This is a genomic window from Massilia terrae, from assembly GCF_024753145.1.
Classification (GTDB): Bacteria; Pseudomonadota; Gammaproteobacteria; order Burkholderiales; family Burkholderiaceae_D; genus Telluria; species Telluria terrae.
Map to the genome: position 1 here is coordinate 57,672 of NZ_JANUGU010000009.1, position 198,658 is coordinate 256,329.

Below are 198,658 nucleotides of genomic sequence, written 5' to 3' on the forward strand. Positions count from 1 at the left end.
CCAGCTGGAAAAGCTCGGCGCCATGCAAGTCGTGTTTACCCAGGTGACGCTGTCGGACCACCGGCGCGAGGACTTCGTGAAATTCGAGACCGCCATCCGCAAGATCGACGAGGTGGTCGAATGCCACCTGGTCAGCGGCGGCTTCGACTACCTGCTCAAATTCGTCACGCGCAGCGTCGGGCATTACCAGACCATCATGGAAGAAGTGCTTGAGCGCAGCGTCAGCATCGAAAAATACTTCAGCTACATCGTCATCAAGTCGCCCTTCGTCAAGACCCACTATCCGATCGAGAAGCTGTTCTCGTCCCACGAGTAAACCGCTCGCCACGCCGTAAGCGCCGCTTTCCTGGCGCTCCTCCCTCGCTGTTCCCCCTCCCTCCCGTGCGCGCCGCATAACATGCCGAAGCCGCGCCAAAAAAAACATCGTTTGTGCCGGTTGCGCCCCACTCTACGCATACTTCGATCTCGGGAGCGGCGCTAAGATCAAGCCATCATTCACCGCCGGGCAGGCACCGCCCAGCCCATTCTTCGATTTCCAGGAACGGAACTCCATGGCCAAGCTCTCATTCAATATTGCTGTCATCGCCGGAGACGGCATCGGCAAGGAAGTCATGCCGGAAGGCTTGCGCGTACTCGATGCCGCCGCCCAGCGCTTCGGCATCGCGCTCCACTACAAACACATCGAATGGTCCAGCTGCGACTACTATGCGGCCCACGGCAAGATGATGCCGGACGACTGGAAAGCGCAGCTGGCCGGCGTGGATGCGATCTATTTCGGCGCCGTCGGCTGGCCGGACGCAGTGCCCGACCATATCTCCTTGTGGGGCTCGATCCTGAAATTCCGCCGTGAATTCGACCAGTACATCAACTTGCGTCCGGCGCGCCTGTTCGAAGGCGTGTCCTGCCCGCTCGCGAACCGCAAGCCGGGCGACATCGACTTCATGATCGTGCGCGAAAATACGGAGGGCGAATACAGCGCGGTCGGCGGGATCATGTACGAAGGGACCGAGCGTGAAGTCGTCATGCAGCAATCGGTGTTCTCCCGCCATGGCACCGACCGTTTATTGAAATTCGCGTTCGAGCTCGCTCGCAAGCGCGAGCGCAAGCACTTGACGGTGGCCACCAAGAGCAACGGCATCGCCGTCAGCATGCCGTGGTGGGACGGGCGCGCGGCGGAGATCGCGGCGGGCTATCCGGACGTGCGCTGGGACAAGCAGCACATCGACATCCTCTCGGCACGCTTCGTACTGCAGCCGCAACGCTTCGACGTGGTTGCCGCTTCCAATCTGTTCGGCGACATCTTGTCCGACCTCGGCCCCGCCTGCACCGGCACGCTGGGCCTTGCGCCATCGGCCAACCTGAACCCCGAACGCAGCTTCCCGTCGCTGTTCGAGCCGGTCCATGGCTCGGCGCCCGACATCTACGGCAGGAACATCGCCAATCCGATCGGCATGATCTGGTCCGGCGCCCTGATGCTCGACTTCATCGACCAGGGCGGCACCGTGGGCCGCCAGGCGCATGACGCGATCCTGGCCGCCATCGAGCAGGTATTGGCGGAAGGCCCGCGCACGCCCGACCTGGGCGGCTCCGCCTCGACCACCGAGATGGGCAAAGCCATCGCCGCCGCGGTGGAACGGGGCGCTTCCGCCACCCGCGACCTCACTTAACCAGGAATTCCGATCATGTCCCTGACACTGACCCGTACCGACCTGCTCAAGCAGCAAAACTTCATCGGTGGCGAATGGTGCGACAGCATCGACGCGCGCCGTTACGACGTCGCCGATCCGGCCACTGGCGCTGCCTTTGCCAGCGTCCCGGACAGCAGCGCCGAGGACGCCCGCCGGGCCACGGCCACCGCGCACAATGCCTTGGAAAGCTGGCGCAACACGCCCGCGCGCGACCGCGCCCGCATCCTCAAGCGCTGGCACGCGCTGATCGTCGCTCATACGGAAGACCTGGCCAGGATCATTTCTCGCGAACAGGGCAAGCCGCTGGCCGAAGGCCGCGGTGAAGTCGCGTACGGCGCATCGTATGTCGAATGGTTTGCCGAGGAAGCCGTGCGCACGTACGGCGACATGATTCCGGAGCAGGTGCGTGGCCGCAAGCTGATGGTGGTGAAGGAAGCCGTGGGCGTGGTCGCGGCGATTACGCCGTGGAACTTCCCGCTGGCGATGATCGCCCGCAAAATCGCGCCTGCCCTGGCCGCCGGCTGCACCGTCGTTGCCAAGCCGGCGGAGGACACGCCGCTGACTGCGCTGGCGCTGGTCAGGCTGGCGCAGGAAGCCGGCGTACCGCCCGGCGTATTGAATATCGTGACGTCGTCGCGCGAGTCGGTGCAGGAAGTGGTTGGCGCCTGGCTGGTCGATTCGCGCGTGCGCAAGCTCACGTTCACGGGTTCGACCGCGGTCGGCAAGTACCTGGCACGCGAATCGGCCACCACGCTCAAGCGGCTCTCGCTGGAACTTGGCGGCAATGCGCCTTTCATCGTGTTCGATGACGCCGACCTCGATGCCGCCGTCAATGGCCTGATGGCGGCGAAGTTCCGCAACGGCGGCCAGACCTGCGTCTCGCCCAACCGTATCTACGTGCAGGATGCGGTCTACGATCAATTCGCGGAAAAGCTGGTCGCGCGCGTGGCGGCGCTGCGGGTCGGTCCCGCCGCGCGTGAGGATTCGCAGATCGGCCCGATGATCAATGCACGCGCCGTGGACAAGATCGACAGCCACGTCAGGGATGCGATCGCGCACGGCGCCCGTGCGCTGGTCGGCGGCAAGCGCATGCGCAACGAGATCGCTGACGGCCCGAATTATTACGCGCCCACGGTGCTGGGCGATGCCACTCCCGAGATGGAGCTGGCACACGAGGAAACGTTCGGACCGGTGGCCCCACTGTTCCGCTTCAGCGACGAGGACGAGGTGGTACGCCTGGCCAACGACACACCGTTCGGCCTGGCCACGTATTTCTATACCCGCGACATCGCGCGCGCATGGCGCGTGGGCGAGCGGCTGCAGTCCGGCCTGGTCGGCGTCAACGAAGGCGTGCTGGCCTCGGAAGCGGCGCCGTTCGGCGGCGTCAAGGAATCCGGCTATGGGCGCGAGGGCTCGCGCCATGGCCTGGACGACTACATGCAGACCAAGTACCTGTGCCAGGGCGGCGCGGCGTGATGGCAAAGGAGACGCATATGACCGACCACCTCCCGGAAACCTACCCGATCGAGATCGCCTTCCCGGACATCCGTCCTTATGCCGAGGGCAATACCGGGATCCCCTATGTCTTCACCTTCGATAGCGGAGTGCCCGGCCCGCATGTCATGATCAACGCGCTCACCCATGGCAATGAAGTGTGCGGCGCGGTCGCGGTGAAGGAGTTGCTTGACCTCGGCGTCAGGCCCCGGCGCGGCAGGCTGACCCTGGCCTTTGCCAATGTGGCCGCCTATCTCACCTTCGATCCTGCCAGACCGGACGCGTCGCGCTTCGTGGACCAGGACTTCAACCGCGTCTGGTCGCCCGCCATTCTGGACGACTCGTCGCGCGATTCCTCCGAACTGCGCCGCGCAAGGGAACTGCGCCCGCTGATCGATACGGTCGACTTCCTGCTCGATCTGCACTCGATGCACGAACGCAGCGCGCCCCTGACTGTGTGCGGGCCGCTTGACAAGGGCATCGAGTTGGCGCGGCGCCTCGGCATGCCCGCCACCATCGTTAGCGACGCCGGCCACGCCGAAGGACGGCGCCTGCGCGACTACGGCGATTTCGGCCAGGTCGAGAGCGAACGCAACGCGCTGCTGATCGAATGCGGCCAGCACTGGGAGGCAGGCGCGGTCGACGTGGCGCGCAATTGCTGCGCGCGCTGGCTGCTCTTGTGCGACACCATCGATTGGGGCGACCTGCCCGACCGCTGGCTCAAGCCCCAGGATGCGCCGCCGCGCGTGGTGCGCGTGACGGACGCGGTAGTCGCCGCCGGCATGGGCTTCCGTTTCGCCGCGCCCTACACCGGCCTTGAAACGTTCGCCGAAGCCGGCACGGTGATCGCGTGGAACGAAGGGCGCGAAGTGCGCACCCCTTATCCGAACTGCGTGCTCGTCATGCCGTCCCTGCGCCAACTGAGGCCGGGAACGACGGTGGTGCGGCTGGGCCAACTGCTGGATTAGCGGCCCGACGAGGAAACACGGCAGCCGACTGTGATGTAATGTAATTATCCATTCTATGCAGACGGTCGAACGCATGAACCACGCAACGCCCCGGCGCGCTGCCGGCACTCCTTCCCTGGTCGTCACCTTGCACCGATGGATCGGCCTGGGCGCAGGGCTGCTGCTGATCGTCGTTGCGCTGAGCGGCGCCGCCATGGTGTTCCGACCCGAGCTCGAGCCGATCGTCAGCGCCCGACTGTGGCGCGCGCCCGTGTGCACCGGTGTCCGGCCGCTGTCGGCGCTGGTCGCCGCGGCCCGCGCCGCCAACCCCGGCGCCGGAACACTGACGGCGATCCGCATGTTGAGCGAGCGCGGGACCAGCGTGCGCATCAAATTCAGCGATGGGCGCTGGGTGTACGTCGATGCGTGCAACGGCCGCGTGCTCGGGATCCAGCATGCCTACGGCGGACCGTTCGGCACGCTCGAATGGATTCACACCTTCGGCACCGGGTCGATCGGCGCCGTCGTCGCCGGCAGCGTCGCCGGCGCTGCGCTGGTGCTGGCGCTGGCCGGCTTGCTGGCTTGGCGCCCTTCTCCACGGCGCCGCGCCGGCCTGGCCGCGGGAGCCCGGCGTCTCGAACTGCATCGCCGGATCGGCCCCTGGAGCGCGCCGGTGCTCGTGCTGGCGGCGCTGACCGGCCTGCCGCAGGCGCTGCCCGCACCTGCCGTGGGGCCCGCAGTGACGGTCAGCGGCCCCGCCCTGGACCAGGCCTGGTCGCAGCTGGCCGGCACACCCTGGCAGCAGCTGCAATGGCGGATGCCGCACCGTGCCGGCGCCCCGATCGAGATCGACGTCGCCGCGAACGATGCGCCCCATCCCTATGCCACGGGCTTGCTGCGGCTGGATGCCGCCAGCGGCGAGCGCATCGGCTACACACCCTACGCCGCCACCGGCATCGGCCACCGCGCCTACGGCTGGGCCCTGGCTCTGCACTACGGCCTCGCCGGCGGGATCCTGCAGCAGGCGGTGCTGTTCCTGGCCATGCTGACGGTGCCGGTCCTGGCCTGGCTGGGCCTGGCCAGCTTCCTGGCGCGGCGGCGCGGCGCCTTGACGCTGCGGCTGCGCCGCACGTATCCGGTGGCCGATGGGATCCTGGCGTTCGAATTCACCCATCCGTTGGGACTGCGTCTGCCCGCATGGACCGCCGGGGCGCACGTGGACGTATTCATCGCGCCCGGCCTGGTGCGCCAGTATTCCCTGTGCGGCGATCCACGTGACCGGCGCCGCTACACCATCGCCGTTCTGCGCTGCCAGCCTTCGCGTGGCGGATCGCAGGCGATGCATGAAACGCTGCGAAAAGGAAGCCTGGTCAGGATCGGCATGCCGCGCAACCAGTTTGCGCTGGCGCCGCAGGCACGCCACAACATCCTGGTGGCGGGCGGCATCGGCATCACCCCGATCCTGGCGATGGCCGACGCTCTGGACGTTCGCGGCGAGCGCTTCGAGCTGCACTACGCCTGCCGCAGCCGGGCGCACGCGGCCTTTCGCGAGCGCATGGCGCGCCTGGGCGAGGTCCATTTGTACTGCAATAACGAGGGGCGCCCCCTGGACCTCGGCGTCTTGCTGGCCGCGCGCAAGGAAGGCACCCATCTGTACGTGTGCGGACCGGCGGGGCTGACCCACGCGGTGCTGTCCGAAGCCGCGCGGCTTGGCTGGCCGGCCGAGTGCGTGCATACAGAGCGTTTCAGTCCGGCGGACGATGTGGCGCGGGGTCGTCCCTTCACGCTGCGCATAGCCAGCAGTGGCCGCCTGGTCGAGGTCCCGGCCGATCGCAGCGCCCTGGCCGCCCTGGCCGATGCCGGCATCATCATCCCGTCCTCTTGCGGCCAAGGCTTGTGCGGCAGCTGTGTCACCGGTGTGCTCGAAGGGGATCCCGACCACCGCGACCACTGCCTCACACCGGAAGCACGCGCCGCCAACGATTGCTTCACGCCCTGCTGCTCGCGCGCGCGGGGCGCGGGTCTGGTCCTCGATCTCTAGCGATCGCCTCGATTGGGCAGCCGCCGCGCATGCGAGGCGGCCTACGCACCCAAGCAGCAGTCCGCGCTGACCTGTGGCGAAGAGCCCCCCCGAGCTCACGAATGAAAGCGCAGCGTATCGCGAAATTGAAGGAACAAATCGACTCACTGGACGCTGCAAGCATAGCTGGCGGCGTTCGCCGGATCGCCACCAATATATTTCGCATAGGCCGGATAAGCGCACAGGGGCCGGCTTACACTTGCGCCCGGAACGTCAAGCGGACTTCCTGGCAGCGTGCGAGCGACCAGCGCACCAGGCGCAACGCCCCGTTCCACCCATGCCGCGAGGGGCGCCAACTGATCGAACTGGTCCACGGTGGCGCCACCACGGCAATGGTCCATCCCCGGGATGACGTACAAGCGCGCCATGTCGGATGCATCCTTGTACTGCGCCTCGATCCGGTCCATCAAGCCCATCACGCCGGTGACCTGCACGCCATGGTCGGCGCTGCCCGTGTACATCAGCAGCTTGCCGCCGCGCTTGTGAAAGGCGTCGAAGTTCGGCCCAGGACGCGAAGGATCGGTGTTCGAGCCGTGGAAATCCAGCCTGCCCTGCCCCAGCGCCGCCGAATCCCGGTTGACGTCGAAACCACTGACGTAAGCGACCGCATTGGCCGGATAGGAGGCCAATGTGTCGGCCGGCCCGCTAACGCCCGGATAGCCCTGGAAGCCATAGCCCATGAAGTAGAAGTTCTCCATCAAGGAATAAAAAGCGCCCAGAGGCACGGCAGCGGACGTGCCCATATAGGGACCGCGAAGCTTTGTCTCGATGCCGCCCGGGAGGAAGCCTGGGAAGATGGCCTTGCCGTTGGCATCGACCAGCCCCGTATAGATTTCGCGCAGCGCCTGCGTCTGCACCGCGCTCAGGCAGCGCTGGTCATCGCTCCCGCCGCCGTCGGCCTTGCACTGTAGCGCCGCATAATCGGCCGGCGTCGCTTTGCAGGCAAGGTAGTTGGAGATCAGGCCATCCTTGATGCCGTCAAGACGGTCGCACTTGTCCATGAAGTAGTTGGCCGCAAAGGCCAGCTGCGGATCGCTGAAGGCATGCGAGGTATCGGTGGGAACCGCGCCTGGCCGTACACCGGCGGCGCGCGCGATCGTCTTGAGCACCGACATATTCTGTTGCCATTGGTCGTAAATGGCAAAGCCCGGAGCGCCCGCAACTACGCCATCGAAGTCGGTGTAGCGCTGCGCGGTGACCAGCGCCTCGCGGCCGCCGTTGGAGCAACCGACAAAGTAGGCGTACTTGGGCTGCTCTCCCGCCACTGCCTTCAACAGAGCCTTGCTAGCGCGCGCCACGTCGTGCACGCCCTCGTGGGCGAAGTCCAGGTAGGCCTGCTTGTCGAGCGCGAACTGCGCGGCACGTCCCGTGTGGCCCGAGTCCTGCGCCGCCACGGCATAGCCTTGCGCCAGCGCGCTATCGCCGTTCTTCAGCATTCCGAGCGCGCTGCCGACCACGCCATTGTTGCCGCCACCGCCCTCAAAGACAAAGCGCCCCTGCCAATCGCGCGGGATCCGCAACACGAAGTGATTGCCGTATTGCGTGTCGTTGGGCGGTCCGCGATGCGCTCCAATGGTCCCCTTCACTTCGCAGTGTGCAGGCACCTTCACGGTGTACGGGCCCGATCGCTGGTTGGTAGCAGCGATCCAGTTGGCGCTGTCCAGCGTCGCGGTCTTCCCATGGTCCAGCGCCGCGAAAGCCGGCGCGAGCTTGGCGGCGGTGCAGTTGACGGGTTCGACTGGTGCGGCATGTGCAAGCGTAGCCACTCCACAGAGAAGGCCGGCCACGCCGGCAAGGCATTTCTTCAGCATGGTCTGTAGTCCTTTATTCGTTCGTTGGCGAGAACAGGCGGGGGTGGGATACCTGGTCGAGGCCCAATGGCCGAAGCGCCGCGCGCAAATCCTCGCTCCGCGGCAGCAGCCTGAGTGCCACGAGATTGTCGTGGAGGTCCTCCATGCGCGTCACGCCGACAAGCACGGTCGCCAGCGCCGGATGACCGAGGCAAAAGCCGATGGCTGCCTGCGCCGGGGTCACGTTGAAATCGCTTGCGATCGCTTGCAAGGCCGGATAATTGGAGCGGATCTGCTCCCGGATATTCCCCGCATCGCGGGCGATGTTGCGCTCGTGCGGCACCTTCCCCTGCGCCGCTTCCGATGGCTGCACGCGGTCACGCTCAAGGTGCCCGCCGAGGATTCCGCCTTCCAGTGTATGGGCCGCACACAGCTTGATACCGGTCTTCGCGAACACGTCGGCGTAAGCCGCGTTCTCGGCGATGGCGCGGCGCGCGAGGTTGTACTGCAGCTGCACCATGCATGGCGCCGGCTTGCCGCGCGCGCGCAGCAGCGTGTGCGCCTGCAGCAGCTCGTCCGGCTCCCAGTTGGTGCACCCCCATGCGCGCGCAAGGCCGGAATCGACCAGCGCCACCACCTCGTCGCAAAACCCCTCGAAATCCATGCCTGGCAACGGACGCGACACCATCACGAGATCGACATGGTCCGTTCCCAGTCGCAGCAGCGAGGCCTTGAGCTGCTCGTCGAACGACTGCTGGGGGTATTCCCACAGCCAGAGCTTCTCGGCCAGCAGGTAGCTGTCGCGCGGACGATTGAGCACTTGCAGCATGCGCCCGAAGATCACCTCGGTGTGCGGTTTATCCCAGTAATAGCCGATGTCGAACAGGTTGACGCCTTCGTCGAGCGCGCGCCCGACCATGGCGATGCCATCTTCGAACGCCATGCGCGAGAAGGTATTCCACGAGCCCAGCGACAGCAGCGAAACGTCTCCAAGGCCGGCGACAGTACGATATTCCATGCTTTACCTCTTGTTGATGTGTGGAGTGCCGCCGTTTGCGCGTGCAAGATTGGCCCGTACCGAGCGGCCGGCCAGCAGGAAATGCAGCATCGCCCACAGGTTGACAATCACGATGCAGGACAGCGCCATGCGCAGCGAGTCGGCGCCGAAGGCGGGTGTGAACAGGTCGCTCATCTTGCCGACAAAAATTGGACCGAGACCATAGCCGACCATGTTCGCGATCAGGAAGAGGACGCCGGACATGGTCGCCCGCATCCGCACCTCGACCAGGCCCAGGCACAGGCCGATCGCCGGCGCGAACCAGAACGTGCTGGCGGCGGCGAAGCAGCCCACCAGCAGCAGGGTCGCCGTCCAACCTTCGCTCCAGATCCAGCCAAAGCCGAGCAGCACCGACACCAGCGCACCGGCGGCAATAATCCAGACGCGCCACCGTTCGTCGCGCTGGCTCAGGTAATCGGCCAGGATGCCACTCAGGTAGTTGCCCGCGATGCCGGCGATGAAGATCGCCACGCCGAGCTGCACGCCTACCTCGTTCAGCTTCACATGATGGCTGCGCACCAGGAAGGAAAAAGTCCACGAACTGGCGCCCGCCAGCGTGATGTAACTGAGCGCGGCTGCGCCCAGCAGGTGCAGCAGCGCCGGCTGGCTGCGGATGAACGCCAGCGTCTCGCGCAGCGGCGCCGCGTCCAGCGTGGATTGTCCGCCAGCGTCGGCCGCGCCACGCTGCGGTTCACGCATGGTCAGCAGCATCAGCAGCGCCAGCACGATGCCGGGCACGCTCGCCGCCATCAGTGTCGTGCGCCAGCCGTAGGAATGGCTGAGATGCGTGCCCACCGTCAGGTTGATCAGCGCCGCCAATGGGCTGCCCAGCGCGAAGATGGCGACGGCGGTAGCCCGCTTCTTGTGCTCGAACAGGTCGGCGATGATCGACAGCGCGGCCGGCCCGCCGCCGGCCTCGCCGATGCCCACACCCATCCGCAACAGCAGCAGCTGGACGAAGTTCTGCGCGAGGCCGCACATGGCCGTCAGGACCGACCACAGGGCCAGGCAAGCCGAAGCCAGGTTGCGCCGGTTGGTGCGGTCCGCCACCAGCCCGAACGGCAGGCCGGCGGCGCCCATCAGCAGCGCATACACAAGGCCGGACAGCACGCCCAGTTGCAGGTCGCTGAGATTGAACTCATGCTTGATCGGCTCGAGCAGGATCACGAACACGATCTTGTCGAGCAGGAGCAGCGTGTTCAGCATCAGCAGCAGGCCAAGCGCATAGTTGCGCGCCCCCTTGCCGACCGCAGGCACTACCCGGGTAGCCGCTACATGCTGGTCGATGATCATGCCGCCCTCGTGCTCGAAACCGAACGGAACTCGGTGCGCTGCATGATCTCGTCCTGCACGGGGCGCGGCAGCTGCGTGAAGAAGGCGCTGCAACCGCCGATGCGCACGATCAGCTCCTTGTAATCCATTGGATGCGCCTGCGCGGCACGCAAGGTGTCATTTGAAACCACATTGAACTGGATATGCTTGCCGCCGGCCGCAAAGTACGCATGGATCATTGCCGCGACCTCGTCGACGCCTTGCGCGTCCGCCAGCGCGTCCGGATGGAAGCGCAGGTCGAGCGCGGTCGCCTGCCACGGCGTCTGGTCTATCTTGGCGGCGCTCCTGAGCACGTCGAGCACGCCGCCGCGGTCGCGTCCGCGCATCGGCGTCATCGATTCGTCCGCCAGCGGTTCGCCGGCGCGGCGGCCATCCGCCGTGGCGCCGGTCTGCAGGCCGCCCGGCCAGTTGGCGGTGCCGATCGTGATTGCGCCGGGCTTGTGGTAACCACCGTAGGTCGTGCTCAGGGTCACCGCCTTGTCGGCCCAGAAGCGGTACAGGTCCGCCGCCATCAAGTCGGCCTCGTCCTCGTCGTTGCCATACTTCGGCGCAGCCAGCATCATCTGGCGCACCTGTTCGCCGCGCTCGCCTTCCCAGTCGGTGTCCAGGCAGCGCTTCAGTTCAGCGGCGGACACGAGGCGCTGTTCGAACACCACCTTGCGGATCGCGGTCAGCGAATCGGCGGCGTTGATCATGCCGATCGGGTTCAGCACCGAGCCATTCTCGAACGGCATGGTGCGGCCAAGGATGTTCTTGCTGGCGCCGATGCCGCCAACCGTCAGCGACGACTCCACCGGCTGCGGGAAGCGCTCGCCATACGAACGGATGGTGACGTTGTTGAACTCCGCCTGTAGTTCGATGAAGTGGCCGAGCTGCTGCTTGAACGCCTCGTAGAACTGGTCGAAGGTGTCGAAGCTGTCGAATGCCCCGCCGGCAGGCCCCACCTGCTTCCCGGTGCGCGGATCGACGCCGTTGTTGATGGCGAAGTTAAGCACCATCGGTACCACGAACATCGGCCATGCGACTGAGCGCGACTGGCCAGGGATGTTGACCCCGAGGCAGCCTGCCACCGCATAATTGCGCGCCGTGGCGAGATCGACACCATGCGATTGCAGGTAGGCGATGCAGGATTGGTCACTCAGGAAAGCCGGCACGCCGATCCCGGTGCGCACCAGCTCAAGCGCGCGCCGCATCAGTTCGGGCGGCGTGCCTTCGTGCACGCGCATCGTCAGCGTCGGATGTGGCGTCGGGCAGGTGCGTGCGGCGTCCAATACGAGGTATGACAGCTCATTGGTCGCATCGCTGCCATCCTCATTCTGGCCACCGACCACGCAGTTGTGCCACTTCGCCAGGCCTCCGTATTTGATGCGATGGGTGTGGCCAGCGGTGATGACGATCTGCGAGTCCTTCACGCGCAGCCACTGCAGCAGTTCGAGCACGGTGTCGTCACTCTTCCCCGCTTGCTGGTCAGCCTTGTAATACGGGTACATGATCTGGTCGAAGCGGCCGAAGGACAGCACGCCTGACGGCAGGAGCACCAGTACCATGAACCACAGGGACTGCATCGCCTCGTAGAAGTTGGATGCCGGATGCGCTGGAACCCGGCGGCACGCAGCGGCCATCCGTTCAAGTTCGGCGCGGCGCTGCGGATCAGCCTCCGCCGCGGCCATGTCGGCGGCCAGCGCGGCGAAGCGCGCCGCGAACGACAGGATGGCCTTGTGCGCGATGACAATCGCCTTCAGCAGGTCGATCTTCTCGACCGACTCCGCGCTGTCCACTCGTGTTCCGGCCAGCTCCTCCTCGGCCTCGCGAATGATGTCCAGCAGGCCGCGCTCCAGCACTTTCTCGAAGTCGAACACGCCGATGATCTGGCTGATCTCGTGGTGGATGCCGTAGCCGCAGCCAATCATGCCGCCCGGCCCCCAGCCCTCCTCCTTGCTGCGGAACGCCGGCAGCACCACGCCGAGCTGGGCGTAGGGCCACAGGCGCTGGTCATCGTATAGCGACGTCATGCGGCTGGTCAGCGACCGGGACTGCCAATACGCGTTCATGTCGAGGATGCGTGCCCGGTCCGCCGGATCGAGGATGAAACCGCTGCCTTCGAGCGCATCGATCTCGGCGGCCGGCCAGGCGGCCCACAGGCAGCTCAGCTCCACGCCTCCCGGCTTGGCTGCGAGATTGCCGGCCACGAGGTCGTCGGGCTCGATGAAGATCGGCACACCCGCCAGCACTTTTTCCAGCGCCAGCGCATTGCGGACTACCATCGGCAAGCCGTCGGTTTCCCGGAACGACGCGGTTGCCAACACTGCTTTCTCCACGCTGACGGGAAAAGCCCCCGCGCGGACCGTGTCCAGGGATCGCATCATCCTGGCGATTCTCGGTGTCATACTCTGTCTCCTCTGCCGTTTTCAGTTTTTATCGATGTGTTTTTTCTCGATGTCCCAGACTGGATTCGTGCACAGCCTGCAGTCCTTGCCGACAAAGGTCGCTGCCGCACCGCGCTCGCCGCGCAGTTGCCAGTCGAGCCAGTCGACCACGAGTTTTCCGTAGTCGCCGCCCTGCGGTTCACGCAGGCTCAGGCCGTGGCCCGCCTCCCGGTGCGCCTTCACGATCGGCACCTGGTCGATCTCGAAGAAGTCTGCTTCGGCGTCTACCTGCACGATGTCGCCGGAGCCGCCGTACAGGTACAGCACGGGTCCATGCAGGCGCTGCAGGGTTGCGCGGTTCAGTGCGATGCCGGGCAGGTCGCCACCGAGACGCCAGTAGCCGCTGGCCAGCACCACCGTCGTCTTCACGCGTGGATCGACCGAGGCTTCGAGCGCCTGCATGCCGCCGCAGGAGTGGCCCATCATCGCAAGTGCTTCGTTGTCGATCTTGCCGGCATAGGGGCTGTTCCCACGCTGCCCCTGCGCCAGCACCCAGTCGACGCCGGCGACCAGTTGCGCGGTCGTGGTCTCGGGCGGCTTGATGCGATGGATGCGCTCGGTCAGGGTCAGCTTGCGTGCTGGCGCCGGCGCCGCGGTCTTCGGTGCCGCCGTGATGACGTTCCCGGGAGCGACGACGATGTAACCGTGCGAAGCCAGGTCCTCCAGGAAGCTGGCGTAGGTGCTGCCGCGAACGCAGCCGCCGTTGACCCAACCGATCACCGGCAGGCGATGGTTCGCCCCGAACGGCGACAAGTCGACCGGCCGGTAGATCACATGGTCCGGCAGGCCCGCTTCGGTTTCGTGCATGGCGGGAAACGGTCCGGTGGCACGCGCGCTGCAAAGCACCAGCGAGCATGCCGCCATCGTGATCAGTCTTGCCGCGCGCGATATCATGCAATCTCTCCTTTTTCGTAGGCCGCCGCCACCAGCTTGGTCATCGCCTTGCGCTCATCGACCGCCCCGGGTCGCTGGACCAGCATCACGCCCACGATGTGGCGCTGTGGATCAGCCCAGCCGAAGGAACCGAAGGCGCCGCTGTGATGGATGGTCCCGGCGGCGAGTCCGTTGCCGGCGGCGGTCTGGATGCGCCAGCCCAGCGCCTGTGCCGAACCGCTCATGCCGCGCTCAGGCGGAATCGCGATGCGCGGCATGAGCAGGGTCGCGACGGCCTGCGGCGACAGCAAGCGTTCGCCCTTGGTGCGGCCGCCGTCGAGGAACATCTGGTGAAAGCGCGCCATGTCTTCAGCGGTGGAGAAAATGCCGGCCTCCGGCAGCGGATAGCGGGTGCCCTGGCGCAGCTTGAGCGCGCCATAACCAGGACTGCCGTTCTCCATCTCGCGCAGCCGGCCCTCTCGCAGCTCGTAGTCGGCGGCGATCTTCGGCCACACCTCGGCTGCCGGCCGGTAGCAGCTCGCCTTCATGCCGAGCGGTGCGAAGATGCGCTGTTCGACGAAATTCTCGTAAGGCCGGCCCGCCACCACTTCGACGATGCGCGCCGCCACCGCAATGCCTTGGTTGCTGTAACGCCAGCGCGCGCCGGGCTCCGCTTCGAGCGGCTGCTGCGACAGCACGGCCACCACTTCCGCCAGCGAATAGCGCATCTTGACCGCGAAGGGATGCGTCACGGGCGCGGCATCGGGCAAGCCGGATGAATGCGACAGCACGTCGCCGATGGTGATCTTGCGCGACGGTCGGGCCAGCACACGCTCATTGGGGTCACCGCGCACGAGGAGCCACTGGTCGCCGAATTCCGGCAAGAACGCATCGACAGGATCGTCGATCTTCAGCTTCCCTTCGTCCAGAAGCAGCCCGACTGATGTGGCGATGAAGGGTTTGGACTGGGACATCACCTGGAACACGGTATCGGTGCTCATCGGCGCGCGCTGCTCAATGTCGCGCCAGCCGGTCGCGGCGAGATGAACCAGCTTACCCTCGTGCTGCACGAGCGTGACGGCTCCGGCGATCGTTCCGGCGTCGACAAAAGCCTGCATCGTCGGCGCGATCGCGGCCAGTCCCTTGCGCGCCGGCGCCGCGCTGGCACGTGCGCCCCCACTTGCCAGTGCTGCCATGGCGAGCACAAATTCACGGCGTTGGATCATTGCGCGTCTCCCGGCATGCTGCAACCGAAACTCGCGGCGTCGTCCACTGGCCCCTTGCCGTCGTAGCGGGCGAAGCGCGGGTAGGCGCACAATGGACGCGTGCTGCCCGGCGCGGCGCGGTTCCTGGCAATGATGCGTTCGGGCGCCTCGCCGCGTTCGACCCAGCCCTCGATGGCCTCCAGCGGGTCGAAATCGTCGAGTCCCGGACCGCCGCCGCAATGTCCCATGGCCGGAGACAAAAACAGCCGCATCCAGGGCCGCCCTTCCGCCGTCACCGTGTCGTGCTGGGCACGCTGGTACCATGCGATCAGATCGGTGCTGGAAAATACCGGGTCGCTCATGCCCTGGTAAACCAGCAGCTTGCCGCCGCGCGCCGCGAAATCATCGAGGCGCGTGGCGGTCGCATTCACCTGCCTGGCGCGCGGCTCGGCACGGCCGGCGGCGGCCAGAACCTGCTCGGGAGTTTCGATCCGTTCTGGAATGGGCTGGCGCAGCAAAACCTCATACCAGGCCTGCGCGCCACGCACGGCATTGCCGGCGTTCGGAGGGCCGGCGCGCGCGGTTCCCAGCTTCTGCTTGCGCCAGGCAGCCGCGGTGATACCGGTATCGTAAGGCCAGCCGCCGTAGGGTTGCGAGCCTGCGAACAGCGCGCGCAGCAGTTCGAGCTTGGGCGCGGCCAGGCAGGAGGCATTGCCGCGTCCGGGCGCGCATGCGAGCACCTGTGGATCGAACTTGCAGCTATGGTCGAATACCAGGCCGTCGGCCAAGCCGTCTGCCTTGTCGCATTCGCGCGCGACGGCGTCCGCCACGAGGACCAGGTCGGCATCGCTCAGCGCTTCCGCAATCACCGGATGCCCTGTCGCGTCGCGCGGGGCCGAACGCGCCAGCAAAGCCGTCTCCCACGTCTCTTCGAGCGCGGATCCGGCGAGATTGAAGCCCGGATTGCCGGCGACAATGCCATCGAATGCACCAGGATCGCGCTCCGCCGCGATCATGGCCTCGCGACCGTCATTGGAGCAGCCCATGAAATAGCTGTGGCGAGGGGCCTGGCCGTAGAAGCGCGTCGCCATTTCCCTGGCCGCGCGCGTGACCTTCGGCGCCGACGCGTAGGCGAAATCCAGCCATGCCTGCTCGTCGGCGGCGAAGGCCGCGCCATCGCCTTCGTGGCCGCCGTCCATCGAGACCACGGCGTAACCGCGCGCCAGCGCACCGGGCCTGTCCTTCGCTCCCGCCAGCGGAATCGATCCCAGCGCCGGCCTGACCGATCCATCGAGGCCGCCGCCGCCCTGGAACAGCAGGCGTCCGTTCCAGTTCAACGGCAAACGCAGCTCGAAGCCGATGCCGCTGGCTGTGCCGGAAACCACCGCACCCTTGACGACACAATGCGGCGCGGGATCGCCGGAGGGCGCGAATCCCGCGCTGTCGATGCGCCAGCCCGGACCCGCGAGCTGGCCGGCGCGCGCACAGGAATCGTCGGTGGCGGCGTGCCCCGCCGCCGCCATCGCGATCGCGCAGGCCGCCAGCAGCGCACGCGCACGCGACGCACTGCACTCAGAGAGCTTCCGCATGGCGGGCCGCTCAGAATGCCTTGGAGACCTGCACCGAAATGATCCGTCCGAGCACGTTGGCGCTTTGCGGATCGAACGCGAATGCCGCGTTGTTGTTGGTGGAAAGGACTACCGGCGGGTTCCGGTTGAACAGGTTCTGGATGTTTAGCGAAGCGCGCATGCCGGACATCCAGCCGGCCCGCTTCGCAACGCGATAGCTCAGCGCAAGGTCGTAGGTCTTCCATGCCGGAATCTGCGCCTTCGGCTGCGTCACGCCGCCGATGGTGATCGGAAGGTCGTTCAGGTAGGAGCCGACGTAGTTCATCGCCAGGGTCGCGTTCCACGGGCCGTCGCTCCAGCCGATGTCCGCACGGCCGCGGCGCGAGATCGGCGTGTTGATGCGGTCAAGGTCCTTGGTCTCCGGCGCGCTGGCGGTCACGTGCACCTTGTTATGCAGGATCTTGGTCGCATTCAGGTCGGCGTTGAGGTGGCCGATGCGGGTGTCGGTCTCGTACCCGAAGTCGAGGTCGAATCCGTTCTGGGTCGTGTGGGCGGCGTTGGTGTTACGGGCCGTGAACAGCGCGGTCAGGCGGCAGGCGTTCGATTCGTCCGGGGTCGACAGCGACGGCGAAGCGAAGGCTGCGGCGTAGATCGGGTTGTAGGTGCTGCGGTTGCCCGGGATGCAGCCCGCCGGCTGCGCCGCAGGCGTGATGTACGGTGCGTAGGTGGCGCGGTTCGCGGCCGAGGCAAGGAAGCTCGAGCTGACCGTCTGCAGGCCGATGATCTGGTTCTCGTACTCGATCTGGTACAGGCTGGCGCCAAGGCGCAGCCCATCGACGAACCATGGTTTGTAGTCGCCGCCGAAGGAGAAGTTCTTCGCCTTCTCCGGGGTCAGCGCCGGGTTCGATCCGCCAAGGCGCAGCACATAGCTTTGCTTGGTCGACGTGTTCGACAGCGGGATGTTCGGATCGTTGGCATTGTTCGCGACCAGCTGGGTGCTCACCGACGAGAAGAAGGTCACGTTGGCATCGGTCAGGTCCGGCGCGCGGAACGAGGTGCCTGCGGCGCCGCGCAGCGACAGATCGTTGGTGACGCCCCAGACGAAACCGACCTTCGGATTCGAGGTGGTGCCGACGTCCGAATAGCGCTGCGTTCGCGCTGCCAGGTTCAGGTTGAAGCGGCGCACCAGCGGGAGCGCATTGGCTTCGCCGACCACCGGCACCGACAGTTCTCCGTACAGCGCGTTGATGCGACGCGAGCCGAAGGCGCCGATGGTGTCCGACGTGGCCTTGATGCCGATCGAAGCGCGCGCCTGCTCGATGTACAGGCTCTCGGCACCGACCGCGGCCCGCACCATCCCGCCCGGCAGCGAAAACAGAGGGCCGTCGAAGCGCAGCGAAGCCTGCTGCATTGCGACGCGATTCTGGTCGCTGCCGGCCACCAGGAAGCGCGACAGCACGTCCTTCGACGCGGGCGTGCTGCTGAAGGGATTGAAGCTGCCGTCGTTCAGCGCTCCCTGCAGCTTGACCGTGTCGATATTGCCGTTCAAGGCGGGAACGCAGTTGGCGCAGGTATGCGAATTGGTCCAGGTATAGATCGCCTCGGCGCGCCATTTGTTGGCGAAGTCATGCTGCACGCCCAGCGTATGGCCCGCATTCGACGCTATCACATGGCCGCCGAGCGGAATGATGCCGCGGCCGACGTCCTTCTGGAACGAGACCGAGATGGTTTCCGGCGCACCCGCGGCGACACCCGGCACACCCGGGATGTAGTAAGGGCTGGACGCCGGCAGGGTCAGCGTGGCGGTCGGCTGGACCAGGCCCAGCGTCGTGCTCTCGCGGCGGTTGTAGTAGCCTTGGTAGTAGGCCTTGGTGTCGCGGTCGATCTGCAGGTTCAGATTGAGCGAGGCCTGGTTGCGGCGGGTGTCTGGCAGGTAGTCGGTGTAATAGCCGGCATCGAGCAGGTTCGGCTGGTTCTTCAGCAGGCTGGCGCCGGTCAGGCCGGTGCCGCTGTAACCCGGCGGCACGCCGTACCAGGTGAACGTGCCGGCGCCTGGCAGGGTCGGGTTCTGGGTCGTGCCGGCGACCACGATGTTCCCCGGCGCGGCGCTGCTGGCCAGGTTGGTGCGGATGCGGTTATCCAGGCCGCCGAACGGGGTCAGGTTCTGCATCAGGAAGGGGCTGGATGAACTCAGCATCGCACCACGCTCGTCGTGGTCGATCGAGAACACGGCGCTCAGCTTGCCCAGGCCGCCCAGTTGGAAGCTGTGGCCGGCGACCACCGAGGCGCCCTTCTCGTCGAAACCGTGGGTGTGGGTGTAGCGCGGCGTGACTTCGATGCCTTCGTAGGATTTTCGTGTGATGTAGTTGACGACGCCGGCGATGGCGTCGGAACCGTAGATCGCCGAGGCGCCGTCCGCGACCACGTCGATCCGCTCGATCATCGACACCGGCAACTGGTTCGCCTCGGTGAAGGTGGTCACGTTGCCGGTCGGCGCGATGCGGCGGCCGTCGATCAGGAGCAGGGTCGCGCTGCTGCTCAGGCCACGCAGGCTGATGGTCGAGCCGCGCTGCACATTGGCCTGGCCGTTCTGGGCGGTGTGCAGGCTGTCGTCGTAACCCAGGCCCTGCACGATCGGAACGGTCTTGAGCACGTCGATCGGGTTGTTATAGCCCGTCTGCAGCAGCGCATCGTGGTCCAGCACCACGGTTTTGGAGCCGGCAGCGCTCACGCCGCGGATCTGGCTGCCGGTAATGACGACTTCCGGCACCACGTCGCTGGTGGGCGCCGCAGGCGGCGCCACGCTGGTGCTGTCGGCTGGCGCCGGAGCGCTCTGCGCCATCGCGGCGCCCGGCAGCCCGAGCGCGCACATGATGGCGAACGCAATGGTCGAGTGCTTGAAGGGGAGTTGGGTGCCGGCTGCGGCCTGTGCCGCTCGCGCCGCTTTGCTGGTTTTGGTGCTGGACGATTTCATCGCTGTCTCCTTGGTTTTTTATGGGATGTGCTGTCCGGCCGGAGGCGGCGACGCCCTCGACAGGTAATGTCCGGTGCTGCTGAAGTACTTACGTTTCCGTGGCCTTCGCAAAGTTGTTATTAGTGATAGTGATTATAGAATATAACCAAATATGAAAACACGCAATCGCCGTGTTGGCGTGAATTGGCGCTTATGCGACAACCGCGTCGCAGGCTGGGGCCACGGCGTGGGCACATCGACGTTTTGGGGAAGGAAAAACGCACGAGGGCGCCCGCGGCGCCCTCGGCGAGGCAGCAGGTCCGGCTCAGGCGCGCTGGGCCGCGCCCTGCGGTGCGCGGGGCGCCCGCAGGGCCAGCAACAGGAAAGCGCCGCCCAGCATCAGCGCGGCCATTCCATAGATCGGCATTGAGAACGAACCGGTGGACTGGCGCAGCAGGCCGATCGCATATGGCCCGAACAGGCCGCCGAGATTGCCGAAGAAGTTGATCGCGGTGATGCCATTGCGCGCATCGTCGCGCGGCAGGAAGCTGGTCGGAATGGTCCAGAATACGCCTTGCGCCCCACCCAGGCCGAGGCCGGCCGCGAACAGGAGCAGCAAGGCCGGCGCGCCGCTGGACGGCAGCGTGGCGGCGATCAGGCAAACCCCGCACAAGAGCAGCGGCAGCATCACATGCCAGAAGCGCTCGCCGCTGCGGTCCGAGTGACGCGCGTTGAAATACATGCCGATGCCGATGCCGATCCAGGGTACGGCGCTCACCAGGCCGATTTCGAACGGCGAACGGGTCGACAGCTGGCGCGCCACCTGCGGCAGCCAGAACAGGATGCCGTAGGCGCCCCCGATCAGCACGAACCAGACCATTGCCGCCGCCCACAGGCGCGGATTGCGCAGGAAGCCAAGTCCGCCTCCCCTGCCCTGGCCGGCCTCCAACGCCGCCGCCGCGTCGTCATGCGCGATCTGCTGGCGCAACCAGTCCTTTGCGGCCGGCGTCATCCACGGTGCATGCTCCGGACCGTCGACGAACAGGCGCCAGGCCGCCAGCGCGAATCCGATGGTCAGCACCGCTTCGGCCAGGAACATCCAGCGCCAGCCGGCCAGGCCGAAGGGGTTCGGGATCGACATCAGCCAGCCGGAGAGCGGGCCGCCCAGCGTCACCGAGAGCGGCACCGCCAGCATCGTCAGCGCGATCGCCGTGCCGCGGTATTGGCGCGGCATCCAGCGGCTGCACAGGTAGACCACGCCGGGCGCGAATCCCGCTTCGGCCACGCCCAACAGGCAGCGCAGGATGTTGAGTGCCGACGCGTCGCGCACCAGCACCATGCCAAGCGCGATCAGGCCCCACAACAGCACCGAACCGAAGATCCAGCGCCGCGCACCGCAGCGGTACAGCAGGTACATGCTGGGAAACTGGAACACGAGATAGCCCACGAAAAAGGCGCTGACCGCCGTTCCGTAGGTCTTGGGGGTCAGTCCCAGCTCGGCATTCATCTGCAGCGCGGCGAAGCTGAGGTTGGCGCGGTCGAGTGAGCTGATCACCAGCAGAAGTACGAACGGGAGAATGACGCGCAGGCGGATGGCGCCGACGATCGGCCGCGGGTCAACCATGCCGGCCTCCGAAACGCACCGGCACATACCACGGCCCCAGCTCGGGGAACGGGCTCATTTCGATGCCGCCGTCGAGATCGAAGTCGCTGGTGTGGAGCAGCAGTTCTTCGAGCGCGATCTGCAGCTCGATGCGGGCCAGCGCGGCGCCGGCGCAGTAATGCGGGCCGCGCCCGAAAGCGAGGTGCTCGCGGATGTTGGGGCGGTTCAGCTCAAACTGGTCCGGGTTCGGGAACACGTCCTCGTCACGGTTGGCAGATGCCATGATCAGCGCGATCGGCTCGTCCTTGCGGATGCAGCGCCCGCCGATCTCGACGTCCTCGCGGGCGGTGCGGGCGAAGCCGCGATACGGCGTGTACAGGCGCAGGAATTCCTCGACCGCCGCCGGCACCCGCTCGGGATTGGCGCGCAGCTCGCGTTGCAGTTCCTTGTCGCGCGAGAGATGGATGACCATGCTGCCGATCAGGATCATCGGCGCCACGATGCCGACCACCAGCACCTGGCGAATCGCGCCCACCACCAGGTCGGCCGGCAGCGGTTCGCCATTATTGGTGGCGGCGAGGAAGGAGCTGACCGGATCCGACCCCGGGTCCATCGGCGCGGCCTGGCGCATGGCGACCAGGCGCCGCGCCATGTCGTACAGGACCAGGCTGGTCTCCTTCATGCGCTCCGGCTGCGCCGACTCGACTGCCTTGACGAAGGCTGGTCCGGCCTCCGCCAGTTGGGCTTCCAAGTCGGCCGGCAGGTTCATCCAGATGCTGAAGACCTTGACCTGGAAGATGCTGGCGAAATCGCCGCAGACGTCGCCCTGTCCGCGCGCCAGCAGCGGCAGCAGCACGGCGCAGATGCACTCGCGGATGGTCGGCGCCAGTTGCCGGATCTTGTCCTCGGAGAGCAGCGGATTCAGCGCCGCGCGGTACGGAGTATGCTCGGGCGGGTCGAAATGCAACGGCGGCCGGCGGCCCGAGAACGCCACTTTCGGCACCACATTCTGCACCGAAGTGATGAACATGCCGGGGTCGGAGAAGACCTGTTGCACGTCGCGGTATTTGGTGAGCGCCCAGAAGCCGCCATAGGCATTGCTGTGCGCGACCGGGCAACTGCCGCGCAGCCGCGCGTACTCGCGGTGGGCGGTGTCGAAACCTTCCTCGACCAGCGGATCGTAATCTTCCTGTTGCGGTTCAGCTGATGCCATCGCGCCTCCAATTTAGTTATATTTCATAACTTTAACTCAGTATAACCGTGTGGCCGTAAAGGTCAACCCCGGCCGCCGCGGCGTGGACGCATCGCCACCGTCCACGCCAGCGCTATGCAGTATTGTCATGGCGGCCTTCGCTCAGCGATTGGGACAGGCGGCGCCGAACAGCGCCGCCACCAGCGGATCGCGCCCCGCCGGCCGCTGGTGTAGATCGAGCGGAAAGCGCATGTCGTCGGCCAGCACGTGCAGGAAGCGTTCGCCGGGATTGGTGCAATGGCGGGCGGCGCTGCGCCGCAGGGATACCTGCTGCGTGCGCACCCCCAGCGAGGCAAGATAGGCATCCACCACCGCGGGGTCGCGATGCAGCTGCAGGTGGCTGCGCCGTGAAGGGTCCAGCTGCCCGACGCCGGCCAGCGCGAGCGCTTCGAGATAATTGCGGGCCGCGCGGTCGGACACCTTCAGCAGGCGGACGACGTCCGCCGGCGCCATGGCGTCTTCCGCGAGCGCCATCACTAGGCGGCGGATATTGTCGATCCTGCGCAGGCTGGCCGGGCTCATGCTCTATCTTTCAAGTGACTTCACCAGCGCCAGGCGCTTACCGCGCCGCGGCAAAACCCTTGTGCTGCACATGCCAGTCGGCGCGCTTGCACAGGCCGCAGTCACTGCCCATGAACAGCGTCGACGCCTTGCTGTCGCCCTTCAGCTGCCAGTCGAGCCAGGCCACCACCACCTCAGCGAATGCGCCGCCGTTCTTTTCGCGGTAGGTGCCGGCGTGCGGGGTTTTCTCGCGCCAGGCGCGATATGCAGGGATATGGTTGATCTGCGCATAGTCGTCCTCGGCCTGCGGAAACGCCACGTCCTTCGGATCGCCCGTGAGGTACAGCACGCTGCCGTGCAGGGTCTTGAGATCGGCCATGTCGGCATGGGCTGCGGCCATGTCCCAGCTGCGCCCCGTGATCGGGAAGATGCCGCTGTTCAGGACCGCCAGGGTGCGCACGCGCGGATCATGGGCGGCGTCCAGTGCCTGCAGGCCGCCGCACGACTGGCCCATCACGGCGATGCGCGATGGATCCAGCTTGCCGTAGTAGGGGCTGCCGGGACGCGCATTCTCCGCCAGCGCCCAGTCGATCGCCTGGGTCAGCTGGGCCGCATAGGTGAGCGACGCCTTGATGCCGCCTTCCTGCACCGCCTTCGCATGGGCGCGTTCCGGGTGCTGCGCGGCCGGCGAACCGGCAGCGGCCTCGCCGGAGAACGAAGGTGCACCCGGCTCTTCCTGGTCGCCCGGGCCGATCGGGCCGATCGCGATGGTCAGGTAGCCATGCGAGGCGATTTCGGTCAGGAAGTGGCGGAAACGGTTGCCGAGGTTGCGGCAGCCGCCATTGGCGAAGGCGACGATCGGCAGCTTCGCATCCGGCATCTGCGCCGGGCGATATACGGTATGCGTCGGCAGGCCGGCGTCCATCTCCATCACCGCCGGCCACTGGCCGCTGCCCGCAGGAGTGGACGGCGCCACGTAAGCGGCCGGTTGCGCCAGCGCGGCATTGACACCGAAGGCCAGCATGAGGGTAAGGGCGCGAATCGGAAAGTGCATGAGGTATCTACTGGTTGTTTATGTTATGTAGTAGTTATAGAATATAATTAATTTCAAACGCGTGCAATCCCCGATGCACGAACAGGAGACGAGACGGATGAAACTCTTGCATGCAACCCTTGGCGCACTGGCCCTTGCCGGTGGTGTGGCGCTGGCTGCCGAAGCGGTCCAGTACGCGGGTGAGGGATGGTGGGATGCCAATGACGGCAAGCCCTTCCCGCAGGCCGTCACCGCAGCAAACGAAAATGGCAAGCTGACAACGCTGAATGCGTCCGGCCCGACCGATACCAAGGGCCATCCCTTCTTTACCTCGCTCGGAAACAATGGCCGTGCCTGCGTCACCTGCCACCAACCCTCGGACGGCATGTCGATCGGCGTGGCGAGCATTCGCAAGCGCTGGGACGAAGCCGGAGCGAAGGATCCGCTGTTCGCGACCATCGACGGCGCCGATTGCCCCGACAAGCCGCGCGAAGACAAGGCTTCGCACACCCTGCTGCTGGACCGTGGCCTGTTCCGCATCGCCCTGCCGTGGCCAAGGCGCGACGCCGCCGGCAAGCCGCTGCAGTCCGACTTCACGATCGAAGTCGTGCGCGACCCGACCGGCTGCAACCTCAGTTCGCGCTACGGCCTGGCATCGGCCGATCCGCACATCTCGGTGTACCGCCGCCCGCGGCCGGCCACCAACATGAAGTACATCCTGGCTGTCGGCTTTCCCTTCGATCCCAAGAGCGGCCTGCCGCTGCTGTCGGACCCGCAAGGCAAGATGGTCAGCGAGGCCTTGATGGCCGACAGCCGCTGGCTGACGCTGGACGCGCAGGCGCGCGACGCCTTGCGCGGGCACCTGCAGATGCACGGCGACCCGAGCCCGGCGCAGATCAGGCAGATCATCGATTTCGAAAGCGGCCTGACGACCGCACAAAGCGCGGACAAATGGGGAACGCCGCTGCCCGGGCCGGAACAGCTGGACAAGGCCCCCGGGGGGATGCTGCAATCAAGCCACAGCCCGATCTTCAAGGAATTCGCGGCGCCCAAGCTCCCCGCCTCGGCCACGCCCGAACAGCAGGAGTTCCGCGCATCGGTGGCGCGCGGCGCCAAGCTGTTCAGCCAGCGCCAGTTCCTGGTGAAGGACACGGCCGGCATCAACTCGATGGGCTTCGGGAACCCGGTGCGCAATTCCTGCGCGATGTGCCACAACATGCATGGCTCCGGCATCGACGTTGCGCCGGGCCGCATCGACATCGGCAACGCCAACGAACCGTTCGCCCAACCTTCGCCCGACCTGCCGCTGTTCAAGCTGGTGTGCAAAGCGGGCGCCAAGCCGCATCCTTATCTGGGCCGGGTGATCTACACCCAGGATCCGGGATACGCGATGACCACCGGCCGCTGCGAAGACATCGGCAAGATCATGACCCAGCAGATGCGCGGCCTGTCGGGGCGCGCTCCCTACTTCTCGAACGGATCGGCCACCGACTTGCGCGAACTGGTCGAAATCTACAACCGTCGCTACAACATCGGCTTCACCGAACAGGAGAAGACCGACCTCGTCAACCTGATGAAAGCCCTGTAATGCGCCGCCTGCTCCCTTCCCTGCTGCTGCTCGCCAGCCTTCCCGCCGTCGCTGGCGAAACGGTCCGCTTCCTGTCCTGCCCGGTGTACCGGGATACCGACGCAGGCCGCAAGTCCGGATGCTGGCTCGGCACCGACGGCGCCACCGGCCGCCGTTTCGACGTCAGCGACGCCCCGTTCAAGCCATCGGTCGGCCGCATGATGCTGGTGGAAGGCGAAGTCGCGGGGACGCCGGATATCTGCGGCGGCACGCCGCTGGCGCCGGTGCGCGTGGCGGTGCTGGACGAGCCCTGCGTCGAGGCGGTGATTCCCGCCGAGGGATACCCGAGCAAGCCGTCCGTGGTGCTGCCGACCGCGATGGCGCCGCTCTCCGTGCCGCGCGTCCTGCCTGCGCCGCCCTACCTGCGCAAGGACTTCCAGGTCGAGTTCACCTTTGGCGACGACCGCCTGATGTACCAGCACGTCGAGGTGACCATCGAGAACGCATCGCTGTATGCGAAGGCCAGCCGTGGCCGGGTCGAGGTGACGGGCAATGCCGATACCGGAGGCTTCAGCGCGTCCGGCCGCACGATGCGCGAACCGCCTGCGCTGGCGGCCGCGCGGGCCGGCATGGTGCGCGAAGCGCTGGTCCGGCTGGGCGTGCCGGCGAGGCGCATCGTGGTGCGCACCGACCGCCATCCGGAATCATTGAAGGGCTGGCCCGCGGCGCTGGCGCTGTCGTCCAAGCGCCGCGTGACCATCACCGTGACGCCCGATCAATCGGGCCAGTGACGAAGGAAAGGCGCCGGACGCCAGTCAAGCTGGCCCGGCACCGCCACCTTCCACTGGCCGCTCTCGCGGCGCCGCACCAGCGAGCGGATAGCGGCCAGCGTCTCGTTCGGCTCGAAACCGCAGTGGCCATTCTTGCCCAGGTAGACCTCGCGCACCATCGCATCGCCGCTGGCGGCGCGCACGCGCTGGGCGTAGTCGCCTGTCATCTCCACCAGCGTGACCGGATCGCCGGCGGACTGCATCAACAGCACCGGCGAGCGCACTTTCCCTGATGGCGCATAGAAGCGGCGCATGTAGTCGACGGCCGGCGGGTCGGCCTTGATGCGGGGCGCGCCCGCAAGCCGCGCCAGGTCGGCATCGAGATCGAGCCCGGCTTCGCGGTACAGATTGCGCACGAAGCCTTCCTGTCCCGAGCGCGCCAGCATGGCGCCGTAGTCGACACCGGCGTTCCAGGATGAATTGCCGCCGGCGACACGATCCTGTTCGTCCCGCGGCAGCATGGTGGCGGGAATGAAGCGCTGGTACAGCAGGTGCTGGCGTGCTGCGTCGTCCACCGCATCGGCGCTCCACGCGGGAACCTGCGCCAGCGTCGCCGCCAGCGCGATACGTGCGCGCCCTGCCGGCGTGGCCTGCTGGGCGTCCAGCAAACCCTGCCAGGCCGCGAGGTCGGCCCGCATCTGCGTGCCGGAACTGGTCAGCAGCACCGGCAAGGCGGCATCGGGCGCGGCGAGCGTGCGCAGTACCCAGGGGCCGTCCAGCGCGGCGTTCATCATGCCGACCGTGCCGCCCGCCGAGGCGCACATCACCAGCGCGCCGTCGAAGCGCTCCGGCGCCCGCTCCACCAGCGCCACCGTCACCAGGCCGCCCATCGAACTGCCCCAGGCATAGGTCCGTTTCGGCTTGCCCACCGCGCCGGCAAAGGCATCGAGCGTGGCCAGCTGGTCGGGCACCGCATCCTCGATCGCCCAGCCGGTGCGGGCGTACGAGGATCCGGCCAGCGCGTAACCTTCCGCCAGCAGCGCATCCTTCTCGTTGCGGGCGACGTTGCGCGCCGGGTTGTCCGGGCCGCGCGCGTAGCCGTGGCTGAACAGCAGCAGGCTGCCGTTCCAGTTCGCCGGCACGTCGAACACGTAGGTGGCGCCGCTTGCCAGGCGGCCCTCGATATGGCGCGGCGCATCGGCGACCGCTGCGGCCAGCGGCAGCGCCGCCAGCATCAGGGTCAACGCGCGCATCAGAACTTGTAGTCCAGGGTGAGCGAAGCCATGCGGCCGATCGCGCTGAAGTTCTGCGGGTCGAATGCAAGTGTCGAGTTCTGCAGGTACGGCGGCTTGCGGTCGAACAGATTCTGCACGCTCAGCGATGCACGAAGCTGCTTGTAGCGCTCGCCGAACAGCTTGCCGATATCGTACTGCGCGCTCAAGTCCCAGGTGGTCGACGACGCCACTTTCGGCATCGCGGTCAGCGAAGTATTGGTGTAGGCATTGGTGAAGTTCGCGAACAGGGTGGCGCGTGCGTTCTCCCCTGCCCAGCCGATGTCGGCGCGGGCACGCAGGCGCAGCGGATTGTCCAGCGTGTTCAGCAGGCCGTCCACCAGCGGCGTGGTGGGCGTGAACTGCTGCTTGTAGGTCAGGATGTAGTTGGCCGTCAGGCCGCCGGACAGGCGCCCGACATCGGTCGGCCGCTCGTAACGCACGGTCACGTCCACGCCGCTGGTCTTGACCACGCCGGCGTTATAACGGCGGCCGTCCTGGATGAACTTGATGCCGGACGCAGCTTCGCTCGCGCTGCCGGTGAAGGTCGGGTCGGCCATCAGCGCCTGCACCTGGGCCAGCGTCGGCGCGGTATTGATGTAGGGCGCCAGGTCCGGCTTGGCGAAGATCGCCTTGTCGTTGCCCGGCGTGAGAATGCGGTTTTTGTAATCGACGTTGAAGTAGTCGACCGTCAGCTTCATTCCGCGCACCGGCGTGAGCGCCGTGCCGAGGGTCGAGATGTTCGCGGTCTCCGGTTTCAGGCCCTCGCGCCCACCGAGCAGCACGAGGCCGTGGATCTGGGTCTTGCCGTCCGGGCCGACCCGGTCCACCACGTTGATCAGGCCGGCGTTGACCGGATCGAGGTCGCCCAGCGTCGGCGCGCGGAAGGCCTTGCCGTAGCTGGCGAACACCTTGCCGATCGGGCCGACGGTCCAATCGAGCCCGATGCGCGGATTGGTGCTGCGGCCAAAATCGCTGTAGTCGTCGCTACGCGCAGCCAGCGACAGGTCGAGCCGGTTCATGTACGGCAGCGCCGTGCTGTTGCCGACCAGCGGAACCTGCGCCTCGGCGTACACCGAGCGCACCGTGCGCACCGGCTTGCGCGAGCTGTTATCGATGTGGAAGACGGTCGAGTTGTCCGGGGTCGAATTATTGCGGTTCTCGTAGTAGGCCATTTCGTCGTGGTGCACTTCGCCGCCGACCGCCAGGCGCACCTTGCCGGCCGGGAGCTCGAACAGAGGACCGTCGAACTTGATGCCGCCGTCCGTCATCTCGTAATCCGCGTTGCGGTCGTTATAGGCGCGGATCTTGGCCAGTGTCGCCAGGTTGTTGCAGGTGTAGCGGCTGCCGTCGCAGAACAGGTTCAACGAGGTGGCCGGATTGGTGTCGGCCAGCGCCGCGTTGATGGCGTTGCCATTCAGGTTCATGCTGAGCGAATGCGAGATCGTGCCGCTCTTGCCGACGAAGGCATTGCCGCCCCAGTTCTCGGTCACGTCGAATTCCAGCCCGGCCGAATAGCGGTAGGTGCGCTCGAAGCCCTGGCTGGTGGACACGCCCAGGTCATTGATGAAGGAGTAGTTGACGGTCTCCGAGGTGGCGCCGGCGGTCGGCGCGACGAAGAAGGGATTGCTGCTGCGGACGGTGGCGTTGGTGGACTGCGCGGCCGTGTGGCGCACATAGTCGCGCTCGGAGTGGATGGCCTCGAAGTTGAAGCGCATCGAATCGCCGATGTTCTGGCCAAAGGACAGGATGCCGCCCTTGCGCTCCTGCTGCGGCAGCGCGTCCACGCCCTGATAGATGCTCTGCAGGTTGGCGGTGCCGGCCGCCAGCGCCGACCGCGCCAGTCCCACGCCGTTCTGCCCCGCCGGGATCGCGTAGCGCGTGCTGCCGATCTGGATGTTCGCCGGATTGGCGGCAGTGCCGCGCAGGTCGGGGCCGCCCCACGGCCGCATGTCGTCGGTATAGAACGAGCGGTCGCCGGCGGCAAGGTTGCTGCGACGCAGAACCTCGCCGGCCACCATGATCTGCCCCCCGCGCCAGCTGGTGCCTGCAATGGCCGCCGCCTGGTTCTGGGTCACGCCATCCGCCGCGCCGTGGCGTGCCGACAGGCCGACGCCATTGAACTTGCGGCGGGTCTGGATGTTGACGACGCCGCCCACTGCATCCGATCCGTAGGTTGCCGAACCGCCGTCGGTAATCACTTCGATGCGCTCGATCGCAATCGCAGGAATCGACGACGGATCGGTGTACTGGGCGCCGAGACCGCCCGGCGCGATACGCTGGCCGTCGACCAGGGTCAAGGTCGATTCCGGTCCCAGCCCGCGCAGGTTCATGCCCGAACCCATGGTGATGTTCTGGTTGGCGTTCTGGGCGGCGTTGTTGTGGCCTTCGTCGGCGCCAAGGTTTTGCACCTGCGGCAGGAGGCGCAACAGCTCGCCGGTACTGGCCACGCCTGCCTTCTCGATCGCGTCGCGGTCGAGCTTCGTCACCGGCGCGCCCACCGGGGCCGCGCCGCGGATCAGGGTGCCGGTCACCTGCACCGTGGCCACGGCGTCGGCAGTTTGCTGGGCATGGGCACAGCCGATCGCGCCGGTGGCGCACAGCGCGCCGATGATCTGGCTGATCAGCACTCGTTGGGGTTGGCGCGCACCGGCGCCGGCAAGCGTTTGCAGGTCCATCTGGTCTCCTTGGTTGTATTGCTGTTCTAAGATAGTTTTATCTTATAATTATTATGAGAACATAAGCAACAACTTATTGACGAGCTCTGTTGGGTGGGCGCAAAAAAGCGCGGCCAGCCGATGGGCTGCCGCGCCAAGGAGACGAACGGGAATGCGGAGCGCCTTATTCCACCTGCTCGTACGGCAGGCCGACGTAGTTTTCGGCGATGGTCTTCAGGCCGGCTTCGGACGAGGTGAAGTAGTCCAGGTCGGCCAGCTGCATGCGCTGGGTGAAGGCGTCGTCGCCGAACTTGTGCAGGAGGCTGGTCATCCACCACGAAAAGCGCTCGGCCTTCCAGATGCGGCGCAGGGCCTTTTGCGAATACTGGGCCAGCACGCCCTCGTCGCCCGTCTCGTAGCGGCGCACCAGCACCTTGTACAGCATGTCGACGTCGCTCGCGGCCAGGTTCAGGCCCTTGGCGCCAGTGGGCGGCACGATGTGGGCGGCGTCGCCGACGAGGAACATGCGGCCGAACTGCATCGGCTCGCATACGAAGCTGCGCAAGGGGGCGATGCTCTTCTCGATCGACGGCCCGGTCACCAGGCGCGCGGCGACGTCTTCCGGCAAACGCGCCTTCAGCTCGTTCCAGAAGCGTTCGTCCGACCAGTCCTCGACCTTGTCGTCGAGCGGACACTGGACGTAGTAGCGGCTCAGCATGTCGTTGCGCATGCTGCACAGGGCAAAGCCGCGCTCGTGGTTCGCATAGATCAGTTCATGGTCGACCGGCCGGGTGCGCGACAGCACGCCGAGCCAGCCGAACGGGTAGACGCGCTCGAAGCACTTGAGCTGGTCGACCGGCGCCGATTTGCGCGACACGCCGTGGAAACCGTCGCAGCCGGCGATGTACTCGCAGTCCAGGCGCATTTCCTCGCCGTTCTTGGTAAAGGTGAGGTATGGCCGGCCGCCATCGAAGTCGTGCGGCTGCACGTTGGCGGCTTCGTAGACGGTGACGGCGCCTGCGGCTTCGCGCGCTTCCATCAGGTCGCGCGTCACCTCGGTCTGCCCGTACACCATGACGGTCTTGCCGCCGCTAAGCTTCTTGAGGTCGATGCGCTCCTTGCGCCCATTGAAGGACAGCGCGAAGCCTTCGTGCACATGGCCTTCGCGGTCCATGCGCTCGCCGGCGCCGCAGGCGCGCAGCAGGTCGACCATGCCCTGCTCCAGCACGCCGGCGCGGATGCGGCCCAGCACATAGTCAGGCGAACGGGCCTCGAGAATGATATTGTCGATACCGTGCTTGTGCAGCAGTTGGCCGAGCAGCAGCCCGGATGGGCCGGCGCCGATGATGGCGACTTTCGTTTTCATGCATGTCTCCTGTTTTTCTGGATCGGATACCTGCATGGTGCGTTGGCGGCGCCGGGTTTTGAATGGACTTTTTCCCCGTTTATTTGTACTTTTCGCAGAAATGCGTTCAGGAGTGAGCAGCATGCCGCCGCGTAGCGCCATCGAGGCAGCCCAACGGGTGCCGACCTTTAAGCTGTTTGGCGAAGAAGCGCCATGGCCGACGCCGGACATGCTCCATTGCGAATCGATCGCGGCGCGCAGCCAGTTGCACAATTGGCAGATCACGCCGCATCGGCACAGTGGCCTGTTCCAGGTGCTGCACCTGCGCGAAGGGGAAGCCCAGGTGCAGGTCGACGACAGCACCTACCCGATGCACGGCGGGTCGATCATGCTGGTGCCTCAGATGTGCATCCATGGCTTTCGCTTCGAGGAGTTCGCGCAGGGCCATGTGGTCACCATCGCCTACCCGCTGATCCAGCGGCTGGCGCAGCAGGCCGGCGATACGCTGTCGGGGCTGGCCAGCCCGCGCATGCTCGAACTGGAAACGGAGGGCCAGCGCGACTTCTTCAGCCATGCCTTCCGGGCGCTGGATGCCGAATACCGCGGCAGCGCGCCCTACCGCGGCCTGCAGCTGGAAGCGCTGCTGGCGTCGATCCTGATCCTCATCGGCCGCCGCTGCGTGCAGGACGAGAGCGCGGCCGGACCACGCCGGGGGACCGAGCATTTTCCCACCTTCTGCGAGCTGATCGAGGCCCATTTCACCGAACACAAGCCGGTGTCCTTCTACGCGCGCCGCATCGGCATCACGGCGGCCCACCTGAACGCCCTGTGCCGCCACACGGTCGGCAAGTCCGCGCTGGAACTCATCCACGAGCGGCTGCTGCTCGAAGCGAAGCGCAACCTGGTCTACACCTCGATGACGGTCAGCCTGGTGTCGGAAACGGTCGGCTTCAACGACCCGGCGTACTTCACGCGCTTCTTCACGCGGGCGACCGGGATGTCGCCGCGCGCGTTCCGGCAGAGCGCCGGAACCTTAGAGACCTGAGGGATAGGTCTCGGTATCGATCTCGGCCTGCGTCGCCGGAGCGTAGCGGCCGCCGGACACGGTATCCGCATTGACCAGTGCCTCGACACGCCCGACAAGGTCAGCCGGCAGCGTGACCTCGGCTGCGGCGAGATTTTCTTCCAGGTGCGCGACCTTGGTCGTTCCCGGAATCGGGACGATGTGCGGCGCCTTCTGCAGCAGCCACGCCAGCGCCAGCTGCGCCGGCGTGCAGCCCGCCTCCTTCGCCAGTGCTTCGTACGCCGCCAGCCAGCGCAGGTTGGCCGCAAGGTGCTCGCCCTGGAAGCGCGGCATTGCCCGGCGCAGGTCGCCCGGCGCCAGCGCGGCCGCGGCCCGCGCATCGGGAATCGCCCCGGCCAGGAAGCCGCGCCCGACAGGGCTGAACGCGACCAGCGCCGCGCCAAGCTCGCGGCACGCCTCCAGCACGCCGAGCTCGGGATGGCGCGACCACAGCGAATATTCGGACTGTACCGCCGCAATCGGATGGACCGAGTGCGCGCGCCGCAGTGTGGCGGCGGACACTTCGGACAGGCCGATGGCGCGGATCTTCCCTGCCCGCTTCAGCTCAGCCATGGCGCCGACGCTGTCCTCGATCGGCACCGCCTTGTCCCAGCGGTGCAGGTAGTACAGGTCGATGACGTCGGTGCGCAGGCGGCGCAGCGCATCCTCGCAGGTCTGGCGAATCGTCTCCGGGCGGCCGTCGATCACGCGGCGCTTGGCGCCATCGGGGCCCGGCACGCCCTGCATGCCGCACTTGCTCACCAGCGTGAAGCGGCTGCGATGGGCGCCGAGCACCTCGCCTACCAGTTCCTCGTTGGCGCCGAAGCCGTACAGCGCCGCGGTGTCGAAGTGGTTCACGCCCAGGTCGAGCGCATGCAGCAGCAGGCGCGCCGCGTCCGCGCGGGCCGGCGGCTGGCCGTAGGCGTGCGACAGGTTCATGCAGCCGACGCCGATGGCGCCGACCCTGAACTGGCCGAGGGCGCGCTGCTCCATCATGCTTCGTTCAGCTGCTGCTCGAGCTGGTTCAGCACGGCGTAGCAAGGCAGCACCTGGGCCACGCTGGCGTTCGGCTCGCGCCCTTCACGGATGGCGGCGAAGAACTCGCGGTCCTGCAGCTCGATGCCGTTCATCGACACGTCCACATTCGTCACGTCGATCTTCTCTTCCTTGCCGTCGACCAGGTCGTCGTAGCGGGCGATGTAGGTGCCGGTGTCGCCGATGTAGCGGAAGAAGGTGCCAAGCGGCCCGTCGTTGTTGAAGGACAGGGACAGCGTGCAGATCGCACCGTTGGCGGCCTTCAGCTGGATCGACATGTCCATCGCGATGCCCAGCTCCGGATGGATCGGGCCCTGGATCGCGTTGGCCTTCACCACCGGGCTGCCGCACTGATAGGCGAACAGATCGACCGTGTGGGCGGCGTGGTGCCACAGCAGGTGGTCGGTCCAGCTGCGCGCCTGGCCAAGTGCATTCATGTTCGTGCGGCGGAAGAAGTAGGTCTGCACGTCCATCTGCTGGATGTTGAATTCGCCCGCTTCGATGCGCTTGTGGACCCACTGGTGGCTGGGGTTGAAGCGGCGGGTGTGGCCGCACATCGCCACCAGGCCGGTTTCCTTCTGCACCCGTACCACTTCCTCGCCGTCCTCGTAGACGTCGCACAGCGGGATCTCGACCTGCACATGCTTGCCTGCCTTCATGCAGGCGATGGCCTGGGCGGCGTGCATCTGCGTCGGCGTGCACAGGATGACGGCGTCGACCTGCGGCAGCGCCAGCGCCTCGTCGAGGCTGGTGCTGACGTGCGGGATGCCGTATTTGTCGGCGACTCCCTGGGTCTTGGCGAGATCGCGGCTGACCAGCGATACCACTTCCACGCCGTCGATCCTGGCAATCGCGTCCAGGTGCTTGATGCCGAAAGCGCCGGCGCCAGCCAGCGCGACCTTGATGGTCTTCATTTATGGGTTCTCCAGAATCAGGTGGCCGACCGCCGTGTTCGACGCCGGCACATGGTAAAAGCGGTGCTTGACGACCGGCGCCGGGCCGCCGGCCACGTCGGCCATGGCGCCCCGGGCGATCAGCCACATCACCAGTTCGATGCCTTCCGAGCCGGCTTCGCGCACGTAGTCGATGTGCGGGATGGCGGCGGCCGCGGCCGGGTCGACGATCAGCTTGTCGAGGAATGCGTTGTCCCACTCGCGGTTGATCAGGCCCGCACGCGCACCCTGCAGCTGGTGGCTCATGCCGCCCGTGCCCCAGATCTGCACCTTCAAGTCCTGGTCGAAGGATTCGACGGCGCGGCGGATCGCCTGCCCCAGCTGGAAGCAGCGGCGCCCCGACGGCACCGGATACTGCACCACGTTGACGGCGAACGGGATCACCGGGCATGGCCAGGCCTGCGGCTGGCCGCACATCAGCGACAGCGGCACGGTCAGGCCGTGGTCGACATCCATGCGGTTGACGATGGTGAGGTCGAAGTCGTCCTGGATCACGCTATGCGCGATGTGCGAAGCCAACTCCGGATGGCCGATCACCTGCGGCACCGGACGCGGCCCCCAGCCCTCGTCGGCCGGATTGAAGCTGGGCGCGGTCCCGATCGCGAAAGTGGGGATGAAGTCGAGGCTGAAGGCGGTGGCGTGGTCGTTATAGACCAGGAAGACCACGTCGGGACGGTTCTCTTCCATCCACTGCTTCGAATACTCGTATCCCGCGAACAGCGGCCGCCAGTAGGCTTCACCGGTCTTGTTCAGGTCAATGGCGGCGCCGACGGCCGGTACATGGGAGGTGTAGACGGATGCGGTAATGCGGGCCATGTCAGCGTTTTCCTTGTGGTTGGCGATGCTCCTGCGCGTCGCCGTCTTCGCCCACGACACGGTTGCCCTCGACCGAGCGTCCGCCCTGGACCATCATGTTGCGGTATTCTTCTTCGCTCATGCCGGTCATCGAGCCGGCCATCTGCTGGAAGCTCTTGCCGTCGGTGGCGCCGATCTTGGCCAGGAAATAGATGTTGCCGCCGGTGCGCATGCACCAGTTCAGATCGCGCGCCAGCACGGCTTGCTTCTGCTCCTCGCTCATCGGCCAGGTGTCCAGGTAGGCACGTTCGTCCGCCTTGAACTTCTCGCGGTTCTCGGCCTTCATCAGCGACATGCAGAACTGGTTGAGCCAATAGCCCTTGCGCGACTGCTCGGCGTCGAAAATGATGGTGCCCGGGATGTCCTGATAGGGCTTGTCAAGCGCCATTGCCTACTTCCTCCGGCCAGTAGAGACGCATTGGATTCTCCACCAGCAGTTTGTGCTGCAGTTCCGCCGTCGGTGCGATGTGGGGAATGATCTCCACCAGCAGGCCGTCGTCGGGCATATGGTCCTTCAGGTTCGGATGCGGCCAGTCGGTGCCCCACAGTACGCGGTCCGGGAAGCTCTCGACCACGCGCCGGGCGAACGGAATCACGTCGCGGTAAGGCACGCGCTCGCCGTCGAGGGCGCGCGGCCCGGTGACGCTGAGCCGTTCCGGGCAGCTCACCTTGCTCCACACGTTGGGATGATCGCGCATGAACTTGAGGAACAGCGCGAATTCCGGCCCATCCACATCCTTGCTCACGTCAGGACGTCCCATGTGGTCCACCACCACGGTGGTCGGCAGCGCGGTGAAGAAGTCCCACAGTTCCGGCAGGTCCTGTGCTTCAAAATATACCACCACATGCCAGCCGAGTTTTTTGATGCGCGATGCGATTTCGAGCAGCTCGTCCTTGGGCGTGAAATCGACCAGGCGCTTGACGAAGTTGAAGCGCACGCCGCGCACGCCGGCCGCGTGCAGCGCCTGCAGCTCTTCATCGGTAATCGAGCGGCGCACGGTGGCCACGCCGCGCGCCCGGCCGCCGGAGGACAGGCAGGCATCGACCATGGCGCGGTTGTCGGCGCCGTGGCAAGTGGCCTGCACCACCACGTTGCGCGCAAAGCCGAGATGGTCGCGCAGGGCGAACAGCTGCTCCTTGCTGGCGTCGCAGGGCGTGTATTTGCGCTCAGGCGCATACGGGAATTCACGGCCCGGGCCGAACACGTGGCAGTGGGCGTCGACCGCACCCGCGGGCAGCTTGAATCCGGGTTTCGCGGGACCGGTGTACCAGTCCAGCCAACCGGGGGTCTTTTCGAAAGTCTGGCTCATATCAGTCGATGTATTTCAGGCCCGCCGCTTCGAGCGGACCGCGCATGTTGTACATATCCAGGCCGAGCACGCCCGATGCCAGCTTGGCGCGCTTATCGGCTTCCAGGGATTCGCGCTTCCGGGCCACTTCGGCCACGCGCGCCGCATCGGCCGCCGGCACCGCCACCACGCCGTCATCGTCGGCCACGATCACGTCGCCAGGGTTGACCAGCGCGCCGGCGCACAGCACCGGGATATTCACCGAGCCGAGCGTCGCCTTGATCGTGCCCTTGGCGCTGATCGCTTTGCTCCATACCGGGAAATCCATCTGCTTGAGCGTCGCGACATCGCGCACGCCGGCGTCGATCACCAGGCCCTTGGCGCCGCGCGACTGGAAGCTGGTTGCCAGCAGATCGCCGAAATAGCCGTCGGTGCACTCGGCGGTGATGGCGGCGACCACGATGTCGCCCGGCTGGATCTGCTCGGCCACGACGTGCATCATCCAGTTGTCGCCCGGGTGCAACAGCACGGTGACGGCGGTGGCGCCGACCTGGGCGCCGCTGAAGATCGGGCGCATATAAGGCTTCATCAGGCCCATGCGGCCCATGGCCTCGTGCACGGTGGCGCTGCCGAGGCGGCCCAGCTGCTCGGCGACTTCACGCGGGGCGCGCTCGATATTGCGCTTGACGATGCCAAGCTGGTTGTAGGCGGGAGTGGTCATGGGTCAGCGTCCTTTCTGTTTCAGGGCGGCGTCCAGGCGCGGATACACGCGGCGCGCATTGCCCTCGTAGATCTTGAAGCGGTCCTCGGCGCTGATGGCGGCGGCGTCGATGTAGCGCTTGGTGTCGTCGTAGTAGTGCCCGGTCTCCGGGTCGATGCCGCGCACCGCGCCGATCATCTCGGAGGCAAACAGCACGTTGTCGACCGGGATGACCTTGGTCAGCAGGTCGATGCCCGGCTGATGGTAGACGCAGGTGTCGAAGAAGATGTTGTTCAGCAGGTGGTCCTTGAGCAGCGGCTTCTTCAGCTCCTGCGCCAGCCCACGGTAACGGCCCCAGTGGTAAGGCGCGGCGCCGCCGCCGTGCGGGATGATGAACTTCAGCGTCGGGAAACGGCTGAACAGGTCCCCGCTCAGGCACTGCATGAACGCCGTGGTGTCGGCGTTGATGTAGTGGGCGCCGGTGGTGTGGAAGCAGGCGTTGCAGCTGGTGCTCACGTGGATCATGGCCGGGATGTCGTATTCGACCATCTTTTCGTAGATGGGGAACCAGTGCGGGTCGGTCAGCGGCGGCGAATTCCAGTGGCCGCCGCTCGGGTCCGGGTTCAGGTTGATCGCGACCGCGCCGTACTCCTTGACGCATTTTTCCAGCTCCGGGATGCAGGTGGCGGGATCGACGCCCGGCGACTGCGGCAGCATCGCGGCCGGGATGAAGTGGTCCGGGAACAGCCGGCTGACGCGATAGCACAGCTCGTTGCAGATCGCGGCCCAGGTCGAGGACACGTTGAAGTTGCCGATGTGGTGGGCCATGAAGCTGGCGCGCGGGCTGAAGATGGTCAGGTCGCTGCGGCGTTCCTTCATCAGGCGCAGCTGGTTCGCCTCGATGGTTTCGCGCAGCTCGTCATCGCTGATTTTCAGGTCGGCCACGCGCGGCATGGCGGATGGATCCTTGATGCCGGCGATCTGCTGGTTGCGCCAGTTCTCGAGCGCCTTGGGAGCGGTCGTGTAGTGGCCGTGGATGTCGATGATGATCGGATTGCTCATGATGTGTTTTACTTGCGTTGGGCGGACTGTTTCAGCATCAGGAAGGCGGCGGCCAGCAGGCCCGGCACCGCCAGGAAGGTGAGAATTGCGGAAAAGCTCAGCTGCACGGCGATCAGCTGGGCCACGATGAAGGAGCCGGCGATGCCGCCGAGGCGCCCGATGCCCAGCATCCAGGCAATGCCCGTGGCGCGGCCCGCGGTCGGGTAGAAATCGGCGGCCAGCGCCGGCAGCGAGGACTGCGCGGTGTTCATCAGCGTGCCGGCCACCAGCACCGCCACCACCAGCATGCCGATGCTGCCGGCGACGTGGCCGATGGCGAACACCGCCACCGCCGTCAGCGCGAAGCCGGTCGCCACGATGCGGTCGCCGTTGTAGCGGTCCATCAGCCAACCGAATACCACGGCGCCGACGCCGCCCAGCGAGAACAGGGCCGACACCACCGAGGCTTCGCGCGGGCCGAGGCCGGCCTCCTTGAACAGGACCGGCATCCAGTTGACCATCGAGTAGAAGATCACCAGGCCCATGAAATAAGTTAGCCACAGCATCGCGCTGCCAAACCGGAATTCGCGCGAGAGCACCACGCTGGCGCCGGCCACGCGGCTGGATGCCGGGCGCTGCTCGGCCAGGATGAAGGATTCGGCCGTGACCTCGCCGATGCGTTCGAGCACGGCGCGCACGCGCTCGCCGGGCCAGGCCCGCGCCACCATGAAGCGCACCGATTCCGGTAGCCACAGCAGCAGCGCGCCGGACAGCGCGAGCGGCACCACGCCGCCGGCCAGCAGCACGCTGCGCCAGCCCCACTGGGGAATCATCCACGCGGCCAGGAAGCCGCCCAGCGCGGCGCCCAGCGGGAAGCCGCAGAACATCGCATTGGTCAGGGTGGCGCGGCGGCTGGCCGGGCAGTATTCGCTCATCAGGGTAACGGCGTTGGGCATCGCCGCGCCCAGGCCGATGCCGGTGACGAAGCGCCACGCGGTCAGCTCCGACAGGCTGGCGGCATGCCATGCGCCCAGGCTGGCCAGCGCGAACACCAGCACCGCCAGCGTCAGCGGGCGCTTGCGGCCGAAACGGTCGGCCAGCGGACCGGAGGTGAGCGAGCCGCAGGTCAACCCGATCAGCGCGGCGCTCAGCACCGGCGCCAGTTGCGGCTTGCTGATGCCCCATTCGGCCACCAGCGACGGCGCGAGGTAGCCGATGGCCGCGGTGTCGAAACCGTCCAGCAGCACGATCGTGAAGCACAGCGCGAACACCAGCCACTGGTAGGACGAGAAGCGGCGCTCGTCGAGGAAGGCCTGTATGTCGAGGGTAGCTTGGGCAAGCATTGGGGTCTCCATTTATTTTTTTGGTGCTTGCTTATTTACCCGGCCAGACCGCCGATGGCACCATCACCTCGCCGCGCATGATCAGGCGGGCGGTGCGCAGCAGCGCCGCGCGCGTGACCTTCTGCGGATTGGCCGGGTCCAGCTCCAGTTCGACGCTGAATTCGCCGGTCGGGTGCTCGACCGAGATCGCCTTGACGCGGCCTTCCGGCACGGCGGCAACGCCCTCGGTCACGGAACCCGGCAACACGCAGGCGGTACCGACGGTGACTGCGGCCAGCACGCCGATCGCGTCGTGGCAGACGTGGGGAATGAAGCTGCGCGTGGTGAGGCTGCCGCCCTCGCGGGCCGGCGCGACCAGCGTCATCTTGGGGTAGCTCTTGCTGGTGACGTCGCCCAGTCCCATCGCGTGGCCGCAGGCGATGCGCAGGCGTTCGATGCGCGCCTTGAGTTCCGTATCCGCGTTCAGCTCTGCCACGTCCTCGTAACCCGTGCGGCCCACGGCTTCGGCGCGGAACAGCACCAGCGGCATGCCGTTGTCGATGCAGGTGACCTCGACGCCGTCGATGGTGTCGCGCACATTCCCGGTCGGGAGCAGGCCGGAACACACCGATCCCTCGGTGTCGAGGAAGTTGATGGTGATCGGCGCCGAGGTGCCGGGCACGCCGTCGATGCGCGCGTCGCCATCGTAGGCCACGCGCCCGCCCGGCGTCTGCACCGTGATATCGCACTGCATGTCGGTGTTCAGCGTCAGCACGCGCAGCGTGGTGGTGTCGCCCTGCGCGTGGACGATGCCGCGCTCGAGCGCGAACGGAACCACGGCTGCCAGCATATTGCCGCAGTTGGGCGTGGTGTCGACCGTGTCCTTGTTCGGCTGCAGCTGGGCGAACAGGAAATCGAGGTCGACGCCAGGCACGGTACTGCGGCGCACGATGCCGACCTTGCTGGTGAGCGGATGCGCGCCGCCAAGGCCGTCGATCTGGCGCGGATCGGGCGAGCCCATGGCCGCCAGCAGCACACGGTCGCGCGTGGCGATGTCGGCCGGAAGATCGGATTCGAGGAAGAAGGGACCGCGCGAGGTGCCTCCGCGCATGAACAGGGTCGGTATCGGTGTCTGCATGATGGGATCCATTGTGATCGGGCCGCCCATCCGTTCACAGGGGAGGCGGCCACTACCAGCTATGCCGTTTTGCGATATCATGAATCGAATTACTTAATTTTTGGATGACTTGCCATGGACCTCAAACAGCTCGCCTACTTTGTGCGGGTGGCCGAACTTGGCAGCTTTTCGCGCGCCTCGATGGTGCTCGACATCGCGCAGCCGGCGCTGAGCCGCCAGGTGCGCCTGCTGGAAGTCGAACTGCGCCAGCACCTCCTGCTGCGTAATGGCCGCGGCGTCACCCTCACCGAAGCGGGCAAGGTCCTGCTCGAACACAGCCGCGGCGTGCTGCACCAGGTCGAGCGCCTGCGCGAGGAGCTGTCGCGGGTGCGCGGCTCGCTGGCCGGCAGCGTGGCGCTCGGGCTGCCGCCCACCATCTCCAAGGTGCTGACGGTGCCGGTCTCGCGCGAGTTCCGGCGCGCCATGCCGGAAGCGACGCTGTCGATCACCGAGGGCCTGTCGGCGCCGATGGCGCAGGCGCTGCTGGCCGGCCGCCTCGACATCGCGCTGCTGCACAACGCCCCGCCCACACCCGACCTCAGCCTGACGCCGCTGCTGGAAGAAGAGCTGATGCTGGTCCAGCGCCGCGGCGACGCCAGCGAACGCAGGCCGGCAAAACTGGCCGAGCTGGCGGAGCTCGACCTGATCATCCCCAGCCGTCCCAACGCCATGCGCATGCAGGTGGAAACGGAACTGCTCAATCTCGGCATCACGCCCCGTATCGCGCTCGAGATCGACGGCGTGGCGGCGATCCTGGACCTGGTGGCCGACGGCGCCGGCTGCGCCGTCCTCGCCCGCAACGCGGTGCTGACCAGCAGCCACCCGGAGCGCTACACGATGCGCCGCATTATCGAGCCGCGGCTCGCATCGAAGCTCTACATCGCGACCCACGCGCACCGTCCCGTCACCGAGACCCAGAAGGCCATGATCGACCTGCTGTCGGCGCTGGCGACGAAGACGCTATCGGCCGCTCAGGGCGAGACGCACGCCGGCAAGGCCTGACCGGGCAAGGCGAACGGCGCCACCCCGGCATCCTTCAGCGTGTGCAGCAGCGTGCACGTGGTGTAGGGACGCTGGAACACGGCCGGCGTGAACGGCACAAAGCGCGATTGTCCAAGCTTGCTGGCGTCGGCCAGCGCCGACATGCCGGCCGCCGAGGTATCCGGCCACTGGCCGCTGCGCACGCGCGTCACCAGCGCGTGCACGCTGGCCACGGTTTCGGCCGGCGTGAAGCCGCAATGGCCGGCGCTGTGGGTATAGGCCTGGCGCAGCATGGCGCCCTTCCCTGCCTTGTCGACGGCCTGCTGGAAGGCCTGCTGCGACGCCGTCGGCGAGATCTCGTCGCCCAGGCCGTTCAGCGTCAGCACCGGCACTTTCAGGTCGCCGTCGAACACGCCGGTGGCGACGTAGGCCAGCGCCTTCGGATCGGCCGACAGGCGCGGCGTCTTCTCCAGCACCGCCAGGTCGGCAGCGAGCGGCACGCCGGCCGAGCGGTACAGGCCGCGCACCAGCTCGTCCTCGTCGACCGCTGCCAGCAAGGCGCCGTAATCGACGCCGGTGTTGGCGCTGATGTTGCCGCCGCTGAGATGCTCGATCTGGTGGCGGCTGCTCATCGCCTGGCGCACCAGGCTGCGCAGGCTGTCGGCCAGGCCGCGCGCACGCGCATCGACGTCGTCGGCGGCGGGTTCCGGCTTGGCCGGAACCGACCACTCGGGCAGTTGGGCCACGCGCGCCGCGAAGGCGATGCGGGCGCGCCCGGCCGGGGTCTCCAGGGCTTTGTCCAGCACGGCGTTCCAGGCCGGGATGGCCGTCTTCTGCCAGTCGTCCGGGATATTCGTCACCGGCAGCGCCGAGCCAGGCGCCAGCAGGGCCTTGGCCACGAACAGCCCGTCGAGCTTGGCCTGCCACTGGGCGACGGAGCCCGACAGGCCGCCGCATTTGACCACGGCGCCGCGCCAGCGCTCGGGATAGGCCTGCACCGAGACGGACGCGGTGTGGCCGCCCTGCGACTGGCCCAGCTGGATCGGCAGCTGCGCCTTGCCGTACTTCGCTTCCACCAGGTCCAGGGTTTCGATGGCGTTGGCAGCGGCGCGCTGGATGGCCCAGCCGCTCAACTCGCGCGTGGTGCCGGCCATGGCGTAGCCTTCACCCAGCAGCGCCTGCACGTCCGGCGTGCGCGGCTTGGAGGCGTAATCGAGGCCGATCAGCACCACGCCGTTCCAGTGCGCCGGCATGTCGATGCGATAAGGGGTGCCGTCCTTCAGTTTTCCTTCGGTGGTGCTGAAGGTGTCGGCGGCGTGCGACGCGCAGGCAATGGCCGCGCAGGCAATGGCGATGATGCGTTTCATGCGGCGGCTCCCACGGTGCGCGCCGCCTCGAGGCGGGCGTTGTTACGGTCGGCGTAATGCTTCAGGAAGAGGAACAGGCACATCGAGAACGCGGCCACGCCCGACAGCGCCCACCAGCCGGCCACGAAGCCGTTCGACCAGTCGCGCAGCCAGCCCAGCGCCTGCGGGCCGAGGTAGCCGAAGATGCCGCCGCCGAGGGCGGTGATGCCCATCAGCGGTCCGACGTCCTTGCCGCGCACCAGTTCCGACACGGCCGGATAGACCTGGTTGGTCGAGGACAGGCCGAGCGAAATCAGGGCCGCCGCGGCGACCTGGAACACGACCAGGTCATGCGACATCATGGCCAGCGTGGCCGGGATCATCAGCGCCATCATCCCCGCCAGCACCAGCCAGCGGTTGAAGCGGTCGGACAGGTAGCCGCACAGCGGGTTGACCACGATCGCGCTGACGTAGGCGATGCTGATCACTTGCGCCGAGGCCGACGCGTCCAGGCTGAACTGCGCCTTGAGCGCGGCCGGCAGGAAGAAGGTGGCCGCGAAGCCGCCGGCGTTGGCCAGGCCCAGCAAAGGAATGGTCCAGACGATCGGAATGCGGAAAGCCGAGAACGCGCCGCGCTGGTCGCCGCCGCCCTTGCGCGCCTGCTGGACGACTTCAGGGCGCTGCCGATAGAACAGGTAGAAGATGAAGAGGCCGATGATGGCGGCGCCGCCGAAAGCCATGATGGCGTGGCGCCAGCCCATGCTGGTGGCGATGCCGGCGCAGAACGGCGCGCCGAACACGGTGGCCAGCGACGACATCGCGCCCAGCACGCCCATCGCCCTGCCCTTCAGGTGCGGCGGCGCGGTCAGCGCAATCGCCGTCATCACGCACACGAAGGCCAGGCGGTAGCCGAAGATCCAGACCACGCGCGCCGTGATGGCCTGGCCGAAGTTCTCGGCCACCGACAGCCCGAACAGGCCGAGCGCCAGGACCGCCAGGCCAACACCCAGCACGCGCTTCTCGCCGAACTGCTTGGCCAGCACGCCGGCCGGGACGCTGACCACCAGCGCGACCAGCCCGTACACGCCGGTGAAGGTGCCGACCTGGCTGAAACTCATTGCGAAATCCCTCTGGATCGCCGGCAGCAGCGGCGAGAAGCCGAGGCTGGACATCTGCATCGCCATCATCGCGGCGACGACGGCGAGGTAGTAGATCACCCACTGTTCCTGCGTTGCGAACCGGGGTGTTGATTCATCGGCCATCATGGGGCTTGTCTCCTGTTGTATTCGTTTAGTGTCTCAGATCACGCCATCGCGCGCGAGCGCTTCCAGGCGGCCGGCATCGAGGCCGAGCATCTGTCCATACACCTGTGCGTTGCTGGCGCCCAGCGTCACGGCCGGCTTGTCGAAGCCGGTGAAGGCGCCGGACATCTTGATCGGCAAGCCGCCGACCACGATGTCCTCGACCGCGCCATATACGGGGTGGAGCAGCTTGGTGGTCTCGCCCCGGGCCAGGAGGTCCGGGTTGCGCAGGGCTTCGGCCGGTTCGCGCACCGGGCCGTTGGGCACGTCGAAATCGGTCAGGCGTTCGGCCGCCTCGTCGGTGCTCATGGTGCGGGTGAAGGCGCTGACCAGGTCGTGCAGCTCGATGTGGTTGCTGACGCGGGCGTCGCGCGAGTTGAAGCGCGGGTCCTGCAGCAGCTCTTCCCGGCCCATCGCACGGAACAGGCCGGACACGAATTCGTCCTTGGGCGCGCAGATCGAGATATAGCCATCGCTGGTGGGGAAGACGCCGAACGGGGCCAGGCGCGGCATCAGGTTGCCGGCGCGGGTTTCGCGGCCCAGCTTGGACATGATCTCGAACGGCTCGGCCGCCACCAGCGCGCTCAGGGCGCCCAGCAGCGACACGTCCACATGCTGGCCGTGCCCGGTCTGGCGCGCTTGCAGCAGCGCCGCCAGGGTGCCGATGGCGGCGAACAGCGGCGCGGTCAGGTCGCCGAAAGGAATGCCGACGCGGACCGGCGGCTCGCCCGGGTTCCCGGACGCCATCATCATGCCGCTCATCGCCTGCACGATATTGTCCATTGCCTTGTTCTGGCGCGGCTGCACGTCGGCGCCGAAACCGCTGATCGCGGTGTAGACGATGCGCGGGTTGACCTCGGCGCAGGCGCTGTAACCGATGCCCAGGCGGTCGGCCACGCCGGCGCTGTAGTTCTCGACCACGGCATCGGCGTGCTTGACCAGGTCGAAGAACATGGCGCGCCCTTCCGGATGCTTCATGTTCAGCGTGACCGCTTCCTTGTTGCGGCCGCGCTCGAGCATCGCCAGCGAATAGTCGTCCTCGTGCTCGCGCGCGACGCTGATGCCGTCGCGGCCGAGATAGGGCGAATTGGTGCGCGCCGAATCGGGATTGCGCGGATTCTCCACCTTGATCACGCGGGCCCCGAGGCCGGCCAGGATCAGGGTCGCGTACGGCCCCGCCAGCGCCGTGGTCAGGTCGAGGATGGTAATGCCGGCGAGCGGGCGTGGGAGCGTGTTGTCGCTCATTGTGTTCTCCCTTGTGTTGCGATCAGCGCGGCAAGCGCTGTTCGATGAATTGTTCGACCGTGCGGATCATCGCCGCGTCGTCCCACAGGCGCGCGTCGACCATGTTCGCGTGCAGCTCGACCACCGGGATGCCGGCGCGCTCCAGCGCGATCTTCGTCAGGCGCGAGCCCATCGACCCCATGCGGTCATGGGTCGGCACCAGCATCACCGCGCCGTCGGCGCCGTAGGCGCGGGCCTGCTCGACGATCCAGTCGGCCATCCACGGCGGCACATGCAGCTGCTCGTTCATGCTGATGTGGCGCGAGGCCAGCGCGCGCAGCGCATCGGCGGGTTCCTCGCGGAAGTAGCGACGGTAGCCGTCCGACAGGAAGTTCGAGTACATCGACCACACGAATACGGCGCCGTATTTTTCCTCGAAGGCGCGGTAGAAGCCGGTGTTGAACCACAGGCCATTGCCGACCCACAGCAGGCGCAGGCGCTCGTTGGGGCAGGCCGCGGCGCCGCTCGCGATCACGCCCTTGAGCTCGTCGCGGAACGCCTCCAGGTGCGACACCGACCATGCGCTGCCGCGGTCCCAGGTCGGCGCCATCACGTTGGCCAGCTGCTCGGTGAGCGGGACCGGCAGCGGCCGCGCCCTGGCCAGCAGGTCGCGGATCTCGGCCACCAGTTCGCCGGCGCGATTGATGCGGTGCATCTGGCGCATGAACTCGGCCTGGTCGAAGCTGCGGCCGCTCAGGGTTTCGGCGGTGCGGATCAGGCCCTCGAGCTGGCGCACCTGGAAATCCAGGCGGTGGGTTTCGTACATCGATTCCCAGCCGCTGAGGCCGCGGTCCCACCAGCGCTCGCCCAGCACCGTGCTGGAGCTGGCGTCGAGGCCGAACACCGGCACGCCGCCGTAAGCGCGCGACCACAGCTCGCTGATGCGCTGGCAGTAGTCGTCGCGAAAGCGCGACAGGATCATCATCGGCTTAGGGAGGCCGCCGTAGGGGGCGCGCTCCGGATCGCCGTCCAGGGTGCTCATCAGCGGCAGGCTGGTGTAGCGCGGCAGGCGGTCGTGGAAGCCGAGTGCGTCCATCTGCTCGAAGTAGTAGGGCGAAAGCTGCTTGGCCGCGATGATGGCGGAATACCAGACCACGGGCGTGACGTGGATGTCCATCGCATGCATGATCTCGGCCGGCGCCACCGCGTCCGAGATGACGTAGGGCTCGCCGTTTTCCAGCACGCGGCGGCGGAAGGCCTGGAACTCTTCCTTCTGGTGGGCGTTGGCCGCCAGCGTCGAGGCCAGCCGGTTCTGGGCCGGGCGGTTCATGCTTCGATCCTTCCAATGAGGTCGGCCAGCGCGGCGCGCTGGGCCGCGCGGTCGGGCGCGCGGTAAGACTGGCGCGACAGCAGCGTCTGCGGTACTGCCAGTTGCGCCTTCTGTCCCGGGTAGTCCCAGCCGAAGGTGTCGTCGAATTCTTCGTGATAGAACACGACGCCTTGCGTGGCGCTGGCCCCGAGCAGCGCCAGCCAGGCCGCATCTTCGCTCGACTGCGGATACGAACGGATGGTCGGCACATGACGCTGGTAGTGGTCGGCCAGCGCCGCCAGCGGCTCGGCGTCTTCGTCGACCAGCACCGCGACCGTACGCTCGCCGCCGATGCAGTCGTCGGCCACCACGTTCGCGCCCAGTTCCTCGGCCATCAGGTACAGCGCCGGCGTATCCTGGCCGTAGCCCTTCAACATCAGTCGCTTCGGCGGCGCGGTCTCGTGCGCCTGCGCGGCGGCGGCCGCGAGCCAGTCGCCCGGCGCCATCACGCGCGAGGCGCGCAGCGCCGTCCACCAGCTGCTGCCGCGCAAGGCGCCTTCGCGGCGGCGCTGGTTCAGCAGTTGAAGGGCCTGGCGCACCTGGTTGCTGATCGCGACCGCGTCGCGCAGCGACTGGATGGAACCGCCAAGTGTGGCATGCAGCGCGCGGCAGCGGTCCAGCACATACTGGCCGGTCTCCCAGTTCGGCGTATTGAGCACGTCGAACAGGATCGGCTCGGGAAACGCCAGCTGGGGCTCGAGCCGGCGCAGCTCGAGCAGGCTGTAGTACAGGTAAAGCAGGCCGTTCGAGGCACGCGGAATGATGACGGTGTCGGCGACATTGCAGGCGCCGCTGCCGATCTGGTCGAACAGCGAGCGGATCTCGCCGTCGAATTCGTCGTCGAGGTAGGTATCCGACAGCGGTGTCGGGTGCGCGGGGTCGCCGCCCAGTTGCAGCGCGAAGGCGCCGCTCGCGCGGATCAGCTCCACCGGCACCGAGGTCCCGGCGTAGGCGATCACCCGCTGGCCGGATGCCCTCGCGGCACGCGCCGCGGCGAAAGGATCGGCGCAGGCGGCGCGCATGATGTCCAGTCCTGTCATCGGGCGCTCCCCATCGGGTCGTTGCCGCCCGGTGTCACGACAACGCGCTCGCCGTCCCAGGCAAACTGCGCGTCCATGCCGGCGGCGCGGCCGATGGCGGCGATGTAATCCACCACGGCCTGTCCCTGCGGGCCCTGCCCCGGCACCTGCGGCGCGCCTTGCTGGTCGATCCAGCATGGGCGGAAGCCCGCGCTGACACTGCCGTCGACGCCGATGCGGCAGTCCGCGATCATGGTGTTGCGCGACTCCGGATGGAAGGGATAGCAAGGCATCGACGGATCCGGTACGAAGCCGAACAGCTTGCGGCGGCGCTCGGCCCAGGCCAGGCGCGCCGGATGGTCATTACCCTCGACATTGAGGGCGCGCGTGACGGTGACGAAGTTGCCCAGGCCATGGAAAATCGGCTTGCCCTTGTAGAACTCGATACCGCGCGCGATATGCGGATGGTGGCCGACCACGATGTCGGCGCCCGCTTCGATCGCGGCGCGCGCCACCGGGCGCTCGTACATCGCCAGCGTGGCCGGCGTATGCACCAGGCCCTTGTGCAGGGCTACCACCAGCACGTCCACTTGCGCGCGCAGGGCTACGATATCGGCCTGCATCGCATCCACCGTGGCCTGGACCGGGAAGGTGTAGGCCAGCGGCGGGCCGCCCGGGTTGGCGCCCTGCGGCTCGTAATGCGAGATCACTTCAACGTAGGCGCAGCCGCCCTTGTCCCTGCCGGCCCACGACAGGCGCGGGCCGACGCAGTTATAGCTGAGGAATCCGAAGCGCAGGCCGCCACGCTCGATGATGGTCGGCGCGCGCGCCGCATCGAGCGTGAGTCCGGCGCCGAACGCCGCGATGTCCTGCGCGCGCAGCCCGGCGATGGTGTCAAGCACGCCCTCGTCGCCCTGGTCGTAGACATGGTTGCCGGCCAGGCTGGCCGCATGGAAGCCGGCGCGTGCCAGGCTGGCCAGCTTGGCCGGATCGGCCGCCTCGGCCGGCACGTCGCCCGACTGTTCCTGGCCGCGCAGGGTGTACGGCGTCTCGACGTGGCCGACCACCAGGTCGCCGCCCAGCAGCGTGGCGCGGGCGGCGTCGAAGAAGCGGTCCGGCGCCGGCTCGTCCAGCACCAGGTCGCCCACCATCAATAGCGAGATCTCGCTCATTCCGGCTTCCCGACCACCGGCAGCACGATCTGCGATGGATGCGCGCGGTCGAACCAGACCGTCCATTGCGGCGCCGGCTCGTAGGTCTTGCGCAGCTTCTCGCGCGGGTCGGCGCCGGTGATGGTGATGCGGTACTGGTGGCCGCTGCGGAACACGTAGGACACCGGCAGCAGGTCGAACTCGAAGGAAGCGGCCTTGCCCGGCGCCAGCGGCTCGACATCGGCCTTCTCGAAGCTATGCCAGGGGATGTTGCCCGGCACCTTGAAGCTCGGCTTGGACAGCTTGCGATGGCGCGCCTGCAGGCGGCCTTCGCTGACCATGGTGATGGCGCCGTCCGGCGCGATGTCCTCGAGGTAGGCGAACACCGGGCCGTCGTCCACAGACGAGGAAAGCCACAGTTTGGCGATCGGGTGGCCGGTCAGTTCCAGGTCCTTGGCCAGCACGGCGCTGGTGAAGGTCAGGCCCTTGTCGTCCTGCGGACAGGTCGGACCGAGGCCGGTGCCGGCCGCGCACACCGGGTGGTAGTCGACGGTGAACGAGCGCTTGCCAGCCGCCGGAGCTTGCAGCGACAGGCTGCCGTCGCCGAGGAAAGCGCTGGCCGGATGGCTGGCCGCTACCGGCCACTGGTTGGCGCTGTGCCAGCCTGCGTTGACAGTCTCGTAGTGGATGCGCGGCTCCTTCATGATGCCGTTGTCGATCCCCTTGAGCCAGTAGTCGTACCAGCGCAGCGCCTCGGCCACCATCGAAAAGTCGAGGCTCATGCAGTGGCCCCAGTTGCCGATGATGAGCTTGGACGGCTGGGTGAGATTGGCCAGCGTGATGAAGCCCTGCGTATTGAAATCGTCGCGCCAGCCGCCCTGGATGTAGACCGGCACCTTGGACTTGCGCACGGCGTCGCCGTAGGTGGAGATGCTGCCCTCCTCCCAGAACGGCGTGCCGGTGAGCGGCGAGACATCGTCCCGGTTCGGCATGCCGGACCACAGTTCCAACAGCGGCGTATTGTTGGCGTGGGCCTGTACCGCCTCGCGCAGCACGGCACGCGACTCGTCACCGTCGACCGGCGTCGATTTCATGTCCGCCTCGACGCTCGATTGCGGGCCGGTGCCCCAGTTGGCCAGCACGCCGCCGCGGCGGCCGCCGCTGTACTTGTCCCAGTTGAAGCAGCCCGCGAACACCGCCTTCAGCGAAGGATGGACCTTGGTCGTCAGGAAGTGCATGGCGGCGTCGCCGGTGTTGGAGCAGCCGTACACGCCGACCACGCCGTTCGACCACGGCTGGCTCGCGGCCCATGCCGTCAGGTCGTAGGAGTCGTGGGCCTCGGTGCGGTCATGGTAGCCGCGCCGGATGCCGTAGGAAGCGCCCAGCCCGCGGCGCTCGACCACCACGAACACATAGCCGTGCGCGGCCAGGTTGATCATCTGGACCGAGAACTTGCCGGCGCCGGATTTGTCTGCCCCGTCGCCCATGCGGGTGCGGGCGGCCGCCGCGTGCAGGATCACCGGATAGCGGCCCGGCTCCTTTGGACGGTAGACGTCCGCGGCCAGCCTGGTGCCGTCCGACATGGGGATGTAGAACGAGGTGCGCTCGACCTGGTTGACGGGAGGCGGCAGCGGCCCGCCAAAGTCGGACGCATTTGCCGCGCCGGCGGCCAGCAGCGCCGCGCACAGCAGGGTGTTGATGGTTTTGCGGATCATGATGCTCAGTCGACGTTCTTGGTGCGGACGTGCCATTCGGGCTGCTTGCACAGGGTGCAGTCCGGGCCGGTGAACATGCGCGCCGCTTTCTGCTCGCCTTTCAGATGCCAGTCCAGGAAGGCCACCGCGACCGGCCCGAAGGCGCCGCCGTTCGGCTCGCGGTAGGTGCCGGCGTGGGGCGTGTTCTCGCGCCAGGCGCGCACCGACGGGCCGCTGACCACGGCGAAGTCGGATTCCGCGTTCTTGTAAGCCTGGTCGTGCGCCGGGTCGCCGGTGATGTAGATCGAAGCCACGTGCAGTGAAGGCAGCGCCGCCTTGGACACATCGGCGTCGGCGATGTCCTTGATGTGCTGGGCGTTGTCGAACAGGCCGCTGTTCCAGATGCCGAGCACCGACACGCGCGGGTCGCGCGCCGCCGCCGAAGCCTGCAAGCCGCCGCAGGACTGGCCCATCACGGCGATCTTCGCGGTATCGAGCTTGCCGAAGTAGGGGCTGCCCGGACGCTTGTTCTCGGCGATGGCCCAGTCGATGGCGTCGGTCAGCTGGCTGGCCGCGGTGTCGGACGGGATGTAATCGAGCTTGGGCGAACTGGCGGTGCGCTTGCCGGCCGACGATACCGCCGACGGTTTGCCGCGCACCATGCTGCTCGATGCCACCGTCTCGGCCTGTGGCGGGCCGATCGGCCCGACCGCGATGGCGATGTAGCCGTGCGAGGCGATCTCGCTCAGGAAGGGACGGAAGCGGTTGCCCACGTTGACACAGGCGCCGTTGCCCCAGGCGATGATGGGCAGCTTGCCCATGCCCGGCGCGTCCAGTTTGGCGGGACGGTAGACCGTATGGGTCGGCAGGCCTGGCTCCTGCAGCATGACGGCCGGGTACGGGCCGCTGCCCTGCGGCGTATCGGCCGGGACGTAAGGCGTGTCGGCGATGGCGGAGCCGGCCAGCAGCAGCGCGGCGGTGGCGAATGCGAGTTTCATGTCCGGGTTCCTCTTAGAAGCTCTTGTTCAGCGCCAGCGATACGATCCGGCCGATCGGGTTGGTCAAGGTCGGGTCGAAGCCGCCGCCGCCGTTGGTGCTCTGGCCGATGTTCACGAACGGCGGCTTGCGGTTGAACGCGTTGACAACGCCCAGCGACACGGTGGTTCCGCCCACGCCATAGACCTTGTCGTCGATCTGGTAGGACAGGCGCAGGTCGATGGTGGTGTTGGACGCGACCTTCTGCGCCGGCGAGGCCAGGTTGTTGGTGTAGCCGTTGGTGTAGTTGACGTAGCCATTGGCGTACCACGGGCCGCTGTTCCAGGTACCGGCCAGGCGCGTCTTCAGGCGCATCGGGTTGAAGATCACGTTCAGGTAGTCGACCATCGGCGCGCCCGGCGAGTTGGCCACCTTGTAGCGGGTGAAGTAGGTGCCCGAAAGGCCGACGCCGAAATCGCCGAAGTCGTCGGTCGGGAAGCGGGTGCTGGCCTGGAAGTCGATGCCGTCCGTGAGCGAGGAGCCGAGGTTCTTGTTGCGGCCATCGATGACCAGGGTCCAGGTCGATGGCAGCACGCCGCTGGAGAGCACGTTGTTGGCGATCAGCTGCGACACCAGGGCCGGCGACGGATTGCGGGTGATGATGCCGGTGCCGGCCAGCTGCGCTTCGCGGCCGAGCAGGGTCAGGTCGCTCAGGTAGCCGGTGATCTGGTTCTCGTACTTGATGTCGAAGAATGTCAGGCTGACCTTGGTGTTGTGGCCCCAGGCCGGCTCGAAGTCCACGCCCAGCGAGCGGGTGCGCGCGGTTTCCGGTTTCAGGTCCAGGTTCGGGCCGTTGTAGGCCACGCCCACGCGCAGCGCGCCGCCATTGGTCGGGTCGGCGTAGTTCTGGACGTACAGGCCGCCGACGCCGCCGTTGGCATAGCCGCGGATCTGGGTCAGGCCCGGCGCGCGGAACGAGGTGCCGTAGCTGCCGTGGACCGTGACGCCCTTGACCGGCGCCCAGTTCAGGCCCACCTTCGGGTTGTGCGTGTAGCCGACATCGCTGTAGCGGTCGACGCGGCCGGCCACGTCGAGGTCGAGCTTGTACACGCCCGGCAGCTGGTTCTTCTCGCTGACCAGCGGCGCGGCCAGCTCGGCGTACACCGAGTTCACGCGGCGCGACTCCTCGATCATGGCCGAGGTGGGCGCAGCCCAGGTGCCGCCGATCTGGCCGCCCTCGCCCTTGGTGCTCTGGCCTTCGTAGCCGACCGCGGCGCGCAGCGCGCCGCCCGGCAGCTGGGCCAGCGGGCCGTCGGCCTTGAGCTGGACGTCCTGGTAGGTGGTCTGGCCCGGCGAGATCGAAATCTTGTTGGCGATCGAGTCGAGCACGGCCCGCGAATTGGGGCCGCCGAACACGTTCAGGGCGGTCGCGGGATCGGTGCTCGCCAGCGCCGCGGTGAGCGCCGCGCTGTTCAAGCCGTGCACGGTGGCCGCCTGGTCCTTGTCGCGGCCCCAGGTGTACAGCGCGCCCGCCTTCCAGCCGCCGGACAGGTTGATGTCGGCGCCGAAGGTCAGGTTGACGGCGCGCGAGTAGCCGACGTTATTGTTGAACGGCTCCTGGTTCAGGAACGAATAGGCGACGGTCTCGGAGCTGCCCGCCGGCGCACCGGCCGGGCGCACGTAGAACGGGTTGGCGCTGGGGACGGTCACGTTCGAAGCAAGCGCGCCGGACTGGAAGTCGTAGCCGCGGCGGGTGATGAAGCCGTCGGCGTACAGGCTGATGCCATTGCCGACGTCCTGGTTGAAGGTGAACATGCCGCTGTCGCGCTTCTGCTTGGGCAGGATGTCCTGGTACTGCAGGTTGTCGCACTTGTTGACGGTGCCGGCCGCCAGCTGGCCGGCGTTGGCCTTGGTCACGCCGCCAGCCGGGATCGCGTAGTTGGTGCCGCTGATGATGATGTTCCCCGGCGCGCACTGGGTCGAACGGAAGTCGCCGCCGCCCTGGGCGGTCAGGTCGCCGCGGAAGAAGTCGCGGTCCTGGCCGTTCAGCGAAGTATGCTCGTCGTGCTGGATCGCGACGGTGGCCTGGCCGCCCTTCCACTTGTGGCCCCACAGCGCGCCGGCCTGCTTTTCGTTGTAGCCGTCGGCGGTGCCGTAGCGGGCCATCGCTTCCACGCCCTCCACGTTACGGCGCAGGATCAGGTTGACCACGCCGGCCACGGCGTCGGAGCCGTAGATGGCGGAGGCGCCATCGGCAACGATCTCGACGCGCTGCAGGGCCAGGGTCGGGATGATCGAGGGGTCGATGCCCGAACCGGTGGTCCCCTGCGGCACCGCGCGGTGGCCGTTGATCAGGGTGAGGGTCGCGTACGGGCCGATGCCGCGCAGGTTGACCGAGGAGCCGTAGGTGATGTTGCCGCTGCCGCCGGCCTGGCCGCGCGAGCTGTCCGACACGCCCAGGTTGGCAACTTGCGGCACTTCCTGCAGCATTTGCGCGGTGCTGACCGCGCCGGAGGCTTCGATGTCGCCGCGGCCGACCGAGACCACCGGCGAACCGACCGGCGCCATGCCGCGGATGCGGCTGCCGGTGACGACGATCTGTTCGACCGGCTCGGCAGCCTGCTGGACGGCGGCCGGCGCCGGCGCTGCCGCTTGCGCCTGCTCCTGCGCCTGGGCCGCACAGGCCGCGCAGACCAGCGCGACGCCCACGGCGATCTGGGTAAGTTGTCCGAACTTGCGCGAAGCGTTGCGCTCCGCCATCCTAGCTGCTGCCATTGTCGTCTCCTCCACGCTTGTCGGCGTGCGATGTTTTATGAAAGGTGCCCCGGACTGCGATCTGCTTACTTCCTGAAACTAATGCTTATAGATTATAAGCATCTTGACCGGAACGCAAGCGCAACTTGGCTCTCGCGGGACACCTCCCATGGCTGTATTCGCTGTAAAATCGAGGAACAGCAGGGGGAAATGCCGGGCTCCCCTCTTCTTATGCCGAATTTATATATCAGCTTTATTCATAACCTTGAACGATAATACTGCAGAACGCGGCGTGACCGCGACGAATCTGACGATCCGCCAGCTCGAGGTGTTCGCGATGGCCAGCCGCTGCACCAGCTTCTCGGAGGCGGCCAAGCGCCTGGGCATCTCCCAGCCCTCGCTGTCGGCGACTGTGGCGAAATTGGAACAACAGCTCGGGCTGTCCCTGTTCGACCGCAGCAGCCGCTCCCTGCGCCTGACCGCCCAGGGCCAGCGGATGGCCGTGGTGGCCGGCGACCTGGTACGCAATTTCGAGGAAGCGGTGCGCAGCCTGGACGACGTCGCCAGCACCCGGCGCGGCAGCACTTCGCTGGCGGTGGTGCCCTCGGTGGCCGCCGGGCTGGCGGCGCAGGCGCTCACGCTGTTCTACGAGGACTATCCGGACTTCCTGGTGACGCTGCACGACACGCCGGGCGCGCAGGCGGCGGCGATGGTCAACGACCGGGTGGTCGATTTCGGGATCTTCGCGCGGCCGGCGGAGCCGAGCGACCTGCTGATGGAATCGCTGCTGCACGATCCCTTCGTGGTGGTGTGCCGCAGCGACAGCCCGCTGGCCGGGCGCAAGTCGGTGGGATGGGGAGACCTGGCCGAGATACCGCTGATCGTGGGCGGCATCGGGCGCCTGCGGCGCGACATCGAGAACGCCTGGCTGCAGGCGGGCCTGAACCTGCGGCCGCGCTTCGTGGTGGAGCAGATCCGCACCGCCCTGGCGCTGGTGGATGCGGGACTGGGCGTGACCCTGATCCCGCGCCTGCACCAGCTGGAGGCGCGCCAGGCCGGGCTGGCCACGATCCCGGCGCGCATGCCGCTGGAACGCGAGCTGGTGATGGTGCGGCGCGCCGACCGCGTCTTGCCGGCGCCGGTCGAACACCTGATGGCGTGCTTCCGGCGCGCGGTGCTCAGCGCGGAGGAAGGCGCAGCGCCCCGTCGAGGCGGATCACTTCACCGTTGAGCGAAAGGTTGGTGACGATATGGGCGGCCAGGCGCGCGTATTCCTCGGCCTTGCCCAGCCGTTTCGGGAACGGGATCGAGGCGGCCAGCGAGGCTTGCACTTCCTCCGGCAGCTTGAATAGCAGCGGCGTCAGGAACAGGCCCGGCGCGATCGTCATCACGCGCACGCCGAACTGGGCCAGGTCGCGCGCCAGCGGCAGGGTCAGCGAGGTCAGGCCGCCCTTGGACGCCGCGTACGCCTCCTGTCCCACCTGGCCGTCGTAGGCTGCCACCGACGAGGTCAGGATGATCACGCCGCGCTCGCCGTCTTCCAGCGGCTCGGTGGCGACCATCGCGGCCGCCGCCAGGCGCACCATATTGAAGGTGCCGATCAGGTTGACCTGGATGACGCGGCTGAACTCCTCCAGCGGCATCGGGCTGCCGTCGCGCCCCACCAGCCGCTTGGCGCCGCCGATGCCGGCGGCGTTGACCAGGATGCGCGCCGGACCATGGGCCGCGCTGGCGGCATGCAGCGCCGTTTCAACGCTGGCGCTGTCGCAGATGTCGCAGCGCAGCGCAAGGCCGCCCACTTCCGCCGCCAGCGCCTGCGCCAGTTCGTAGTTCACATCGAGGATCGCCACTTTGGCGCCCTGCGCCGCCAGTTCGCGCACGGTCTGCGCGCCCAGCCCCGATGCGCCGCCGGTGACCAGCGCCGCTTGTCCTGCTAATTTCATGTCCAGCTCCTTATTGGGTTGAATCCGGGTTCTCGAGCAGCAGCGCGATGCCCTGGCCGCCGCCGATGCAGGCCGAGGCCACGCCGTAGCGGCGCCCGCTCTCGCGAAGCGCGCGCGCGGCGGTGATGGTCAGGCGCAAGCCGGTGGCGGCCAGCGGATGGCCGATCGCGATCGCGCCGCCGTTGACGTTCAGGCGATCCTGGTCCAGTCCCAGCTCGCGCGCCACCGCCAGCACCTGGGCGCCCTGCGCCTCGTTGATCTCGAAGATGCCGACCTGGTCGAGCGCGATGCCGCTGCGCTCGAGCAGCAGGCGGATCGCCGGCGCCGGGCCGATGCCCATGATCTCGGGCGGCACGCCGGCGACGGCGGCCGCGGCCACCCGCGCCAGCGGGCGCTGCGAACGGGCGCGCGCGACGGCCCCGCTGGCGACGATGGCGGCGCCGGCGCCATCCACCAGCGCCGAGCTGTTGCCGGCGGTCTGCACGCCGTTGGGATAAAGGTTGCGAAGGCCGGCCAGCACCTCCACCGGCGACGGGCGCACATGGGTGTCGACCGACAGCTCCTTCTGCTTGCCGGTGATGCGGATGGAACGTGTGGCGTAAGCTTCCAGCTCGAACTTCTCGTTCACCATGGCGACGATTTCGCCGGCGTGGAAACCGCGCGCCTGCGCCGCCACCGCGCGCTCGAAGGAACGGGCCGCGTAGGCATCCACTTCCTCGCGCCTGATGCCGTACTTGACGGCCAGGTTCTCGGCCGTCTGCGGCATGGTGATGCCGGGCGCCGGGTCGATCAGCGCTTCCCACATATAGTCCTGGAACTCGACTGGCGCGCCCAGCTTGAAGCCGGTGCGATGGCCGAAGGCGGCGATCGGGTTGCGCGTCATCGACTCGGTGCCGACCACCAGCGCGGTGTCGGTATAGCCCAGCTTGATCTGGTCGGCCGCCTGGCGGAACAGCTCGAAACCGGTGCCGCAGATGCGCTGCACGTTCAGCGCCGTCACATGCTGCGGCACACCGGCGTACAGGCCAATATGGCGCGCGATCATGTACTGGAAGCAGTCGCCCGGCGCCATGTTCCCGGACAGGACCGAGCCGATGCTGTCGGCAGCAACGCCGGTGCGTTGCAGGATTTCGCGCGCCACCTTGATGCCAAGGTCGGTCGGCGACACGGCGCCCAGGCCGGTGCAATAGTCGACGAAGGGCGTGCGCACGCCGTCGAGCATCCAGACGTCGTCATATTCGGAATAGAAGGACATGTTCGCTTCCTGCTCAATTGGGTTGGATGAAGAACGGCGCATTGCCGTCGTACAGGGCCTGCACCAGCATGGCGCGGTGGGTCAGCATGGCGCGCTGGTTGATCGAGCCCTTGTCGGTGATTTCGCCGCGGTCGATGTTCGGCACCTCGTGCATCAGGCAGGCGCGCTTGACGCGGGTGGCGCTGCCGGTGCCCTGGTCGTGCATCTGCTGGACCAGGGCGCCAAAGAAGCCGCGCACGGCCGGCGCGTCCAGCACCTCGGCGTTGGTGGCCGCCTCGCCCAGGGCGGCCAGCTCGCGGCACAGCGCCAGGCGCGGGATGATCATGAGGCCGATTTCGCCGCGGTCGTGGCCCGTCACCACCACGTCCTGCAGGTAAGGCGCGCCGGCACGGATCACGCGCTCGCGCAGCGGGCCGACGCTGACCCAGGTGCCGGTGTTGAGCTTGAAGTCCTCGGCCACGCGGCCGTCGAACACGAAGCCCAGTTCCGGCCGGGCCGGATCGCGCCACTTGACCGCGTCGCCGGAGCACAGGAACCCCTCGTCGTCGAACATGCCGGCGCTTTCCTCCGGGGCGCGCCAGTAGCCCGGCGTGACGTTCGGGCCGCGGTAGCGGATTTCGGTCTTGTCGCCGTCCCTCACCAGCTTCACTTCCATGCCGGGGCAAGGCGTGCCCAGCTCGCCGGCGCGCGCTTCGTTACTGAGCACGAACAGGGCGCAGGGCGCGGTCTCGGTCATGCCCAGGCCGGTGGTCATCACGATGCGCTCGCCGCATTCGGCTTCGGCGCTGGCGTGCATCTGGTCCCATACCGGCTGCGACAGCGCGGCCCCGGCGTAGAACTGCAGCTTGAGGCGGCTGTAGTAATGGCGGCGCAGCCCGGGATCGCGGCCCAGCGCCTGCGCCACTTCTTCCCAGCCCTTGGGCACGTTGAAGTAGATGGTCGGCGCCACCTCGCGCAGGTTCTGCAGGGTGATGCCGATGTGCTGGGGCGTCGGCTTGCCGTCGTCGATGTACAGGGTGCCGCCGTTGAACAGCACCAGGTTGACGTCCTTGCTGCCGCCGAAGGTATGGTTCCAGGGCAGCCAGTCGAGCAGCACCGGCGGCTCCTCGGCCAGGAAGGGCCAGCACTGCAGCAGCATCTGCTGGTTCGAGCACAGCATGCGCTGGGTGGTCACCACCGCTTTCGGCAGCTTGGTCGAGCCCGAAGTAAACAGGAACTTGACGATGGTGTCCGGCCCGGTCGCCTGGCGCGCCGCTTCCACCGCCGGCGTCGGCTTCGTCGCCAGCAGGCTGGCAAAACTGGTGGACTTGCGGCCGGCCACCTCGCCGCGCGCCAGCACCAGCTCCACGTCCGCCGGGATCGCGGCCGCGATGCCGGGTCCGAACGCGGCGCCGTCGGCCGCGAACACCAGTCCCGGCTGCAGCACATTGACCACATGGCGCAGCTTGTTGTAGTCGCCCGACTGCAGCGAATAAGCCGGCGACACCGGCGCATACGGCACCCCGGCGTACTGGCAGGCCAGCGCCAGCTGGGCGTGTTCGAGGTCGTTCCCGGACAGGATCAGCACCGGCCGTTCGGCCGACAGGCCGCGCTCGACCAGGGCCTGGCCCAGTGCCTGGGCGCTCTTCAGGGCATCGGCGTAGCTGAGGTGGCGCCACGCGCCCTCCTCCTTGCGCGCCATGTAGCTGCGATCGGGCGCGGTGGCGGCCCAGTGCAGCAGCAGGTCGGTGGTGCGGTCGGCGTAGCGTTGGAGCGGCGCCCTGGCGCTGACGTAGGTGGCGGCCGGCGTTTCGCGGACCTCCACGTCGGCCAGGGCGAAGTTCACCGGACGGTAGCGGGCTTTCTCGGCCATGATGTCTCCTTGTCTTTTTTTGACTGGCCGTGTCAGCCTGCCTGGCGCACTTTATTGGCTTTGGCGTCGAGGAAGGCCGCCAGCCGCTTCTGCGTATCGGGGTCGCTCGCCGCCACCGACGCCATCAATGCCTCGGTCATCAGGCCATCCTGGATTGACTGGTCGGCGATGCGCGGCAGGACGTGCATCACGCCGAAATTGGTCATCGGCGCATTGGAGGCGATCTTTTCGGCCAGCTCCATCGCCTTTTGCAGGCCGCTGCCCGGCTCCACCAGATAGTGGCTGATGCCGGCCGCGTGGCCTTCTTCCGCCGACAGCACCCGTCCGGTCAGCATCATGTCGGTCATGCGCGACACGCCGACCAGGCGCGCGATGCGCACCGAACCGCCGCCGCCCACGAACAGGCCGCGCGAGCCTTCCGGCAGCGCATAGAAAGCCGAGGTCTCGGCCACCCGGACATGGCAGGCACTGGCCAGCTCCAGGCCGCCGCCCACCACGGCGCCGTGCAGCAGTGCCACCACCGGCACCCGGCCGAAGGCGATGCGCTCGAAGGCGGCATGCCACATGCGGGAATGGAATACGGCTTCGGTAGTGTTGTTTTCGCGGACTTCGGACAGGTCCAGGCCCGCGCAGAAGGCCGGGCCGTCGCCGACCAGCACTGCCGCGCGCGCCGATTCCGGCAGGGATTCGAAGCAGACCTGCAGCTCGCGCACCAGGTCGTCGCTGAGCGCGTTGCGCTTGACGGACCGGCACAGGGTGATCTTCGCCACGGCGCCGATCATTTCGATGCTCAACAGCGGGGTATCCGGTTTCTGGCTCATTTTATGGTTCTTCCTTAAAAATACAGGTCGTTCTTAATGGTTATATCTTATAACGATATTGTTGCGGTTCGCAAGCGGTTTGGTTATTATGCATAACTATTACCACATATATAGAGTTGGAGATTTCCATGCAAGTCATCAGCGCGGATGCAGCGGCATCCTTGATCAAGGACGAGTCCACGGTTTTCCTCGGTGGCCTGGCGATGATGGGATTGGCAGAGGAAGTGCTGGTCGCCCTCGAACGCCGCTTCCTGGCGGACGGCCATCCACGCCAGCTGACCACCTGGGCCTGTGGCGCGATTGGCAACAGCGGCACCGGAGGCATGGTCCATTTCGCCCACAAGGGCATGATCAAGCGCACGGTCGCGGGCCACTTCGGCCAGACCGGCAAGGAACTGATGGGGATGATCTACGCGAACGAGGTCGAGGCCTACAACTTCCCGCAAGGCTCGCTGTCGCACCTGACCCGCCACATCGCCGCCCGCACCCCGGGCCTCCTCACCAAGGTCGGCCTGGGCACCTTCGTCGATCCGCGCCAGCAGGGCGGCAAGCTGAATCCCTCGGCGGCCGAGGACCTCGTGCACCTGGCCGAATTCGGCGGCGAGGAATGGCTGCACTACCCCTGCCCCCACATCGACGTCGCGATCATCCGCGGCACGGTGGCCGATGAAAAAGGCAACCTCACCCTGGACAAGGAAGGCGTGCACCTGGAGCAGTTGCAGATCGCCCAGGCCGCGCGCGCCTGTGGCGGCATCGTCATCGCCCAGGTCGAGCAGGTGGTGCAGGAAGGCAGCCTGCATCCGAAGCGGGTGAAAGTGCCGGGCTACCTGGTCGATTATGTCGTCGTCGGCAAGCCGGAAACCCACATGCAGTCGATCACCACCCAGTTCAACCCGGCACTGTGCGGCGACATCCGGGTGCCGGTCAGCTCCCTCAAGCCAATGGCGCTGGACGAGCGCAAGGTGATCGCAAGGCGCGCGGCGATGGAGCTCAGGCGCGGCGCAATCACCAACCTCGGCATCGGCATCCCGGCCGGTATTCCCGCCATCGCGGCGGAGGAAGGCGTGGCCGACCTGCTCACGCTCAGCATCGAAAGCGGCGTCAATGGCGGCATCCCGGCGCAGGGCGGCGACTTCGCGCTCGCCTACAACGCCGAATCGATCATCGACCAGTCGGCGCAGTTCGACTTCTACGACGGCGGCGGCCTCGATGCCAGTTTCCTCGGCCTGGCGCAGACCGACAACCACGGCAACGTCAACGTCAGCATGTTCAACGGACGCCCCGTCGGCTGCGGCGGCTTCATCAACATCACGCGCTCCACCCCGACGCTGGTGTTCTGCGGCACCTTTACCGCGGGCGGACTGGAGGTCGCCGTTGACGACGGCGCCCTGCGTATCGTGCAGGAAGGCCGGGCCCGCAAATTCATCGAACAGGTCGAACAGATCACCTTCAACGGCGCCGACGCCGCCCGCCGCGGCCAGCGCGTGCTGTTCGTCACCGAGCGCGCCGTATTTACGCTGACCGCCGACGGCCTGGAACTGACCGAGATCGCGCCGGGAATCGACATGGAACGCGACGTGCTGGCCCACATGGGTTTCCGCCCCATCATCCGCTCGCCACGCACCATGGACGCCGGCCTGTTCAAGGAACACTGGGGTGGCCTGAAGGCCGCGCTGCTGGCGCAATGATCCAGGCCATGCACACGGCATCGGATGGTTTTCCGGCTAATCTTTTTGGCCTATAATCGTTTCCTTTTGAAACGATAATCCGCCATGGCCACCCGACAAAATGTGAAGCTCGCCAGCGCGGTCCAGGAGGCCGCGGGGCAGCCGCTCGACCAGAGCCTGCTGCTCAACCTGGTCGGCTACAACTGCCGCCGTGCCTACCTGACCATCATCCCGCTGTTCGAAGAGCGGATGAAAAAGTTCAACCTGCGCGCGGTGGATTTCACCGTGCTCACGCTGCTGCACGCAAATCCCAACATCACGCAAAAGCGCCTGTCGAAGGCGGTCAACGTGTCGCCGCCCAACCTGGCGATCCTGCTCGACCGGCTGGAGGAGCGCGGCCTGGTCATGCGCCAGCGCAATCCGCTGGACAAGCGCTCGCAGGCGCTGGTGCTGACCGCCGAGGGCACCAAGCTGTGCCTGAAGGCGGAAAAGACGGTGACCGAGCTCGAACTCGAGGCCACCTCGATGCTGAGCGATGCCGAGCGCGCGCAGCTCGTGTCGCTCCTGCAGAAAATCTTCATCCGCGAGGAAGAAGCGGAAGGCTGAGCACACGGCGGCCTGCTGCTGCTTTTTTAGGCAAAGTAAGGGGAGGCCCACAACCACGGGCTATCCCGCAAAGCGCACCCTGCAATTTCCGGCGCTTATCCACATTTTTTGTGGACAATCCGGCTCCAGCGCATCGGACGCCAGCCGGCGAAACTACAGATCCAGGGTCAGAAATGGCGTCCTGGATCGTGAACAGCACGGCGTGAACTGGTCGTTCGCCGCTCGCTCCTCATCGGTCAGGTACATGTCGCGAGATCCGGCGCCGGCCATCGCCAGGATCGACATGACACCGCCTAGAATCCTAACGAAAACGCGGGAACCTCCAACAACTCGGCCATTGGGCACAAAAAAACCTCTGAAAATCAGAGGCTTTGAAGTTTCCTGGCGGAAGCGGTGAGATTCGAACTCACGAACGGGTTCCCCCGTCGGCAGTTTTCAAGACTGCTGCCTTCAACCACTCGGCCACGCTTCCTTGGAGAACCGGCATTATACATAAACCATTGCTGGGCGGGCGGCTGCACGCTGGCGTCCCGAGCTGAGCTTGCAAAATGGGGTTCCCGCTTGCGCGGGAACGACGATATCGATTTCTAAGCGGTCAACAGCCAGTTCTCGCGCAGGCCAAGCTCGAAATCGCCGGCCGGCAGCGGCTTGGCGTACAGGTAGCCCTGCACCTCATCGCAACCGGACTGACGCAGGAATTCCAGCTGGTCCAGCGTTTCCACACCCTCCGCGATCACGCGGTGGCGCAGCTGGCGGCCGATGCTGATGATGGTGCCGGCGATCGCGCAGTCGCTGGCGTCGTGCGGGATACCGGTGGTGAACGAGCGGTCGATCTTGAGCGTGTTGATGGGGAAGCGCTTCAGGTACGACAGGCTCGAATAGCCCGTGCCGAAATCGTCCAGCGACAGCGCCACGCCCAGGCGGTTGATGCGGTCCATGATGCCGATCACGCGCTCGATATCGTGCATCAGCGTGCTCTCCGTGATCTCCAGCTCCAGCCACGACGGATCGAGCTTGTAGCGCTTGAGCGTGTCCGCCACTCTGCCCGGCAGCGATGGCGTGAATTCGCGCGCGGACACGTTCACCGCGAGCCGCAGCGGCGGCAACCCGGCGCGCTGCCAGATCGCGGCTTGCGCGCAGGCCTGCTCCAGCACCCACTCGCCAAGCTGCACGATCAGGCCCGTGGTCTCGGCCATCGGGATGAATTCGGCCGGCGGAACGATGCCGCGCTCCGGATGCAACCAGCGCACCAGCGCCTCGGCGCCGACGATATGGCCGGTGAGGATGTCGAACTTGGGCTGGTAGTAAAGCGCCAGCTCGCCGTGACCCAGTGCGTGGCGCAGGCCGGATTCGACCCGCATCCGTTCCTGCATCCCCTGGTTCATCTCGGTGCTGTAGAAGGCCACGCTGCGGTCCGGATTGTCGCTGGTCTGCTTGGCGCGCTCCATCGCGATGTCGGCCATGCGCAGCAGGCTCTCGGCGTCATCGCCGTCGGTCGGGTAGACGCTGATGCCGACGCTGGCGCCGACGCGCAGCTCGTGGCCGTCGACCACGAACGGCGCCTCCAGCGCGGCCTGCAGTTTCTGCGCTACCGTGGTGGCTTCAAAGTGCTGGCGGATGTCGAACAGGCCGACCGCGAATTCGTCGCCCGAGAGCCGCGCCAGCACGTCTTCCTCGCGCAGCGCGTCCTTGAAACGCCGCGCCACAAGGCGCAGCAGCTCGTTGCCGATCTGGCGGCCGAGCGTGCCGTTCACCAGCTTGAAGCGGTTCAGGTCGACGAACAGGATGCAGCCGGTGCCGAAATTGCGTTGCGCGACCATCAGCGCCTGGTCGACCAGGCGCGCGAACAGGGTGCGGTTCGGCAGGCCGGTCAGTTCGTCGTAATAGGCCAGGTGGTTGAGGCGTTCCTCGGCCAGCTTGCGTTCAGTAATGTCGGTCAGGTAGGCGATCAGGCCGACCGGCTTTTCCTCCAGGTCGCATAGTGGCGACAGCGACAGGCTGGCCCAGAATTCTTCACCGGACTTGCGCTTGCGCCGCACCTCCATCATGCGGCCGCCGTGTTCGGCGAAGCTGTCCGGGAAGCCGCCCTCTTCGTCCGCGTACAGGAACAGGATGTGGGTGCCGACCGCCTCCAGCGCGGTGTAGCCGAACATGCGCTCGGCGCCCTTGTTCCAGCTGGTGATGTAGCCGAGAAGGTCGGTGGTCAGCACCGATTCATGGATCTGGTCAAGGATCTGCGACTGGTGCGCGAGCTGCCCTTCGACCTGCGCGTAGGCGCGCGTGGCGCGCTGCGCCATCGACTGCACCTGCAGCAGGGTCGCGGTCAGCGCACCGAGGCTCGCCAGTTCGCGCCGCTGCGCGTCGTTGAAGTCGCCCGTCAGTTCGAAGTAGCCGAACTGGATGCCGTCCGCTTCCACCGTTTGCCGCAGCACGCCGCCAAAGGCCTCGGCGGGCGCCTGGCCGTCCAGCGGAATGTAGGCGCCGTGCGGACTGCCGAGCAGCGCGCGGGCGATCCGTCCCAGTTCGTCGACCAGGTTTTCGCCACGTAGGCGCAGCACGGCATCGCACACGGCGGCATTGGCGGCCGCGAAGTCGATGCGCTCGACCCGGTGCTCAGACATTGCGGCCCACCTGTATCGCCCATTGCCAGCCCTGCAGCTGGCTGCGCCACCAGATGTCGGCGGCGATGCCGGCCTGCTCGTGGCGGTCGACATCCGCACGGCTTTCGACCAGCGCCAGTTGCTCGCCCAGCTGTCCTTCCCGTCGCAGCAGCGCGCTGAGTGCGTGCTTCGGCAGGCGCAGGGCGCCGATGATGTCTTCCATCGGAGTGTCGAACAGCCGGTCGAGCAGCGAGAATGCGCCGATCATGAATGCGAGGTCTTGCTGGTCGCGGTCGCCGCCGTGCTCGCGGCACAGGGCTTCCAGCTGCGCGCCGCGCATCGCGGCCAGCGGCAGCAGCAGGTTGGGCGGACCGTCCGCCCGCTGGCGCGCGTACAGCAGCAGCTGCAGCCAGCGCTGCAGCTGGCGCCGGCCCAGCACGTGGATCGCCTGCGAGAAGCTGACGATTTCGATGTCGACGCTGAACGCGGCCGAGTTGACGAGTTTGAGCAGGTGGAAGGACAGCGCCAGGTCCAGCTTGAGCATCTGTTCGAGTTCGCGCGTTTCGGCGTCGCGCGCCAGCAGCGCAAGCAGCGCCAGCAAGCGGCGGCGCGAAGTGCCGTCGTGGCCGGAATCGGGCTGCGGCGTGGTCATCGGGTAGGCGCCGCAGAACCACTCGTAGCCGGCGGCTTCGCATTCGGCGAAACGCGCGGCGTCGCCGACGTTGTAGGCCAGGTGCGGTCCAAACAGCGGCGAGACCGGCGCCGGCGCGGCTTGCGCGCAATCGCGGGCGCCGGTACGCAGGCACGACGGCAGCTTGACGCCTTCCGGCGCGGCGCCGTCGGCCAGCACGCGGTAGCCCTCTCCGGCCAGGCGCTCGGCGGCGCGTGCTTCCGCCTCGCTGGCGAGGACGGCGGCGGGGAAAATGAAGACGACGCGGTTCGGGGGAAGGATGCTGCAGAGTGAAGGCGTCAGCGCCTCCGCGGAATCCAGCGGAAGCATGCAGTCCAGCGGCGCAATGGCCGCCAGCAGGTCCGGTGTGCCGAACAGGGCGCGCAGCGAGTCGGCGACAGCGGCGCGCTGCGGCCGCAATATCAACGCAACCCACTCGTTCTGCGCGCTGGCTACGAACTCATGGTCGACCAACGGGAACCGGGCGGCATCCAATGGAAGCATTGGGCAATTCTCAGTGGATAGTGCGTCAATCTTAGTGGAATGATTATATTAACGCAACAAAAAATGCCGATCAGATGGTGGGGACATATGTATCGTTGCTCGAGTGCATGAACGCACGCTTACAACGGTGAACCGAGATGCTGGACCGCGAAGCGAATCAGCTCCGCCTGGCCTTCGATCCCCAGCTTGCGCTTGATGTTCAGGCGATGGGTCTCGACCGTGCGCACCGACAGCGCCAGGTCGCGCGCGATCTGTTTATTGGACTGGCCGCTGGCGATATGGCGCAGCACTTCCTGCTCGCGCACGGTCAGCTGGTTGTCTTGCTGCGACGGCCGCGCGAGCTGGCGCGCCAGCGCCGGGCTGTAGTAGATCCCGCCCGCCATCACGGTGTCGATCGCCAGCACGATGTCCTTGCCTGGCGCGTCCTTCAGCACGTAGCCGCGCGCACCGGCCTGGATCGCCTGCGTCACGTATTCGAGCTTGTCGTGCATCGACAGCATCAGCACCGCGATGTCCGGATAGCGCCGCACCAGCTGGGCCGTGGCCTCGATGCCGCTGGCGCCGCGCATATTGATGTCCATGAGGACCAGGTTGGCCTCGCCGGCACGTTCCAGCGCTTCGTCCGCGCTGCCGGCTTCCGCCACCACGCTGAAATGCGGCACCGCTTCCAGCCGCGCGCGCAGGCCGTCGCGCACCAGCGGGTGGTCATCGACCAGCAGGATCCGAACCGCCGTCATGCCGCCTCCTTCGCCAGTTCGACGCTGGCCCGCACCACCGTGCCCTGGGTCGACGAATCGATGCGCAAGGTGCCGCCGATCGCGTCCATCCGTTCGATCATATTGCGCAGGCCGATGCCGCGCTGCGGGTGCACGGCCACGCTTTGGGAATCGAAGCCGTTGCCGTCATCGATCACGTGCAGGTCCAGCTTGCGGCCGAGGCGCGTGAGCGAAATGGCGACGCTGTGCGCGGCGGCGTGGCGCTCGATATTGGTCAGCGCCTCCTGGGCGATGCGGAACAGGACCGTGGCCACCACCGGCGGCACGCCTTCGGTTTCGCCCTGCTCGCTGAACTTCACCTCGATGCCACTGTGCTCGGCGAATTCCTGCGCCAGGTGATCGAGCGCGGCGGCCAGGCCAAGGTCGTCCAGCAGCGCCGGACGCAGGTCGTGCGAGATGCGGCGCACTTCGCCCAGCACCTTGTTCAGTTCCTCGGCGGTGCGCTCGAAGCGGGCGCGCGCCTCCTGCTGGTCGGCCGCGCTGCCGGTCAGCTTGATGATGCCGGCCTCGATCTGCAGCTTGATCGACACCAGCCACTGGCTGATCCCGTCATGCAGGTCGCGCGACAGGCGCGCGCGCTCGTGCTCCTGCGATTCGACCACCCGCTGCGCCAGCGCCTTGAGGGTGGCGTCGGCCACGCGGTGTTCGCTGATGTTGAGCAGCAGCCCGCAGCCGCCGACTACCACTGACGACAGGATCGCCAGCCCGGCGATCCACCACATCGTGTCCGCGATATTGGCCGACTCCTGCGCGTCGACCTTGGCCAGCGCGGCGTTGACGTCGTCCAGGTAGATCCCCGTGCCCATCATCCAGTTCCACGTCCGGATCGGCACCACGTAGCCCAGCTTGGCCACCTCCTGCCCGGTCGAGGGCTTGGCCCAGTTGTAGCGCTCGAAGCCGCCGCCCGCCCGGGTGCGCGCCAGCAGGCGCTGGATGGTGGGCGCGCCTTCGGCATCGCGCAGGTTGAACAGGTTGCGCCCGACCAGTTCCGGCTGGCGTGGATGCATCAGGCTGTTGCCCTGCATGTCGTAGACGAAGAAATAGCCGTCGTCACCGTAGCTGAGATTGGACAGGATGCGCATCGCCTCGGCCTGGGTCGCGGCGTCGGACTTGCCGGATTCGACCAGCGGCGCGATCGAGTGCTGGGCCAGCTCGACGTAGTGCTGCAGCTCGGCGCGCTTGGTGGCGAGGTAGGCCTGCTCGATGGTGGCGCGCTGCTGGCGGGCGAGCGTATCCGCCTGCTGGTGCACGAACAGCGCAATGGCGCACAGCGCCACGATGAGCGGCGCGATCGCCAGGAAAATGACCTTTTGCCTGAGCTTCAAGCGTGGATTCCGAATGATTTCTAGCGGTAATTCTACGTCCGAACTGCCGCCAGTGCCTACGTAGTCCTACGCAGATGGCTGCGTAATGATGCGCTTGTCCATGAAAATGGGCTGAAAGATACTTTCCCACAGACTGCCGGGAATGTATGACAGCAACGCTGGTCCAAGGCAGAAAAGATAAAACCATGGAGGAAGACAAATGAAACGACTGACAAGCCAGCTCGGTTGGGCTGCGCTATCGCTCGTGGGCGCGGTCTCGCTCGCCTACGTCGCGCTCAAGCGCGGGGAATCGATCAACGCGGTGTGGGTGGTTGCCGCCGCCGTGTGCGTGTACCTGATCGCCTACCGCTTCTACAGCAAATTCATCGCCACCAAGGTCATGGGCCTGGACCGTACGCGCCAGACCCCTGCCTACAAATTCAACGACGGCCTGGACTTCGTCCCGACCAACCGCTACGTGCTGTTCGGCCACCACTTCGCCGCAATCGCCGGCGCCGGCCCGCTGGTCGGCCCGGTGCTGGCCGCGCAGATGGGCTACCTGCCGGGGGTGATGTGGATCCTGGCCGGTGTGGTGTTCGCCGGCGCGGTGCAGGACTTCATGGTCCTGTTCATGTCGATGCGGCGCGACGGCCGCTCGCTGGGTGACCTGATCAAGTCCGAGATGGGCGAGATCCCCGGCGTGATCGCGCTGGTCGGCACCTTCATGATCATGGTGATCATCCTGGCGGTGCTGGCGCTCATCGTGGTCAAGGCCCTGACCAACTCGCCGTGGGGCGCCTTCACCGTGATGGCGACGATCCCGATCGCGCTGTTCATGGGCATCTACTCGCGCTTCGTGCGCATCGGCCGCATCGGCGAAGTGTCGCTGATCGGCTTCGTGCTGCTGATGGGCGCCATCATCGGCGGCCAGTACGTACACGACTCGGCCACCCTGGCCCCGCTGTTCACCTTCACCGGCACCGAGATCACCTGGATGCTGATCGGCTACGGCTTCGTCGCGTCGGTGATCCCGGTGTGGCTGCTGCTGGCCCCGCGCGACTACCTGTCGACCTTCCTCAAGATCGGCACCATCGTGGCGCTCGCGATCGGCATCGTGCTGGTCGCGCCGATGATGCAGATGCCGGCCCTGACCCGCTTCATCGACGGCACCGGCCCGGCCTGGTCGGGCAACCTGTTCCCCTTCCTGTTCATCACCATCGCCTGCGGCTCGGTGTCGGGCTTCCACGCGCTGATCGCTTCCGGCACCACGCCGAAGATGATCGAGAATGAAGAGCATGCGCGCTTCATCGGCTACGGCGGCATGCTGATGGAATCCTTCGTCGCCATCATGGCGCTGGTGGCCGCATCGACCATCGACCCGGGCGTCTACTTCGCCATGAACAGCCCGGCCGCCGTCATCGGCACCACCGTGCACACCGCTGCGGCGGCAGTCTCCAACTGGGGCTTCGTGATCACGCCGGACGCCCTCACCCAGATCGCCAAGGACGTCGGCGAGAACAGCATCATCTCGCGCGCCGGCGGCGCACCGACGCTGGCGGTGGGCATGGCCAGCATCCTCGCCAACGTGGTCGGCGGCAAGGCGATGATGGCGTTCTGGTACCACTTCGCGATCCTGTTCGAAGCGCTGTTCATCCTGACCGCGGTGGACGCGGGCACGCGCGCCGGCCGCTTCATGCTGCAGGACCTGCTGGGCGCCTTCGTCCCTTCGCTCAAGCGTACCGAGTCGCTTCCCGCCAACCTGCTGGCCACCGGCCTGTGCGTGGCGGCCTGGGGCTACTTCCTGTACCAGGGCGTGGTCGACCCGCTGGGCGGCATCAACACCCTGTGGCCGCTGTTCGGCATCGCCAACCAGATGCTGGCCGGGATCGCGCTGATCCTCGCCACCTCGGTGCTGTTCAAGATGAAACGCGGCGCCTACGGCTGGGTGACGATCGTGCCAACCGTGTGGCTGCTGATCTGCACCCTGACCGCCGGCTGGCAGAAGATTTTCGACGCCAACGTCAAGGTCGGCTTCGTGTCGCACGCCCAGAAGTTCCAGGCCGCGATCGACGCCGGCCAGGTGCTGGCGCCGGCCAAGTCGATCGCGCAGATGCAGCGCATCGTGTTCAACGACTACGTGGATGCGTCGCTGTGCGGCCTGTTCATGTTTGTCGTGGTGGCGGTGCTGTTCTACGGTTTGCGCACCGTGATGGCCGCGCGCGCGGCCGGCAAGCCGACCGCAAAAGAGACGCCGTTCGTCACCGCGCCGCCGGCCGCACAGGTGCAGTGATGATCAGGCAGCTCGCCCAAGCCGGCCGCTACCTCGGGCAAAGCATGCGCCTGATGGTCGGCCTGCCGGAGTACGACACCTACCTCGCCCACATGGAGAAAACCCACCCGGGCGAGCCGGTGATGAGCTACGAGGAGTTCTTCCGCGAGCGCCAGGAGGCGCGCTACGGCTCGGGGAAAAGGCCGAGCTGCTGTTGATGGTTGGGGGATTCGGTCGCCGCCCCCTCGCGGCGCCTACATCCCCTCCACCCGCAAAACCGTCATCCCGGCCTCCGCCGGGATGACGGTTTTTCGTTTTTTGGCCGGCCTTTGACGGGATGACGGTTTCTCTTTTAATGGCCAAAGCCGGCTCGCTCCTTTGTGCCACCGCAAGGCCATTCCCAACGGCAAACCGTATATTTTTCCTGCGGGAATTTGCACTCCCGCAAGGTGGGCCGTGCGCGGCTGGGGCGGCCCGATGAATGCAGGGATTGCGGGTCCGCCATGCCATGCTGAACTTTGAGCGTTCGAGCCTGAACCAGAAACTGACGATCATCTCGCTGCTTTCGACCGGCACCGCGCTCATGTTCGTGTTCGTGGCCTTTGCCGTGACGTCGATGCTGAACCACCGCCACGACGAGGGCATGCAACTGTCCTCGTTCGCCGGCGTGGTCGGCACCAACAGCGTTGACGCCCTCCTCTTCAACGACCGCAACCTGGCCCAGAACACGCTGTCCGCGCTGCGCGCCAAGGACGAGATCTCGGGCGCCGCGCTGTTCGACCGCAGCGGCAAGCCCTTTGCGCGCTACCAGGCGCCCGGCCACGAGCCCGACCCGCGCGCCGGCGAGCCGCTGCGCGGCGTCGACGAGGATGCGCTGCGCGAGGCCAGCGCCGCCGGCAGCCGCTTCTGGTCGCCGCGCATGCGCCTGTACCGGCCGGTGATGAACAAGGACGTGCAGGTCGGCGCGGTGATGATCGAGGCCGACCTGACCACCATGTGGCTCGATATCTTCAAGAGCCTGGGCGTGATCGGCGCGGCGATGGGCGGCTCGCTGGTAGTGTCGCTGGTGCTGGGCGGCCGCTTCAAGCGCAGCATCGCCGATCCGGTGGCCAAGCTGATCGCCGCGGCGCAGAAGGTCTCGGCCAACCAGAACTTCGCGATGCGCATCTCGCACCAGCGCAGCGACGAACTGGGCACCCTGATCGACAGCTTCAACGACATGCTGGTGCAGATCGAATCGCGCGGCGCCGCGCTGGCCCACCACCGAGAGGAGCTGGAACGCCAGGTCAGCGTGCGCACCGAGCAGCTGGAGCGGGCCAAGAACGCCGCCGAAGCCGCGAGCCGCGCCAAGAGCGCCTTCCTGGCCACCATGAGCCACGAGATCCGCACCCCGATGAACGGCGTGCTGGGCATGACCGAGATGCTGCTCTCGACCGAGCTGACCGACAGCCAGCGCAACTACACCAAGCTGGTCAAGCGCTCGGGCGAGCATCTGCTGGTCATCATCAACGACATCCTCGACTTCTCGAAGATCGAAGCGGGCAAGCTCACCATCGAATACATCAACTTCAACCTGTGGGACCTGCTGGAGGACATCCACACGGTGTACACGCCGCAGTCGGAGGCCAAGTCGCTGTCGCTGGATTTCGACATCGCCTACGACATCCCGGTTGCGATCTGCGGCGACCCGAACCGGCTGCGCCAGATCATGGCCAACCTGCTCGGCAACGCGATCAAGTTCACCGAGCATGGCCACATCCTGGCCCGGGTGCGCGTGGCCAGCGAAGACAGCCAGGCCGTCACCCTGCGTTTCGAGGTGCACGACACCGGCATCGGCATCTCGCGCGACGCCCGCAGCCGCATCTTCGAAGCGTTCTCGCAGGCCGACGACTCGACCACCCGGAAATTCGGCGGCACCGGCCTCGGGCTGGCGATCTCCAAGCAACTGGTCGAGCTGATGGGCGGTGCGATCGGCGTCGACAATGGCCGGCCTCAAGGTTCGGTGTTCTGGTTCACGGTACCGTTCGACAAACGCCGCGTCGACCCGGACGCCCCGGGCGACCACCAGCACACCCTCGAAGGACTGCGCGCCTTGATCGTCGACGAACACCAGAGCAGCCGCATCGGGCTGCAGGAGCATCTGGCCGCGTGGCAGGTCAGCTCCGACACCGCCGCCGGCAGCGACGAGGCCCTGGCGCGCCTGCGCGCCGCGGCGCAGTCCGGCGCGCCGTACGATGCCGCCATCATCGACATGGAGCTCACCCACGGCAGCGGCTTGCTGCTGGCCGCCACCGTCAAGGCCGATCCGGCCACGCGCGCCACGCGCCTGCTGCTGCTCAGCCCCGACCGGCTGGCCGCCGACCCGGTGCAGCGGCGCGAGGCCGGCGTCGCCTACCAGCTGATCAAGCCGGCCCGTGCGGCCGATTTGTTCGCCTGCCTGGCCACGCGCCCGCGCGGGGCGACCGCACCGGCGCCGCAGTTCGTGCCGCCGCCGGAACTGCCGCGGCCGATCGCACGGGGCCGGGTGCGGCGCGTGCTGCTGGCCGAGGACAACCCGGTCAACGTCGAAGTCGCGATGGCCATGCTGGAGAGCCTGGGCCTGGCCGCCGAGTGCGCGCGCAACGGCGAACAAGCGCTGCAGCGGGTGCGCCGCGGCGAGTACGACGCGGTGCTGATGGATTGCCAGATGCCGGTAATGGACGGTTTCGCCGCCACCGGCGCGATCCGGCGCGAGGAGCAGGAGGCCGGGCGCGGCCGCACCCTGCCGGTCATCGCCATCACCGCCAACGCGCTGCAGGGCGACCGCGAAGCCTGCCTCGCCGCCGGCATGGACGACTACCTGTCCAAGCCATTCACGCAGCAGCAGCTGGCAGCGGTGATCGGCCGCTGGATCGCGCTGCCGCTGGCGGCCACCCGCCACCACGGCGACGAGGCGCCGACCCTGCCGCCGGAAAGCGTCGAGGTGATCCACCGCGACGTGATCAACCGCGCCGCGCTCGACAACATCCGCGCCCTGTCGCGCGACGGCGGCGACGCCCTGGTGCAAAAGGTGATCGCGGCCTACGTCGGCGACACCCCGCAGCACCTGCAGACCCTGCGCCGCGCGATCGCCGGCGCTGACAGCGGCAGCGTGCGCAAGGTCGCGCACAGCCTCAAGTCGGCCAGCGCCAACGTCGGCGCCCAGCAACTGGCCCAGCTATGCAAGGAGCTGGAGCACCTCGGCCGCGCCGAGACCACCGAGGGCGCCGCGCTCATCCTCACCGACATGGAGCAGGAGTTCCAGGCCGTGCGCCACTCACTCAACGCCCTGCTGACCGAGAAGGAAACCTAGCATGTCAGCCACCTCCAAGAAACGCGGCGTCGTGCTGGTCGCGGACGACGACCCGATGATGCGCCTGCTGATGCTCGAAATGCTCGGGCAGGTGGGGCTGGACGCGATCGAGGCCGAAGATGGCGTCCAGGCGGTCGAGCGCGCCGCCACGGCCAGGCCGGACCTGATCCTGATGGACGTCGACATGCCCTATGTCGACGGCTTCGCCGCCTGCCGCGCGATCCGCGACGACGCCGCCGGCGCCACGGTCCCGATCATCATGGTCACCGGCGGCGACGACATCGAAGCCGTCACCAGCGCCTACGAAGCCGGCGCCACCGACTTTGTCTCCAAGCCGATCAACTGGCCGATCCTCGGCCACCGCGTGCTGTACGTACTGCGCGCCAGCGACGCCATCGCCCGCCTGCGCATCGCCGACGCCCAGAACCGCGCCGTACTGGCGGCGATCCCCGATACCTTTTTCCGACTCAAGCGCGATGGCACTTACCACGCCGGCGCCAGCTTTTCCGACAGCGACTGCGCCGGCCGCCGCGTCTTCGAGGTGCTGCCACGCGAGATCGCGGACCGGCTGATGGAGCAGATGGAAAATGTGCTCGCGACCCACCAGATCCGCGCAGTCGAATATGAGCTGGTGCACGACGACGAGACCCAGCACTTCGAAGCGCGCCTGGTGGCTACCAGCTCCACCGAGGTGCTCGGCCTGGTGCGCGACATCAGCGCGCGCAAACGCAGCGAGGAGCAGATCCGGCGCCTGGCCTACTGCGACAGCCTGACCGGCATCCCGAACCGCCAGGCCTTCCTCGAAACGCTGGAGCGCGAGCTGCACCGCTCGCAGATCGGCAACAAGAAGTTCGCGGTGCTGTTCATGGACCTGGACGCGTTCAAGCGCATCAACGACACGCTTGGCCACAACGTCGGCGACGCCCTGCTCAAGCTGGTCTCGGAGCGGCTGCGCGAAACCACGCGGCCAAGCGACATGGTCTCGCGCGGCGACCAGGCCACCAACCTCGCGCGCCTCGGCGGCGACGAGTTCACGATCCTGATCCCGGACCTCGAAAGGGTCGAGCACGCGCTCAACGTCGCGCACCGGGTCAAGGAAGCAATGCGCCGCCCCTTCCTCATCGAGGGCAACGAGATCTTCGTCACCGCCAGCATCGGCATCTCGCTGTTCCCGGAAGACGGCGACGACTGCAACTCGCTGCTCAAGTTTGCCGATACCGCGATGTACCACGCGAAGAACTGCGGGAAGAACAACGCGAAGCTGTACAGCTCGTCGCTGACGATGCAGATCATGAGCCACGTGAAGCTCGAAGTCGGGCTGCGCAAGGCGCTGCGCAACAACGAGCTGTTTCTGCTGTACCAGCCGCAGATCGACGTGCCGTCGGCCGAAATCGTCGGCGTCGAAGCGCTGGTGCGCTGGCGCCATCCGGAGCGCGGCCTGGTGTCGCCGACCGAGTTCATTCCGCTGGCCGAGGAGACCGGGCTGATCGTGCCGATCGGCGAATGGGTGCTGCGCACTGCCTGCAAGCAGGCCAGGGAGTGGCAGCGCCAGACACACCGCGCGGTGCGCATGGCGGTGAACCTGTCGGCAAAACAGTTCAAGGACGAGAACCTGTCGCAGATCGTGATCTCGGCCCTGCAGGAGACCGGGCTGGAACCGCGGCTGCTGGAGCTTGAGCTGACCGAGGGCACCTTGATGGATGATGCGAAGGCAACGCTGGCAACGCTGGAGCAGCTGCGGCGCATCGGGGTGTACCTGTCGATCGACGACTTCGGGACGGGGTACTCGTCGATGAACTACCTGAAGCGTTTCGATGTGCGCGCGCTGAAGATCGACCGCAGCTTCATCTGCGGACTGCCGCAGGATTCCGAGAACGCGGCCATCACGCGCGCCATCATCGCGATGGCGCATGGGCTCAAGATGGTGGTGGTGGCCGAAGGCGTGGAGACGGACGAGCAGCTGGTGCTGCTACAGCAGTATGGATGCGATCTGGTGCAGGGATATCACCTTGGGCATCCAGTGTCCGCGGAGTCGATCATGCAGCAGTTGGTGGGTGAGGCCGTAGACGTACGCTAACTCAGTTCAAGCAAAATTGGGGTTCGCGCCTGCGCGGGAACGACGAGTTCTTAAGTTAGAGCTAACACAGCTAATTCGTCGTTCCCGGCACTGCCGGAAACGACTTCCCGCGCAAGCGGGAACCCCATTTCTTAAGCAGCACCGCAAACTCAAGGCACCAGCGTCAGCGTGTATTTCGCCGCCCCCGGCAACAACGGCCGCGGCCTCGCCTTCACCCAATCCTCATGCCCCGCCAAAAAGAACGGCGACAAGGGATGCCCGCTCTGCCCACCCGGCATATTGAAGATCCCCTCCTCCTCCCGCCCCGGCGACACCGTCATCCGCTCCGACTGTCCGAACTTCGGCGCCGCCACGCGCGGCATGTTGGCGTCGCCCGGCAGCTGGTCCGGCGGCGCCGCCAGCCACGGTTTGAGGAAAGGCACCGCCATGCTGACCGGATGCGCGATCGCCGCTGTGTTGCGCGTGCCCCACGTCTGATCCGCCAGCCGCGGCCCGCCCTTGGTCAGCGCCGCAATCTCCCAGTCGATCGCCGCAAGTTCGACCTCGCGCCAGTCGCGGTAACCGCGCGGCAGCCACGACGCCGGGCGCTCGTCGATCAGGCGCGCGATCACGGCCGGCCAGCGCGTCGTCGCAAACGGCATACCCGCCTGCGGATCGATCTTCTTCATCTCGGCGTTCGCAGCAGCGAACAGCAGCTCCTGCAGCGCCCACATGTAGTTCCGCGCCAGCAGATAGCCGCCCGAACCGACGCTGGCGTGGCCGTCCCAGCTTGTCTCCAGCATGCGCCGGAACTCAGCCCGCTCCGGATGGCCCGCGAGCGCCTGCGCGTCCAACGCACGCAGCGCACGCTCGCGCCACGGCGCAATGAACAGCGCGCGGTCGTCCAGCGACGCCTGGAACGCAGCCGGCACGGTTACCTTGGCGCCGAGCGCGCGCACGTTCTCACGCAACTGCTGGTTGCGGGCGCCGATATCGAAACCGCCGTCACCGATAAGCTGCTCGTTCACGCCCTTCAGCTGGCGGTTGTTCGCGGTACTCAGCTGGCCATCGGCGGGGTTGACGATGCGCGGATAATCAGCAGGCGGCAGCAAGCCGCTCCAGGTCGCGCCGCCATCGCCCGCGAGCGGAAAGGTCCCCGCGAGCGATGATGCTGCGCGCTTCGGCAGCACACCGGCGATAGTCCAGCCGATGTTGCCATGCTCGTCGCCGGCGACGAAGTTCTGCGCGGGGATGCCGTCCGTGTTCGCGATCGCGAGCGCTTGATCCAGCGTCATCGCGGCTTCAAGCTTGCGGTGGTTGAGGTTCAGCGCGGCCGGATCGTGCGCGATCCAGTGCAGCGCGTACGTCGCGCCCCCAGACTCGCGGATCGGGCCGAAGGAGGTGTCGCGCACCGCCAGCTCGTCCGCAGGTGCGCCCTTCACCAGGATGCGCTCGATGTGACGTGCCGGCGTCTCCCAGCCGAACGGCGTGCGCACCTGGCCGGTGTGTTCGCTGTCCGTTTCGAGCACGACCAGATCGAAGAGATCGGCGTAGCTGCTGGTAAAGCCCCAGGCCACGTGGCCATTGCTGCCGGCGATGACGCTGGGCGGCGCACCCGGCAGCGTCAGGCCGACAATGCGGCGCTGGCCGCCGGCGCCGTCCGGAAAGCCCAGCGCCAAGCGATACCAGACATTCGGAAGCTGCAGGCCAAGGTGCATGTCGTCGGAGACGATGGCAGCACCGCTGTCCGTGCGGCTGCCCGCGAGCGCGAAGTTATTACTGCCGATGCCGGACGGTGCGGCTGCCGCCGCCAGTATCGCTTGCGGCTCCGCCTTGCCCCACCACGACGGCGCGGACCGCGGCAGTGGCGCGGATGACTGCGCGATCTCGCGCGCGTCCAGCGGTGCGTCCCACTGCGTCGACTCCGGCAGCAGGAACGCGAGCTGCGCCGCATCCGTGTGCTCGCGCAGCCAGCCGCGCGCCAGCGCGCGCGGTTCCTGTCCGCTCTCCAGGTCGAAGAACATGGCCCACACCGCCAGCAGCGAATCCTCCGCGCTCCACGGACGCGGCGTGGCGCCCGTGAGCGCGTACTCGAATGGCCGCGCGCGCAGCGCGTGCAAGCCATCGTTGATGCCGGCGACATAGCGGTCGATGAAGGCCCGGTCGTCCGCCGGCATCTGCGCCAGCACGGCGGCGGCGCGCGCGCGGAAGCGGTGCAGCCGGTGCGCACGGTCGAGCGGCAAGGCCTTCGGCCCGAACAGTTCGGCCAGCTCGCCGGCGCCGGACCGGCGCAGCAGGTCCATCTGGAAGAAGCGGTCCTGCGCGTGCACGAAGCCGGTCGCGTAGGCGACGTCGAGGCGGTCCTGCCCCGTGATCATCGGCACCCCGTCGGCATCGCGCGCGATCGTCACGGCGGCGTGCAGACCGGGTACCGCACGCGTTCCGTCGAGCTGGGCGAGACTGCCGCGCAAGAACAGCCAGCCGGCCAGCGCCAGCAACAACACCAACGCCAACAAGACCGCGAAGGTCCGTACCGCCCAGCTCGTCCAGCGCTTGCGCATCATCTTGCTTTCCCAAAATGAATTCGGGCAAGTCTGCCAGAAAAGGCAGCGGGCCGGAAGCATGCACGATTGGTTTGTCAAGGGCGACACTATTGACTATGCTGGAATTGCAAGGAATAAGGAGGCGACTATGCGTACCCTGCCCCTAGTGCTGGCAGCATTGCTGCTGGCCGCCTGCAGCACGCCCCAGGAGCGCGCCGCTTATATGCAGCAACAAGCGGACGAGATGATGAGGTTGTATGGCCCGGCGTGCGAACGGCTCGGCTATTCACCCAACACCGACCAATGGCGCGCGTGCGTGCTGCACCTCAGCAGCCAGGAAGAAATGCGCGACTACTACTTCAACTACCCGTACTACGGCCCGGGTTTTTGGCCGCACCGGCGCTGGTAAGGCTGCCGGCGAGCGCGCGGGCGCACGCGGTCTTGGTGACCGCGCTGCGGTGCGCCAGCAGGCGCTCGATCGTGCGCTGCGCATGCAACAGCAGGCGCGGATGACGCGCGTCCGGTGGATGCAGGGAGAGGCGCATCAGCGGCGCGCGCGCCAGCAGCGGCGCGAGCGCGTCCACCGCCAACGGTGAGAACACCCGTCCGGCACGATTGCGCGCCGTGTAGACCATCGACGGAGCAAACACCGAGCCGCCTTCGCGCAGCAGGTGAAAACGTGTAAAGGTGGTGGTGTAATCGAATGCAAACGAGCGCAGCGCTCGCCACGCACCTTCGCCCAGCAACCAGGCCGGCGGCACGAAGCCCGACACCGGCCAGCCGCGCGCGGCGAACCAGTCGAGGCCGAGGCGGATGCGGCGCCGCGCCTCCTCTTCCGCGAGCGCGGAGAATTCGCCCTCGCGCGTGGTGTAGACGCTGCGCCAGAAGCGCTTGCCGAGACTGCCGCGCACCGGCTCCGGATCGAGATGCGTGTAGCCATGCAGCGCCAGCTCGTGCCCGCGCGCGAGCAGCTCGGTGAGCCGCGCTTCCATCGCCGACGAACGCACGGCGTGATCGTGATAGCGCGGCACCACCAGCCAGGTGAGCGGGATGTCGGCCACGTCGCGGATGGCGCGCGCGAGCCGTTCGCAGCCATCCCAGGTGGCGGGCGCCACGTCGTGGATGGACACGCACAGGAACGGCGGCTCAGTCGGTGACACAGGCGCGCTCCACATGCAGCAGGCCGCTCGTCCCGTGGGCGAGCAGGCTGCCATAGCGTTGCAGCAACTGGGGCATGACGTGGTCCCAGTCGTACACGCCCGCCGCCTTGGCGCGCGCATTGGCGCCCAGCTGGGCCAGGTCGCGCGTGTAAATGGCGTCGATGGCCTCGGCCAGGCTGCCCACGTCGTTAGGCCGGGCCAGCATGCCGGTGTCATCGTCCACCAGTTCGGCCACGCCGCCGGCCGTGGTGCCGACTACCGGCAGGCCGCAGGCCATCGCTTCGAGCACGATGAGACCGAAGGTTTCGCAGTCGCCCGGATGCACCAGCACATCGCAGCTGGCGAGCAGGCGCGCCAGGTGGCGCTGGTCGCGCTTGAAGGGCACGTAGGTGATCTGCGGATAGCGCGGCATGTCGTCGCCGCTGCCGATCAGGACCAGATGGTAGGGCCGCCCGAGCTTGCGCACCGCATCAACCAGCAGGTGCAGCTTTTTTTCCGGCGTGAAGCGGCCGGCGTAGACCAGCAGCCGCGAATTGGACGGCAGGCGCAGGTGCTCGCGCAGGGTATCGACGCGCCGGTCCGGCCGGAACACGGTGCTGTCGATGCCGAGCGGCTGGTGGATGGCGCCGGGAATGTTCATTTCCGCCAGCTGCTGCACCATCAGCCGGCTGGGCGCGAGCACGAGGTCGAACTGCCCGTACAGGCGAGCAACGTATTTACGCACCACGGCGGCCGACACGCGGCCGAGACGGTGTTCGACCAGGCGCGGCAGGTCGGAGTGGTAGAAGGCCACGGCCGGCACGCCGCGCTTTTGCTGCATGCGCAGCGCGGCCCAGGCGCATTGGCCGGCATCGCCCGCTTCGACCAGGTCGGCCTCCACATCCTGCAACTGGCGCGCGCAGCCCGCCACCGACAAGGGCATGCGATAGCCGCCGATACCCGGCACCGAGACCGCCGGAAGGCGCACCAGCGCCGGACCGCGGCCGCGGCTTTGCACATTGGGACTGAGGATGGTGTGGCGCACGCGGCTGTGCCTGGCCAGCCAATGGGCCTTGGCATTGAGATAGGTACTGACGCCGCCCCCTTCGGGCGCATAGAACATGGTGATGTCGACTAGATGCATGCCGGGGTCCGCTCAAAGTTTGCCCACGATAGCAGTCGACCGTGGGCCTAGCTTGCGTACACTCAAACAGGCAACCGCGCCGCACCGGCGGGTGACCAGAGTCGAATTATGCGCTGCGACGGTCCAGCATGGCGCGCGCTATGGTGCCCGCGTCCACGTACTCCAGCTCGCCCCCGACGGGGACTCCGCGCGCCAGCCGGCTGACTTTCAGGCCGCGCGCCTTCAGCATTTCGCTGATGTAATGGGCGGTGGCTTCGCCCTCGTTGGTGAAATTGGTGGCCAGCACCACCTCGGCGACCTCGCCATCGGCCGCGCGGTTGACCAGCTTTTCCAGGTGCAGGTCCTTGGGGCCGATGCCGTCGAGCGGGGACAGCCGTCCCATCAGCACGAAGTACAGGCCCTTGTAGGTCATGGTCTGCTCGATCATCAGCTGGTCGGCAGGGGTTTCGACCACGCACAGCAGCGAGCGGTCGCGCTGTTCGTCGAGGCAGAGGTCGCAGACCTCGGATTCGGTGAAAGTGTTGCACAAGGCGCAGTGGTGCACCTGGTCGACCGCCTGGTACAGCGCGCGCGACAGCATGGCCGCGCCTTCGCGGTCGTACTGCAGCAGATGGAAGGCCATGCGCTGCGCCGACTTGGGACCGACGCCCGGCAGGCGTCGCAGCGCCTCGGTCAGGAACTCGAGCGACTTGGATGCCATGGCTTACTCGGCGCGATAGGCCGCCAGCGCGGCCGCCGTCATGGTCGGCGCGAACTCGATGATGTCGTAGTGCGCGACCCTGGCCTGCCAGAACGGGTCCCGCTGGACCAGGGCCTCGACCTCGCCGCGGTCATCGCCGTGGGCGATGATGATGCCGCCGTCGCGCGGCACCTTGCGGCCGGACATGAGGAATACGCCGGACGCGTACTGCTCCGCGAGGAAGGCGCGGTGCGCGTCCAGGTGCGCGTCGATCTGTTCGAGCGGCGCGGTGTAGGTCAGCGAGATGATGAACATTAAAGCCCGGTGATCAGAACGGCATCTTGAAGCCCGGCGGCAGCGGCATGCCGGCGGTCAGGCCGCTCATTTTCTCGGCCGCGGTGGCCTCGGCCTTGCGCACGGCGTCGTTGAAGGCGGCCGCCACCAGGTCTTCCAGCATGTCCTTGTCGTCGGCCAGCAGCGACGGGTCGATCGAGACGCGCTTGACGTCGTTCTTGCAGGTCATGACGACCTTGACCATGCCGGCGCCGGACTGGCCTTCGACTTCGATCAGGGCCAGCTGTTCCTGGGCTTTCTTCATATTGTCCTGCATGGCCTGCGCCTGCTTCATCAGGCCTGCGAGCTGGTTCTTCATCATGGTCGTGTTCTCCGATAAGTCTGCAATAGACAATAATTGTAGGGATAAATTCCGTGTTGTGGCGAGCGGGTCAGGCCGCTTTCGGGCGCACCGAGCCGGGCACCACGAAGGCGTTGAACTTGCTCACCAGCGCCATCACGTCCGGGTCGGCGTCGACCGTGGCCTCGGCCTCGCGCTGGCGGCGCTCGCGTTCGGCCTTCTGCTCGGCGCTGGCGGTGTACCAGACCGGTGCGATCTCGGTGTCGACGTTCACGCGGATCTGCGGGAAACGCTCCTGCAGCGCGGCGCACAGCTTCTCGCTGTTGCCGCTGGCGCGCAGCGTATCGACCGGCACGCGCAGGCGGAAGGTGGCGGACTTGCCGTCGGCCATGCACTCGACCAGTTCGGTCTGCAGGGCCAGCTGCTGGGCCACGCCGCGCAGCGGCAGGCTGCCGGCCAGCGCCGGCCAGTTGCCGTCCCAGTCGATGGCGGCCACCGGGGTGATCACGTAGGGATACGGCGCCTTGGCGGGCGCGCGCACCGGCGCGGCCGGCGCCGCGACCGGCTGTGCTTCCACCGCGACCGCGCTGTCGTCCGAGAATTCGGTGACCCATGACGGCGGTTCGTCGGTCATGGTGTCGGCGTCTTCATATTGCGCGGCGGCCTGCGGGGCGGCCTGGCGCATCGCGGCGCTGGGCTGGCCCTGGTCCCACGGCGGCGGGCTCGATGGCTGCGCCGCGGCGGCCTGCACCTGCGGCGCTGGCGCATGCATCGCGGACGGTGCGCTCGGTGCAGGCGGCGCTTGCGGCGCGGGTGCGGCCGGGGCGGCGGCGGCCGGCGCGCTGTCCGGCGCCGGGGCCGGGCCGGACGGACGCTTGCCGCCGGCGATATTGCGCGAGGCGGCGCGCGCCGCTTCCAGCGCGGCGTTGATCGCGGCGCGCGCCGAGCTCATGGCAGGCGCGGGTGCGGCGGCAGGCTGCGGCGCCGGTGCGGCGGCAGCGGCAGCAGCGGCGGGCGGTGCTTCCGGCATCGCCGGCGGGCGGGTCGGCACGGTCGCGTGGCTCGCGACCGCGGCGGCCGCGGGACGTGCCGGCGGCGCCGGACGTGCCGGTGCGGCTTGCGCGGCGGCCGGCGCGACACCTTCCGCGCCACCCTGCCCCGGGCGGAAGGCCAGCATGCGCAGCAGCGTCATCGTGAAGCCCGCGTATTCGTCGGGCGCGAGGCCGATCTCGTTGCGGCCGTGGACCGCGATCTGGTAGAACAGCTGCACTTCCTGCGGATCGAACAGCGTGGCAAGGCGCTGGATGTCGACCAGCTCCGGCAGGTCTTCCGGCACGGCGGCCGGCACCGACTGCGCGAGCGCGATGCGGTGGATCAGCGTGGCGAGGTCCTGCAGCGCGCCGTTATACGACAGGCTGCGGCTGGCCATTTCATCGGCCACCGCCAGCAGGTCGGCGCCGTCCTGCTTGGCCAGCGCGTCGAGCAGGCGCACCAGGTAGGACTGGTCGAGCGCGCCGAGCATGCCCTGCACGGCATCCAGCGTGACCTGGCCGGCGGCGTAGGCGATCGCCTGGTCGGTCAGCGACAGCGCATCGCGCATCGAGCCGTGCGCGCCTTGCGCGAGCAGGCGCAACGCCGGCTGGTCGTAGCTCACGCCTTCCTGGCCGAGGATGTTCTCGAGGTGGCCGACGATATGCCCCGGCGGCATCTGCTTCAGGTTGAACTGCAGGCAGCGCGACAGCACGGTGACCGGGATCTTCTGCGGGTCGGTGGTCGCGAGGATGAACTTCACGTGTTCGGGCGGCTCTTCCAGCGTCTTGAGCATCGCGTTGAACGCGTGGTTGGTGAGCATGTGCACCTCGTCGATCATGTAGACCTTGAAGCGCGCATTGGACGGCGCGTACACCGCCTGCTCCAGCAGCTGGGCCATCTCGTCGACGCCGCGGTTGGAGGCCGCGTCCATCTCGATATAGTCGACGAAGCGGCCGGCGTCGATCGCGCGGCAGGCCTCGCACTGTCCGCACGGTTCCGCGGTGATGCCGCCCTGCCCGTCCGGGCCGGTGCAATTGAGCGACTTGGCGAGGATGCGCGACAGCGTCGTCTTGCCGACACCGCGCGTGCCCGTGAACAGGTAGGCATGGTGCAGGCGCCCGGTGCGCAAGGCGTGCGTGAGCGCGCGCACCACGTGCTCCTGGCCGACCAGCGTTTCAAAGTTCCGGGGACGGTATTTGCGGGCGAGGACTTGATAGGACATGCCGGGATTTTACAGCAGTTGCGCGCGGACGCCCATATTGGGAAATGGGGCCGCAGACCTGCTTGGCCAGCATGGGTCCCCGCCTGCGCGGGGACGACGTTTCTAAGCTAACTTCACTTGTAGCCGTCGTCCCCGCGAAGGCGGGGACCCATAGACAGGATGAACTGTCGAATCATCGACCTGAGCAATGGCCGCCGCTGGCCGCCTGTCCACTACCATACGCAATCAAGGGCAACTCGACCGGATTGGTCTGGCTATGCACCGTATCCAGCGCCACCAGCACCCCGAACACCGTCCAGAACACGATGGTCACAACACCAAACGTCCGCTTGCTCATACCGAAGCTCCCATGACCCTCTGGCGAATACGCACTCCCACCAGCGACCCCGCGAACGCCAGCACAAACCACACCCAGCCATGCAAACTGGCCGACGTGATCCCGTCCAGGAACGCGCCGATATTGCAGCCGAACGCCATGCGCGAGCTGTAGCCCATCACCAGCCCGGCCACCATCGCCACGCCGATCCGCTTCGCGCTCGGAATACGGATATCCGGCGGGCCGTACCAGCGCGCCGCGGCCAGCGCCCCGTAGATCAGACCGATATTGGTCACCGAGGTGACGTCGGCCAGGATCGGCGCCGCCAGCCGGCCCGCGTGCGGATCCGCGCCCCAGAAAGCATCGACCACCGGACTCCAGCCCAGCGCCTGGGCCGCCTTTGCGCCCCACAGTCCGAGGCCATAGACCACGCCCCAGGGCTGGCCGGCCACCAGCAGGTGCAAGGTGTACAGCAGCGCCAGCAGCAAGCCGCCGATCCACCAGCGCTTGGCCCAGCGGGTTTCCGTGGACAGCAGCTTGCGCGTGGCGCGGTGGCTGCGCTCGCCGCGCCATGCGCCCCACGCCACCAGCGCGCAGCCGGCGACCGTGATCGCCAGCGCCACCGGCCAGCCAAATGCGAGCAGGTTCACGGCCGGCAGGCCGCCCAGCGCCAGCCATGCCGGCTGGTGCGAGGCGCCGACGAAGCTGCCGATGACAAAGGTCGGCAGCACCGCGAACGAAACCGGCGCGCCGCTGCCGGCCTTGTACAGCGTGCCGGAACCGCAACCGTCCGCTACCTGCATGGCGGCGCCGAACAGGAAGGCGCCGAGGATCAGGCTGATCGAGATCGGCGCCACCGCGCCTACCAGCTCGCCCGGATGGGAAGCCAGCAGCGGCAAGGTCAGGGTCGCAGCCAGCACGATCACCAGCATCTGCGCCCACAGCCCTTGCGGATCGCGCTTCTCTATATAGTTACGCCAGCCGGTGGTGAAGCCGAAGCGGGCGCCCTGCAACACGGCGCCGAAACCGATCCCCAGCAGGATCAGCAGGCCCTGCCGCAGGCCGGCCGCCAGCGTGACCGCTACCGCGAGCGCCAGGCCGCCGCCGATCCAGCCGGCGCGCATCACGTTACGCATGCCGCTCCCTTACTTCTTGACCGAGCGCTTGGCGTCCTGCATCAGCGCAGTCAGGCGCGACGGCTCGTTCTGCATCGGCAGCTTGGTCTTGCTCCACTCCACCACGGATTCCGGGTACAGCTTCACGTTCTTGTTGCCGGCGATCTCGTGCAGGACGAACCAGTCGGTCGCGGCCCAGTGGCCGGTATTGCAGAACGACACGGCGCTCTGGTCTTCCAGCTTGGCCTGGCGCACCGCCTGCAGGATCTCGCTGGCCGGCTTCAAGGTCTTGTCGTCGGCATTGAAGAAGGTGGCGTTGTCCAGCGAACGGGCGCCCGGCAGCGTGCCGTAGCGCGCGGCGGCGTCGACGCGCTGCTCACCCTTGAAGAAAGCCGGCGGGCGGGCATCGACCAGCACCGGGGCCTTGCCGGCCTGGATCTCTTGGGCGAGCTCTTCGGTTTCCGCGATCATCGCCTTGTTGTAGTGATAAGTGAAGCTGGTCGGCGCGACCTTCGGCGCGGCGGTGTCGAGCGTACCACCGGCTGCCTTCCAGCCCAGCGTGCCGCCGTCGAGGATCGACAGGCGGTTCAGGCCGCCGACTTTCAGGGTCCAGTAGACGCGGGCGGCGGCGCCGAAATCGGTGTGGTCGGTGCCGGCGTGGGCCACGATCACGCGGGTGTTCGAGGTGATGCCGGCTTGGCGCAGCAGTTCGGTCAGCTTGGTCTCGGGCGGCAGCGCGCCGGCATTGTCGGCCGGGCCGCGGTAGGCCGCGTAAGGCGTGTTGACGGCCCCGGGGATGTGGCCGGCGGCGTAGTCCTTCGGTGCGCGGATGTCGAGCACGCGAACGTCGCCCTCGCCCAGCAGGGGCTTGAGTTCGGCCGGTTTGACGACGGGATTGGTCGACGCCGGCTCAGCCGCGGCCGCCGGAACGGAAATAGCGAAGCTCGCCGCCAGCACAGCCGGCAGCACAAAGGATTTATTTAGCATCGGAATCGTAGAAATGGTTGGTGTGCCGCGGACCGGGCACGGGGAACTACGGGAAACGAAAACGATGATACTGCAATTTCCGGCGGCTCGCAGGAGCCTGCCAAAAACGGGAGGAAGGGGAAGAGGCGAGCCTGATCTGCGGCACTTGCGGTGAACGGCTTTGGCTGCTTCGTTCCCGACCTGACCAGGTAAACCATGCCACAATGCGCAGGGGCCCGCCGGGGCGAATTATAACCGACGGAGCGGGGTTGTGGGGTTCTGTCTTGCGTCGAGGCAGCTCAAGCAAAATGGGGGCCCGCTTTCGCGAGGAGTCGGGCTCGGCAGTGCCGGGCACGACGGTAACTTTTCTATAAGCGATACCGTCGTTCCCGGCACTGCGGGAAACGACTTCCCGCGCAGGCGGGAACCCCCTTGTGTGCAGGCCGCCAGCTCAGATCCCCAGCGACTGCCATATCTCATCCACCCGTTTCTTGACCTCAGGCGCCATCACAATCGGGGTCCCCCACTCCCGGCTGGTTTCCCCCGGCCACTTGTTGGTCGCATCAATCCCCATCTTGCTGCCCAGCCCGCTTACCGGCGATGCAAAGTCGAGGTAATCGATCGGCGTGTTATCCACCATCACCGTATCGCGCGTCGGATCCACGCGCGTGGTGATTGCCCAGATGACTTCCTTCCAGTCGCGCACATCCACGTCCTCGTCCACGACCACGATGAACTTGGTATACATGAACTGCCGCAGGAAGCTCCACACCCCGAACAGCACCCGCTTCGCATGCCCCGCGTACTGCTTCTTCATCTGCACCACGGCCATGCGGTAGCTGCAGCCTTCCGGTGGCAGATAGAAATCCGTGATCTCGGGGAACTGCTTCTGCAGCAGCGGAATAAAGACTTCGTTCAGCGCCACGCCCAGCACCGCCGGCTCGTCGGGCGGTTTGCCAGTATAGGTCGAGTGATAAATCGGGTCGCGCCGCATCGTGATGCGGTCGATGGTGAACACCGGGAACCAGTCCTGTTCGTTGTAATAGCCAGTATGGTCGCCGTACGGACCTTCGAGCGCGTGCTCGTAGCCCGACGGATGGCTGGCGTCCGGGAAGATATGCCCTTCCAGCACGATCTCGGCCGACGCCGGCACGCGCAGCTCGCTGCCGATGGCCTTGGCCAGCACCGTGCGCTGGCCGCGCAGCAGGCCCGCGAACTGGTATTCGGACAGGGTGTCCGGCACCGGCGTCACCGCGCCGAGGATGGTGGCCGGGTCGGCGCCCAGCGCCACCGCCACCGGATACGGCTGGCCCGGGTTGGTGATGCAGTGCTCGCGGAAATCCAGCGCGCCGCCGCGGTGCGCCAGCCAGCGCATGATCACCTTGTTCCGGCCCAGCACCTGCTGGCGGTAGATGCCCAGGTTCTGGCGCTTCTTGTGCGGCCCCTTGGTGATCACCAGGCCCCAGGTGATCAGCGGCGCGACGTCGCCCGGCCAGCAGTGCTGGATCGGCAGACGCGCCAGGTCGACGTCCTGCCCTTCCCACACGATCTCCTGGCACGCGGGCGACTTCACTTCTTTCGGCGACATGTCCCACACCGCCTTCACCAGCGAACCCATCTCCATCACGTCCTTGAAACCGCGCGGCGGTTCCGGCTCCTTCAGGCGCGCCAGCACGTGGCCGATCTTGCGCAGCTCGCCAACGTCGTCGGCGCCCATGCCCAGCGCCACCCGGCGCGGCGTGCCGAACAGGTTGCCCAGCACCGGCATCGTGTAGCCGGTGGGCTGTTCGAACAGCAGGGCCGGCCCGCCCGCGCGCAGGGTGCGGTCGCAGACCTCGGTCATCTCCAGATGGGGCGAAACCGGCGCCAAAACGCGTTTTAATTCTCCGGCCTGTTGCAGTTGGGAAATAAAATCCCGTAGATCGGCGTATTTCATCAAATTTTCGTTTTTTTTCGATGCGGACGAGGTTGCTCAAATAGCACGTCCAAGTGCTTGATTTCTCAGCAGTTTGTTGCGATGCAGCGAAAAATCTCAGACACAAAAGTAATAAGAGTCTAACGTGCTAGGGTTGACTGGGTATAAGCAAAGCCCATACAATCTGCTCCACTTGATGAGACCGCACAGTTCCCGCACGGATTGTAGCCGGTCTCAGTCATCCACGGGGCTGGGGGCCCCACAGACATTTTAGGAGTGTTTTCCCGAGGCGACTGCCTCACTCCCCCCACTAGAGTTGTTTGGCACACTGGAGCGCCCCTGCCGGGCAGACGCACCAGCTGAAGCAAGCAATGACGGCGTTTACGGCCACAGCAGTGGCGTACAACGATTTTCTGATGCACGGCATTGGTAACCCAACGTAGCGCTTCCAAGCGCCGCGCCGGGAGCTTTTTCGCCGCGACAAAGGGGAATACGATTATGAATCGTTTCATGGATTCGAGCGCAAGGCTCGTCCGCACCGTGGCCGCCCAGCCGATCAGCTGGTCGTCGGTGGCCAAGGCGGTCAAAGGTCTGCTGACCACCGCACAACATACCTTGACCGTTTTTGGTCTTTCCGCAGTGGGGGTTTTGGCCCTGCTGTACGCACGTCCGGATCTGGCGAAGCATGTTTCCAGCCTGCTCGATCCGAAACCGGCCCAAGCCGCAGCGGCGCCGGTCCATCCGCTCAGCGCACTGGTCGACCTACGCCAGGGCGACGCCGTCGAGACCACGGCGGTGGAAGACAAAGTGGCTGCCAACAGCAAGCAGCAGCAATTCGTCACCAGCTGGCTGTCGCGCCGCTACCGGGTGGCGACCGATGCGGCCAACATGCTGGTCGCGACCACCTACGAGACCGCGCAGGAGATCAAGATCGATCCGCTGCTGGTGCTGGCCGTGATGGCGATCGAGTCGGGCCTGAATCCGTTCGCGGAAAGCCCGATGGGCGCCAAGGGCCTGATGCAGGTGATGGCCAAGGTCCACCACGACAAGTTCGAGGAAGTGGGCGGCGCGCAGGCGGCGCTCAACCCGGTGGCCAACATCCGTGTCGGCGCGCAGATCCTGAAGGACTACGTGAACCGCACCGGTTCGGTCGAAGGCGCGCTCAAGACCTACGTCGGCGCCGGCGCGGCCGACAATGACTCGGGCTATGGCAACAAGGTGCTGGCCGAATACCGCCGCCTGAAGCAGGTCGCCAGTGGCAAGAACGTGCCGATCAGCTTCCCTGCCGCCGCTCCGGTGATGGCCGAGAAGTCGGCGCCGGCCAAGCCGGAAGCGGTGACCACGCCCGCGCACGAAGAGAAGCTGGCTGGGCTCTAAACAATTGTTTGGCTGGGCAAACAAAAGCCACCCTCGGGTGGCTTTTTCTTTCCCTCGCCCATTAAACCGTCATTCCCGCGAAGGCGGGAACCCATACTGAACATCCAGACACGCGGCCACCGCTAGAGCCGCAACGCTGCAAACTCAGCATGGATTCCCGCCTCCGCCGGAATGACGGGCTACTTTTAACTAATAAAAAAGCCGCCGCGGCGAACCGGGGCGGCTTTTCCGAAGCGGGCAACAATCAGCGCTGGCCGCCCGCGTTCACTTCATCCACGCGCAGCTTGCCGGCCAGGCGGTCCAGCACGCCGTTGACGTACTTGTGCCCCTCGGCGCCGCCAAACGACTTGGTCAGCTCGACCGCCTCGTTGATCACCACGCGGTACGGAATCTCGATCTTGTTCTGCAGCTCCCACGCGCCCAGCAGCAGCGCGGCGTGCTCGATCGGCGACAGCTCGGTGATCGGACGGTCCAGCAGCGGCGACACGCGCTCGCGCAGGTCCACCGATTGCGCGATCGCGCCGTTCAGCAGCTCCGTGAAATACTCGCCATCGGCCTTGTCGAAGCCGTGTGCATTGCGGATGTGGTTGACGACGGTCGATGCCGGCTCATTGTTCAGCAGCCATTGATACAGGCCCTGCAGCGCGAACTCGCGCGCGCGGTGGCGCGGCGTGCGGTTCTTGTTGGGGTTGGCGTGCGTGCTCTTTTCGTTCATGTTCTACCTCTGCCGCTCAGTCTTCTTCGACCTGCAGCTCTTCCAGTGCGATCAGCAGGTTGGCCATCTCGACCGCCACCTTGGCCGCGTCGCTGCCCTTCTCGGCCATGCGCGCCTCGGCCTGCTCGTCGTTCTCGGTGGTCAGTACCGCGTTGGCGATCGGCATGCCGTAGTCCAGGCCGATGCGGGTGATGCCCGCGCCCGACTCGTTGGACACCAGCTCGAAGTGATAGGTCTCGCCGCGGATGACCGCGCCCAGCGCGATCAGGGCGTCGAACTGCTGGGTCTGGGCCAGCTGCTGCAGCGCCAGCGGGATTTCGAGCGCGCCCGGCACGGTCACGTGCAGGATGTCTTCGTCGGCCACGCCCAGGTGTTTCAGCTCGGCCAGGCAGGAGGAAAGCAGCCCATGGCCGACGTCCGCGTTGAATCGCGCCTGCACGATACCGATGCGCAGGCCTGCGCCGTCCAAATTGCTCTCATAAGTTCCAACGGTCATGGCTGCCCTCTTCTTTTCTATTGAATGTGTATCGTAGTATTGATTGCGTTCAGGCCGCGTTCGGCAGCGGGACATAGCCCGTCACTTCCAGGTCGAAGCCGGTCATCGACGGCATCTTGCGCGGATTGGCCAGCAGCTTCATCTTGCGCACGCCGAGGAAGCGCAGGATCTGGGCGCCGATGCCGTAGGTGCGCAGGTCCATGCTGGCGGCGCGGCCCAGCGGGCGCGCGCCCTTGCTGTCGAGCGAAGCGAACTGGCTGAACAGCTCTTCGGCCGACTCGCCGCAGTTGAGCAGCACCACCACGCCGTTGTCGGCGGACTTGACCGCCTGCAGCGCCGCCGCCAGGTTCCACGAGTGGGTGGTGGCCTGGTTTTCCAGCACGTCCAGGATCGACACCGGCTGGTGCACGCGCACCAGCGATTCCTGGCCGGAGGACACGTCGCCATGCACCAGCGCCAGGTGGGCCGAAGCGCTCGGCGTGTCGCGGAAGGCCACCATGCGGAAGTCGCCGTACGCGGTCGACAGGGTGCGCTCGGCCACGCGCTCGACCAGGCATTCGTGCTGGCTGCGATAGTGGATCAGGTCGGCGATGGTGCCGATCTTCAGGTTGTGTTCCTTGGCGAATTCGATCAGGTCCGGCAGGCGCGCCATGGTGCCGTCTTCCTTGATGATCTCGCAGATCACGGCGGCCGGCGTCAGCCCGGCCATCGAGGCCAGGTCGCAACCGGCTTCGGTATGGCCGGCGCGCATCAGCACGCCGCCCTTCTGGGCCTTGAGCGGGAAGATGTGGCCCGGCTGGACCAGGTCGTCCGGCTTGGCGTTGCGCGCCACCGCGGCCTGCACGGTGCGGGCGCGGTCGGCGGCCGAAATACCGGTGGTGACGCCCTCGGCGGCCTCGATCGAGACGGTGAAGTTGGTGCCGAAGGAGGTGCCGTTGCGCGTGGTCATCATCGGCAGCGCCAGCTGTTCGCAGCGCTCTTCCGACAGGGTCAGGCAGACCAGGCCGCGCGCGTGGCGGATCATGAAATTGATGGCTTCCGGCGTGACGAAATCGGCGGCCAGGACCAGGTCACCCTCATTCTCGCGGTCCTCCTCGTCAACGAGAATGACCATGCGGCCGGCGCGCAGCTCGGCAACGATTTCCTGGGTGTTCGAGATAGACATCGGGCTTCCTGATACGAGTGTGGCGTAATCCGCTATTTTAATGGATTTGCCGCATCCCGGCCGGACTCAACCCGGCCATGGCCACCAGCGCCGGCCCCTGCCGCGCCGGGCGGCTTGTCGCGTTGTCAATGCACAACAGCAGCACCGCATCCGTGCGTCAATTGTTAATTCATTGCGCGTAATATTCAACAATGCCCGCCTGCCAACGCGGGCCGCGCAGTAATATCAAACACCCAAGCCGCACGCTGCCAGCGGCCGACAAGGAGATGGACGATGCGCCGTTTCGCCAATCACGGGTCGGCAGCCTCCCCCACCGGGAGCCGCTGATGGCCACCATCCTGGTGGTCGATGATCGACCCAGCAACCGCGAATACCTGCTGGCCCTGCTCGCCTTCGCCAGCCACGACACCCTGCAAGCCAGCGACGGCGCCGAAGCGCTGGCGCTGGCGCGGCAGGCGCGGCCCTGCCTGGTCATCACCGACATCCTGCTGCCAAAAATGGATGGCTGCGAATTCGTGCGCCAGCTGCGCGCCGACCCCGAGCTGGCGGCGATCCCGGTGATCTTCTACTCGGCGGTCTACAGCCACGAAGAGTCCAGCGCGATCGCGCGCAGCTGCGGGGTCTGCACGGTACTGCCCAAGCCGGCCGGCCCCAAGGCGGTGTTCGACGCCGTCAACGCCGAACTGGGCCTCGTCGACGCCGCCGCCACGCCCAGCCTGGACGCGCCGCCGTTCCCGCCGACCCTGGCGCCCCTGATGCCGCCCGCCGGCGACGGCCCGGCCACCGCCTTCGAACGCCAGTTGCGCGCACTGGAGGCGTTGTGCCTGAAGCTGGCCGCCGCGCGCCACCCTGAGGCGCTGGTCGACATCTTCTGCGATGCCGCCGCCGGCCTGCTGGCGGCCGACCAGCTGGCGGTGTGCCTACTGTCGCCCGACCAGTCGGACGTGCGCCACCTCGGTACGCGCGGCATGGATGCGGACCTCGTGCGCGGCGCCGCGCTCGACCGCGAGCACCTGCCCGGCGCGCTGTCGCACGCCACCAGCGCTACCCGCCTCGACGATGGCGCGGCAGACCGCGCCCTGCCCGCCAGCCACCCGCGCTCCGGCGCCTTCCTCGGCCTGCCGGTATGTGACATGCACCACCGGCTCGGCTGGATGTACGCCTCGCGCCAGCCCGGCGCGGCGCCGTTTTCGCGGGACGAGGAACGGGTCGCGGTGATGATCACGGCCCACCTCGCGGTCGCCTACGAGAACCTGAACCTGAACCAGCTGGTGCAGCGCCACGCGGTGCAGCTGCAGCTTGAGGCCAGCGCGCGCGCACGCGCCGACGCCGCCCTGCGCGAACGCGAGCACCGGCTGGTGCTGGCGCGCCAGGTGTTCGACAGCACCGCCGAAAGCGTGATGATGACCGACGCCGACGTCAACATCATCGCCGCCAATCCCTCCTTCGAGCGCATCACCGGCTACAGCGAGGCCGAAGTGATGGGCCAGAACCCGCGCCTGCTGCGCTCCGGCCGCCACGACACCGGCTACTTCGAGCGCATGTGGAGCGACCTGCGCGCGACCGGCCAGTGGCGCGGCGAAATCTGGAACCGCCGCAAGAACGGCGACGTCTACCCAGAACGCATCAGCATCAGCGCGGTACATGGCGCCGACGGCGAGGTCACGGCTTACGTCTCGGTGTCGACCGACCTGTCGGCACTGAAGGCAGCGCACCACCAGCTCGACTACCTGTCACAGCACGATCCGCTCACCGGCCTGGCCAATCGCGCACAGCTGTTCGAACGGGTCGAGGCGGCGCTGGCCACGGCCGCCCAGCGCGGCGACCAGCTGGCGCTCCTGATGCTCAACGTCGACCGCCTGCAGCGCATCAACGACAGCCTGGGCCACATCGCCGGCGACGAGGTGCTGCGCGAGATCGCGCGCCGCACCGCGACGCTGGCCGGGCGCGGCGACACCGTGGCGCGCCTGGGCAGCGACGAATTCCTGCTGCTGCGCGCCAGCTGCGAAGACACCGAGGAAGTGATCCGCTGCGCGCGCCACCTGATCGACGCGGTGTCGCAGCCGATGCGCATCGCAGGCCACGACGTGGTGCTCACCGCCAGTGTCGGCATCGCCCTGTACCCGCGCGATGGCGCCAGCAGCGGCGAATTGCTCAAGGCCGCCGACGCCGCGCTGTCGCACATGAAGGAATCGGGCCGCGACGGCTTCCGCTTCTTCAAGGGCGAGATGAACGCGCAGGCGCTGCGCATCCTGTCGATGGAAACGGCGCTGCGGCGCGCGCTCGACCAGGGCGAACTGGCCTTGCACTACCAGCCGCAGGTGTCGTGCCACGACGGCGCCATCATCGGCATGGAAGCCCTGCTGCGCTGGAACAGCCCGCGGCTGGGCTCCGTGCCGCCCTGCGACTTCATCCCGATGGCCGAGGACACCGGCCTGATCGTGCCGCTGGGGAGCTGGGTGATCCGCGAAGCCTGCCGCCAGACCCGCATCTGGCAGGATGCCGGCCTGCCCAAGGCGCGGGTGGCGGTCAACGTGTCGGCCCACCAGTTCCGCACCGGGAACCTGGGCGCGGTGGTGCGCGCCGCGCTGGACGAGTTCAGGCTGGACGCCAGCTGCCTCGAACTCGAACTGACCGAAAGCGTCGTCATGGCCGACAGCTTCGCGGCCCAGGAGCAGCTAAGCGAATTGCGCGCCATCGGCGTCACCGTCTCCCTCGACGACTTCGGCACCGGCTATTCCTCGCTCGGCTACCTGTCGCGCTTCTCGCTCGACAAACTGAAGATCGACCAGAGCTTCGTGCGCGACATCACCGTCAGCCAGCGCAGCGCCGCGATCGCGCAGGCCACCGTGGCGTTGGCCCACGGCCTGTCGCTGTCGGTGGTGGCCGAGGGCGTGGAGACGGCCGAACAGCACGAATTCCTGCAGTCGATGGGCTGCACCGCGCTGCAGGGCTACCTGTACAGCCGCCCGGTGCCGGCCGAGGAAATGGCCCGGCTGCTGGCAAAGCGACACCTGTTACACAACAGTGCGTGAAAACGGCTGAGCGCAGAGTAGAATCGGCTTCCACAACCGCTTTCTGAAAACGCGCTGATGAATAACCACTTCGTATCACGGACCGTCCTGGCGGCGATTCTTTGCGCACAGGCGCTCGCTTCCTCGGCCGCACAACGGCCGGACGATCCGATTCCCGTTGGCCCGCAAGTCAAGGTCGGCAAGCTGGCCAACGGGCTCACGTACTACATCATGCACAACGCGCGGCCGGAGCACAAACTCGAACTGCGCCTGATCGTCAAGGCCGGCTCCGCGCTGGAAGACGAGGACCAGCAGGGCCTGGCCCACTTCACCGAGCACATGGCCTTCAACGGCTCGACCCACTTCAAGCGCAACGAGCTGTTCTCCTACCTCGAATCGATCGGCGTCAAGAACGGCGCCGACCTGAATGCCTACACCTCGTTCGACGAGACGGTGTACATGCTGCCCATCCCCACCGACCGCACGGAGAACGTGGCCACCGGCTTCCAGGTGCTGGAGGACTGGGCGCACGGGCTGACGCTCAACCCGGCCGACATCGACAAGGAACGCAATGTGGTGCTGGAGGAGCTGCGCCTGAACAAAGGCGCGGGCGACCGCATCAGCAAGGTGACCATGCCGAAGATCTTCAACGGCTCGCGCTATGCAGAGCGGCTGCCGATCGGGAAGGAAGAGATCCTGCGCAGCTTCAAGCCGGAAGCCATCCAGCGCTTCTACCGCGACTGGTACCGGCCCGACCTGATGGCGGTGGTGGCCGTCGGCGACATCGAACCGGCGGAGGCGGAGCGCCTGATCAAGCAGCACTTCAGCCATATCGCCAATCCGCCGCACGAGCGTCCGCGCCAGTACGCGCAGATCCCGCAGCGCCAGGCCACCGAAGCGTTGGTCGTCACCGACAAGGAAGCCGGTGGCAACAGCCTGCTGATCCGCTATCCGGTGCGGCAAGTGACCATCACCGAGACGTGGCGCAGCTACCGCGAGAAGGTGGTGCGCGGCCTGTTCGAAGGCATGCTCGGCGAGCGCCTGCGCGAGCTCGCGCAGCAGTCCGACCCGCCCTTCCTGGCCGGCGCCAGCGGTGTCGGCAAGCTCACGCCGCGCTACGAGTCGTACACGGTGCGGGCGGCGCTCGGCCCGCGCGGCGCGGTGCCGGCGATTGCCGCGCTGGTGCAGGAAAACGAACGCGCCCGCAAGTTCGGCTTCGCCGCGCCGGAGCTGGAAATCGTGAAGAAAAACCTGCTGCGCAGCTTCGACCGCGCCTACAACGAACGCGACAAGACCGATTCCGACACCTATGTGGCCGAGTACATGCGCAACTTCCTCACCGGCGAATCGCTGCCGGGGCTGGAAGCGGAATATCGCATGATGCACGAGCTGGTCCCGTCGATCACGCTGGACGAAGTGAACGCCTACGCGCGCCACGCGATTCCGGCCGATGCGGCCAAGCTGGTGATCTACACCGGCGTCGACCGCGCAGCGGAACCGGCACCGCAGGGCGCACAGCTGCTGGCAGCGGTGGCCGCCGCCGAGAAGGCCCACGTCGCCGCGCGCAACGAGAAAGCCGTCGCGGCGCACCTGATGGACGCGCCGCCGCAGGCCGGCAACATCGTCGCCGAGAGCGTGGACCAGGCGCTCGGCACCACCCAGCTGACGCTGTCGAACGGCGTGAAGGTGGTGCTCAAGCCGACCGACTTCAACAACGACCAGGTGCTGATGAGCGCGACCCGTTACGGCGGCCAGGGCCTGTTCGACGACAAGGACATCTCCAACGCGCGCTACGCCAATGCGATCGTCGAGAACATGGGCATCAAGGACATGGCGCCGCTGGACGTGAACAAGGTCCTGGCCGGCAAGGCCGCATCGCTGCACACCAGCCTTGGCGCCTACACCGACAACGTCGGCGGCGCGGCTGGCGCATCGGACGTGGAGACCATGCTGCAGATGGCATGGCTGCGCTTTAACGGCGTGCGGCGCGACGAGACGCTGTACAAGTCCTTCATCGGCAAGCAGATGGAGTTCGCGCGCAACCGCGAGGGCCAGCCGGCGGCGCTGTTCGGCGACACCGTGCAGTCCACCCTGTACGGCAACCACCCGCGTGCGCCGCGCGCGCTCAAGCCGGACGAAGTCGCGCAGCTCAGTCTCGACCGCAGCATCGACATCTACCGCGAGCGCTTCTCGAGCGCCAAGGGCATGACCTTCTTCATCGTCGGCAGCTTCGACCTGAAGACCATCAAGCCGCTGGTGGCGACCTACCTCGGCAGCCTGCCGACGCCGGACCTGCCGCTGGCCTATCGCGACACCGGCCTGCGTCCGGTGAGGGGCGTGGTCAAGCGCGAGGTGCACAGCGGCGCGGAGGACAAGAGCACGGTATCGCTGTACTTCACGGGGCCGGCGCAGTTCTCGGTGCTTGACGAGATGCGCCTGTCGGCGCTGATGGAAGTAATGAACCTGCGCGTGTTCGACGTGCTGCGCCAACAGATGGGATTGATCTACGGCGGCGGCATGCAGGGCTCGATGACGCCGATCCCCTACGGCCACTACTCGATCGCGGCGACGCTGCCGACCGGGCCGCAGAACGTGGACAAGGTGCTGGCCGCGACCTTCGTCGAGATCGACAAGATCAAGCGCGACGGGCCGGATCCGGCGGACCTGGACAAGGTGAAGCTGAACTGGACGCAGACCTATCGCAAGTCCCTGCGCGAGAACAGCTTCTGGCTCGGCGGGCTGCAATCGGCGCTGACCGAGGGGACCGATCCGCATGTGCTGGTGGACTTCGAAAAGTACATCGCTGGGATCACGCCTGAGGATGTGAAGGCGGCGGCGCAGCGCTATTTCAACACCGAGAATTATGTGCAGGTGGTGCTGTATCCGGAGAAGAAGGATGCAGGGGTGATCGCGGCTAGCGGCTCGGCGAGCGTCTCCAAGGCTGACTGAGCTCCTCTCCCCTTGATAAGCACAACCGTCGTCCCGGCAGTGCCGGGAACGACGGTTTCGGAAAACAATACTAAGAGAGAACGTCGTTCCCGCTTCCGCGGGAACGACGTTCTCTCAAAAATGTGCGTTAGCTTTCAACGACGGCGCAAAAAACTAACGGCCGCATGTGCGGCCGTTTCACTTCGCAGCCGCTCACGCGGCCACCCGTCTTACTTCAGGTACTTGTCAAACCACGCCAGCTCGCGCTCGCGCATGTCTTTCTGGTGCTCAGGCTTGCGGATCGCGTGGCCTTCGTCTTCGTAGATCACCAGCGTGGTCGGCACGTTCATCGCGCGCAGGCCGTGCCAGAACTCGATCGACTGCGCCGCCGGACACTCCAGGTCGCGCTCGCCGACATAGATCAGGGTCGGCGTCTTCGCGGTCTTGATCGTCTCGATTGGCGAAGCCTTGCGGTACACCTCCGGATCGTCGTACGCCGACGCGCCGAAGAACGGAATCATCCAGGTGTCGATGCCGTTCTGGCCGTAGTAGCTGATCCAGTTGGCGATTCCGGCGCCAGCCACAGCTGCCTTGAAGCGGTGGCTGTGCGTCACGCCCCACATTGTCATGAAGCCGCCGTAGGAGTGGCCCATCAGGCCCAGGCGCTCGCCGTCGATCGGCGCGACCTTGATCGCCGCATCGATGCCGGCGTTGATGTCGCGCCAGTCGCCGCCGCCGAAGTCACGCTTGTTGGCGCCGCTGAATTTGGTGCCCTGGCCGTAGCTGCCGCGCGGGTTCGGCATGAAGATGTAGTAGCCGCGCTCCACCAGGTCGCGCGTCATGTTGTTGCGGCCGCCCTCGGCCACGAAGCGCGGCGTGTAGGCTGCCGCCGGACCGCCATGCACGATGACGATCATCGGATGCTTCTTGCCGTCGGTGTTGCGCGGACCGACCAGCCAGCCCTGCACGTTGAAGCCCTCATTCTTCCAGCTGACGCTCTGCGCTTTCACCTGCGGCGCAAAGTTGTCGTTGTCGTGGGTGATCGCGGCCAGCTGCGGCAGGCGGCCTGCGACGAGGTGCGGCGCGTGCTCGTAATCTTCCTGCACCGCGGCGGCCACCGTGGCGTCGCCGTTGATGACGAAGCGGCCATCGCGCGAACCCATCGAGGTCACCGGGCCGCTCCACAGCGTGCGGCTGCTGCGCTTGGCCGGGTCGATCGCGACCAGGGCCGAGTCGCTACCGGCCAGCACCGACGCGATCACGTGCTTGCCGCGCCAGCTAAGGCCGTTGAACGAGCCCGCATAGTTCGGCGTGACGTCGACCGGCTGGCCGCCTGCCAGCGGCACCGTGTAGATGTCGCCGCCGACCGAGCCGAAGTCGCTCATCAAGCCGCCGATGAAGGCGACCGTACTACCGTCCGGCGACACGTGCGGCGCGTTCATCTGCATCTTCGGCGCGGCGATGATGCGCAGCTGGCCGCTGGCCTCGTCCACATGGCCGAGCGTCGCCACCCACCAGTTGTTGTCGCCGTTGCCCTTGGCGCTGGTGACCACGAAGCCCTTGCTGTCCGGAGTCCAGTCGTATTCGTAGACGTAGGTGTCGGATGGCGACACCAGCTTCACGTCGCCGCCGGTGGTAGGCACCACAGCGATGCGCTGCTCGTCCTGGTCCTGGGCCAGGCCGATCTCGCCGACCTGGCGCACGCCCGCTTCGACCGCGCCGGCCAGCTTCTTGGCGCCGACGATCGCCAGCATGGCGATCTGCTTGCCGTCCGGCGACCAGCGTGCGGTGCTGGCCACGCCTTTCACGGTGGTGAGCGCGCTCACTTTTCCGTCGCGCGCAATGAACACGGTCGCGGTGCCTGCTTTCGGATCGGTGCCGATAAAGGCCAGCGATTGCTGGTCCGGCGACCACGAAGGGAAGTCGATACGGCAGGTCGGGCAGGCGCTGTTCTCGTAGCGCGTCACGATATTGCCGTTGGCAGCGTCACGGATGACGATGGCGGACGGGCTGCGGCCGTCGGCCTGCTCGGCGCCCGACTCCACCACCGCCAGGCGCAAGCCGTCGGCGCTCATCGCCAGCGAACCGTAGCTGTGCATTGGCGCAGCCGCCGCGTACGCCGAACCGGCGCCGGCGATCAAGGCCGCCAGCACCACCAATTTCAACTTCCCACTCGTTTCTCTCATCTCGGGTCCTATTCTCCAGGGCTGTAACGACGGGCTGTTGCCGCCCGCTAAAAAAATGCCACTGGGAAGTCTACGCGAAAAGGAAATGCGTGGGGTATTGACAAGGGGTGATTGATTGCGCGGGAACGGAAGCATGGCGTTCCCACGTGCGCGGAGAGCCGCTTCCGGCGGTGCCGGAAACGACAGGACACGGCAGTCCTGGCGGCCTAAACAACTGAGCCGACCCGCTCACGCGTATAAACGCCGACCGCTTTGCCGTATATCTCAGTTTCCGCTTCATAAGTCAGGCCAAGGCGCTTGGCAACGCGCAGCGATGATTCATTGGCTGAAGCGATGAGAGCCCGAATTTTTGGTTCGCGCCGGATCTCGAGCGCATGGTTCACGGCTGCCGCCGCCGCTTCGTTCGCGAATCCCTGGCCCCAAAAGGCACGGTAGGTATTCCAACCAAGCTCCATCACAGTGGATTCCTCGCGAAAGAACGCGCCAACAGTTCCGACGAGTTGACCAGTCTCCTTTTCCTCGACAGCCCACCATCCGGCGCCATGTATGAGCCATAGCCCTGCTTGTGAACAGAAAATTCGCCATGCAGCCTGGCGGTCAGCCGGGACCAAGTGGGCCGAGCTGACAGGGTCGGCGATATGTGCTGCGAATAGGTCAAAGTCCTCCCGTCGATATTCACGAAGCAGGAGTCGTTCCGTGTGAAGGTATGGAACAGAAGTGATGAACTCGCTATTCATGCGCCGAATTCCCTGTACTGGTGCCAGACAAGCGCTCTTGGTCCTCGCTGCCGACGTCGGTGTCCTCGTCCAGCGCGAAGTCGCCGCGCTTCAGGGCCTCCAGCACGGACACGGATTCCTGCAGATGTTCCTGCGGCACCAGGATGCGGACGCCGCCAACGGCCGGAGCCAGCAGCATGTTCGCTTGCAGCAGCTGCTCGTCCGCCAGTACCGCCGGGATGCCGGCGGCGACAAGGCAGCCCTGCGCAAGACGGGCTTCCATCGGCACCAGGTAGCGGGCGACCTCGACCAGGTCGCGCCCGGGAAGCATGGCGTCGTCGTGCGTGCCTAGCGCCGAACGGCCAGCGTCCGGTGTCCCGTTCCATCCTTGTGCGCTCAAAATCTTGTCCATGGTGCCCCCGTGTCGATGGCTACGTGCTCATCTTACCTCAGCTGACGACGCAGAAACTGCTGTATCCTGCTGCGGCAGCCGGGCATACACATCAACAAAAACGAAAGAGAAAAGCGATGCGCCATTCACGACTTCTGCCTTCCTTGTTGCTGGCTTTGCTGCCTTTGGCGGCAAACGCCGCTCCCGACGAAGAGCTGCTCGGCAAGGCGAAGGGCTACCCGGTCGGCACCGTCCGGAACTGGTTCTACGATGAGTCCGTGCGGGTCGGCTCATTTAGCGCGCAGGGCGAAATTCCGGGTGTCTACCAAGGCAAAGCCAACGTGCTGGCGGCAAGCGACCGGCCGATGCCCTTGACGCACAGCGAGAGCGAGCCGCCATTTCGGTGGGATTTCAACGGCCGCCACATGAAGGTGGACGACTATCTGGCCCGGCAGCGCATCATGGGACTGCTGATCATCAAGGATGGCGTGATCCAGGTCGAGCGCTACCAGTACGACCGCACGCCGGCGCAGCGCTTCCTGTCCCAGTCGATGGCAAAGTCGATCGTCTCGCTGGCGGTCGGCCTCGCCCTGGATGAAGGGAAGATTACCTCGCTCGACGACCGCGTCGATCGTTATGTTCCGCGCATGGCGGGCACACTGTATGGCGAAACGACGGTCCGCAACCTGTTGCGCATGTCTTCCGGCGCGCATTTCGAAGAGCGGTATGACGGCAAGGACGACCTGCAACGTTGGGGGAACGCGGTCGTGCGCGATGGCGTCGAGGAAGCGGCGAAGATCATCACGCAACGCGATGCGCCGCAAGGGACGCTCTTCTCCTACGCGAGTGCGGAAACGGAAGTGCTGGGCGCGGTGCTGAAAGGGGCGACCGGCATGAGCCTGAGCGAGTACCTGACTCCGCGCTTGTGGCAAGCGATCGGTGCCGAAACATCGGCGCTGTGGCGGGCCGACAAGCGTGGGCTGGAGCGGGCCGCCGGGAACTTCAACGCGACGCTCAGGGACTACGGGCGACTGGGCGTCGTGCTGGCGAACGATGGCGCACGGCCAGACGATCCCGAACACCGGCAGGTCATTCCGCGCGACTACCTGCTCGACGCGACCGACTGGCACCGTGCGCCGGAGGCCTTCCGGCCGTTCAAGGCGACGTCGTATTACGGGTATTCCTACCTGTTCTGGACCTTCCCGACAGAGAAGCGCCGCTTTGCGATGCTCGGTGTGTATGGGCAGATGATCTTCATCGATCCGCAGCTCAAGCTGGTGATGGTGCAGACGGCGGCGAACGCGACGGCGAAGGCGGGGCAGACTACGCTGGCGAAGGAGGCTGATGCATTCTGGCGGGGGGTGGTGGGGTATTACGGGCGGTGGTAGCAGGCCAGCGGTGTCGCCAGGCACCAGCATATTGTGCGGTCGAGCAAGCCACCGCCGCCGTAATCAGTCCTGCTTGGCCGACAGCATGCGCTCGACGTAGCGCGCGATCAGGTCGATTTCCAGGTTCACCTTGGAGCCTTCGTGCAGGTGCTTGAGGGTAGTGACCGCGATCGTGTGCGGGATCAGGTTGATCGAGAAGCGGCAGACCTTGGCGTCCTTGTCCGCCAGGTCCTCGACCCGGTTGACAGTCAGCGACACGCCGTTAACCACGACCGAGCCCTTGTAAGCCAGGAACTTGCCCAGATCATGCGGGGCATCGATCACGAGCTCGAAGCTTTCGCCCACCGGTGCGAAGCGGTGCACCCGGCCCAGGCCATCCACGTGGCCGGACACCAGGTGGCCGCCAAGGCGCTCGGCCAGCGTCAGCGCCTTTTCGAGATTGACTTCGCCCGGCGTATCCAACCCAGCCGTGCGGTTCAGGCTCTCGCGCGAGACGTCGACGGCAAACTCGTTTCCGGTCTTTTCAACCACGGTCATGCAGGCGCCGTTGATGGCAATCGAGTCGCCCAGCGCGACATCGCCCAGCGGCAGGCCGCCGGCATCGATTTCAAGGCGCACGCCCGCGTCCAGCCCGCCTTCGAGCGGTTTGACCTGCTTGATGGTGCCAACGGCAGCGACAATTCCAGTAAACATCAGCTTTCTTCCTTCGTTCTGTTGAAACGGGCCAGGATGCGCACGTCGGCACCGACCTGGCTAATGTGGTGAAACCGCAGCTCGCGCTTGTCGGCCAGCCGTTCCAGCGGCGGCAGCGCGAACATGCCCAGCCCCGGCCCGATGAGGCTGGGGGCGAGGTAGACCAGTAATTCGTCGACGCAGCCTTCGCGTATCAGCGATGCGTTCAGCTTGGCGCCCGCCTCCACGTGCAGTTCGTTGATCTCGCGCCGGCCGAGTTCCAGCATCAGCGCCGGCAGGTCGACCTTGCCGTGTGCATTCGGGAGCAGGATGACTTTGTGGCCGGCTGCGCGCAACGCGGCTTCCTTTTCCTCGTTGGGCACCGCGGCCACGATCCAGCAGTGCTCGCCTTGCAGGATGCGCATGTCCAGCGAGATATCCAGCTTGCTGTCGACAATGATACGGCGCGGCTGGCGCGGCGTGTCGATGCCGCGCACGGTCAACTGCGGATCGTCTTCCCTCACGGTGCCGATGCCGGTCAGGATGGCGTCGGCACGCGCGCGCCATGCATGACCATCCGCGCGGGCTTCGGGACCGGTGATCCACTGGCTTTCGCCGCTCGCCAGTGCCGTCGTGCCGTCCAGGCTGGCGGCGGTCTTCAAGCGCACCCAGGGCTTGCCGGTACGCATGCGCTGGAAGAAGCCGATATTCATCTCATACGCTTCGTCGGCCAACACGCCCGCGGTGACTTCGATGCCCGCCGCCCTGATCTTGTCCAGACCGCGCCCGGCAACCAGCGGATTCGGGTCGACCATCGACGCGACCACGCGACCCAGGCCCGCCCGCACCAGCGCATCGGAACATGGCGGGGTGCGGCCGTGGTGGCTGCACGGCTCCAGCGTCACGTAGGCGGTCGCGCCGCGCACGTCGTTGCCGCGCGCTTCGGCGTCGCGCATGGCCTGGATCTCGGCGTGCGCCTGTCCCGGCGGCTGGGTGTGGCCCGCGCCGATGACTTCACCGTCCCGCACAATCACGCATCCAATGCGCGGATTCGGGCTGGTGATGTACATGCCCTTGGCCGCCCATTCGAGCGCCAGTGCCATGCCTTCGGTGTCGTCGTGGATCTGCACGGGTTCCTTATGTCGATATAGGTTCGCTATGGCGGCACGGTGGGGCCGTCGCAGCTGCTGTCGTTCGCCGGGTCGCAGATGCGCGGCCGGCCCAGCATATTGATTTTAATACGCCGAACGTACCGGCCGTCGAATAGCGACAGCGTGCCTAGCCGCGCTGCCGAGGTGTTGGTGTCGCTACAGCTGTGCCCGGCGCCATTGTAGGCGATGTAGTAAGGGGGTGCAGGACTCGTGAAGCCGAAGCTGCTGGCCACGCCACGGTGGAGCGGGCCGTGCACGGAGATGAACTCGTCACCCGCGCCGGGCTGACGGTCGCCGTCGCGGTCGATGAAGACGATCCAGCCTTGCGTCCAGTCGTTTCGTTCCGCATTGGCAGGCATGATCTCAACCATTTCGCCCCGCGCCATCGCCTGCGCACGGGTCAGCGCGATGGCGTCGAACAGCTCAGCCGTTGCCGTACGGATGCGCTGCGCGCGGATCAGGTCGGCAAAGCTCGGCACGCCCGCCGCCAGCAGCAGGAGCGTGACGGCGACGGCCACCATCAGCTCGACGAGCGAGAAGCCGGCATATCGCATCATCGTCTCCTCATGGCCAGCAGCCCGGCGCGGCGCCGCTGGCTGTCTGCCGGCCGACACTGTCGAGCGTGAGCACACCGCATTCGGGATCGCGGAATTTGCCGTCGACGCGGTCGGTGCCGGGGCGGGCGCGCAGCTCGATGCATTCCCCGGCGGATTGACCGGCGCAAGGGTAGGCGTCCAGTTCATAGGCGCTGTGCGCGGCGGTGCCGCCGGACCACCAGCGAAAACCGGCAAGGTCCGCATCGGACGCGGAAAATGCTTTGTACGCGCGATGTTCGCTGTAATAGCGCACTTGGCCGTCCATTGCCTCGACCAGCGCCATCTGTCCTTCGGCGCGCTTGGTCCTGCGAACGGAATCGGCATAGCTGGGATAGGCCAGAACCGCCAGCACCAGCAGGATGGCCAGTGCGATCATTACCTCGATCAAGGAGAATCCCCTCATCCATGCCTCCGAAGGTTTAATTGATGGCGAGGCGGTGCAGCTCGCGCCAGTTGCTGACTTCGCGCCATGAGATTCGGCCAGCTGGAATCTCGCCTGCGGGAGGACTGCTACCCTGCCCCGCAGCCTTGTCCGGAGGCCGGTGATAAAAGGACTGCAGAACGACCTGCATGCCGTCACGCTCGCCGAAACCGATTGCCGTGATTCGGTAGAGGCCGCCGCTCGCCGTGCCCGGTCCCGCCGGTTCCACGAATTCGATCAGGTAGCGTGGTGCCCGACCGCCTCCCGCCGGCATGCGTGCACCGGTGTACCTGCCAAAGTTGACGGTCTGCGCCTCGTCTCTGGCGAGGTCGATGATTTGCCACTTCGGCAACTGTGGTTCAGGTCTCGATTTGCAAAGCCCCAGGTCATCGGCGCCCGATCCGCAACGCTCGTCAAATCCAAGCGGCGCGGTGGCGAACAGCGATTGGCGTCCCGGCGTGCCATCGTTCGGGCCGGCGATGTCGCGCTCGGCATCGGCCAGCGCAGCTTCGGCGGCCGCGAATGCGATGCTGCGATCACGTTCGTAGCCCATGGTCTTGTGCGCGTGGCTGGAGGCGCGTGCCGCTGCGATGCCGAGCATCAGCACGAGCAAGCTGAGGATGAGCGTTGTCGCGAGGACGGCGCCGCGCTGGCGGATCATCGCGCGCCTCCGCGCAAGGCGAGTGTGGCCGCGAACAGGCGCCGGTCTCGATGCCCTTCCAACTGCAGGCTGGCACCGGGATCGCTCCCGCCCGCAGCCGCGTAGCCAGGACCAAATAATTCGTAGGTTAGCGTGCCGCCACCTGCGCCAGTCTTCGCGCCCCGCAGCAGCAGAGCCAGCTGCACGCTGACCACACGCTTCCAGTAGCTGCGCCGGTTGCGCTCCTCGAGATCCAGCGCATCGTCCAAGGCACCGATCGCCGTGGCGTTGACGTAGCGATTGGGCACGCCATCGCGCGGCTCGTCGGTATCGACGCCGTACAGCACCTGGAATGCGTCAACGCCGCCAATCAGTGCCTCCGTACTCCAACCTCCGCTTGCCTTGTACTTGCAGCGCAATTCGCCCGTTCCGTCCGAACCGCGCGCGACGTAAAAGATGCTCCACCCTTCGCCTGCCCCAGCTACGCCGGAGCCGCCACAACTGAGCATGCTTCCATCGCCGTTGGGCGGTTTCCCCGCGCCTGCGAATCGCACCGACAGCACATCGCTGCCGTTCACGGAGAATGCGAGCGGATTCGAGATACCCTCACCGGCCTTGCTGATCGAGTTTGCATCCAGCCCGGCCAAGCGCGGCGGCGATTCATCCCTTGCGCTGCCGGCGGACCAGTCGACCCAGGCAGACTGGCGGAGCGCGCTGCCGATGACATCAAGCGCGAAGCGTCCCGCCTCATCCGCCTGCGCAGTATCGGATTGCGCGAAAAAGCCAGTATTCGCCGTGGCGAACAGACGCGCGACACCGGCCAGGATGAGAAGGCCGAGCGTCATCGCGATCATCAACTCGACGAGCGTCATGCCGCTCATGCGCGGCGCGATCATGCGCCACCTCCTCCAACCGGCAGTGCGAACGCAGGCGGAAAATTGCTCGCGTGTCTGTCGGGCCAGCCAAGCTTGATGACGATTGGTGCGCCGATGGAAGCGTCGCAGTTCCACGCCAGCGGTGTGGCGGCGGCATCGCGGCAGACGCGCAGCCTGGCCCGCGGGAAGGCATCGTGCAGCGCACGGGCGGTTTCGAAGGCGTCAAAGCTTGCGAGGTCGGATGGACTGCAGTTGGCATCGCCAAAGCACGTCGTGGCAGCTGCTCCGGGCGCTGCGCCGCCGTCGATATCCAGCCGCAGATACGGGTTGGATGTATCGGGCAAGGACATGGCGGCCGGGTTGGCGCGCATGCGTTCGGCGAGCGAGGCGGCGATCAGCAGCGCGCTGGATCGCTGGGTGGCGTCGGTGTGCAGGGCACGCGCCTTCGCCTGAATGCTGGCTGCGCCGAGAAGGCCGACTGTGAGCACGAAGAGTGCTACCAGCACCTCGATCAGCGTGAAGCCGGCAGGCGAATGGGCGCGCACGATATCACCTCCTCAGGGAACGCGCGGCACGGCGCCGCGTGAGGTGAGAAGGTATCAAGCGCGATAGATAGGGAACTGAGGTGGGTCAACCGTGCGCGGGTTGAGGCGCAGCGTAGAAGGTGCGAGCGGTCTATGGATCCCCGCCTGCGCGGGGACGACGGTATCACAGCTAACGGGGTACGGAGGCGCTTACTTGCGCGCCTGCCCCATCTCCGCAATCGCTTCCTGGAACTCGGCCAGGTCTTCGAAGTTCTTGTAGACCGACGCGAAGCGGATGTAGGCGATCTTGTCGAGGCGTTTGAGTTCCTGCATCACCAGCTCGCCGACATAGCCCGAATCGACCTCGCGCTGCCCGCTGTTGAGCAGCTTCTCCTCGATCGAAGAGATGGCCGTGTCGATCTGCGCCGCCGACACCGGCCGCTTGCGCAGCGCCAGCATCAGGCTGCTGCGCAGCTTGGACGATTCGAACTCGGTGCGGCTGCCGTTCTTCTTGACGATGATCGGCATCGACAGCTCCACCCTCTCGTAGGTGGTGAAGCGCTTGTCGCATTGGGTGCAGCGGCGGCGCCGGCGAATGGTGTCACCCTCCTCCGATACGCGCGTATCGAGGACCTGCGTGTCTTCGTGATGGCAGAAGGGACATTTCATAAGCTGCGCCGCTCAAATGGGGCCGCGCGCGGCGGCCCCGTACGGGTTACGAAGCGTAGACCGGGAACGCGTCGGTCAGCCTCTTCACTTCCGCCTTGACGCGCTCGATGGTGGCGGCGTCATGCGGGTTGTCCAGCACGTCCGCGATCAGGTTGCCGACCTTGATGGCCTCGGCTTCCTTGAAACCGCGGGTGGTGAACGCCGGGCTGCCCAGGCGGATGCCCGAGGTGACGAACGGCTTCTGCGGATCGTTCGGGATGCCGTTCTTGTTGCAGGTCATGTGCGCCTGGCCCAGGATCGCCTCGGCTTCCTTGCCGGTCAGGTTCTTGGCGCGCAGGTCCACCAGCATCACGTGCGACTCGGTGCCGCCCGAGACGATGCGCAGGCCGCGCGCGATCAGGGTGTCGGCCAGCGCCTTGGCGTTCTTCACCACCTGCTTCTGGTATTCCTTGAACTCCGGCGACAGCGCTTCCTTGAACGCGACCGCTTTACCGGCAATGACGTGCATCAGCGGACCGCCCTGGATGCCCGGGAAGATCGCCGAGTTGATGGCCTTTTCGTGCTCGGCCTTCATCAGGATGATGCCGCCGCGCGGGCCGCGCAAGGACTTGTGGGTGGTCGAGGTGACGAAGTCGGCGTGCGGCACCGGGTTCGGGTATTCGCCGGCGGCGATCAGGCCGGCGTAGTGCGCCATGTCGACCATGAAGTAGGCGCCGATTTCCTTGGCGATGCGGGCGAAGCGCTCGAAGTCGATGCGCAGCGAGAAGGCCGACGCGCCGGCGATGATCAGCTTGGGCTTGTGCTCGCGCGCCAGGCGTTCCATCTGCTCGTAGTCGATGTCTTCCTTGTCGGTCAGGCCGTAGGAGATCACGTTGAACCACTTGCCCGACATGTTCAGCGCCATGCCGTGGGTCAGGTGGCCGCCTTCCGCCAGCGACATGCCCATGATGGTGTCGCCCGGCTTGAGCATGGCGAAGAACACGCCCTGGTTGGCCTGCGAGCCCGAGTTCGGCTGCACGTTGGCCGCTTCCGCGCCGAACAGCTGCTTGACACGGTCGATCGCCAGCTGCTCGGCGATGTCGACGTATTCGCAGCCGCCATAGTAGCGCTTGCCCGGGTAGCCTTCCGCGTATTTATTGGTCAGCTGCGAGCCCTGCGCTTCCATCACGGCCGGCGAGGTGTAGTTTTCCGAGGCGATCAGCTCGATGTGATCCTGCTGGCGCTGATTTTCCTTCTGGATGGCGCTGAACAGTTCCGGGTCAACCTTGGCGAGCGTGTGATCTTTTGCAAACATGAAAAAACTCCAATCGATTAGAAACCAGGCACCGGCGCTGCAAGCCTCGTGCGGGAGCCGGATGAAGCAAGGCAGCCCCGCGATGCGAGAAGCACCGGTGTGGCTGCCCAGGCGAACGGCTGACGACATCTCACGTTCCCCGGTGGTATCCACCTTCCGCCGCGCCGCTGGAAACCAGATTGGGCACGGCTTTTCGCCAGTTACGTGAGACATAAATGGAGCAAGGATTGTATGTGAAGTGGTCAATTCGTGCAACGAAGCCCACGGGCGCCGCCAGGTCGCAATTACGCTACAATCTTGCAGCTTGAGCCACCTTGAGGATTTGAACATGATCGTTTTCATCACCGGCGCGTCGGCCGGTTTCGGCGCCGAGATGGCGCGTACTTTCGTCAAGGGCGGCCACCAGGTCGTGCTGGCCGCGCGCCGCATGGACCGGCTCCAGGCGCTGGCTGCCGAGCTGGGCGACAACGCGCTGGCGATCGAGATGGACGTGGCGGACAAGAAATCGATCGACGAGGCATTGTCGATGCTGCCGCAGTCGTGGCGCCAGATCGATGTGCTGATCAACAATGCCGGCCTGGCCCTGAACACCCTGCCCGCGCACGAAGTGCCGCTGGAGGACTGGGAAACCATGATCGCCACCAACTGCAAGGGCCTGGTGACGATGACCCGTGCGGTGCTGCCGGCCATGGTCGAACGCGGCAGCGGCCTGATCATCAACCTGGGCTCGGTGGCGGGCCACTACCCCTACCCGGGCGGCAATGTGTACGGCGCCACCAAGGCCTTCGTCGAACAGTTCACCCTGAACCTGCGGGCCGACCTGGCCGGCACCGGGGTGCGCGCCACCAACCTGGCCCCGGGCCTGTGCGGCGGCACCGAATTCTCCAACGTGCGGCTGAAGGGCGACGACGCCGGCGCGGCCAAGGTCTACGAGGGCACCACCCCGCTGACCGCCCAGGACATCGCCGCCACCGCCTACTGGATCGCGTCGCTGCCGCCGCACATCAACATCAACAGCATCGAGATGATGCCGACCTGCCAGGGCTTCGCGCCGTTCAATATCAAGCGCGCCACGGCCTGAGTGTTCCGCGCGCGGCCGCTAAACACGCCCCCCGCGTTGCGCAAAGTTGCCGTTCGTTAGCACTTGTAACAGCGGCGACATGGGTCGTGAGAAAGTGTTACAGTCATTGGCTGTTTGGCACTTTCGGTATCAACAACGAGGGGCTGGAGGCAAGCCCGCCGGGGTTGCCCTCATGCCGAGGGCATATGTACTCCAACGTACATAAAAACGCTGAAAATGGCGTAGAATGTTGCGCAATTTCACTTATGGCAAAGCTAATGCCTTCAGTTTTTGACTGGACCGTCCGGGTCTACTACGAGGATACGGACGCCGGTGGCATCGTGTACTACGCGAACTACCTGAAATTCTTCGAGCGCGCCCGCACCGAATGGCTGCGTGCCGCCGGTATCGGCCAGCAGGAACTGCTCGACCAGCAAGGCGCCGCCTTCGTCGTCAAGCACGCCAGCATCGACTACGTGGCCCCGGCCCGCCTCGACGACGAACTCCGCCTGACCACCACGATCCGGAAACTGGGTCGTGCTTCGGTCCAGTTTTTCCAGCAAGCCTGGCGCGGCGAGCAGTTACTGACGACCGCCCACGTAAAAGTTGGCTGTGTGGACGCGAAAACCATGCGCCCCTCGCCCCTTCCTGACGAAGTCGCTGCTAAAATGCATGCAGCCTGACAATTACATTCGACCAAATATAAACCGATGAACGCAGTGCAAGATCTTTCCTTCACTACCCTGATCGTCAACGCACACCCGATCGTGCAGCTGATCATGGTCCTGCTGCTGGCGCTCTCGGTGGTCAGCTGGACCTACATTTTCCGCAAGATGTTCGCCATCCGCGCCGCCCGCCGCCAGACCGAGCAGTTCGAACGCAGCTTCTGGGCCGGCGGCAACCTGCACACCCTGCACCAGATGGCCAGCAGCCAGCGCGACCAGAGCGGCGCCTTGGCCCGCATCTTCGAAGCCGGCATGGGCGAATTCATCAAGGGCAAGCAGGCCGCCCGCGACGCCCTCGACATCAACGCCGTGCTGGACGGCGCCCGCCGCGCCATGCGCGCCGCCTTCCAGCGCGAGCTGGACGGGCTGGACACGCACCTGAACTTCCTGGCCTCGGTCGGCTCGGTGTCGCCGTACATCGGCCTGCTGGGCACCGTGTGGGGCATCATGAACGCCTTCCGCGGCCTGGCCAGCGTGCAGATCGCGACCCTGGCAGCGGTCGCGCCCGGCATTGCCGAAGCGCTGGTGACCACGGCGATCGGCCTGTTCGCCGCGATCCCGGCGGTGGTGGCCTACAACCGCTACACCCACGACATCGACCGCCTCGCGATCCGCTTCGAAAGCTTCGTCGAGGAGTTCTCCAACATTCTGCAGCGCCAGTCGCGCTAAGGACGAGGGGGACCGAGGATGGCCTTTTCCGGCAGCAGCCTGCGCAGCGGGCGCACCCGCAAGCTGAAGTCCGACATCAACGTCGTGCCGTATATCGACGTGCTGCTCGTGCTGCTCATCATTTTCATGGTCACGCCGCCGGCCAACAACCCGAGCGTGATCAACCTGCCGGCCGCAGAGAAATCGGCGCTGCCGCCGGACGACTATATCCAGATCCAGATCCAGCCGAACGCGGAGATCACGATTGGCGTGCAAGGCAAGAATTCCAGCCCGCAGGTGCGCGAGGCGAACCGCGCCGCCATCGTCGAGCGCCTGCGCGGCCTGCACGAGGAGCATCCGGACTATCCGGTGCTGATCGCGGGCGACAAGGACAGCAAGTACGACGACGTGATCCAGCTCATTTCCGAAGCCAAGAAGATGGGCATCAACCGGGTGGGCCTGGCGACCAAGTGATGTTCGAGCCATGTCAGCATTGAAGCACGCCACAGTCGGCAGCCCGTACCGGGTGCCGCCGGAACCACGCCGCTGGTCAGCGATCCTGCTGGCCGTGGCGATGCACGCCCTGCTGGTGATCTTCCTGGTGGTCGGCATCAGCTGGCAGAACGACAAACCGGCCGCGGTCGAAGCCGAGGTGTGGGACATGAAGGTGCAGAGCGCGGCCCCGCCACTGCCGCCGCCGCAGGCCGAGCCGGAACCGCAGCCGGAAACGCCACCGCCGCCGGCGCCGAAGGTGGTCGCACCGCCGGCGCCGCCCGCGCCCGCCCCGGACATCAAGCTGCAGCAGGAGAAGAAGCACAAGGAAGAACTGCGCAAGCTGGCCGAAGAGAAGAAGGCGCGCGAGGAACAGAAGGCCAGGGAACTGGCCGAGAAGAAGGAAGCCGAGCAGAAGGCGCAGGAAGAGGAACAGAAAGCCAAGGAGCTGGCGGAGAAAAAGGCCAAGCTCAAGGCCGAGAAACAGAAAGCCGAGCAGCTGGCCAGGCTGAAGGCCCAGATGCGCCAGCAGGACATGCAGCGCATGATGGCCCAGGCCGGCGCCGGCACCAGCGGCACGGCCGCCAAGTCGACCGCGCCGCGCATGGATTCGGGCTACGAGGCGGCGATCCGGGCCAAGATCAAGAGCAACACGACGTACCCGGGCAGCACCGACCAGCCGGGCAACCCGAAGGCCTCTTTCCGTGTCGAGCAGTTGCCGACCGGCGAGATCCTGTCGGTCACGAAGATCAAGAGCAGCGGCGTGCCTTCGTTCGACGATGCGGTCGAGCGCGGCATACACAAGTCGACGCCGCTGCCCAAGAAAAAAGATGGTACGGTAGAGCGTACCCTCGTGGTGGACTTCTCCATGAAGGACATGAACTGACCATCTAACGATTGCTGAGAGGCCAATGAAAAAACTTCACATCCTGCTGTTTTCCGCGACTCTGCTGATGGGCACTGCCCATGCCCAGCTGCGCGTCGAGATTTCCGGCGTCGGCAACAACCAGATCCCGGTGGCCATCGCCGCCTTCGCCGATGAAGGCATGGCCCCGCAACAGGTGTCGGCCATCATCCGCGCCGACCTCGAGCGCAGCGGCATGTTCAAGGTGATCGACGCGCGCCAGGCCATCCCGGAAACCGCGGCCGTGGATTACGGCGCCTGGAAAGCCAGCGGCGCCGACGCGCTGGTGGTGGGCAGCGTGCAGAAGCTCGCCGACGGCCGCTTCGCCGTGCGCTACAAGCTGTACGACACCGCCAAGGGCGGCCCGCTGTCGTCGATGTCGGACGCCGTGCAGCCCGAGGGCACGCGGCTGGAAGCGCACCGCATCGCCGACGACGTCTACGAGAAGCTGACCGGCGTGCCGGGCATCTTCGCCACCCGCATCGCCTACGTCGCCCAGCCGGTCCCGGGCAAGCAGTGGGAGCTGAACGTGGCCGACGCCGACGGCGAGAACGTGATCCACGCCTTCCGCTCGCGCCAGCCGATCATCTCGCCGGCCTGGTCGCCGGACGGCACCAAGGTCGCCTACGTGTCCTACCACCAGCAAAAACCGATCATCTACGTCCAGAACCTGATCACCGGCGACGTGCGCCTGCTGTCCAACCAGAAGGGCAACAACTCGGCGCCGGCCTGGTCGCCCGACAGCCGCACCATCGCGATGGCGCTGTCGAAGGATGGCAATACCGAGATCTACACGATCGGCGCGGATGGCTCCGGCCTGCGCCGCATGACCAACAGCCCCGCGATCGATACCGAGCCGCGCTACTCTCCGGATGGGCAAACGATTTATTTCATGAGTGACCGCAGCGGGAACGCGCAAATCTACAAGATGAGCGCATCCGGCGGCGAAGCGACGCGCCTGACCTTTGCCGGCGCGCAGAACTTCAGCCCCCGCATCTCCCCTGACGGCAAGACGCTGGCGTTCATTTCCCAGCGCAGCAACGTGTATTCCCTGTATGTGATGGACCTGGCGAGCGGTCAGGAACTGCGGCTGGCGGACGACGCCGGAGAACCGAGTTTCGCGCCGAACGGCAAGTACATCATGTACCGGACCGGCAGTGGTGGCCAGCGCACGCTGGCCGTCGTGTCGGTCGATGGCCGGGTCAAGCAGCGACTGTCCAACCAGGCGGGAAATATCACGGAGCCCAGCTGGGGTCCTTTCATGAAGTAAGCCTTTGAAGTGCCTTTTTACAACCAGGAGAAAAACCATGCGCAACATTAAGAGTGTAGCCCTCATCGCCAGCGTCGCCGCCCTGCTGTCGGCTTGCTCGACGACGACCCCGCTGAACCCGCCGAAGGTCGAAGAAAAGCCTGTCACCCCGCCGCCGGTCGTCCAGCAAGACAACCGTGAAGTGAAGCCGGTCGTCGCTCCGGAAGTCGACCCGCTGAACGATCCGAAAGGCGTGCTGGCCAACCGCAGCGTGTACTTCGATTTCGACAGCTACGCCGTGCGTGACGATGGCAAGCCGGTCGTCGAGAACCACTCGGCCTACCTGACCAAGCACACCGGCCGCAAGGTCCTGATCCAGGGTAACACCGACGAGCGCGGCGGCACCGAGTACAACCTGGCCCTGGGCCAGAAGCGTGCCGAAGCCGTGCGCAAGGCCATGAACGCGCTGGGCGTGGCCGACGGCCAGATCGAAGCCGTCTCGCTGGGCAAGGAAAAGCCGAAGGCACAAGGCCACGACGAAGCCGCATGGGCTGAAAACCGTCGCGCCGACATCGTCTATCAGTAATCTGTCGGACTCGGCTGATTGACATCGGGGCGGCTTGCAGTGCAGACTGCACCCGCCCCGATTCCCATTTGTTAGAGCTTGTTTCAAAATGAGCGCAGTGAGGCGCGGCGACGAAGACAGTGCGATTGCACGGCGAGGCGCCGCAACGAAGCTGCGGTCTTTTTGAAACGGCCTCTTAGCCCAGGATTAGAAAGAGCCACCATGATCAAGTTGTCCAAGACCCGCTTCGCCTGCCTGTTGATGGCATGCTGGCTGCCGCTGCAGGCATCGGCCGGCCTGTTTGACGACGATGAAGCCCGCAAGGCGATCCTCGACCTGCGCGCGAAAGTCGCCCAGCTCGAGCAGCAGGCGCGCGACATGAACGCCCGCCTCGACACCAAGTCGGACAAGAGCGCGGTGCTCGACATGCTGAACCAGCACGAGCAGGACATGCAGGAAATGGCGCGCCTGCGCGGCCAGATCGAGCAGCTGGCCAACCAGCTTTCCAACCTGCAGAAGAACCAGCGCGATTACTACGCCGACCTCGACGCCCGCATCAAGAAGCTGGAACCGCAGCAGGCCAATATCGACGGCCGCACCGCGGAAGTGCTGCCGTCCGAGAAGCAGTCCTACGACGCCGCGATGGAGCAGTTCAAGTCGGGCGACTACAAGGGTTCGATCAACGCGCTGCAGGACTTCGTGCGCCGCTACCCGACCTCGGCCTACGCGGCCAACGCGCAGTACTGGCTGGGCAACGCCTACTACGCGCAGCACGATTACAAGAACGCGATCGCGGCCCAGCAGGCCGTGGTCAGCAACTACGGCGACAGCGCCAAGGCGCCGGACGCGATGCTGAACATCGCCAGCAACTACGTCGAGCTGGGTGACGAGAAGGCGGCCCGCAAGACCTTCCAGCAGCTGGTGAAGCAGTACCCGGACTCGGGCGCGGCAGCCGCCGCGAAGGAACGGCTGGCGACGCTGGAACCGGCATCAGCCAAGGCCCCGGCCAAAAAGGCCAAGCGCAAATAATGGCGAGCGTGAACGATTGACACGTTCGCGCTGAGCCCATATAATTTTGCTTCTTCGGGTCGTTAGCTCAGTTGGTAGAGCAGCGGACTTTTAATCCGTTGGTCGCTGGTTCGAGCCCAGCACGGCCTACCAGAATTTAGCAGTAAACAAAAAGGCGTTGCGAGTGATCGCGACGCCTTTTTGCTTTGGGGCTGGCCACCGCGTTGGTCATAACTGGCTCACTAAAAAACGTCGTCCCGGCGAAGGCCGGGACCCATGCTGACTATCCGAAGTAGCAAGTGTTCTATGGGTCCCGGCCTGCGCCGGGACGACGGCTTTGAGGGTGGCGGGTTAAGCAATCTCCAGCAGCAGCTCGTCGAGCCTTTCCAGCGTCGACGCCATCCCCTGCTCCATCCCCATATCGATGACCTTTTGCACGTCCTCCGGCGAGCTGTACTGGACCACCGTGGTCACCAGCGTCCCCGCCTTCGAATCTTCAAAGCTGACATTCCAGCGCGAGCGCGGCATGGTCGGATTCACCTCGCCGGTTTCATCGGAAAATCCATCCAGGCCCTTGTAGCCATCGATCGGATTCACCTCCTGGTAATCCACGCGGCTCCAGAACGCCTGGCCATCCGGCATGACCATCGCGTAGTGCCAGTAGCCGCCCGGCCGGAAGTCCATGTGCTTGGTCTTGGCCTTCAGCGGTTTCGGCGCGAACCAGCGATCGAGGTATTCGGCCTTCGTATGGCAATCCCACACCAGCTGCCGCTTCCCCGCAAACTCGCGCTTCACCGTGAGCCGGCTGTTTTCCTTGTCGACGATAAAATCAAATTGAAGCTCAGCTTTCATGGTCCTCTCCTTGGAGTTGTTCTAAAAGGTCATCCAGATTGTTGTACCTGCTTGCCCAGGTCTCGCGCTGCTCGGCGAACCAGCGTTCAGCCGCCATCAGGTTCTTGCGCATGAGGATGCAGGTCCGGATCCGCCCCACTTTGTTGGAGCGGATCAGGCCCGTCTCTTCCAGCACCCGCACGTGTTTCATGAACGAAGGCAGCGCCATGTCGAATGGCTCGGCCAGCTCGCTCACCGTTGCCGGCCCTTGGCCAAGACGATGGAGGACCGCCCTGCGCGTGGGGTCCGCCAAGGCGTGAAAGGCGCCATCGAGGCCGGTGCGATAGTTATCCATGTGGCTAACTATATACCGGCGCGCTGGCGATGTAAACAAGTTTTAAGCTGATGCGCGCAAAGTCCTCGCCGCCGCCACCATATTGGCCAATGCGGGAATCACTTCCGGCCACTGGCGCGTCTTCAGGCCACAATCCGGATTCACCCACAAGCGCTCCGCAGGAATGCGCTCCGCAGCCTTTTTCATCAACTGCACGATGTGCTCCTGCGTCGGAATATTCGGCGAGTGGATGTCGTACACGCCGGGGCCGATTTCGTTCGGATACTTGAAATCGTCAAACGCCTCGAGCAATCCCATGTCCGAACGCGAGGTTTCGATGGTGATCACGTCGGCATCCATGCCGGCAATCGATTCGATGATGTCGTTGAATTCCGAATAGCACATGTGGGTGTGGATCTGGGTTTCGTCCTGCACGCCGTTCGCGGTGATGCGGAAGGATTCGACCGCCCACTCCAGGTAAGTCGTCCACTCCGACCTGCGCAGCGGCAGGCCTTCGCGCAAGGCCGCTTCGTCGATCTGGATGATCCTGACACCGGCCTTCTCCAGGTCCAGCACTTCCTCGCGCATTGCCAGTGCAAGCTGGTAGCAAGACACCGCGCGCGGCTGGTCGTCGCGGACAAACGACCAGTTCAGGATGGTGACCGGGCCGGTCAGCATGCCCTTCATCGGCCTCGCGGTCAGCGACTGGGCGTACTGGATCCATGCGACCGTCATCGCTTTCGGCCGGCTGATGTCGCCGAACAGGATGGGCGGCTTGACGCACCGCGATCCATACGACTGCACCCAGCCGAACTGGCTGAACGCGTAGCCATCGAGTTGTTCGCCGAAGTATTCGACCATGTCGTTGCGCTCGGCCTCGCCGTGCACCAGCACATCCAGGCCCAGCGCCTCCTGCTCGCGCACGCTGCGCGCGATTTCGGCCTGCATCGCGCGCGTGTAGCCCGCCTCGTCCAGCTCGCCCGCCTTGAACCGGCGGCGCGCCTGGCGGATTTCCGCGGTTTGCGGGAAGGAGCCGATGGTCGTGGTGGGATACGCCGGCAGCTTCAGCAGCGCGGCTTGCTTGCCGGCGCGGACAAGATAAGGATGCTGGCGGCGGCCCAGCGCCGGGCTGATCGCGGCGATCGCCGCCCTCACCTCCGGCTTGGTCACGCGCGGCGAAGCGCGGCGCGACGCGATCGCGGCCTGGTTGGCGGCCAGTTCGGCAGCCACCGCCGCGCGCCCCATATCCAATGCGGTCGCCAGCACTTTGACTTCATCCAGCTTCTGCAAGGCGAAAGCGAGCCAGGACTTGAGCTCGGCATCGAGCTCCTGTTCGCATGCGAGGTCGACCGGCACGTGCAGCAGCGAGCAGGACGGCGCGATCCACAAACGGTCACCCAGCCGCTCCGCGTAAGGCTCCAGCCAGTCCAGCGCGGCATTGAGGTCGGTCTTCCAGATATTGCGGCCATTGACGATACCCAGCGACAGCACGCGATGAGACGGCAGCAGGTTGAGCAGCGGGCGAACTTCGTCGCGCGCGTTGATCGCATCCACGTGCAGCCCAGCCACCGGCAGATTGCTGAAGAGGTAGAGGTTATCCTGCAAGGTGCCGAAATAGGTCGCCACCAGCAGTTTGACGCTGCTGCTCTTGAGGTGGTGATAAGCCTGGTTCAGGGCATGCTGCCAGCCGGCGTCCAGCTCGGTCACCAGCACCGGTTCATCGAGCTGCACCCACTCGACACCCTGGGCCGCAAGTTCCTCCAGCAGTTGGGCATACACCGGCAGCAGGCGTTCCAGCAAGGCCAGCTTGTCGGAATCGTCCTTGGCCTTGCCGAGCCACAGATAGGTGACCGGACCGATGAGGACGGGCTTGGCCTTGATACCTTGCGCTTTCGCTTCGCGCACTTGCGCCACAAGGCGCGAGGCGTCCAGCTTGAATTGCGTGCCGGCCGTGAACTCAGGGACGATGTAGTGGTAGTTCGTGTCGAACCACTTGGTCATCTCGCCCGCCGCGATGCCGCCGCAGCACACCGCATGTTCCTCCGCGTCGCGGGCGGAGCGGCCGCGCGCGACGCGAAAGTAGTTATCCAGCGGATCGCCGTGGAAACCGCGGGCGCGCTCGGGCAGGTTGCCCAGGGTGAAGCTCATGTCGAGCACTTGGTCGTAGAAGGAGAAATCGCCTGCGGGGATCCAGTCCAGGCCGGACTGGTGTTGCCAGTGCCGCTGGCGCAATTGCGCGCCGAGCGCCTGCAACTGCTCGCGGGAAGACTCGCCTTTCCAGTATGACTCGAGGGCGAATTTCAGCTCGCGCCGCGCGCCGATGCGGGGAAAACCGAGGTTGTGTGTGGTGACCATTGCTTGCCTTTGATGAGGAGGGAGTGCAAGCATTGTAAAAACGTGAATCCATGACGTAAAATGATCTTATTTCACAGATCGATCGATTTTATTCATGGATCAAGCATGATCGAGCGAATGCACCTGGCCATCATCCGCGAGGTCGAAAGGCAAGGTTCCCTGACCGCCGCCGCGAGCGTCCTGTGCCTGACCCAGTCGGCCCTGAGCCATACGATGAAAAAGCTGGAGCAGGCGATCGGCACCGACGTCTGGCTGCGCGAAGGCCGTAGCCTGCGCCTGACGCAGTCGGGCCAGTACCTGCTCGCGATGGCCGAGCGGCTGTTGCCTCAGCTGGAAAGAGCCGAGGAACGCTTGCGCCAGTACGCGCAGGGAGAGCGCGGCACCTTACGCATCGGCATGGAGTGCCATCCCTGCTACCAATGGCTGCTCAAGGTGGTGTCGCCCTACCTCGCGCGCTGGCCGGACGTGGATGTGGACGTCAAACAGAAATTCCAGTTTGGCGGCATCGGCGCGCTGTTCGGGTATGAAATCGACCTGCTCGTGACGCCCGATCCTTTGCACAAGCCCGGGCTGCGCTTCGAGCCGGTGTTCGATTATGAGCAGGTGCTGGTCGTGGGCCGCGAACATGCGCTGGCATCGGCTGCCTATGCCATGCCAGAACAACTGGCCGGCGAGGTGCTGATCACCTACCCCGTGGAAACCGACCGGCTGGACATCTACAACGAGTTCCTTCGGCCGGCGGGCATCAGCCCGCAACGCCACAAGGTCATCGAAACGACCGACATCATGCTGCAGATGGTTGCCAGCGGGCGCGGCGTGGCGGCGCTACCGCGCTGGCTGGTGGAGGAATACGCCGGCAAGATGGCGGTGCTTCCAGTCCGCCTGGGACCGGCGGGTATCGCCAAGCAGATCTTCCTCGGCGCGCGAGAGGCGGATACCGGTATCGATTACCTCCGCGCCTTCATCGAGCTGGCGCGCGCGCCCGTATAGCTACAAACCGTCGTCCCCCGCGAAGGCGAGGACCCATGCTGAGCATGCTGGCCTGCGGCGTCCAGCGCCTCGGCCAATCGGATGTTCCATGGGTGCCCGCCTTCGCGGGGACGACGTTGTTTTAGAGCGTCTGGCGCCGCGGAATCAGAATTCTTCCCACGCCTCTTCCTTCGCGGCCTGCGCGGGCCTCGCTTGCGGCGGGGCCTTGCGCGCGGCCGGGCGGGCCGGCACCAGCGCCGGCGACGGCGCAGCCTGGCGCACCGGCGCTGCTTTCGCGAACGCACTGTCGATCTGGAAGGTGCCGACCGCTCGCGCCAGTCCGTCCGCTTCTTCGCGCAGCTGCTGCGCGGCCGCCGACGCTTCCTCGACCAGCGCCGCGTTCTGCTGCGTGGTCTGGTCCATCTGCGTGACCGCCGTGTTCACCTGTTCGATGCCGGAAGTCTGCTCCTGGCTGGCGGCGGTGATCTCGGCCATGATGTCGGTTACGCGGCTGACGCTCTGCACGATCTCGGCCATGGTGGCGCCGGCCTGGTCGACCAGCATGGTGCCGGCCTGGACCTTGTCGACCGAATCGTCGATCAGCGATTTGATTTCCTTGGCCGCCGACGCGCTGCGCTGCGCCAGGCTGCGCACCTCGCCCGCCACCACCGCGAAGCCGCGGCCCTGCTCGCCCGCGCGCGCCGCCTCCACCGCGGCGTTCAGCGCCAGGATATTGGTCTGGAACGCAATGCCGTCGATGACCGCGATGATGTCGACGATCTTCTTGGCCGACTCGTTGATCGCGCCCATCGTGTCGACCACTTCGGCCACCACTTCGCCGCCCTTGCCCGCCACTTCGGACGCGGACACCGCCAGCACATTGGCCTGGCGCGCGTTCTCCGCGTTCTGCTGCACGGTGGACGTCAGTTCTTCCATCGACGACGCGGTCTGTTCCAGCGCCGCGGCCTGCTGCTCGGTACGCGAGGACAGGTCCAGGTTGCCCGCCGCGATCTGGCCGGCCGCCGTGGCGATGGTATCGGTGCCGCCGCGCACGTGGCTGACGATGCGCGCCAGGCCCTGGGTCATCTCCTGCAGCGCCTGCATCAGGCGGCCGGTCTCGTCCTTCGAGCGCACCTCGATTTGCTGCGTCAGGTCGCCCTGCGCCACCGCGTGCGCGATGCGCACCGCCTCCTCCAGCGGGCGCACGATGCCGCGCACCAGCATGGTGCCGACCACGGCCGCCAGCACCAGTCCCAGCGCCATGCCGGACAGGCACACGAGGCGCACCAGCTCATACAGCGCGTGCGAACGGTCTTGCGAATCCTCGGCCTGCTTCAGCTGCAGCTTGATCAGCGCATCGATCTCGGCCTGCACCGGCACGAACAACTGGGTGATCTTGCCGTGCACCAGCTCGGTGGCCTGGGCCATGTCGCCGGCGCGCGCGGCGGCGATCGCGGGCAGCACGCCGCGGCTGTCGAACTCGGCACGCGCCTTGTCGAAGCGGTCCACCATCTGCTGCTCTTCCGGCACCAGCTCGGTGGCCTTGTACGATTTCAGCTGCTCGGCGATCGCAGCCTGGTTGCGTTCCACCTGCGCCAGCAACCCCGGCACGCTCGCGGCGTCCGCCGTCACCGCCCTGGAGATGTAGAGCTGGTTCAGGTCGAGCATGCGCGCCACCTGGTCGAGCCGGCCAAGCGCCAGGATCTCATTGTTATAGGTCGAATTCATGTCGTCGTTGGCATGGCCGAGGCTGACCAGACCGACGACCGCGCCGACCACCAGCTCCAGTCCGAGCAGGACGATGACGAACATGAGCCGGGTCTTGATGGTGAGGTTATTGAGCATGAATGACTCTGACGTAGTAAGGGGATGATGACGTAAGGAAACATTTTACCGCGCCATGCGACCTTATTGCGGACTTCGTTGTGCAATGCACACAAGAGTTGTACTTCCGAAAGTTCTTGATCTACCGCATGGACGAGGCCTCGTTCCCGGCAGACTTCGCTTTAACGATACAATGCATTGATTTCTACACTGCAAGCTGACCCATGAACTTTGCCTTGATCGCCAACATCGCCGTTGCGCTCGCTGCCTGCTGGCTCCTGCTCCACCTCCAGTTCCGCCACGTTTCGTTCACCAAGCGCGTGTTCGCCGGCCTCGGCCTGGGCGTCGCGATGGGCGCGGCCATGCAGGTGCTGTACGGGGCCCACGGCCCGGTGGTCAAGGACACCGTCGCCTACCTGAACATCGCCGGCGAAGGCTACGTCAGCCTGCTGCAGATGATCATCATGCCGCTCATCATGGTGTCGATCATCCAGGCCATCCTCAAGCTGCGCGACGCCTCCTCGCTCGGCAAGATCAGCGCGCTGACGATCGGCGCCCTGATGGTCACCACCATGATCGCAGCCTGCATCGGCATCCTGATGGCCAAGGCTTTCGGCCTGACCGCCGCCGGGCTGACCTCGACCGCCGCCGAAGTCGCGCGCGGCCACTACCTCGAAGGCAAGCTGACGGCCGCGCAGGACATCTCGCTGCCGAACATGATCCTGTCCTTCATCCCGGCCAATCCCTTCCTCGATATGACCGGCGCGCGCCAGACCTCGACCATCGCGGTGGTGCTGTTCTCGGTGTTCATCGGGGTGTCCGCCACCGGCGTGGCCGGCAAGAAGCCGGAAGTGTTCGAATCCTTCAGCAACTTCGTCCATGTGGCCCACGTGATCGTGATGCGCATGGTGACCCTGGTGCTGCGCCTGACCCCGATCGGCGTGTTCGCGCTGATGAGCAAGGTCGTGGCCAGCTCCAGCGTGCAGGACATCCTCAACCTGATCAGCTTCGTGGTCGCCTCGTACAGCGCGCTGGCGCTGATGCTGTGCGTGCACGCGCTCATCGTCACCGGCATCGGCCTGAACCCGCGCCGCTACTTCAAGAAGATCTTCCCGGTGCTGGCCTTCGCGTTCTCGTCGCGCACCTCGGCGGGCGCGATCCCGATGAGCGTACAGACCCAGACCTCGCGCCTGGGCACGCCGGAAGGCATCGCCAACTTCGCCGCCTCGTTCGGCTCGATGATGGGCCAGAACGGCTGCGCCGGCATCTACCCGGCCATGCTGGCGGTGATGATCGCCCCCACGGTCGGCATCGACCCGATGACGCCGGCCTTCCTGCTGCAGCTGGTGGCGGTGGTCACGGTCGGCTCGGTCGGCGTGGCCGGGGTCGGCGGTGGCGCCACCTTTGCGGCGCTGATCGTGCTGTCGTCGATGAACCTGCCGGTGGCGCTGGCGGGCCTCTTGATCTCGATCGAACCGCTGATCGACATGGGCCGCACCGCGATCAACGTCAGCGGCTCGATCGCGGCCGGCACCTTCACCAGCCGCATGCTGGGCGAGACCGACCTGGACGTGTTCAACAGCGATGCCGAAGTCAACCTCGACGGTGACGAACAGGTCGCCTGATAAGCCGCCGAAGCCAACAAAATAGAGAACGTCGCGAAGGCGGGAACGACGGCAACTTTTACATTTTTCCCCCGTAATTCCAGGCCTTTTCGCACGTTCCGTAACCGCGGGTATCGTGCGCGAACGGCCTGAGGAATCCGTCTATGATGGGCGCCTTGTCAATTCGATATGGATTGGGGCGATGGAGCAAAAATGGCCGCAGGAGATCTGGCTGGTCCGCCACGGACAAAGCTCGGGCAACGTCGCCCGCGATGAAGCCGAGGCTGCCGCCGGCCTGCACATCCAGATCGCCGAACGCGACGTCGACGTGCCCCTTTCCGCGCTCGGCATACGCCAGTCGCAAGCCCTGTCGCTGTGGTTTGCCAGCCTGCCGCCCGCCGAGCGTCCCAACGTCGTGCTGCACTCGCCCTACCTGCGCGCCCGGCAGACCGCCGACATCCTGATGGAAGGCCTGGCGCGGGACGAGCTGCGCACCATCCACGCCGACGAGCGCCTGCGCGAAAAGGAATTCGGCATCCTCGACCGCCTGACCACCCACGGCATCAAGAATAAATATCCCGAGCTGCACGAGCAACGCCAGCACGTCGGCAAGTTCTACTTCCGGCCGCCCGGCGGCGAGAGCTGGTGCGACGTCATCCTGCGCCTGCGCAGCGTGCTCGACACCCTCACCCGCGAGTACTGCCGCGAGCGCGTCGTGATCGTGGCGCACCAGGTCATCGTCAACTGCTTCCGCTACCTGTTCGAACGGCTCGACGAAGCGGCCATTCTCGCCGCCGACCGCACCGGCGACGTGCCCAACTGCTCCGTCACCTCCTACAGTTTCGATTCCACGCTGGGCAAGCACGGCAAGCTCGCGCTGCGCCTGCTCAACTTCGTCGCGCCGCTGGAAGATACCGGCACGCCGGTCACCGTCGGCAAGGACATCCCCGCCGCCGCCAAGTCGTAGAAACCATGAGCGCATCGCCCGAAAGCACCTTGAGGCCAGTGCAAAAGCTGGACGATGCAGCGCTGCGCGCCTGGCCACTGCCCATGCCCGCGGCCGACGGCGACAAGGAAGAACGCGGCCACGTGCTGGTGCTGGGCGGCTCGCGCGAGATGCCTGGCGCGGTGATCCTCGCCGCCACCGCCGCGCTGCGCGCCGGTGCCGGCAAGCTCACCGTCGCCACCGGGCAAAGCGTGGCGCAGCTGGTCGCGCTGGCCATGCCCGAGGCACGCGTGCTGGGCCTGGCCGAGACCCCGGCCGGAGGATTTCAATTGAATGCGGTGGCGCGGCTCGATCCGCTGGCCGACCGCGTCAGCGCGGTGCTGATCGGGCCCGGCATGCAGGACGAAGCGGCCACCGCGGAACTCGTGCACGCCCTGCTGCCGCGCCTCGGCAGCACGCCGACCAGCGTGGTGCTGGATGCCTGCGCGATGGGAGCGCTATTGCACGGACCGGCAGGCGCAAGCGGCGCACGCTTTGCCCAGTCGCTGGTGCTCACGCCGCATGCAGGCGAAATGGCTCACCTCACCGGCGTCTCCAAGGAAGAAGTGTGCGCCGATCCCGCGCCGCTCGCGGTGCAGTGCGCGGCGAAATGGAATGCGGTGGTCGCGCTCAAGGACGCGGTCACCCACATCGCGGCGCCCGACGGCGACGTCTGGCGCCACGAAGGCGGCAATGTCGGGCTGGCGGTGTCCGGTTCCGGCGACGTCCTGGCCGGCATCATCGCCGGCTGCGCGGCGCGCGGCGCCAGCCTGGCCCAGTCCACCTGCTGGGGCGTGGCCCTGCACGCCCGCGCGGGCGAGCGCCTGGCCGCGCGCTGCGGCACGCTCGGCTACCTGGCGCGGGAACTCTGCAACGAGATTCCCGCGCTGCTCGACATCATCGCCGGCCGCAAGACCGGCGTTGCCACCACCATCCGGCCGACGCCGGGCGGGCCCACGCCAGGCCAGCCGGCCTGAGGTCTCTCAAATGCCGAACAAAGCAATGGCTGAGTCGGGGATTTGTGCGCGGAATGACGAACTGGCTGCGGCATGGCCAGTCTAATCTGCACAGTCGGATTCGTGCACAGTACGGGGCCGGGTATTGCGTCGGTTCCCTTTGGCCGCTTCACCGTGCTGGTGCGGCGGCCGCACTGGCGTCACCGTTCCAGCGCCTCACCTGGGACGGCGACACAAGATAGACGTGAACGAGGAGTTTAAACAAATGAAAGCATTAACCATCGCACCAAAATTGTTGGTCACCGCGGCCTTGATGGCCAGCCTGGGCGTGCTCGGCGCCTGCAAGAAAAATGAACCGACCAGCACCGTCCCGAGCGAACCCGCAGCCACCGCGCCGGGCACCACCTCGGGTACCAGCGGCACCACGGGCGGCACTACCAGCGGGACCGGCGCCACCGGCGCCCCGGGCACCATGGGGGATACCGGCACCGGAGCAACGGGCACTGGCACCACAGGCACGACCGGCACTACCACGCCTCCGTCCGGAACCAGTGGCACGTCGGGTACGACCGGCACCACCACCACGCCGCCTCCGGCAGGCAAGTAAGACACGCAAGCGCGACCAGGGCCCGCGACGAGGGCTCTGGAGCCGGCCACGCCCGGCTATTCAGCTTCTCCCTCGACCTCGACGGAAGTGCGCGCTGCTCCTTGCGCCTCAACTCGAGTGCACCTCACCTCCGTATCCACTTCGCGGGCTTTGGTCGCGTGACATTGCGCGCATTTTTCCAGCATTGAAGTCTGCTAGCCTAGGGTTTTTACTAACCCGGCAATGTCAATCGCCCCTATTTAGACGCGGGATACGATGCGCACACTTGCAATAATCCAGTCCATTTTTGCCGCTGCCTTCGTGTTGTTCGGATTGGTGGCTCTCTTCGGCATCGGGATCACCGGCCTTCTGTTCCTGGTGCCCGGTGTGCTATTCGCGGCCACTGCTGCGGTCGCGCAAGAGAAGTCACGCGCTTCAATGGCAGTCGCCTTGGTAGCCGATGCGCCTCTTGCATACCTTGCCGTTCGCAAGCTTGAGGTTTTACTGACAGCCCAAACGACAGGCGTCCAGCTCCTTGGCGTCGGACCGCTCGATTACCTGGTCCCCTCCTTGGCCCTGACGCTGATTGGTGTCGGCACAATTGCGCTCGCACTCGACTGGCGTGCTTTGCGAAGCTCGTCATGGTTCTAGCAAATTGCGCTTTCGGGGACGAATCGTCTGCAACCAGCCGAGTGCGTGGCAAAGGGCTACAAAGTTGAGCTAGTGCGGGCTCGATCAAGGATCTGCTGATTTCACAGGCAGGACTCGTTGACTGATCACCTTGGACCTCACAGGGTCAGGTCGTCCAATGAATCAAAATTACCCAAAACCTCTAACTTGATTTGCCGCCGCCGGCACCACGCCGCCGTCGGACACATCCGGCCGCAGATACCAGCGCATCTGGGCAATTACGCGCAACGAGGATATATTATGTAGAGATGCAAGCCCTGCCCCAGCGCCAGGTCCCATCTGATTTCCCTATTCTCTCGACAAGGGGGCTTCGATGTCAGAAAAAAGTTGGGACCGCGTACCAATCGACGCACAAAGCATCGACGCCCCGCTCTCTCGCGCCGCTGTCTTCCTCGTTGTGACCGTTGGTGCCGAGCCCGATGCTCTCGTCACCGCCTGCGGCGCCTTGGCCGGGCTGGACGACCTGGTCAAGACGGTCGGCTTTCGCGACCTGTCCGCCAGGCTGTCCTGCATCGTCGGCCTGGGCCGCGATTTCTGGGACCGACTCAGGCTGGACGAACGGCCACGCGAGCTCAAGACCTTCGCCCCGATTCACGGCCCGGTTCACACGGCCCCGGCCACCCCCGGCGACTTGATTTTCCACATCCGGGCCGAGCGCGAAGACCTGTGCTTCGAATTCGAGCGCATCCTGCTCGACAAGCTTGGCGCCAGCATCACTGTCATCGACGAAGTGTCGGGATTCCGCTATTTCGACGCACGCGATCTGCTGGGATTCGTGGACGGTACGGCCAACCCGACTGGCCTCGATTTGCCGGCATCGGCCCTGGTCGGCAACGAAGATCCGGTGTTCGCCGGAGGCAGCTATATCGTCGTTCAAAAGTACCTGCACGACATGGCATCGTGGGCGAAAGTTCCGACGCCCATGCAAGAAGAGATCATCGGACGCACCAAGATCGACAATATCGAAATCGATGACGACGAGGCGCCGCGCAAATCGCACAAGTCGCTCGCCACCATCGTCGATGCCGACGGCAACGAGCACGACATCCTACGCGACAATATGCCCTTCGGCCGTCCCGGCCAGCGCGAATTCGGCACCTACTTCATTGGTTATTCGAGATACCTGTGGGTCATCGAGAAAATGCTGCAGCGGATGTACATCGGCGACCCGCCCGGCGCATATGACCGGCTGCTGGACTTCTCGACTCCACATACCGGCATCACCTTCTTCGCGCCGGCGCGTCCGACGCTGGAAGCGCTCGCGCAGGCGGCGCAGAGGCAGGCTGCCGGGCCATGAAAAAGATAATGACGCGATTTTGGACGTTTGCTGCATGCGTGCTTGGCTTAACGGGCTGCTACACCGTTAACAACGAACGATTCGCCGAGCACGCGCGAAGCCTGGTCGAACCCGGCATTGCCATGGACGCGGCGATCCGCCAGCTCGAAGCGGATGGGTTTAGCTGCAGTCCAGCCGCACCAACACCTTCTCGAACCTGTGCCAAAACTCGCCAGAGACTTCTGCCCTCGACCTGCATCGAACGGATCAATTTATACAGCTCGGTAAATTCAGTCAAAGTCGAACAGATCGAGGTACCTCAGATTGTTTGTGCTGGTCTCTAAGGGTGTTTAAATTTTATCGTTCCGCAATTTTGATTCTTTGGACGACCTGACCCCACGACACTGCCGGTGACCGAATTAGTTATGAGGGTACAGAAAAATGCGACGTGACCGATAGCGGTCTGATACCCGCTGGAGATGTGCTAGCATGGGTCGCTTTCTTTTGAGCAACCATAATAATACGGAGAGACCACATGCAGGCCGCAACACGTTTCACGGCACTGGCGCTCGCGCTCAGCGCCGCCTTCAGCGCCCCCCACGCCACCGCCCAGAATGCCACCCCCGCCGCCGAGGTCAAGCACGTGCTGGCCAGCCCCGGTTTCAAGACCGCTGCCGCGACCCTCGACAAGGAACATGGCCGCATCGTCGAGGACGGCATCAAGCTGGCCGAAATCCCTGCCCCGCCGCTGCATGAAGCCGCGCGCGCCAAGGTCTACGAGCAGATGTTCAGGGACGCCGGCCTGGCCGACGTGAAGATCGACGAGGAAGGCAATGTGCTCGGCATCCGCAAGGGCGCCAAGGACGACGGCAAGTTCGTCGTCGTGTCGGCCCACATGGACACCGTGTTCCCGCCCGAGACCGACGTCAAGGTCAAGCGCGAGGGCACCAAGCTGCACGGCCCCGGCATCGGCGACGACACCATGAGCCTGTCCGTGCTGCTGGGCTTCATCCGCGCGATGAACGCCGGCCACATCAAGACACGCGACGACATCCTGTTCGTCGGCACGGTCGGCGAGGAAGGCCCGGGCGACCTGCGCGGCGTGCGCTACCTGTTCACCAAAGGCCAGTACAAGGACAAGATCAAGTCCTTCTTCTCCGTCGAATCGGGCGGCGTCGACAGCGTCACCAACGGCGGTGTCGGCTCCAAGCGCTACCACGTGACCTTCAAGGGCCCGGGCGGCCACAGCTACGGCGCCTTCGGCCTCGTCAACCCGATGTACGCGCTGGGCCAGGCCGCGACCGAATTCTCGCGCCTGCAGGTGCCGGCCTCGCCGAAGACCACCTACAGCATCGGCCTGATCGGCGGCGGCACCTCGGTCAACTCGATCCCGGTGTCGGGCTGGATGGATGTCGACATGCGCTCCGAATCGCCGGGCGAACTCAAACGCATGGAAGACCGCCTGCTGAAGGTGGTGCAGGAAGCGGCCGACGGCGAGAACGTCGCGCGCTCCATCCGCGAAGGCAAGATCACCGTCGACGCCAAGCTGATCGGCGATCGACCGGGCGGCATGACGGCCCCGGACACGCCGCTGTTCCAGACCGCCAAGGCCGCCATCGAAGCCGGCGGCTACAAGTTCTCGAACCACAGCAGCTCCACCGACTCGAACATCGCGATGAGCCTGGGCATCCCTGCCCTCACCATCGGGCGCTCGGGCCAGGGCAAGGGCGGCCGCGCACACTCGCTGGACGAGTGGATCGATGTCGAGAAAGAGCCGATGGTGAAGGCGATGACGACCAGCCTGTCGATCGTGCTGGCGACTGCGGGTCTTGAGCAGGACGGCAAATAATCCCTGCTGCCGGATGTGGCTCGGGCAAGGCTGCGCAGCGCCGAGCCACATCGTTCGACTTACTCCAAACATCCAATGAAGACACTGCGTTTCGCCATCGTCGTGCTGGGGGCGAGCGCCAGCAGCCATGCGCTGGCCGACTGGCCCTACCGAGGCATCAAGGTCGAGTGCTCGCGCGATGCGCTGGCGGTGATCGACTATTCGGAATACAACGAAGAGGGCAAGGCGCGGCTGTCACAGGCGAACGTCATCGACGTCGACAAGCTGTCGACCTGGCGACACGAGAACGACCTGAATGTTCCCGACAAACCTCTTCCCCGCAAGATCGAATGCAAGGCCGGGGGCCAGCGCTACTCGCTTGTCCTGACGAACTCGTCAAATGGCGGCTACGCTCCGCCATCGCCGGTGATCGCGGTCGCCAACACGAGCACTCCCAATCACCCCGTCCAGATCATCGCGGCGTGCACGCTGGAAGATATGCCGGAAGGCGAAACGAAAATCGTCTTCTCGCGCAGGCATCCGAACGGGCAGTTCTTCAAGAACGGACAAGTCCTGTCCAGCACCGCCTTTATCCAGGCGGCGTGCAGCCGATGAGCGCGCAAAAAAACTGATTCAAAAAACCGCCCCGCCCTCCAAAAACTGAGTCATTTCGGCCCGATCTTCCTCCTCCTCGATTGAGACCGTTTCGTGATGCGCGGCGCAGGCCGCTTGTAAGCGCCTGAGGCCGCCCTAGACTGGTTTTACTGACGCCATCTGTGTGCCGATAACGCCGAACTCAACCTGGAGAGAATCATGCGTCGCTTGTTACTAGCCATTCCCGCAGCCCTGCTGCTGGTGTCGCCCCACGCCGGCGCCCAGTCGCAGGACTATCCACTGATCGAACATAACGACGTCTCGACCGTGCACGTCACGGCCGACCGTCCCCACGCCGCCGTCCAGCGCGACGACGACCTCAAAGGTACGTATGAGCTGGCCAACGGCTGGTCGCTGCACGTACGGCCGGTCGCACGGGGCCTCATTGCCCAGATCGACAGCCAGGCGCCGATGCGCCTGATCGCGCTGACCGAAAACCACTACACGAGCGCTGACGGCAACGTGCAGATGCAGTTCGACCCGGCCAGCTATGGCCAGGATATGACCATGAGCTATGTGCCGAGTTCCCGCGTCGTCGCCTGGATCACGGTCAGCAGCACCACCCTCGCGTCCCGCTGAAACGCCCGCCAAACATGCATACGCCAGCCCGTAAAGGTTGGCGTTTTCCATTCCTACAAACCGATTCGAAAATCCACGGCGGCCGCAAAACCGTGAGTCATTTCCGATCGATCTGCCTTCCTGCGGATTGAGACGGTTTCGTGATGCCCGTTCCTATTTTCTTGTAACAGCCTCAGCCCGCCCTAGACTAAATAACGGCTTCTGGAATGGCCAACTCCGCCACCGGAAGGCTTGGTATGGCACGGATGGCAGCACCATGCGCGTCACGTACGCCCACCCAGTCCTGGAGACAATCATGCGTATCTTATTCACAGCAATCCCCCTGTCCTTGCTACTGGTCTCGCCGCTTGCCGGCGCCCAGTCGCACGACTATCCGCTCACTGGCGACACAGTGATATCGACCGTGCAGGTGCGGCCCACCCTGCATCCTTTCCCGGTCACCGAACAGCAGACCGAAGCGATCAAAGGCGACTATGCGCTGACCAACGGCTGGCATCTGCGCGTCCAATCTTCGTACAAAGGGATCATCGCCCAGATCGACCAGCAGCGCCCGATGAGCCTGATCGCGTTATCCGAAGATAAATTCGTTACCCGTGACGGCAACGTCGCAATGGAATTCAACCAAGGCACGATCGGCGAAGACATGACGATGAGCTATGTGCCGACATCGAACGTGGCCGCGCTGCTCACGGTCGGCACCAAAGGAAGCCTGGCTTCCCGCTAACACCGCGCCAATAACAAGGAAGAATCAAGGGAGACATCATGCGTCGTTTATTCATCGCAGTTCCCCTGCTGCTGGTGTCGGCCTATGCCGGCGCCCAGTCGCGGGATTATCCACTTCGGTCCGATGATTCGTCGATGTCGACAGTGGAAGTGACAGCCAGCCGTCCGCTCAACTATTCCTTGGAGCGAGATCCTGTCAAAGGCATCTACGCCTTGTCCAATGGATGGGGCCTGAAAGTGGAACCGACGCGCACCGGCATCATTGCGCGCATCGATAACGAGCCGCCGCTGAAGCTGGCCGCAATCTCCGACACCAAGTTCCGCACCAGGGACGGCAATGTGGAGATGCAGTTCAAGCTGGGGCCGTATGGCGAAGATATGACCATGAGCTATGTGCCTCGGTCGGATGTGGCGGCGAGGATTACGGTCAGCACCGATAGCACTTTGGCTTCGCGCTGATCGAACCACAAACGTCATTCCCGCCTTCGCGGGAACGACGTTCTTTATAAAGCGAGCCGAGACTGGAAGCACGCAGCAAAAAACAAAACGCCAGCCCGCAGGCTGGCGTTTTTATTGTCGCAGGTGCGAAGCTTACGCCGCTTGCGCCGTGCGGCGGCCGGTGGCCAGGCGGCCTGCCTTCACCAGCATGCGGAACACCAGGCGCACGAAGACCAGCGTCAGGATCGCCTCGATGAAGGTCATCACGAAGGCCGGCAGCGCATGGTAGCGGGCGGCGCGGCGGTTGAACTTGGCGAACATGCGGTCGCGCGCCAGTTCGATGCTGTCGTAGAAGGTCGGCACCACCAGCAGGGTCAGCATGGTCGAGGTGATCGTGCCGCCGATGATGGCGATCGCGAGCGGCTGGTAGAACTGGCCGGATTCGCCGTAGGCCATCGCCACCGGCAGCATGCCGGCGATCAGCGCGAACGTGGTCATCAGGATCGGACGCAGGCGCGCCCGGCCCGCCGCCATCAGCGCTTCTTCGCGGTCGATGCCCTGCGCTTCACGCGAACGGGTCGCGTCCAGCAGCAGGATCGCGTTCTTCGCCACCAGGCCCATCAGCATGATGATGCCGATCAGGCTCATCAGGTTGATCGAGCCGCCGGTCAGCAGCAGCGCCACCACCACGCCGATCAGCGACAGCGGCAGCGACATCATCACCGCCAGCGGCGCCGTGAACGAGCCGAACTGCATCACCAGGATCAGGTACATCAGGCCGATGCCCGACACCAGGGCGATCACCATCTCGGTGAACAGCTCGGCCTGGTCCTTGCCGGCGCCGCCCAGCGACAGGCCATAGCCCGGCGGGAAGTCCATCTGCTTGGCCAGCTTCATGGCGTCGGCCGTCACTTCGCCGTTCGAGCGGCCCTGCGCATTGGCCGACACCGTGATGATGCGCTTGCCGTTCTTGTGCTCGATGCCGGACGGGCCCTTGCCCATCGTGATCTTGGCGATCTGGTCCAGCGGGACCATGGTGTTGGTGCCCGCCACCGGGATCGGCAGGTGCTCGATGTTCTCCTGGTTGACGCGGTCGTCCGGATGCAGGCGCACCGCGACGTCACGGGTCTCGCCGGTCGGGTCGACCCAGTCGCCCGCCTCGATGCCGGCGAAGGCCACGCGCATCGCCTGGGCGGCGTCGCCCACCGCGATGCCCATCGAGTTCGCCAGGCCGCGGTTCAGCTCGATCTGCAGCTCGTCCTTCGGATCCTGCTGCGACAGGCCGACGTCGACCGCGCCCGGCACCTGGCGCAGTTTCTCCATGTAGGCCGTGGTCAGCTCCATCAGCTTGCGCGAATCCGGGCCGGTGAATTCGATCTGCACCGGCTTGCCGCCGCCGTTGTTCAGGTCGTCCTGCACCACATACTCGGCGCCGACCAGGCGCTTGACCTTCGCGCGCAGGTCGACCGCGACTTCCGCCGCGCTCTTCTTGCGCTCGTTGCGCTTGCCGATGTCGACGTAGATGCGGCCGCCGGCCGGGTTGATGTAGCTATTGGTGTCCTTGGTCTCCGGCAGCGAGCGCGCCAGCGCGGCTGCTTCTTCCATCTTCATCTTCGCGTACTCGACGGACGACGAAGCCGGGGTGCGCACGTCGATCGCCAGGTTGCCGTTGTCGGTCTTCGGCAGGAAGGCCGAGCCGCCGAACTTGGCATGCAGCGCGATCGCGCCGACGAAGCTGGCCACCGCGATCGCGGTCATCCAGCGGCGGTGGTGCAGCGCCCAGGCGATCACGCGGCCATAGCGGTCGGCCTGGTGGTCGAACCACTCGTTAAAGCGTTGCAGCGCTTTCGACAGGCCGGTTTTCGGCGCATGGTGATAACCCGGCGGGTCGCCCCAGAACGCCGACAGCATCGGGTCCAGCGTGAACGAGATGAACAGCGACACCGCCACCGAGCAGGTCACGGTCAGCGCGAACGGACGGAACCATTCGCCGGCCACGCCCGGCATGAAGGCCACCGGGATGAACACGGCCATGATCGAGAAGGTGGTCGAGGCCACGGCCATGCCGATCTCGGCTGTGCCGTTGAGGGCCGCGGTGCGGCGGTCCTCGCCGTTCTCCATGTGGCGCACGATGTTTTCCCGCACCACGATCGCATCGTCGATCAGCACGCCGATCGCCAGCGACAGCCCGAGCAGGGTCATGAAGTTCAGCGTGAAGCCGCACAGCCACACCGCGATGAAGGCCGCCATCACCGAAGTCGGCAGCGACAGCGCGGTGATCAGGGTCGAGCGCCAGGAGTTGAGGAAGGCATACACGACGAACACGGTGAGCACGGCGCCGAAGATCAGCGACTCGATCACGTTGTTCAGGTTGCGCTGCGAATCCTTGCCGCCGTCGCGCACGACTTCCAGCTTGGTGCCGGACGGCAGTTCCTTCTGGATGTCGTCGACCATCTTGCGCACGCCGTTCGCCACGCCCACGGTGGACGCGTCGCGCGAACGGGCGATCTGGATACCGACGTTGCTCTTGCCGCTGCGGATGGAGAAGCCGTTGATTTCGGCGAAACCGTCCTGCACGTCGGCCACCTGGTTCAGGCGCACGATGGTGCCGCCGTTGCGCTTGACGATGACCTGGTTGAAGTCTTCCGGATGCTCGATGCGGCCGACCAGGCGGATGCTCTTTTCATCCAGCGTACCGCGGATCTTGCCGACCGGGGCGTTGGTGTTCTGCTTTTGCAGCGCCAGCACCACTTCGCCGACCGACACGTTGTATTCGCGCAGGCGCTCGGCGTGCAGCAGCACCGACAGTTCGCGTTTCAGCGAGCCATTGACGTTCACGGTGGACACGCCGTCGATGCCGCGGAAGCGGTCGGCCAGCTTGTCTTCGGCCAGGCGCGAGATTTCCGCGAACGACTGCGAAGACGAGGACAGCGCCAGCTGCATGATCGGCTGGGCCGACGGGTCGATGCGGCGCAGGATCGGCTCGCGCATCTCCACCGGCAGCTTGTAGCGCACCGAGGCGATCGCGTTGCGGATGTCGTCCGAGGCTTCGATCAGGTTGCGCTTGAAGTCGAACTGCATGAAGATCGACGCCATGCCTTCGTCGGCGCTGGAGTTCACTTCGGTCACGCCGGGGATCGACTGCATCGATTTTTCCAGGCGGTTGATGACTTCGCGCTCGACCGTCTCGGGCGAGGCGCCCGGATACGGCACGTTGACGATGATGAACGGGACTTCCACGTCCGGATTCTGGTTCACGCGCAGCTTGGACAGGGAAATCAGTCCGAGCGCGACCATGCCCAGGATCAGCACGATCGTGGCGATCGGCTTCTTGACACTGAAATTAGACAGGAACATGGTTTATTTCCCCTGCACCGGCGGGGTCGCGCTGGCCACTTTCGGTGCGGCCAGTTCCACCGTCTGGCCATCCTTCAGGCTGGAATTGGGATTGCGCAGCACGGCGTCGCCTGCCTTCAGGCCGCCGCGGATCTCGTACTTGCCGGTGCGCTGGTCGCGCGCGCCGACGGTCAGGTCGGCCTTGGCCAGCTTCTTGCCGTCCAGGCGCCAGGCATAGGTCTTGTCGCCGGAGCGGACCATGGCGCTTTCCTGCAGCATCAGGGCGGCGGTGGTTTCGGAATCGATGCGGCCTTCGGCGTACAGGCCGGACACGCGCGGCTTCGCGCTTTCGCCGGTGAAATTGACCAGCACCTGGACCTGGCGCGTGACGTCGTTGGCGCTCGGATCGACGCGCTTGACGATGCCGTTGAAGGCCTGGTCGCCATAGCCGTTGATGCGGAACGCCACCGGCTGGCCCACTTTCACCTGGCTGATGCGGTCGGCCGAGACCTGGCCTTCGAAGCGCATGCTGGTCGGGTCGATCACTTTCAGCAGTTCCTTGCCGATCGCGGCGGTGTCGCCGTTCGACACCTTGCGGTCGGACACGATGCCGTCGAACGGCGCGCGCACCACGGTGCGGCCCAACATCTGGCGGGCTGACACTTCGCGGGCGCGGGCGGCCGACAGGTCGCTCTGGGCATTGTTGCGGCGCACTTCGGCATCGTCCAGCGCCTGCTGCGACGTCATGCCGGAGGCGCGCAGGGTTTTCAGGCGCTCCAGCGCGCGGCTCGACTGGTCCAGCGCCTGGCTCGAGGCGCGCACCGCTTCCTGGGCGGACAGCAGGCTGTCGCGGATCGAGGTCTCGTCCAGCTTGACCAGGACGTCGCCCTTGTGCACCGGCTCACCATTTTCCTTAAGCACTTGCAAGACGATGGCCGACACCTCGGCGCGCAGGTCGGCGCGGCGTTCCGGGAGGATCGAACCGGTGATGGCCGGGCCCGACACCATGGCGTTGCTCTGGATCGTCAGCAAGTCTTCCTGGGATACCAGCAGCGAGACCGGCTTGCTGTCCTTTTGGCCGTCCGCCTTCGCCGGACCCGGTCCTCCTTTGGAGCAGGCGCCGAGCGCCGTGGCCAGGGCAAGGACGAGTATAGTTTTCCGCAACATTGTCAATCTCCGAGAGTGGACTTTTATTTAATTCTTGGAACGCGCATAAATACGGTCAGCGCGCAGTATCCTAGAGGCTGCCACAAGCGTCAACGAATGTTCCCGCGTGTTGCGGAAATGGTGGGATGAACTGCGGTATGGTGCGACGAAATGCATTTCAGGTGGGCTGGAATGCATCGAAAAACTGTCCGGATTGTCCGCCGACCGTCCGCTTGCGGACATTCGGCCCGCATCAGGAAACTACCGTCATTCCCACGGACGCAGGAATCCCATTTCGCGGGCCGGACACCAGGCTTGATGTTTGCACAGTGCATCGGAAATGGGGCTCCCGCGTTCGCGGGAACGACGTGCGCACTGAGAACCGAGTTCTTAGCGGAACAATGCGTTGACGATGAAGCCCATCGCGATACCGGTGCAGATCCCGCCGGTGATTTCGACCAGGGTGTGTCCCATCCGTTCACGCAGCAAGGTGTGGCGGCTGTCGCCGCCGGCCAGGCGGTTGATGGCGGCGGCTTGGCGGCCGACATGCTGGCGCAGGCTGTTGGCGTCGATCATCACGATGAAGGCCAGCGTGACCGCCACCCCGAAGGCCGGGTGCCCGATGCCCTCACGCAGCGCGATCAGGGTCGCCATGCTGGTGACCACCGAGCTGTGGTTGCTTGGAAAGCCGCCGTTGCCGACCAGGTTGAAGGCCCAGCGCCGCTGGCGCGCGCTATTGATCAGGAATTTGATCGGGCCGACCACGAGCCAGGTCAGGAACGGGGTAACCAGGTAAGCAAGAGTCATGTCTTTTCCAGAAAGTGATTGGCGCGCGGCATTATCTCAGATGCACGGCACTGCGGCGACCTTCCTCGCGCCATTCGCAGATGGGAGACAGTAATATTCCTTCTGGCGCAGATGCAAGGGGAAGCAATGCGGCATTTCAAGTTGTCTTTCATTTTTACTATCGTTTTGCTGGCCCTGGCCGGCTGGTGGGGCTACGCCCGCGGCGGCCCGGCCGGGTTGCTGCAGGCGCTGTGGATCGCGGCCGTGCTGGGCGTGCTGGAAGTTTCGCTGTCCTTCGACAACGCGGTCGTCAACGCCACCGTGCTGCGCGGCTGGAACCCGCTCTGGCAGCGCCTGTTCCTGACGGCCGGCATCGTCGTGGCCGTGTTCGGCATGCGGCTCCTGTTCCCCCTGGCCATAGTCGCGGTCGCAACCGGGCTGGGCCTGGTGGACGTATGGCAAATGGCCCTGTCCCACCCGGACCAGTACGCGCGCCACCTGGCCGCGCGCCATGCCGAGGTGGCGGTGTTCGGCGGCGCCTTCCTGCTGCTGGTGTTCCTCAATTTCCTGTTCGACGACGACAAGATCCTGCACTGGCTCGGCCGCGCCGAGGAACAGGCCAACAAATACGGCACCGCGGGGCTGGCCGTGCTGCTGACCCTGCTGGCCGCCGGCGCCGCCATGAGCATGATGCCCGCGCCGCAGCAGCTGCCGGTGCTGGTCGCCGGCGTGGTCGGGGTCGGCGCCTATGTCGGCGTCGACTGGCTCAGCGGCCTGCTGGAGGAGGAAGAGCACGATCCCGGCATCGGCAAGATGATCGCGCGCGGCAGCATCGGCGGCTTCCTCTACCTGGAGGTGCTGGACGCCTCGTTCAGCTTCGACGGCGTGATCGGCGCCTTCGCCATTTCGCAGGACATCGTCGTGATCATGCTGGGGCTGGCCATCGGCGCCATGTTCGTGCGCTCCCTCACCGTGTTCCTGGTCCAGCGCGGCACGCTCGACGAATTCGTGTTCCTCGAACATGGCGCCCATTACGCCATCGGCATCCTCGCGCTGATCATGTTCCTCAGTGTGGAGTACGATATTCCGGAGTGGTTCACCGGCCTGTCCGGGGTCGCATTCATCCTGGTTTCGCTGTGGTCGTCGGTGCGCTACCGGCAGCGCCTGGCGCGCGAGTCCGGGCGCGACGCCACGGAACCGGCCTAGCACATAAAGAAAGGGACATCATGGCTATCCATCTGCAAAAAGGCGGCAACGTCAGCCTCTCGCAGGAAGCGCCCGGCGTGCAGCGGGTGATCATCGGCCTCGGCTGGGCACCGGAACCGCCCAACGGTACGGTGTGCGACCTCGACAGCAGCGCCTTCCTGCTGCGCGCCGACGGCAAGGTCAAGAGCGACGACGACTTCGTTTTCTACAACAACCTGCGCTCGGAGGATGGCTCGGTCGAGCATGCCGGCGACAAGCTGACCAGCCCCAACACCACCGACGAGGAACAGCTCGAGGTCGACCTCGCCCACGTGCCGCCCGACATCCAGCGCATCGCGGTGGCGGTCACGATCCGCGACGCCGAGGCGCGCCACCAGGATTTCGGCATGGTCAGCCATGCCTTCATCCGCTGCGTGGATGCCGACAGCGACCGCGAGATCGCGCGCTTCGACCTCAGCGAAGACTACTCCAGCGAAACCTCGCTCGTCTTTGGCGAACTGGTGCGTGCCAATGGCGACTGGCGCTTCCGCGCGGTGGGCCAGGGCTACCGCGGCGGGCTGTCGCCACTGGCCCGTTCCTACGGGGTCGACGCCTGACATTTTGACAATCGGCGCGGGCATGGCAGAATGATCGCGCCGCAACTTTTACGTGCGGCAACTCACCGTTCAACCCAGCACGCCCTCGACCATGCCGATGACCCTGCCCAAGCGCGCCCTTGCGATCGTCCTGTCCCTGCTCATTGCCTGCGCCGTGCTGTTCGCGCTCTACATCTGGTTCGCGCTGAGCTGGTCGTATTCGGAAGGCGAACGCGCCGGCTACCTGCAGAAGCTGTCGCACAAGGGCTGGCTGTGCAAGACCTGGGAAGGCGAGATCCTGCTGTCGAGCATGCCGGGCGCGATTCCCGAGCGCTTCGCCTTCACGGTGCGCGACCCGGCCGTGGTCACCCAGCTGCAGCAGGCCATGGGCCAGCGCGTGCAGCTGACCTACTCGCAGCACAAGGGCTTGCCCACCAGCTGCTTCGGCGAGACCGAGTACTTCGTCGACAAGGTGCACGTCGGCGGCCAGGGGCCGGTGACGCCGATGTGAAGGCAAAACTCATCAGCCATCGTCGTTCCCGCGCACGCGGGAACCCCATTTCTCCCGCCCACCCGCTGAGTTCAACTCAACCCTCAGCGCACGCCTGAGCAGGATCAAGCGCCCCGTTCCCACCTCCCCTACGCTGAGTTAACTCAAGCGTTCAGGGAGGTTCACATGGACCGACGCGGCTTCATCCGCAGCGCAATGTTCTACACCGTGGCCAGCGCCACCGCCGGCCTGGCCGGCTGCCACGCCGGCGCACAGGACGACACGGGCGGCGGCGGCAACGTCCCGCCCACCAACGCGGCCTTTCCGCAAGGCGTGGCCAGCGGCGATCCCAAGGACGCCAGCGTCGTGTTCTGGACCCGTTATCCAAGCGGCGGGGCGCTGCGGCTGGAAGTGGCGCTGGGCCAGGATTTCTCCCGCCCCGTGGCCACGGTCAGCCTGTCCGCACTGGCCGCGTACGACTTCACGGTGCGCGCCAAGGTCATCAACCTGCTGCCGGGCACCCAGTACTATTACCGCTTCGTCGCCGGCAAGGACGTCAGCCCCATCGGCATGGCGCGCACGGCGCCGGCCGCATCCAGCGCGCCGCAGTCGCTGCGCTTCGCGTGGATCTCGTGCCAGGACTGGAGCTTCAACCATTGGGGCGCGTTCAGCCTGCTCGCGCGGGAATCGCTGGACTTCGTGGTCCACGTCGGCGACTACGTCTATGAGCTGGTCGACACCAGCTTCAAGCAAGGCCAGGCCGAGCCCACACACACCTACATCACCCTGCCCAACGGCGCGCCCACCGGCGGCAGCTCGCCCGGCATCCACGCCACCAGCGTGGAAGACTACCGCACGCTCTATCGCACCTATCGCGGCGACACCCGCCTGCAGGAAGTGCACCGCCTCTTCCCCATGATCGCCATGTGGGACGACCACGAATTCTCCGACGACTGCTGGCAGGACCACCAGACCTACACCAATGCCGACTTGCGTGAAACCGCGCGCCGCCGCAACGCCAACCAGGCCTGGGCCGAATACATGCCGGTCGACCTGGGCGACGTGTCGTTCGACCGCAACAACCCGGCCTACGACAACATCCGCATCTACCGCGACTTCCATTTCGGCTCGCTGCTGCATCTCGTGATGACAGACGAACGGCTCTACCGCGACGACCACGTGGTGTCGGAAGCGGACGTCGCCCGCTCCCTGGGCCACGATCCGGTGAACGGCGACGACTTCATCGGCTCGCGCGCCTTCGTCCCGCGCGACGTGCTGCTCGCCGCGGAAGAAGCCGACACCATCGCCCTCGGACACCCGCCGTCGATCCTTGGCCAGACACAGACCACCTGGTGGAAGAACACCATGCGCGCATCGACCGCGCGCTGGCGGGTGTGGGGGAACGAAGTGCCGCTCAACCGCATGTGGCTGGACCTGAGCCGCATCGGCATCTCGCAGTGGGACAAGCTGTTCGTGCTGAACGCCGACGTGTGGGACGGCTACCCGAGCGCGCGGGCCGACCTGATGAACTACCTGAAGGCGCAAGCCATCCACAACGTGGTGTCGCTCAGCGGCGACCTGCACGCCTTCCAGTGCGGCGTGGTGCGCAACGATCCCGATCCCGCGCTCGGCACCGCTGTCATGGTCGACTTCGTTGGAGCGGGGATCAGCAGCCCTTCGTTCTACCGCGAGATCCTGCAGCAGCTCGGCCGCATCGGGCAGTCGCGCATCACGGATTTGGCCGCGATTCCGGATGCGCTCGACCGGCTGATGCGCAACCAGAACCCGGACCTGCTCTTCGGTGACCACGATGCCCAGGGGTACGCCGTCGCCACCGTCACGCCGGACAACCTCGTCGTCGTCTTCAACAAGGTCAAGCCCCTGAACTCCGACGGCTCGGCACCGGCCAACCCGCTATCGACCCGCACGCGCATCACGCTCGCCAACGGCTCGACCGCACCGACAGTGGAGGAAAACGTCAATTGAAGATCGACCCAGCTCAGTAAAAAAGAACCGTCGTCCCCGCGCGGGAAGGCGGGGAACCATAGACACGTCGAGCCGTCGAAACACGAAACGCCAGAGCACGCAAGGGATGCGCCCTCACGCGCCCAGCACGGTCACCACCACCGACCGCCGCTGCGGCGCCGTACGATGCTCCCACAGATAAATCCCCTGCCACGTCCCAAGCAGCAAGCTTCCCCCGCCGATCGGCACAGTCAACCCGGTATCCGTGAGCACGCTGCGCGCATGCGCCGACATATCATCCGGCCCTTCGAGCTCGTGGCTGTAGTGTGGATCCCCATCCGGCGCCAGGCGCGCCATGATGGTTTCAAGATCGCGCCGCACGTCGGCGTCCGCGTTTTCGGTGATGGTCAGCGAGCAACTGGTGTGCTGAACGAACACCTGTGCCAGCCCGCACTGCACACCCGCCGCGCGCACCACCTTGGCGACCTCATCGCTGATATTCTGCGTGCCCCTGCCGCGCGTCGAAAAGTGAAGGATCTCTTGATGTGCCATTTGCTAACCCAGCCTCAGGACAAAGTTGTCGTCGTGCCCGGCACTGCCGAGCCCGACTTCCCGCGCGGCGGGAACCCCGTTTCCCCAGCAGACCACCAAAGCATAGCGCAGCCGTTCGCGCACACAATCACCGCTTCGGCATCTCCCGATCCAAAAACTTCACGGTCGCATCCACCGTCGGCTGCAGCCACGGATCGAACATCCAGAAGGAATGCGGCGTGTCCTTGATGAACACCACCTCGCTGTCCACGCCAACCTGCTTCATCCTGGCGATCATGTCATCGCGCCCGACCGCAAAGCGCGGCTGCGCGCTGTCGACAAACAGGATCGGCGGCATCCCCGCGTGCACATAACGGATCGGCGATGCCTCCGCCCACAACTCGCTCTTCTCGGCATAACGCCCACCGAACCACATGCCGGCGGCGGACGGGCTCTTCTTCGGATCATCCTCGTTGGTGCGCGCCGCCTCCGACGTGAAATCGGAAAGTCCGTCGATGTTGACGATGGCCTGCACCGCGCTCGACACCTTGCTGCTTGCCGCGCCCGGATCGAAGCGGTCCAGGTTCCCGGTCACCCCCGCGAGGCTGGCGATCTGGCCGCCGGCCGATCCGCCTGCCAGCGCGAACCGATTCGGATCGAGGCGATACTCGTCCGCGTGGCCACGCACCCAGCGCACGGCGGCACGGGCGTCATGGATCGCGGCCGGATACAGCGCCTCGCCGGACAGGCGGTAGCTGATGGTGACCGCCGCATAACCGCGCTCCGCCAGCCGGATCGCCATCGGCACGAACTCGGACCGGAAGCCCGAGCGCCAGCCGCCGCCGTGGACGATGATCACCGTCGGGAAGCGCTCACCCGCGCGCGCCGATGAAGGCAAATACAGGTCCAGCCTCAGGCAGCGCGTGCCGTACTGGATGTAGGTCTTGTCGGCCACCTTGACGACATCTGGCGGCAGCTCCGAACTCGCGATCTGGATGAACGGATACTTCTTGATGTTCTTGTCGTAGGTGTGCTGGAAGTCGTAAGTGTTGGTCGGGTCCGGCGGGGGCTCGATGCAGTCGGCGGCTTTGGCGAGGAAAGGCAGCGCGAGGACGGCTGCGGCGAAGAAGCGTACGTACAAGAGCGGCATGGAAGACCCGGCGGTAGCGAAACCGTGCCAGTATGCCATGAAACCTTGCCCATCCTTCGCGTAGAATCGCTCAGCTTACTGCGCGAAAACTCCTCCATGAAAACACTGACGTCCCCTCGCCTGCGTGCATCCTGCTTCATGCTGCTTGTCGCTTGCCTGATCTCCACATCCGGCCTGTGCGCCGACAAAGTGAACGCTTCCGTTTCCGAATCCGTGGTCGGTCCTGGCTGGGCCAACAACTCGGTCAACGTGGTTGTTTTCCGCAAGAACTCGCTGGTCACCGACAACGATACGCAGTACGTGGCCTATTACGATGGCGACCGCCACGTGGTGCTCGGCAAGCGCAGGCTCGGCACTTCAAGCTGGGAAATCCACCGCACCCAATACCAGGGCAATGCCAGCGATGCGCACGATGCCATCAGCCTGATGGTCGACGGCGCCGGCTACCTGCATGTCGCCTGGGACCATCACAACAACAAGCTGCACTATGCGCAAAGCGTCCGGGCGGGCTCGCTGGAGCTCGGCCCGCAGCGGCCGATGGTAGGCCGCGACGAAGATGCGGTGACCTATCCGGAATTCCACCGCCAGCCTGGCGGCGGCCTGCTCTTCCTCTATCGCACTGGCAAATCGGGCCGGGGAAACCTGGTCGTCAACCGCTATGACCTTGCAAGCAAGCGCTGGGAACGCCTGCATGACAACTTGATCGACGGTGAAGGCAAGCGCAACGCCTACTGGCAGGCATGCATTGATCAGCGGGGCACGGTGCACATCTCGTGGGTCTGGCGCGAATCGCCAGACGTCGCGAGCAACCACGACATGGCCTATGCCCGTTCGCGCGACGGCGGCCGCACGTGGGAGACGTCGGACGGAACGAAATATGCGCTGCCGATCACCGCTGCTACCGCCGAATACGCGGCGCGGATCCCGCAAAACAGCGAACTGATCAACCAGACCTCGATATCCGCCGACAGCACAGGCAACCCCTACATCGCAACGTATTGGCGGGACAGCACCGCGCCGTTACCGCAGTATCACATCGTGTTCCGCACGGAGAACGGCTGGCGCGTACGCTCACTCGATTTTCGCAGGACACCGTTCTCGCTGAGCGGGGCCGGCACCAAGCGCATCCCGATCGCGCGGCCACAACTGCTCGTCAATGCCACGTCGTCCACGCCCTCCGGACTGCTGGTCTTTCGAGACGAAGAACGCGGCAGCCGGGTGTCGATGGCGAGCTTCACGGATGTGCGAAACAGTCCTTGGACCTTGACCGATTTGACCGCCGGGTCGGTGGGGGCGTGGGAACCTAGCTACGATACCGAACTTTGGAAGCAGTCCGGCGTGCTAAGCCTGTTCGTCCAGAATACCGTGCAGCTTGATGGCGAAGGGAATGCTGTTGTTCCGGCACAGCCGGTCAGGGTGCTGGACTGGAAGCCAGACCTTTAGGCGCTGTTTGTATTTGACCGGAAGAGAGCTAACTCTGGTCAATAAGGAGAACGTGGTTCCCGCGCAGGCGGGAACCACGTTCAAACTTTGATAGATGGCAGGGCTGATTCGGACGGCGCCCGATGATCACGTCCGCCGCGGAATCACATCCGCCAGCCGCTTGGCCGCCTGCGCTGCCGATGGCTGCTTGACGCGGTCGATCACTTCGCGCGTCAGGTCCTCCGACGCCAGCCGCTGCTCCGCTTCTTCCTTGCGCTCGCCGACCGCCTCCTTGGTCGCGGCCAGCTCCGCCGACTGTTCGTCGTAGCGCCGATGCTCCAGCTCCGCCAGCTCGCGCTTGGCTTCGGCCATCGCGTTCGTGGTCTTCGCGACCTTGCGCTGCATGTGCGCATGCTTCTGCGCCTGGTCCAGCAAGGCGCGCTGCGCGTCGCGCTTCTCGATCGCGGCTTGCGCCGACACCTGCTCGGCCAGCTCGCGCTCGCGCGCCAGCGCCAGTTGCTCTTCCTCGGCCTGCGCGCGCGCTTCGGCTGCGCGCGCCGCCGCCTGCTCCGATGCGAGCGTATCCTGCGCCGCCTGCCGCGCCCGCGCGTCCGCCGCCGCCTGCTCACGCTGCGCCACCGCCGTTTGCTCGGCCAGTGCCGCAGCCTCACGCGCTGCCTGCTCGGCCGCCGCCTGCGCTTCGCGCGTCTTCAGTTCAGCCAGCGCCAGCGCCTCGCGCTCCGTGTCCGCCGCCGCGCGCTCCGCCGCGATGGCCTCGTCCATCTGCGCCAGCTTGCGCAGTTCCAGCGCCGCGCGCTCGGCCTGCGCCTGCGCCAGCTCGGTCGCACGCTGCGCCTGCTCCTTGAGCGCCGCCGTCGCCGCTTCCTCATGGGCCGCGCGCTCATCTGCCTGCGCCGCCTCGACGCGCGCCGCTTCGATCGCAGCCTGCTTGGCTGCCTCGATACGGCGCTCGGCCTCGGCCTGCTGATGCATCAGCCTGGCCTCTTCCTGCTCGGCCAGCGAGCGCGTCTGCGCGGCCGCCGCCAGTTCGCGCTCCGCTTCCAGTTTGTCCTGCAGCGCGGCCAGCGCCTCGGCTTCCATGAGCGCGCGCTCACGCTCGGCCTGCGCCAGGCGTTCGGCTTCCTCGGCGCGGCGTGACGCCTGCTGCGCCGCCTCGCGCTGCTGTTCGACCTGCGCCGCCACCGCCGCCAGCGCCTGCTGCTCGGCGTCGTTCTCGGCCGCGCGCGCATCCGCCGCCGCCTGCGCCAGCGCGGCACGCTCGCCGGCCAGCGCCTGCTGGCGCTGTTGTTCCTCCGCTTCGCGCCGCGCCGCCTGCGCCGCCAAGTCGTCGGCCTGCGCGCGCTCGGCCGCATGCTGCGCCGCGACCTGCTCGGCGGCCAGCCTGGCCTCGACCTGCATCGCCGCTTCGTCTTCGGCGCGGGCGCGCTGGAATGCGACTTCGCGCAGCTTGCGATCCGCTTCGATGCGCGCCTCGGTCGCCGCCAGGATGCGGCCCTCGGCTTCGCGCCGCGCCTCGGCCGCCGCCAGCGCCGTCTTCTCCAGGCGTTCGCGGTGCAGCGCGCCGTCGCGCAGTTCCTTTTCGGTCTGCAGGCGCATGCGCAGCGATTGCGCCGCCACCCGCTCGGACTCTGCCTGCGCCGCGGCGGTCGCCTCGCGTTCTTGTTCGATGTGGGCCAGCGCGCGCGCTTCTTCGAGCGCCCGTGCCTCGGCGGCGGCGCGCGCGAAGGCGGACGCCAGCGCCACCTGGTCGGCCAGCTCGCGCTGGCGCGTCAGCTCCAACGCTTCGGCTTCGGCCTCGGCCAGCTTCTCGGCGGTCTGGCGCGCGCCCTTCTCGGCGCGCTCGCGCTCGCGCGCCAGGATCGCCACGCGCGCATCGGCGCTGGCGCTGTGCAGCACTTCTTCCTTGGCCGCTTGCACCGCCGCGACCCGCTCGGCCGCCTGCAGGCGTGCCTGCTCGGTCTGGACCAGCAGCTCGTCGGCCGCCTCCGCGGCGCGGGCCGCGAGCGCGGCTTCGGCCTCGATCTGTCCTGCCGCCCGGCGGCGTGCTTCTTCCTCCATGCGGGCGCGCGCTTCGGCTGCCAGCTTGACCTGTGTTTCCGTTGCGACGCGCGCGCGCAGCTCGACGGTCTCGGCGCGCACCGCTTCCAGCCGCTCGCCGGCCGCCTTGGCCGCTGCCCGCAGGCTGTCGATGCGGTCGCGATCCGCTTCGATCGCTGCCTCGGACGCCTGCGCGATGGCCAGCGCCGCGGCGGTTGCCTCCGCATCCATCCTGGCGCGCTGCTCGGCCAGCTCGCGCGCCTGCGATTCGGCCGCAGCGCGGCTCTCGGCGGCGCAGTTGGCCTTCGCTTCGGCTTCGACGCGGGCGATCGCCTGCTTGATGTCAGCCATCGCCAGCGGCGCGCGCGACTCGTGCGTCTCCAGTGGCTCGGCGGAGGGCGCCAGATCGATAATCAGGTCGGCTTCTTGTTGCTGGATCGGGTCGGGGTGCATCAGGCGAGGTCTCGTTGGCGGTCCGGTGGGCTGTCCCTGATTATCCGTTGTCGCGCCGCAATCCAGCAAGGTGAGCAGGCAGGAAAAAACGGCTCAATTCGCTTGTTCGACAAACGGAGTTATCAGGGAGACTACAAAGGTGGCTCATCCATCAACGATCCGTATAATGACGTGAAGACAGAGGAGTGATTCCTGATTAGTTCGGAAATGAATGTGGCAAGCAAGCCGGTCCAAATGAGAGACGCAAGCCCGCGCTGGTCGGTGTACGCCTACCTGGCCGCGCTGGTTGTCGCTTGCCTGGGTCCCGGACTGGTCGGTGCGGCGCTGCTCCTCATCCATGAATACCGGGAGGGCCACGAGCGCCTGGAAAAAGACACGATCCTCACCGCGCGCGCCCTGGTCCAGGCGGTTGACGCGCACCTGATGGAAGCCGAGGTCGCCGCGCAATCGCTGTCCACCGCCGGGTCGCTGGCGCGCGGCGATTTCGCGGAGTTCCGCCGCGGCGCGCTGTTGCTGCTGAAGGTCGCCCGGCCGGGCAGCAATATCGTGGTGACGGACAGGAACGGCCAGCAAATCTTCAATACGCTCCAGCAACCAGGCCAGCCGCTGTACCTGAACCGCGATCCCGTCGTCCTGCACCGCCTTCAGCAAGTCCTGGAGACCGGAGAACCGGTCATTTCCAATCTCTTTATCGGCGGCTTGACCAAGCGCCCGATCATGACGATCGACGTGCCCGTCTTCGTCCGCGACAAGGCGACCTTTGTGCTGAGCATCGGCGTCCAACCCGAAGAGTTCAATGCCATCTTGATGAACCAGCGCTTGCCGCCGGGCTGGCTGGCAGCCGTGTTCGACGGCGTCGGCACGACCGTGGCGCGCACCCACGGCGCGAAGCAATTCGTCGGCCAGAAAGGCACGCAGGAATTCATCCAGCGCATTCACGATGTGGGCGAAGGATCGATGGAGAGCACCACCCGGGAAGGCATCCGGACCTTCTCCGTGTTCAGCCGCTCGCCCACGACCGGCTGGAGCGTGGGCATCGGCATTCCCCTCGCCAGCCTCGAAGCCAGCTTGCGGCGTTCGCTGTGGATCTTCGCGGCCGGCATGGTGGTCCTGTTCGCACTGGGGATCTCGCTGGCCTGGTTCTGGGCCGGCAGGATTGCCCGGTCGGTGCGCTCGCTGACCGCATCCGCGCTGGCCTTGGGCAACGGCGAAAAGCCGGAACGCCCGGCGCTTCATATCAGGGAAGCGCTGGAAGTCGCCGATGCGCTGGATGAAGCGTCCAAGCTGTTGAGCGACCGAACCGCGGCGCTGCAGTCCTCGAACCGGTCTCTGAAGGAATCGGAACGCGCCCTGCTCGAAAGCGAAACACTGTTCCGCGCCGCCTTCGAGCAGGCCGCCGTCGGCATGTCGCGGGTTTCCCTCGACGGCAAGTTCATCCAGGTCAACGACAAGCTCTGCGCCATCGTCGGCCATGAGCGCGAGGCCCTGCTTGCCCTGACTTTCCAGGAAATCACCCACCCCGATGACCTCGAACGGGACCTGGACTGCGTGCGGCAACTGCTCGCCGGCTCGATCAACAGCTACAGCCTGGAGAAGCGCTACATCCGCAAGGATGGCGCCACCAACTGGGTCAACATCGCGGCGTCGCTGGTGCGGCAGCGGTCCGGCGAGGCCGATTACTTCATCGTCGTGATCGAGGACATCCAGCCCCGCAAGACCGCCGAAGCCGCGCTGGAGGAAACCCGCAAAAGCCACGAGCGGCGCCTGGAGCAGCAAGTCGCCGAGCGCACCGAAGCACTGACCTCCGCCAACAAGGAACTGGAACGGCTCGCCCACCACGATGCGTTAACGGGATTGGAGAATCGCCTGGCGGCCAACGAGCGCCTGCGCTTCGAGTTCCTGCGCCTCAAGCGGACCGGCAATGTGTACAGCGTGCTGATGCTGGACGTCGACCACTTCAAGCGCATCAACGATACCTATGGCCACGAGACGGGCGACCACGTGCTCAGGCAAATGGGCGAACTGCTGGCCGAAGTGACGCGCAAGACCGATTTCGTGGCGCGCTTTGGCGGCGAAGAATTCCTCGTCATCCTCCCCGATACCGATGCCACCGGGGCAATGGAAGGCGCCGAAAAAATCCGGCAAGCCGCCAACGCCCGTGTTTTCCCGGCAGTCGGGCACGTGACGCTCAGCATTGGCATCGCGACGGCCAAGGCCGCCGATTCGAATGAAGACGAAGCGGTGCGCCGGGCTGACAAGGCGCTCTACCGCGCCAAGCACGGCGGCAGGAACACGATCCGTTGCTGAACCGCCTCAGACCGGCCACAAGGGCGGTTCATCCATCAGCGCGATCTGCTCGCGCAGCTCCAGGATGCGGTCCTGCCAGTAGCGCTGCGTGTTAAACCAGGGGAAAGCGGCGGGGAAAGCCGGATCGTTCCAGCGCGACGCCAGCCAGCCCGAGTAATGGATCAGCCGCAAAGTGCGCAGCGCCTCCACCAGGTACAGCTGGCGCGGGTCGAACGCGCAGAAATCCTCGTAGCCGGCCAGGATGTCGGCCATCTGCCCGACCATTTCCTGGCGCTCGCCCGACAACAACATCCACAGGTCCTGCACCGCCGGCCCCATGCGGCTGTCGTCAAAGTCCACGAAGTGCGGGCCGTCGTCGGTCCACAGCACATTGCCGGTGTGGCAGTCGCCATGCAGGCGCAGCAGTTTCAACTCCCCTGCCCGCTCGTAGCAGCGCGCCACCCCGGCCAGCGCCTGGTCGACCACGCTGGTCCAGGCCGGCAGCACATCGGGCGGGATGAAGCGGTGCTCCAGCAGGAAATGGCGCGGCTGGCGGCCGAAGGTGTCGATATCGATCGCGGGCCGCGTACGGTAGGCCTCCGTCGCGCCCAGTGAATGGATGCGGCCGATGAAGCGCCCCATCCACTCCAGCGCGATCGGATCGGACAGCTCCGGCGCGCGCCCGCCGCGGCGCGGGAATACGGCGAACAGGAAACCGTCGAAATGGTGCAGGGTCTGGCCGTCCAACGCCAGCGGGGCCACCACCGGCACTTCCCGCCCGGCCAGGTCGGCCACGAAGGCATGCTCCTCCAGGATCTGCTCGCGGCTCCAGCGCGCCGGCCGGTAGAACTTCACCACCACCGGCGGCCCTTCTTCGCGCCCGACCTGGTAGACCCGGTTCTCGTAGCTGTTCAGCGCCAGCAGGCGCCCGTCGCCGTACAGGCCGACGCTGTCGACCGCGTCGAGGACCTTGTCCGGGCCGAGCCGTTCGTAGGGGTGCTGGAGGGCCGGATCTTGGCCATGAGATAACTCGTTCATGGGCGCATTGTAAGTCTCCGGCACATTTTCGTGCGTTCGAGAGGCCCGAGGCGTTAAACTGACGCCTTCAACGCAACAAGACCACATATGCAACTCGACCAGCCCCTCACCGACAAAGAATTCGACGAACTCGACCGCTTCCTGCTGTCCGACCGCTGCCCGGAAGACGCGATGACCATGGACAGCCTGCACGGCTACCTGACCGCCATCGCGATCGGCCCCGAAACCATCATGCCGGCCGAATGGCTGCCGAAGGTCTGGGGCGGCGAAGGCGCCGCGCCACAGTGGAAGAACAGCAAGGAAGAAGAGCGCATCGTCAACCTGGTCATGCGCTTCATGAACGAAGTGCTGGTTACCTTCGAAGTCGCGCCCAAGGAATTCGAGCCGCTGTACTGCGAGCACGAGGTCGATGGCGAGACGCTGATCGACGCCGAGGCATGGTGCTGGGGCTTCTGGGAAGGCATGGAACTGCGTCCGGGCTCGTGGGACGAGATCTGGGATTCCGATGTGGGCGAACTGATGCGCCCGATCTACCTGCTGGGTGCGGACGAGATCGAAGAAAACGAACTGCCCGAAGTGGAAAACCCGCGCAACGCGCACAAGCTGGCGCTCGAGATCGAGGCGAACCTGCCGGCGATCCACAAGTTCTGGGTGCCGCGCCGCAAGCCGGCGGTGGAAACCGTCAAGCGCGAAGAGCCCAAGGTGGGCCGCAATGACGATTGCCCGTGCGGGAGCGGGAAGAAGTACAAGAAGTGCTGCGGGGCGCAGACTGAATAATCGAGAACTTAAACACCGTCGTCCCCGCGCGGGCGGGGATCCATGCCGACTCTGCGACTACGCGGCTTGTCTATGGGTCCCCGCCTGCGCGGGGACGACAGTTTTTTAAGGTAACGGTAATGGTTAAGCTGGCTGGGCCGGCGCCTCACTCAAGGCCGCCAGGCGCGTTTCATACAACGCCCCCAGCAAATCCGACTGGCTGACAATCCCCGCAAACACCCCATCCTTGTCCACCACCGGAATGTGGTGCAAGCCCTCATTCGCCATCAAGGGCACCAGCTCCGCGATCGGCTGATCGAGGCTCACCGTGCGCACCTGCGTGGTCATGATCTGGTCCACCGTCTCCGGCCGGTCCTCGCGCGCCCCGAACATCATCCCGACCAGCTGGCCCACCCGCTCCGTCACGCTGCGGTATTCATCCAGCCCCGCGTGATGCAGGAAGTCGCTCTGTGCCACGATGCCGGCCACGCGGCGGTCGCGCCGCAGCACCGGCAGCGCGTGGACCTGGTGCTTGCGCAGCAGCCGCCAGGCCAACGCCAGCGGCGCGCCCGGCTCCACCGTCACCACGTCCTTCGACATGATCTCGCCGCAGGTGATCACACCGAAACGCCGCCCGTAGGCATGCATTTCGGTCGCCAGCAGGATGCGCTCCAGGTCGTCGCGGCTGACGTCCAGGAACTGGTCGTAATGCGCCAGCGCATCGTCCAGGTCTTCCTTCGCGAAACCGAGGCGCGCCGTCGGCACCGGATCGCGCGTGGCGTGGGTGCTGGTCAGCGTCGATTTCTTCTGCGAATGCGGATAGCGCCGCCCGGTCAGGTTATTGAACAGCAGCGCCGCCAGCACGATCAGCAGCGAATTGAGCGCCACCGGCTCCAGCGCGAAGCGGAAGCCTTCGGCATGGATCGCCGGTCCGCCCAGCACCGCGGTCAGCGCCACCGCGCCGCTGGGCGGGTGCAGGCAGCGCAGCAGGAACATGACCATGATCGCCAGGCAGCCGGCCAGCGGCGCCGCCAGCAGTGGATTGGCGATCGCGTGCGCGCACAGCACGCCGACCAGCGCAGCCACCGTGTTGCCGCCAACCACAGCCCAGGGTTGGGCCAGCGGGCTGCCCGGCAGGCAGAACACCAGCACCGCCGATGCGCCCATCGGCGCCACCAGCGCCGCGGACACACTGCCGCTGCCGGTCAGAGCAAGGCTCAGACCGCCAACGATGAGCAAACCAAGAAAGGCTCCGGCCACCGCGCGCATCCTTTCCTGGCGCGGCACCGTGTTCGGCTGCGGCCGGAAGCGGCGCAACCATTGCAAGGTGATATCCAACTGAATTCTCTGTGAAGCAAGGGGCAGCAATTTAAGCACATTTTCCCCGCTCCCGCTGAGCCTGGCTTAAAATGGAAGGGTCGGCGCAAAATGTCACACCATGATATATTTGCGGGTTCATCCATCCACGATTCTCGAACCACATGGCCGACGCGCCCGACCACCTGAGCAAGGCGGACTTCTCCGCCCTGTCCGAATTGCGCTACCAGATGCGCCGCTTCGAGCGCTTCTCCGAGGCCGCCGCGCGCGCCGAAGGGATCACCCCGCTCCAGTACCTGATGCTCTTGCACATCAAGGGCTACGCCGGGCGCGACTGGGCCACGGTCGGCGAACTGGCCGAGCGCCTGCAGGCCCAGCAGCACGGCGTGGTGGCCCTGGTCACCCGCTGTGAGCAGGCCGGCCTGGTCGAACGCCGCGCCAGCATGGAAGACCGGCGCCGGGTCGAGGTGCACCTGCTGCCGCCCGGCGAAGCGATCCTGCGCAAGCTGGCCGCCGTGCACCGCGCCGAACTGCGCGCGCAACGTGGATTCACGGTTCCCAACCTTTCTTAAACGCCATGCAACACCATTCGCTCCGCCGTGACTTCGACGGCAATGCCCGTCTATTGCGGATCAGCGCCATCGCACTCGTCATCGGCGCCCTCAGCACCATCGCCGCGCGCGTGCTGCTGACCCTGATCCGCTTCTTCACCGACCTGTTCTTCTACCAGCGCTTCAGCATCGAGGACCTGTCGCCCGCCAACAACACGCTCGGCCTGTGGGTGATCGCCATCCCGGCGATTGGCGGCCTCATCATCGGCCTGATCGCCCGCTTCGGCACCGAACAGGTGCGCGGCCACGGCATCCCGGAGGCGATCGAGGCGATCCTGTTCAAGAACAGCGCCATGTCGCCCAAGGTGGCGGTGCTCAAGCCGCTCGCCTCCGGCATCGCAATCGGCAGCGGCGGCCCCTTCGGCGCCGAAGGCCCGATCATCATGACCGGCGGCGCCATCGGCTCGCTGGTGGCCCAGCACTTCCCGATGACCGGCGCGGAACGCAAATCGCTGCTGGTGGCGGGCGCGGTGGCCGGCATGACGGCCGTGTTCGGCACGCCGGTGGCGGCGGTGCTGATGGCGGTCGAACTGCTGCTGTTCGAACTGCGCCCGCGCAGCCTGTTGCCGGTCGCGATCGCCTGCGCGACGGCCGGTTTCCTGCGTCCGCTGGCGCTCGGCTTGTCGGGCCCGCTGTTCCCGCTGCAGACCGCTGCCGTCACTCCGTCGGCGCTGGGCGCCTGCCTGGTCGCCGGCCTGCTGTGCGGCGCCCTGGCCTGGCTGATGTCGTTCGCCCTGTATCGCATGGAAGACTGGTTCAAGGCGCTGCCGGTGCACTGGATGTGGTGGCCGGCGCTGGGCGGGCTGGCGGTCGGCATCGGCGGCTGGATCCAGCCGCGCGCGCTGGGCGTCGGCTATGACGTCATCGGCGACCTGCTGCACAACCACATCGCGCTGGCCGCCGTCGGCGCCCTGCTGCTGGTCAAGCTGGTGATCTGGGTGATCGCGCTGGCCTCCGGCACCTCGGGCGGCGTGCTGGCCCCGCTGCTGATGCTGGGCGCCGGCCTCGGCGTGGTGTTGGGCCCGCTCCTGCCGGGCGCCGAACCGGGCCTGTGGCCGCTGGTCTGCATGGCTGCCACCCTCGGCGGCATGATGCGCGCGCCGATCATGGCCGCCATCTTCGCCTTCGAACTGACCGGCGACGCCAACGCCCTGCTGCCGCTGCTGGCCACGTCCGCGGTCGCCTACGGCTTCACCGTGCTGACCATGGGCCGCTCGATCCTGACCGAAAAGATCGCGCGCCGCGGCTACCACATCTACCGTGAGTACGGCATCGACCCGCTCGAACGCAACGCCGTCGACGACGTGATGACGCACACCCCGCAATGGGTGGATGCCGCCCACACGGTCGAGAGCGTGCTGGCCAGCCACTTTGGCGCCGGCCAGAGCCACCGCGCCTTCCCGGTGCTGAAGGACGGCGAGCTGGTCGGCATGCTGGACCGCGAAGCCCTGTCCGGCCGCGCGCCCGGCATGAAGGTGGGCGAGCTGTACGGCCTGAACTATCCGGTGGTCGCCCTCGTCCACGAGACCTGCCGCACGGTCGCCACCCGCCTCGCCGTGCACAAGCTGGAGCGGCTGCCGGTGGTGGCCGGTGAAGGCTCGCGCGAACTGGTCGGCATCGTCAGCCGCAGCGACCTGATCAAGGCAGCCCTGAGCCTGCACGCCGACGAACACGAGCGCCGCGTGCTGCGCCCTTCCCCGCTGGCCGAGCTGTTCGACGACACCGGAACGCCGCGCCGCGAGGGCTGACCCTACCGCTGAGCAATAACGGTCATGTTCGTGTACGATTTGCCAACCGTGCAAACGCACGCCGTCAACAAGGACAAGAACATGACCCGCATTTTCAAGCATCGCTTCCTCGGCGCGCTCGTCGCCGCCGCCATCGCCGCACCGGCCCTGGCCTCGGCGCCGATGGCCAAGACCCCGGCCCCCGGCTACTTCCGGGTGATGCTGGGCGACTTCGAAGTCACCCCGCTGTCGGACGGCACGGTCGACCTCCCGGTGGACCAGCTGCTGCACCAGAAGCCGGAGCAGACCAAGACCGAGCTCGGCCAAAGCTTCCTCACGCTGCCGCTGGAAACCTCGGACAACGCCTACCTCGTCAACACCGGCAGCAAGCTGGTGCTGATCGACACCGGCGCCGGCGCCCTGTTCGGCCCGACGCTCGGCAAACTGGTCGCCAACCTGCGCGCCGCCGGTTACCAGCCTGAACAGGTCGATGAAATCTACATCACCCACTTCCATGGCGATCACGTGGGCGGCCTCGTCAGCGACGGCAAGCTGGTGTTCCCGAACGCGACCGTGCGCGCCGCCAAGGCGGAGTCGGATTTCTGGCTGAGCGAAGAGAACATGAAGAAAGCGGCGGCCGACAAGAAAGGCTTCTTCCAGGGCGCGATGGGCGCGGTCGGGCCCTATGTGAAGGCCGGTCACTTCAAGCCCTTCGAAGGCAATGTCGAGCTGGTGCCGGGCATCCGCGCCAATGCCGAACACGGGCACACGCCGGGGCACACGACGTACGTGGTCGAGAGCAAGGGCCAGAAACTGGTGCTGATCGGCGACCTGATCCACGTGGCGGCCGTGCAGATGGCGCACCCGACGGTGACCATCGCCTTCGACAGCGACGAAAAAGCGGCGGAAGCGGCGCGCCTGCGCGAGTTCGATGCGGCGGCCAAAGGCGGCTACCTGATCGGCGCCGCGCACCTGCAGTTCCCGGGGATGGGGCACCTGAAGGCCGAAGGCAAAGGCTATCGCTTCGTGCCGGTCAACTTCACGCAGATGCGCTAAGTTCCCGCCGCCCCCTTAAGACCGTCGCCCCGGCGGAGGCCGGGGCCCATAGACCGTTTCCGAATCCGGAGACTCAGCATGGGCCCCGGCCTCCGCCGGGGCGACGGCTTTTGGCGTGGAGGTATGGATAAATGCCGCGTTCATCCCACCAAACGTACCATTCGCCCCCCGTTTCAGCCATTCCAGTCAGCGCACCGCCCCGCCCAGACCCAAACATCAATACACTTCCCCGATCACAAAAGGAGGACTGGGTATGAGACTCGTCTTGCGCCGCACCGGCTTCGCCACGCTTGTCCTGTTGTCGATCACGATATGCGGTTATGCCGCCTACAAATACGGTTTCCGCCCGCTCGGCGAAGGCATGCACCCGGCAATGCGCAAGTCCTTTGAATCGCATCCCTGGGCAATCTATCTGCATGTCTTCGGCGCGATCGCGGCGCTGGCGATCGGTCCCTTCCAGTTCCTGGGCCGCCTGCGCGCGCGCCTGCCGGGCCTGCACAGGATGCTGGGAAGGATCTACTTTGGCGTAGGCGTGCTGGTGGGCGGCCTGGCGGGCCTGTACGTCGCCCTACATGCCTTCGGCGGCTGGCCGACGCGGCTGGGCTTTGCCTTGCTGGCGCTGGCCTGGCTGTACACGGGAGTGCGCGCCTATCGCGCCATTCGCGCTGGCGATCCGCGCAGCCACCGGCAGTGGATGATCCGCAATTTTGCGCTGACCTTCGCGGCCGTCACCCTGCGCCTGCTGCTGCCTGCCGCGCTCGTCTCGGGACTGCGCTTCGCGGATGCCTATCCGTTTATCGCCTGGCTGTGCTGGGTGCCGAACCTGGTGATCGTTGAGCTGTTCATGAAGCGCAGCACTACCTCATCACCTGAACCAACAACTACTGTCGTTCTTACTTAGGCCTCTTCGCGATCGCCCGCGATCTCCGCCAGCACTTCGCCCAGCTTTTCCATATCCACCGGCTTCACCAGGTGGTAGCTGAACCCGGCATCAAACGCCCGCTGTCGGTCCTGCTCCTGGCCGTAGCCGGTCACGGCGATCAGCACCGCATCCGCCGTTTCCGCCTGCGCGTTCAGGCGCCGGGCCAGTTCGTTACCGTCCATTTCGGGCAAGCCGATGTCCAGCAGGCAGGCATCCGGCTGCACGATGCGCGCCCGCGCCAGCGCCGTTTTCGAATCGTTCTCGACCACGACCTCGTGCCCGCAAGCCTCCAGCAGCATGCCCAGCGTCATCGCCGCGTCCGTGTTGTCGTCCACCACCAGCAGCCTGAGCGTGCCGGGCGCGCGCGCCGCGCCGGGCGGCCCCGCCAGCGCCGAAAGCGGAGACGCCTCCAGCAAGGGCAAGGCAATGTCAAAGCGGCTGCCTTTGCCCAGCCCGCCGCTGAAGCAGGCGACCGTGCCGCCGTGCAGCTCGACCAGGTTGCGCACCAGCGCCAGCCCCAGCCCGAGCCCGCCCAGCGAACGGTCGGACGAGCGCTCGGCCTGCGCGAACAGCTCGAACACGCGCTCGGTCAGCTCCGGCTCCATGCCGATGCCGTCGTCGCGCACCGTCAACCGCAGCTGCTCGCCATCGCGCGCCGCTTCCAGTTCGATGTGGCCGCCGTCGGGCGTGTACTTGGCGGCGTTGCCCAGCACGTTGGACAGGACCTGCACCAGGCGCGCCTTGTCGCCCAGCACCGCCAGCGTGCTGTCCTGCAGCGCCACCGCCAAATGCTGGCAGCGCGCCTCAATCTGCGGCAGCACCTGTTCCACCGCTTCGTCGACGATCGACTTGGCCATCACGGGCGTGCGCGCCAGCGTCACCAGGCCGCGCGTGACGCGCGACACGTCCAGCAGGTCGTCCACCAGGCTCGTCATGTGGCGCACCTGGCGCCCGATGATGGTGCTGCTGCGGCGTACCCGCTCCTCGTCCAGCTTGCCGCGTCCGAGCAGCTCGGCGGCGGCCGAGATCGGCGCCAGAGGATTGCGCAGCTCGTGCGCCAGCATCGCCAGGAACTCGTCCTTGCGGCGGTCCTCGTCGCGCAGCCGATCCTCGGCCAGCTTGCGGGCGGTGATATCGCGGAAGAACACCGCCATGCCGTCCTGCACCGGGAAGGCGCGTAGCTCGACCCATGCCGGCGCGCCATTCGGCATGCGATGCATGTAATGGGCGGTGCCGGCCGTGCCGGTTTCCATGACGCGATGGTACATGCGGGCGCCTTCCGTGCCGGCCGCGTCCGGGTAAACCTCCCAGTAGTTGCGCCCGACCACCTGCCCGATCGGCAGGCCGGTCATGCGCAGCCCTTCCGCGTTCATTTGCAGGATGGTCCAGTCGCGGGCGATCACCATGAAGCCTTCGGCAATGGTGTCGAAGATGTAGCGGCTGCGGTCGCGCTCGATGCGCAGCTCGGACTGGGCGCGGGCCGTCTCCAGCGCGGCCCAGGTGCGCTGGGCGGTGGAACGGGTCAGCAGCAGCGCGTCCTCGCTCCAGCGGTGCGGGCGGCCCTGGTGCAGGCCGAAGAAGGCGAGCAGCCGTCCCGCCCGCACCAGCGGCACGGCGAGGAAGGCGCCGATCCCGTCCGCCTCGTAGGCCGCGGCCGCGTGCGCGGTACGCGGGTCCAGCCGCACGTCATCGACCAGGACCTCGGCGCCGGCGGTGAGCGCATCGGCGATCGCGGTGCCATAGAGGTCCAGCGCGAAATCGCGGCCGCCGTGGTCCGGCAGCTTGACCCGCGAAAACAGATAGGGAATCCGGAAGGTGCCGCGCTCGTGGTCGACCTCGGTGTACACGGCGCGGTCGACATCCAGCTTCTCGGCCAGCAGCGCGCTGGCGGTGGCCAACAGTTCCTCTGGCTGGGTCAGCGGCTGCAGCGCGTCCGACAGCGCCAACTCGAACGCGGCGCGGCGCTCGGTGCGCACCCGCTCGGTGGTCTCGACCACGGTGCAATACATGCCGCCCAGGCTGCCGTCGTCGCCATGCAGCGGAGAATAGGAAAACGTGAAATAGCCCTGCTCCGGGTACTGGCTGCGCAGCACCAGCAGCGGCAGGTCTTCGTGGTAAGTCGACTGGCCCGACAGCGCGCGGTCGATGATCGGCGAAATATCGGGCCAGATCTCGGACCACACCAGGTGGAAGGGCTGACCCAGCGAAGCCGGGTGCTTCTCGCCCAGCATCGTCGCGTAGGCATCGTTGTAAAGCAGGCCGAGTCCGCTGCCCCAGGCGATGAACATCGGGAATGCGGAGTCCAGCACCATCCCGGCGGCGGTGCGCAGCGGCGCCGGCCAGGTGTCCGGATGGCCCAGCGGTGAGGCGCTCCAGTCGTACGTGCGCATCAGGGCGCGGACCGCGCCTGCGCCCTCCAAGCTCAGCTGACTTTGTGAACTTTGTGACATGATGTCGGATTGTCGCATACTTTTTCCGGAAAGCATGCACAGTTGGGGGGCGTCCGCCGCGCGGCCGGGCGCCTTGCCCCCATCACAACTTGATGAAATGTTCGCGGTAGTAGCGCAGTTCCTCGATCGACTCGATGATGTCGGCCAGCGCCGTGTGCTTCTGGTGTTTCTTGAAGCCGGACGCCAGTTCGGGCTTCCAGCGGCGGCACAGTTCCTTGAGCGTCGACACGTCCAGGTTACGGTAGTGGAAGAACGCTTCCAGCTTTGGCATGCCGCGCGCCATGAAACGGCGATCCTGGCAGATCGAGTTGCCGCACATCGGCGACTTGCCGGCCGGGACGTACTTCTTCAGGAAGGCGATCAGCTCGGCCTCGGCATCCGCTTCGCTCACGGTGGACGCCTTGACGCGGTCGATCAGGCCGGAACGGCCGTGCGTGCCCTTGTTCCAGGCATCCATCTTGTCCAGCGTCTCGTCGCTCTGGTGAATCGCGAACACCGGGCCTTCGGCGATCACGTTCAGGTTGAGATCGGTGACGACCACGGCGACCTCGATGATCTTGTCATTGTCCGGGTCGAGGCCGGTCATCTCCATGTCCAGCCAGATCAGGTTGAACTCGTTGGGCCGCTGGGCGGTCCCTGCTTGGGAGTCGGTGGCTTGTGACATAATCCTCTCTTTGCCAAATCAATCCTGCATTTTCTCACAGGCACCCATGTCTTCACTCGCGTTTTCGCTGTTGTTCGTGACTTTTTTCCTGCTGACGCTGGTCCTGCGCTTCTGGCTCGGGCTGCGCCACATCCGTCACGTCGCCCGCAACCGCGCCGCGGTGCCGCCCGATTTCGCGGCCACCGTGCCGCTGGCCGCGCACCAGAAAGCGGCCGACTACACCATCGCCAAGACCCGCTTCGGCCTGGCCGCGCTGGTCTGGAACGGGCTGCTGCTGGTCGGCTTCACGCTGTTCGGCGGGCTGCAGCTGCTGTCCACCGTGGTGCTGCACTGGGTCGGACCGGGAATGCTACACCAGTTGGGGCTCGTGCTTGCCTTCGCCGTGGTGTCCGGTGTGCTCGACCTGCCCTTCGACTGGTACCGCCAGTTCGTGCTGGAAGAGCGCTTCGGCTTCAACAAGATGAACCTCAAGCTGTGGATCGCCGACATGGTCAAGGGCGCCCTGCTCGGCGCCGTCATCGGCCTGCCGCTGCTGTGGGTGATCCTCACCCTGATGGCCAAGACCGGCGCGCTGTGGTGGCTGTGGGCCTGGGTGGTGTGGATCGCGTTCCAGCTGGCCCTGACCGCGCTGGCGCCGACCCTGATCCTCCCGCTGTTCAACAAGTTCACGCCGCTCGCCGACGAAGCACTCAAGGAGCGCATCGAAGGCCTGATGAAGCGCGTCGGCTTCGCCTCCAAGGGTCTGTTCGTGATGGACGGCTCCAAGCGCAGCGCGCATGGCAACGCCTATTTCTCCGGCTTCGGCTCGCACAAGCGCATCGTGTTCTTCGATACGCTCATCGAACGCCTGGCCCCGAACGAGATCGAAGCGGTACTGGCGCACGAACTGGGCCACTTCAAGCTCAAGCACATCGTCAAGCGCATCAGCGTGATGTTCCTGCTGTCGCTCGGCTTCCTCGCCCTGCTGGGCTACCTGAAGACCCGCATCTGGTTCTTCACCGGCCTGGGCGTGGATCCGATGATGGGCGACTCCAACGACGCCATGGCCCTGATCCTGTTCATGCTGGTGCTGCCGATCTTCACCTTCGTGCTCTCGCCGCTCAACTCGATCACCTCGCGCAAGCACGAATTCGAGGCCGACGCCTTCGCCGCCAAGCACACCGACTACCGCGACCTGGTCTCGGCGCTGGTCAAGATGTATGAGGATAACTCATCCACGCTGACGCCCGATCCGCTGCATTCGGCCTTCTACGATTCGCACCCGCCGGCCTCGGTGCGCGTGCGCCACCTTATCTCCGCGGGGGCCGCATGAGCCTGACCGACAAACGCTGCCTGCACGGCGCCGGTCCGCTGGACCGCGCCGCCATCGACGCCCTGCTGCTTGAGGTGCCCGGCTGGATCGAGCAAGACGACCATCTGGTGCGCAGCTTCGAATTCAAGGACTACCACGAGACCATGGAGTTCGTGAACGCGCTGGCATGGATGACCCATGCGCAGGACCACCATCCCGAACTGACCGTGCGCTACCGTCACTGCATCGTGGCGTACGCGACGCACACGGCCGGCAACAAGATCTCCGAAAACGACTTCATCTGCGCCGCCAAGGCCAACGCGATCTACGACCAGCGGGCCGGCGCATGAAGGAAATGCTGGGCACCATCGTCGCGGCGCACGGGCGCCACTACCTGGCCGACGTCGACGGCCGCATGCTCCAGTGCGTCACGCGCGGGAAGAAGACCAACGTCGCGGTGGGCGACATCGTCCACCTCAAGCGGACCTCCGACGACCAGGCCGTGATCGAGAAGATCGACGAGCGCAAGACCCTGCTGTACCGCTCGGACCAGTACAAGTCCAAGCTGCTGGCGGCGAACGTGACGCGCCTGTTCATCGTGGTCGCCACCGAGCCGGGCTTCACCGACGACCTGGTCTCGCGCGCCCTGGTGGCATGCGAAGCGGCCGGCGTCGAGGCCCACCTCATCCTGAACAAGACCGACGTCGAGGCCCAGCTGCCGCGCGCCCGCGAACGGGTCAAGGTCTACGCCGACCTTGGCTACCCGGTGCACGAAGTGTCGGCCAAGCGCCATCCCGAGCAGACGGTCGCCACCCTTGCGCCGCTGCTGGAAGGCCAGTCCTCGATCCTGATCGGCCAGTCCGGCATGGGCAAATCCTCGCTGGTGAACCTGCTGGTGCCGGAAGCGGATGCCGCCGTGCGCGAGATCTCGGAAGCGCTCGACGCCGGCAAGCACACCACCACCTTCACCCGCCTGTACAAGCTGCCGGGCGGCGGCGCCCTGATCGATTCGCCGGGCTTCCAGGAATTCGGCCTCTACCACCTGACCGAGGGCATGCTGGAGCGCGCCTTCGTCGAGTTCGGGCCGCACCTCGGCGGTTGCAAGTTCTACAACTGCCGCCACCTGGCCGAGCCACACTGCTCGATCCTGCAGGCGGTGGAAGACGGCAAGATCGCCCGCATGCGCCACGATCTCTACAAGCAGCTGGTGCACGAATCCTCGCAGACCTTGTATTAACGACCTGTATAGACAACAGAAAATCCACTGCCGCGATCGTGCTTTCCCAAGCAGCAAGCAAATGGACCTATAATCTAAGGTCGAAAGTAATCAAAAACTCGCTATGCCTGGCAATAAACAGATCAAGCACTTCCTGCAATTCTCCGACTTTACCCGCGACGAGTTCGAATACCTGATCGAGCGCGCGACCGTCATCAAGCGCAAGTTCAAGAACTACGAGGTCTACCACCCGCTGGTCGACCGCACGCTGGTGATGGTGTTCGAGAAGAGCTCGACGCGCACGCGCCTGTCGTTTGAAGCCGGCATGCACCAGCTGGGCGGCGCCGCGATCTACCTGAACACGCGCGACAGCCAGCTGGGCCGCGGCGAGCCGATCGAGGACGCCGGCCAGGTCATGAGCCGCATGTGCGACATCATCATGGTGCGCACCTTCGGCCAGGAGATCATCGAGCGTTTCTCCGCCAACTCGCGCGTCCCGGTGATCAATGGCCTGACCAACGAACACCATCCCTGCCAGGTGCTGGCCGACATCTTCACCTTCTGGGAGCACCGCGGCTCGATCACCGGCAAGACGGTGGCCTGGATCGGCGACGCCAACAACATGCTGTACTCCTGGCTGCAGGCGGCCGAAGTGTTCGGCTTCCACCTGAACGTGGCCACGCCCAAGGGTTACGAGCTGGATCCGAAGCTGGTCACCACCCAGCGCTTCACCCTGTTCGACAACCCGTCCGACGCCTGCGCCGGCGCGCACCTGGTCAACACCGACGTCTGGACCAGCATGGGCTACGAAAAGGAAAACGCCGAGCGCCTGAAGGCTTTCGACGGCTTCATCGTGGACGGCGCCAAGATGGCGCGCGCCGCCCCGGACGCCCTGTTCATGCACTGCCTGCCGGCCCATCGCGGCGAAGAAGTCGCGGCCGAAGTGATCGACGGCCCGCAGTCGGTGGTCTGGGACGAAGCCGAGAACCGCCTGCACGTGCAGAAGGCGCTGATCGAGTACCTGCTGCTTGGCCGCATCGAAGACAAATAAGCTAAATAATTTAAACGGTTAACTTACCCACCACTGAGCTTGATCGTCGGCCCTCTCCAGAAGGACCGGCTGACCATCCAAACTATCTCTCCAAACTGGAACTCCCATGAGCGACATTAAAAAAGTAGTCCTCGCCTACTCCGGCGGCCTCGATACCTCGGTCATCCTCAAATGGCTGCAGGATAACTACCAGTGCGAAATCGTCACCTTCACCGCCGACCTGGGCCAGGGTGAAGAGCTGGAACCGGCACGCGCCAAGGCGCTCAAGTTCGGCATCAAGCCGGAAAACATCTACATCGACGACGTGCGTGAAGAATTCGTGCGCGACTTCGTGTTCCCGATGTTCCGCGCGAACACCGTGTACGAAGGCGAATACCTGCTCGGCACCTCGATCGCGCGTCCGCTGATCGCCAAGCGCCTGATCGAGATCGCCAACGAGACCGGCGCCGACGCCATCTCGCACGGCGCCACCGGCAAGGGCAACGACCAGGTGCGCTTCGAACTGGGCGCCTACGCGCTCAAGCCGGACGTCAAGATCATCGCCCCATGGCGCGAGTGGGACCTGCTGTCGCGCGAGAAGCTGCTGAAATACGCGGAAGACGCCGGCATCGAGATCGACATGAAGCACAAGAACGGCGGCGCGCCGTACTCGATGGACGCCAACCTGCTGCACATCTCCTTCGAAGGCCGCCACCTGGAAAACCCGAGCGCGGAAGCCGAGGAATCGATGTGGCGCTGGACCGTGAGCCCGGAGCAGGCACCGGACCAGCCGGAATACCTCGACGTCGAATTCGAGAAAGGCGACATCGTCGCCCTGAACGGCAAGCGCATGACGCCGGCCGAAGTGCTGACGGAGCTGAACCGCCTCGGCGGCAAGCACGGCATCGGCCGCCTCGACCTGGTCGAGAACCGCTACGTCGGCATGAAGTCGCGCGGCTGCTATGAAACCCCGGGCGGCTCGATCATCCTGAAAGCGCACCGCGCGATCGAATCGATCACGCTGGACCGCGAAGTGGCGCACCTGAAGGACGACCTGATGCCGCGCTACGCCTCGCTGATCTATAACGGCTACTGGTGGAGCCCGGAGCGCGTCGCCCTGCAGACCCTGATCGACCACACCCAGCAGAGCGTCAACGGCCAGGTGCGCCTGAAGCTCTACAAGGGCAATGTGATCGTGGTGTCGCGCGACTCGAAGACCGACTCGCTGTTCGACATGACCATCGCCACCTTCGACGAAGACGGCGGCGCTTACAACCAGGCCGACGCCGGCGGCTTCATCAAGCTGAACGCCCTGCGCATGCGCATCGCCGCCAAGGCCCGCGCGAAACGCGGCAAGTAAGCCAGCGCTGCGTCATCGAAGCCGCCTTCGGGCGGCTTTTTTTTTTGGCGTTGTCTGCCTTAAGTGTTGAAGAGATTCCGTCGTTCCCGCCGGGGCGGGAACCCCATTTTGCAAGCGTTTCGATACAGCCACCGTTTTTTTCGACCGCTTTGGTAACATGGCACGACGATGAGCGAGCAAGCGGACAACCCCTGCCTGACGTGCGGCGCCTGCTGCATGAGCTTCCGGGTCTCCTTCTACTGGGCCGAAGCGCCGGCCCGTGGCCTGGCCGACGCCATGGTCGAACAAGTCACGCCGCACATCGCCTGCATGGCCGGCACGAATAACGCCGCCCCGCGCTGCGTGGCCCTCGGCACCGGCCAAGACGGCCCGTATGCCTGCGGCGTCTACCCCCAGCGTCCCGAGCCCTGCCGTGAACTGCAACCCGGCGACGACAAATGCCGCCGCGCGCGCTACCTCCACGGCATGCCGCCGTTGTCCTGCTGACCACCCGAAGCTGAATCAGGACAACATCTCGCTGTCAACTCGAATGTGGGCTGTAACCGTTAGGCAACGCACAGTGTGCCTCGCCGATGCGCCGCTAAGATCCTCGTGCATTACACCCCGCTGTAATTCTCATCCTTGACAATGGAAGGGTGGCTGAGCGGTTGAAGGCACCAAAGCGGCAACTTTGGTCCATAAAATAGCTTATGGACATCGCTGGTTCGAATCCAGCCCCTTCCTCCTCGCCGTTGGCTTCCAGCCAGGGCGTCAATGCGTGGGGTATGACGCGCATCCGGTGATCTCTTCCAGGAAGCCTTCGGCCAAATAACGCGGAATCTTGGCAAATTCGCCGAGAACACGGGCGCGAAATTCCTCATGCTCATACCAGCGCTCGGCAGGAACGCCGAAATAATTGACTGGGAGAACCGACATACTCAAACCAGGTCAATGTCTTTGCAAGGTCATCAGATAGCGTCGGGTTGAGCATATTTTTCCAATGACGACGACGCTGCGGATCGCTGCGGCGTCCATCACCTCTGCCACCCTGGCCCGGCCGAACTGGACGTTCTCGCCTGTGTTTGTCGCTTCAGTTTCCAAGATGAGAACGGAGTCAGGGATCCCGAGGCCGACTAGTCGCTCAGCGATCACATCCGCCTCTGCCAAAGACGACGATCTTGTCCGGCCGCCAGATACCAACAGCCGGGTGAACATGCCGTCCAGCCATAGTCGATGGGCCGCCGCGCAAAACTCGGGTACGCCGTGGCGGGTTCCGAAAAGGAATCCGAGATCCGAAGCTCGCGCCGGAAATGACGGCATGACGTATTCGGCAATGCTCCTTAAATCGTCGTGTGCCATGGGTTTAGAGCGTCGCCCTCGGCGCCACCTTTAATGGTTTCCAGCGGTGAGATGTGGAGGAAACTCGATAGCCGAGAGCTTCCAATTCCAGATACCGTAACGTCTGAAAATGAAACTGCCCGCAGCAGCTCCTTTTTTGGTCACCGCGACCTTGTCCCAGCTTCGATATGACACTGAGTAGTCGACCTTCTCGCCATGCCCAGGCGTTGAACTTGCTGCATTCCCGGGCTTGGCCAACCCCGTCTTGCCGCTTTCAATCATCGCGATGACGCCGGCGGGAGAGACTGCGGCATCGATCATCGGATTTATCAATGCAACGGCCATCGCCTGCCCCAGGGACGCAAAAGGATTCTTGTTTGCTTCTTCCTTGGCCATCTCGTTCCCGATCATGGCCATCATTTGTCCCTTGACGCTTTCCCGAAGCGAGGGAAAATCGACGTGTTCCGAAATGGCATCGGCATCCCGGGCTTCAATTGCCGAACGCATCCGTTGCAGCTCCCAGTAGGGACTCCCATATTCGGCCACTGCGAGTAAGCCAACGGCGATTGCGCTGACCGTGAGTGCTCTCTTTAAGTTCATCGACGTTCTTTTCAAATTTTAAATTTTGATGATAACGGGTCTTTGATTGCCGAACTCTCGCACATTATTTCACTGCTGGCTAAGCGCTCGCTTTATGCGATGCGCATTCGCGTGAACTCAATCTTATAAATTTTTCTATTCAGCTCGACAATGCCGCGCCTCCCCGGTATATGATTGCCGAACTCTGCAGTACCACCATCCGCCGTAGTCCAGCACAAGCATCAATTCCAAGGGAGAGAGACCGATGAGAATGACCGCTTTGGAAACCGCGCCACAAAAGATCACCAACCGTCCGCTGGCCTTGCTCGACACCGACATCTCCGCCGCCCGCGCGATCGCGCAAGCCGCCGTGGAGGTGGAGCTGTTCACGATCCCGCTGTACATGAACACCATGTACTCGATCCAGGGCACGCACCAGATCAACTCGAAGTGGCTCAGCTACTACAACGGCCGCCAGTGGCCGGGCATGGCCACCAGCGCCAATCCGCAGCGGCCCAGCGAGAAAGCGTTCAACCTGATCTTCAGCGTGTTCATCCAGGAGATGCTGCACCTGCAGATGGCGGCCAACCTGTCGACCGCGATCGGCGCCCTGCCCTGCTTCACTGGCCCCGCCCTGCAGGACGACAGCCACGGCTGGACCTGCTACGGCGCGGGCATCTCGATGATCCCGCACATCGTCGACCTGAAGGACACCAGCAACTACAAGCACGTGCGGGTCAACCTCGAAGAGCTCAACGCCAACCAGTGCGACCTGTTCCTGGCGATCGAGCAGCCGGAACAACAGGCACGCGAGGAACTGCGTCCCTACTCCGAGCTCCATCCGGACAAATACTTCCCCGCCGTGCCGCTGGCCGGCTGGACGCCCGCCATGACCTCGAGCGACCTGCCCCTGTTCGGCACCATCGGCTACATGTACGAGTGCTACGCGCGCTACATCAGCATGGAGTACACGGACGGCCAGGCGCTGTGGCAGAAGATGTACGTGAACGACTCGGTCCAGCAGGACATGTTCAACACCACCGGCGGCGGCCACCCGAAAGCCGAATACCCGCATTTCGCCACCCTGTTCAGCCCCGATGAACGCGACGGCAGCGACAAGTCCTTCGACAAGGCGATCGACATGATGGCCGCGATCACCGACCAGGGCGAAGGCAGCGCCACCGGCATCAAGCGCTATCGCCGCGGCGCCATGCTGCAGGCGGTGCAGCCCGACTACCGCGAGGACGACGCCGCGCTCAAGGCCGACTATCCCTCGTACACCAACGCCGGCGGGCGCGCCGCATCGGCCGACGCGGCGGCGCGCTTCAACTTCGCGGCCTACGACCACTACGAGCGCTTCGGCATGCTCAAGGCCATGCTGGGCGAGGTGCGCAACTTCGCCCAGTGGCACGCGGAAGGCAACAGCTGGAACACCGAGCTGCTTACCAACCACGCTTACGACAAGGACGCCGCGCCGGCCAACATCCCGGCGCCGGAGGCCGTGGCCGGTGCGCTCAACCGGCTGAAGGAAGGCGGCGACGAGACCTGGGCCATGCTCAGCACCGTCGCCACCGGCGCCCTGTACGGCATCACCTCGGTGCTGGACAGCTACTGGCAGGTGCAGTCGACCACCTTCCCCTACCCGTCGATGGTGGGCGCGGGGGACCGCTTCTCGATCTGCTGGGCGGTGCTCGGCAAGTCGCCGGACCTGACGCGCGGCGTGCCGCTGCCCGACCCGGACAAGCTGTATCACTCCTGCCAGGGCATGAGCGTGAGCGGCGACAAGGACGCCAGCGCGGCCGCGGGCTGCGCGGCGCTGGCCGTGTACCACACCTGCCGCGGCTCGAACGGCTGCCGCGCCCAGGGCGGCTGCGGCTTCGCCCAGCTCGATGCAGGCGGCGGCTCCTGCGGCCACAGCGTGGCCAAGCCCAAGCCGGGCGGCGTCAACCTGTGCGGCAGCCCGTCGGCCGGGCCCACCCTGTACAGCGCCCCGGCCGACAACAAGTGCCGCACCTTCGGCGGCTGCGCGGTGCCGATCTCCGCCTCGCAGCTGTTCCCCGCATCCGGCACCATGAAGATGTATAACTTCGGCCCGCCGCCGCAGCACCGCGCGGTCGCGCTCGAGAACACGCTCGCGTTCTCGCTGGGCGACAGCGTGTACGACACGGCGTGGAAGGCGTACAGCCAGGTGATGCAGGCGCGCGGCGTGGAGCCAGGCGCGATGCCGGCGCCGACCGACTTGCGCCTGGCCCTGCCGCCGTCGACCTGATGGTGCAAGCGCCGAGCGGCGCGGCGCCGCGCCTTGGCCTGCCGGACCTGGGCCTGGGCGTGGGGCTGCGCAACCAGCACTTCCAGCACATCCTGGAGCACGGCCCGCAGGTCGACTGGTTCGAGATCATCAGCGAGAACTTCATCGACAACCACGGTTACGCGCGTGCGGTGCTGGACCGGATCGCGGCCCAGGTGCCGCTGGTGATGCACGGGGTGTCGCTGTCGATCGGCGGCAGCGACCCGCTCGACATGGCCTACCTGGCCAGGCTGCGCGCACTGGCGGCCGAGCTCAAGCCCGCGTGGATCTCCGACCACCTGTGCTGGACCGGCGTCGCCTCGCTCAACAGCCACGACCTGCTGCCGCTGCCGCTCGACGAAGCCAGCCTGGCCCACGTGGCCGCGCGCGTGCGCCAGGTGCAGGACTACCTCGGCCGGCCGCTGGTGCTGGAGAATCCCAGCACCTACGTCGAGTTCGCGCAGTCCGACATCCCGGAGTGGGAGTTCCTGGGCCGCCTTGCCGAAGACACCGGCTGCGGCCTGCTCCTGGACGTGAACAACGTTTACGTCTCGTCCACCAACCACGGCTGGGATGCGGCCGCCTACATCCGCGCCCTGCCGCACGCGCACATCGTGCAGATCCACCTGGCCGGGCCCACCGATTGCGGCGGCTACCTGGTCGACACCCATGACGCGCCGGTGCCGACCGAGGTGTGGCGCCTGTACGCGCTGGCCCAGCGGCTCACCGGTGGCGTGTCCACGCTGCTCGAATGGGACGCGAATATTCCCGCCTACCCGGAGCTGCTGGCCGAATTGGCCAAGGCGCGCGCGGTCCTGCGCGGCGATGTGCCGCAAGTGGGCCTGCAGCGTGGCGCCGATGCGCTGGCGACGCCGATCGGCTTCCATCTCGACCAGCACGCGCAGGCCGCGGCCTGACCCGATGAGCGCTTCCCTGTCCGAACTCCAGTCCTGGTTCCTGGCCACGATGATGACGCCGGGCGGCGCCGAGCGTGGCCTGGCGCTGGCGCGCGAACGCCACGGCCTGGGCGAACTGGACGTGCTGCGCGCGGCGGGCGGCGCGCGTTCGCGGGTGCACGTGTATGCGCAAGGCTACGTGCTGCGCCTGCTCGAATGCATGCGCGCCGACTATCCGGTCCTGTGCCGGACCATGGGCGGCGAGCTGTTCGACTTTTTCGCCAAAGCCTATGTCTGGCGCCATCCCTCGCGCTCGACCACCCTGTACGACCTGGGCGCCGGCTTTGCCGAGTTCCTGGAGCGCAGCCAGCCGCCGGACATGGCCCCGGCCGCGGCGCTGCAGTCGCGTTTCGCGCTGGACCTGGCGCGGCTGGAGCGGGCGCGCAGCGAAGCCGGGCGCGCTCCGGGCCTTGAGCCGCACGCGCACGCCGCGCCAGACAGTTTCACCCTGCTGTACGGCCTCGATGAGGCACAGGTCCGGCTGGCGCCGTGCACGCGCCTGCTCGCCGCCGCGTTTCCAGTGCATGCGTACTGGGACCGCGCGCAGCAAACGCCCGACGACCAAGCTTTGCCGGTGCCTGCGCCCGCCGCCGTGTTGCTGGCGGTCGGCCGCCAGCACTACCGCATCGGCATGCACGTTTTGTCGGACTGGCAGTTCCATTATTTGCAAGCGGCGGCGTCCGGCGCGGCCGCGCACGCTTCCGCGCACCAGGCGGCGCAGGCATGCGGCCTGCCTCCCGGACAAGTGCTGGCCGACGCGCTGCTATGGCTGCCGCAAGCGGCCGCCGCCGGCCTGTTGTCGCTGGACCAGGTCACCGCTTTTTAATCCCCGGCTTTTTGTTGTACACACGCCCCGAATTTGATTTCCGCCCGGCAAAAGCTGGTAAAGTCACGGATTCTCACGCGCGCGGAGCACCCATGCCGAAAAGCTTAAGCATCAAGAATAAACTGACCATCGGCCTTGGAGCGATGGTAGCGATCATTCTCGGATTGCTTATCCTCGCATTCAATAATTTCCGCGCGATCGCCATCGCCGACGAATGGGACCGGCACACGCTCGAAGTGCTGCTGGAAACAAACAATATCGCCACTGGCATCCTGCAGGTGCAGGCGTCCGCGCGCGGCTACCTGCTGACAGGTGACGACGAACTGCTGCATCCGATCGGCGCGGAATTCCGCAGCGCCGAGAGCCACCTGACGCGTGTGCTGGCCCTCACCGCCGACAATCGCGTCCAGCAGGAGCGCCTGAAGCGCATCCGGCCCCTGATGGACAACTGGATGGCCGCCATCAACGCCATGCTGCAGCGGCGCCGCGCCGCGGACGAGACCGGGCACCTGATCAACCCTGAAGAGATCAGCCGCTCGGTCCAGACTGGCGCCCACACCATCGAGAACGTGCGCGAGATCATCGACCAGGTCGAAGCCGAGGAAAAGGGGCTGATGGACAAGCGCTCCAAGCACGCCGACGACCTTGAAGTTGAAATGGAAGGCCTGTTGTCACTGGGCGGAGCGCTGGCCGTCGCGCTGGCCGTCGTGGTGGCCTGGCGCATGCTGGTCGCCATCGCGCGCCCGCTCAAGTCGCTGACGACGGCGGCGCGCGAGATCGCTGCCGGCAACGAGTCGGCCCGCGCCACCATCAGCTCGCACGACGAACTGGGACGCGTGGCGCTCGAATTCAACCGCATGGCCCAGGCCATCCAGGACAACCAGGCCAAGGAAAAGGCCAGCAACGCCGAGCTGCGCGCCAAGGTCGACACCCTGCTCGCCTCGGTGTCGAAGGCGGCATCCGGCGACTTCACCGGCAGCGTGACGATCCGCGGCAGCGACGCCATCGGCCGCCTCGGCGAGGGCATCGACGCCATGTTCCAGAACCTGCGCAGCCTGCTCAACAACGTGCAGGCGGCCGGCGTCCAGGTCACCACGTCGGCCACCCAGATCGCGGCCGCCTCGCGCCAGCAGGAAGCGGCCGGCGTCGAGCACGCGCAGACCAGCATCGAGGTGCTGTCGACCACGCGCGAGATCAGCGCCAACACCTCTCAGCTGCTGCGCACGATGGAAGAAGCCACCGCGGTGGCCGAGTCGACCACCAATGCCACTGCCGGCGCCCAGCACAAACTCAAGCGCATGGACCTGACCATGCAGAGCATGATGGCCGCCACCGAATCGATCAGCGCCAAGCTGGCCGCGCTGTCGGAGAAGGCCAACAACATCAACAGCGTGCTGACCACCATCACCCGCGTCGCCGACCAGACCAACATCCTGTCGCTGAACGCCGCGATCGAGGCCGAGAAGGCCGGCGAAGCGGGCCGTGGCTTCTCGGTGGTGGCCACCGAAATCCGCCGCCTGGCCGACCAGGCCGCGGTGTCGACCTGGGACATCGAGCAGATGCTCAAGGAGATGCAGGCGGCGGTGTCGGTCAGCGTGATCGGCATGGACAAGTTCACCGACGAGGTGCGCCGCAGCGTGCGCGAGGCGCGCGAGACCGCCGAGCAGCTGTCGTCCGTGATGGACAAGGTCAGCCAGCTGCCGCCGCGCTTCGACATCGTGCTGCAGGGGATGCAGGCGCAGGCGGTGGGCGCGCAGCAGATCACCGAGACCATGATGCAGCTGTCCGACTCCAGCCAGCAGACCGTCGACTCGCTGAAGGAGACCAGCCATGCCGTGCACGAGCTGCAGTTCGCCGCCGGCGAGCTGCAGTCCTCGGTCGACAACTTCTCGGTGAGCGCGGCCTGAGCATGAAGGTGATCGTGTTTCATATCGGGGCCGAGCGCTACGGCCTGCCGCTGGCCGGGGTCGCGCGGGTGGTGCCGGTGGCGCAGCTGCTGCGCCTGACCGACGTCCCGCGCTTTTTCGCCGGCCTGCTCGATCTGCACGGCGAGCTGGTGCCGGTGGTCGACCTGACCCGCCTGGCCGGCCTGACGCCGGAGGCGGTGCGCTACGACACCCGGATCCTGATCGTCGATTGCCCGCAGCCGGACGGCGGCGCCCGCAAGCTGGGCCTGAAGGCGGAGCGCGTCGCCGGCGTCGCCGAAGCCGGCGGCATCGGCGATGACGCCGTGCGCGTCACCGACCTCGACACCCTGCTGCCGGCCGCCGCACGCGGCATGCTGTTCGATTACGCGGTGGCCGCATGAACGTGGTCGAGATCCTGCGCACCGCGACTGGCCTGACGCCAGACCTGCCGACGCTCGAACGCGCGCTGCGCACCCGTATGCGCAAGTTGGGCATGGCCGCGCACGCCGACTATGCCCGCCTGCTGGACGGTCCCGAACTGGACGAACTGGCCGAACTCGTGGTGGTGCCGGAATCGTGGATGTTCCGCGACCCGGCCGCCTTCCATGCCGCCACGTCCTTGGTGCAGCGGCGCGTGGCGCGCGATCCGGCCGCGGTCGTGCGCATCCTGTCGGCGCCCTGCGCCGGCGGAGAAGAACCGTATTCGATGGCGATGGCGCTGCAGGACGCCGGAGTGGCCGCCGCCCGCTACAGCATCGACGCGATCGACCTGTCGGCCGCCTCGATCCGGCGCGCCCGCGCGGCGCGCTACACCGCCAACGCCTTCCGCGGCGAGGAACTGGAATTCCGCGACCGCTACTTCAAGGCGGACGGCAAGGGCTACGTGCTGCGCGAGCCGGTGCGCGGGTCCGTGCATTTCAGGCGCGGCAACCTGCTGGACCTCGGCGCCGATGCCGCCCGCTACGACATCATCTTCTGCCGCAACCTGCTGATCTACTTCGACGACGCCGCGATTGGGCGCGCCGCCGCGGTGCTCTCGACCTTGCTGGCCGACGGCGGCATGCTGCTGGCCGGCCCGGCCGAGGCGCCGGCGCTGTGCCGCCACGGCTTCGCGCGGTTGCCGCTGCCGGGCGCCTTCGCACTGTACAAAACCAGCCAGCCGCCGGCCGAACTGGCAGTCCGCCCGATGGCCTCGCGCCGCGTCGCCGGCGTGTCGCTGAAGAAGACACTGCCTGACGGCCAATCGGCCGCCGGCCTGCTCGGCATCGCGCGCCGCCATGCCGAATCCGGGCGCTGGCGCGAAGCGGTCCGCACTTGCCACGGCCTGCTGGCGCTGGAACCGACCGAGGCCGGCGCCTGGTTCATCCTCGGCCAGGCCAGCCGCCACCAGGGCGACGTCCGCGCCGCCGAGCGCCACTGGCGCCGCTGCCTCTACCTGGCGCCGCGCCACCACGAGGTGCTGGGCGCCCTCGCGCAGCTGGCCGAACACGACGGCGAGGCCGGGCGCGCCGCCGTCTATCGCCAGCGCGCCGCGCGACTGCGGAGCGGCGCGTGAACCTGTCCACCGCCGGCGGATTCGAGCAGGACTGCTGGAACCGCATCGGCGTGCGGGGCGACCGCAGCTGCGGCCAGCTCGAACAGTACGTCCACTGCCGCAACTGCCCAGCCTACGCCCAGGCCGCCCAGCGCACCCTGCAGGTGCCGGTCGAACCGTCCTACCGCGAGTCGTGGGCCGAGCAGCTGCGCCGGCCGAAACCCTGTCCGCAGGTCGGCGACGCCAGCGCCCTCCTGTTCCGGATCGGCGGCGAATGGCTCGCGCTGCCTTCCGGGCTGGCGCTGTCGGTGGCGCCGCTCGGGCCGGTGCACCGGCTGCCGCACCGCGAGCGGCCGGGCCTCCTGGGCGTAGTGAATATCGGCGGCCGGCTGGCGCCCGCGATCGCGCTCGGCCCGCTGCTGGGCATCGGTGCGGAAAGTCCACCGGCGGTCGAAGGCCGCCACGTGTTCGGGCGCCTGCTGGTGATCGCGGCCGGCGCCCACTCCTGCGCGCTGCCGGTGACCGAACTGCACGGCATCGTGCGCTACGACCGGGGCGCGCTGGCCACGCCGGCCCAGCCTTGGGCTGCCCAGCTCGACGGCGTGCTGGCCCACGACGGCGTGCACGCCGGCCTGCTCAACGGGGCGCTGCTGGCGCGCCGCATCGGGGAACTGCTGCGATGATGCCGGACCAGGACCTGAGCGCGTTCTCGCTGTTCGACCTGTTCCGGCTCGAAGCCGAGGGCCAGTCGCGGGTGCTGACCGAAGGCCTGCTCGCGCTCGAACGCGGCGCCGCGCCCGGCGCGCTCGAACCGCTGATGCGCGCCGCCCATTCGCTCAAGGGCGCCGCCGCGATCGTCGCGCTGGAGCCGGCCGTGCGGCTGGCGCACGAAATGGAAGACGCCCTGCTCGCGCTGAATCGCGCCGGCGCGGTGCCGGTGCAGCGCATCGACGCCCTGCTGGCCGGCGTCGACCTGTTGCAACGGCTCGCGCAAGTTGGCGAGGCCGGCCTGCAGGACTGGCTGGCCGCCAACCAGCACGCGTTCGATGCCGCGATCGGCGCCATCGGCGCGCCCGTGGCGGTTGCGCCGCCGGTTGCCGCGCAGCCCGTGGCCGAGGAGGCCGGGGCGATGCCCGCCACGCCGGTCCAGCAGGCCTCCGACGAACTGCTCGCGCTGGCCAGCCAGGCCCGCCTGCAGGCGCTGCAGTTTGCGCCCTTCATCACGTCGCTGGAACGCTACAAGCGCAGCCAGGCCGGCGTGATGCAGCTGCTCGAACAGCTGCGCGACGCCGCCACCGCCTCGCGCGATCCGCACCTGGCCGACCTGGCCGCGCTGGTGATGGCGCGCGCCGAGCCGCTCAAGGGTGTCCTGCTCAGCCACATCGCCGAAGCCGACGAATACCAGCGCCACGCGGTGACGGTCACCTCGCGCCTGGCCGACCAGGTGCTGGCGCTGCGCATGTGCCCGATCGGCGACGGCCTGCACTCCTTCCCGCGCATGGCGCGCGACCTGGCGCGCAGCCTCGGCAAGAAGGTAAGGGTGGACCTGGCCGGCGCCGACACGATGGTCGACCGCGCGATCCTGCCGCGCATCGAAGGCGCCCTGACCCAGATGCTGCGCAACGCGCTCGACCACGGCATCGAAATGCCGGACGAACGCCGCGCCGCCGGCAAGCCGGAGGAAGGCGCGATCCGCATCGGCGCGCGCCATCTCGGCGGCATGCTGCTGGTCGAAGTGGCCGACGATGGCCGCGGCGTCGACCCGCAGCGCATCCGCGATGCCGCCGTGCGCCACCAGCGCGCCACGGCGGCGATCGCGGCGCGCCTGCCGGATGCCGAACTGATGGAGTTCCTGTTCCTGCCCGGCTTCAGCCTGAAGGAAAGCGCCAACGAGCTGTCCGGCCGCGGCGTCGGCCTCGACGTTGTGCACGACCTCGCGGTCAGCCTGAACGGATCGCTGCGCGCCGAGAGCCGGCCCGGGCAAGGCTTTGCGCTGTCGCTGACGCTGCCGCTGACGCAGTCGGTGGTGCGCGCGCTGGTGGTCGACATCGGTGGCGAGCCGTATGCGCTGCCGATCGCGCGCGTCGAGCGCGTGCTCAAGCTGCCGCAAGGCGCGCTGGTCACGCGCGGAGGGCAGCAGTACATCGACCTCGCCGGTGAATGGATCGGCGTGGTGGGCGCGGCGCAGGTGCTCGGCCTCGGCTGCCCTGACGCTGGTCCGGAGCTGTCGCTGGTCGTCATCGGCGGCGGCCACGATCGCTGCGCGCTGGCGGTCGACGCCATCCGCGGCGAGCAGACCCTGACCGTGCAGCCGCTGGAGCCGATGTTCGGCGCGCTGCGCGACGTCGCCTGCGGCGCGATCCTCGACAGCGGCGCGCCGGTGCTGGTGCTCGACGTGCCTTCGCTGCTGGTCTCCACCAACCGCCTGCTGCACGAAGGCGCGCTGCAGCATCTGGGCCAGCCGGACGATGCGGCCGGGCGGCGCCGCGTGCTGGTGGTCGACGACTCGCTCACGGTGCGCGAGATGGAGCGCAAGGTGCTGGCCGCGCACGGCTACAAGGTCGACGTCGCGGTGGACGGCATGGATGGCTGGAACATGCTGCGCAGCGCCGACTACGACCTGCTGGTGACCGACGTCGACATGCCGCGCATGGACGGCATCGAGCTGGTGACGCTGTTGCGCGCAGACGCGCGGCTGCAGCGCATGCCGGTCATGATCGTGTCGTACAAGGACCGCATGGAAGACCGCGCGCGCGGCCTGCACGCGGGCGCCGACTACTACCTGGCCAAGGGCAGCTTCCACGAGCGCGCGCTGCTCGACGCGGTGGCGGACCTGATCGGCGGCCCGCTGATTGACTGACCGGCGGTGTTCGAGCGAGTACAATGCCGTGCCAGATATGACAATAATAACGAGTCCAAAACCGATGACAGATACTTCCCGGGTCACCGTCCTGCTGGTCGATGACCAGCTGATCATCGTCGAAGCCATCCGCCGCATGCTGGCGGGCCAGCCCGACATCGATTTCCACTACCTGACCGACGCCTCGAAGGCGCTCGACGCCGCGCTCGAGCTGCAGCCGACCGTGATCCTGCAGGACCTGGTGGTGCCGGGCACCGACGGCTTCAAGGTGATCCGTTCCTACCGCGAGGAAGAGCGCCTGCGCCACGTGCCGGTGATCGTGCTGTCGGCCGGCGAGGACGCCAAGCTCAAGGCGCACGGCTTTGCGGTCGGCGCCAACGACTACCTGGTCAAGCTGCCGGACCAGGTGGAGCTGCTGGCGCGGCTGCGCTATCACTCGGCCGGCTACATCAGCCGGCTGGAGCGCGACGACGCCTTCCGCCGCCTGCGCGAGAGCCAGGAGCAGCTGGAGCGCGCCAACGAAGAGCTGCACAAGCTGGCCGCGCTCGACGGCCTGACCGGCATCGCCAACCGTCGCCGCTTCGACGAGACCATCCGCACCGAGTGGCAGCGCGCGCAGCGCAACAAGAAGCCGCTGTCGCTACTGATGTGCGACGTCGACTTCTTCAAGAAGTACAACGACGGGCTGGGCCACCAGGCCGGCGACCTGTGCCTGAAAAAGGTGGCGGGCGCGCTGACCGGCTGCCTGAAGCGCCCGGCCGACCTGGCGGCGCGCTACGGCGGCGAGGAGTTCGTGCTGGTGCTGCCGGACACCGGCATCGATGGCGCGATGAAGCTGGCCGAATCCTGCCGCGCGAATGTCGAGCGGCTGCAGCTGGAGCACCCGGCCGGCGGCGTGGTCACGCTGTCGATCGGCGTCGCCAGCGCGGTGCCGGACAATCACAATGCGATGGAAGCCTTGGTGGAACGCGCGGACAAGGCGCTGTATGCGTCCAAGCAGGCGGGGCGCAATCGGGTCAGCGAGGCGGGCGAAGGCTGAGTCGGCGTCAGCATTCGCCCATGCAAAATGGGGTTCCCGCGTGCGCGGGAACCCCATTTTGCGTGCAGATACGAAACTCAGACCTCGCGCACGTCGTCCACCGGCTTGGCGCCGAAGTTCGCGGCGAGCAGGTAGGCGACGACTTTGCGCGCACTCTGCTCCGGCGCCGCCAGCGCCCCCTGGTTCTTCATCTGCACAAACCGCTCGCGCATCGGAAAGCGCGATTCCGGCGTGGCCCGGATCTCGGCCTGCATGCCCGTATCGATCACACCGGGCGCCAAACTGACCGCCCTCACCCTCCCATCGCCATCCAGCGCCACCGCCCGCGCGTGATGATCGAGCGCGGCCTTGGTCGCGCAGTACACGCTCCAGCCGGGATAGGCGTTGCGCGCGGCCCCGCTCGAAATGTGCAGGATGCGGGTCTCGGCCCCTTGCGCCGCGCGCACCACGGCGGCCGCCAGCGCCAGCGGCGCGGCCACGTTCAGCGACACCGCGCGCACCACCGCCGCCGGATCCTGCTCCGCAAGCGGCCCCACCGGATTCACCACGCCTGCATTATTGACCAGCAGCGCGGTGCCGCAGCCATCCAGCCACTCCCGCAATGCAGGCCCGGCCAGCCACGCACCCAGCGCGGCCGCATCGGACAAATCCAGCGCGGCCTCGCGCAGCAGCGCCGGGTACTTCGCCGCCAGCTCCGCCGCGCCGCCGCGCGCCAGACCCAGCACCGGCACGCCGCGCGCCAGCAGCTCGCCTGCGATCGCCGCGCCCAGGCCCTTGGTGTGTCCGGTCACGATCGCTTTCATCGCCCGCCTCCTGTCAGATGAACACCGGCTCCGGCTCCAGCTGCACGCCGTAGCGCTCGTACACGTCGCGCTGGATCGCGCGCGCCAGTGCCACCACGTCCGCCCCGCTGGCCCCGCCGTTGTTGACGAGGACCAGCGCCTGCTGCGGATACACCCCGGCCGCGCCAAGGTTCCGGCCCTTCCAGCCGCACTGGTCGATCAGCCAGCCCGCGGCCAGCTTCTCGCTGCCGTCCGGCTGGCGGTGGTGCACCAGGTTCGGGAAGGATTCCAGCAGCCGTGCGCACTGCTCGCCCGCCACCACCGGATTCTTGAAGAAGCTGCCGGCGTTGCCGATCACCGCCGGATCCGGCAGCTTGCGGCGCCGGATCGCGATCACGGCGTCGCTCACCTGGCGCGCGGTCGGCGCATCCACGCCGGCCAGTGCCTGTGCCAGCTCGGCATAGCGCAGGTTCGGTTGCCACGCCGTCGGCAGCGCGAAGGTCACGTCCAGCACGATCAGGCGCGCGCCATCGGCGTGCTTGAAGATGCTGTCGCGGTAGCCGAAGCGGCAGTCGATTCCGCGCAGCACGCGCTGCGCGCCACTGTCCGGATCGAACAGGGTCAACGCGTGGAACACATCCTTGATCTCCGCCCCGTAAGCCCCGATGTTCTGGATCGGCGCCGCGCCCACTGTGCCGGGAATCAGCGACAAATTCTCCAGCCCGCCCAAGCCCTGCGCCAGTGTCCACTGCACGAAATCATGCCAGTTTTCGCCGGCCGCGGCGCGCACCAGGGTGTGGCCGTGTTCTTCGCCGATGACTGCGCGCCCGGCCAGCGCCATGTGCAGCACCAGCCCGTCGAAGTCGCGCGTGAACAGCAGGTTGCTGCCGCCGCCCAGCACCAGGCGCGGCAGCGCGGCCAGCGCCGGATCCGCCAGCGCCGCCGCCACCTGCCCGGGCTCGTCCACGCGCAAGTAGCGCCGCGCACGCGCCGGGATGCGGAAAGTGTTGAGGGAATCGAGCGGGAAATCGGGGGCGATGGCGAGATCTGGCATGAAGGATGGATGAAACTGGCCGCGTCTGCCCGGCCGTGCAAGCCGATTATAGAGGCAAATGCATGCCCGTCCGGCAAAAAAACGGCAGCTGTTCAAGGGCGCCGGCCAGGTTGTCCGTTAAAATACGCACATCTTAAATTTGCAAGAGGAACCATCCAATGCCATCTTTTGACGTGGTATGCGAAGCCAATATGGTCGAGGTGAAGAATGCCGTCGACCAGGCCAACAAGGAAATCACCACCCGCTTCGACTTCAAGGGCAGTTCCGCCAACGTCGAACAGAAGGAGCGTGAGCTGACCCTGTTCGCCGACGCCGAGTTCCAGCTGGGCCAGGTGCGCGATGTGCTGGTCAACAAGATGTCCAAGCGCCAGGTCGACGTGCGCTTCCTCGACGAGGGCGACGTCCAGAAGGTCGGCGGCGACAAGGTCAAGCAGGTGATCAAGGTGCGCAACGGCATCGAGAGCGAGGACGCCAAGAAGATCACCAAGCTCATCAAGGAAAGCAAGATGAAGGTGCAGGCCAGCATCCAGGGCGAGTCGGTGCGCGTGACCGGCAAGAACCGCGACGACCTGCAGGAAGCCATCGCGCTGCTGCGCAAGGAGGTCAAGGACCTGCCGCTGGAGTTCAACAACTTCCGCGATTAACGAACGGTCGTTCGTTCGAAATCCCTGTCGGTAAGGGAATTCTTTGGTTTCGGCCCCATGCGATGGGGTAGAATGATGCCCGCGTAAATTTGCCGCGGGTCTCGCTGCTGAGCCAGCGAAATGCGGTCGTCTGAGGATAGCAATGAAACGTGTTGATGATTTCCGCCTGCGTTTGGGCAACAAGGAATATGTGCCCATCATGATTGGCGGAATGGGTGTGGACATTTCGACCTCCGAGCTGGCGCTGGAAGCGGCACGGCTGGGCGGCATCGGCCATATTTCCGACGCGATGGTGCCGGACGTGTCGGACCGTAAGTTCGATACCAGCTTCGTCAAGGAAAAGACCAAGCTCTACAAGTTCAACATCAACAATATGGACAAGTCGGCGGTCAAGTTCGACCTCGACCGCCTGGCCGAGGCGACCCGCCTGCATGTTGGCGCGACCATGGCAGCGAAGAAAGGCGATGGCCTGATCTTCGTGAACTGCATGGAAAAGCTGACCATGAACGCGCCCAAGGAAACCCTGCGCACCCGCCTGGCCTCGGCGCTGGACGCGGGCATCGACGGCATCACCATGTCGGCCGGCCTGCACCTCGGTTCCTTCGAGCTGATCAAGGACCACCCGCGCTTCCGCGACGCCAAACTGGGCATCATCGTGTCCTCCGTGCGCGCGCTGCAATTGTTCCTGAAGAAGGTGTCGCGCCTGGACCGCCTGCCGGACTTCGTGATCGTCGAAGGCCCGCTGGCCGGCGGCCACCTCGGCTTCGGCATGGACTGGGCCGAGTACGACCTGCACACCATCATGGACGAGATCCATGCCTGGCTGGCCAAGGAAGAACTGAACCTCCCGCTGATCGCGGCGGGCGGCGTATTCACCGGCAGCGACGCAGTCAGCTTCCTGGAGCGCGGCGCCGGCGGCGTGCAGGTGGCGACCCGCTTCACCGTGACCCGCGAGTGCGGCCTGCCGGACAACGTCAAGCAGGAATACTTCAAGGCCAGCGAAGAAGACATCATCGTCAACGGCATCTCGCCGACCGGCTATCCGATGCGCATGCTGCAGCAGACGCCGGCGATCGGCTCGGGCATCCGTCCGGGCTGCGAGTCCTACGGCTACCTGCTGGACGCGACCGGCAACTGCGCCTACATCAACTCGTACAACCGCGAAGTGATGGCGCACCCGGGCTCGAAGAACATCGTGGTGATGGACAAGACCTGCCTGTGCACGCACATGCGCAACTTCAACTGCTGGACCTGCGGCGCGACCACCCATCGCCTGAAGGACACGACCCACAAGCTGGACGACGGCAGCTACCAGATCCTGTCCGCCGAACACGTGTTCAAGGACTACCAGTTCAGCGTCGACAACCAGATCGCCCTGCCCCCGCGGCAGGATGCTGCGGCGGCCTGATCGTGCGCAGCGCTGAAAATGGCCGCGTAAACCGCGGCCATTTTGTTTTCAGACGCACGAAATACAAAGAGAACGTCGTTCCCGCGCAGGCGGGAAGCCCATTTTCTACGCACGCCGCAAACATCAAACGTAGCGGTGAGCATAAGAAATGGGATTCCCGCGTACGCGGGAATGACGGCACCTAAAGCGTTTGAACCCACCGGAAATACCGCTGTCCAACCAGCGGCCCAACCCGCTGGGGGATACCCGTGTTCAACACCGAACCGAAGCAAAGGACTGCCTTCCGCGTCGACGAACGCGGCGCCATCGCCAGCTGGAACGCCAATTGCGCGGCCATGTTCAGCCTGCCCGCGGCACAGGCGGTCGGCCATCCCTTCGCCGACCTGCTCGCCACGGACGAACTGCCCCGCTGGGATGAACGCTGGCTTGCGCTGTCCACCGCGCGCCAGCCCGGCGACATCACGCTCGCGCTCGCCGCAAGCGGCAGCACCAGCTTCAACCTCGCGCCCCAGCACGATGGCGCCGGCCGCTTCAACGGCGCCGTCATCAGCGTCACCTCCACCGGCGCCGACGACACCGAGGCCGCGCGCGTGGGCCGCACGCCGATGAGCGCCATCGTCGAGATGTTCCCCGGCACCTTCTACGCGCTGAACCGCGAACGCCGCTTCGTGCTGTGGAACCGTAACCTCGAAACCATGTCCGAGCTCACGCCCGACGAGCTGGCCGCCGCCAACGTGCTCGAATTCTTCGACCTCAAGGACCGCCCGCGCATCGCCGAGGCCATCCGCCGCGTGTTCGACGACAGCGCCGAGGTGCAGGTCGAAGCCGAGCACGTCGTGCGCAGCGGACGCGCAGTACCGATGCTGCTGTGCGGCACGCTGGTCCCCTGCATCGGCGGCGATTACCTGTTCGGCATGGGCCTGGACATCAGCGAGCGCCGCCAGCAGGAGCGCGCGCTGCGCCTGCGCGAGCGCGCCCTGCACGCGGCCAGCAACGGCATCGTCATCACGCGCTGCGCCGGCAAGGACCATCCGATCGAGTACGTCAATCCGGCATTCGAGCGCATCACCGGCTACCCGGCGGAGGAAGTCATCGGCCGCGACTCGCGCTTCATGGCCGCGCCCGACCTCGATGCCGCCGAACGGCTCGAAGTGCGGACCGCGCTGGAGGCGCACCGCGCCGTCAATGTGGTGTTCCGCAACGCCCGCAAGAACGGCGAGCTGTTCTGGAACGAGCTGAACATCACGCCGGTCGCCGACGACAACGGCGCCGTCACCCATTTCATCGGCATCATCAACGACGTCACCGCCAGCAAGCAGCGCACCGCCCACCTGGAGCACGAGGTCAACCATGACGCGCTCACCGGCCTGGCCAACCGCAACCTGCTGTGGGACCGGCTGGAGCAGGCGGTGCACCTGGCGCAGCGCCACAAGTCGCTGGTGGCGACGGTGCTGATCGACCTGGACAACTTCAAGAGCATCAACGACAGTTTCGGCCACGAGGCCGGCGACGTGGTGCTGCAGGTGGTGGCCAAGCGCCTGCAGAAGGCGGTACGCGACAGCGACACGGTGGCGCGCTTGTCGGGCGACGAATTCGTGCTGGTGCTGGTCAACCAGCCTTCGCTGCGCTACACCCTGCGCATGATCGAGCGGGTGCGCGCCAGCCTGGTGATGCCGGTCGCCTTCAACCGCCGCGAGATCCCGGTCGGCGCCAGCCTCGGGGTGGCCGTGTTCCCGCATGACGGCGCCACCGCGGCCGAGCTGGTGCGCACCGCCGATGTCGCCATGTACCACGCCAAGTCGGGGCACGGCGGCGACGTGTCCTTCTTTTCGGCTGACATGAAATCCGCCACCGAGGCCAAGCAGCGGCTGGAGAGCGGCATGCGCGACGCGCTCCAGCGCAACGAGCTGTTCCTGCTGTACCAGCCGCGCATCGACATCCATTCCGGCCAGCTCAGGGGCTTCGAGTGCCTGTTGCGCTGGCGCCATCCGGACCAGGGCCTGATGCTGCCGGCGGCCTTCCTGGCCGAGGCCGAGGAAAGCGGCGCCATCGTGCCGATCGGCGCGCAGGTGCTGGACCAGGCTTGCCTGTTCCTCGCGCGCATCAAGGAGCTGGGCCATGGCGCGCTGCCGCTGACGGTCAACGTGTCGCAGCGCGAATTCAGCCAGCACGATTTCGTGCCGGCCATCGGCGAACGGCTGCGGCGCCACGGGCTGGCGCCGGCCAGCCTGCAGGTCGAGGTGCGCGAGGATGCCTTGATCCGCAATCCCGGACTGGGGCGCGATGTCGCCATGCAGCTGCGCGAGCTCGGCATCACGATGTCGCTCGATGCGTTTGGCGAGGGCATCTCGGACCTCGGCTACCTGCAGGAACTGGATGTTGCCCAGGTCAAGCTGGCCCGGTCCACGGTGCGCGGCGTGGCCGATGGCGCGGCCGCCGGCACGCTCGCCAAGACCCTGATCGACATCGCCCACAATCTCGGCATGGCGGCGATCGGCGAGGCGGTGGAAACGCGCACCCAGATGGAGTTCCTGAAGTCGATCGGCTGCGACCAGATCCAGGGCTCCTGGTTCAGCGAACCGCTGGCGGCCGACGAGGCGTTCGAACTGCTCCGGACCAGCCAGTTGGCCTAAGCCCTGCCGTCGTCCCGGCGGAGGCGGATCAATGGCCCCGGCATTGATCCCCCATGCTGACTTCCATCCGCCCGCGCCCTTACCAGCCTGGCTGCCAGACCCGCAATCCACACCGCGATTCCTGCAGGCTGTCGCAGCCCGCTTCATTTGCCCCGCCGGCCCGTCTACAGTTGCATCATCCCAACAACAATGTGCTGATTGACGCGCCCATGCAGGATGGCGGCGCGGCGGCGGGTTACACTGCCCCGTTGCAAGAACCACATGATGACAAGAAAACATGGAAGCACGGCACCAATCGCAGCAGTCCTACCCGGGCATCCCGACCCGGGTCTACCGCGCCTTCGACGCGGTGGCGACCTGGCTCAGCCAGCTGTCGTGGTGGAAGTTCTTCCTGTTCGCCGCGCTGACCCTGATCGCCGGCGCGATCCTGCAAAACGAGCTGTTCTCAGGCTGGTCCGACGAGGAAGTGGTGCGCGCCGACCGCAAGGCGGCCAAGAAAGCGCAGCCGAGCATCCTGATCGACGACAGCGGCATCCACTTCAACCCGCACAAGCCGGGCGAGCTGCCGGCCCCGCCGCCACCGCCCGCGGTCCCGCCCGCGCCCGAAGCCCCGAACGCGCATCCGGCGCCGCCGTCTGATTCCACCGCCGCCAAGGTGCGCACCACGCCGGGCGAAGTGCATATCGACCTGCCGCCCCAGATCGGCGAGGAGCTGTCGGACGCGATCTCGCAGGCGGTGGAAGACGCCGCCGAGCAGAAGACTCGCTCCTACCAGAAGAAGGCGTCGACCTGGTTCTTCAGCTTCGTCTGGCTGCTGGTGCTGGCCCTGTTCGGCACCAAGGCCCTGGTCGGCGGCAAGAAGCGCGCCGAGGCGGCCACCCAGTTCGCCACCGCCGCCGCCGAGCGCGAATCGATGCAGCGCCAGCTGTCGGAAGCCAAGATGCGGATGATGCAGGCCCAGGTCGAGCCGCACTTCCTGTTCAACACCCTGGCCTCGGTCGAGCACCTGATCGAGACCAATCCGCCGCGCGCCTCAGCCATGCAGCGCAGCCTGATCCAGTATCTGCGCGCCGTGCTGCCGCAGATGCGCGAATCGAACCTGTCCACCAATCTCGGGCGCGAGCTGGACATGGTGACGGCCTACCTGGCGCTGCTCAAGATGCGCATGGAAGAGCGGCTGACGGTCGACATCCAGGTGCCGCACGCGCTGCGCGACGCCTGTTTCCCGCCGATGATGCTGCAGTCGCTGGTCGAGAATGCGATCAAGCACGGGCTCGAATGCAAGCCGGAGGGCGGCCACCTGACCGTGCTGGCCGACGTCGAGGGCGGCAAGCTGCGCGTGACCGTGGCGGACAACGGCGTCGGCTTCGGCGTGATGCCCAGCACCGGCACCGGGCTGGGCCTGACCAATATCCGCGAGCGCCTGAAGCTGCTGCACGGCGAGGCCGGCAAGTTCCACGTGGCGCCCAACAACCCCAGCGGCGTGATCGCGACCATCGAGATTCCCTACCAGCAGGCTGCACAATCCTGAGTATTGCTTGTGGGCGAATTTCATTGAATAATTGTCACTTCACCGAATCGACCTGGGTACGACGATGACGACTGCGATTATTGCCGACGACGAAAGACTGATGCGCGACCAGCTGCGCATGCGCCTGGCCGAAGTGTGGCCGGAGCTGCAGATCGTGGGCGAAGCCAAGAACGGCGACGAGGCCGTGGAACTGGTCGGCGAACTCAAGCCGGACCTGACTTTCCTCGACATCCGCATGCCCGGCAAGACCGGCCTCGAAGCGGCGCGCGAGATCGGCAACCAGAGCCGCATCGTGTTCGTCACCGCCTTCGACCAGTACGCGGTCGAGGCCTTCGAGCGTGGCGCCATCGACTACCTGCTCAAGCCGACCGAGAAGGAAAGGTTGGAAGTGACGGTCGAGCGCCTGAAGGAGCGCCTGGCCTCGCCGAAAGATGTCGCCGTCAACGACAGCGTCACCGCCCTGCTCTCGCAGATCGCGGAGAAAGTGGCGGCGCCCAAGCCGCGCTTCCTGCAGTGGATCCAGGCCAGCATCGGCCAGGACCTGCGCATGATTCCGGTGGAGGAGATCCTGTTCTTCCGGTCCGATGAGAAGTACACCTGCGTCCAGACCGAAAAGTTCGAGGCCCTGATCCGCAAGCCGGTGCGCGACCTGGCCGAGGAGCTCGATCCGGCCTTGTTCTGGCAGATCCACCGCGCCACCCTGGTCAACGTGAACGCGATCGAAGGCGTCACACGCGACATCCGCGGGCGTCATCTGGTGATGGTCAAGGGGCGTCCGGAAAAGCTGGAAGTGAGCCGGAGTTTCCTGCACCTCTTCAAACAGATGTAATCACCAAAAAACACCGTCGTTTCCGCGAAGGCCGGAACCCATAGAACGTTTGCTACTTCGGTAAGTCAGCATGGTTCCCGGCCTACGCCGGGACGACGGCCCATTGGGGTGTCGTCTTTGTTGAGCATCAACTCTTCCTTACCCCGCCTGGATTAATGTAGAGGCCGCGCCCGCGACAGCGGGTCGATTGCGCAGGGTCCCATGAAAAACAAGCACAGGGCCGGGCGCGGTTGGGTGGCGGGTACGCTCGCGCTTGGCTTCTTCGGCGGCTCCTGGTTTGCCCGCCAGGAGCGGCGCGCCAACCCGCGCCTGGCCACGCACGGCGCCGACATCGTCAACAACGCCAGCGAAGCCATCATCACGGTCAACCGCGATGGCCGCATTGTGCTGGCCAATCCCGCCGCCGCGCGCATGTTCCTCGCGCGCGCCGAGCAGATGCAGGGCGAGCAGCTGACCCGCTTCCTGCATCCGCCGGCCGGCACCAAGGGCGCACTGCCGACCTGGTTCCGCACCGCCAGCGGCCGCGCCGGGCGGCGCGGCACCGATGCCGCCGCCACCGGCGTGCGCGCCACCGGCCAGATGTTCCCGATCGAAGGTTCGATTTCCACCAGCTGGCGCGGCCGCGAGCCGCTCCACACCATCATCCTGCGCGACGTCACCGAGCGCCACCTGGTGCACCAGAAGCTGCAGCGCTCGCGCGACCAGCTGCGCCAGCTGTCGGCTGCGCTGCAGACCATCCGCGAGGAAGAGCGCACCTACATCGCGCGCGAGCTGCACGACGACCTCGGCCAGATCCTCGCCTCGCTGCGCATGGACCTGACCCTGCTGCAAAAGGACGGCACCGGCACCGCCGAGGCGCGGCGCCTGATGGCCGGCATGGAAAGCAACCTGCTGACCGCGATCGCCTCGCTGCGCCGTATCGCCACCAACCTGCGTCCGCGCGCGCTCGACGAAGGCGGCCTGTATTTCGCGCTGCAGGGCCTGCGCGACGATTTTGTCGAACGCCACGCCATCCCGGCCACATTGTTCGCCGACGAGGCCGAGCTGCGCCTGGACGATGCCGCCAGCACGGCCATCTTCCGCATCGTGCAGGAAGCGCTGACCAATATCGCGCGCCACGCCAACGCCAGCCACGTGACCATGAACCTGTACCGCCTCAACGGCGAGCTGTTGATCCAGATCCGCGACGATGGCCGCGGGATCAAGGCGGAAGACATGGAGAAGGCGGAATCGCTGGGCCTGATCGGCATGCGCGAACGGGTCTGGGCGATGAATGGCGACATCACGATTTCCAGCGAGGAGCCGCCCGGCACCCGCATCGATATCGTGCTGCCCCTGGCCGGCCATATCGTCGAATGAAGTTCGGCGCTGGTGCGCGCCCTGCAATCAGTCTTCTGCAACATTTCCGTTTGTCATCAAACGGACATATCCGTTCGATAAGATGCGCCGCACTCACCCGGTGAAGACATGACGTCGCCGGGACATTTTGTCGAAACTTTGGAGAAATCATGCAGAAGAAACACCTGGCAGCCGCGCTGCTCGCCGCCCTCCCCGTGATCAGCTTTGCACAGACCAATGTGCAACTCTACGGCATCGTCGATGCGGCTGTGGCGTCGGAAGACAACGGCGTGGACCGCCACACCGTGGTCAACTCGGGCAACCAGTCGAGCAGCCGTTTCGGCTTCCGCGGCACCGAGGACCTGGGCAATGGCATGAAGGCCATCTTCAACCTGGAAGCCGGCACCTCGATCGACACCGGCGCCGGTGATTCGGCCCTGTTCGGCCGCCGCTCGGTGGTCGGCCTGCAAGGCGACTTCGGCACCGTGACCGTCGGCCGCGAGTACTCGCCGATCGCTTCGGTGGCCGGCGCCACCGACATCACCGGCCAGGGCTTCTACGGCAGCAACCTGTCGGCCTTCAACTTCCTGACCCGCCGCCTGTCGAACTCGGTCAACTACCGCAGCAACGCGATGTCGGGCTTCTCCGTGCTGGCCGCCTACTCGGCCGGCGAAGCCGCCGCGGGCCTGCCGAAGAGCGACCTGAAGGGCATCGGCCTGGAATACGCGCAGGGCAACCTGTACGTGGGTGGCGCTTACCACACCAACAATAACAACGTTGCCGGCGACACCAAGGAATACGCTGTCGGCGCCGCCTACAAGTTCGGCGACTTCGAATTCAAGGGCAACTGGCTGGAGCAAGATCCGGCTGGCGCGAACAACAAGTTCGACCAGTACAACATCGGCGCGGCCTACAGCATGGGCGCCGGCAAGTTCTTCCTGAACTTCCAGCAGAACAAGCTGGAAACGGGCGCACGCGGCAAGGGCTTCAACCTCGACTACAGCTACGCACTGTCGAAGCGCACCAACCTGTACACCGGCTACGCTCGCCTGAACAACAACAGCTTGGGCAACTTCGCCCTGAACTCGTCGTCGGTCAAGCTGGCCCCGGGCAAAGTCGGCGCCGATCCGTCGGTGTTCAACGTCGGCCTGCGTCACACCTTCTAAGCCAGCCAAGTAGCTTAGAAAATACAAAGAACGTCGTTCCCGCGAAGGCGGGAACCCCATTTCTTCAGCACGCCGCTACGTTCAACGCCGGCAACGTGCGCACAAAATGGGGTTCCCGCTTCCGCGGGAACGACGTTCTCTTTTTACTCGGTCCCTTCGGCCGCGCTTACAGCTCGTAGTTCTCCCCACCCCGCATCGCCGCCTCGACCATCTTGCGATTGAGGGTCGGCGCCAGCAGCTCGATGAAGGTGTAGATGTAGCTGCGCAGGTAAGCCCCCTGCTTCACCGCCACGCGCGACACGTTCATGCCGAACAGGTGCCCCACCGGAATCGCCCGCAGGTTGCGGTCGCGCTCCGGGTCGAAGGCCATGCCGGCGATGATGCCCACGCCCATCCCGAGCTCCACATAGGTCTTGATGACGTCGGCGTCGATCGCCTCCAGCAGCACGTCCGGCTTCAGGTTGCGCAAGCCAAACGCGTGGTCGATGCGGCTGCGTCCCGCGAAGGCCGAATCGTAGGTGATCACCGGGTAGGTGGCAATTTCCTCCAGCGACACCGCCGGCGAGCGCAGCAAGGGATGATCCTGCGGCACCACCACCACGTGCTCCCACTGGTAGCACGGCAGCGTGATCAGCCCGTCCACCGCCGCGATCGATTCCGTGGCGATGGCGAGGTCGGCCTGGTCGTTCTTCACCATGTCCGCGATCTGGCGCGGATTGCCTTGCAAAAGCGACAAGCGCACCTTCGGATACTTGGCCATGAAGCCCTGCACCACCTTGGGCAGCATATAGCGCGCCTGGGTGTGGGTGGTGGCGATGGTGAAGCTGCCGCTGTCCTGGGCCGCGTATTCCTTGCCGATGCGCTTGAGGCTGTCGATCTCCTGCATGATCAGCTCGACCGACTGCAACACCAGCCGCCCCGGCTCGGTCAGCCCGCGGATGCGCTTGCCATGGCGGGTGAAGATGTCCACCCCCAGCTCCTCCTCCAGCTCGATGATCGCCTTGGACACCCCCGGCTGCGAGGTGAACAATGCCTTGGCGGCATCGGTCAGATTGAAGTTCTGGCGGACCGCTTCGCGGACGAAGCGCAGTTGGTGAAGGTTCATTGCCGTCGATGAGTAATCTGTCTACTTCGTATTGTAGCTTGCTTATGCAATGGACGAATATAAGCAAATAAATTCTCAATAGTTGGGAATATAGGAAGGCGTCCGTACCATTGAGCATGAACTAACAGACCCAGCGTCCGCCCGGGTGACGAGGATTGCTCCATGTACCAATACGACCATTACGACCGCCTGATCTACCGCGAACGCGTCGCCCAGTACCGCGACCAGGTGCGCCGCCGCCTCGCGAACGAGCTGACGGAGGAAGAATTCCTGCCGCTGCGCCTGCAGAACGGCCTGTACAACCAGCGCCATGCCTACATGCTGCGCATCGCGATCCCCTACGGCCTGTTGGCATCCAAGCAACTTCGCAAGCTGGCTTTCATCGCCCGCAAGTACGACCGCGGCTATGGCCACTTCACGACCCGCACCAATCTCCAGTTCAACTGGATGGAGCTGGAGCAGTCGCCGGACATCCTGGAACACCTGGCCGAAGTCGAGATGCACTCGATCCAGACCTCGGGCAACTGCATCCGCAACACCACCACCGACGAATTCGCCGGTGTGGCGGCCGACGAGATCGTCGATCCGCGCCCGTATTGCGAGATCATCCGCCAGTGGAGCACCTTCCACCCTGAATTCATCGGCCTGCCCCGCAAGTTCAAGATCGCGGTCAACGGCGCGATGCAGGACCGCGCGGCCATCGCCGTGCACGATATCGGCCTGACCATCCTCAAGAACGAGGCCGGCGAAATCGGCTTCCGCGTCGCCGTCGGTGGCGGCCTGGGCCGTACGCCGATCCTGGCCAGCGTGATCCGTGACTTCCTGCCGTGGCAGCACCTGCTGACCTATATCCAGGCCATCATGCGCGTCTATAACGAGCACGGCCGCCGCGACAACAAGCACAAGGCCCGCATCAAGATCCTCGTCAAGTCTTTGGGCGCGGAGGAATTCGCGCGCCAAGTCGAGGCCGAATGGGCCGACCTGAAAGACAACGAAGAAACCCTGACCCAGGAAGAATTCGACCGCGTGGCCGCCTGGTTCGCGCCGCCGGCCTACGAGCAGCTGGACGACATCGACCCAGCCGCCGCGCATCCGGACAACAAGGCTTTCGCCAACTGGCTGCACCGCAACGTCAAGCCGCACAAGGTGCCGGGCTACGCCGCCGTCGTGCTGTCGCTGAAGAAGCCGGGCGTGGCCCCGGGCGACTGCACCGCCGAACAGATGGACTTCGTGGCCGACATGGCCGACCGCTACACCTTCGGCGAACTGCGCGTGACCCACGAGCAGAACCTGGTGCTGGCCGACGTCAAGCAATCGGAGCTGTTCGAAGTCTGGCAGAAGATCAAGGCCCAGGGCCTGGCCACGCCGAACATCGGCCTGCTGACCGACATCATCTCCTGCCCGGGCGGCGATTTCTGCTCGCTGGCCAACGCCAAGTCGATCCCGATCGCGACCGCCATCGCCAAGCGCTTCGAGAACCTGGACTTCCAGCACGACATCGGCGAATTCGAACTGAACATCTCGGGCTGCATCAACGCCTGCGGCCACCACCACGTCGGCCACATCGGCGTGCTGGGCGTGGACAAGGATGGCAGCGAGTGGTACCAGGTGTCGATCGGCGGCGCCCAGGGCGACGAAGCGGCGCTGGGCAAGATCATCGGCCCGTCGTTCGCGGCGGCCCAGATGCCGGAAGTGATCGACCGCCTGCTGCAGGTCTACCTGCGCCAGCGTTTCGAAGGCGAACGCTTCATCGACACGGTGCAGCGCCTGGGCATCGGCCCGTTCAAGGAATTCGTGTATGCCACGCCGATCGAGGTGGGCGAACTGCTTGGGGAAGACCAATATGCTTGAAGTACGCAAACAACTGATCAAGAACCGCGCCGTCGTCGACGACGAGTGGAGCGTGCTGCGCCTCGATGAAGGCCAGGCCGCCGACAGCGTGGTCGTCCCCGAAGGCCAGGTCATCGTGCCGCTGGCCGTGTGGCAGGCCCAGCGCGAGCAGCTGGCCGCACGCGGCGCAGTGGCCGTGTGGATCGCCTCGCACGAGCGCGCCGAGACCATCCGAGACGAGCTGGACAAGTTCGCCCTGATCGCCGTGGACTTCCCCAAGTTCAGCGACGGCCGCGGCTATTCGATCGCCTACAACCTGCGCAAGCGCCTCGGCTACAAGGGCGAGCTGCGCGCCATCGGCGACGTGCTGCGCGACCAGCTGTTCCAGATGCTGCGTACCGGCTTCGACGCCTTTTCCACGCGCCCGGACCGCAACATCGACGACGCGCTCAAGGGCCTGACGGTGTTTTCGGAGACCTATGCCGCTTCGGTCGACACCGCGCTGCCGCTGTTTCGCCGCGTGCAGCGCGGCCTGGCGCCCGAAGCCGACATCGCCTTCGGCATCTGAAGGAGCCACGGATGACCCAGCTGGCCGACCTGACCGCCGCCACCCGCGCTACGCTCGAACGCGTGGCCGCCGAGTTCTCGCCCGCCGTGTTCGCATCGAGCCTGGCCGCCGAGGACATGGTGCTGACCGACCTCATCCTGAAGAGTGGGCTGCCGATCGGCATCTTCTCGCTGGATACCGGCCGCCTGCACAAGGAAACCCTGGCCGTGCTGGACGCGGTCAAGCAGACCTACGGCCATGACATCGCCGTCTACCGCCCGGACCCGGCCGCAGTCGATGCCTACGTGTCGGGCAAGGGTCTGAACGCCTTCTACGACAGCGTCGAGCTGCGCCGCGAATGCTGCCACATCCGCAAGGTCGAGCCGCTCGGCCGCGCCCTGGCCGGCAAGCGTGCCTGGATCACCGGCCAGCGCCGCGCCCAGTCCGCCACCCGCGCCACCCTCGACGTGCAGGAAGACGATCCGGCCCACGGCATGGTTAAGTTCAACCCGCTGGCCGACTGGAGCGAGCAGGACGTGTGGGACTACCTGCGCGCCAACCAGGTGCCGTACAACGCCCTGCACGACCGCGGCTACCCATCGATCGGCTGCGAGCCCTGCACCCGCGCGATCCAGCCCGGCGAAGACGTCCGCGCCGGCCGCTGGTGGTGGGAAAACCCGGAATCGAAGGAATGCGGCTTGCACGTCGTCGACGGCAAGCTGGTCCGCATCAAATCCGTGGCCGCCTGAGCCACAACAAGATAAAAGCCGCCATGACCAACTTTAGCGATACCCCGCGCCTGCTGCCGGAAGTGAATGCCGCGCACCTCGACGCGCTCGAATCCGAAGCCATCCACATCCTGCGCGAAGTGGCTGCCGAGTGCAGCAACCCGGCCCTGCTGTTCTCGGGCGGCAAAGACTCGGTGGTGCTGCTGCGCCTGGCCGAGAAAGCTTTCCGCCCCGGCAAATTCCCCTTCCCGCTGGTGCACATCGACACCGGCCACAACTTCGACGAAGTGATCGCCTTCCGCGACGCCAAGGTCGCCGAACTGGGCGAGCGCCTGATCATCGGCTCGGTCGAGGACTCGATCAAGCGCGGCACCGTGCGCCTGCGTAATCCGGACACGGATTCGCGCAACGCGGCCCAGGCCGTCACGCTGCTGGAAACCATCGAGGAACACAAGTTCGACGCCTGCATCGGCGGCGCCCGCCGCGACGAGGAAAAGGCCCGCGCCAAGGAGCGCATCTTCTCCTTCCGTGACGAATTCGGCCAGTGGGATCCGAAGGCCCAGCGCCCGGAACTCTGGAGCCTGTACAACACCCGCGTCCACCCGGGCGAGAACATGCGCGTGTTCCCGATCTCCAACTGGACCGAGCTGGATGTCTGGCAGTACATCGCCCGCGAACAACTGGCGCTGCCGTCGATCTATTTCGCGCACCAGCGTGAAGTGGTCGAGCGCAAGGGCCTGCTGGTGCCGGTGACACGCCTGACGCCGCCGCGCGAGGACGAAACGGTGGAAACCCGCACCGTCCGCTTCCGCACCGTGGGCGACATCTCGTGCACCTGCCCGGTCGCCTCGACCGCCGCCGGCGTCGACGCCATCATCGCCGAGACCGCGGTCACGCAAATTACTGAACGTGGCGCCACCCGGATGGACGACCAGACCTCCGAAGCCTCGATGGAAAAACGCAAGAAAGCAGGATACTTCTGATGAACGCGATCACCGACAACGTCGCAGCCCCTGGCCTGCTGCGCTTCATTACCGCCGGTTCCGTCGATGACGGCAAGAGCACGCTGATCGGCCGCCTGCTGTACGACAGCAAGGGCATCTTCGCCGACCAGCTGGCCGCGGTGTCGCGCTCCAAGCACAAGCGCACCGTCGGCGACACCATCGACCTGTCGCTGCTCACCGACGGCCTGGAAGCCGAACGCGAACAGGGCATCACGATCGACGTCGCCTACCGCTACTTCGCCACGCCGCGCCGCAAGTTCATCATCGCCGACACCCCGGGCCACGAGCAGTACACCCGCAATATGGTGACCGGCGCCTCGACCGCCGACGCGGTGGTGATCCTGGTCGACGTGTCCAAGGTCAAGCTGCGCGAAGACGGCGGCGTGGACCTGCTCACCCAGACCAAGCGCCACTCGACCATTGCCCACCTGCTGCGCATCGAACACGTGATCGTCGCCGTCAACAAGATGGACCTGGTGGGCTACGACCGCACCGTGTACGAGCGCATCGTCGCCGCCTACCGCGACTTCGCCGACACACTGGGCCTGCAGAACGTGACGCCGATTCCGCTGTCGGCGCTGGCTGGCGACAATGTGGTCGACGCCAGCGACAACATGCCATGGTACGAAGGCCCGACCCTGATCGAGCTGCTCGAAACGCTGCCGGTGTACAACGATGCGCACGAAGCGCCGTTCCGCTTCCCGGTGCAGCTGGTCGCGCGCCACAACGGCCACGAAGCCAAGGACTTCCGCGGCTACATGGGCCGCATCGAAGCCGGCCGCGTGTCGGTTGGCGACAAGCTGCTGGTGCAGCCGTCCGGCCAGGCCGCGACGGTGAAGGAAATCGTCACCTTCGACGGCCCGCTGCAGAGCGCGCACGCGGGGCAGTCGGTGACCTTGCTGCTGGATGAATACGTGGACGTTTCACGTGGCGACGTGCTGGTCGCGGCGGAAGCGCCGGCCACGCTGCTCAAGCAGCTGAGCGCCGATGTGTGCTGGATGGCCGACGAACCGCTCGATCCGCGCCGCAAATACTGGATCAAGCACGGCACGCGCCAGTGCGCGGCCAAGGTGACGCGCGTGGATACGCTGCTGGACGTGAACACCCAGGAACGCCGCCCGGCGGAAGGCCTGAAGCTGAACGACATCGCGCGCATCGGCCTGACGGTGCAGCAGCCGCTCGCTGCCGACGCCTACGCCGACGTGCGCGCCACCGGCGCCTTCATCCTGATCGATGAAGTTACCCACCAGACCGTTGCGGCGGGTATGATTCGGATCGAGGAATAACGAGTTCCGATTCGGCCACCAAGGCTTGAAACTAGCAACGATCGTCGTTCCCGCGCACGCAGGAACCCCATTTCCTCAGCATACCTCTTACGCAACCGTAAGGGCTGCGCTGGCAAGAAGGGGTTCCAGTTTTCGCGGGAACGACGTTAATACTGCGTGTGACTATGACGACCAAGCGCCCCAACGGCAAGGTTTACCTGATCGGCGCCGGCCCCGGCGCCACTGACCTCATCACCGTGCGCGGAGCCCGCCTGCTCGCGCGTGCCGACGCGGTGCTCTACGACGCCCTGGTCACCCCGGAAATGCTGGAACTGTGCCCACAGGCCGAAAAGATCGCCGTCGGCAAACGCAGCGGCCAGCGCTCCACCGCGCAGGACGTCATCAATGCGCTGCTGGTTGAATCCGCCGGCAAGCACCAGCTGGTGGTGCGCCTCAAGGGTGGCGACCCGATGCTGTTCGGCCGCGCCGACGAGGAACTGACTGCGCTCGAAGCCGCGGGCATCGACGTCGACATCGTTCCCGGCATCACCACCGCATTCGCCGCTGCGGCGGCAACCAAGCAGCCGCTGACCAAGCGCGGTGTGGCGCGCAGCGTGGCGTTCTTCACCTCGAGCACCGCGCCGGAACAGGCCGACCTGTCGGCCCTGCCCCATACCGACACCATGATCCAGTACATGGGCGGGCGCGAAGCAATCGCTACCGCAGAGCGCATGCTGGCGCAAGGACGCAACGTGGACACGCCAGTGGTCGTCATCGAAAACTGCAGCCGCGACAACCAGCACATCACGCGCATGACGCTGGCCGGCCTCGCGCACGGGCTGAGCCAGGCGCATGGCCCGGTGCTGGTGATGATCGGCGAGGCGCTGCGGATGCGCGAGCATCAGGCGCTGGATGGGCAGCAAGTTCTGGCGCCGCGCGTGCCTGCTTGAATCGCCGTAAATCGTCCTCGCTGCGTACGCAGTTCAGCGGCACCAAAATCCACAGTTAAGCAAAAGACCGTCATTCCCGGCACTGCCGGAAATGACTCTCGGCGCAGGCCGGAATCCATGCTGAGCTCCCGGGACGCTGCGCGTGCAAAGCCGCGACGACGCTAGCTCAGCATGGG

Annotated in this window: 168 protein-coding genes, 3 tRNA genes, 1 other RNA gene, 1 pseudogene and 1 riboswitch (1 of these 174 running past the window's edge); of the genes and pseudogenes, 83 read left to right on the top strand and 90 right to left on the bottom strand. The window is 66.2% G+C overall.

Annotated elements, in window-relative coordinates; all coding sequences use genetic code 11:
- From NX778_RS21185 to NX778_RS21205, 5 genes are all read left to right on the top strand, one after another.
- Positions 1-316: the 3' portion of an Lrp/AsnC family transcriptional regulator gene (locus tag NX778_RS21185; RefSeq protein ID WP_370661364.1), read on the top strand. 179 nt of this gene lie to the left of the window's left edge; the window shows 316 of its 495 coding nt (coding positions 180-495); the start codon falls outside the window, past its left edge; it ends in the stop codon at positions 314-316.
- A 235-nt stretch (positions 317-551) separates the two neighbouring features.
- Positions 552-1,667, top strand: coding sequence for a tartrate dehydrogenase (locus NX778_RS21190; RefSeq protein ID WP_258813789.1), 1,116 nt, complete (start codon positions 552-554; stop codon positions 1,665-1,667).
- Positions 1,668-1,682: 15 nt separating this feature from the next.
- Positions 1,683-3,164: an NAD-dependent succinate-semialdehyde dehydrogenase gene (locus NX778_RS21195; RefSeq protein ID WP_258813790.1), complete on the top strand. Its 1,482-nt coding sequence runs from the start codon at positions 1,683-1,685 to the stop codon at positions 3,162-3,164.
- 17 nt (positions 3,165-3,181) lie between these two features.
- Positions 3,182-4,150: a M14 family metallopeptidase gene (locus NX778_RS21200; protein WP_258813791.1), complete on the top strand. Its 969-nt coding sequence runs from the start codon at positions 3,182-3,184 to the stop codon at positions 4,148-4,150.
- Between the two features lie 127 nt (positions 4,151-4,277).
- Positions 4,278-6,170: a PepSY domain-containing protein gene (locus NX778_RS21205; RefSeq protein ID WP_258813792.1), complete on the top strand. Its 1,893-nt coding sequence runs from the start codon at positions 4,278-4,280 to the stop codon at positions 6,168-6,170.
- 143 nt (positions 6,171-6,313) lie between these two features.
- Here the strand turns inward: NX778_RS21205 and NX778_RS21210 are convergent, their stop codons facing one another.
- The 12 genes from NX778_RS21210 to NX778_RS21265 all read right to left on the bottom strand — a co-directional run bounded on the left by NX778_RS21210 (position 6,314) and on the right by NX778_RS21265 (position 23,823).
- Positions 6,314-8,020, bottom strand: a complete 1,707-nt coding sequence (locus tag NX778_RS21210; RefSeq protein WP_258813793.1) for a tannase/feruloyl esterase family alpha/beta hydrolase — start codon at positions 8,018-8,020, stop codon at positions 6,314-6,316.
- A 13-nt stretch (positions 8,021-8,033) separates the two neighbouring features.
- Positions 8,034-9,017 carry an aldo/keto reductase gene (locus tag NX778_RS21215; protein ID WP_258813794.1) on the bottom strand — a complete coding sequence of 328 codons (984 nt, stop codon included), beginning with the start codon at positions 9,015-9,017 and terminating at the stop codon, positions 8,034-8,036.
- A gap of 3 nt (positions 9,018-9,020) precedes the next feature.
- Positions 9,021-10,349, bottom strand: a complete 1,329-nt coding sequence (locus tag NX778_RS21220; protein ID WP_258813795.1) for a spinster family MFS transporter — start codon at positions 10,347-10,349, stop codon at positions 9,021-9,023.
- Entirely contained in the window at positions 10,346-12,775 is a 2,430-nt protein-coding gene (locus tag NX778_RS21225) for a pyruvate formate lyase family protein (protein WP_258813796.1), read from the bottom strand. The genes NX778_RS21220 and NX778_RS21225 overlap by 4 nt, the downstream gene beginning before the upstream one ends.
- Before the next feature lie 21 nt (positions 12,776-12,796).
- Positions 12,797-13,708 (bottom strand): poly(ethylene terephthalate) hydrolase family protein, encoded by a 912-nt coding sequence (locus NX778_RS21230; protein WP_258813797.1) that lies wholly within the window; start codon positions 13,706-13,708, stop codon positions 12,797-12,799.
- On the bottom strand, positions 13,705-14,913 hold the full coding sequence (locus tag NX778_RS21235; protein ID WP_258813798.1) for a serine hydrolase domain-containing protein: 1,209 nt from the start codon (positions 14,911-14,913) through the stop codon (positions 13,705-13,707). The genes NX778_RS21230 and NX778_RS21235 overlap by 4 nt, the downstream gene beginning before the upstream one ends.
- On the bottom strand, positions 14,910-16,481 hold the full coding sequence (locus NX778_RS21240) for a tannase/feruloyl esterase family alpha/beta hydrolase (RefSeq protein WP_258813799.1): 1,572 nt from the start codon (positions 16,479-16,481) through the stop codon (positions 14,910-14,912). The genes NX778_RS21235 and NX778_RS21240 overlap by 4 nt, the downstream gene beginning before the upstream one ends.
- 10 nt (positions 16,482-16,491) lie before the next feature.
- Positions 16,492-19,434: a TonB-dependent receptor domain-containing protein gene (locus NX778_RS21245; protein WP_258813800.1), complete on the bottom strand. Its 2,943-nt coding sequence runs from the start codon at positions 19,432-19,434 to the stop codon at positions 16,492-16,494.
- Positions 19,435-19,738: 304 nt separating this feature from the next.
- Positions 19,739-21,037: an MFS transporter gene (locus NX778_RS21250; protein WP_258813801.1), complete on the bottom strand. Its 1,299-nt coding sequence runs from the start codon at positions 21,035-21,037 to the stop codon at positions 19,739-19,741.
- Entirely contained in the window at positions 21,030-22,229 is a 1,200-nt protein-coding gene (locus NX778_RS21255) for a cytochrome P450 (RefSeq protein WP_258813802.1), read from the bottom strand. The genes NX778_RS21250 and NX778_RS21255 overlap by 8 nt, the downstream gene beginning before the upstream one ends.
- A gap of 141 nt (positions 22,230-22,370) precedes the next feature.
- Positions 22,371-22,790: a hypothetical protein gene (locus tag NX778_RS21260; protein WP_258813803.1), complete on the bottom strand. Its 420-nt coding sequence runs from the start codon at positions 22,788-22,790 to the stop codon at positions 22,371-22,373.
- A gap of 37 nt (positions 22,791-22,827) precedes the next feature.
- Positions 22,828-23,823, bottom strand: a complete 996-nt coding sequence (locus NX778_RS21265; RefSeq protein ID WP_258813804.1) for an alpha/beta hydrolase — start codon at positions 23,821-23,823, stop codon at positions 22,828-22,830.
- Between the two features lie 97 nt (positions 23,824-23,920).
- Here NX778_RS21265 and NX778_RS21270 point away from each other — a divergent pair, with 97 nt between their 5' ends.
- On the top strand, positions 23,921-25,390 hold the full coding sequence (locus tag NX778_RS21270) for a hypothetical protein (protein WP_258813805.1): 1,470 nt from the start codon (positions 23,921-23,923) through the stop codon (positions 25,388-25,390).
- Positions 25,390-26,160 carry an OmpA family protein gene (locus NX778_RS21275; protein WP_258813806.1) on the top strand — a complete coding sequence of 257 codons (771 nt, stop codon included), beginning with the start codon at positions 25,390-25,392 and terminating at the stop codon, positions 26,158-26,160. The genes NX778_RS21270 and NX778_RS21275 overlap by 1 nt, the downstream gene beginning before the upstream one ends.
- On the opposite strand, the gene NX778_RS21280 is transcribed toward NX778_RS21275, so the two are convergent.
- The 3 genes from NX778_RS21280 to pobA all read right to left on the bottom strand — a co-directional run bounded on the left by NX778_RS21280 (position 26,145) and on the right by pobA (position 31,433).
- Positions 26,145-27,392, bottom strand: coding sequence for an alpha/beta fold hydrolase (locus NX778_RS21280; RefSeq protein WP_258813807.1), 1,248 nt, complete (start codon positions 27,390-27,392; stop codon positions 26,145-26,147). The two genes, NX778_RS21275 and NX778_RS21280, sit on opposite strands and share 16 nt — an antisense overlap.
- Positions 27,392-30,088: a TonB-dependent receptor domain-containing protein gene (locus tag NX778_RS21285; RefSeq protein WP_258813808.1), complete on the bottom strand. Its 2,697-nt coding sequence runs from the start codon at positions 30,086-30,088 to the stop codon at positions 27,392-27,394. Before NX778_RS21285 ends, NX778_RS21280 begins: the two co-directional genes overlap by 1 nt.
- A 163-nt stretch (positions 30,089-30,251) precedes the next feature.
- Complete coding sequence (pobA, locus tag NX778_RS21290; protein WP_258813809.1) at positions 30,252-31,433, bottom strand: 4-hydroxybenzoate 3-monooxygenase; 1,182 nt, start codon at positions 31,431-31,433, stop codon at positions 30,252-30,254.
- A gap of 121 nt (positions 31,434-31,554) precedes the next feature.
- On the opposite strand from pobA, the gene NX778_RS21295 reads away from it, so the two are divergent.
- Complete coding sequence (locus NX778_RS21295) at positions 31,555-32,457, top strand: helix-turn-helix domain-containing protein (RefSeq protein ID WP_258813810.1); 903 nt, start codon at positions 31,555-31,557, stop codon at positions 32,455-32,457.
- Here NX778_RS21295 and NX778_RS21300 read toward each other — a convergent pair.
- From NX778_RS21300 to NX778_RS21340, 9 genes are read right to left on the bottom strand one after another with little or no spacing between them, the layout of a single operon-like run.
- On the bottom strand, positions 32,446-33,468 hold the full coding sequence (locus NX778_RS21300) for an aldo/keto reductase (protein WP_258813957.1): 1,023 nt from the start codon (positions 33,466-33,468) through the stop codon (positions 32,446-32,448). The genes NX778_RS21295 and NX778_RS21300 overlap by 12 nt on opposite strands.
- Complete coding sequence (locus tag NX778_RS21305) at positions 33,468-34,424, bottom strand: Gfo/Idh/MocA family oxidoreductase (protein WP_258813811.1); 957 nt, start codon at positions 34,422-34,424, stop codon at positions 33,468-33,470. The genes NX778_RS21300 and NX778_RS21305 overlap by 1 nt, the downstream gene beginning before the upstream one ends.
- Entirely contained in the window at positions 34,425-35,279 is an 855-nt protein-coding gene (locus tag NX778_RS21310) for a class III extradiol dioxygenase subunit beta (protein ID WP_258813812.1), read from the bottom strand.
- A gap of 1 nt (position 35,280) precedes the next feature.
- A complete protein-coding gene (gene ligA / locus NX778_RS21315; RefSeq protein ID WP_258813813.1) occupies positions 35,281-35,706 on the bottom strand; it encodes a protocatechuate 4,5-dioxygenase subunit alpha in 426 nt (141 codons plus the stop codon).
- The gene (locus NX778_RS21320; protein ID WP_258813814.1) at positions 35,696-36,628 is read right to left on the bottom strand and encodes an amidohydrolase family protein; all 933 of its coding nucleotides are present in this window, start codon (positions 36,626-36,628) and stop codon (positions 35,696-35,698) included. The genes ligA and NX778_RS21320 overlap by 11 nt, the downstream gene beginning before the upstream one ends.
- Before the next feature lies 1 nt (position 36,629).
- A complete protein-coding gene (ligK, locus tag NX778_RS21325; RefSeq protein ID WP_258813815.1) occupies positions 36,630-37,328 on the bottom strand; it encodes a 4-carboxy-4-hydroxy-2-oxoadipate aldolase/oxaloacetate decarboxylase in 699 nt (232 codons plus the stop codon).
- 3 nt (positions 37,329-37,331) lie between these two features.
- Positions 37,332-38,369 (bottom strand): amidohydrolase family protein, encoded by a 1,038-nt coding sequence (locus NX778_RS21330; protein ID WP_258813816.1) that lies wholly within the window; start codon positions 38,367-38,369, stop codon positions 37,332-37,334.
- A gap of 8 nt (positions 38,370-38,377) precedes the next feature.
- The gene (locus tag NX778_RS21335; RefSeq protein ID WP_258813817.1) at positions 38,378-39,691 is read right to left on the bottom strand and encodes an MFS transporter; all 1,314 of its coding nucleotides are present in this window, start codon (positions 39,689-39,691) and stop codon (positions 38,378-38,380) included.
- A gap of 31 nt (positions 39,692-39,722) precedes the next feature.
- Entirely contained in the window at positions 39,723-40,808 is a 1,086-nt protein-coding gene (locus NX778_RS21340) for a 4-oxalomesaconate tautomerase (RefSeq protein ID WP_258813818.1), read from the bottom strand.
- Between the two features lie 114 nt (positions 40,809-40,922).
- Here NX778_RS21340 and NX778_RS21345 point away from each other — a divergent pair, with 114 nt between their 5' ends.
- Positions 40,923-41,849: a LysR substrate-binding domain-containing protein gene (locus NX778_RS21345; protein ID WP_258813819.1), complete on the top strand. Its 927-nt coding sequence runs from the start codon at positions 40,923-40,925 to the stop codon at positions 41,847-41,849.
- Here NX778_RS21345 and NX778_RS21350 read toward each other — a convergent pair.
- From NX778_RS21350 to NX778_RS21390, 9 genes are read right to left on the bottom strand one after another with little or no spacing between them, the layout of a single operon-like run.
- The gene (locus tag NX778_RS21350) at positions 41,819-43,195 is read right to left on the bottom strand and encodes a hypothetical protein (RefSeq protein ID WP_258813820.1); all 1,377 of its coding nucleotides are present in this window, start codon (positions 43,193-43,195) and stop codon (positions 41,819-41,821) included. The two genes, NX778_RS21345 and NX778_RS21350, sit on opposite strands and share 31 nt — an antisense overlap.
- Positions 43,192-44,439, bottom strand: coding sequence for an MFS transporter (locus NX778_RS21355; protein WP_258813821.1), 1,248 nt, complete (start codon positions 44,437-44,439; stop codon positions 43,192-43,194). Before NX778_RS21355 ends, NX778_RS21350 begins: the two co-directional genes overlap by 4 nt.
- Before the next feature lie 33 nt (positions 44,440-44,472).
- The gene (locus NX778_RS21360; protein WP_258813822.1) at positions 44,473-45,720 is read right to left on the bottom strand and encodes a CaiB/BaiF CoA transferase family protein; all 1,248 of its coding nucleotides are present in this window, start codon (positions 45,718-45,720) and stop codon (positions 44,473-44,475) included.
- A 22-nt stretch (positions 45,721-45,742) separates the two neighbouring features.
- Positions 45,743-47,029, bottom strand: a complete 1,287-nt coding sequence (locus NX778_RS21365; protein WP_258813823.1) for a 2-hydroxyacyl-CoA dehydratase family protein — start codon at positions 47,027-47,029, stop codon at positions 45,743-45,745.
- Positions 47,026-48,108: a 2-hydroxyacyl-CoA dehydratase family protein gene (locus tag NX778_RS21370; protein WP_258813824.1), complete on the bottom strand. Its 1,083-nt coding sequence runs from the start codon at positions 48,106-48,108 to the stop codon at positions 47,026-47,028. The genes NX778_RS21365 and NX778_RS21370 overlap by 4 nt, the downstream gene beginning before the upstream one ends.
- The gene (locus NX778_RS21375; protein WP_258813825.1) at positions 48,105-49,259 is read right to left on the bottom strand and encodes a CapA family protein; all 1,155 of its coding nucleotides are present in this window, start codon (positions 49,257-49,259) and stop codon (positions 48,105-48,107) included. Before NX778_RS21375 ends, NX778_RS21370 begins: the two co-directional genes overlap by 4 nt.
- On the bottom strand, positions 49,256-50,953 hold the full coding sequence (locus NX778_RS21380) for a CocE/NonD family hydrolase (RefSeq protein ID WP_258813826.1): 1,698 nt from the start codon (positions 50,951-50,953) through the stop codon (positions 49,256-49,258). Before NX778_RS21380 ends, NX778_RS21375 begins: the two co-directional genes overlap by 4 nt.
- A gap of 5 nt (positions 50,954-50,958) precedes the next feature.
- Complete coding sequence (locus NX778_RS21385) at positions 50,959-51,930, bottom strand: alpha/beta hydrolase (RefSeq protein ID WP_258813827.1); 972 nt, start codon at positions 51,928-51,930, stop codon at positions 50,959-50,961.
- Positions 51,931-51,943: 13 nt separating this feature from the next.
- Positions 51,944-54,682: a TonB-dependent receptor plug domain-containing protein gene (locus NX778_RS21390; protein WP_258813828.1), complete on the bottom strand. Its 2,739-nt coding sequence runs from the start codon at positions 54,680-54,682 to the stop codon at positions 51,944-51,946.
- Positions 54,683-54,953: 271 nt separating this feature from the next.
- On the opposite strand from NX778_RS21390, the gene NX778_RS21395 reads away from it, so the two are divergent.
- Entirely contained in the window at positions 54,954-55,892 is a 939-nt protein-coding gene (locus NX778_RS21395) for a LysR family transcriptional regulator (protein WP_258813829.1), read from the top strand.
- Here NX778_RS21395 and NX778_RS21400 read toward each other — a convergent pair.
- Genes NX778_RS21400 through NX778_RS21415 form a run of 4 tightly spaced genes read right to left on the bottom strand, consistent with a single transcriptional unit; the run spans position 55,840 to position 60,532 of the window.
- Entirely contained in the window at positions 55,840-56,604 is a 765-nt protein-coding gene (locus NX778_RS21400; protein WP_258813830.1) for an SDR family NAD(P)-dependent oxidoreductase, read from the bottom strand. The genes NX778_RS21395 and NX778_RS21400 overlap by 53 nt on opposite strands.
- Before the next feature lie 10 nt (positions 56,605-56,614).
- On the bottom strand, positions 56,615-57,859 hold the full coding sequence (locus NX778_RS21405; RefSeq protein WP_258813831.1) for a thiolase family protein: 1,245 nt from the start codon (positions 57,857-57,859) through the stop codon (positions 56,615-56,617).
- A 13-nt stretch (positions 57,860-57,872) separates the two neighbouring features.
- Positions 57,873-59,711 (bottom strand): feruloyl-CoA synthase, encoded by a 1,839-nt coding sequence (locus NX778_RS21410; RefSeq protein ID WP_258813832.1) that lies wholly within the window; start codon positions 59,709-59,711, stop codon positions 57,873-57,875.
- 32 nt (positions 59,712-59,743) lie between these two features.
- Complete coding sequence (locus NX778_RS21415) at positions 59,744-60,532, bottom strand: crotonase/enoyl-CoA hydratase family protein (protein ID WP_258813833.1); 789 nt, start codon at positions 60,530-60,532, stop codon at positions 59,744-59,746.
- 128 nt (positions 60,533-60,660) lie between these two features.
- Between NX778_RS21415 and NX778_RS21420 the strand changes: the two genes are divergently transcribed.
- Both NX778_RS21420 and NX778_RS21425 read left to right on the top strand, forming a co-directional pair.
- Positions 60,661-62,220 carry an acyl CoA:acetate/3-ketoacid CoA transferase gene (locus NX778_RS21420; protein WP_258813834.1) on the top strand — a complete coding sequence of 520 codons (1,560 nt, stop codon included), beginning with the start codon at positions 60,661-60,663 and terminating at the stop codon, positions 62,218-62,220.
- An 84-nt stretch (positions 62,221-62,304) separates the two neighbouring features.
- Positions 62,305-62,805 carry a MarR family winged helix-turn-helix transcriptional regulator gene (locus tag NX778_RS21425; protein WP_258813835.1) on the top strand — a complete coding sequence of 167 codons (501 nt, stop codon included), beginning with the start codon at positions 62,305-62,307 and terminating at the stop codon, positions 62,803-62,805.
- A 153-nt stretch (positions 62,806-62,958) separates the two neighbouring features.
- On the opposite strand, the pseudogene NX778_RS21430 reads toward NX778_RS21425, so the two are convergent.
- The 6 genes and pseudogenes from NX778_RS21430 to NX778_RS21455 all read right to left on the bottom strand — a co-directional run.
- Positions 62,959-63,057: pseudogene (locus NX778_RS21430) on the bottom strand (oxidoreductase); the annotation flags it as partial.
- A gap of 130 nt (positions 63,058-63,187) precedes the next feature.
- A tRNA-Ser gene (locus tag NX778_RS21435) sits at positions 63,188-63,277 on the bottom strand.
- 115 nt (positions 63,278-63,392) lie between these two features.
- Complete coding sequence (locus NX778_RS21440; RefSeq protein WP_258813836.1) at positions 63,393-65,426, bottom strand: putative bifunctional diguanylate cyclase/phosphodiesterase; 2,034 nt, start codon at positions 65,424-65,426, stop codon at positions 63,393-63,395.
- Complete coding sequence (locus NX778_RS21445) at positions 65,419-66,579, bottom strand: HDOD domain-containing protein (protein ID WP_258813837.1); 1,161 nt, start codon at positions 66,577-66,579, stop codon at positions 65,419-65,421. The genes NX778_RS21440 and NX778_RS21445 overlap by 8 nt, the downstream gene beginning before the upstream one ends.
- A gap of 119 nt (positions 66,580-66,698) precedes the next feature.
- Complete coding sequence (locus tag NX778_RS21450) at positions 66,699-67,316, bottom strand: response regulator (RefSeq protein ID WP_258813838.1); 618 nt, start codon at positions 67,314-67,316, stop codon at positions 66,699-66,701.
- Positions 67,313-68,680: a cache domain-containing protein gene (locus NX778_RS21455; RefSeq protein WP_258813839.1), complete on the bottom strand. Its 1,368-nt coding sequence runs from the start codon at positions 68,678-68,680 to the stop codon at positions 67,313-67,315. The genes NX778_RS21450 and NX778_RS21455 overlap by 4 nt, the downstream gene beginning before the upstream one ends.
- Positions 68,681-68,879: 199 nt before the next feature.
- On the opposite strand from NX778_RS21455, the gene NX778_RS21460 reads away from it, so the two are divergent.
- The 4 genes from NX778_RS21460 (at position 68,880) to NX778_RS21475 (ending at position 76,336) form a co-directional block, all read left to right on the top strand.
- Entirely contained in the window at positions 68,880-70,949 is a 2,070-nt protein-coding gene (locus NX778_RS21460; RefSeq protein ID WP_258813840.1) for a carbon starvation CstA family protein, read from the top strand.
- Positions 70,949-71,146, top strand: coding sequence for a YbdD/YjiX family protein (locus tag NX778_RS21465; protein ID WP_258813841.1), 198 nt, complete (start codon positions 70,949-70,951; stop codon positions 71,144-71,146). Before NX778_RS21460 ends, NX778_RS21465 begins: the two co-directional genes overlap by 1 nt.
- A 290-nt stretch (positions 71,147-71,436) precedes the next feature.
- Positions 71,437-74,259 carry a response regulator gene (locus tag NX778_RS21470; RefSeq protein ID WP_258813842.1) on the top strand — a complete coding sequence of 941 codons (2,823 nt, stop codon included), beginning with the start codon at positions 71,437-71,439 and terminating at the stop codon, positions 74,257-74,259.
- Position 74,260: 1 nt separating this feature from the next.
- A complete protein-coding gene (locus tag NX778_RS21475) occupies positions 74,261-76,336 on the top strand; it encodes a putative bifunctional diguanylate cyclase/phosphodiesterase (RefSeq protein WP_258813843.1) in 2,076 nt (691 codons plus the stop codon).
- A gap of 149 nt (positions 76,337-76,485) precedes the next feature.
- On the opposite strand, the gene NX778_RS21480 is transcribed toward NX778_RS21475, so the two are convergent.
- On the bottom strand, positions 76,486-78,693 hold the full coding sequence (locus NX778_RS21480) for a penicillin acylase family protein (protein ID WP_258813844.1): 2,208 nt from the start codon (positions 78,691-78,693) through the stop codon (positions 76,486-76,488).
- Between NX778_RS21480 and NX778_RS24665 the strand changes: the two genes are divergently transcribed.
- Positions 78,686-79,267, top strand: a complete 582-nt coding sequence (locus tag NX778_RS24665; protein WP_258813845.1) for a hypothetical protein — start codon at positions 78,686-78,688, stop codon at positions 79,265-79,267. The two genes, NX778_RS21480 and NX778_RS24665, sit on opposite strands and share 8 nt — an antisense overlap.
- On the opposite strand, the gene NX778_RS21490 is transcribed toward NX778_RS24665, so the two are convergent.
- The 11 genes from NX778_RS21490 to ubiD all read right to left on the bottom strand — a co-directional run bounded on the left by NX778_RS21490 (position 79,218) and on the right by ubiD (position 89,041).
- On the bottom strand, positions 79,218-80,018 hold the full coding sequence (locus tag NX778_RS21490; RefSeq protein WP_258813846.1) for a DUF2334 domain-containing protein: 801 nt from the start codon (positions 80,016-80,018) through the stop codon (positions 79,218-79,220). The genes NX778_RS24665 and NX778_RS21490 overlap by 50 nt on opposite strands.
- Complete coding sequence (locus NX778_RS21495; protein ID WP_258813847.1) at positions 80,005-81,141, bottom strand: glycosyltransferase; 1,137 nt, start codon at positions 81,139-81,141, stop codon at positions 80,005-80,007. Before NX778_RS21495 ends, NX778_RS21490 begins: the two co-directional genes overlap by 14 nt.
- Before the next feature lie 106 nt (positions 81,142-81,247).
- Positions 81,248-81,841 (bottom strand): recombination mediator RecR, encoded by a 594-nt coding sequence (gene recR, locus NX778_RS21500; RefSeq protein WP_258813848.1) that lies wholly within the window; start codon positions 81,839-81,841, stop codon positions 81,248-81,250.
- 3 nt (positions 81,842-81,844) lie between these two features.
- Positions 81,845-82,135 carry a YciI family protein gene (locus NX778_RS21505; protein ID WP_258813849.1) on the bottom strand — a complete coding sequence of 97 codons (291 nt, stop codon included), beginning with the start codon at positions 82,133-82,135 and terminating at the stop codon, positions 81,845-81,847.
- Positions 82,136-82,148: 13 nt separating this feature from the next.
- Positions 82,149-82,475, bottom strand: a complete 327-nt coding sequence (locus tag NX778_RS21510) for a YbaB/EbfC family nucleoid-associated protein (RefSeq protein WP_258813850.1) — start codon at positions 82,473-82,475, stop codon at positions 82,149-82,151.
- 70 nt (positions 82,476-82,545) lie between these two features.
- Entirely contained in the window at positions 82,546-84,708 is a 2,163-nt protein-coding gene (locus tag NX778_RS21515) for a DNA polymerase III subunit gamma/tau (protein ID WP_258813851.1), read from the bottom strand.
- A gap of 172 nt (positions 84,709-84,880) precedes the next feature.
- Entirely contained in the window at positions 84,881-85,045 is a 165-nt protein-coding gene (locus NX778_RS21520) for a hypothetical protein (RefSeq protein WP_258813852.1), read from the bottom strand.
- Complete coding sequence (locus NX778_RS21525; protein ID WP_258813853.1) at positions 85,042-86,160, bottom strand: YeeE/YedE family protein; 1,119 nt, start codon at positions 86,158-86,160, stop codon at positions 85,042-85,044. Before NX778_RS21525 ends, NX778_RS21520 begins: the two co-directional genes overlap by 4 nt.
- 9 nt (positions 86,161-86,169) lie before the next feature.
- Positions 86,170-87,126: a sulfurtransferase gene (locus NX778_RS21530; protein WP_258813854.1), complete on the bottom strand. Its 957-nt coding sequence runs from the start codon at positions 87,124-87,126 to the stop codon at positions 86,170-86,172.
- Between the two features lie 121 nt (positions 87,127-87,247).
- Positions 87,248-87,346: signal recognition particle sRNA small type (ffs, locus tag NX778_RS21535), an RNA gene on the bottom strand.
- A 210-nt stretch (positions 87,347-87,556) separates the two neighbouring features.
- Positions 87,557-89,041, bottom strand: coding sequence for a 4-hydroxy-3-polyprenylbenzoate decarboxylase (gene ubiD / locus NX778_RS21540; RefSeq protein ID WP_258813855.1), 1,485 nt, complete (start codon positions 89,039-89,041; stop codon positions 87,557-87,559).
- Positions 89,042-89,530: 489 nt separating this feature from the next.
- Here ubiD and NX778_RS21545 point away from each other — a divergent pair, with 489 nt between their 5' ends.
- Complete coding sequence (locus NX778_RS21545) at positions 89,531-90,397, top strand: transglycosylase SLT domain-containing protein (protein WP_258813856.1); 867 nt, start codon at positions 89,531-89,533, stop codon at positions 90,395-90,397.
- Between the two features lie 244 nt (positions 90,398-90,641).
- Here the strand turns inward: NX778_RS21545 and nusB are convergent, their stop codons facing one another.
- The 3 genes from nusB to ribBA are packed head-to-tail and all read right to left on the bottom strand — an operon-like array spanning position 90,642 to position 92,773.
- Positions 90,642-91,112 carry a transcription antitermination factor NusB gene (nusB, locus tag NX778_RS21550; protein ID WP_258813857.1) on the bottom strand — a complete coding sequence of 157 codons (471 nt, stop codon included), beginning with the start codon at positions 91,110-91,112 and terminating at the stop codon, positions 90,642-90,644.
- Positions 91,113-91,128: 16 nt separating this feature from the next.
- Entirely contained in the window at positions 91,129-91,608 is a 480-nt protein-coding gene (gene ribH, locus NX778_RS21555; RefSeq protein WP_258813858.1) for a 6,7-dimethyl-8-ribityllumazine synthase, read from the bottom strand.
- Positions 91,609-91,657: 49 nt separating this feature from the next.
- The gene (gene ribBA / locus NX778_RS21560) at positions 91,658-92,773 is read right to left on the bottom strand and encodes a bifunctional 3,4-dihydroxy-2-butanone-4-phosphate synthase/GTP cyclohydrolase II (protein ID WP_258813859.1); all 1,116 of its coding nucleotides are present in this window, start codon (positions 92,771-92,773) and stop codon (positions 91,658-91,660) included.
- Positions 92,774-93,099: 326 nt separating this feature from the next.
- On the opposite strand from ribBA, the gene NX778_RS21565 reads away from it, so the two are divergent.
- A complete protein-coding gene (locus NX778_RS21565) occupies positions 93,100-95,808 on the top strand; it encodes a two-component system response regulator (protein WP_258813860.1) in 2,709 nt (902 codons plus the stop codon).
- A gap of 57 nt (positions 95,809-95,865) precedes the next feature.
- Positions 95,866-98,736 (top strand): M16 family metallopeptidase, encoded by a 2,871-nt coding sequence (locus NX778_RS21570; protein WP_258813861.1) that lies wholly within the window; start codon positions 95,866-95,868, stop codon positions 98,734-98,736.
- A gap of 209 nt (positions 98,737-98,945) precedes the next feature.
- Here NX778_RS21570 and NX778_RS21575 read toward each other — a convergent pair whose 3' ends face one another.
- The 3 genes from NX778_RS21575 to NX778_RS21585 form a co-directional block, all read right to left on the bottom strand.
- The gene (locus NX778_RS21575; protein ID WP_258813862.1) at positions 98,946-100,901 is read right to left on the bottom strand and encodes a S9 family peptidase; all 1,956 of its coding nucleotides are present in this window, start codon (positions 100,899-100,901) and stop codon (positions 98,946-98,948) included.
- Between the two features lie 206 nt (positions 100,902-101,107).
- A complete protein-coding gene (locus NX778_RS21580; protein WP_258813863.1) occupies positions 101,108-101,638 on the bottom strand; it encodes a GNAT family N-acetyltransferase in 531 nt (176 codons plus the stop codon).
- On the bottom strand, positions 101,631-102,029 hold the full coding sequence (locus NX778_RS21585) for a putative signal transducing protein (RefSeq protein WP_258813864.1): 399 nt from the start codon (positions 102,027-102,029) through the stop codon (positions 101,631-101,633). Before NX778_RS21585 ends, NX778_RS21580 begins: the two co-directional genes overlap by 8 nt.
- 23 nt (positions 102,030-102,052) lie before the next feature.
- On the opposite strand from NX778_RS21585, the gene NX778_RS21590 reads away from it, so the two are divergent.
- Positions 102,053-103,396, top strand: a complete 1,344-nt coding sequence (locus NX778_RS21590; protein ID WP_258813865.1) for a serine hydrolase domain-containing protein — start codon at positions 102,053-102,055, stop codon at positions 103,394-103,396.
- A gap of 63 nt (positions 103,397-103,459) precedes the next feature.
- On the opposite strand, the gene NX778_RS21595 is transcribed toward NX778_RS21590, so the two are convergent.
- The 9 genes from NX778_RS21595 to glyA all read right to left on the bottom strand — a co-directional run bounded on the left by NX778_RS21595 (position 103,460) and on the right by glyA (position 110,238).
- Positions 103,460-104,089 (bottom strand): riboflavin synthase, encoded by a 630-nt coding sequence (locus tag NX778_RS21595; RefSeq protein WP_258813866.1) that lies wholly within the window; start codon positions 104,087-104,089, stop codon positions 103,460-103,462.
- Positions 104,089-105,171 (bottom strand): bifunctional diaminohydroxyphosphoribosylaminopyrimidine deaminase/5-amino-6-(5-phosphoribosylamino)uracil reductase RibD, encoded by a 1,083-nt coding sequence (gene ribD, locus NX778_RS21600; RefSeq protein ID WP_307728154.1) that lies wholly within the window; start codon positions 105,169-105,171, stop codon positions 104,089-104,091. Before ribD ends, NX778_RS21595 begins: the two co-directional genes overlap by 1 nt.
- A 53-nt stretch (positions 105,172-105,224) precedes the next feature.
- Positions 105,225-105,776, bottom strand: coding sequence for a GspH/FimT family pseudopilin (locus NX778_RS21605; RefSeq protein ID WP_258813868.1), 552 nt, complete (start codon positions 105,774-105,776; stop codon positions 105,225-105,227).
- Positions 105,777-105,783: 7 nt separating this feature from the next.
- Positions 105,784-106,218 carry a type IV pilin protein gene (locus tag NX778_RS21610; RefSeq protein ID WP_258813869.1) on the bottom strand — a complete coding sequence of 145 codons (435 nt, stop codon included), beginning with the start codon at positions 106,216-106,218 and terminating at the stop codon, positions 105,784-105,786.
- Between the two features lie 16 nt (positions 106,219-106,234).
- Entirely contained in the window at positions 106,235-106,897 is a 663-nt protein-coding gene (locus NX778_RS21615) for a pilus assembly protein (protein WP_258813870.1), read from the bottom strand.
- A complete protein-coding gene (locus tag NX778_RS21620) occupies positions 106,894-107,772 on the bottom strand; it encodes a PilW family protein (RefSeq protein ID WP_258813871.1) in 879 nt (292 codons plus the stop codon). The genes NX778_RS21615 and NX778_RS21620 overlap by 4 nt, the downstream gene beginning before the upstream one ends.
- Positions 107,769-108,296, bottom strand: coding sequence for a type IV pilus modification protein PilV (pilV, locus tag NX778_RS21625; protein WP_258813872.1), 528 nt, complete (start codon positions 108,294-108,296; stop codon positions 107,769-107,771). The genes NX778_RS21620 and pilV overlap by 4 nt, the downstream gene beginning before the upstream one ends.
- Before the next feature lie 189 nt (positions 108,297-108,485).
- On the bottom strand, positions 108,486-108,944 hold the full coding sequence (gene nrdR, locus NX778_RS21630; RefSeq protein ID WP_258813873.1) for a transcriptional regulator NrdR: 459 nt from the start codon (positions 108,942-108,944) through the stop codon (positions 108,486-108,488).
- Positions 108,945-108,990: 46 nt separating this feature from the next.
- The gene (gene glyA, locus NX778_RS21635) at positions 108,991-110,238 is read right to left on the bottom strand and encodes a serine hydroxymethyltransferase (protein WP_258813874.1); all 1,248 of its coding nucleotides are present in this window, start codon (positions 110,236-110,238) and stop codon (positions 108,991-108,993) included.
- A 98-nt stretch (positions 110,239-110,336) separates the two neighbouring features.
- Positions 110,337-110,452, bottom strand: a riboswitch (ZMP/ZTP riboswitch).
- 114 nt (positions 110,453-110,566) lie between these two features.
- Between glyA and NX778_RS21640 the strand changes: the two genes are divergently transcribed.
- From NX778_RS21640 to NX778_RS21680, 9 genes are all read left to right on the top strand, one after another.
- A complete protein-coding gene (locus NX778_RS21640) occupies positions 110,567-111,319 on the top strand; it encodes an SDR family oxidoreductase (protein ID WP_258813875.1) in 753 nt (250 codons plus the stop codon).
- 257 nt (positions 111,320-111,576) lie between these two features.
- Entirely contained in the window at positions 111,577-111,981 is a 405-nt protein-coding gene (gene ybgC / locus NX778_RS21645; protein WP_258813876.1) for a tol-pal system-associated acyl-CoA thioesterase, read from the top strand.
- A 27-nt stretch (positions 111,982-112,008) separates the two neighbouring features.
- The gene (gene tolQ / locus NX778_RS21650; protein ID WP_258813877.1) at positions 112,009-112,692 is read left to right on the top strand and encodes a protein TolQ; all 684 of its coding nucleotides are present in this window, start codon (positions 112,009-112,011) and stop codon (positions 112,690-112,692) included.
- An 18-nt stretch (positions 112,693-112,710) separates the two neighbouring features.
- On the top strand, positions 112,711-113,145 hold the full coding sequence (locus NX778_RS21655) for an ExbD/TolR family protein (RefSeq protein ID WP_258813878.1): 435 nt from the start codon (positions 112,711-112,713) through the stop codon (positions 113,143-113,145).
- Positions 113,146-113,155: 10 nt separating this feature from the next.
- Positions 113,156-114,049, top strand: coding sequence for a cell envelope integrity protein TolA (gene tolA / locus NX778_RS21660; RefSeq protein WP_258813879.1), 894 nt, complete (start codon positions 113,156-113,158; stop codon positions 114,047-114,049).
- 25 nt (positions 114,050-114,074) lie between these two features.
- Complete coding sequence (gene tolB / locus NX778_RS21665) at positions 114,075-115,337, top strand: Tol-Pal system beta propeller repeat protein TolB (protein ID WP_258813880.1); 1,263 nt, start codon at positions 114,075-114,077, stop codon at positions 115,335-115,337.
- Between the two features lie 37 nt (positions 115,338-115,374).
- Positions 115,375-115,902, top strand: coding sequence for a peptidoglycan-associated lipoprotein Pal (gene pal / locus NX778_RS21670; protein WP_258813881.1), 528 nt, complete (start codon positions 115,375-115,377; stop codon positions 115,900-115,902).
- Positions 115,903-116,103: 201 nt separating this feature from the next.
- Positions 116,104-116,910: a tol-pal system protein YbgF gene (gene ybgF / locus NX778_RS21675; RefSeq protein WP_258813882.1), complete on the top strand. Its 807-nt coding sequence runs from the start codon at positions 116,104-116,106 to the stop codon at positions 116,908-116,910.
- Between the two features lie 56 nt (positions 116,911-116,966).
- Positions 116,967-117,042, top strand: a tRNA-Lys gene (locus NX778_RS21680).
- A 198-nt stretch (positions 117,043-117,240) separates the two neighbouring features.
- On the opposite strand, the gene NX778_RS21685 is transcribed toward NX778_RS21680, so the two are convergent.
- The 3 genes from NX778_RS21685 to metE are packed head-to-tail and all read right to left on the bottom strand — an operon-like array spanning position 117,241 to position 120,409.
- Positions 117,241-117,741, bottom strand: a complete 501-nt coding sequence (locus NX778_RS21685; protein WP_258813883.1) for an SRPBCC family protein — start codon at positions 117,739-117,741, stop codon at positions 117,241-117,243.
- Positions 117,731-118,075, bottom strand: a complete 345-nt coding sequence (locus tag NX778_RS21690) for an ArsR/SmtB family transcription factor (protein ID WP_258813884.1) — start codon at positions 118,073-118,075, stop codon at positions 117,731-117,733. Before NX778_RS21690 ends, NX778_RS21685 begins: the two co-directional genes overlap by 11 nt.
- 42 nt (positions 118,076-118,117) lie before the next feature.
- Positions 118,118-120,409 carry a 5-methyltetrahydropteroyltriglutamate--homocysteine S-methyltransferase gene (gene metE / locus NX778_RS21695; protein WP_258813885.1) on the bottom strand — a complete coding sequence of 764 codons (2,292 nt, stop codon included), beginning with the start codon at positions 120,407-120,409 and terminating at the stop codon, positions 118,118-118,120.
- Between the two features lie 105 nt (positions 120,410-120,514).
- Between metE and NX778_RS21700 the strand changes: the two genes are divergently transcribed.
- Positions 120,515-121,399, top strand: a complete 885-nt coding sequence (locus NX778_RS21700; protein ID WP_258813886.1) for a LysR family transcriptional regulator — start codon at positions 120,515-120,517, stop codon at positions 121,397-121,399.
- Positions 121,400-121,543: 144 nt separating this feature from the next.
- Here the strand turns inward: NX778_RS21700 and NX778_RS24620 are convergent, their stop codons facing one another.
- Positions 121,544-123,223 carry a methyl-accepting chemotaxis protein gene (locus NX778_RS24620; protein WP_307728148.1) on the bottom strand — a complete coding sequence of 560 codons (1,680 nt, stop codon included), beginning with the start codon at positions 123,221-123,223 and terminating at the stop codon, positions 121,544-121,546.
- 203 nt (positions 123,224-123,426) lie between these two features.
- Here NX778_RS24620 and NX778_RS21715 point away from each other — a divergent pair, with 203 nt between their 5' ends.
- The 12 genes from NX778_RS21715 to NX778_RS21770 all read left to right on the top strand — a co-directional run bounded on the left by NX778_RS21715 (position 123,427) and on the right by NX778_RS21770 (position 133,542).
- The gene (locus tag NX778_RS21715) at positions 123,427-124,827 is read left to right on the top strand and encodes an L-cystine transporter (protein ID WP_258813887.1); all 1,401 of its coding nucleotides are present in this window, start codon (positions 123,427-123,429) and stop codon (positions 124,825-124,827) included.
- 181 nt (positions 124,828-125,008) lie between these two features.
- A complete protein-coding gene (locus NX778_RS21720; RefSeq protein WP_258813888.1) occupies positions 125,009-125,773 on the top strand; it encodes a histidine phosphatase family protein in 765 nt (254 codons plus the stop codon).
- Positions 125,774-125,811: 38 nt separating this feature from the next.
- Complete coding sequence (locus NX778_RS21725; protein ID WP_370661365.1) at positions 125,812-126,768, top strand: NAD(P)H-hydrate dehydratase; 957 nt, start codon at positions 125,812-125,814, stop codon at positions 126,766-126,768.
- A gap of 244 nt (positions 126,769-127,012) precedes the next feature.
- Complete coding sequence (locus tag NX778_RS21730) at positions 127,013-127,354, top strand: hypothetical protein (RefSeq protein WP_258813890.1); 342 nt, start codon at positions 127,013-127,015, stop codon at positions 127,352-127,354.
- A gap of 255 nt (positions 127,355-127,609) precedes the next feature.
- A complete protein-coding gene (locus NX778_RS21735) occupies positions 127,610-127,984 on the top strand; it encodes a hypothetical protein (protein WP_258813891.1) in 375 nt (124 codons plus the stop codon).
- Positions 127,985-128,336: 352 nt separating this feature from the next.
- Complete coding sequence (locus NX778_RS21740; RefSeq protein WP_258813892.1) at positions 128,337-129,320, top strand: Dyp-type peroxidase; 984 nt, start codon at positions 128,337-128,339, stop codon at positions 129,318-129,320.
- Positions 129,317-129,643 carry a hypothetical protein gene (locus NX778_RS21745; RefSeq protein ID WP_258813893.1) on the top strand — a complete coding sequence of 109 codons (327 nt, stop codon included), beginning with the start codon at positions 129,317-129,319 and terminating at the stop codon, positions 129,641-129,643. The genes NX778_RS21740 and NX778_RS21745 overlap by 4 nt, the downstream gene beginning before the upstream one ends.
- A gap of 191 nt (positions 129,644-129,834) precedes the next feature.
- Entirely contained in the window at positions 129,835-131,148 is a 1,314-nt protein-coding gene (locus NX778_RS21750) for a M20/M25/M40 family metallo-hydrolase (protein ID WP_258813894.1), read from the top strand.
- A gap of 75 nt (positions 131,149-131,223) precedes the next feature.
- Entirely contained in the window at positions 131,224-131,742 is a 519-nt protein-coding gene (locus tag NX778_RS21755) for a hypothetical protein (RefSeq protein WP_258813895.1), read from the top strand.
- Between the two features lie 198 nt (positions 131,743-131,940).
- Positions 131,941-132,360 (top strand): hypothetical protein, encoded by a 420-nt coding sequence (locus NX778_RS21760; protein WP_258813896.1) that lies wholly within the window; start codon positions 131,941-131,943, stop codon positions 132,358-132,360.
- 295 nt (positions 132,361-132,655) lie between these two features.
- Complete coding sequence (locus NX778_RS21765) at positions 132,656-133,084, top strand: hypothetical protein (RefSeq protein ID WP_258813897.1); 429 nt, start codon at positions 132,656-132,658, stop codon at positions 133,082-133,084.
- 38 nt (positions 133,085-133,122) lie between these two features.
- Positions 133,123-133,542 (top strand): hypothetical protein, encoded by a 420-nt coding sequence (locus NX778_RS21770; RefSeq protein ID WP_258813898.1) that lies wholly within the window; start codon positions 133,123-133,125, stop codon positions 133,540-133,542.
- 132 nt (positions 133,543-133,674) lie between these two features.
- Here NX778_RS21770 and NX778_RS21775 read toward each other — a convergent pair whose 3' ends face one another.
- From NX778_RS21775 to NX778_RS21785, 3 genes are all read right to left on the bottom strand, one after another.
- Entirely contained in the window at positions 133,675-136,878 is a 3,204-nt protein-coding gene (locus NX778_RS21775) for an efflux RND transporter permease subunit (protein ID WP_258813899.1), read from the bottom strand.
- Between the two features lie 3 nt (positions 136,879-136,881).
- Entirely contained in the window at positions 136,882-138,024 is a 1,143-nt protein-coding gene (locus tag NX778_RS21780; protein ID WP_258813900.1) for an efflux RND transporter periplasmic adaptor subunit, read from the bottom strand.
- Positions 138,025-138,393: 369 nt separating this feature from the next.
- Positions 138,394-138,810 (bottom strand): divergent PAP2 family protein, encoded by a 417-nt coding sequence (locus NX778_RS21785; RefSeq protein WP_258813901.1) that lies wholly within the window; start codon positions 138,808-138,810, stop codon positions 138,394-138,396.
- Between the two features lie 126 nt (positions 138,811-138,936).
- On the opposite strand from NX778_RS21785, the gene NX778_RS21790 reads away from it, so the two are divergent.
- From NX778_RS21790 to NX778_RS21805, 4 genes are all read left to right on the top strand, one after another.
- On the top strand, positions 138,937-139,995 hold the full coding sequence (locus NX778_RS21790) for a DUF475 domain-containing protein (RefSeq protein ID WP_258813902.1): 1,059 nt from the start codon (positions 138,937-138,939) through the stop codon (positions 139,993-139,995).
- A gap of 20 nt (positions 139,996-140,015) precedes the next feature.
- Complete coding sequence (locus tag NX778_RS21795; RefSeq protein WP_258813903.1) at positions 140,016-140,591, top strand: TerD family protein; 576 nt, start codon at positions 140,016-140,018, stop codon at positions 140,589-140,591.
- A gap of 52 nt (positions 140,592-140,643) precedes the next feature.
- Complete coding sequence (locus tag NX778_RS21800; protein ID WP_441295323.1) at positions 140,644-141,081, top strand: DUF8785 domain-containing protein; 438 nt, start codon at positions 140,644-140,646, stop codon at positions 141,079-141,081.
- Positions 141,082-141,246: 165 nt separating this feature from the next.
- Positions 141,247-143,046: an alkaline phosphatase D family protein gene (locus NX778_RS21805; RefSeq protein WP_258813904.1), complete on the top strand. Its 1,800-nt coding sequence runs from the start codon at positions 141,247-141,249 to the stop codon at positions 143,044-143,046.
- Positions 143,047-143,160: 114 nt separating this feature from the next.
- Here the strand turns inward: NX778_RS21805 and NX778_RS21810 are convergent, their stop codons facing one another.
- The gene (locus tag NX778_RS21810; protein WP_258813905.1) at positions 143,161-143,577 is read right to left on the bottom strand and encodes a secondary thiamine-phosphate synthase enzyme YjbQ; all 417 of its coding nucleotides are present in this window, start codon (positions 143,575-143,577) and stop codon (positions 143,161-143,163) included.
- A 127-nt stretch (positions 143,578-143,704) separates the two neighbouring features.
- A complete protein-coding gene (locus NX778_RS21815; protein ID WP_258813906.1) occupies positions 143,705-144,745 on the bottom strand; it encodes an alpha/beta fold hydrolase in 1,041 nt (346 codons plus the stop codon).
- A 57-nt stretch (positions 144,746-144,802) separates the two neighbouring features.
- Between NX778_RS21815 and NX778_RS21820 the strand changes: the two genes are divergently transcribed.
- Entirely contained in the window at positions 144,803-146,149 is a 1,347-nt protein-coding gene (locus NX778_RS21820) for a BNR repeat-containing protein (RefSeq protein WP_258813907.1), read from the top strand.
- A gap of 126 nt (positions 146,150-146,275) precedes the next feature.
- Here the strand turns inward: NX778_RS21820 and NX778_RS21825 are convergent, their stop codons facing one another.
- Complete coding sequence (locus NX778_RS21825; RefSeq protein ID WP_258813908.1) at positions 146,276-148,639, bottom strand: coiled-coil domain-containing protein; 2,364 nt, start codon at positions 148,637-148,639, stop codon at positions 146,276-146,278.
- A 234-nt stretch (positions 148,640-148,873) separates the two neighbouring features.
- Between NX778_RS21825 and NX778_RS21830 the strand changes: the two genes are divergently transcribed.
- Positions 148,874-150,946 carry a sensor domain-containing diguanylate cyclase gene (locus NX778_RS21830; protein ID WP_258813909.1) on the top strand — a complete coding sequence of 691 codons (2,073 nt, stop codon included), beginning with the start codon at positions 148,874-148,876 and terminating at the stop codon, positions 150,944-150,946.
- Between the two features lie 6 nt (positions 150,947-150,952).
- Here the strand turns inward: NX778_RS21830 and NX778_RS21835 are convergent, their stop codons facing one another.
- On the bottom strand, positions 150,953-151,963 hold the full coding sequence (locus NX778_RS21835) for a serine/threonine protein kinase (RefSeq protein ID WP_258813910.1): 1,011 nt from the start codon (positions 151,961-151,963) through the stop codon (positions 150,953-150,955).
- An 87-nt stretch (positions 151,964-152,050) separates the two neighbouring features.
- Here NX778_RS21835 and NX778_RS21840 point away from each other — a divergent pair, with 87 nt between their 5' ends.
- Positions 152,051-152,740: a UPF0149 family protein gene (locus NX778_RS21840; protein WP_258813911.1), complete on the top strand. Its 690-nt coding sequence runs from the start codon at positions 152,051-152,053 to the stop codon at positions 152,738-152,740.
- Between the two features lie 123 nt (positions 152,741-152,863).
- Here the strand turns inward: NX778_RS21840 and NX778_RS21845 are convergent, their stop codons facing one another.
- Positions 152,864-154,045 (bottom strand): HPP family protein, encoded by a 1,182-nt coding sequence (locus NX778_RS21845; protein WP_258813912.1) that lies wholly within the window; start codon positions 154,043-154,045, stop codon positions 152,864-152,866.
- A gap of 155 nt (positions 154,046-154,200) precedes the next feature.
- On the opposite strand from NX778_RS21845, the gene NX778_RS21850 reads away from it, so the two are divergent.
- The 4 genes from NX778_RS21850 to NX778_RS21865 all read left to right on the top strand — a co-directional run bounded on the left by NX778_RS21850 (position 154,201) and on the right by NX778_RS21865 (position 158,331).
- Positions 154,201-154,608, top strand: coding sequence for a MarR family winged helix-turn-helix transcriptional regulator (locus tag NX778_RS21850; RefSeq protein ID WP_258813913.1), 408 nt, complete (start codon positions 154,201-154,203; stop codon positions 154,606-154,608).
- A gap of 5 nt (positions 154,609-154,613) precedes the next feature.
- A complete protein-coding gene (locus NX778_RS21855) occupies positions 154,614-156,395 on the top strand; it encodes a chloride channel protein (RefSeq protein WP_258813914.1) in 1,782 nt (593 codons plus the stop codon).
- A gap of 81 nt (positions 156,396-156,476) precedes the next feature.
- A complete protein-coding gene (locus NX778_RS21860) occupies positions 156,477-157,430 on the top strand; it encodes an MBL fold metallo-hydrolase (protein WP_258813915.1) in 954 nt (317 codons plus the stop codon).
- A 253-nt stretch (positions 157,431-157,683) separates the two neighbouring features.
- Positions 157,684-158,331 (top strand): DUF2306 domain-containing protein, encoded by a 648-nt coding sequence (locus NX778_RS21865; RefSeq protein WP_258813916.1) that lies wholly within the window; start codon positions 157,684-157,686, stop codon positions 158,329-158,331.
- Here the strand turns inward: NX778_RS21865 and NX778_RS21870 are convergent.
- Positions 158,328-160,742 carry an ATP-binding protein gene (locus NX778_RS21870; RefSeq protein ID WP_258813917.1) on the bottom strand — a complete coding sequence of 805 codons (2,415 nt, stop codon included), beginning with the start codon at positions 160,740-160,742 and terminating at the stop codon, positions 158,328-158,330. The two genes, NX778_RS21865 and NX778_RS21870, sit on opposite strands and share 4 nt — an antisense overlap.
- A 142-nt stretch (positions 160,743-160,884) precedes the next feature.
- Positions 160,885-161,466, bottom strand: a complete 582-nt coding sequence (gene orn, locus NX778_RS21875) for an oligoribonuclease (RefSeq protein ID WP_258813918.1) — start codon at positions 161,464-161,466, stop codon at positions 160,885-160,887.
- Positions 161,467-161,512: 46 nt separating this feature from the next.
- Between orn and NX778_RS21880 the strand changes: the two genes are divergently transcribed.
- From NX778_RS21880 to NX778_RS21910, 7 genes are all read left to right on the top strand, one after another.
- On the top strand, positions 161,513-162,778 hold the full coding sequence (locus tag NX778_RS21880) for a M48 family metallopeptidase (protein ID WP_258813919.1): 1,266 nt from the start codon (positions 161,513-161,515) through the stop codon (positions 162,776-162,778).
- Positions 162,775-163,107: a 4a-hydroxytetrahydrobiopterin dehydratase gene (locus NX778_RS21885; protein WP_258813920.1), complete on the top strand. Its 333-nt coding sequence runs from the start codon at positions 162,775-162,777 to the stop codon at positions 163,105-163,107. Before NX778_RS21880 ends, NX778_RS21885 begins: the two co-directional genes overlap by 4 nt.
- Positions 163,104-163,994: a ribosome small subunit-dependent GTPase A gene (gene rsgA, locus NX778_RS21890; RefSeq protein ID WP_258813921.1), complete on the top strand. Its 891-nt coding sequence runs from the start codon at positions 163,104-163,106 to the stop codon at positions 163,992-163,994. The genes NX778_RS21885 and rsgA overlap by 4 nt, the downstream gene beginning before the upstream one ends.
- 103 nt (positions 163,995-164,097) lie before the next feature.
- Positions 164,098-165,024 (top strand): ornithine carbamoyltransferase, encoded by a 927-nt coding sequence (gene argF, locus NX778_RS21895; protein ID WP_258813922.1) that lies wholly within the window; start codon positions 164,098-164,100, stop codon positions 165,022-165,024.
- A 106-nt stretch (positions 165,025-165,130) separates the two neighbouring features.
- Positions 165,131-166,363, top strand: a complete 1,233-nt coding sequence (locus NX778_RS21900) for an argininosuccinate synthase (protein ID WP_258813923.1) — start codon at positions 165,131-165,133, stop codon at positions 166,361-166,363.
- A gap of 168 nt (positions 166,364-166,531) precedes the next feature.
- Positions 166,532-166,849, top strand: a complete 318-nt coding sequence (locus tag NX778_RS21905) for a YkgJ family cysteine cluster protein (RefSeq protein WP_258813924.1) — start codon at positions 166,532-166,534, stop codon at positions 166,847-166,849.
- Between the two features lie 143 nt (positions 166,850-166,992).
- Positions 166,993-167,086: transfer RNA gene (locus NX778_RS21910), tRNA-OTHER, on the top strand.
- Between the two features lie 27 nt (positions 167,087-167,113).
- Here NX778_RS21910 and NX778_RS21915 read toward each other — a convergent pair.
- The 3 genes from NX778_RS21915 to NX778_RS21925 are packed head-to-tail and all read right to left on the bottom strand — an operon-like array spanning position 167,114 to position 168,280.
- On the bottom strand, positions 167,114-167,278 hold the full coding sequence (locus tag NX778_RS21915) for a hypothetical protein (RefSeq protein ID WP_258813925.1): 165 nt from the start codon (positions 167,276-167,278) through the stop codon (positions 167,114-167,116).
- Between the two features lie 12 nt (positions 167,279-167,290).
- Entirely contained in the window at positions 167,291-167,701 is a 411-nt protein-coding gene (locus tag NX778_RS21920; protein ID WP_258813926.1) for a YdcF family protein, read from the bottom strand.
- 30 nt (positions 167,702-167,731) lie between these two features.
- Positions 167,732-168,280, bottom strand: coding sequence for a DUF2939 domain-containing protein (locus NX778_RS21925; protein WP_258813927.1), 549 nt, complete (start codon positions 168,278-168,280; stop codon positions 167,732-167,734).
- Between the two features lie 244 nt (positions 168,281-168,524).
- On the opposite strand from NX778_RS21925, the gene NX778_RS21930 reads away from it, so the two are divergent.
- The 9 genes from NX778_RS21930 (at position 168,525) to NX778_RS21970 (ending at position 179,668) form a co-directional block, all read left to right on the top strand.
- On the top strand, positions 168,525-170,528 hold the full coding sequence (locus NX778_RS21930; RefSeq protein WP_258813928.1) for a ferritin-like domain-containing protein: 2,004 nt from the start codon (positions 168,525-168,527) through the stop codon (positions 170,526-170,528).
- Positions 170,528-171,463 (top strand): MNIO family bufferin maturase, encoded by a 936-nt coding sequence (bufB, locus tag NX778_RS21935; protein ID WP_258813929.1) that lies wholly within the window; start codon positions 170,528-170,530, stop codon positions 171,461-171,463. The genes NX778_RS21930 and bufB overlap by 1 nt, the downstream gene beginning before the upstream one ends.
- 4 nt (positions 171,464-171,467) lie before the next feature.
- Positions 171,468-172,328, top strand: a complete 861-nt coding sequence (locus NX778_RS21940; RefSeq protein WP_258813930.1) for an HvfC/BufC N-terminal domain-containing protein — start codon at positions 171,468-171,470, stop codon at positions 172,326-172,328.
- 92 nt (positions 172,329-172,420) lie between these two features.
- Positions 172,421-174,235, top strand: coding sequence for a methyl-accepting chemotaxis protein (locus tag NX778_RS21945; RefSeq protein WP_258813931.1), 1,815 nt, complete (start codon positions 172,421-172,423; stop codon positions 174,233-174,235).
- A 2-nt stretch (positions 174,236-174,237) separates the two neighbouring features.
- Positions 174,238-174,636 carry a chemotaxis protein CheW gene (locus tag NX778_RS21950; protein ID WP_258813932.1) on the top strand — a complete coding sequence of 133 codons (399 nt, stop codon included), beginning with the start codon at positions 174,238-174,240 and terminating at the stop codon, positions 174,634-174,636.
- Positions 174,633-175,790: a CheR family methyltransferase gene (locus tag NX778_RS21955; protein ID WP_258813933.1), complete on the top strand. Its 1,158-nt coding sequence runs from the start codon at positions 174,633-174,635 to the stop codon at positions 175,788-175,790. The genes NX778_RS21950 and NX778_RS21955 overlap by 4 nt, the downstream gene beginning before the upstream one ends.
- A complete protein-coding gene (locus tag NX778_RS21960; RefSeq protein ID WP_258813934.1) occupies positions 175,787-176,452 on the top strand; it encodes a chemotaxis protein CheW in 666 nt (221 codons plus the stop codon). The genes NX778_RS21955 and NX778_RS21960 overlap by 4 nt, the downstream gene beginning before the upstream one ends.
- A complete protein-coding gene (locus NX778_RS21965; protein ID WP_258813935.1) occupies positions 176,449-178,629 on the top strand; it encodes a hybrid sensor histidine kinase/response regulator in 2,181 nt (726 codons plus the stop codon). The genes NX778_RS21960 and NX778_RS21965 overlap by 4 nt, the downstream gene beginning before the upstream one ends.
- A 64-nt stretch (positions 178,630-178,693) precedes the next feature.
- Positions 178,694-179,668, top strand: coding sequence for a diguanylate cyclase domain-containing protein (locus NX778_RS21970; RefSeq protein WP_258813936.1), 975 nt, complete (start codon positions 178,694-178,696; stop codon positions 179,666-179,668).
- Between the two features lie 77 nt (positions 179,669-179,745).
- Here the strand turns inward: NX778_RS21970 and NX778_RS21975 are convergent, their stop codons facing one another.
- Together NX778_RS21975 and murB are read right to left on the bottom strand one after the other, a co-directional pair.
- Entirely contained in the window at positions 179,746-180,471 is a 726-nt protein-coding gene (locus NX778_RS21975) for an SDR family oxidoreductase (protein ID WP_258813937.1), read from the bottom strand.
- 13 nt (positions 180,472-180,484) lie between these two features.
- Positions 180,485-181,504, bottom strand: a complete 1,020-nt coding sequence (gene murB / locus NX778_RS21980; protein WP_258813938.1) for a UDP-N-acetylmuramate dehydrogenase — start codon at positions 181,502-181,504, stop codon at positions 180,485-180,487.
- Between the two features lie 158 nt (positions 181,505-181,662).
- On the opposite strand from murB, the gene NX778_RS21985 reads away from it, so the two are divergent.
- The 7 genes from NX778_RS21985 to NX778_RS22015 all read left to right on the top strand — a co-directional run bounded on the left by NX778_RS21985 (position 181,663) and on the right by NX778_RS22015 (position 191,053).
- Positions 181,663-182,148, top strand: coding sequence for a YajQ family cyclic di-GMP-binding protein (locus tag NX778_RS21985; RefSeq protein WP_258813939.1), 486 nt, complete (start codon positions 181,663-181,665; stop codon positions 182,146-182,148).
- A 142-nt stretch (positions 182,149-182,290) separates the two neighbouring features.
- A complete protein-coding gene (locus tag NX778_RS21990; protein ID WP_258813940.1) occupies positions 182,291-183,556 on the top strand; it encodes a nitronate monooxygenase in 1,266 nt (421 codons plus the stop codon).
- Positions 183,557-183,804: 248 nt separating this feature from the next.
- A complete protein-coding gene (locus NX778_RS21995) occupies positions 183,805-186,189 on the top strand; it encodes a sensor domain-containing protein (RefSeq protein ID WP_258813941.1) in 2,385 nt (794 codons plus the stop codon).
- A gap of 277 nt (positions 186,190-186,466) precedes the next feature.
- The gene (locus NX778_RS22000; RefSeq protein WP_258813942.1) at positions 186,467-187,720 is read left to right on the top strand and encodes a sensor histidine kinase; all 1,254 of its coding nucleotides are present in this window, start codon (positions 186,467-186,469) and stop codon (positions 187,718-187,720) included.
- 64 nt (positions 187,721-187,784) lie between these two features.
- Positions 187,785-188,549 carry a LytR/AlgR family response regulator transcription factor gene (locus NX778_RS22005; protein WP_258813943.1) on the top strand — a complete coding sequence of 255 codons (765 nt, stop codon included), beginning with the start codon at positions 187,785-187,787 and terminating at the stop codon, positions 188,547-188,549.
- 201 nt (positions 188,550-188,750) lie between these two features.
- On the top strand, positions 188,751-189,908 hold the full coding sequence (locus NX778_RS22010; protein ID WP_258813944.1) for a PAS domain-containing sensor histidine kinase: 1,158 nt from the start codon (positions 188,751-188,753) through the stop codon (positions 189,906-189,908).
- A gap of 149 nt (positions 189,909-190,057) precedes the next feature.
- Complete coding sequence (locus NX778_RS22015) at positions 190,058-191,053, top strand: porin (RefSeq protein WP_258813945.1); 996 nt, start codon at positions 190,058-190,060, stop codon at positions 191,051-191,053.
- Between the two features lie 166 nt (positions 191,054-191,219).
- Here the strand turns inward: NX778_RS22015 and NX778_RS22020 are convergent, their stop codons facing one another.
- Positions 191,220-192,158, bottom strand: a complete 939-nt coding sequence (locus NX778_RS22020) for a CysB family HTH-type transcriptional regulator (RefSeq protein ID WP_258813946.1) — start codon at positions 192,156-192,158, stop codon at positions 191,220-191,222.
- A 162-nt stretch (positions 192,159-192,320) separates the two neighbouring features.
- On the opposite strand from NX778_RS22020, the gene NX778_RS22025 reads away from it, so the two are divergent.
- The 6 genes from NX778_RS22025 to cobA all read left to right on the top strand — a co-directional run bounded on the left by NX778_RS22025 (position 192,321) and on the right by cobA (position 198,482).
- Positions 192,321-194,009, top strand: a complete 1,689-nt coding sequence (locus tag NX778_RS22025) for a nitrite/sulfite reductase (RefSeq protein WP_258813947.1) — start codon at positions 192,321-192,323, stop codon at positions 194,007-194,009.
- On the top strand, positions 194,002-194,556 hold the full coding sequence (locus NX778_RS22030; RefSeq protein WP_258813948.1) for a DUF934 domain-containing protein: 555 nt from the start codon (positions 194,002-194,004) through the stop codon (positions 194,554-194,556). Before NX778_RS22025 ends, NX778_RS22030 begins: the two co-directional genes overlap by 8 nt.
- An 11-nt stretch (positions 194,557-194,567) precedes the next feature.
- Positions 194,568-195,284, top strand: coding sequence for a phosphoadenylyl-sulfate reductase (locus tag NX778_RS22035; protein ID WP_258813949.1), 717 nt, complete (start codon positions 194,568-194,570; stop codon positions 195,282-195,284).
- A 23-nt stretch (positions 195,285-195,307) separates the two neighbouring features.
- The gene (gene cysD / locus NX778_RS22040; RefSeq protein WP_258813950.1) at positions 195,308-196,246 is read left to right on the top strand and encodes a sulfate adenylyltransferase subunit CysD; all 939 of its coding nucleotides are present in this window, start codon (positions 195,308-195,310) and stop codon (positions 196,244-196,246) included.
- Positions 196,246-197,553 (top strand): sulfate adenylyltransferase subunit 1, encoded by a 1,308-nt coding sequence (locus NX778_RS22045; protein WP_258813951.1) that lies wholly within the window; start codon positions 196,246-196,248, stop codon positions 197,551-197,553. Before cysD ends, NX778_RS22045 begins: the two co-directional genes overlap by 1 nt.
- Before the next feature lie 164 nt (positions 197,554-197,717).
- Complete coding sequence (gene cobA / locus NX778_RS22050) at positions 197,718-198,482, top strand: uroporphyrinogen-III C-methyltransferase (RefSeq protein ID WP_258813952.1); 765 nt, start codon at positions 197,718-197,720, stop codon at positions 198,480-198,482.
- Positions 198,483-198,658 lie beyond the last annotated feature (176 nt).

Excerpts from the sequence above, each read along its gene's own strand:
- NX778_RS21565 (WP_258813860.1), top strand. The coding sequence starts at position 93,100 with ATGGCCACCATCCTGGTGGTCGATGATCGACCCAGCAACCGCGAATAC.
- NX778_RS21685 (WP_258813883.1), bottom strand. The coding sequence starts at position 117,741 with ATGAAAGCTGAGCTTCAATTTGATTTTATCGTCGACAAGGAAAACAGC.
- NX778_RS21250 (WP_258813801.1), bottom strand. The coding sequence starts at position 21,037 with ATGGTTGACCCGCGGCCGATCGTCGGCGCCATCCGCCTGCGCGTCATT.
- NX778_RS21350 (WP_258813820.1), bottom strand. The coding sequence starts at position 43,195 with ATGAAACGCATCATCGCCATTGCCTGCGCGGCCATTGCCTGCGCGTCG.
- NX778_RS21920 (WP_258813926.1), bottom strand. The coding sequence starts at position 167,701 with ATGGCACACGACGATTTAAGGAGCATTGCCGAATACGTCATGCCGTCA.
- NX778_RS21450 (WP_258813838.1), bottom strand. The coding sequence starts at position 67,316 with ATGACGGCGGTTCGGATCCTGCTGGTCGATGACCACCCGCTGGTGCGC.
- NX778_RS21905 (WP_258813924.1), top strand. The coding sequence starts at position 166,532 with ATGAGCGAGCAAGCGGACAACCCCTGCCTGACGTGCGGCGCCTGCTGC.
- NX778_RS21720 (WP_258813888.1), top strand. The coding sequence starts at position 125,009 with ATGGAGCAAAAATGGCCGCAGGAGATCTGGCTGGTCCGCCACGGACAA.
- NX778_RS21210 (WP_258813793.1), bottom strand. The coding sequence starts at position 8,020 with ATGCTGAAGAAATGCCTTGCCGGCGTGGCCGGCCTTCTCTGTGGAGTG.
- NX778_RS21690 (WP_258813884.1), bottom strand. The coding sequence starts at position 118,075 with ATGGATAACTATCGCACCGGCCTCGATGGCGCCTTTCACGCCTTGGCG.
- NX778_RS21795 (WP_258813903.1), top strand. The coding sequence starts at position 140,016 with ATGGCTATCCATCTGCAAAAAGGCGGCAACGTCAGCCTCTCGCAGGAA.
- NX778_RS21370 (WP_258813824.1), bottom strand. The coding sequence starts at position 48,108 with ATGACAGGACTGGACATCATGCGCGCCGCCTGCGCCGATCCTTTCGCC.
- metE (WP_258813885.1), bottom strand. The coding sequence starts at position 120,409 with ATGGTCACCACACACAACCTCGGTTTTCCCCGCATCGGCGCGCGGCGC.
- NX778_RS21240 (WP_258813799.1), bottom strand. The coding sequence starts at position 16,481 with ATGCGGAAGCTCTCTGAGTGCAGTGCGTCGCGTGCGCGTGCGCTGCTG.
- NX778_RS21460 (WP_258813840.1), top strand. The coding sequence starts at position 68,880 with ATGAAACGACTGACAAGCCAGCTCGGTTGGGCTGCGCTATCGCTCGTG.
- NX778_RS21310 (WP_258813812.1), bottom strand. The coding sequence starts at position 35,279 with ATGGCCCGCATTACCGCATCCGTCTACACCTCCCATGTACCGGCCGTC.
- NX778_RS21760 (WP_258813896.1), top strand. The coding sequence starts at position 131,941 with ATGCGTCGCTTGTTACTAGCCATTCCCGCAGCCCTGCTGCTGGTGTCG.
- NX778_RS21970 (WP_258813936.1), top strand. The coding sequence starts at position 178,694 with ATGACAGATACTTCCCGGGTCACCGTCCTGCTGGTCGATGACCAGCTG.
- NX778_RS21305 (WP_258813811.1), bottom strand. The coding sequence starts at position 34,424 with ATGAAGACCATCAAGGTCGCGCTGGCTGGCGCCGGCGCTTTCGGCATC.
- NX778_RS22030 (WP_258813948.1), top strand. The coding sequence starts at position 194,002 with ATGCTTGAAGTACGCAAACAACTGATCAAGAACCGCGCCGTCGTCGAC.
- NX778_RS21225 (WP_258813796.1), bottom strand. The coding sequence starts at position 12,775 with ATGACACCGAGAATCGCCAGGATGATGCGATCCCTGGACACGGTCCGC.
- NX778_RS21355 (WP_258813821.1), bottom strand. The coding sequence starts at position 44,439 with ATGATGGCCGATGAATCAACACCCCGGTTCGCAACGCAGGAACAGTGG.
- NX778_RS21855 (WP_258813914.1), top strand. The coding sequence starts at position 154,614 with ATGCAACACCATTCGCTCCGCCGTGACTTCGACGGCAATGCCCGTCTA.
- NX778_RS21385 (WP_258813827.1), bottom strand. The coding sequence starts at position 51,930 with ATGAAACTCGCATTCGCCACCGCCGCGCTGCTGCTGGCCGGCTCCGCC.
- NX778_RS22005 (WP_258813943.1), top strand. The coding sequence starts at position 187,785 with ATGACGACTGCGATTATTGCCGACGACGAAAGACTGATGCGCGACCAG.
- NX778_RS21620 (WP_258813871.1), bottom strand. The coding sequence starts at position 107,772 with ATGATCGCGCCGCGCATGAGCGGCATGACGCTCGTCGAGTTGATGATC.
- NX778_RS21770 (WP_258813898.1), top strand. The coding sequence starts at position 133,123 with ATGCGTCGTTTATTCATCGCAGTTCCCCTGCTGCTGGTGTCGGCCTAT.
- nrdR (WP_258813873.1), bottom strand. The coding sequence starts at position 108,944 with ATGAAATGTCCCTTCTGCCATCACGAAGACACGCAGGTCCTCGATACG.
- NX778_RS21640 (WP_258813875.1), top strand. The coding sequence starts at position 110,567 with ATGATCGTTTTCATCACCGGCGCGTCGGCCGGTTTCGGCGCCGAGATG.
- NX778_RS21745 (WP_258813893.1), top strand. The coding sequence starts at position 129,317 with ATGAAAAAGATAATGACGCGATTTTGGACGTTTGCTGCATGCGTGCTT.
- NX778_RS21840 (WP_258813911.1), top strand. The coding sequence starts at position 152,051 with ATGCAACTCGACCAGCCCCTCACCGACAAAGAATTCGACGAACTCGAC.
- NX778_RS21470 (WP_258813842.1), top strand. The coding sequence starts at position 71,437 with ATGCTGAACTTTGAGCGTTCGAGCCTGAACCAGAAACTGACGATCATC.
- NX778_RS21780 (WP_258813900.1), bottom strand. The coding sequence starts at position 138,024 with ATGTTGCGGAAAACTATACTCGTCCTTGCCCTGGCCACGGCGCTCGGC.
- NX778_RS21810 (WP_258813905.1), bottom strand. The coding sequence starts at position 143,577 with ATGGCACATCAAGAGATCCTTCACTTTTCGACGCGCGGCAGGGGCACG.
- NX778_RS21200 (WP_258813791.1), top strand. The coding sequence starts at position 3,182 with ATGACCGACCACCTCCCGGAAACCTACCCGATCGAGATCGCCTTCCCG.
- cysD (WP_258813950.1), top strand. The coding sequence starts at position 195,308 with ATGACCAACTTTAGCGATACCCCGCGCCTGCTGCCGGAAGTGAATGCC.
- NX778_RS21975 (WP_258813937.1), bottom strand. The coding sequence starts at position 180,471 with ATGAAAGCGATCGTGACCGGACACACCAAGGGCCTGGGCGCGGCGATC.
- NX778_RS21345 (WP_258813819.1), top strand. The coding sequence starts at position 40,923 with ATGGACCTCAAACAGCTCGCCTACTTTGTGCGGGTGGCCGAACTTGGC.
- NX778_RS21830 (WP_258813909.1), top strand. The coding sequence starts at position 148,874 with ATGAGAGACGCAAGCCCGCGCTGGTCGGTGTACGCCTACCTGGCCGCG.
- NX778_RS21230 (WP_258813797.1), bottom strand. The coding sequence starts at position 13,708 with ATGATATCGCGCGCGGCAAGACTGATCACGATGGCGGCATGCTCGCTG.
- NX778_RS21820 (WP_258813907.1), top strand. The coding sequence starts at position 144,803 with ATGAAAACACTGACGTCCCCTCGCCTGCGTGCATCCTGCTTCATGCTG.
- NX778_RS21955 (WP_258813933.1), top strand. The coding sequence starts at position 174,633 with ATGAACGTGGTCGAGATCCTGCGCACCGCGACTGGCCTGACGCCAGAC.
- NX778_RS21815 (WP_258813906.1), bottom strand. The coding sequence starts at position 144,745 with ATGGCATACTGGCACGGTTTCGCTACCGCCGGGTCTTCCATGCCGCTC.
- NX778_RS21850 (WP_258813913.1), top strand. The coding sequence starts at position 154,201 with ATGGCCGACGCGCCCGACCACCTGAGCAAGGCGGACTTCTCCGCCCTG.
- murB (WP_258813938.1), bottom strand. The coding sequence starts at position 181,504 with ATGCCAGATCTCGCCATCGCCCCCGATTTCCCGCTCGATTCCCTCAAC.
- NX778_RS21860 (WP_258813915.1), top strand. The coding sequence starts at position 156,477 with ATGACCCGCATTTTCAAGCATCGCTTCCTCGGCGCGCTCGTCGCCGCC.
- NX778_RS21245 (WP_258813800.1), bottom strand. The coding sequence starts at position 19,434 with ATGAAATCGTCCAGCACCAAAACCAGCAAAGCGGCGCGAGCGGCACAG.
- NX778_RS22015 (WP_258813945.1), top strand. The coding sequence starts at position 190,058 with ATGCAGAAGAAACACCTGGCAGCCGCGCTGCTCGCCGCCCTCCCCGTG.
- NX778_RS21900 (WP_258813923.1), top strand. The coding sequence starts at position 165,131 with ATGAGCGACATTAAAAAAGTAGTCCTCGCCTACTCCGGCGGCCTCGAT.
- NX778_RS21275 (WP_258813806.1), top strand. The coding sequence starts at position 25,390 with ATGCGCCGCCTGCTCCCTTCCCTGCTGCTGCTCGCCAGCCTTCCCGCC.
- NX778_RS21405 (WP_258813831.1), bottom strand. The coding sequence starts at position 57,859 with ATGTCCTTCTATTCCGAATATGACGACGTCTGGATGCTCGACGGCGTG.
- NX778_RS21580 (WP_258813863.1), bottom strand. The coding sequence starts at position 101,638 with ATGAATAGCGAGTTCATCACTTCTGTTCCATACCTTCACACGGAACGA.
- bufB (WP_258813929.1), top strand. The coding sequence starts at position 170,528 with ATGGTGCAAGCGCCGAGCGGCGCGGCGCCGCGCCTTGGCCTGCCGGAC.
- NX778_RS21320 (WP_258813814.1), bottom strand. The coding sequence starts at position 36,628 with ATGAGCCAGACTTTCGAAAAGACCCCCGGTTGGCTGGACTGGTACACC.
- NX778_RS21740 (WP_258813892.1), top strand. The coding sequence starts at position 128,337 with ATGTCAGAAAAAAGTTGGGACCGCGTACCAATCGACGCACAAAGCATC.
- glyA (WP_258813874.1), bottom strand. The coding sequence starts at position 110,238 with ATGTTTGCAAAAGATCACACGCTCGCCAAGGTTGACCCGGAACTGTTC.
- NX778_RS22045 (WP_258813951.1), top strand. The coding sequence starts at position 196,246 with ATGAACGCGATCACCGACAACGTCGCAGCCCCTGGCCTGCTGCGCTTC.
- NX778_RS21425 (WP_258813835.1), top strand. The coding sequence starts at position 62,305 with ATGGCCACCCGACAAAATGTGAAGCTCGCCAGCGCGGTCCAGGAGGCC.
- NX778_RS21220 (WP_258813795.1), bottom strand. The coding sequence starts at position 10,349 with ATGATCATCGACCAGCATGTAGCGGCTACCCGGGTAGTGCCTGCGGTC.
- NX778_RS21605 (WP_258813868.1), bottom strand. The coding sequence starts at position 105,776 with ATGATGCGATATGCCGGCTTCTCGCTCGTCGAGCTGATGGTGGCCGTC.
- NX778_RS21925 (WP_258813927.1), bottom strand. The coding sequence starts at position 168,280 with ATGAACTTAAAGAGAGCACTCACGGTCAGCGCAATCGCCGTTGGCTTA.
- NX778_RS21480 (WP_258813844.1), bottom strand. The coding sequence starts at position 78,693 with ATGATCACGGGGCAGGACCGCCTCGACGTCGCCTACGCGACCGGCTTC.
- NX778_RS21380 (WP_258813826.1), bottom strand. The coding sequence starts at position 50,953 with ATGATCCGCAAAACCATCAACACCCTGCTGTGCGCGGCGCTGCTGGCC.
- NX778_RS21835 (WP_258813910.1), bottom strand. The coding sequence starts at position 151,963 with ATGAACGAGTTATCTCATGGCCAAGATCCGGCCCTCCAGCACCCCTAC.
- NX778_RS21475 (WP_258813843.1), top strand. The coding sequence starts at position 74,261 with ATGTCAGCCACCTCCAAGAAACGCGGCGTCGTGCTGGTCGCGGACGAC.
- NX778_RS21360 (WP_258813822.1), bottom strand. The coding sequence starts at position 45,720 with ATGAGCGACAACACGCTCCCACGCCCGCTCGCCGGCATTACCATCCTC.
- NX778_RS21235 (WP_258813798.1), bottom strand. The coding sequence starts at position 14,913 with ATGATCCAACGCCGTGAATTTGTGCTCGCCATGGCAGCACTGGCAAGT.
- NX778_RS21265 (WP_258813804.1), bottom strand. The coding sequence starts at position 23,823 with ATGCACTTTCCGATTCGCGCCCTTACCCTCATGCTGGCCTTCGGTGTC.
- NX778_RS22000 (WP_258813942.1), top strand. The coding sequence starts at position 186,467 with ATGGAAGCACGGCACCAATCGCAGCAGTCCTACCCGGGCATCCCGACC.
- NX778_RS21260 (WP_258813803.1), bottom strand. The coding sequence starts at position 22,790 with ATGAGCCCGGCCAGCCTGCGCAGGATCGACAATATCCGCCGCCTAGTG.
- pal (WP_258813881.1), top strand. The coding sequence starts at position 115,375 with ATGCGCAACATTAAGAGTGTAGCCCTCATCGCCAGCGTCGCCGCCCTG.
- NX778_RS22010 (WP_258813944.1), top strand. The coding sequence starts at position 188,751 with ATGAAAAACAAGCACAGGGCCGGGCGCGGTTGGGTGGCGGGTACGCTC.
- ligK (WP_258813815.1), bottom strand. The coding sequence starts at position 37,328 with ATGACCACTCCCGCCTACAACCAGCTTGGCATCGTCAAGCGCAATATC.
- NX778_RS21465 (WP_258813841.1), top strand. The coding sequence starts at position 70,949 with ATGATCAGGCAGCTCGCCCAAGCCGGCCGCTACCTCGGGCAAAGCATG.
- NX778_RS21945 (WP_258813931.1), top strand. The coding sequence starts at position 172,421 with ATGCCGAAAAGCTTAAGCATCAAGAATAAACTGACCATCGGCCTTGGA.
- NX778_RS21700 (WP_258813886.1), top strand. The coding sequence starts at position 120,515 with ATGATCGAGCGAATGCACCTGGCCATCATCCGCGAGGTCGAAAGGCAA.
- NX778_RS21735 (WP_258813891.1), top strand. The coding sequence starts at position 127,610 with ATGCGCACACTTGCAATAATCCAGTCCATTTTTGCCGCTGCCTTCGTG.
- NX778_RS21280 (WP_258813807.1), bottom strand. The coding sequence starts at position 27,392 with ATGCGCGCGTTGACCCTGATGCTGGCGGCGCTGCCGCTGGCCGCAGCG.
- NX778_RS21295 (WP_258813810.1), top strand. The coding sequence starts at position 31,555 with ATGCCGCCGCGTAGCGCCATCGAGGCAGCCCAACGGGTGCCGACCTTT.
- NX778_RS21375 (WP_258813825.1), bottom strand. The coding sequence starts at position 49,259 with ATGAGCGAGATCTCGCTATTGATGGTGGGCGACCTGGTGCTGGACGAG.
- NX778_RS21730 (WP_258813890.1), top strand. The coding sequence starts at position 127,013 with ATGAAAGCATTAACCATCGCACCAAAATTGTTGGTCACCGCGGCCTTG.
- NX778_RS21785 (WP_258813901.1), bottom strand. The coding sequence starts at position 138,810 with ATGACTCTTGCTTACCTGGTTACCCCGTTCCTGACCTGGCTCGTGGTC.
- NX778_RS21285 (WP_258813808.1), bottom strand. The coding sequence starts at position 30,088 with ATGGACCTGCAAACGCTTGCCGGCGCCGGTGCGCGCCAACCCCAACGA.
- NX778_RS21525 (WP_258813853.1), bottom strand. The coding sequence starts at position 86,160 with ATGCGTAACGTGATGCGCGCCGGCTGGATCGGCGGCGGCCTGGCGCTC.
- NX778_RS21990 (WP_258813940.1), top strand. The coding sequence starts at position 182,291 with ATGAAACGTGTTGATGATTTCCGCCTGCGTTTGGGCAACAAGGAATAT.
- orn (WP_258813918.1), bottom strand. The coding sequence starts at position 161,466 with ATGTCACAAGCCACCGACTCCCAAGCAGGGACCGCCCAGCGGCCCAAC.
- NX778_RS21865 (WP_258813916.1), top strand. The coding sequence starts at position 157,684 with ATGAGACTCGTCTTGCGCCGCACCGGCTTCGCCACGCTTGTCCTGTTG.
- NX778_RS21520 (WP_258813852.1), bottom strand. The coding sequence starts at position 85,045 with ATGAGCAAGCGGACGTTTGGTGTTGTGACCATCGTGTTCTGGACGGTG.
- NX778_RS21870 (WP_258813917.1), bottom strand. The coding sequence starts at position 160,742 with ATGCGCACGTACGACTGGAGCGCCTCACCGCTGGGCCATCCGGACACC.
- ribBA (WP_258813859.1), bottom strand. The coding sequence starts at position 92,773 with ATGTCTATCTCGAACACCCAGGAAATCGTTGCCGAGCTGCGCGCCGGC.
- NX778_RS21885 (WP_258813920.1), top strand. The coding sequence starts at position 162,775 with ATGAGCCTGACCGACAAACGCTGCCTGCACGGCGCCGGTCCGCTGGAC.
- NX778_RS21915 (WP_258813925.1), bottom strand. The coding sequence starts at position 167,278 with ATGTCGGTTCTCCCAGTCAATTATTTCGGCGTTCCTGCCGAGCGCTGG.
- NX778_RS21515 (WP_258813851.1), bottom strand. The coding sequence starts at position 84,708 with ATGTCCTATCAAGTCCTCGCCCGCAAATACCGTCCCCGGAACTTTGAA.
- NX778_RS21825 (WP_258813908.1), bottom strand. The coding sequence starts at position 148,639 with ATGCACCCCGACCCGATCCAGCAACAAGAAGCCGACCTGATTATCGAT.
- NX778_RS21940 (WP_258813930.1), top strand. The coding sequence starts at position 171,468 with ATGAGCGCTTCCCTGTCCGAACTCCAGTCCTGGTTCCTGGCCACGATG.
- NX778_RS21790 (WP_258813902.1), top strand. The coding sequence starts at position 138,937 with ATGCGGCATTTCAAGTTGTCTTTCATTTTTACTATCGTTTTGCTGGCC.
- NX778_RS21880 (WP_258813919.1), top strand. The coding sequence starts at position 161,513 with ATGTCTTCACTCGCGTTTTCGCTGTTGTTCGTGACTTTTTTCCTGCTG.
- NX778_RS21530 (WP_258813854.1), bottom strand. The coding sequence starts at position 87,126 with ATGCTAAATAAATCCTTTGTGCTGCCGGCTGTGCTGGCGGCGAGCTTC.
- tolA (WP_258813879.1), top strand. The coding sequence starts at position 113,156 with ATGTCAGCATTGAAGCACGCCACAGTCGGCAGCCCGTACCGGGTGCCG.
- NX778_RS21585 (WP_258813864.1), bottom strand. The coding sequence starts at position 102,029 with ATGGACAAGATTTTGAGCGCACAAGGATGGAACGGGACACCGGACGCT.
- ybgC (WP_258813876.1), top strand. The coding sequence starts at position 111,577 with ATGCCTTCAGTTTTTGACTGGACCGTCCGGGTCTACTACGAGGATACG.
- NX778_RS21755 (WP_258813895.1), top strand. The coding sequence starts at position 131,224 with ATGAAGACACTGCGTTTCGCCATCGTCGTGCTGGGGGCGAGCGCCAGC.
- NX778_RS21440 (WP_258813836.1), bottom strand. The coding sequence starts at position 65,426 with ATGTCTGAGCACCGGGTCGAGCGCATCGACTTCGCGGCCGCCAATGCC.
- tolB (WP_258813880.1), top strand. The coding sequence starts at position 114,075 with ATGAAAAAACTTCACATCCTGCTGTTTTCCGCGACTCTGCTGATGGGC.
- NX778_RS21985 (WP_258813939.1), top strand. The coding sequence starts at position 181,663 with ATGCCATCTTTTGACGTGGTATGCGAAGCCAATATGGTCGAGGTGAAG.
- NX778_RS21750 (WP_258813894.1), top strand. The coding sequence starts at position 129,835 with ATGCAGGCCGCAACACGTTTCACGGCACTGGCGCTCGCGCTCAGCGCC.
- rsgA (WP_258813921.1), top strand. The coding sequence starts at position 163,104 with ATGAAGGAAATGCTGGGCACCATCGTCGCGGCGCACGGGCGCCACTAC.
- ligA (WP_258813813.1), bottom strand. The coding sequence starts at position 35,706 with ATGGCGCTTGACAAGCCCTATCAGGACATCCCGGGCACCATCATTTTC.
- NX778_RS21255 (WP_258813802.1), bottom strand. The coding sequence starts at position 22,229 with ATGGCATCAGCTGAACCGCAACAGGAAGATTACGATCCGCTGGTCGAG.
- NX778_RS21615 (WP_258813870.1), bottom strand. The coding sequence starts at position 106,897 with ATGATCCGCCAGCGCGGCGCCGTCCTCGCGACAACGCTCATCCTCAGC.
- NX778_RS21495 (WP_258813847.1), bottom strand. The coding sequence starts at position 81,141 with ATGCATCTAGTCGACATCACCATGTTCTATGCGCCCGAAGGGGGCGGC.
- ybgF (WP_258813882.1), top strand. The coding sequence starts at position 116,104 with ATGATCAAGTTGTCCAAGACCCGCTTCGCCTGCCTGTTGATGGCATGC.
- pobA (WP_258813809.1), bottom strand. The coding sequence starts at position 31,433 with ATGAAAACGAAAGTCGCCATCATCGGCGCCGGCCCATCCGGGCTGCTG.
- NX778_RS21965 (WP_258813935.1), top strand. The coding sequence starts at position 176,449 with ATGATGCCGGACCAGGACCTGAGCGCGTTCTCGCTGTTCGACCTGTTC.
- NX778_RS24620 (WP_307728148.1), bottom strand. The coding sequence starts at position 123,223 with ATGCTCAATAACCTCACCATCAAGACCCGGCTCATGTTCGTCATCGTC.
- recR (WP_258813848.1), bottom strand. The coding sequence starts at position 81,841 with ATGGCATCCAAGTCGCTCGAGTTCCTGACCGAGGCGCTGCGACGCCTG.
- cobA (WP_258813952.1), top strand. The coding sequence starts at position 197,718 with ATGACGACCAAGCGCCCCAACGGCAAGGTTTACCTGATCGGCGCCGGC.
- NX778_RS21510 (WP_258813850.1), bottom strand. The coding sequence starts at position 82,475 with ATGATGAAGAACCAGCTCGCAGGCCTGATGAAGCAGGCGCAGGCCATG.
- NX778_RS21575 (WP_258813862.1), bottom strand. The coding sequence starts at position 100,901 with ATGAGAGAAACGAGTGGGAAGTTGAAATTGGTGGTGCTGGCGGCCTTG.
- NX778_RS21610 (WP_258813869.1), bottom strand. The coding sequence starts at position 106,218 with ATGAGGGGATTCTCCTTGATCGAGGTAATGATCGCACTGGCCATCCTG.
- NX778_RS21215 (WP_258813794.1), bottom strand. The coding sequence starts at position 9,017 with ATGGAATATCGTACTGTCGCCGGCCTTGGAGACGTTTCGCTGCTGTCG.
- NX778_RS21765 (WP_258813897.1), top strand. The coding sequence starts at position 132,656 with ATGCGTATCTTATTCACAGCAATCCCCCTGTCCTTGCTACTGGTCTCG.
- NX778_RS21805 (WP_258813904.1), top strand. The coding sequence starts at position 141,247 with ATGGACCGACGCGGCTTCATCCGCAGCGCAATGTTCTACACCGTGGCC.
- NX778_RS21300 (WP_258813957.1), bottom strand. The coding sequence starts at position 33,468 with ATGGAGCAGCGCGCCCTCGGCCAGTTCAGGGTCGGCGCCATCGGCGTC.
- NX778_RS21195 (WP_258813790.1), top strand. The coding sequence starts at position 1,683 with ATGTCCCTGACACTGACCCGTACCGACCTGCTCAAGCAGCAAAACTTC.
- NX778_RS21505 (WP_258813849.1), bottom strand. The coding sequence starts at position 82,135 with ATGTTCATCATCTCGCTGACCTACACCGCGCCGCTCGAACAGATCGAC.
- ribD (WP_307728154.1), bottom strand. The coding sequence starts at position 105,171 with ATGGCACTGGCGCTCGAATGGGCGGCCAAGGGCATGTACATCACCAGC.
- NX778_RS21335 (WP_258813817.1), bottom strand. The coding sequence starts at position 39,691 with ATGCTTGCCCAAGCTACCCTCGACATACAGGCCTTCCTCGACGAGCGC.
- ribH (WP_258813858.1), bottom strand. The coding sequence starts at position 91,608 with ATGACCGTTGGAACTTATGAGAGCAATTTGGACGGCGCAGGCCTGCGC.
- NX778_RS21330 (WP_258813816.1), bottom strand. The coding sequence starts at position 38,369 with ATGAGCAATCCGATCATCATCGACATCCACGGCCACTACACGACCGCT.
- NX778_RS21365 (WP_258813823.1), bottom strand. The coding sequence starts at position 47,029 with ATGAACCGCCCGGCCCAGAACCGGCTGGCCTCGACGCTGGCGGCCAAC.
- NX778_RS22035 (WP_258813949.1), top strand. The coding sequence starts at position 194,568 with ATGACCCAGCTGGCCGACCTGACCGCCGCCACCCGCGCTACGCTCGAA.
- NX778_RS21930 (WP_258813928.1), top strand. The coding sequence starts at position 168,525 with ATGAGAATGACCGCTTTGGAAACCGCGCCACAAAAGATCACCAACCGT.
- NX778_RS21420 (WP_258813834.1), top strand. The coding sequence starts at position 60,661 with ATGCAAGTCATCAGCGCGGATGCAGCGGCATCCTTGATCAAGGACGAG.
- NX778_RS21715 (WP_258813887.1), top strand. The coding sequence starts at position 123,427 with ATGAACTTTGCCTTGATCGCCAACATCGCCGTTGCGCTCGCTGCCTGC.
- NX778_RS21655 (WP_258813878.1), top strand. The coding sequence starts at position 112,711 with ATGGCCTTTTCCGGCAGCAGCCTGCGCAGCGGGCGCACCCGCAAGCTG.
- NX778_RS21340 (WP_258813818.1), bottom strand. The coding sequence starts at position 40,808 with ATGCAGACACCGATACCGACCCTGTTCATGCGCGGAGGCACCTCGCGC.
- nusB (WP_258813857.1), bottom strand. The coding sequence starts at position 91,112 with ATGAACGAAAAGAGCACGCACGCCAACCCCAACAAGAACCGCACGCCG.
- NX778_RS21775 (WP_258813899.1), bottom strand. The coding sequence starts at position 136,878 with ATGTTCCTGTCTAATTTCAGTGTCAAGAAGCCGATCGCCACGATCGTG.
- NX778_RS21400 (WP_258813830.1), bottom strand. The coding sequence starts at position 56,604 with ATGAAATTAGCAGGACAAGCGGCGCTGGTCACCGGCGGCGCATCGGGG.
- NX778_RS21545 (WP_258813856.1), top strand. The coding sequence starts at position 89,531 with ATGGATTCGAGCGCAAGGCTCGTCCGCACCGTGGCCGCCCAGCCGATC.
- NX778_RS22025 (WP_258813947.1), top strand. The coding sequence starts at position 192,321 with ATGTACCAATACGACCATTACGACCGCCTGATCTACCGCGAACGCGTC.
- NX778_RS22020 (WP_258813946.1), bottom strand. The coding sequence starts at position 192,158 with ATGAACCTTCACCAACTGCGCTTCGTCCGCGAAGCGGTCCGCCAGAAC.
- NX778_RS21445 (WP_258813837.1), bottom strand. The coding sequence starts at position 66,579 with ATGCTTCCATTGGATGCCGCCCGGTTCCCGTTGGTCGACCATGAGTTC.
- tolQ (WP_258813877.1), top strand. The coding sequence starts at position 112,009 with ATGAACGCAGTGCAAGATCTTTCCTTCACTACCCTGATCGTCAACGCA.
- NX778_RS21570 (WP_258813861.1), top strand. The coding sequence starts at position 95,866 with ATGAATAACCACTTCGTATCACGGACCGTCCTGGCGGCGATTCTTTGC.
- NX778_RS21190 (WP_258813789.1), top strand. The coding sequence starts at position 552 with ATGGCCAAGCTCTCATTCAATATTGCTGTCATCGCCGGAGACGGCATC.
- NX778_RS21415 (WP_258813833.1), bottom strand. The coding sequence starts at position 60,532 with ATGAGCCAGAAACCGGATACCCCGCTGTTGAGCATCGAAATGATCGGC.
- NX778_RS21390 (WP_258813828.1), bottom strand. The coding sequence starts at position 54,682 with ATGGCAGCAGCTAGGATGGCGGAGCGCAACGCTTCGCGCAAGTTCGGA.
- argF (WP_258813922.1), top strand. The coding sequence starts at position 164,098 with ATGCCTGGCAATAAACAGATCAAGCACTTCCTGCAATTCTCCGACTTT.
- NX778_RS21410 (WP_258813832.1), bottom strand. The coding sequence starts at position 59,711 with ATGGCCGAGAAAGCCCGCTACCGTCCGGTGAACTTCGCCCTGGCCGAC.
- ubiD (WP_258813855.1), bottom strand. The coding sequence starts at position 89,041 with ATGAAATACGCCGATCTACGGGATTTTATTTCCCAACTGCAACAGGCC.
- NX778_RS21270 (WP_258813805.1), top strand. The coding sequence starts at position 23,921 with ATGAAACTCTTGCATGCAACCCTTGGCGCACTGGCCCTTGCCGGTGGT.
- NX778_RS21950 (WP_258813932.1), top strand. The coding sequence starts at position 174,238 with ATGAAGGTGATCGTGTTTCATATCGGGGCCGAGCGCTACGGCCTGCCG.
- NX778_RS21595 (WP_258813866.1), bottom strand. The coding sequence starts at position 104,089 with ATGTTTACTGGAATTGTCGCTGCCGTTGGCACCATCAAGCAGGTCAAA.